General features: G+C 59.4%; 152 protein-coding genes, 1 tRNA gene and 1 pseudogene. 73 read left to right on the forward strand and 81 right to left on the reverse strand.

Features of this window, described 5'->3' with window-relative positions; translation table 11 throughout:
• Positions 1–86: 86 nt before the first annotated feature.
• Positions 87–350 (reverse strand): hypothetical protein, encoded by a 264-nt coding sequence (locus tag DXT96_RS17215; RefSeq protein WP_153515692.1) that lies wholly within the window; start codon positions 348–350, stop codon positions 87–89.
• 187 nt (positions 351–537) lie between these two features.
• On the opposite strand from DXT96_RS17215, the pseudogene DXT96_RS17220 reads away from it, so the two are divergent.
• The 6 genes and pseudogenes from DXT96_RS17220 to DXT96_RS17245 all read left to right on the forward strand — a co-directional run.
• Positions 538–795, forward strand: a pseudogene (locus DXT96_RS17220) (TonB-dependent siderophore receptor); the annotation flags it as partial.
• A gap of 27 nt (positions 796–822) precedes the next feature.
• Positions 823–1,725 carry an iron-siderophore ABC transporter substrate-binding protein gene (locus DXT96_RS17225; RefSeq protein ID WP_153515693.1) on the forward strand — a complete coding sequence of 301 codons (903 nt, stop codon included), beginning with the start codon at positions 823–825 and terminating at the stop codon, positions 1,723–1,725.
• The gene (gene fhuB / locus DXT96_RS17230; protein ID WP_371418905.1) at positions 1,722–3,689 is read left to right on the forward strand and encodes a Fe(3+)-hydroxamate ABC transporter permease FhuB; all 1,968 of its coding nucleotides are present in this window, start codon (positions 1,722–1,724) and stop codon (positions 3,687–3,689) included. Before DXT96_RS17225 ends, fhuB begins: the two co-directional genes overlap by 4 nt.
• A gap of 30 nt (positions 3,690–3,719) precedes the next feature.
• Positions 3,720–4,529 (forward strand): ATP-binding cassette domain-containing protein, encoded by an 810-nt coding sequence (locus DXT96_RS17235; protein WP_153515694.1) that lies wholly within the window; start codon positions 3,720–3,722, stop codon positions 4,527–4,529.
• A gap of 248 nt (positions 4,530–4,777) precedes the next feature.
• Complete coding sequence (locus tag DXT96_RS17240) at positions 4,778–5,305, forward strand: DUF992 domain-containing protein (protein ID WP_149901263.1); 528 nt, start codon at positions 4,778–4,780, stop codon at positions 5,303–5,305.
• A 98-nt stretch (positions 5,306–5,403) separates the two neighbouring features.
• On the forward strand, positions 5,404–5,802 hold the full coding sequence (locus DXT96_RS17245; RefSeq protein ID WP_153515695.1) for a cytochrome c family protein: 399 nt from the start codon (positions 5,404–5,406) through the stop codon (positions 5,800–5,802).
• Positions 5,803–5,805: 3 nt separating this feature from the next.
• On the opposite strand, the gene recX is transcribed toward DXT96_RS17245, so the two are convergent.
• From recX to DXT96_RS17275, 6 genes are all read right to left on the reverse strand, one after another.
• Positions 5,806–6,396 carry a recombination regulator RecX gene (gene recX, locus DXT96_RS17250; protein WP_153515696.1) on the reverse strand — a complete coding sequence of 197 codons (591 nt, stop codon included), beginning with the start codon at positions 6,394–6,396 and terminating at the stop codon, positions 5,806–5,808.
• Between the two features lie 70 nt (positions 6,397–6,466).
• Positions 6,467–7,387, reverse strand: a complete 921-nt coding sequence (locus tag DXT96_RS17255) for an SMP-30/gluconolactonase/LRE family protein (RefSeq protein WP_153515697.1) — start codon at positions 7,385–7,387, stop codon at positions 6,467–6,469.
• 34 nt (positions 7,388–7,421) lie between these two features.
• Complete coding sequence (locus DXT96_RS17260) at positions 7,422–8,369, reverse strand: ABC transporter permease (RefSeq protein ID WP_153515698.1); 948 nt, start codon at positions 8,367–8,369, stop codon at positions 7,422–7,424.
• The gene (locus tag DXT96_RS17265; protein WP_153515699.1) at positions 8,366–9,307 is read right to left on the reverse strand and encodes an ABC transporter permease; all 942 of its coding nucleotides are present in this window, start codon (positions 9,305–9,307) and stop codon (positions 8,366–8,368) included. Before DXT96_RS17265 ends, DXT96_RS17260 begins: the two co-directional genes overlap by 4 nt.
• On the reverse strand, positions 9,304–10,767 hold the full coding sequence (locus DXT96_RS17270; protein WP_153515700.1) for an ATP-binding cassette domain-containing protein: 1,464 nt from the start codon (positions 10,765–10,767) through the stop codon (positions 9,304–9,306). Before DXT96_RS17270 ends, DXT96_RS17265 begins: the two co-directional genes overlap by 4 nt.
• A gap of 95 nt (positions 10,768–10,862) precedes the next feature.
• On the reverse strand, positions 10,863–11,876 hold the full coding sequence (locus tag DXT96_RS17275; RefSeq protein WP_153515701.1) for an ABC transporter substrate-binding protein: 1,014 nt from the start codon (positions 11,874–11,876) through the stop codon (positions 10,863–10,865).
• A gap of 303 nt (positions 11,877–12,179) precedes the next feature.
• On the opposite strand from DXT96_RS17275, the gene DXT96_RS17285 reads away from it, so the two are divergent.
• The gene (locus DXT96_RS17285) at positions 12,180–13,415 is read left to right on the forward strand and encodes a sensor histidine kinase (RefSeq protein ID WP_153515703.1); all 1,236 of its coding nucleotides are present in this window, start codon (positions 12,180–12,182) and stop codon (positions 13,413–13,415) included.
• Position 13,416: 1 nt separating this feature from the next.
• Positions 13,417–14,139 carry a response regulator transcription factor gene (locus DXT96_RS17290; RefSeq protein ID WP_153515704.1) on the forward strand — a complete coding sequence of 241 codons (723 nt, stop codon included), beginning with the start codon at positions 13,417–13,419 and terminating at the stop codon, positions 14,137–14,139.
• A gap of 3 nt (positions 14,140–14,142) precedes the next feature.
• Here DXT96_RS17290 and DXT96_RS17295 read toward each other — a convergent pair whose 3' ends face one another.
• Entirely contained in the window at positions 14,143–15,159 is a 1,017-nt protein-coding gene (locus DXT96_RS17295; RefSeq protein ID WP_153515705.1) for a DNA topoisomerase IB, read from the reverse strand.
• An 87-nt stretch (positions 15,160–15,246) separates the two neighbouring features.
• A complete protein-coding gene (locus DXT96_RS17300) occupies positions 15,247–16,473 on the reverse strand; it encodes a PQQ-dependent sugar dehydrogenase (RefSeq protein WP_153515706.1) in 1,227 nt (408 codons plus the stop codon).
• Positions 16,474–16,656: 183 nt separating this feature from the next.
• On the opposite strand from DXT96_RS17300, the gene DXT96_RS17305 reads away from it, so the two are divergent.
• A complete protein-coding gene (locus DXT96_RS17305) occupies positions 16,657–16,842 on the forward strand; it encodes a hypothetical protein (protein ID WP_153515707.1) in 186 nt (61 codons plus the stop codon).
• On the opposite strand, the gene DXT96_RS17310 is transcribed toward DXT96_RS17305, so the two are convergent.
• The 3 genes from DXT96_RS17310 to DXT96_RS17320 are packed head-to-tail and all read right to left on the reverse strand — an operon-like array spanning position 16,843 to position 18,774.
• Entirely contained in the window at positions 16,843–17,469 is a 627-nt protein-coding gene (locus DXT96_RS17310; protein WP_153515708.1) for a class I SAM-dependent methyltransferase, read from the reverse strand.
• An 8-nt stretch (positions 17,470–17,477) separates the two neighbouring features.
• Positions 17,478–18,146: a pseudouridine synthase gene (locus DXT96_RS17315; RefSeq protein WP_153515709.1), complete on the reverse strand. Its 669-nt coding sequence runs from the start codon at positions 18,144–18,146 to the stop codon at positions 17,478–17,480.
• A 40-nt stretch (positions 18,147–18,186) separates the two neighbouring features.
• Positions 18,187–18,774 (reverse strand): YigZ family protein, encoded by a 588-nt coding sequence (locus DXT96_RS17320; RefSeq protein ID WP_153515710.1) that lies wholly within the window; start codon positions 18,772–18,774, stop codon positions 18,187–18,189.
• A 52-nt stretch (positions 18,775–18,826) separates the two neighbouring features.
• Here DXT96_RS17320 and DXT96_RS17325 point away from each other — a divergent pair, with 52 nt between their 5' ends.
• Positions 18,827–20,071, forward strand: a complete 1,245-nt coding sequence (locus tag DXT96_RS17325) for an NAD(P)/FAD-dependent oxidoreductase (protein ID WP_194287669.1) — start codon at positions 18,827–18,829, stop codon at positions 20,069–20,071.
• Here the strand turns inward: DXT96_RS17325 and DXT96_RS17330 are convergent.
• The 3 genes from DXT96_RS17330 to DXT96_RS17340 all read right to left on the reverse strand — a co-directional run bounded on the left by DXT96_RS17330 (position 20,063) and on the right by DXT96_RS17340 (position 23,222).
• A complete protein-coding gene (locus tag DXT96_RS17330; RefSeq protein WP_153515712.1) occupies positions 20,063–21,124 on the reverse strand; it encodes a glycine betaine/L-proline ABC transporter ATP-binding protein in 1,062 nt (353 codons plus the stop codon). The two genes, DXT96_RS17325 and DXT96_RS17330, sit on opposite strands and share 9 nt — an antisense overlap.
• Positions 21,117–22,004 carry a proline/glycine betaine ABC transporter permease gene (locus DXT96_RS17335; RefSeq protein WP_149901245.1) on the reverse strand — a complete coding sequence of 296 codons (888 nt, stop codon included), beginning with the start codon at positions 22,002–22,004 and terminating at the stop codon, positions 21,117–21,119. The genes DXT96_RS17330 and DXT96_RS17335 overlap by 8 nt, the downstream gene beginning before the upstream one ends.
• A gap of 219 nt (positions 22,005–22,223) precedes the next feature.
• A complete protein-coding gene (locus DXT96_RS17340; RefSeq protein ID WP_149901244.1) occupies positions 22,224–23,222 on the reverse strand; it encodes an ABC transporter substrate-binding protein in 999 nt (332 codons plus the stop codon).
• On the opposite strand from DXT96_RS17340, the gene DXT96_RS17345 reads away from it, so the two are divergent.
• On the forward strand, positions 23,122–23,643 hold the full coding sequence (locus DXT96_RS17345) for a hypothetical protein (protein ID WP_174374604.1): 522 nt from the start codon (positions 23,122–23,124) through the stop codon (positions 23,641–23,643). The genes DXT96_RS17340 and DXT96_RS17345 overlap by 101 nt on opposite strands.
• Positions 23,597–26,572 (forward strand): PAS domain-containing protein, encoded by a 2,976-nt coding sequence (locus DXT96_RS17350; protein WP_153515714.1) that lies wholly within the window; start codon positions 23,597–23,599, stop codon positions 26,570–26,572. Before DXT96_RS17345 ends, DXT96_RS17350 begins: the two co-directional genes overlap by 47 nt.
• 24 nt (positions 26,573–26,596) lie before the next feature.
• On the opposite strand, the gene DXT96_RS17355 is transcribed toward DXT96_RS17350, so the two are convergent.
• The 10 genes from DXT96_RS17355 to DXT96_RS17400 form a co-directional block, all read right to left on the reverse strand.
• On the reverse strand, positions 26,597–27,541 hold the full coding sequence (locus DXT96_RS17355; RefSeq protein ID WP_153515715.1) for a glyoxylate/hydroxypyruvate reductase A: 945 nt from the start codon (positions 27,539–27,541) through the stop codon (positions 26,597–26,599).
• A gap of 126 nt (positions 27,542–27,667) precedes the next feature.
• Positions 27,668–30,016, reverse strand: a complete 2,349-nt coding sequence (locus DXT96_RS17360; protein WP_153515716.1) for a polysaccharide biosynthesis tyrosine autokinase — start codon at positions 30,014–30,016, stop codon at positions 27,668–27,670.
• Between the two features lie 106 nt (positions 30,017–30,122).
• Positions 30,123–31,028, reverse strand: coding sequence for a UTP--glucose-1-phosphate uridylyltransferase (locus DXT96_RS17365; RefSeq protein WP_097170829.1), 906 nt, complete (start codon positions 31,026–31,028; stop codon positions 30,123–30,125).
• A 67-nt stretch (positions 31,029–31,095) separates the two neighbouring features.
• Positions 31,096–32,091, reverse strand: a complete 996-nt coding sequence (locus DXT96_RS17370; RefSeq protein WP_153515717.1) for a glycosyltransferase family 2 protein — start codon at positions 32,089–32,091, stop codon at positions 31,096–31,098.
• Positions 32,091–33,035 (reverse strand): glycosyltransferase family 2 protein, encoded by a 945-nt coding sequence (locus DXT96_RS17375; RefSeq protein WP_153515718.1) that lies wholly within the window; start codon positions 33,033–33,035, stop codon positions 32,091–32,093. The genes DXT96_RS17370 and DXT96_RS17375 overlap by 1 nt, the downstream gene beginning before the upstream one ends.
• A complete protein-coding gene (locus tag DXT96_RS17380; protein ID WP_153515719.1) occupies positions 33,032–34,030 on the reverse strand; it encodes a glycosyltransferase family 2 protein in 999 nt (332 codons plus the stop codon). The genes DXT96_RS17375 and DXT96_RS17380 overlap by 4 nt, the downstream gene beginning before the upstream one ends.
• A 17-nt stretch (positions 34,031–34,047) precedes the next feature.
• Positions 34,048–35,229, reverse strand: a complete 1,182-nt coding sequence (locus DXT96_RS17385) for a glycosyl transferase family 1 (protein ID WP_153515720.1) — start codon at positions 35,227–35,229, stop codon at positions 34,048–34,050.
• Positions 35,230–35,254: 25 nt separating this feature from the next.
• On the reverse strand, positions 35,255–36,046 hold the full coding sequence (locus DXT96_RS17390; protein WP_149901235.1) for a family 16 glycosylhydrolase: 792 nt from the start codon (positions 36,044–36,046) through the stop codon (positions 35,255–35,257).
• 4 nt (positions 36,047–36,050) lie between these two features.
• Positions 36,051–37,199, reverse strand: coding sequence for an acyltransferase (locus DXT96_RS17395; protein WP_371418907.1), 1,149 nt, complete (start codon positions 37,197–37,199; stop codon positions 36,051–36,053).
• A gap of 371 nt (positions 37,200–37,570) precedes the next feature.
• Entirely contained in the window at positions 37,571–39,049 is a 1,479-nt protein-coding gene (locus DXT96_RS17400) for a lipopolysaccharide biosynthesis protein (RefSeq protein ID WP_153515721.1), read from the reverse strand.
• Positions 39,050–39,166: 117 nt separating this feature from the next.
• On the opposite strand from DXT96_RS17400, the gene DXT96_RS17405 reads away from it, so the two are divergent.
• Together DXT96_RS17405 and DXT96_RS17410 are read left to right on the forward strand one after the other, a co-directional pair.
• Positions 39,167–40,132, forward strand: a complete 966-nt coding sequence (locus DXT96_RS17405; RefSeq protein WP_149901232.1) for a glycosyltransferase family A protein — start codon at positions 39,167–39,169, stop codon at positions 40,130–40,132.
• 50 nt (positions 40,133–40,182) lie between these two features.
• Positions 40,183–41,151 carry a polysaccharide pyruvyl transferase family protein gene (locus DXT96_RS17410; RefSeq protein ID WP_153515722.1) on the forward strand — a complete coding sequence of 323 codons (969 nt, stop codon included), beginning with the start codon at positions 40,183–40,185 and terminating at the stop codon, positions 41,149–41,151.
• Between the two features lie 174 nt (positions 41,152–41,325).
• Here DXT96_RS17410 and DXT96_RS17415 read toward each other — a convergent pair whose 3' ends face one another.
• Both DXT96_RS17415 and DXT96_RS17420 read right to left on the reverse strand, forming a co-directional pair.
• Positions 41,326–42,318, reverse strand: coding sequence for a glycosyltransferase family 2 protein (locus tag DXT96_RS17415; protein WP_149901230.1), 993 nt, complete (start codon positions 42,316–42,318; stop codon positions 41,326–41,328).
• A gap of 109 nt (positions 42,319–42,427) precedes the next feature.
• Positions 42,428–42,706, reverse strand: coding sequence for an exopolysaccharide production repressor protein (locus DXT96_RS17420; RefSeq protein ID WP_149901318.1), 279 nt, complete (start codon positions 42,704–42,706; stop codon positions 42,428–42,430).
• A gap of 339 nt (positions 42,707–43,045) precedes the next feature.
• Between DXT96_RS17420 and DXT96_RS17425 the strand changes: the two genes are divergently transcribed.
• A complete protein-coding gene (locus DXT96_RS17425) occupies positions 43,046–43,312 on the forward strand; it encodes a DUF6074 family protein (RefSeq protein ID WP_174374669.1) in 267 nt (88 codons plus the stop codon).
• Positions 43,313–43,383: 71 nt separating this feature from the next.
• Here DXT96_RS17425 and DXT96_RS17430 read toward each other — a convergent pair whose 3' ends face one another.
• Complete coding sequence (locus DXT96_RS17430; RefSeq protein WP_153515723.1) at positions 43,384–44,280, reverse strand: tetratricopeptide repeat protein; 897 nt, start codon at positions 44,278–44,280, stop codon at positions 43,384–43,386.
• A 135-nt stretch (positions 44,281–44,415) separates the two neighbouring features.
• A complete protein-coding gene (gene rpsU, locus DXT96_RS17435) occupies positions 44,416–44,643 on the reverse strand; it encodes a 30S ribosomal protein S21 (protein ID WP_006313768.1) in 228 nt (75 codons plus the stop codon).
• A 317-nt stretch (positions 44,644–44,960) separates the two neighbouring features.
• Here rpsU and DXT96_RS17440 point away from each other — a divergent pair, with 317 nt between their 5' ends.
• From DXT96_RS17440 to DXT96_RS17460, 5 genes are read left to right on the forward strand one after another with little or no spacing between them, the layout of a single operon-like run.
• Complete coding sequence (locus DXT96_RS17440) at positions 44,961–46,214, forward strand: sarcosine oxidase subunit beta family protein (RefSeq protein WP_149901227.1); 1,254 nt, start codon at positions 44,961–44,963, stop codon at positions 46,212–46,214.
• On the forward strand, positions 46,214–46,624 hold the full coding sequence (locus DXT96_RS17445; protein ID WP_153515724.1) for a hypothetical protein: 411 nt from the start codon (positions 46,214–46,216) through the stop codon (positions 46,622–46,624). The genes DXT96_RS17440 and DXT96_RS17445 overlap by 1 nt, the downstream gene beginning before the upstream one ends.
• A gap of 11 nt (positions 46,625–46,635) precedes the next feature.
• Positions 46,636–46,950 carry a sarcosine oxidase subunit delta gene (locus DXT96_RS17450; protein WP_149901226.1) on the forward strand — a complete coding sequence of 105 codons (315 nt, stop codon included), beginning with the start codon at positions 46,636–46,638 and terminating at the stop codon, positions 46,948–46,950.
• Positions 46,947–49,907: a sarcosine oxidase subunit alpha gene (locus DXT96_RS17455; protein ID WP_153515725.1), complete on the forward strand. Its 2,961-nt coding sequence runs from the start codon at positions 46,947–46,949 to the stop codon at positions 49,905–49,907. The genes DXT96_RS17450 and DXT96_RS17455 overlap by 4 nt, the downstream gene beginning before the upstream one ends.
• A complete protein-coding gene (locus DXT96_RS17460; RefSeq protein WP_153515726.1) occupies positions 49,900–50,454 on the forward strand; it encodes a sarcosine oxidase subunit gamma in 555 nt (184 codons plus the stop codon). The genes DXT96_RS17455 and DXT96_RS17460 overlap by 8 nt, the downstream gene beginning before the upstream one ends.
• Here the strand turns inward: DXT96_RS17460 and DXT96_RS17465 are convergent.
• The 10 genes from DXT96_RS17465 to DXT96_RS17515 form a co-directional block, all read right to left on the reverse strand.
• Positions 50,451–51,503 carry a DUF2332 domain-containing protein gene (locus DXT96_RS17465; protein ID WP_153515727.1) on the reverse strand — a complete coding sequence of 351 codons (1,053 nt, stop codon included), beginning with the start codon at positions 51,501–51,503 and terminating at the stop codon, positions 50,451–50,453. The genes DXT96_RS17460 and DXT96_RS17465 overlap by 4 nt on opposite strands.
• Positions 51,504–51,526: 23 nt before the next feature.
• On the reverse strand, positions 51,527–52,015 hold the full coding sequence (locus DXT96_RS17470) for a MaoC family dehydratase (RefSeq protein WP_149901222.1): 489 nt from the start codon (positions 52,013–52,015) through the stop codon (positions 51,527–51,529).
• 54 nt (positions 52,016–52,069) lie between these two features.
• Positions 52,070–54,025: a glycogen debranching protein GlgX gene (gene glgX / locus DXT96_RS17475; RefSeq protein WP_153515728.1), complete on the reverse strand. Its 1,956-nt coding sequence runs from the start codon at positions 54,023–54,025 to the stop codon at positions 52,070–52,072.
• A gap of 136 nt (positions 54,026–54,161) precedes the next feature.
• Complete coding sequence (locus DXT96_RS17480) at positions 54,162–55,790, reverse strand: alpha-D-glucose phosphate-specific phosphoglucomutase (RefSeq protein WP_153515729.1); 1,629 nt, start codon at positions 55,788–55,790, stop codon at positions 54,162–54,164.
• Positions 55,791–55,794: 4 nt separating this feature from the next.
• Positions 55,795–57,237 (reverse strand): glycogen synthase GlgA, encoded by a 1,443-nt coding sequence (gene glgA, locus DXT96_RS17485; RefSeq protein WP_153515730.1) that lies wholly within the window; start codon positions 57,235–57,237, stop codon positions 55,795–55,797.
• Positions 57,238–57,242: 5 nt separating this feature from the next.
• Complete coding sequence (glgC, locus tag DXT96_RS17490; protein ID WP_006313778.1) at positions 57,243–58,505, reverse strand: glucose-1-phosphate adenylyltransferase; 1,263 nt, start codon at positions 58,503–58,505, stop codon at positions 57,243–57,245.
• A gap of 21 nt (positions 58,506–58,526) precedes the next feature.
• Positions 58,527–60,734 (reverse strand): 1,4-alpha-glucan branching protein GlgB, encoded by a 2,208-nt coding sequence (glgB, locus tag DXT96_RS17495; RefSeq protein ID WP_153515731.1) that lies wholly within the window; start codon positions 60,732–60,734, stop codon positions 58,527–58,529.
• Positions 60,734–63,196 (reverse strand): glycogen/starch/alpha-glucan phosphorylase, encoded by a 2,463-nt coding sequence (locus DXT96_RS17500; RefSeq protein ID WP_153515732.1) that lies wholly within the window; start codon positions 63,194–63,196, stop codon positions 60,734–60,736. Before DXT96_RS17500 ends, glgB begins: the two co-directional genes overlap by 1 nt.
• A gap of 442 nt (positions 63,197–63,638) precedes the next feature.
• Positions 63,639–64,409: a class II glutamine amidotransferase gene (locus tag DXT96_RS17510; protein WP_153515733.1), complete on the reverse strand. Its 771-nt coding sequence runs from the start codon at positions 64,407–64,409 to the stop codon at positions 63,639–63,641.
• Positions 64,410–65,123: an aspartate/glutamate racemase family protein gene (locus DXT96_RS17515; protein ID WP_153515734.1), complete on the reverse strand. Its 714-nt coding sequence runs from the start codon at positions 65,121–65,123 to the stop codon at positions 64,410–64,412.
• 167 nt (positions 65,124–65,290) lie between these two features.
• On the opposite strand from DXT96_RS17515, the gene DXT96_RS17520 reads away from it, so the two are divergent.
• Positions 65,291–65,752, forward strand: coding sequence for an Lrp/AsnC family transcriptional regulator (locus DXT96_RS17520; protein WP_149901214.1), 462 nt, complete (start codon positions 65,291–65,293; stop codon positions 65,750–65,752).
• An 18-nt stretch (positions 65,753–65,770) separates the two neighbouring features.
• Here DXT96_RS17520 and DXT96_RS17525 read toward each other — a convergent pair whose 3' ends face one another.
• From DXT96_RS17525 to DXT96_RS17535, 3 genes are all read right to left on the reverse strand, one after another.
• A complete protein-coding gene (locus tag DXT96_RS17525) occupies positions 65,771–66,754 on the reverse strand; it encodes an aldose 1-epimerase (protein ID WP_153515735.1) in 984 nt (327 codons plus the stop codon).
• Between the two features lie 167 nt (positions 66,755–66,921).
• Positions 66,922–67,815 carry an NAD(P)-dependent oxidoreductase gene (locus tag DXT96_RS17530; RefSeq protein WP_153515803.1) on the reverse strand — a complete coding sequence of 298 codons (894 nt, stop codon included), beginning with the start codon at positions 67,813–67,815 and terminating at the stop codon, positions 66,922–66,924.
• 88 nt (positions 67,816–67,903) lie between these two features.
• The gene (locus DXT96_RS17535; RefSeq protein ID WP_207135148.1) at positions 67,904–68,659 is read right to left on the reverse strand and encodes an SDR family oxidoreductase; all 756 of its coding nucleotides are present in this window, start codon (positions 68,657–68,659) and stop codon (positions 67,904–67,906) included.
• A 218-nt stretch (positions 68,660–68,877) separates the two neighbouring features.
• Between DXT96_RS17535 and DXT96_RS17540 the strand changes: the two genes are divergently transcribed.
• The 7 genes from DXT96_RS17540 (at position 68,878) to cydX (ending at position 77,222) form a co-directional block, all read left to right on the forward strand.
• Complete coding sequence (locus DXT96_RS17540) at positions 68,878–69,909, forward strand: L-idonate 5-dehydrogenase (protein ID WP_153515737.1); 1,032 nt, start codon at positions 68,878–68,880, stop codon at positions 69,907–69,909.
• A 283-nt stretch (positions 69,910–70,192) separates the two neighbouring features.
• Positions 70,193–70,771: a GbsR/MarR family transcriptional regulator gene (locus DXT96_RS17545; protein WP_153515738.1), complete on the forward strand. Its 579-nt coding sequence runs from the start codon at positions 70,193–70,195 to the stop codon at positions 70,769–70,771.
• A gap of 17 nt (positions 70,772–70,788) precedes the next feature.
• Complete coding sequence (cydD, locus tag DXT96_RS17550; RefSeq protein ID WP_153515804.1) at positions 70,789–72,579, forward strand: thiol reductant ABC exporter subunit CydD; 1,791 nt, start codon at positions 70,789–70,791, stop codon at positions 72,577–72,579.
• Positions 72,576–74,267, forward strand: a complete 1,692-nt coding sequence (gene cydC / locus DXT96_RS17555) for a thiol reductant ABC exporter subunit CydC (protein WP_153515739.1) — start codon at positions 72,576–72,578, stop codon at positions 74,265–74,267. The genes cydD and cydC overlap by 4 nt, the downstream gene beginning before the upstream one ends.
• 68 nt (positions 74,268–74,335) lie before the next feature.
• On the forward strand, positions 74,336–75,913 hold the full coding sequence (locus DXT96_RS17560) for a cytochrome ubiquinol oxidase subunit I (protein ID WP_153515740.1): 1,578 nt from the start codon (positions 74,336–74,338) through the stop codon (positions 75,911–75,913).
• Between the two features lie 6 nt (positions 75,914–75,919).
• Positions 75,920–77,077 carry a cytochrome d ubiquinol oxidase subunit II gene (gene cydB, locus DXT96_RS17565; RefSeq protein ID WP_153515741.1) on the forward strand — a complete coding sequence of 386 codons (1,158 nt, stop codon included), beginning with the start codon at positions 75,920–75,922 and terminating at the stop codon, positions 77,075–77,077.
• A 22-nt stretch (positions 77,078–77,099) separates the two neighbouring features.
• Positions 77,100–77,222, forward strand: a complete 123-nt coding sequence (gene cydX, locus DXT96_RS17570; RefSeq protein ID WP_045015706.1) for a cytochrome bd-I oxidase subunit CydX — start codon at positions 77,100–77,102, stop codon at positions 77,220–77,222.
• 81 nt (positions 77,223–77,303) lie between these two features.
• On the opposite strand, the gene DXT96_RS17575 is transcribed toward cydX, so the two are convergent.
• The 7 genes from DXT96_RS17575 to DXT96_RS17605 form a co-directional block, all read right to left on the reverse strand.
• Positions 77,304–77,492, reverse strand: coding sequence for a hypothetical protein (locus DXT96_RS17575; protein ID WP_142842456.1), 189 nt, complete (start codon positions 77,490–77,492; stop codon positions 77,304–77,306).
• A gap of 22 nt (positions 77,493–77,514) precedes the next feature.
• Positions 77,515–77,934: a DUF3597 domain-containing protein gene (locus DXT96_RS17580; protein WP_149901206.1), complete on the reverse strand. Its 420-nt coding sequence runs from the start codon at positions 77,932–77,934 to the stop codon at positions 77,515–77,517.
• A 12-nt stretch (positions 77,935–77,946) separates the two neighbouring features.
• Positions 77,947–78,198 carry a GlsB/YeaQ/YmgE family stress response membrane protein gene (locus DXT96_RS17585; RefSeq protein WP_149901205.1) on the reverse strand — a complete coding sequence of 84 codons (252 nt, stop codon included), beginning with the start codon at positions 78,196–78,198 and terminating at the stop codon, positions 77,947–77,949.
• A gap of 143 nt (positions 78,199–78,341) precedes the next feature.
• On the reverse strand, positions 78,342–79,205 hold the full coding sequence (nadC, locus tag DXT96_RS17590) for a carboxylating nicotinate-nucleotide diphosphorylase (RefSeq protein ID WP_153515742.1): 864 nt from the start codon (positions 79,203–79,205) through the stop codon (positions 78,342–78,344).
• Position 79,206: 1 nt separating this feature from the next.
• Positions 79,207–80,775 (reverse strand): L-aspartate oxidase, encoded by a 1,569-nt coding sequence (locus DXT96_RS17595; RefSeq protein ID WP_153515743.1) that lies wholly within the window; start codon positions 80,773–80,775, stop codon positions 79,207–79,209.
• Positions 80,772–81,743 (reverse strand): quinolinate synthase NadA, encoded by a 972-nt coding sequence (nadA, locus tag DXT96_RS17600; RefSeq protein WP_207135155.1) that lies wholly within the window; start codon positions 81,741–81,743, stop codon positions 80,772–80,774. The genes DXT96_RS17595 and nadA overlap by 4 nt, the downstream gene beginning before the upstream one ends.
• 69 nt (positions 81,744–81,812) lie before the next feature.
• A complete protein-coding gene (locus DXT96_RS17605) occupies positions 81,813–82,715 on the reverse strand; it encodes a hypothetical protein (RefSeq protein WP_371418910.1) in 903 nt (300 codons plus the stop codon).
• Between the two features lie 210 nt (positions 82,716–82,925).
• Between DXT96_RS17605 and DXT96_RS17610 the strand changes: the two genes are divergently transcribed.
• The 4 genes from DXT96_RS17610 to DXT96_RS17625 all read left to right on the forward strand — a co-directional run bounded on the left by DXT96_RS17610 (position 82,926) and on the right by DXT96_RS17625 (position 85,672).
• A complete protein-coding gene (locus tag DXT96_RS17610; protein ID WP_153515745.1) occupies positions 82,926–83,300 on the forward strand; it encodes a PAS domain-containing protein in 375 nt (124 codons plus the stop codon).
• A gap of 66 nt (positions 83,301–83,366) precedes the next feature.
• Positions 83,367–83,894, forward strand: a complete 528-nt coding sequence (locus DXT96_RS17615) for a thermonuclease family protein (protein WP_153515746.1) — start codon at positions 83,367–83,369, stop codon at positions 83,892–83,894.
• A 172-nt stretch (positions 83,895–84,066) separates the two neighbouring features.
• Positions 84,067–84,657 carry a hypothetical protein gene (locus DXT96_RS17620; protein ID WP_153515747.1) on the forward strand — a complete coding sequence of 197 codons (591 nt, stop codon included), beginning with the start codon at positions 84,067–84,069 and terminating at the stop codon, positions 84,655–84,657.
• A gap of 85 nt (positions 84,658–84,742) precedes the next feature.
• Positions 84,743–85,672, forward strand: coding sequence for a DUF2971 domain-containing protein (locus DXT96_RS17625; RefSeq protein WP_153515748.1), 930 nt, complete (start codon positions 84,743–84,745; stop codon positions 85,670–85,672).
• 1,334 nt (positions 85,673–87,006) lie between these two features.
• Here DXT96_RS17625 and DXT96_RS17630 read toward each other — a convergent pair.
• The 4 genes from DXT96_RS17630 to DXT96_RS17645 all read right to left on the reverse strand — a co-directional run bounded on the left by DXT96_RS17630 (position 87,007) and on the right by DXT96_RS17645 (position 89,055).
• On the reverse strand, positions 87,007–87,717 hold the full coding sequence (locus tag DXT96_RS17630; protein WP_371418911.1) for a hypothetical protein: 711 nt from the start codon (positions 87,715–87,717) through the stop codon (positions 87,007–87,009).
• A complete protein-coding gene (locus DXT96_RS17635; RefSeq protein ID WP_153515749.1) occupies positions 87,695–88,243 on the reverse strand; it encodes a Panacea domain-containing protein in 549 nt (182 codons plus the stop codon). Before DXT96_RS17635 ends, DXT96_RS17630 begins: the two co-directional genes overlap by 23 nt.
• A gap of 194 nt (positions 88,244–88,437) precedes the next feature.
• A tRNA-Ala gene (locus DXT96_RS17640) sits at positions 88,438–88,513 on the reverse strand.
• Positions 88,514–88,665: 152 nt separating this feature from the next.
• Positions 88,666–89,055 (reverse strand): TIGR02300 family protein, encoded by a 390-nt coding sequence (locus DXT96_RS17645; protein WP_149901198.1) that lies wholly within the window; start codon positions 89,053–89,055, stop codon positions 88,666–88,668.
• A 198-nt stretch (positions 89,056–89,253) separates the two neighbouring features.
• On the opposite strand from DXT96_RS17645, the gene cmk reads away from it, so the two are divergent.
• Positions 89,254–89,913, forward strand: coding sequence for a (d)CMP kinase (gene cmk, locus DXT96_RS17650; protein WP_194287665.1), 660 nt, complete (start codon positions 89,254–89,256; stop codon positions 89,911–89,913).
• Positions 89,914–90,084: 171 nt separating this feature from the next.
• Positions 90,085–91,785, forward strand: a complete 1,701-nt coding sequence (gene rpsA / locus DXT96_RS17655) for a 30S ribosomal protein S1 (RefSeq protein ID WP_149901196.1) — start codon at positions 90,085–90,087, stop codon at positions 91,783–91,785.
• 101 nt (positions 91,786–91,886) lie between these two features.
• Here rpsA and DXT96_RS17660 read toward each other — a convergent pair whose 3' ends face one another.
• The 4 genes from DXT96_RS17660 to DXT96_RS17675 form a co-directional block, all read right to left on the reverse strand.
• Complete coding sequence (locus DXT96_RS17660) at positions 91,887–93,440, reverse strand: hypothetical protein (protein WP_153515751.1); 1,554 nt, start codon at positions 93,438–93,440, stop codon at positions 91,887–91,889.
• Between the two features lie 265 nt (positions 93,441–93,705).
• Positions 93,706–94,014, reverse strand: a complete 309-nt coding sequence (locus DXT96_RS17665; RefSeq protein ID WP_149901194.1) for a hypothetical protein — start codon at positions 94,012–94,014, stop codon at positions 93,706–93,708.
• 47 nt (positions 94,015–94,061) lie between these two features.
• Positions 94,062–95,294 (reverse strand): hypothetical protein, encoded by a 1,233-nt coding sequence (locus DXT96_RS17670; RefSeq protein WP_153515752.1) that lies wholly within the window; start codon positions 95,292–95,294, stop codon positions 94,062–94,064.
• An 83-nt stretch (positions 95,295–95,377) separates the two neighbouring features.
• Complete coding sequence (locus tag DXT96_RS17675; protein WP_046801718.1) at positions 95,378–96,004, reverse strand: ribonuclease D; 627 nt, start codon at positions 96,002–96,004, stop codon at positions 95,378–95,380.
• Between the two features lie 163 nt (positions 96,005–96,167).
• Between DXT96_RS17675 and DXT96_RS17680 the strand changes: the two genes are divergently transcribed.
• The 8 genes from DXT96_RS17680 (at position 96,168) to DXT96_RS17720 (ending at position 104,655) form a co-directional block, all read left to right on the forward strand.
• Complete coding sequence (locus tag DXT96_RS17680; RefSeq protein ID WP_153515753.1) at positions 96,168–96,782, forward strand: nucleoside 2-deoxyribosyltransferase; 615 nt, start codon at positions 96,168–96,170, stop codon at positions 96,780–96,782.
• Positions 96,779–97,528 carry an SDR family oxidoreductase gene (locus tag DXT96_RS17685; RefSeq protein WP_153515754.1) on the forward strand — a complete coding sequence of 250 codons (750 nt, stop codon included), beginning with the start codon at positions 96,779–96,781 and terminating at the stop codon, positions 97,526–97,528. Before DXT96_RS17680 ends, DXT96_RS17685 begins: the two co-directional genes overlap by 4 nt.
• A 551-nt stretch (positions 97,529–98,079) precedes the next feature.
• On the forward strand, positions 98,080–99,267 hold the full coding sequence (locus DXT96_RS17695; protein ID WP_153515755.1) for a Xaa-Pro peptidase family protein: 1,188 nt from the start codon (positions 98,080–98,082) through the stop codon (positions 99,265–99,267).
• Positions 99,268–99,384: 117 nt separating this feature from the next.
• Positions 99,385–100,989, forward strand: a complete 1,605-nt coding sequence (locus tag DXT96_RS17700) for an ABC transporter substrate-binding protein (protein WP_149901189.1) — start codon at positions 99,385–99,387, stop codon at positions 100,987–100,989.
• A gap of 62 nt (positions 100,990–101,051) precedes the next feature.
• On the forward strand, positions 101,052–102,059 hold the full coding sequence (locus DXT96_RS17705) for an ABC transporter permease subunit (RefSeq protein ID WP_149901188.1): 1,008 nt from the start codon (positions 101,052–101,054) through the stop codon (positions 102,057–102,059).
• Positions 102,056–102,970, forward strand: coding sequence for an ABC transporter permease subunit (locus DXT96_RS17710; protein ID WP_153515756.1), 915 nt, complete (start codon positions 102,056–102,058; stop codon positions 102,968–102,970). The genes DXT96_RS17705 and DXT96_RS17710 overlap by 4 nt, the downstream gene beginning before the upstream one ends.
• Before the next feature lie 3 nt (positions 102,971–102,973).
• Positions 102,974–103,813, forward strand: coding sequence for an ABC transporter ATP-binding protein (locus DXT96_RS17715; protein ID WP_149901186.1), 840 nt, complete (start codon positions 102,974–102,976; stop codon positions 103,811–103,813).
• The gene (locus tag DXT96_RS17720; RefSeq protein ID WP_149901185.1) at positions 103,810–104,655 is read left to right on the forward strand and encodes an ATP-binding cassette domain-containing protein; all 846 of its coding nucleotides are present in this window, start codon (positions 103,810–103,812) and stop codon (positions 104,653–104,655) included. Before DXT96_RS17715 ends, DXT96_RS17720 begins: the two co-directional genes overlap by 4 nt.
• A gap of 52 nt (positions 104,656–104,707) precedes the next feature.
• On the opposite strand, the gene DXT96_RS17725 is transcribed toward DXT96_RS17720, so the two are convergent.
• Complete coding sequence (locus DXT96_RS17725; protein ID WP_153515757.1) at positions 104,708–106,177, reverse strand: mannitol dehydrogenase family protein; 1,470 nt, start codon at positions 106,175–106,177, stop codon at positions 104,708–104,710.
• 107 nt (positions 106,178–106,284) lie between these two features.
• Entirely contained in the window at positions 106,285–106,959 is a 675-nt protein-coding gene (locus DXT96_RS17730) for a GntR family transcriptional regulator (protein WP_149901183.1), read from the reverse strand.
• A 281-nt stretch (positions 106,960–107,240) separates the two neighbouring features.
• Between DXT96_RS17730 and DXT96_RS17735 the strand changes: the two genes are divergently transcribed.
• Positions 107,241–108,359, forward strand: a complete 1,119-nt coding sequence (locus tag DXT96_RS17735) for a mandelate racemase/muconate lactonizing enzyme family protein (RefSeq protein ID WP_153515758.1) — start codon at positions 107,241–107,243, stop codon at positions 108,357–108,359.
• Positions 108,360–108,411: 52 nt separating this feature from the next.
• Here the strand turns inward: DXT96_RS17735 and DXT96_RS17740 are convergent, their stop codons facing one another.
• Both DXT96_RS17740 and DXT96_RS17745 read right to left on the reverse strand, forming a co-directional pair.
• On the reverse strand, positions 108,412–109,434 hold the full coding sequence (locus tag DXT96_RS17740) for an LLM class flavin-dependent oxidoreductase (protein WP_153515759.1): 1,023 nt from the start codon (positions 109,432–109,434) through the stop codon (positions 108,412–108,414).
• A 136-nt stretch (positions 109,435–109,570) separates the two neighbouring features.
• Complete coding sequence (locus DXT96_RS17745; RefSeq protein ID WP_149901180.1) at positions 109,571–110,488, reverse strand: LysR family transcriptional regulator; 918 nt, start codon at positions 110,486–110,488, stop codon at positions 109,571–109,573.
• A gap of 233 nt (positions 110,489–110,721) precedes the next feature.
• Between DXT96_RS17745 and DXT96_RS17750 the strand changes: the two genes are divergently transcribed.
• The 12 genes from DXT96_RS17750 to DXT96_RS17805 all read left to right on the forward strand — a co-directional run bounded on the left by DXT96_RS17750 (position 110,722) and on the right by DXT96_RS17805 (position 124,065).
• Complete coding sequence (locus tag DXT96_RS17750; protein ID WP_153515760.1) at positions 110,722–111,930, forward strand: ABC transporter substrate-binding protein; 1,209 nt, start codon at positions 110,722–110,724, stop codon at positions 111,928–111,930.
• Positions 111,931–111,959: 29 nt separating this feature from the next.
• Positions 111,960–112,745 carry an ABC transporter ATP-binding protein gene (locus DXT96_RS17755; RefSeq protein WP_153515761.1) on the forward strand — a complete coding sequence of 262 codons (786 nt, stop codon included), beginning with the start codon at positions 111,960–111,962 and terminating at the stop codon, positions 112,743–112,745.
• Position 112,746: 1 nt separating this feature from the next.
• Positions 112,747–113,448 carry an ABC transporter ATP-binding protein gene (locus DXT96_RS17760; protein ID WP_153515762.1) on the forward strand — a complete coding sequence of 234 codons (702 nt, stop codon included), beginning with the start codon at positions 112,747–112,749 and terminating at the stop codon, positions 113,446–113,448.
• Between the two features lie 2 nt (positions 113,449–113,450).
• A complete protein-coding gene (locus DXT96_RS17765) occupies positions 113,451–114,338 on the forward strand; it encodes a branched-chain amino acid ABC transporter permease (RefSeq protein ID WP_149901176.1) in 888 nt (295 codons plus the stop codon).
• A gap of 1 nt (position 114,339) precedes the next feature.
• Positions 114,340–115,347, forward strand: a complete 1,008-nt coding sequence (locus DXT96_RS17770) for a branched-chain amino acid ABC transporter permease (RefSeq protein ID WP_149901175.1) — start codon at positions 114,340–114,342, stop codon at positions 115,345–115,347.
• 75 nt (positions 115,348–115,422) lie between these two features.
• Positions 115,423–117,018, forward strand: a complete 1,596-nt coding sequence (locus DXT96_RS17775; protein WP_153515806.1) for a GMC family oxidoreductase — start codon at positions 115,423–115,425, stop codon at positions 117,016–117,018.
• A gap of 13 nt (positions 117,019–117,031) precedes the next feature.
• Positions 117,032–117,916 (forward strand): 3-hydroxyisobutyrate dehydrogenase, encoded by an 885-nt coding sequence (gene mmsB / locus DXT96_RS17780; protein WP_153515763.1) that lies wholly within the window; start codon positions 117,032–117,034, stop codon positions 117,914–117,916.
• On the forward strand, positions 117,913–119,868 hold the full coding sequence (locus DXT96_RS17785; RefSeq protein WP_153515764.1) for an acetoacetate--CoA ligase: 1,956 nt from the start codon (positions 117,913–117,915) through the stop codon (positions 119,866–119,868). The genes mmsB and DXT96_RS17785 overlap by 4 nt, the downstream gene beginning before the upstream one ends.
• Positions 119,869–119,872: 4 nt before the next feature.
• Complete coding sequence (locus DXT96_RS17790; protein WP_153515765.1) at positions 119,873–120,658, forward strand: 3-hydroxybutyrate dehydrogenase; 786 nt, start codon at positions 119,873–119,875, stop codon at positions 120,656–120,658.
• Positions 120,659–120,900: 242 nt separating this feature from the next.
• Positions 120,901–121,206: a hypothetical protein gene (locus DXT96_RS17795; protein WP_153515766.1), complete on the forward strand. Its 306-nt coding sequence runs from the start codon at positions 120,901–120,903 to the stop codon at positions 121,204–121,206.
• A gap of 76 nt (positions 121,207–121,282) precedes the next feature.
• Positions 121,283–121,624 (forward strand): hypothetical protein, encoded by a 342-nt coding sequence (locus tag DXT96_RS17800; protein WP_153515767.1) that lies wholly within the window; start codon positions 121,283–121,285, stop codon positions 121,622–121,624.
• Positions 121,625–121,728: 104 nt separating this feature from the next.
• Positions 121,729–124,065 carry a glucose/quinate/shikimate family membrane-bound PQQ-dependent dehydrogenase gene (locus DXT96_RS17805; protein WP_153515768.1) on the forward strand — a complete coding sequence of 779 codons (2,337 nt, stop codon included), beginning with the start codon at positions 121,729–121,731 and terminating at the stop codon, positions 124,063–124,065.
• Positions 124,066–124,142: 77 nt separating this feature from the next.
• Here DXT96_RS17805 and DXT96_RS17810 read toward each other — a convergent pair whose 3' ends face one another.
• On the reverse strand, positions 124,143–124,643 hold the full coding sequence (locus tag DXT96_RS17810) for a ferritin-like domain-containing protein (protein WP_153515769.1): 501 nt from the start codon (positions 124,641–124,643) through the stop codon (positions 124,143–124,145).
• A gap of 174 nt (positions 124,644–124,817) precedes the next feature.
• Here DXT96_RS17810 and DXT96_RS17815 point away from each other — a divergent pair, with 174 nt between their 5' ends.
• The gene (locus DXT96_RS17815; RefSeq protein WP_149901167.1) at positions 124,818–125,303 is read left to right on the forward strand and encodes an MgtC/SapB family protein; all 486 of its coding nucleotides are present in this window, start codon (positions 124,818–124,820) and stop codon (positions 125,301–125,303) included.
• Between the two features lie 7 nt (positions 125,304–125,310).
• Here the strand turns inward: DXT96_RS17815 and DXT96_RS17820 are convergent, their stop codons facing one another.
• Genes DXT96_RS17820 through DXT96_RS17845 form a run of 6 tightly spaced genes read right to left on the reverse strand, consistent with a single transcriptional unit; the run spans position 125,311 to position 129,187 of the window.
• Positions 125,311–126,537: an FAD-binding oxidoreductase gene (locus DXT96_RS17820; RefSeq protein WP_153515770.1), complete on the reverse strand. Its 1,227-nt coding sequence runs from the start codon at positions 126,535–126,537 to the stop codon at positions 125,311–125,313.
• Positions 126,538–126,556: 19 nt separating this feature from the next.
• Positions 126,557–126,967 carry a TIGR02588 family protein gene (locus DXT96_RS17825; protein ID WP_153515771.1) on the reverse strand — a complete coding sequence of 137 codons (411 nt, stop codon included), beginning with the start codon at positions 126,965–126,967 and terminating at the stop codon, positions 126,557–126,559.
• A 7-nt stretch (positions 126,968–126,974) separates the two neighbouring features.
• Positions 126,975–127,835, reverse strand: coding sequence for a TIGR02587 family membrane protein (locus DXT96_RS17830; RefSeq protein WP_153515772.1), 861 nt, complete (start codon positions 127,833–127,835; stop codon positions 126,975–126,977).
• Between the two features lie 53 nt (positions 127,836–127,888).
• Complete coding sequence (locus tag DXT96_RS17835; protein ID WP_149901163.1) at positions 127,889–128,329, reverse strand: PPC domain-containing DNA-binding protein; 441 nt, start codon at positions 128,327–128,329, stop codon at positions 127,889–127,891.
• Positions 128,330–128,386: 57 nt separating this feature from the next.
• The gene (locus tag DXT96_RS17840; RefSeq protein WP_153515773.1) at positions 128,387–128,947 is read right to left on the reverse strand and encodes a type 1 glutamine amidotransferase domain-containing protein; all 561 of its coding nucleotides are present in this window, start codon (positions 128,945–128,947) and stop codon (positions 128,387–128,389) included.
• Positions 128,948–128,965: 18 nt separating this feature from the next.
• Positions 128,966–129,187, reverse strand: a complete 222-nt coding sequence (locus DXT96_RS17845; protein ID WP_149901161.1) for a hypothetical protein — start codon at positions 129,185–129,187, stop codon at positions 128,966–128,968.
• Between the two features lie 290 nt (positions 129,188–129,477).
• Here DXT96_RS17845 and DXT96_RS17855 point away from each other — a divergent pair, with 290 nt between their 5' ends.
• Genes DXT96_RS17855 through DXT96_RS17865 form a run of 3 tightly spaced genes read left to right on the forward strand, consistent with a single transcriptional unit; the run spans position 129,478 to position 133,239 of the window.
• On the forward strand, positions 129,478–130,308 hold the full coding sequence (locus DXT96_RS17855) for an N-formylglutamate amidohydrolase (protein ID WP_153515774.1): 831 nt from the start codon (positions 129,478–129,480) through the stop codon (positions 130,306–130,308).
• Complete coding sequence (locus DXT96_RS17860; protein ID WP_153515775.1) at positions 130,305–132,182, forward strand: flavohemoglobin expression-modulating QEGLA motif protein; 1,878 nt, start codon at positions 130,305–130,307, stop codon at positions 132,180–132,182. Before DXT96_RS17855 ends, DXT96_RS17860 begins: the two co-directional genes overlap by 4 nt.
• A 10-nt stretch (positions 132,183–132,192) precedes the next feature.
• On the forward strand, positions 132,193–133,239 hold the full coding sequence (locus DXT96_RS17865; RefSeq protein ID WP_149901158.1) for a glutathione synthase: 1,047 nt from the start codon (positions 132,193–132,195) through the stop codon (positions 133,237–133,239).
• Between the two features lies 1 nt (position 133,240).
• Here DXT96_RS17865 and DXT96_RS17870 read toward each other — a convergent pair whose 3' ends face one another.
• Entirely contained in the window at positions 133,241–134,263 is a 1,023-nt protein-coding gene (locus tag DXT96_RS17870; protein WP_153515776.1) for an NAD-dependent epimerase, read from the reverse strand.
• A gap of 86 nt (positions 134,264–134,349) precedes the next feature.
• Positions 134,350–135,681, reverse strand: a complete 1,332-nt coding sequence (locus tag DXT96_RS17875; protein WP_153515777.1) for a UDP-glucose/GDP-mannose dehydrogenase family protein — start codon at positions 135,679–135,681, stop codon at positions 134,350–134,352.
• A 381-nt stretch (positions 135,682–136,062) separates the two neighbouring features.
• Here DXT96_RS17875 and DXT96_RS17880 point away from each other — a divergent pair, with 381 nt between their 5' ends.
• Entirely contained in the window at positions 136,063–136,950 is an 888-nt protein-coding gene (locus DXT96_RS17880) for a DMT family transporter (protein ID WP_142842410.1), read from the forward strand.
• 20 nt (positions 136,951–136,970) lie between these two features.
• Here the strand turns inward: DXT96_RS17880 and DXT96_RS17885 are convergent, their stop codons facing one another.
• Entirely contained in the window at positions 136,971–137,873 is a 903-nt protein-coding gene (locus DXT96_RS17885; protein WP_153515778.1) for a LysR family transcriptional regulator, read from the reverse strand.
• 202 nt (positions 137,874–138,075) lie between these two features.
• Between DXT96_RS17885 and DXT96_RS17890 the strand changes: the two genes are divergently transcribed.
• Complete coding sequence (locus tag DXT96_RS17890; protein ID WP_153515779.1) at positions 138,076–139,605, forward strand: aldehyde dehydrogenase family protein; 1,530 nt, start codon at positions 138,076–138,078, stop codon at positions 139,603–139,605.
• A 101-nt stretch (positions 139,606–139,706) separates the two neighbouring features.
• Here DXT96_RS17890 and putA read toward each other — a convergent pair whose 3' ends face one another.
• Positions 139,707–143,381 carry a trifunctional transcriptional regulator/proline dehydrogenase/L-glutamate gamma-semialdehyde dehydrogenase gene (gene putA, locus DXT96_RS17895; protein WP_153515780.1) on the reverse strand — a complete coding sequence of 1,225 codons (3,675 nt, stop codon included), beginning with the start codon at positions 143,379–143,381 and terminating at the stop codon, positions 139,707–139,709.
• Positions 143,382–143,556: 175 nt separating this feature from the next.
• On the opposite strand from putA, the gene DXT96_RS17900 reads away from it, so the two are divergent.
• Positions 143,557–144,027, forward strand: a complete 471-nt coding sequence (locus DXT96_RS17900) for an Lrp/AsnC ligand binding domain-containing protein (RefSeq protein WP_142842404.1) — start codon at positions 143,557–143,559, stop codon at positions 144,025–144,027.
• A gap of 113 nt (positions 144,028–144,140) precedes the next feature.
• Here the strand turns inward: DXT96_RS17900 and DXT96_RS17905 are convergent, their stop codons facing one another.
• Complete coding sequence (locus tag DXT96_RS17905) at positions 144,141–144,707, reverse strand: RNA polymerase sigma factor (RefSeq protein ID WP_149901151.1); 567 nt, start codon at positions 144,705–144,707, stop codon at positions 144,141–144,143.
• On the reverse strand, positions 144,707–144,913 hold the full coding sequence (locus DXT96_RS17910) for a NepR family anti-sigma factor (protein WP_046802106.1): 207 nt from the start codon (positions 144,911–144,913) through the stop codon (positions 144,707–144,709). The genes DXT96_RS17905 and DXT96_RS17910 overlap by 1 nt, the downstream gene beginning before the upstream one ends.
• Positions 144,914–145,051: 138 nt before the next feature.
• Here DXT96_RS17910 and DXT96_RS17915 point away from each other — a divergent pair, with 138 nt between their 5' ends.
• A complete protein-coding gene (locus DXT96_RS17915) occupies positions 145,052–145,846 on the forward strand; it encodes a response regulator (RefSeq protein ID WP_149901150.1) in 795 nt (264 codons plus the stop codon).
• A gap of 101 nt (positions 145,847–145,947) precedes the next feature.
• Positions 145,948–146,931: a sensor histidine kinase gene (locus tag DXT96_RS17920; protein ID WP_153515781.1), complete on the forward strand. Its 984-nt coding sequence runs from the start codon at positions 145,948–145,950 to the stop codon at positions 146,929–146,931.
• Between the two features lie 263 nt (positions 146,932–147,194).
• On the opposite strand, the gene DXT96_RS17925 is transcribed toward DXT96_RS17920, so the two are convergent.
• Positions 147,195–148,913 carry a sensor histidine kinase gene (locus tag DXT96_RS17925; RefSeq protein ID WP_153515782.1) on the reverse strand — a complete coding sequence of 573 codons (1,719 nt, stop codon included), beginning with the start codon at positions 148,911–148,913 and terminating at the stop codon, positions 147,195–147,197.
• Positions 148,914–148,941: 28 nt separating this feature from the next.
• Positions 148,942–149,109 carry a hypothetical protein gene (locus DXT96_RS17930; RefSeq protein WP_153515783.1) on the reverse strand — a complete coding sequence of 56 codons (168 nt, stop codon included), beginning with the start codon at positions 149,107–149,109 and terminating at the stop codon, positions 148,942–148,944.
• A gap of 41 nt (positions 149,110–149,150) precedes the next feature.
• Here DXT96_RS17930 and DXT96_RS17935 point away from each other — a divergent pair, with 41 nt between their 5' ends.
• Positions 149,151–149,726 (forward strand): PRC-barrel domain-containing protein, encoded by a 576-nt coding sequence (locus DXT96_RS17935; RefSeq protein WP_153515784.1) that lies wholly within the window; start codon positions 149,151–149,153, stop codon positions 149,724–149,726.
• 99 nt (positions 149,727–149,825) lie between these two features.
• On the opposite strand, the gene galE is transcribed toward DXT96_RS17935, so the two are convergent.
• The 3 genes from galE to DXT96_RS17950 all read right to left on the reverse strand — a co-directional run bounded on the left by galE (position 149,826) and on the right by DXT96_RS17950 (position 151,791).
• Positions 149,826–150,809 carry a UDP-glucose 4-epimerase GalE gene (gene galE, locus DXT96_RS17940; RefSeq protein WP_045015763.1) on the reverse strand — a complete coding sequence of 328 codons (984 nt, stop codon included), beginning with the start codon at positions 150,807–150,809 and terminating at the stop codon, positions 149,826–149,828.
• 193 nt (positions 150,810–151,002) lie between these two features.
• The gene (locus DXT96_RS17945; RefSeq protein WP_003498528.1) at positions 151,003–151,437 is read right to left on the reverse strand and encodes a hypothetical protein; all 435 of its coding nucleotides are present in this window, start codon (positions 151,435–151,437) and stop codon (positions 151,003–151,005) included.
• A 9-nt stretch (positions 151,438–151,446) separates the two neighbouring features.
• Positions 151,447–151,791, reverse strand: a complete 345-nt coding sequence (locus DXT96_RS17950) for a YqjD family protein (RefSeq protein ID WP_142842396.1) — start codon at positions 151,789–151,791, stop codon at positions 151,447–151,449.
• A 281-nt stretch (positions 151,792–152,072) separates the two neighbouring features.
• Between DXT96_RS17950 and nspC the strand changes: the two genes are divergently transcribed.
• Positions 152,073–153,170 (forward strand): carboxynorspermidine decarboxylase, encoded by a 1,098-nt coding sequence (gene nspC / locus DXT96_RS17955; protein ID WP_153515785.1) that lies wholly within the window; start codon positions 152,073–152,075, stop codon positions 153,168–153,170.
• Positions 153,171–153,230: 60 nt separating this feature from the next.
• Positions 153,231–154,469, forward strand: a complete 1,239-nt coding sequence (locus tag DXT96_RS17960) for a saccharopine dehydrogenase family protein (RefSeq protein ID WP_153515786.1) — start codon at positions 153,231–153,233, stop codon at positions 154,467–154,469.
• A gap of 125 nt (positions 154,470–154,594) precedes the next feature.
• On the opposite strand, the gene DXT96_RS17965 is transcribed toward DXT96_RS17960, so the two are convergent.
• Entirely contained in the window at positions 154,595–156,442 is a 1,848-nt protein-coding gene (locus DXT96_RS17965; RefSeq protein WP_149901143.1) for a DEAD/DEAH box helicase, read from the reverse strand.
• A 390-nt stretch (positions 156,443–156,832) separates the two neighbouring features.
• Between DXT96_RS17965 and DXT96_RS17975 the strand changes: the two genes are divergently transcribed.
• The 6 genes from DXT96_RS17975 (at position 156,833) to clpB (ending at position 166,742) form a co-directional block, all read left to right on the forward strand.
• Positions 156,833–158,110: an aspartate kinase gene (locus tag DXT96_RS17975; RefSeq protein ID WP_035243307.1), complete on the forward strand. Its 1,278-nt coding sequence runs from the start codon at positions 156,833–156,835 to the stop codon at positions 158,108–158,110.
• Positions 158,111–158,286: 176 nt separating this feature from the next.
• Positions 158,287–160,554 carry a phosphoenolpyruvate--protein phosphotransferase gene (gene ptsP, locus DXT96_RS17980; RefSeq protein ID WP_149901142.1) on the forward strand — a complete coding sequence of 756 codons (2,268 nt, stop codon included), beginning with the start codon at positions 158,287–158,289 and terminating at the stop codon, positions 160,552–160,554.
• A gap of 28 nt (positions 160,555–160,582) precedes the next feature.
• The gene (gene prfA / locus DXT96_RS17985) at positions 160,583–161,665 is read left to right on the forward strand and encodes a peptide chain release factor 1 (RefSeq protein ID WP_371418912.1); all 1,083 of its coding nucleotides are present in this window, start codon (positions 160,583–160,585) and stop codon (positions 161,663–161,665) included.
• Positions 161,662–162,528: a peptide chain release factor N(5)-glutamine methyltransferase gene (prmC, locus tag DXT96_RS17990; protein ID WP_153515787.1), complete on the forward strand. Its 867-nt coding sequence runs from the start codon at positions 161,662–161,664 to the stop codon at positions 162,526–162,528. The genes prfA and prmC overlap by 4 nt, the downstream gene beginning before the upstream one ends.
• Positions 162,529–162,923: 395 nt before the next feature.
• Entirely contained in the window at positions 162,924–163,727 is an 804-nt protein-coding gene (locus tag DXT96_RS17995) for a DUF4167 domain-containing protein (RefSeq protein WP_153515788.1), read from the forward strand.
• Between the two features lie 390 nt (positions 163,728–164,117).
• Positions 164,118–166,742, forward strand: a complete 2,625-nt coding sequence (gene clpB / locus DXT96_RS18000; protein ID WP_153515789.1) for an ATP-dependent chaperone ClpB — start codon at positions 164,118–164,120, stop codon at positions 166,740–166,742.
• A gap of 68 nt (positions 166,743–166,810) precedes the next feature.
• Here the strand turns inward: clpB and DXT96_RS18005 are convergent, their stop codons facing one another.
• On the reverse strand, positions 166,811–168,757 hold the full coding sequence (locus DXT96_RS18005) for a M23 family metallopeptidase (RefSeq protein WP_149901137.1): 1,947 nt from the start codon (positions 168,755–168,757) through the stop codon (positions 166,811–166,813).
• Positions 168,758–169,128: the final 371 nt, after the last annotated feature.

Below are 169,128 nucleotides of genomic sequence, written 5' to 3' on the forward strand. Positions count from 1 at the left end.
ACATCAACCTGAAAGCTTTGTCATGAAAGTGTCATATCAGGCGTGGGTGCTTTCAGATCGATGGCTGAGCGGCGGCAATATATCACCTAGCTCAACCCGATTATACCCGTCACGGTGGTGCGAGTTGAAAATACACGTGTCGCCCGGACCGGCAAAAGGCTGCCTGCGGAAAGGTTCTGGAAAGTGACGGTCGTTCCGGAAAGCAGGGTGAGGCAAAGCTGGCCGCCATTGCCGACATAAATGGCACGCGTGGGCGAAGGAAGCGGGACCGCATCGTCAGGAACGATGTCGAAACCGTGGGATGCCGGCGATTCCAGGCCGGCGGCGTAGTGTTCGTAAGTCTCAGCCATTGCTGTCTCCTGTCAATCAAAATCTGTCGCGATTATGCGACGCGCCGGGGCAGCGGGGACAAGCGGGGACGATATATTTGTGGCGGGCATTTCTTCCCCCAACCGGCTTCTCCGAAAGACCGGTATTTTTCTGTAGCCTCATGCGGTTGGCGTTACCGTGCGTATTGCTATCCCCGTTGGGCAATCGGATTCGGCGCTGGAGGGCTTCGGTATCGGCGGCGGTCTCCGTTATGTCGGAAAGCGTTACGACGATGCCGCCCACGCCGCGGAGATGAAGGGCCTCGCCCTCCTCGATCTCGGTATGCACTACGAGAAGAGCGACTACCGCGCTTCGCTCTTCGCGCAAAACTTGACTGATAAAGAATATATTTCTAGTTGCTCCACTTTCGGATGCTATTACGGTGACGGAAGAACGGTTATGGGCAAGCTGACCTATCGTTGGTGATGTCATATCAAGTGAAGCAGCAGGGGCATGACGCGCAAGGATCGATGGGTGCCTCCCTTTTGGGGGCGGCGGGAATTTCTCGGGTTACTTGCCGCTTCGGCTCTTGCAGGCAAGGCGCGGGCGGCGGTGACACCGCGCATAGCCGCTATCGACTGGGCCATGCTCGAAACCTCCGTGGCGCTCGGCGTCATGCCGGTGGCGGCAACCGAACTCATCCAGTTCAGGGTCGGTGCGGTCGAGCCGGAAATCCCTGAAAGCGTTGCTGATCTCGGTCTGCGCGGCGCACCGAATTTCGAGCTTCTGCAATTGACCCGGCCGGATCTCATTCTGATTTCGCCTTTCTACACACGTTATACCGGCAGGCTGGAAGCGATTGCGCCGGTCTTCTCGTTGCCTTTTTACGTGCAGGGCGAGCCGCCTTTCGAAAAGGCGCTCGCAGCGGTCTCGGCTCTTGGCGAGAAGCTCGTCCGGGCCGATGAGGCGCGCAGGGTTCTGAGCGAGACGGACGCGGCGCTGCAAGCCATGCGGATCCGCCTTGCCGGTTTTTCCGCGCGGCCGACCTATGTGATCAACATCGGTGACGCCCGGCATTTTCGCGCTTTTGGTGCGGACAGCATGTTCGGGGATGTCCTTGGCCGGCTGGGGCTGGCCAATGCCTGGGTGGACCGGTCGCAATTCACCTTCGCGGCGCCGGTGCCGCTTGAAAATCTTGCCACTTCGCCGGAGGCGCGTATCGTCATCGTCTCCGATATTCCGGTGGAGGCCCGTCAGAGCCTGCGCAACAGCGCCATCTGGCAGGCCCTTCCGGCCGTGCGGGAAAACCGGGTGGTCACGCTCGGCAATGTCAGCCCCTATGGCGGCATCACCGCCGGCATGCGTTTTGCGCGGCTTCTGACCGAGGCTTTGACGGCGCAGGGAGAAGCTCTGTGACGACGCGGCCTCTCCAGCTTTTCTTCGGGCTTTTATTTGTTGGGGCCTGCGGGCTTTCCCTGCATGCCGGCTTGCAGCGGCTACCTTTCAGCGCATGGCCCGGCCTGCCGTTCGATGCTGCCAAGCTGTCGATGGATCAGGTGATTTTCGCCTTCAGCCTGATGCCGCGGGCAACTGTCGCCATTCTCGCGGGCGCGATGCTCGGCCTGTCGGGTGCGCTTTTCCAGCAATTGCTGCGCAATCCGATTGCCGATCCGTCCACCCTCGGCATTTCCGCCGGCGCGCAGCTGGCCATCGTCATCGCAACCCTGTTCTTTCCCTCGGTACTGGATGGCAACCGCGCATTGGTGGCGCTCACTGGCGCTGCCGTTGCCGCCGGCATTGTCTTCCTTCTCGGCTGGCGGCGGTCCTTCGAGCCGGTGACCATGGTGGTATCAGGGCTTCTGGTCGGCATCACGGCTGCTTCCGTTTCCGCGGCGCTGACGCTGGCGCAGGGCGAATATCTGATGTCGCTTGTCGTCTGGAACGGCGGCTCGCTCAGCCAGCAGGACTGGTCGAATGCCTTTTCTCTCGCCTTCCAGCTCCTCGCGGGCCTTGTTCTCACCGGCTTGCTGATAAGGCCATTGACGGTTCTCGGTCTTGGCGATGCCGGGGCGCGATCGCTCGGCGTATCGCTGTTTTCGATCAGGCTGGCGGTCGCGGCCGTTGCGGTTGCGCTGGCCGCCTTCGTTGCCGCTGCGGTCGGCCTCGTCAGTTTCATCGGCCTTGCCGCACCGGCGCTTACCCGGGCGCTCGGCGTGCGGCGGTCATCCGCCGTGCTCCTGGTTTCGCCGCTGCTGGGCGGGCTGCTGCTCTGGTTCTGTGATGGTCTCGTTCAGCTTCTGGCAAGCACGGCGGCCGAAGTTTTCCCCACGGGCGCGGTAACGGCGCTGATCGGCGGACCGCTGCTTCTGTGGCTGTTGCCGAAAATCGGGCCGACCGACGTCCACCGCAGCGAAGGCGGCGATGTTGCGGCAAGACGCCGGCTTGCCGCGCTGCTGCCAGTGCTTGTGATCCTGGCTGTGCTGATCTTTGCAGCGCTGGCCATCGGCAAGGGGCCGGATGGCTGGACGGTGCTGAGGGCGAGTGACCTGCAAAGCCTTCTGCCCTTCCGTTGGCCGCGGCTGGTGGCGGCCATGGCCGCTGGCGGTCTGCTGGCCATGGCGGGCGCGCTTCTCCAGAGGTTGACCGGCAATCCCATGGCAAGCCCGGAGGTGATCGGCGTCAGCGGCGGGGCGGGTCTTGGTTTTGCCGCCGCCATCACGATCTTTCCGGCGGCAGGCCTCTTTGAATTGTTCGTGGGCGCGGGCATCGGCTCGGCGGCCGTCATGACCCTCGTGTTGTTCTTTGCGGTGCGCCGGTATCTGGCGCCTGAAAAAATACTGCTTGCGGGCATTGCCGTCAGTTCGCTCTGCTCGGCTGTACTTTCGGCGCTGCTTGCCATTGGCGACCAGCGCGCCTGGCAGATTCTCGCCTGGCTCAGCGGTTCGGGTTCGACTGCAACACCGGCTTCGGCGATATTTCTTGCGGTGCTTTCCGTCGTTCTTCTTTCAGGTGCGCTGTCGGTAACGCGCTGGCTGACAATCCTGCCGCTCGGCCGGGATGTGCCGCTTTCCCTCGGGCTGCCGCTCAGCCTCGCGCGCATCGCCGTCATTGCGGTTGCCGGTATCGCCACCGGTGCCGCATCGCTGCTCGTCGGTCCCTTGAGTTTCGTCGGTTTGATGGCGCCGCATATCGCGCTTCGCGCCGGCTTCACCACGCCGCGCGATCATCTGTTCGCTTCTTTCCTTTTCGGAGCGGTGCTGATGGCGCTTTCCGATCTCGGGGCGAGAACGGTCACCTTTCCCTATGAGTTGCCGCTCGGGCTTTTTGCGGCTCTGGCCGGCGCGCCTTACCTGATCTGGCTTTCAGGCAGGCGCCAATGATGTGTCAGGGCATTTACGGAGATAAAAACCATGGGTGAGGCAGCATTTGCCGCCGACTACGACGATACCCCGCTTTTTTCACTGGATGGGGTGACGATGGAGGTGCCCGGCCGAACATTGCTGCAGCCGCTGACGGCAAGTTTTACGACCGGCAAGACCATCGGCCTGATCGGTCATAATGGTTCGGGGAAATCGACGCTGCTCAAGATTCTGGCGCGGATTCAGGAGCCGACGGCGGGTAGTGTGTCGTTTGAAGGAAAGGCGCTGGGCGCCTGGGGCAACCGGGAATTTGCGCGAAAACTCGCCTATCTGCCGCAATATACGCCGGCCGCCTCCGGTATGCTCGCCAAGGAACTGGTGGCGCTCGGCCGTTATCCCTGGCATGGCGCGCTTGGCCAGTTCACCAAGGCGGATCAGGAGAAGGTCGATGAAGCCATTGAGTTGACCGATACCGTGGCCTTCCACGACCGGCTGGTGGACACGCTTTCCGGTGGCGAGCGCCAGCGCGTATGGCTTGCCATGCTGGTGGCCCAGAATGCCGAAAGCCTGCTGCTGGACGAACCTATATCGGCGCTCGATCTGGCCCATCAGATCGAAGTGTTGTCGCTGGTGCAGAGACTGTCGCGCGAAAAGGGTCTCGGCGTCATCGTGGTGCTGCACGATGTCAACATGGCGGCCCGGTTCTGCGACGAGATCGTCGCCCTGCATTCCGGCAATCTGATTGCCAGGGGAACCCCACAGGAGATCATGACGCCGGAGACGCTGGAGCGCATCTATGGGGTGCGCATGGATGTCATGACGCATGCCGCCACCGGCTTTCCCGTCGCCCTCCCGCTTTGAGTTTGTTGCAGCAAAACAACGCCCGGAAGCGCTTGTTGTTGACAGTAATTTTCAACGCATTTTCCGCCCTAACAATGTCTTAATGGCACCCTACCGCGATTAGACATTGTTAACTGTTTTGCTTTCCTTGCATCCAATTAAGTTGTTTTGGATCGATTTCAGGGAACAAACGTTAACAGTGCGGAATTCAATATCCGGAGAGGGCAAGAAGGGCTGCTGCGGGTAGGACTAAAACAGGAGAAAATAAAATGAAAAAGGCTGTTGCCGTAACTTTTGCCGCAATGACGATGGGCCTCGGTGGGGCTGCATCCGCACTGGCTGCCGACCTTGCGAGATATGAACCCGCTCCGCAGGAGCAGGACGAACGCAACGGCGTCAAGATCGGTTATCTGAGCTGCGATATCGGCGGTGGCGTCGGTTACGTGATCGGCTCCGCCAAGGAACTGGATTGCACCTTCCAGTCCACCATGGGCGCACGCCGCACCGACCATTACACTGGCGCCATCCGCAAGATGGGCGTTGATCTTGGTTTCACCACGCAGGGCCGTCTCGTCTGGGCCGTGTTTGCCCCGACGGCTGGTTACCACCGCGGTTCGCTCGGCGGCCTTTATCAGGGCGCCACGGCTGAAGTGACCGTCGGTCTCGGTGTCGGTACCAACATCCTGGTCGGTGGCACCTCCGGCTCCATCCAGCTGCAGACGGTCAGCGTGACGGGCCAGGTCGGCCTCAACCTTGCTGCCACCGGCACCTCGGTTACGCTGACGGCCATGAACTGATCCGGCAAGCACCCGGTGCGTTGCGCCGGGCATTCTGTCGCATATGAAAAAGCGCCCTCTTCGTTGTTAAACGGGGAGGGCGTTGTATTATCCAGCCTATGATTTCGGTACCCAAACGTGCTGCGGCAGTGACCGCTTTTTTCCTGCTTATGTCTACGACGGCCTTCGCCGAAGGCGATGCGGCGCATGGGGAAAAGGTTTTCAGCCGCTGCTCCACCTGTCACAGCGTGGATACACCCCGCACCCGCATGGGACCGCATCTGATGGGTGTGGTCGGCAGGCCGATGGCTTCCGTCGCCGATTACGGCCATTATTCGCAGGCGTTGAAGGATGCCGGCACGGCTGGCCGGGTGTGGACGGAAGAAGAACTTCAGAAATTTATTGCCAGCCCGAAGAAGGCGATCCCAGGAAATGCGATGCGCTTTTTTGGGCTGTGGAGCGAAACCGATATAACGGACCTGATCGCCTATCTAAAAATGCATCCCCTGCCGCAATAATCGTCAGAGCGGTGCTTCCGCGACGATCTCTTCCGCCTCTTCCACCGTCATGGCCATGACTTTTGCACCAATGTCGAAGCCGAAGCCGTTGCGGGCAAAGGCGGAAAATTCCTTGGCGTTGCGTTTGTCATCGAGTTCGACACGGCGGAAGGGGCCGAAGGCGCGCTTGCGCGCGAAGATGACGGCGGCGACCAGATCGTTGGTCTCCTGCAACGCGGCCGTCGCCGTTTCCCGGGCGATGCCCTTGATCTGCAGTTTCTGCGCCAGCCCGCGTTTCGATTTGCCGCTGCGCTGGCCGCTCCGCACGGCAATTTCCGCATAGGCGGTATCATCAAGCGCCTTGATGCCATAGGCGAAGGTCACGGCGAATTCGCCGAGTGCCTTTGCCTGTGCGGTGTTGATATCAACGAATTTTTCCCGCGCCTTGCGCGTGATCGCGTCGCGCAGCTGCTGTTCCGTCATCATGCGCTGCCCCAACCGATAGAGAGCGGAATTGCGCGCCCATGACAGCATACGGCTGCTAGGTTCGATGGCCGGGGTTTCGCCATCCAGTGCCATATCGTCGGTGAAAAAGGGACCGGAATCGTCGTTCATACCGCTTTTATAGCGCGGTGAAGCCGTCTTGCCAGTTCCTTCCACCCCGCGTCTTACGGTTTTTAGCGCCTCACGGTATCTGCGCACCGGTTGCGGCCACATACACCGAATAGAGCGATTTTGTTGCGGTGATGAACAGGCGGTTCTTTTTGGGACCGCCGAAGGTAAGGTTCGCCACCGTCTGCGGCACCTTGATCTTGCCGATGAGCGTGCCATCGGGCGCAAAGCAGTGAACGCCATCACCGGCGCTGGTCCACAGATTGCCGGCCGTATCCAGACGGAAACCATCCGGCAAGCCGTTGTCGAGATTACAGAATTCCCGGCCGTTGGCGAGCTTCACGCCGTCCACCACGTCGAAGACGCGGATATGGCGCGGACGGGAGACATCGTGGCTGTAGGAACTGTCGGCGATATAGAGCTTCGTTTCATCAGGCGAAAAGGCAAGGCCGTTCGGCTGCACGAAGTCATCGATGGCGACGTCGATCTTTCCGGTTGCGGGATCGAGCCGGTAAACATTGCGCGTCTTCTGCTCCGGCTCGGCCTTGTAGCCCTCATAGTCGGAGAGGATGCCGTAGGTGGGATCGGTGAACCAGATGCTGCCATCGGACTTCACCACCACATCGTTGGGCGAATTGAGCCGCTTGCCGCCATAGCTGTCAGCGAGAACATTGATCGAGCCGTCGACCTCGGTACGGGTAACGCGGCGGCCGCCATGTTCGCAGGAAACCAGCCGTCCCTGCCGGTCGCGTGTGTTGCCATTGGTGAAGTTGGAGGGGTGGCGGAACACGGAGACGCCGCCATCCGGCACCCAGCGCAACATGCGTTCATTGGGAATATCGCTGAACAGCAGGCAGTTCAAATCGGCAAACCACACCGGCCCTTCCGCCCAGCGGCAGCCGGAATAAAGCTCTTCCAGCTCGGCATTTCCGACGATCAGATGGCGGAAGCGGTCATCGTGGATTTCGTAAGGGGAGGTCTTGTCTGTGGTCATGAGCGTGGTCCGCTTGTGGGCTTGTTGTTTGGGGTCAGCGCGTGGCCTTGGGGCCGCTTGCCAGAAGAATGACGGAGATGATGATAAGGCCGGTGAGGATGAGGCGGATGCCGGCGCCGAAACCATAGGTATTCAGCATCGAGACCACCAGGAACATGAAGAGTGAGGCGCCCCAGATGCCAGGAACGTTGGAATCACCACCCGCCACCGCCGTGCCGCCGATCACCACCACGGCAATCGACATCAGCAGATATTCGGATCCCATGTTGAGCGCCGCGCCGCCGGAGAAGCTGGCAAGAAGATAGCCGGCAATCGCCGCCAGCACCGCGCAGAGCACATAGGTGACGAAACGGGCGCCATCCACGGGAATGCCGGTCATGCGGGCGGCAAAGGTGCTCTGGCCGATGGCGGAAATCCAGCGGCCGTAAAATGTCCGGTCGAGCAGCAGCCAGGCGACGACCGAGAGGAGAAGCGCCACGAGTGCGACGTTCGGAATGCCGAAAGAGCTGGAGATGGCGAAAGTGGCCAATGTTTCCGGCGGCTTGATGCGCAGGCCGCGGTTCGACCAGATGGCGATGGATTGCACGATGAAGCTCATGGACAGCGTCGCGATGATCGGCGGGATGCGTAAGAGCTTGATCAGCGCATAATTGCCGATGCCGATGGCGATGCCAATCAGAATGGCGATCAGCAGCCCGGGCAGAATGAGACCATCGGACACATCCATGAATTTCAGCGCCAGCGTGCCAGATAGTGTCATCGTTGCGGGAACGCAGAGGTCGATATTGCCCGGCCCGAGCGTGATGACGAACATCTGGCCGATGCCGACAATCACGGAAAATGCTGCGAAGGTCAGTGCCGCATGCGACAGGCCGAAAGAGCTTGCGCCGCCGGTGAAGAGCACGGTGACGGTCCACACCGCAGCCGTTGCGGCAAACGACCAGATCCACGGTTTTTTCGTGAGGGATAACAGCCCGTTCATTGGTTTTTCTCCCGCTTTTCGAGACGGTTGAGCAGGATGCGCAAGGCAAGCACAATGATGAGGATCGCGCCCTGCGCGCCGATCTGCCAGTCCGGCGAAATGCGCATGAACGACAGAAACGAGCCGGCAAGCGTCAGCGTCAGCGCGCCGATGACAGCGCCGATGGGCGAAACTCTCCCGCCGACGAATTCACCACCGCCCAGGATGACACCCGCAATCGACAGCAGCGTGTAGCGCAGCGCAATATTGGCGTCGGCCGCGGTCGTCAGCCCGACAAGGGCGATGCCGGACAGCACCGCGAAGAAACCGGCAAGCGCAAAGGTGGCGGCGCGAATGCCGATGACCGACCAACCGGAGCGCTCGACGGAGCGGAAGTTGCCGCCGACACCGCGCATCAAAACGCCGAAGGAGGAGCGCATGACGATGTAATGGGCAACGACCGCGATCAGGATGCTGGCGACGATGGCGATCGGCACCAGCGGCGGTTTCGCCGTCATCAGCGCCCGGATGAAGGCGGGAGCCTGACCACCCGGCGAGGGCAGGATGAGGACGGCAAGGCCACCCCAGACGAAGCTCATGCCAAGCGTGACCACGATGGAGGGCAGGGCGCGGATATGAATGATTGCTCCCATTGCGGCATACACCGCAATTGCACCGGCGAAAATCGCAATGCCGAGAAGCGGCGTCGTCTGCAGGAAGGTGGCGGTGACACAGGCGCAGAAACTGACGAAAGTGCCCATCGACAGGTCGAGATCGTTGACGGACATGATCAGCATCTGCGCAATGGTGGCAAGTGCGATCGGCACCGCCAGATTGAACAGCAGGTTCATGCCGTTATAGCTCATGGCGCGCGGCTGCATGTAAAACACGGCGGCAAGGAGAAAGGCGAGCGAGGCGGCGGGAATGATGAGGCGAAGGGCGTTTGCCGAGAGTTTCATGCGTGCTCCTCTCCCGAAAAGGAGGCGGCAAGCACATTCTGCTCAGTGATTTCCTCACCCACCAATTCCGCCTGAATGGCGCCGTCACGGAAAACATAGACCCGATCGCACAGGCGGATTTCATCCATCTCGGTCGAATACCAGATGAAGGTGCGGCCGTGGGAGGCTTCGGTTCTCAAGATGTCATAGACCTCCTGTTTGGTGCCGATATCGACGCCGCGCATGGGGTCATCCATCAAAACGGTGCTGGCGGTGGTGGCAAGCGCGCGGGCGAAAAGCACCTTCTGCTGGTTGCCGCCGGAGAGCGAGAGGATCTTGTTGCCCATATCAGGGGTACGGATTTCGATGCGCTGTTTCCACTGCGCGCCAAGTTCGGTTTCCTTACCCCTGTCCACCATGCCTGCCGAAGAAATATCCCGCAGCGAGGCGATGGAAAGGTTCTTCAGGATGCTCCAGAGGGGGAAGGTGCCGTTCAGACTGCGGTCGCCCGCCACGAAGGCGATATCGGTCTTTCGCGACGGCAGCCAGCTGTTGTTCTGCGCGAGATAAAGATCGAGCAATGCTTCAGTCTGGCCGTGGCCGCCGAGGCCGGCAAGGCCGATGATCTCGCCGCGAAAGGCCTCGAAGGCGAGGCCTTCGCCGCGCCGCGCCGGCATGGAGAGCACTTTTTCGCCTGCCTTGCGGCTTTCTCCCCGCCGCCTGTCCTGTTCCTTGACGACGCTGCCCATGGCTTCGACCAGCGAGCGGGTGGTGAATTCCGCCGCCTTCCGGTCGGCCACCACCCGGCCGTCCTTCATGACGACGATACGGGTGGCGGTGGAGAGAATTTCCCCGAGAATATGCGAGATCAGCAGGACGGAGCCACCCTCGCGCACGAACCGGCGAACATAATCCATCAACTGCTCGGCAAGGCCGGCATCTAGCGAAGACGTCGGCTCGTCGAGGATCACCAGTCTGGGAGCTTCCGGGGTGCGGCAGAAATTGATGGCGATTTCCACCATTTGCCGTTCGGCGATGGAAAGTTCGGAAATCGTCAGCTCGCAATCGATGCCGTGGCCGGGGAAAATCTCGTCCAATGTCTGCCGGATCGTCGTCAGCGCCCGGCCGCGCCAGTTCCGGCCGCCGATTGCGGCATGCATGATACGGACGTTTTCGCTGATCGTGAGGTTCGGGCAGAGAGATAGCTCCTGGAACACGCAACGCACGCCGCTGGCGCGTGCCGCGGCGATGCCGTGCCGGCTCTCATCGCCGCGATAGGAAATGGAACCCTCATGCGGCGTCAGCCCGCCATTGATGACGTTGACGATGGTGGATTTTCCAGCGCCATTGTGGCCGACAAGCCCAAGGCATTCCCCGGCACGGATGATGAGGTCAGCGCCGTCCAGCGCCTTGACCGCGCCGAATACGACCTTCACGCCGCGCGCGGCGACGACTTCTTCCGCCTGAATGGTGTCATTCATGAACAACTACGCCAATGATCTGAAATGGAATATCGTGATGGTTGCGGCGCCTCTCGCAAGGTGCCGCAATTTTTCATGTCTTAAAATCGTCCGGCCTATTTGGCGGCGATGGCCTTCTGTGCGTCCGCCTGCGAATATTCCACATTCGCCACGCCGCCCTTCTGGGTGGTCTTGAGGTTTTCCTCAAGATTGGCCTGATCGATGCGCAGGAATGGAACGGTCAGATCCTTTTTCACATCCTTGCCGTCGAGGATTTGCTGCGCCACCCAGAAAGCCAGCGTCGAAACGCCGGGGGCGATGGAGACGGACATGGTCTCGTAGCCGCCCGCATCCTTCTGCTGTTTCCACCATTGCAGCTCGTCTTCGCGGTTGCCCATGACGATGGTCGGCGTCGGGCGCTTGGCGGCGGCAAATGCCTGTGCCGCGCCGTAACCGTCACCACCCTGCGTTACCACGGCGGCAACTTCGGGAAGGCTTGGCAGGATACCGGCAACGGCGCGCTGCGCCACATCCTGCGCCCAGTCGCCATTGACCGAACCGACGATCTTGAACTGCGGATTCTTTGCTACACCGGCGGCGATGCCGGCGTGGATTTCGTCATCCACCGAAACGCCGGCGAGACCACGGATTTCGAGCAGGTTGCCGCCCTTCGGTATAGCCTTGGCGAGATAGTCGATCTGGCTTTCGCCCATCGCCTTGAAATCGACGGCGATGCGCCATGCGCAGGGCTCGGTGACGACGCCGTCAAACGAGACCACGATGATGCCGGCATCGCAGGCTTCCTTTACCGCGCCATTAAGGGCGGTGGGGGAAGCGGCGTTGATGACGATGGCGTCATAACCCTGCAGAATGAGGTTCTGGATTTGCGCCGCCTGTTCGGTCGCTTGGTTTTCGGCGGTCGTGAAGGCGTCAGCCGCTGCAACATGTTTGTCGGCAACGGCCTGTTTGGTGATCTTGTCCCAGCTCGTCAGCATCGCCTGACGCCAGGAATTGCCGGCGTAATTGTTCGAGAGCGCGATTTTTTTCGCCGACGTATCGGCATGAGCGGTGATCGGCAAGGCTGCGCACGCGACAGCGGCCGACGCCAGAAGCATCTTCCTGAAAGCCATTGATTTTCCTCCCTGGTGGCTTGCCCTTTCGGGGCCGGAACCCTCATCCGCCGCAAATCTCCTCGGGGGCAGACGAAATCCCGTTGCACTGGAGCTCCGTTCCCCAGTACAAGCGAGAATGACCAAGAAGATTTGGCTTGTATAGGCGGATCACGGCAATCTTGCTGCGGGTTTCCGCAGAAAGCATGCGGGAACCCGCAGGACGAAACGGTATTGCCGGGCGCAGAATAGATGATGCGGCGTTCTGAAAAGCCATCTTCGTCGCAACAGGTCGAAGGCAGACGCTTGGGAGGGTGTCCGCACATGCTGGATACACCGAAAAGCGCTCTCTTTCATCACTATATGGGCATATCGCGGCTGCTCGCCGGGCAGCTGGAATTCAACGCCATCATTCAGGCGGTCGCCACCGAGATCACCCACATCATTCCGCACGTCCATCTCGATGTCTGCATCAAGCAGCTGGATGACAAGTACCATATTGCCTATGAGAGCGGTCTCGTCAGCGCCTGGAGCCGACAGCCGCCCGCCCTGCTGACCGGCAGCCCGATCCGGTCCCTTCTCTCCGGTGCGGTCGAATATCTTTTGAGCGGCGATGCCTGCGCCGATCCGCGCTTTCATTTCGAAGGGTCGTTTTCGAGCCCGATCATCGAACTCGGCCTGCATAGCCGCCTGCATGTGCCGATGAAGGTGCATGGCGATATCATCGGCGCCCTCAGCTGCTCGTCGCACCAGTCGGACGCCTATACCATGGAGGATGTCGCCAACGCCCGCGCGGTTGCGGATTTGCTGGCGCCCTATTTTTATGCCATCCGCGCTGCCGAGCAGGCCAAGCGTTCCGCCATCGAGGAGGCGCGCGCCAATGCCCGCGAGGAGGGCCTGCGGCTGGGCGCCTTGCAATTGACCGAGGCGCTGGAGGCTGAGCGGCAGCGGATTGGCATGGATCTGCACGACCAGACGCTGGCGGATCTGACACGGCTGGCGCGTCGTATCGAACGCATGAGCCATGCCCCCGACGTTTCGGGCGAGATGCTGGAGCCGGTGGTGCGCAGCCTGCAGCATTGCATGCAGGATTTGCGCGAGATTATCGAGGAGGCGAAACCCTCCATCCTGCAACTGTTCGGCGTGGTGCAGGCGATCGAGACCTATGTGGACCGTTCCGTGCGCGACAGCGGATATGCGATCGAATGGTCGGTGATGGACGAGACCGACGGGCTGGTGGAAGCACTCGACAAGACGGTAGCCATCTCGCTGTTCCGCATCGTGCAGGAAGCGGTCAACAATGCCATTCGCCATGCCCAGCCGGAAACCATTGCCGTGACGCTTTCGTCCGTCGATGGCGGTTTGCGGGTGACTGTCAGTGATGACGGCAGCGGCGGCGGTGGAGGCGCGGCCTCCGGCGGTCTCGGCATCGGCAACATGAAGACGCGGGCGCGGCTGATTTCGGCGAGGTTCGATATTGGCGGCAACGGCGCGGGAGCCGGAACCCGCATTATCGTAACGCTGCCGGAAAACGCTTTCGACCGGCGGGAGGAGTTATGACATGGATGTGCTGATCGTCGAAGACGATGCGCTGCACCGCGCCTATCTGAATGAAGCCGTGCGTGCCGCCCTGCCGGAATGCGACAATGTACTGGAGGCGGCAAACGGCAGAGCCGGCGAAAAGCTGGCGCGGGAAAACCGGGCCGCCCATATCGTCATGGATTTGCAGATGAATGAGCGCAACGGCATCGAGGCGGCGCGCACCATCTGGAAGGAGCGGCCGGACACCCGCATCCTGTTCTGGTCGAACTATTCCGACGAGGCCTATGTGCGCGGTGTTTCCCGTATCGTGCCCGAAGGGGCTGCCTATGGCTACGTGCTGAAATCCGCCTCCGATGACCGGCTGCGGCTGGCGCTGCGCAGCATCTTCATCGAGGCGCAATGCGTGATCGACCGGGAAGTGCGCGGTCTGCAGGAAAAGAGCCTCGGCAAGGCCCATGGCTTTACCGATTCCGAATATGAAATCCTTGTCGACGTCGCACTCGGCCTCACCGACAAGGCGATTGCCCGCCGCCGCAACCTGTCGCTGCGCAGCGTTCAGAACCGGCTGCAAAGCCTCTATGAAAAGCTGAACGTGCATCAGGCGCCGGGGGATGATGATGCGGAAGGCCGGTATAATCTTCGAACCCGCGCCGTCACGGTGGCCTTCCTGCGCAAGCTCTTGAATTACAGCGCGCTGGAAAGGGCCGAGCGGGAACTGGTGGAATGGGCGGGGAGCCGCTGAGCCTTACGGCAGGAAGGCAAGCAGCCGTCTTTCATCCGCCCTGAGGCCGGAGACGGGTTTTGCCCCAACCTTCAAAATGCGGCTGAGTTTCTTCTGAGCCTTCTCATCCGTCGCTATCTCGAGAACGGCAGGGTGCACATAACTCTTGCGGCAAATGGCGGGGGTATTGGAAAGCTCGGTCGCTGCCGCCTGACACATGCCCTTTATGCTTGGTTTTTCGCCTGCCGCCACATGCTCCATCGCATCGCAGAAGGCTGCGAGCGTGCCGCCCCAGGTGCGGAACGTCTTGGCGGAAATACCGGCTCCGCCGGTGCGGGAGAGGTAAGCGTTGAGATCGCTGGAATCGACCGAATGCACCCGGTTTTCGCTATCCTGCCAGACGAAGAGTTCCTTGCCGGGCAGATCGGCGATTTCCTCGAGGATTTTCTGAAGGCGGGGGTGGCGCAGCTGGCGCTTCACCTTCTGCCCACCCTTTGCTGCAAAGCGCAGTTCGATAGTCTCCCCGAAGGAGACGTGCCGTTTGAGCAGGGTCGTCGCGCCATAGGTGCCGTTAGTTTCGAGATAGGAACGGTTGCCGACGCGCAGATAGGCGGCGTCAAGCAGCAGCGTGAGTGCGGCCAGCGTCATTTCCGGCCCGTGATCCTGTTTCTCGATATCGGCAATGGCCCGGCGACGAATGGCGGGCAGGGCCTTGCCGAAGCTTTTGAGCTGGAAGAATTTCGTCTCACCCCTGAGCGCGTGCCAGTCGGGATGATACCGATATTGTTTTCGCCCACGCGCATCGAAGCCGGTTGCCTGTAAATGCCCGGATGGATCGATGCATATCCATACGTCCCTGTAGGCGGGCGGCACGCCGAGCGATTTGATGCGTTTCAGTTCGATACTATCGGACAGGAGTTCGCCGCCCGGCATTCGGTAGCAGAAACCCCGCCCGCGTCTTTCGCGGGCTATCCCCGGTTCCTGATCGTTGACATAGGCAAGTCCGATTTTGGCAAGAAGGCGGGTGGGCGGTTGTGGCATGGTTTTTTCCGGCAGGTTTCACGCTGCAGCAAACGAAAACAGGCCGCCTTCGTTCCGGCGGCCTGTTGTTTCGACGGTCCGTTTTTATCAGCCGGCTTTGGCGATCCGAAGAATCTGCGATTCGCCGCCGCGCTGTTCCGTCACGGCATAGACCGCGCCATCCGGCCCGATCTTGACGTCGCGGATGCGCGCTTCGAGCGGTAGCCGGCTTTCGGTCGCGACCTTGTCGCTATCGATATGCAGGATGAACAGACCCTGGCTCACCAGACCGCCAACGATGAAGGCGTCCTTCCATTCGGGAATCTGGTCGCCATCATAATAAGCCATGCCGGAAGGACCGATGACCGGGTCCCAATAATAGACCGGCTGCTCCATGCCTTCTTTGGCGGTGGCGCCTTCACCAACCGACCGGCCGCTATATTCGATGCCGTAGGTGATGACCGGCCAGCCGTAATTGAGGCCCGCTTTCGGCAGGTTCAGTTCATCGCCGCCCTTCGGGCCATGTTCCACGGTCCAGAGCCTGCCCTCTCCATCCAATGCCGCGGCCTGCAGGTTGCGGTGGCCATAGCTCCAGATTTCCGACAGCGCATTCTGCTGGCCGGCGAAGGGGTTGCCCTCAAAAGCCTTGCCTTCGGCATCGATGCGGAAGACCTTGCCAAGGCCACTCGACAGATCCTGGGCCTGCACGCGCGGTGTGGCATCCGAACGTTCACCAACGGTGACGTAAAGCTCGTTATTGGGTCCGAATACGAGGCGGGAGCCGAAATGCTTGTCGCCGTCATAGGTCGGCATCTGGCGGAAAATCACCGAGACATCTTCCAGTTTCGCCGCATCGCCCTCTTCGGTCAGCTTGGCCGAGGCCACGGAGGTGCCGTTGCCGCCATCACGTGGTTCGGAGAAGGAGAAGAAGATTTTACGCGATGTCTCGAAATCGGGAGCAAGCGCTATGTCGAGAAGACCGCCCTGTCCGGCGGATGCGACCTTGGGCACGCCCTCTATTGCGGGGCCTGCCTTGCCGTCAGCGACGATATGCATGGCGCCTTCCTTGGCGGCGACGATCATGCGGCCATCGGGAAGGAATTCCATCGACCAGAGATGCGGCAGACCCTCGGCGACGACGGTTTTTTCAATGTTCGGCTGGGCGGCGGCCTGCGGCGCGCGCGTCTGGCCCTCAAAAGCCGGTTTCTGATCCGGCGCATTTGGCCGTTTCGTTTCGGCAGCCGGGGCGGTCTGGGCGTGGGCAGTGCCGGCAAGCGGCACGGCAAGCAGCGCGCATAAGATCGTCGAACTCAGAAATCGGTTGTTGTGGAACATGGGTCTCCCTTCCTTCGTTTACATCATGCAGAGAACCATTTGGGGAGGATTTCGTTTCCTGCGATAGTTTCAAGAAAACTTGATGAGGCCGTGTGCTGCCGCAAGACCTTTTCTCATCCATGCGAATTCATAAGGAACCGCAAGCGCGCCGTCACGTTTTCCCTCTGGTTGAAGGAGGATGCCATGCAGATCATCGATAACAGGAGCGTAGACGGGAACCGGCCGAAGCCGATCCTGAACGTTGCGGAATTCTGCCGTCGTTACCGGCTGGACAAGACCGAAGAGACGCGGCTCAGAAAACTGTTCGGCGAATTCGCCTCGCGGCACGAGCTTCTGATGAATGCACAGCGCAAGCCCAGCTTCCGCTGATCATTCCTCCGGCTCGGTTGATTTCCCGAAAATCATGAAGACATCATAACGGGTATTCTTGCCGATTATCTGATGCGAGGGCTTGCGAATGCCCGGCATCGGCTCGGCGCGCAGCGGCCATTTCAGAACCACCCGCTTCGTTGCATGTTCAAGCGCCGCCTCCATCAGTTCTACCTGATCGGGATCGGAACCCACCAGTTCTCTCAGCACCCGCATTTCCTTTTTCACCAGCGCCGTGTTGTGGCGCGGCGGATGCATGGGGTCGACGATCACCACCTCGGGTGAAAGTTCTTGCAACAGCTGGCGTGAATCGCCCTGCAGCAGCCTCATGCGCGCTGCCGCCTCGGCATAGGCGCCGCCTGCTTCCAATGCGCGGCGAATACCGTCCGCGAGATAGGCGTGCATGCCCGGTGAGCGTTCAATGAGCGTAACCTCCGCTCCGAGCGACGCAAGCAGGAACGCATCCCGCCCCAGCCCCGCCGTGGCATCGACGATTTTTGGCGTGCGGCCCTTCGTAAAACCGGCGGCTTTGGGCAGGGCCTGTCCACGCCCTTCCCCGGAGCGGAAACGGTGCCCGACCGCACCGCCGACAAAATCCACCACGAAGCTTTCGTCTTGTTCTTTCATCACAGGCCTCAGAACGGGCAGGGCACGGTATAAGTGACGTCACGGCCATCGGGATGGCGAAAGCCGACTTCCTGCGCATGCAGCATCAGGCGCGGGGCGGCGGCGAGCGCCTCGCCCTCGGCATAAAATTCATCGCCGAGGATCGGATGGCCGAGCGCCTTCATATGCACCCGCAATTGGTGCGTGCGGCCGGTGAGGGGCGTGAGTACCAGCCGCGTTGCCGGAAGCGGCAATCGTTCCAGCACCCGCCAAAGGCTTTGCGCCGGCTTGCCGTTTTCATGGTCCACGCGATGGCGGGGCTTGTTGTCAGGGTCGATCGCCAGCGGCAGGTCCACCTCGCCCGCTTCGCCCGCGATTTCTCCCCAGACGACGGCCACATAGGATTTGCGTGTCTCACGGTTTTCGAACTGGGCGGCGACTGCCGCGTGTGCCCGCCGGTTCAACGACATCAGCACGATGCCTGATGTGTCCTTGTCCAGCCGGTTGATCATCAGCGCTTTCGGAAACTGTTTCTGCACCCGCGTCATCAGGCTATCGAAGAGCGCCGGATCGCGCCCCGGCACGGACAGAAGCCCGCTCGGCTTGTCCAACACCAGCAGATCATCATCCCGGTGGACAATGGTGAGCCAGGGTTCGAGCGGCGGATTGTAGATGGGGTTGGAAAGCTCAGATGACATGGCGCTTCATTAGCACGAATCTCGCATTCGGACAGGCGTGCTAGTCGGGAATATGGAGATTGACGCGTCCGCTGGTCAGGTCGCTTAAAAGCCGGGTGAGCCGTTCGGCTTCCTCGGCCGGAACCGAGAGCTGCATATCCGCACCGGTGCCGGTGAAATCCTCCCTCTCCAGCCGCAGGTTCTGCGTGGCGGAAAGGCGCGATTTTACCAGCGCCAGATCGGAGAAGGGGCAACTCAGCGTGGCGCTGACATAGGCGATGACGGGCGAGGTTTCACCGAGGCGAAGGCAGGCCGCCGCCGTGCCGCCATAGGCGCGCATCAGCCCGCCGCTGCCGAGCAGGATGCCGCCGAACCAGCGGATGACGAGAACGGCGACATTATCCAGCGTCTGACCGTCAATGGCCTGAAGAATCGGTTTACCTGCCGTGCCCGAGGGTTCGCCGTCATCGCTGAAACGATAGGTCTGGCCGCAGCGCCACGCCCAGCAATTGTGGTTGGCATCGAGGTCCGAATGCGCCACGAGGAAGCTTTTTGCGTCCTCTTCGCCGGTTATCGGCGCGGCAAAGGCGATGAAGCGGCTTTTCTTGATATCCTGTGAAAAGGTAACGGGGCGGTCGAGCGTGAACATGGCCGTTCAATATCGCATATATTCGCATCCGGAAATCGGTATAAGGCTCTCAATGGCGAAGATGGTGATGGAGAGGGTTTTGGCGAAGGCGAGGCAGGTCGCGATTGTCGGCGGTGGGCCGGCTGGATTGATGGCAGCCGAAATGCTCTCGGCCGCAGGCCATACTGTAACCGTGTTCGAGGCGATGCCAACCGTGGCGCGCAAATTGCTGATGGCTGGCAAATCCGGCCTCAACATCACCCATGCCGAAGACTACGACAGTTTCCGCCGTCGTTTTGGCGATGCCGAACCGGGGCTGCGCGCCGCTCTCGACGATTTTACGCCTGACATGCTGCGCGACTGGGTGCATGGGCTGGGGCAGGAGACTTTTGTCGGCACATCGGGCCGGGTATTTCCCAAGGCCATGAAAGCCTCGCCGCTGCTGCGCGCCTGGCTTGCTCGGCTGGAAGTGCAAGGCGTTACCATCAGGACACGGCATCGCTGGACAGGCTTTTCCGGCGATCGACTGGTTTTTGAGACGCCGGCAGGCGCGGTTGAAGTCGAGGCCGATGCCGTGCTTTTGGCGCTCGGCGGTGCAAGCTGGCCGCGTCTGGGGTCCGATGCCGCATGGGTTCCGATGCTGGCGGCTCAAGGCGTGGAGTTTTCTCCGTTCCGTCCCGCCAATTGTGGTTTCGACGTCGAATGGAGCGATGTCTTCCGCGAGCGGTTTGCGGGTGAGGCGGTGAAATCCACCATCACCATTTCGCCGGCCGGAGCCTTTCAGGGCGAGTTCGTGGTCACGAAAAACGGCATCGAGGGCAGCGTGGTTTATGCCCATTCCGCTGCGTTGCGCGACCGGCTGGAACAGGCGGCCAAGGCCTCGCTCGCCGTCGATCTGGCACCGGGACGCACGGTGGAACGGCTCAGCAGGGATCTGGCGAAGCTCGGGCGGAAGGAGAGTTTCGCAAACCGCATGCGCAAGGCCGCCGGTCTCTCCGCCGTCAAGGTCGGACTGCTGCGAGAAATCTTTCCCGATATAGCGGCCATGCCGGATGATTTCGTTGCCGCGAGAATGAAACATGCGGAAATACCGCTCTCGCGGCCAAGACCGATTGACGAGGCGATTTCATCGGCAGGCGGTATTGTCTGGAGCGGTCTCGATGAAAACTACATGCTGCAAAAGCTCCCCGGCATATTCGCTGCCGGGGAAATGCTGGACTGGGAAGCGCCGACCGGCGGATATTTGCTAACGGCCTGTTTCGCCACCGGCAAGGCGGCGGCGAAGGGCATGGCCAGATGGCTTGAAGGTTCAGCCTGAAAGTCGTTCCGCCATCCCCGCTTCCTCGCCGGAGGCAGTTCTGACGAGGCAGCGCATGATGGCATCCGTGGTAACGGAGCCAAGCACCTTGCCGTTTTCCCCGACGATCACAGCGCTGCTGACATTTTCCCGCACGAGCGCGCGCAGGCCCTCTTCAACCGTCATATCCGCATCGAGCTGAAGCCGCGACTGGCCGGAAAACTCTGGCTGGACGATGGCGCCGAGACGGATAACCTTGCCGCGATTGACCTCCTCGACGAAGGCCTCGATATAGCTGTCGGCCGGCGACATGACGATTTCGGCCGCCGTGCCCTGCTGGATGATTTCGCCGTCACGCAGAATGGCGATCTTGTCGCCCAGCCGCAGCGCCTCATCGAGATCGTGGGTGATGAAGACGACGGTCTTCTTCAACTCCTTCTGTAATTCCAGGAGCACCGTCTGCATGTCGACACGGATCAGCGGATCGAGCGCCGAATAGGCTTCGTCCATCAGAAGGATTTCGGCATTGTTGGTCAGCGCCCGGGCAAGGCCAACGCGCTGCTGCATGCCGCCGGAAAGCTGGTTCGGATAATGGCTGGAAAACCCTTCCAGCCCCACGCGTCTGATCCAGACTTCGGCCCGTTCTTCCCGCTCGCGCTTGTCGATGCCCTGCACCTCCAGGCCATAGACGACATTCTGCAGCACGTTGCGATGCGGCAGGAGGCCGAATTTCTGGAACACCATCGCCGTCTTGTGGCGGCGAAATTCCAGAAGCTCTGCTTCATTCAGGCGGCAGACATCGGTTCCGCCGTAGAGGATTTCGCCGGCCGTCGGGTCGATCAGCCGGTTGACGTGGCGGATCAGCGTCGATTTGCCGGAGCCGGAAAGGCCCATGATGACGGTGATCTGTCCGCCCGGCATGGTGATGTTGATATCACGCAGGCCGAGCACATGCCCATGTTTGGCGTTGAGTTCCGTCTTGGACATGCCGGCTTTGACGGGTTCGACAAAATCTGCCGCCTTGGAGCCGAAAATCTTGTAGAGGCTGCGAATTTCGATCGATTGACTAGCCATGCGCCACTTCCCGGTGTTTTTGCAGGCGAAGGCCATAGGCCTGGCTGATGCGGTCGAAGATGATGGCGATGCCGACAATGGCAAGCCCGTTGAACACGCCGAGCGTGAAATACTGGTTGGCGATGGCCTTCAGCACCGGTTGACCAAGGCCCTGCACGCCGATCATGGAGGCGATGACGACCATGGCAAGCGCCATCATGATGGTCTGGTTGATGCCGGCCATGATGGTGGGGAGCGCCAGCGGCAGCTGCACCTTGAAGAGCTTCTGGCGCTTCGATGAACCGAAGGCATCTGCCGCCTCCAGCACATCGTGGTCGACCATGCGGATGCCGAGATTGGTGAGCCGGATCATCGGCGGAATGGCGTAGATGACGACAGCGATGACGCCGGGAACGCGGCCGATGCCGAGCAGCATGACGACGGGAATGAGATAGACGAAACTCGGCATCGTCTGCATCACGTCGAGAACGGGGTTGACCACATTCTGCAGGCGGTTGGAGCGCGCCATGGCGATGCCGATCGGCAGGCCGATGACGATGGACAGAACGGCGCAGACGAAGATCATCGAAATCGTCTTCATCGTGTCTTCCCACATGCCGAACCAGCCGATGGCGAAGAGAATGCCGCAACAGAGGGCAACAATGGTGGCGCTGCGGCTGGCGAACCAGGCGAGCACGCCGACAATAAGAATAACGACCGGCCAGGGCGCGCCGATCAAAAGCCTTTCCGCCCAGATGAGGAAGCTCTGGAGGGGGGTGAAAAGCCCCTCGATTGCGCCACCATAGGTTCGGGTAAATGCCCGGAACCCCTCGTCGATCACTTTTTTCAGCGCGCGCAGAGCATCGTCATTCATGGCCGGAAATTTGAAAAGCCAATCCATATCCTGTTCTCCATGACGAACCGGAGGCGGGGATCCAAATCCTCCGCGCTCCGGGAGTAAAATCGCCAGAGCGCCGCAAGTCTGTGCTTATGCCAGACGGGACGCTCCATCTTGTTGAGTGCATCGTGCCTTTACGAAAACCGGATCGAATTTCGGCAGCGATGCGACTTGGCGCCGCCATTGGCGGACGCCTTCTGTCGGAAAGATATGTCGCCGTCTTTAAAGAGCGGCCTTGACCTTCTGCGCGACGTCAGGAGACACCCAGCCCGTCCAGAGGGCTTCGTTTTCCTTCAGGAACTGTTTGGCGCCGTCTTCGCCGGTCGCCTGGTTGTCCGTCATCCACGCAATCAACTTGTTGACGGTGGCATTGGTCCATGCGCGCTTGTTCAGATAGTCCATGGCCGGACCGGCACGATCGGCAAAGGTCTTGCTCACCAGCGTCTGCACGTCGTCGATCGGCCACGCGTTCGGCTTCGGATCGGCGCAATCGGCAACCGATGTACAGCGCTTCCATTCAGCCGCATCATATTCGGTGCCGAAGCCGAGCTTCACCATCTCATATTTGCCGAGCAGCGAGGTGGGCGCCCAGTAATAACCGACCCACGGCTGCTTTGCCTCGTAAGCCTTGGCGACCGAGCCGTCGAGACCCGCTGCAGAACCGGTATCGACCAGGGTGAAGCCGGCTTTTTCACCACCGAACGCCTTGAACAATTGGGCGGTGACGACGGTGCCACCCCAGCCCTGCGGGCCATTATAGACCGCGCCCTTCGCCTTGTCCTCGGGCGCGGGGAAAAGTTCGGGATGTTTGAAAAGGTCCGGAATGGTCTTGAGGTCGGGATTGGCGTCGGCCAGATATTTCGGAATCCACCAGCCCTGAACGGCGCCATCCGACAGGATCTTGGCGGCCGCGACAACCTTGCCGCCTTCCAGCCCCTGTTTGACGATTTCCGGCTGCAGACTGACCCAGGCTTCAGGGGCGATATCCGGCTGACCCTTTTCGGCCATGGAGGTCAATGTCGGCACGGTGTCGCCGGTGACGATTTCGGCGGAACATCCATAGCCATTTTCAAGAATGAATTTGTCGAGATTGGCGGCGACTTCGGCGGATTGCCAGTTCATGCTGGCGATGGTCACGTTTCCACAGTCGGCGGCAAAGGCTACGCCGCCTGAAAAGGCGAAGCCGGCGGAAAGTATTGTGGCACCCAAAAGTATTTTCATTGTTGTTCCCTCTGGTCGCGGTGTGGCGAAGACCCGCGTGCGAACGGCACCGCGACCGTCAGCGCCTGTATTGAGCGTTAATAATTGCTTTGTTGCCATTCCGTTTGCGGCAATTTCTGGCGTATTGAGGATGGCAATTGTCAATCAATTGCCCGGCAATTGCCCGCTGCGGCGGGTGCAGGTGCAAAATTTGCGACATTGGGCGGCGATGTTCCGCAGCCTTGCCGGATGCCCTGCTGACGCCCTGAAAGAAAATGGAACTTTTCCGAAGTTGCGAAAAGCCGGGAATAATAAACGGAAGTTTTTGTTTTCTTGGACTTTTATCCGGTTCTGTATTACGGGAGATTTTCTCTCGGTTTTTGTGGTGATGTTGAATGACCAATCTTCGTGCTGCCCCGGTATGGCCGATCGGTGGCGGTGAAACGGGCGAGCTTGTGCGCCGCTTTGACTGGTCGAAGACATCACTCGGTCATATTTGCGAATGGCCACAAAATCTGAGGCAAAAAGCCAATTCCGTCGTCAATTCCCCCATTCCGCAGGTGCTGATGTGGGGCACGGATCACGTGATGATCTATAATGACGGTTATGCGGAGATCGCCGGCAATTATCACCCTCGGGCGCTGGGTGAGACCGTGCCCGGCATCTGGCCGGAAATCTGGGACTGGAACAGCCGCATTCTGGAAGCCGGTTTTCGCGGCGAGGTCATGGCCTATCGTGACCAGCCGATGACGCTGATGCGCAATGGCCTGCCGGAAGAGGTCATCTTCGATCTGTTCTATACGCCGATCTATAATGAAGGCGGCACGGTGGATGGCGTTTTGTGCACCGTCCTTGAAAACACCGAAAAGGTGAAGGCCGTGGAGGCGCTGGAGCAGAGCCGTAAGGAACTGAGCCGGCTTACCAACGCCCTGCCGATCCTGGTGGGATATGTTGATCGCGACTATGTCTATAAATTCGCCAATGACGGGTATCTGGAATGGTTCGGCCGCAGCGCTGAAGAGGTAATCGGCCGCAGCGTTCCCGAAATCGTCGGTGAGGCGTTTTTCGAGGCGCGACGGGCCTATCTTGACCGGGCGCTTGCCGGTGAAAAGATCGTTTCCGATACCATGATCCGCAGGCCGGACGGCACCACCCGCGCTGCCGAAATCCGTTATGTTCCGCGCTACATCGCCGATGGTTCGATCGACGGCATCTATGTGCTGATCATCGATATTGAGGACCGCAAGCGGTCCGAGCAGGAAATCGTGCTCAGCAACAATCGTTTCCGCGCGGCGGTGGATGCCGTGCACGGGGTGCTGTGGACCAACAGCGCCGATGGCAGGATGCTGGGGGAGCAGCCCGCCTGGGGCGCGTTGACCGGGCAGAGTTTCGATGAATATCAGGGTGCCGGCTGGGTTGAAGCGGTGCATCCCGACGACCGCGAACATTCGCTCGAAAGCTGGAAAAAGGCGGTTTCCGCCAAGGCGACCTATGTGTGGGAACATCGCGTGCGCCGCCATGATGGGCTCTACCGCACCTTTGCGATCCGCGGCGTGCCGATTTTCGATAAGGCCGGCGCCATTGCCGAATGGGTTGGTGTCCACACGGACATTACCGAACAGCGACGGGCGGAGAACACTCTCAAGGAGCATGCCAGCAATCTCGAGCGCGAGATTCGTCACCGCATCCGGGCGGAAGAGCAGCTTCGGCAGCTGAACGAGGGTCTCGAAGCCCGCGTCGAGACGGAAATGGCCGAACGTCGCCAGACCGAAAGAGCCTTGCAGCAGGCGCAGAAAATGGAATCCATCGGTCAGCTTACCGGCGGTGTCGCGCATGATTTCAACAATCTGCTTCAGGTGATTGCGGGCAATCTGCAATTGCTGTCGAAGGATGTGATCGGCAATGAGCGGGCCGAGCGGCGGCTGGACAATGCGCTTGCCGGTGTCCATCGCGGCGCAAAGCTCGCCAGCCAGCTTCTGGCCTTCGGGAGGCGTCAGGCGCTGGAACCGCGCGTCATCAACATCGCCCGTTTTGTCACCGGCATGGATGATCTGCTGCGCCGTTCTCTCGGTGAAGCGATCGAGGTGGAGGTCATCACATCAGGCGGCTTGTGGAACACTTATGCCGACCCCAACCAGGTGGAAAATGCCCTGCTCAATCTGGCGATCAATGCGCGCGATGCCATGGAAGGGCACGGCAAGCTGACGATTGAGGTCGGCAATGCGGTTCTGGACCGTGATTATGCCCGCAAACATTCTGAGGTTTCGGCGGGGCAATATGTCGTGCTGGCCGTGACGGATACGGGTTCTGGCATGTCGGCTGAGATTCTGGAAAAGGTCTTCGAGCCGTTCTTTTCAACCAAGCCGGAGGGCAAGGGCACCGGCCTTGGCCTTTCGATGGTCTATGGTTTTGCAAAACAATCCAGCGGCCACGTCAACATCTATAGCGAGGTGGGGCAGGGCACGACGGTGAAGATGTATCTGCCGCGCTCGGCCGCCGACGAGGATCGGGAGGTCATCGTCCATACCGGTCCCGTCGAGGGCGGAACGGAAACCATTCTGGTGGTGGAGGACGACGAGGAGGTGCGCGGCACGGTTGTCGAGACGCTGAGCGATCTTGGTTACCGCGTACTCACCGCCCGTGATGCGCAGGCCGGTTTGACGGTGGTGGAAAGCGGCATCCCGATCGATGTCATCTTCACCGATGTGGTGATGCCGGGCCCCCTGAAAAGCCGGGAAATGGCGCGCCGCGCGCAGGAACGGCTGCCCAATCTCGCCGTCCTCTTCACCTCGGGTTATACCGAAAATTCCATCGTGCATGGCGGCAAGCTGGATGCCGGGGTGGAACTTCTTTCCAAGCCTTACACGCGGGAAGCGCTGGCGCGGCGCATCCGCCATGTCATCGCCAATCGCAAGCAGGTTTCATCGTCGAAGGCACGGCCTGCATCTGCATCGGGTCATTCAAACCCAGCGGAAGCAGTGCGGTCCTCTGAAAACGAAAACAGCATGATACGCGTCCTTCTCGTCGAGGATGACGAGCTGATCCGGATGAATTCGATGGAGATGCTGTCCGAATTCGGCTTCATCGTCATCGAGGCCGGAAATGCGGCACAGGCGCTAAAGGCGGTCGAGGCGCAACATATCGACGTTCTCGTCACCGATATCGGCCTGCCCGACATGAAGGGTGACGAACTGGCGGTGGAGGCCCTGCGCCGCAAGCCGGGCCTGGCCGTCGTTTTTGCGACGGGGGATAGCCAAATGCCTGAAGGTGCGCCGGAAAATGCGGTGCTGCTGACCAAGCCCTATGACGAGCAGCAGATCATCTCGGCTGTCGAATTGGCCCATGCGGGTGGAACGGTGGCGGCCGAATAGGGCGGCCGCCATTTTGCCGCGCGGTCAGTAACCACGCGCCATATCGACCGTTTCCGGCAGCGCACCTGTTTTGCGCCATGTGTCGACATTGCCGGCGACGATCCGGGCCGAACTTTCCCGACTTGTCGGCGCGGAAATATGCGGCAGGACGGTGACCTTCGGGTGCCGCCAGAATGGGGACGTCGCAGCCAACGGTTCCTGCCCGAAGACATCGAGAACGGCATGCGAAAGCTGGCCAGAATCGAGTGCCGCGACCAGATCGTCGGCAATGATGACCGCGCCGCGGGCGAAATTGATGATCGCCGCGCTGTTTTTCATGGAGGCGAAACGGCGGGCATCGAGAAGGCCGCGTGTCGCATCGGTGAGCGGCACGAGACAGACGAGGATGTCACTTTTTTCCAGCAATGTTTGCAACCCTTCATCGCCGGTCAGCGTTTCCACGCCCTCTATCGCCTTCGCCGAGCGGCTCCAGCCGGCAACGTTGAAGCCCGCGTGAAGCAGGCGTTCCGCTGCGGCTGTCCCGAGTGCGCCAAGGCCAAGGAGGCCGATGGTCAACTCGCGCGGATGGCGGTAGTCGCGCTCCTGCCAGAGGGCCTTTTGCTGGTTGTCGCGATAGGCCGGCATGTCGCGTTGCAGATAATAGGTCCACGCCAGCACGGCTTCGGCCATGACGCGCGAAAGCTCCGGGTCTTTCAGCCGGACAATGGGCGGAGCCTTGTCGCCCAGTTCCAGCACCAGCCGCTCGACGCCCGCCCACAGACTGTGAATCCATGTGAGACCCGGCAGCGCGGCAATGTCGGCCGGATCGGGATTGGCAACGATGGCGAAACCCACGGCCTGTCTCTGCTCATCGGTCAATTCGGAAAAGGTGAGGATTTCCTCCTGCGGCATGGCGGCGTGAAGCGCGTGCTTCCAGACGGCTTCCGCTTCCGCGTTCATCCGCGAAACAAAGGCGATGGGTGATGGCATGAAACTGATCCTGCTTGACTATGACGTTGTCGCCATCAATGCGCAGTTTTGCGGGGTAATGCCATAGGCAGTCGTTCTAAACTTCCATCGAACAAAAACGGCCCGGTTTCCCGGGCCGTTTTGTCGTCAGGCATTTTCCTTCACAGGCGGCTTGGCGTCGCCGTAATAGGCCGAGAAGCTTTCGTGATAATGCTCCGAACCGCCCGGGCCGGCATAACGCTGCAATTCCGTCATGTCGGTCTTGTTGAGCACGATGCCAAGCGTCTTGTTGGCGATCTGCGGTTCGTTGGCCATCAGGTTCTGCACCATCTGGATCGGCGTCTTGCCCCATTCGGTAACGAAGACGAACCCATCCACCTGCGGCGCAAACGCTTTCGCGTCGATGACGGGAACGACGGGTGCAAGGTCAACGATGATATAGTCGCAGGCCTCACGCGCCTGATCGATGAATTTGCGCATGCCGGAGGAGGCGAGAAGCTCGCTCGAATGCGCGAACTGGTTGCTGGTGGAAACCGGCAGAATGCCCATCTTCGTGCGCGTATCCACCTTCACGGCCTGCGTCCACGGAACTTCGTCAAGCACGACCTCCACCAGACCGGCGGATTGCCGTGTCGTCAACATGCGGCTAAGGCCGGGGTTGCGGATATCGGCATCCACGACGAGCGTGCGCTTGCCGGTGGAGGCGATCAGCCCGGCCAGATTGAGCGCGACGACCGACTTGCCTTCGTTCGGCAGGCAGGAGATGACGCCGATGACCCGGCACTGGCGTTCCTGAATGACGACATCCGCCGTGAGTTTCACGTTGCGAAGTGTTTCCGCAAAGCTGGAGCGCGGGCTGTCGACCGCAAGGCGCAGCATTTTCTGGAACGAGACCTGACCGCTTTCATCAAGCGTGGCATTCTCGCCGCCGGGAGTAGCGGCACTGCTGCCCGGTTTGGCCGTTTCCACGCCCCTTTCGCCGATGAAGGGAAGATAGCCCAGAAAACGCATGCGTAGATTGTCGCGCACATCGTTGCCGGTGTGGAAAAACCGGTCGCGGAACTCGAGGAGCGCTGCGATACCGCCACCCAGCATCAGGCCGAGAATGACCGAAAGCGCCATGGTCATGGTCTTTTTCGGGCTGGAAGGTGCGGTCGGCAGGCCCGCTTCGGAGATGATGCGGGCCTTGGCGATCGGCAGCGACTGCTTCTGCGAAGCCTCCTCGAAACGGCCGAGATAGGACTGATAGAGGGTGCGCAACGCGGTTGCCCGCTGCTCGAGCTCACGCAATTGCACCATGGTGATATTGGCCTGCGAATTGCGGCCGGCAACGCCTTCAATATTGTCGCGCAGCGACTGCACGCGGGAATTGGCAACGTCGTATTCGTTCTTCAGGCTGCCGGTCAGCTGTTGCAGTTCCTGATAGATCTGCCGCGCAACCTCTTTCTTTTCGCCATCCAGTGCGACCGCCTGCGGATGGTCGGCACCGAATTGCTGCACGACGCCCTGCTGCCGGTCGGAAATGGTGATGTAGCGTTTGCGAAGATCCTGAATGACTGAATTGTCGGTGTCGCGGGCCGAAACGACGGCATTGTCGACCGCTGCATCCGGTCCCCGGTCGATGATCGACTTATACTGACCATAACGGGCCGAGGCTGTGGCGGCATCCGCCTGCGCAGCGATGAGCTGGCCGTTGAGATCGGCAAGCTGGCTTTCCGACATCAACTCGCCGCGCGAAGACACGATATTATTGTCCGACCTGAATTTCTGCACCGCCAGTTCGGCCGCCTGGGCGCGCTGGTTGAGGTCGGTCATGCGTTCCTGCAGCCACACGGAGGCGCGCTCGCTGGCGTCGAAATTGGCGTTCAGCTGTTCGGTGAGGTAGGCCTGCGCATAGGTTTTGGCGATCTGCGCGGCCAGCTGCCGGTCGGTCGAACGGGTGGAGATGGCGATGACCGAACTGCGGCCGACACGTTCCACCGTCAACGACTGCTGCAGCACGGCGGCTGCCTTTTCCCGGCGTCCGGCGCGGATTGCGGCTTCGGAAACCGGCGGATCGCCCGGCAGGACGAGATCGAGGATGCCACGCACGGAGGTTTTGACGAGTTCGACCGGCGACATCGGCGGATTGACGATGATGTCGTTCTCATCGAGCTTGGCCTTGTCTACCACGGTCAACGCCATTTCCTTGGATTTCAGGATTTCCACGGCGCTGGCAATGCGGTTGTCGACGATCTGGGCAGCGGGCACCGGCGATTCCTCTTCCGCATAACGGGAAAGGCTTTCATCCAGCAGCACCTGCGTCATCGCGGTGTAAACGGGGGTCGCAAGCACCAGATAAAGGCCGGCCAGAACCACGGCGGCGATGACCGATGCGGCAATGACATTGGCACGGCGAACCACGGCGGCCCAAAGGCGGTCGAGGTCGATGAACGTATCGGCATCCTTGCCGGGATCCGGAAAACCGATGCTGGATTTAAAGGTCTTGTGGTGCATGGACCTACCTTGTGAATTAAAAATGGTACGCGGGAAGCCGAGCCAAACTCGCCTTCCCGCCCCCCGTTATTGGTGCGCCGACGCCTCCCCGGCGGCGCGATTAAAGTCAGGCCGCCTGAACGCGGCTTTCATGGTTTGCGACCAGTTCCTTCACGGAAGCGAGAACCTGCGCCTCCATGTCGGCGCGCATCAGCGAGAAGGCGACATTGGCGGCGATGAACCCCTGCTTGCTGCCGCAGTCGAAAGTGCGCCCGCTATATTTCTGCGCATGGAAGGCCTGCTTTTCGGCGAGGCGCTTCATGCCGTCGGTCAGCTGGATTTCATTGCCTGCGCCGCGCTCCTGCTTGGCGAGGATATCGAAGATTTCCGGCTGCAAGATGTAACGGCCATTCAGGTAATAATTCGAAGGCGCCTTGGATGGTTCCGGCTTTTCGACCATTTCGGTGACCGCAAAGCCATGATTGACCTTCTGGCCGACGCCGACGACGCCATAAGACGAGACTTCTTCCGGCAGGCATTCCTCGACACCGAGGATATTGCCGCCGACTTCGTCGTAAAGCTCCATCAGCCCGGCAATGCAGCCGCGCGCGCCATAGGAGACCATGTCTGGCAAAAGCAGGGCGAAAGGCTCCTTGCCCACCAGTTCACGGGCGCACCAGACGGCATGGCCAAGACCGAGCGGCACCTGCTGGCGCGTGTAGCTGACGGTGCCGGCAACCGGCAGCATCTTTTCCAGCTGCAGCACCTGCACGGTCTTGCCCGAGCGGGTGAGCGTGTTGATGAGTTCAGGCGCGCTGTCGAAATAGTCTTCGATGGCGGTCTTGTTGCGGCTCGTGACGAAAATAATATGCTCGATGCCGGCCTGCATGGCCTCATCGACGGCATATTGCACGACCGGCCGGTCCACGATCGTCAGCATTTCCTTCGGCATCGCCTTGGTGGCGGGCAAAAACCGCGTGCCGTTACCGGCTACCGGAATGACGGCTTTTCTGACAGTTTTGTTCAGGTCCATCGCGTTCTCCTTCATCAAGGTTTGATCTGTCCCCAGTCCCCGCGCAGATTTCGTCCACGCGCAAATTTCACGAAATCTGTCTTTTCACCCCTGTATTCGCCGCGGGTGCAAACATCGCCTCCCGCAACCTCCTCAGCCGCACCGCAATCGGCATTCGCAAATGCCCCAGCACGGCAGGATCTCTGATCGTGGTCTTCAGTGCGCCGATAATCGAGCGGCGCTTGATGTCTTCCACCAATGTCAAAAAATTATGCGCCAGCCGCAGGCTTCGGCTTCTGGCCTGTTGCGCATCCATAGCGGCGGGCAGCAACGCGTAATGGCTCAGAAACTCCTGATCCGCCCGTATCATCCCTTCGACGTGATGAATTTCGAGCACGCGCGAAATCGAGCCTTCGCGAATATTGTAGACATATCCCGGCGTCGGCTCGATGACGCAGAGGCCGCCGGCGGCGAGGGCCGAGGCGAGCAGGATATAATCCTCGCCGATGCGGATATCCTCGCGGAAACGCAGTCCCTCCATATTCAGGAAATCGCGCCGGAACATCGGCTTCATGTAACCGAAATTGAAGGTGGAGCGGAAAAGGATATTGGAGGAGATGAAGTCCTCAAGGGTGAGAACCGGGCGCTCTTCCAGGAACTCTTCCGAAAACATCGTCTCCATCGGCCTGCCATCGGTGTAGACGACATCGAGATTGTCGACCGCGATCGCTGCATTGGCGGCATCCGCCCGGCACATCATGCAGGCGGCGCGTTCGGGACGGATGACATCGTCGGAATCGAGCACGGCGATCCAGCGTCCGGTCGCGGCCTCGATGCCGGCATTGCGCGCGCCGCCCGGACCGAGGTTCTGTTCGAGCGCAAGCAGCCGGACACGCGGATCGGTGGCGGCAATGGTTTCGACGAGCGGAATGGTGTGATCGGCGGAGCGGTCGTCCACGACGATCACCTCCAGCGTTACACCCTGCTGGCCGAGCGCGCTTTGAATGGCGGCTTCAATGGTCTCGGCGGCATTATAGGCGGCGATGACGAAGCTGATATCGGGCTGAGATGCGAGGTTTTCCATCAGGTCGCCTCCACCGCGCCATATTGGCGGATTTCGCGCACGCCGAAGGCGCCGCTCATCGAACCCATATGCAGCGCGCCCCGCAGCGCATAGCGGTTGCGGCGCACGGCATTGAAACCGTTGAGCGCGGCAAAGACTGCGCAATAGAGCACTTTCGAGCCAGCCTTCAGCACCTGCATGACGCGACGTGCGCCGGGTTTCTTTTCAGCCAGCACACGGCCATGGGTCTGGCCGGAACGGAAGCGGCGTTTGGCAAGCCACATGAAGCTTGCGCGATTTTCCGGCACCGGTTCGGACAGCACGGCGTCTTCCGCAAAGACGATGCGGCCACCGGCAGCATGGAGATGCGAGAAGAAATGGGTATCCTCGCCACCGCTCTGGCCGAGCGCCAGCGCGAAGCGACGACCCTTTACCGATGGCGCATCCATCATGAGAAGCGTGTTGCAGGTGTAACCGGTGATGATCTCGCCATTGACCCAGACCGGGACTGTCGAGTGGAAATCACCGCGTTTCATCCAGCCTGGCGCATTTTCACGGTAAACCGCCGTCACCGGACCGAGAACGGTTTCCGCGCCGGTCTCGTCGGCCTTTTCCAGAAGGGCCGCCAGCCAATGCGGCGGGGCGGTTTCGTCATCGTCGATAAAGGCCAGATAATCCGCATTGCATTCCGACAGGCAGGCATTGCGTGCAATCGAAATATTCGATTTAGGGCAATGGACATAGGTAATCTCGAAAGGCGCGGTTTCGCGCAGGCGATCGACGCTTGCCCTTGCGCTCGGCTCCTCATCATTATCGGCGACGATCAGGCGAACAGTCACGCCTTCTGGCACCTCCAGCTCGAAGAGTGACAGAAGTGTGGCGACGAGCGCCGGGCGTCTGTAGGTGCAGATGCCGATATCGACGGTTTTCGAATCATGTGAGCCGGTGACGGTGTTGTCGATCATGAGACAGCCTTTCTTCCCCGGAATTTCAGGAGTTCCAGCCAGAAGCCGGTGGACCAGGCCAAGTGCATCACCATCGCCGAAACGGCGGCGAGCGGGCCGTATGGGTTTTTCTGACCTATTGCCATCCACAAGCCATAACCCAGACATGCGGCGATCCAGAGGCCGAGCGGAATAAGTGCTGCCCAATGCACGAGCGACAGCAATGCGAAGATGAAGACCGGCAGGACGGCGAGCGGAATTATCTGGCGAATTTTTGGGATCGACCGATGCTTCAAAAGGTTCTTCGCCCGACCGCGGCCATAGGCGAGATATTGCCTGAAGAGGGGCATGACGCTGGCGCGCGGATAATAGGTCATGCGGGTCTTGTCGGTCATCCAGATGCGGAAACCGGATTTTTGCAACCGGAAATCCAGTTCGGCATCCTCATTATGGCTGAAGTTCTCATCATAACCGCCGACCGCATCGAAAGCGGCAATCCGCATCAATGCGTGGTGGCCGTGGTCGATCCAGTGGCCTTTGGCGCCTTCGCGATGCTTGGAGCCGCCATTGCCGAGCTTGGAATTCTGGGCGATCGCCGTCGCCTTCTGGAACAGGCCGTGGCCGACCGTATCCATGGCGACCACGACCGAATCCGCGCCGGTGCGTTCGGCATCGTCGATCAGCCTCTGGCAATAATCGTCCGGATAATCGCCATGGGCGTCGATGCGGATCATATAGTCGAATTCTTCGCCGAAGGTGGCAACGGCAAGGTTGATACCTGCGCTCTGGATGCGCTTGGGATTGGCGAGAAGCGTGACGCGGTCATCCGTCGCCGCAAAGGCGGAAACGATATCGCGGGTTCCGTCCGTGCTGCCGCCATCGGCAACGACGATGCGGAAACGACGCCCCTGCATCGCGACGGTGAATTTGTTGAGCAGCCCCTCAATCGTCTTCGCCTCGTTGAGGCACGGAATGACGATCAGAGTTCTGATGCCGGAATGACCAAGACCTTCCATGATTTGCCCCCTACGCACTACACGGGTGAAAACTGCGCTTGCCGGGCATGGCCGGAAGCGGATTTGGTAAGCGAGGACAAGCGCTGGACCAGTTGACGGCAATCATCGCGGTCGGTCAGCCATTGTTTTTGATCCAGTACCGAAACGGCGCTGAAGGCGTTCCCATAGGTTTGCGGGTTCATTCGGTCGAACAGGGCGGCCAGATCGTCCGGCCGCGCGTTTTGCAGGACAAAGCCGATATTGCGCTTTTCGATGAAACGGGCGGTTTCCGTGCCGGCAAGCGCGATCGGCAGGGTGCCATAAAGGCAGCCTTCATAGAGCCGGTTTGGCAGCAGCCAGCTTGAATTCTGACCTTCTTCGAAAAAGTCGATCGCCCAGGTGAATTGCACCTCGTTATAGATTTCGGCCAGATCCTCTGGGTTTTTATAAGGCCCATGGAAGTGCACATACGGCGCGGCGGCCACAAAACCATCGAAATCCGCAAATTCCGAATAGGCCGGCCGGCCGCGCAGGATGATTTCTACCTTGCCATCCATGCGCCTTGCGAAGTCGGCAAGGATTTCAAGCGACTTGCGGCAGCGAAGCGCACCGAACCAGCCGATTTTCCACGGTTCGCCGGAGGCAGGCGCACGCGGTTGCGGGGCCGTCCCAACGGTGACATCGAGCGCCAGCACCTTGTTTTCCTGCAGCAGCACGGGGAGGTTAAGGCCGGAGACCGGCTTGAAATAATGCTCCACGAAAGCGGGGGAACTCGTCACCAGCAGCTTGGCGTCGCGGGCGAAATAACGTTGCGCCGCATTCAGCAATTGCCCCGGCTTGCCCTTGTTGAGAAGCAGGCGGTGAATGTCGAGACATTCGTAAACCAGCGCCGGCTGCCGGGCATAGATCGACATGGCACGCTTTGCCAGCGCCAGCATTTCCAGATTTCTGGCTAGAATGACGTCGGGGGTGGGGATGCCGCTCAATGTCTTGCCGAGCGAGAGGCTGGCTTTCACCACCGCCGCCATACGCTGCAGAAACTGACCGTCGGCGGTTTCCCCAAGCACGACGGGTACGACGCCTTCAATCTCCGCCAGCCGGTTCTGTCCGCGCCGGAAGCCAGCCAGCGTGACCCGCGCCCCACCTGCAAGCAAGGTCAGCACCCGCCGCCGAATGGCGGGGTCCGACAGATCATGCGCGAGATAAAGAACATGGGTCATGCGGGGTTCCGGTGCAAAAGACGGATCAGTTGAGGGCACAGGCGATGGATTCCGAGAACTGGCATTTGTCGCCGAGCGCCGTGAAGGCGAAACGGTCGACGGTCATCTGGGTCGCGCCCGCATAAGAAAACCTGCCCATCCAGTCCTTCAGCGTGTCGGTTCCCCACAGGCTGAAGAAAATCTTCTGGGCGTTTTGCGGGATTTTCGTCTCGTCCGTCACTTCGTGGACGAGCTTGCCATTGACGTAGTAACGCAGGCGCTGCGGTTCCCACACGAAGGCGTAGTCGTTGAAGCCGGCATCGGCGCCGCCTTCCACCGGCACCAGTTTTTCATTGCCGCCCTTGGCGGAAATATACTGGTTCAACTGGACCTGACCCGTGTTCCGGCCCAGAACCTCGAAGTCGATCTCATCATGCGGCTTTTTGTCGGTCGGGCCGATATAGGTGAAGAAGGCGGAGTTTAGCCCGGAGCCGGTGGCGGCTTTCATCCGTGCTTCATAGGTGCCGTAGCGATAACGCCCCTTGGTCTGGATTTCACCGCAGGCGAAATTGCGCTCGCCGGCCTTGGCTTCTTCGAAACCAAGCGTCAGCTGGCCATTTTCCACCGTCGCCAGCTTCTTCGACCAGGTGCAGTTCTGATGCGCCCCGTTGTTCCAGCCGTCGGAGACATACCAGAAGGATCTGTCCATCTGGTCGAAGTTTTCGATGAAGGATGTGCCGTTGCCTTCCTGCGCGTGAAGCGGTGCCGCAAAAGCTGTGGCGGAGAGGGCGGCGGCAAGAAGAATGCGTGTCTGAACGCGGGTGACAAATGTTGTCATTGGTTCACCTCTGTCGTTGCGAATAAAGCGTTTCGGATGTGGGCGGGCCGATCATGGCGCTGCGTTTGGCCGCGAAATCGGCATTCGTCCTGCGTTTGCCGTTTCGGCTTCCGGTGAGCACGCCATAAAGGGACGGCAGATATTTGCGGGTCTGGGCGTTGCTGATTATCAGAATGACGAAGGCGGATAGCGTCGCGCTGATGTAGAAGGCAGGGTAGAAGTCCGGCCCGCCCTTGTTCCACACCATCCACATGATGACGAGCAACGGGTAATGGGCGCAGAATATCCAGAAGCTCAGGCTTCCGGTTTCGGCAAGGCGCTGGCCAAGCCGGCTGCGGATCAAAAGCGAGGAAGATACCCAGAAACCGAGCGCTCCGAAGACAGCGAGCAGATTGCGCGACATGTTCAGCCAGAAGGTGAATTCCGGGCCGGTGAAATAGAGGCCCGTCGCCAGCGTCACTGTCGCTGCAAAGGTCAGCGCCATGATCGGCAAGGCGTAAGGATCGAGCGCCTTTACATCGACGCGGTGCAGGGCAAGCGCGATGCCGAGCGAAAAGCTGAAAAGGATGGATTTTTTCTGGACGATGAAGATCGTCAGGTCGGGCATGGCGGTGATGAAGAGCAGTATGGCGAGCGTTGGCAGCGCGAAGCGGCGCATCAGAAACGCGAGCACCGGCGAAAGCAGGATGCAGACGAAGAGATCGCGCAGGAAATAAAGCGGCACATTCACCGGCAGCTCTTCAAGTGCGGTGCCGTGGCTGATGATTTCACGCGGGCTGGCGTTCCACAGGTCGGGGAAATAACCCACGCCAACGTCGAAGAGCTGGATCAGCAGCACGGCGGCAAACAGCGCGCCGTTCCAGAGAAGGAAGGGCAGCAGCACGGTTTTCGACTTGGAGCGAATTGTAGCCGGATAATCGAAGCCACTCATGCCGCGGCGAAACAACAGGTAACCCGAAATGGCGCTGAGACAGGGCACGCCGATGCGAAACAGCGCATCGCCCAGAAAAACGCGCAGCCAGTCGAAGAAGCCGTAAAGGCCAAGAAACGGGCTGGTCTCGGCATCGTGCGGCACATGGACGAACACGATTCCGGAGATCAGCAATATGCGCATCAAATTGATACGGGAGGATAGGTTCTGATCGACAGTCACATCAGTCACCCCTATTTGGCAGCGTCCACCCACGCCGCGTTACAACCAGAGCGAACGTAAGTCCGCTTTGGAAAGTCTGGTTTCGACATTGGGATAAAATGTGGCGACGCGGGAAAAACACAAGCTTAGATTTTGCGGGTGATTGTCTGGCGTTTCAGTCATTCTTTCTGTCATAAAAATTTAAGTAGCTGAAATTAATTGAATTTATTAGATTTCAAACGCCGTTAAAAATCGCTGAAGCGTGTGAATTTGTCATTTGTCGTGATGTTGCAGCGCAAAATAATGGTTTTCCTGTCCCGTTGCGACAGGCGAATCCGCAGTGGGAAGGCGTGGTTCACGGCGGAAATGAGGCGCATTTTCGGGTGGGTTAACTAACTTTGGGTTGCAGTCCCCCGCGTCCGCCGCGATTTTACCATTCCAAGGATTTTTCCGAGCAGTGCGCGTTCGGTCAGCAGGATCAGCACTGCATAGATGACGCCGCCGACGGCGGCACCCACAAGAACCTGAAGGGTGGCGCTGGGGATACGGTCTGCAAGGACATGAAGCAGATAGCGCACCGAAACCGCCATGATCAACGCCGCGATCATCGGCCGGCTGCTGACATAGAGACCGCGAAAAAACGGTGTATCGCTCGCCTTGAATACGGCCCAGGAATAGGCGACCAGCGTCACTGCATTGACGATGCAGAGCCATACCATGGCATCGACCAGCGTGCCGTAAAGTGCTGCGAGCCAGACCGCAAGTGTGGTGACGATGGCGCGGATCGTCGCTGACCAGAACAGCACGCGGCCATAACCCGCACCCTTCAAATAGGGGATAAAGGTGCTGCATGGCGTCAGAATGGCCTTCGATAGAGCCAGAAGACCGAGAACAGGCCAGGCATAAGCCCAGTTTTGCCCGAAGATGACCAGCATGGCCGGTTGGGCGACGGCCCAGAGGCCGAACATCATCGGCGCAAGCAGCACGGTCAACACCTGCGTGCTGAACATCAGGGCATCGCGGCGGCGCTGCGGATCGTCCATCATGCGGCTGAAGGCAGGAAACAGAACACCCATGACGGCGGACAGAACCACCTGGTTGGGAATGCTGGCAAAGCGGTTGGAGGCGGAATAAGCGCCGGCATCAGCAAGGCCGAGATGCCGGGCAATCACCACCATCGGCGACTGGAAAGTGACGAAATTGGCGATTTCCGACCCCATGAGCCCGGAGCTGAAGCCGAGAAGCGGCACCAGACGGCGCGGTTTCATGACGAAACGCGGGCAATAACGGGAAACGGCGTAGAGCCCGACAAGCCGGATGAGGGCAGCCGCAAAAAGCTGGATGATGAGCGCCCAGACGCCGAAGCCGAGAAGCGCCATCGCCACAGCGACCACCGCCGCGATGCTTTCCGACGCCATGCTCCACAGTGCGTCCTTGCTGAAATTCATGCGCCGGGCAAGCAGCGAATAGGCGACATCGCCGGCGAGCTGCAACGGAATGAGGAAGGCCATGATGCGCAGCAGATAGGCGCTTTCCACAGCCCCCAGAAGCCCGCCGAAAAATTCCGCGAAGATGTAAAGGACAGCGGCCATGGTGCAGGAAATCGCCAGATTGGCCCAGAAGACGGTATGGATCGTATCCATATCCTCTTCCTTTTCGACGATCAGCGCCGAGGTCAGCCCGGCGCCGGCGATCATGGTCAGAAACTGTACAACCGTAAGTCCTACCGCCACCACGCCGAATTCTTCCGGCGAAAGCAGTCTTGCGAGAATGGGGACCGTGACAAACTTAAGCCCGAATGTCCCTGTTTTTGACAGAACGCTCCACCCCACATTGGTGGTGATGGTCTTTACATTTGGAGCTGGGGGCATACAAGCATCCTGTTTCTGGAGGCCGGCGGGGAGGATCGCCGGTTGGGAGTTGCCGATACCATCGGGCCGTTTTCAGGATCGGCCCGACACTTCTTGATCAACGCAAGGGGCGAAACAATGGCAAGATTTACTGTCGTCATTCCCTACTACCAAAAGCAGCACGGTATCTTGGGACGTGCACTCGCATCGGTTTTTGCGCAGACTTACCAGGATTTCGATCTTGTCATCGTCGATGACGAATCGCCATATCCGATCGAAAACGAACTTGCGGAACTTTCGCAGGGTGAGAAAGACCGGATTCTTGTCATTAAGCAGGCCAATGGCGGGCCGGGCGGTGCGCGCAATACCGGTCTCGACAACGTGCCTGGCGGCACCGATTATGTCGCCTTTCTCGATTCTGATGATATCTGGACGCCTGATCATCTGCAAAACGCGGCCTCTTCGCTCAAGGCGTTCGGCGGTGAATGCTACTGGGCATCCATGCAGGCAAGTGACGAATTTTATTACCATTTCGCCATTTCCGAACTGGAAAAAAATGAGGGTGCCGCAAGGCTTTCCGAGCGACCGCTGGTGATCGAACTGCCGGATCTGGCAAGCGTCATGCTGCGCAACTGGAGCTTCCTGCATCTCTCCTGCATGGTCATCGGCCGTCCGCTGTTTGAAAAGATCCGCTTCGATCCGGCGCTCCGGTTAGCTGCGGAAGACGTGCTGTTTTTCTGCGATTGCATCCTTGCATCGAAACGGACGCTGCTGTGTGACGATGCCGGCGCAATGCGCGGCATGGGCGTCAATATCTTCCACAGCATCGACAATTCCTCGCCGGAATTCCTGCGCCAGCAGTTCAATACATGGGTGGCGCTTGACACTCTGGAGGAACGTTTTGCGCGCCGGCCGGCCGATGTGGCATCGATTGCTTCCTATAAAAACACGGCCCGCAAACAGGCGCTGTGGAGCCAGGCGGGCAATCTGAAACGCCGCAGGGTGCCCGAATTCGGGCTGCTCCTGAAGTGGGCAATGCGCGATCCCGCACTTCTTCGCGCCGCTTTTGAGCTCGGCGCGGGCAAAATCGTCCGGACAAGATGAGCGAATTCTCGCCTGCAAGAATTTATATGTTTTCACCCAGGAGTGACCTCATGAAACCTTACCACTGGGAATCGCATCACGGCAATTTCGGCGATGATCTCAATCTATGGCTGTGGGACTTTCTGCTCCCCGGCCTGCGCGACGTGCATGACGATGTGATGCTTGTCGGCGTCGGCACCGTTCTCAACGACACCCTGCTGCCGGTGAAACAGCGCAAGCTGGTCATCGGCAGCGGTTATGGTTATGGCACGGTGCCGGATACCAGCACCGGGTTCTGGGATATTCGCTGCGTGCGCGGCGAAAAAACCGCCGCCAAGCTCGGGCTGGCACCGGAAATGGGCATCGTTGATCCCGCCGTCATGGTCACCGAGATGCCGGACTTCAAAGGCCTGCCGAAACTCCACAAGAAGACCTTCGTTCCCCATTGGGAATCGGCGGAATTCGGCATGTGGGAAACGGTGTGCGAACCAGCCGGGCTGACCTATCTCGACCCGCGCGGCGAGGCGAAAGCGGTCATTCGCGCCATCGCCCAGTCGGAATTCATCGTTGCCGAATCCATGCATGGCGCCATCCTTGCCGATGCGTTCCGCGTACCGTGGGTCGCGGTCAGCACATCGCCGTCGATCAACAGCTTCAAATGGAGCGATTGGGCAGGCACGGTCGGCGTGGAATATCAGCCGCGTTACGTGCCTGTTTCCACCCGTGCCGAGGCGGCAAAAAAGGGCTCGCGCTTCTGGGGCATGAATTTCCCGCCGCCATCAGCTCCCGTCATTGCCGAGACCGGCTCAGTCCCGGCGCATGAAGGCCCGGCGCATGAGGGCGATGTGCTGGTGCGGCCGCAGGAAACGCAATCGCGGTCACTACGCAAACTGGCAAAGCAGGTGCTGGCAGCCCCTTCCACGTTGGCGCTCTGGCAGGCAAGCCGGGCGGAACCGCGTCTCAGCCCGGAGGGCAGGCTGGAGGAGCGCAAGGAGCGTTTTTCCGCCGTGCTGGAAACGATCAAGCGGGATTATCTCTAAAGGCGGATTGCCTGGTCACCCCGCATTAGATCCGGGGTCCAGCGCGATCAAGTCCTTGATCGCAAAAGGCTCTTTCCACGGCGCGGACGCGCCGTGGCTGGACACCGGTATCCGGGTCCGGCATGACGGATGAGAGGATATCTTGCCATCATTCTCGCGGCAGGACGTTTTCCCTCACGAGACCGGCGTGCCATCCAGAAGATAACGGACATCCCGTACCGGCTGCGACGGTTTGCGGAAACGGGCGGTCTTGTCGGTCAAGATACCGCGCGTGATGGCGGGCAGGGCCGGCAGACGCGCAAGAGCGTGGGTCAGCGCGCCGCCCATGCCTTTCTGCTTTTTCGCATCGAGAAAATGGCGAAGTTCGAATTTGGCGCGGATATGTTTTTCATGTTCTCGAAGGATCGCCGCCTCGTCGGCGGACAGCCTGCAGCCGGCGAGGATGGTCCTGTCCGCCTCGTATAAGCGGCGAAGATCCTCGGTACTGTGGCGACCGCTCAGCGAATTGCCGCGTACGATCGCGCCGTAACCGCAGTGGCGGATGACCTTGTAACGCGCACCGGCGGCAAGAGCGCGGGTGTACAGTTCATAATCTTCGCCAAGCCGCAGGGCCTCGTCATAAAGCAACGCATGTTTGTCCAGAAAATCGCGGCGTATCACCGGTTTAAGGAAGCCGGTTTCCCCACGCTCCACGCCGGGCCGGGAAATATTGCCTTCCACGAATTCTGTAAGTGACAGAAACCGGGCCTCAGGTTCGAAGCGGGCCGGTTGCATGGACGATGCGCCCGGAACCGATTGCTGGATGAAGGCAATATTGTCGGCGACAAGGTCCCAGTCGTCATCGGCGAGCATGGCGGTGAAGCGGCCGCTGAAAAAGAAGTCGTCCGCATCGAGAATGCTGATAAGCGGCGCAGATGAAATCGAGATAGCATGGTTGCGGGCAGCGGAAGGTCCGCGATTGACCTCGAATCGCACCACCCGCAAGCGACCTGTACCGTCATCCGCCGCATGCGCCACATCGCTCGTCGTGTCGGTGGAACCATCGTCGATTACGACGACTTCACCGACCTCCGGTTCCACAAGGGCGGAACGGATGGCGATATCGATCGTTTCGGAGGCATTTTTTGCAGCGATGATAACGCAAATGGGCTGTGAACCACTCACCATGGGATGTCCTTCTGCTTTGACGACCGTCAGGATTTGGCCAGCAGAAAGTGTCAGGGGTGTGGATGCAAGCGATTTTTTTGCGACGCAATAAAAGCCGATGCTTGAAAGCTCACATATCGGTCAGTTTCGCGCCATGCGGCGGGGCGCTTTTTGCCGTCTCCGGCGTCATGGTTTCAGCGCTGCGCTCATGCGCGAATGTCTCGCGCAACCGGCGTTTTTCGCGGGCGACCAGAACCAATATCGCAATAAAATAACCGACTTGCAGAAGGACGGCGCAGATGAGGGTCTGGATGAACGCCGTATAGAACGACCCGTGAATGAAATATGTAGCAACCGCAAAGGTAAGCAATGCACCTATCATGCTGAAAAAAACACGAGGTGCATACATGGTGCTCTCCTCCCGAGAACGATTTCTCCGTTTTTGGCTGCGCTGCGGCATTTTTTTTCTTTGCAAGAAATATACGATGAGACCGGTGTTGTTTCAACACACATATACTTCTTCTATCTGGCGCAGCATGAAATTTCGGTAATCTTGATTGGTAAATTCCTTGGTAATCGATGATTTCCCTCCGTCGGGTCTGTTTTGAAACCCGGTTTCCGGCTTCGGGCAGGCATAGAATCGCTCTTTGATCGGCTATTGTGGGCTGTCTCCGCCACCCTGCAGACTTCGTTAACCATCTCGCCTTTAAAAAGTCGGTATTGATTCCTCGAAGAGCAGGGTGCCCGCGTGACGACGAGTTCAGAAGTAATCGCCTTTCCGGCAAAGAACCGCATTGCCGACGTAAAACGGTGTGCAACCATGCTTGACCGTCTGCATGGTGTGGAGGCGAATGATTTCTGGCGCAGGGAGTGCCGTGAACTGGCCGCCTATCTGACAGGATTAGGCTATGAGGACGCCGCCATGCGGCGCGAGGTCATGGAATTTCAAAACGCGGTACAGGCGGAATTGTGGGCGGGCGATGCTGCCCCTGAGGCACGTCGCGACAGCCATTAAGGCCTTAGCGTTTTTCATAAAAAAGCCGGCAGGTGTCGCACCGCCGGCTTTTTTGTTAGTGCCTGTCGCGATCAGGAGGCGCTGGCGCCGCGTGTGCGGGCAACGCCATCGAGCGCCGGCTTGTATTTCGGATCGAGCCGCGCCGCATGGGAATAGGACTTGGCGGCCTTGGCCATCTCACCGCGCCGCTCATAGACCAGCGCCTGGTTGGCCCAGGATTCTGCGATATTGCCATCAAGCGAAATAGCGTGATTGAAATCCGCGAAGGCGTTTTCGTCGTCATTCAGCGCGACATAGGAAAGGCCACGGCCGTTATAGGGTTCCGGCGAGGTGGAGGACAGGGAAATCGCCTTGGAGAAGTCCTCGATGGCCTGGGCGTGCTGGTTACGCAGCTGGTAGATCAGGCCGCGATTGTGCCATGCGCGTCCATCGGTGGTTTCAAGCTGGATGGCGCGGGAGAAATCGTCGAAGGCTTCGTTGACCCGTCCCGACTGCCGGTAAAGATTGCCACGGCCGATCAACGCCACATCGTAGCTCGCATTGATCTGCAGGGCGGCGTTATAATCCTGCAGGGCCTGCTGCTGCTGACCGGAGTTGCGATAGACGAGCGCGCGGTTGGCATAGGCCTGATAGAAGCGCGGGTTCAGCTGCAATGCCTTGTTGAAGTCTTCGATGGCGCGGCGGGAATCGCCGGCGCGGCCGTAAGCCGAGCCACGGACATTGTAGCCTTCCGGATCCTGCGGATTGGCGTTGATGACCGAGGTGAGCGAGGCGATGTTTTCCTGCGAGCCCTGGGCGCGGTCGATCCTGAAGACATCTTCCGTCTGGTTGGATGTCGCGCAACCGGAAAGACCGGCCAGCACGGTGCAGACGACCAGAGAAGCACGAAACCCTCTGTTGTTTTTCAATGGCACCCGGCGCGTGGAGGCATCGGAGTTTTTCACAACACAGGCATCGACAACGATCATTCGGTGTGGGTTCCCTCGCAGGCCGGTCTCATAATCGTTGTCCCACGATTTGTCTCCGACCACAAACACAAAGAGCGGCGGCGAATTGATCGCCCCCGCCCAACAAGCATTCAAAAACGTCCAAAAGACGGCCTATTAACGGCTCGCGCGCGGGGCCGCGATCAGACCTTCGCGCTGTGCGCGCTTGCGTGCCAGCTTGCGAACGCGGCGAACGGCTTCAGCCTTTTCGCGGGCGCGCTTCTGAGAGGGTTTTTCGTAATAATCGCGCATTTTCATTTCACGGAAAATGCCTTCGCGCTGCATCTTTTTCTTGAGGGCGCGAAGCGCCTGATCAACGTTATTGTCGCGGACTAGTACCTGCACGTTAAACCCGTTCCTTTAGCTTGGTTATCTTGCTGTGCGAATAAAGGCATTCGCAGGCAAACAAAAAATCGTTCGCTTGGCTTTTTAGCCGTGCGATTGGTGTCGTGCATTATCAGATCATTTACGCCAAGTCCAGCCGATAACCCGCAAACAACAGCTAAAATGCGACCCCTCCGCCAATCCCGCGGTCATGTCGAAACAAAACCATTGCGGCGTCGCAAAATGGATATTGCCTCCCATCTCGATTTGCCATGTGTATGATACGGGCCGGAACTATGCTTCCGGTTTCTGGCCGGTTCTTGAGGAGCAGATTGCGAATGCGCAAATATTCCGTTTTTGCCGTGGCGCGCGAGGCGCTCAGGGGTCATAAAGGGTGGGATGCGCAATGGGCATCACCCGAGCCGCGCAAGGATTATGATGTCATCATCATCGGCGGCGGCGGTCACGGTCTTGGTGCGGCCTATTATCTTGCCAAGGAACACGGCATCACCAATATCGCGGTGCTGGAAAAGGGCTGGCTTGGCGGCGGCAATACCGGGCGCAACACCACCATCATCCGCTCCAACTATCTCTATGAAGAGAGCATGGATATTTACGAGCATTCCCTGAAACTGTGGGAAGGCCTGAGCCAGGATCTCAATTACAACGTGATGTATTCGGCGCGCGGCGTGATGATGCTGTCGCACAATATTCACGACCGGCAGTCTTTCAGCCGGCACATCAATGCCAACCGTCTCTATGGCATCGACAATGAATGGCTGACGCCCGAACAGGCCAAAGCCTATTGTCCGCCGCTCGATATTTCCGGCAATGCGCGTTATCCGATCAACGGCGCAGCACTCCAGCGCCGTGGCGGCACGGCGCGTCATGATGCGGTGGCCTGGGGTTATGCCCGCGCCGCCTCTGATCGCGGTGTGCACATCATCCAGAATTGCGAGGTCACGGCCATCAGGCGCGGACCGGACGGGGCAGTGACGGGCGTCGAAACCAATCGCGGTTTCATTGGCGCCAAGAAGATCGGCGTTTCCGCCGCCGGCCACTCCTCGGTTCTCATGAAGATGGCGGATGTGCGGGTGCCCCTGCATTCCAACCCGCTGCAGGCGCTGGTGTCGGAACCGCTAAAGCCGATCTTCCCTTGCGTCGTGATGTCCAACACGGTGCATGCCTATATTTCGCAGTCCGACAAGGGGGAACTGGTTATCGGTGCGGGCACCGACCAGTATAATTCCTATTCCCAGACCGGCGGCCTGCAGATCATCACCCATACGCTTGATGCCATCTGCGAGCTGTTCCCGATCTTCCGTCGCGTCAAGATGATGCGCCAATGGGGCGGCATTACCGACAACACACCGGACCGTTCCGCCATCCAGAGCGTGACGCCGGTACCGAACCTCTTCGTCAATTGCGGCTGGGGCACGGGTGGTTTCAAGGCGACACCGGGTTCCGCCAATCTTTTTGCCCATCTCATCGCCCGCGGCGAACCGCATCGCCTTGCCGCCGGGCTGACGCTTGACCGGTTCCGCACCGGCCGGCTCATCGATGAGGCCGCCGCGGCCGCGGTGGCGCATTGATGCTGGCGGCGGCTGTGCTCGCGATCAATATATCCGGCGCGGCCGCGGTCGTGCCCGTCGGCAGCATCATTCCCGAGGCCGAGGATTTTCGCAGTCAGAAAATTGCGAAGATGCAGGGTGAGAAAGACTGGCCTTTCGTGGCGGAAAAAGGCCTGCTGCTGTGTGCTCCAAGTCTCGCGGACAAGATGGTCTATTTCGTCGGCGAGAAGGAGGATGGCGAGCAGGATTATCCCTTCGCGATCGACACCGACATGATGGCGGTAGCCATCGTCAATATGGGCCGGGCCTCGGCGCTACGCCCCTTCGACAATTTCGCGCAGCTTCTGACGCGGCTTTCCCCCTTCGTGGCGATGGGAAAGCGGCTATGTGACCAACCAGCCGGAAGCGTCCTTCCGGAAAATTCTCTGTAGGTGGAACGACGATGCTTCTGATCCATTGCCCCTATTGCGGCGAAGACCGTTCCGAACTGGAATTTCGCTGGGCAGGCGAAGCCCATATCGCACGGCCGGAAAACATCGCCGATATTTCCGACGAGGCTTTCGCGGAGTATTTCTTCATCCGCGACAATGACAAGGGCCTTGTTTTCGAGCGCTGGCGCCACATTCACGGCTGCGGCCGGTTCTTCAACGCCGCACGCCACTCCGTCACCGACAAATTTCTCATGACCTACAAGGCTGGTGAACCAAAACCGGATGCCGAGACGGTTCTTTCCGCAGAAAAGGGAGCGGCGCGATGAGCGGCGATTATCGTATCAAGGGTGCAGGTCGCCTCACCCCCGCCAGAACCGCGCGCTTCACCTTTGATGGCAAGATTTATTCCGCGCTGGAGGGCGACACGGTTGCCTCCGCGCTTCTGGCAAACGGCGTGCATCTGATCGGCCGTTCGTTCAAATATCACCGGCCGCGCGGTTTTCTGTCTGCCGGACCGGAAGAGCCGAATGCGCTGATCGACGTCTCGCGCGACAGCATGCGCAAACAGCCGAATGTGCGCGCAACGGTGCAGGATGTGTTCGACGGCGCGATCATCGCCTCGCAGAACCGCTTTCCGTCGCTGTCCTTCGATATCAGCGCGATCAACGACTTTCTTTCGCCGATGTTTGCGGCTGGCTTCTACTACAAGACTTTCATGTGGCCGAAGGCTGCGTGGCACAGGATTTATGAACCGATCATCCGCCGTGCTGCCGGTCTTGGCAAAGCGCCGGGCGAACCAGATGCGGATCATTATTCCGGCCGTTACGCGCATTGCGACCTGCTGGTGGCTGGTGGTGGCGTTGCCGGTCTGACGGCTGCGCTGGCTGCGGCGAAAACCGGCGTCAGTGTCATTCTGGTGGATGAGAACGCCGAAATCGGCGGCGCGCTGCGCTTCGACACGGGTGCGGTTATTGATGGTCTGCCCGGCTATGAGTGGGCGCAGAAGGTTCTTGCTGAACTGAAATCCCTGCCTAACGTTCGTGTTCTGACTCGCACGACAGCCTTCGGTTACTACAACCACAATTTCGTGGCGCTGGCCGAACGCGTAACCGATCATCTCGCCACGCCCGCCAAACACCAGCCGCGCGAGCGGCTGTGGCAGGTGCGTGCCAAAAAGGTCGTTCTGGCGGCAGGTGCGATCGAGCGCCACATGGTCTTCGCCAATAACGACCGTCCCGGCATCATGCTGGCGTCGGCCGCGCGCACATATCTCAATCACTACGGGGTGGCTGTCGGCCACAATGTCGGTGTCTACACCGCCCATGATTCGGCCTATGAAACGGCTTTCGATTTGAAGAAGGCCGGCGTGAAGATTGCCGCCATCGTCGACTGCCGCGAAAACCCGGATCGGCTGCTGCTGGACGAGGCACGGGCACTCGGCATCGAAGTGCTGGCGGGCCACAGCGTTTATAATACGGCCGGCCGTCTGCGTGTGTCGTCCATGACCGTTGGCCGCAATGGCGGCTCCAATAAACGCAAGATCGCCATTGATGCGCTCGTCGTTTCCGCCGGCTGGACCCCGTCTGTGCATCTCTTCTCGCAATCGCGCGGCAAGCTGAAGTTTGACGCGGCTAACCAGCGCTTCCTGCCTGATATCCATGTGCAGGACTGTGTTTCTGTCGGTGCCTGCAACGGCACGGACGATCTCTCCGCACTGATTGCCGAGGCGGCCGCTGCCAGCGGTTCCGCTGTGGAGTTTTCCGGCGAAAATGCCCGTGGTTGGACCGGCGGCATGATCGGCGCTGCCGAGGGCGCGGGTGAAGGAACCGGGGTCAAGGCCTTCATCGATTTCCAGCATGATGTCTGCGCCAAGGATATCCGCCTTGCAGTGCGCGAGGGCATGCATTCCGTCGAGCACATCAAACGCTTCACCACCAATGGCATGGCGTCGGATCAGGGCAAGATGTCCAATATGCACGGGCTCGCCATCGCATCCGAAGCGCTGGGTCGGGATTTGCCCAAGGTCGGTCTCACCACCTTCCGTCAGCCCTATACACCGGTCACCTTCGGCACGCTCATCAACCATTCGCGCGGCGCGCTGTTTGATCCCACCCGCAAGACGCCGATGCACGAGGAAGAGGCGGCGGCAGGTGCGGTGTTCGAGGATGTCGGAAACTGGAAACGCGCCTGGTTCTTCCCGCGTGCGGGTGAGGACATGCATGAAGCAATCAACCGCGAGTGCAAGACGGTGCGGGAAAGCGTCGGCATCTTCGATGCTTCCACCCTCGGCAAGATCGAGGTTGTCGGCCCTGACGCGGCGAAGTTCCTCAACCTCATCTACACCAATGCCTGGGATACGCTGAAACCCGGCCGCTGCCGTTATGGCATCATGACCCGCGAGGATGGCTTCGTTTACGATGACGGCGTTGTCGGGCGTCTTGCCGAAGATCGTTTCCATGTGACGACGACCACGGGCGGCGCGCCGCGTGTTCTCCAGCACATGGAGGATTATCTCCAGACCGAATTCCCCGATCTCAACGTCTGGCTGACATCGGCCACCGAACAATGGGCTGTCATTGCCGTGCAGGGGCCGAAGGCGCGGGAAGTAATCGCTCCCTTTGTCGAGGGTATCGACCTTTCGCCGGAAGCCTTCCCGCATATGGCGGTGGCCGAGGGCAAGTTCTGCGGCGTGCCGACGCGGCTCTTCCGTGTGTCGTTCACGGGTGAGCTTGGTTTCGAAATCAATGTCCCGGCTGACTACGGCGCTGCCGTCTGGACCGCGATCCGCGAAAGGGCCGAAGCCGTTGGCGGTTGCCTTTATGGCACCGAGACCATGCATATCCTGCGTGCGGAGAAGGGCTACATCATCGTCGGGCAGGATACCGATGGCACGGTGACGCCTGATGATGCCGGGCTAAGCTGGGCGGTTTCGAAAAAGAAGACGGATTTTGTCGGCATTCGCGGTCTCAAGCGCTCTGATCTCACGCGCTCCGGCCGCAAACAGCTGGTGGGTCTGAAGACGAAGGACAGGCTGATCGTTCCTGAAGAGGGCGGACAGATCGTCGTCGATCCGAACCAGCCGAAGCCCATGACCATGCTCGGCCATGTTACATCTGCCTATTGGTCAGAAAACCTCGGCCACTCCATCGCTTTTGCGCTGGTAGCGGATGGCAGGGCGCGCATGGGCGAAACGCTCTATATCCCGCTCGCCGATAAAACCATTGCCGTCGAGGTGACCGACATGGTCTTCCTCGACAAGGAAGGAGCCCGTCTTAATGGCTGATATGCTTCACGCAAAACGCAAATCCGTGCTTGAGGATTTCCGCGGCGGCTCGCCCTTCGTCTCGCTTAAACCTGCCGCTTCCGCGTCGCGGCTGTCGCTGCGCGCACGGGAAAGCGCCGTGCCGGCCCTTTCGGAAGCGCTTGGTCTTGCCTTGCCCACCAGCCCCAAAAGCGCCGTTACGTCAGGTCTGCGCTCTGCTCTCTGGCTCGGCCCGGATGAATGGCTGGTGATCGATCAGGGTGAGAGCGACCTGACGGCAGTACTGGCCTCCGTCCCCGGCCTGTTTTCGGCAACCGATGTTTCCCACCGCAACACGGCTGTCATCGTCTCCGGCCCCGGCGCGGAAGCGGCGCTCAATGCCGGCTGCCCGCAAGATCTTTCGCCCGCAAAATTCCCGGTCGGGGCCTGCTCACGTACCGTTTTCGGCAAGGCGGAAGTGGTGCTGTTACGCGTCGCGGACGACACGTTCCGGGTGGAATGCTGGCGCTCCTTCGCCGAGTATGTCGGCGGGCTGCTGCAGGAGGCGGCTGAGGACGTGACGGTTTAAATTCGCTGGTTTTTCCAGCCGCGCCATTCCACCCAACGCCCATGAAAATCGGCGCGGCCGATTTCCTGCTTATCGCCGGTCGGCCAGATTTGCAGGGTAATTGCGGCGCTGCCGGACGTCTGGTCCGCTTCCATCTGCAGGCGGGCAAGCGGAGCCTCCGGTGTAGCGCGGGCGCCTGCCTCGGCAATCAAGGCTTCTCCGGTCTGCTTCAAGGCGTCCGGCAAATATTGCCAGGCGACGGAATGATAGATGACATGGGTGACGCCCGAATGTTGCGTGGCGAGGCGACGTTTCAGCCAGTCGATCGCATCGGCCTTTTCGACGTGCAAGCCGTTCTCCACCGCAATCTGTAGAGCCGCTGCCGTTCGCTCCAGCCTGTCGGTCTGATCGGCCCAGACATAGGACATCAACCGCAGACGATCTTCGGCGGATGACGGATCGAGCGGGTTGAGATCGCAGCCGGCGCGCTCGATGACCTCAATTCGACGATCGGGCGGTGGAGCGTTTCCGCGCCATTCGGGCGAAAGAAAGACATCCGACTTCTCACCCCATACAAGGTCGCCCAGTCGATACTGGTAACGGTCAAATTGCAGGTTCAGCCCGGCGCTGGCGCCAACTTCCGAAAGCGCCAGCGGCTTGCCGGCAAGTGCTGCAATCGTCAGAAACCCCGGCAGCAGCACTGCGGAACGACGAACTTCGTTGGTCTGTGGCGGTGATTTCAACCTCTCGAGGATAAAGGCCGCGTGAAAGCGCAACGCATTTTCGCAGGCTTGCCACAGCGTATCCTCGTTTTCGGGTGGGATATCGACAAGCGGCGCGATCTTGTCTTCAATGGCAAGCGCATGCAGGGCGCCCGCCAGCCGCAGGGGCACGGAATCGCCGGAGGGGCCAACATCACCCGGCCAGGAGAGGATTTTCTGGCCCACTTCCGTCTGGCGGTCCAGCCGCGCCGAGACCGCGCGGCAAAGCCGTGCGGTAAAGGGCGAGCCGAGGCTGTCGCAAGCCCTTGCCTGAACGAGAAACGCATTTCTTGCGGCTTCATCATGCATCCGGTCTCTCCTTGGTCCGTGGGTCAGATATCTTCCGGCCTGTCCTCCGGATTGAACTGGGTGATCGTCGTCCAGCGGGCGGTGAGCGCCGGCTTTCTTTCGTTTTCGATCTCCACCGTCACATCATAGGTCGTCATCAGCATGGCGGCGCCGCGAAAGCGGGCTTCCGCCAGGATGAACCGGCCGCGCACCCGCGCCCCACATTTAACCGGCGCGACGAAACGGACGGCGTCGAAGCCGTAATTGAGGCCCATGATCTGTTCGCGAATAGGGGGCACGGCGTCGTAATAGAGCGCCGAAAGCAGAGATAGCGTCAGGAACCCATGCGCGATGGTGCCACCAAAAGGGCTTTCCGCTTTGGCGCGCTCCGGGTCCGTGTGGATGAACTGCTCGTCCAAAGTTGCCTTTGCAAAAGCGTCGATCATCGTCTGATCGACGACGATCCACTCGGAAACGCCCATTTCCGTGCCGACGAGACTTTTAATCTCCGCCAGCCCTATATCCTTTGCCATCTTGTCTCTTTCCGGTTGCGTCGCACGCCATATAAGGGTGCGAGGGCCAGGCGATCAACCGCGCAGATAAAACACCACCGAACGGGCAGGCAGGAAAGCGGGATTGCCAAAATCCGTGCCGATAGCTTTCCAGCCATTGCCGGGCAAGGTAAAGGGCACAATCTCCCGGCTGCGGTTGATGAGCACGGCGAGTTCGACCTCGTTTCCACTCTGACGATCGGAGGTGGAAAGCACCATGGCGAAGGCTGTCCCGTCCGGCCTTTCCCAGTCTGAAACCGTCATGGGTTCGCCGCCGGGAGCAAGCCACGCCACATCGTCCTTGCCGGAGAAAAATGCGGCTTGCGAAAAGACGTCGAAGCGTTTGCGCAGTGCGGAAAGAAACGCGGTGTGGTCGATCAGTTCCGGGGAAAGCGATGACCAGTCGACCCAGTTGATCTCATTGTCCTGACAATAGGCATTGTTGTTGCCCTGCTGGCTGCGGCCACACTCATCGCCGGCAGTCAGCATCAATGCGCCGCGGCTGACGAAAAGCGTGGAAAGTAGTGCTTTCACATCCGCAAGGCGCGCGGCGACAATGGCGGGATCATCGCTTCGGCCTTCGACGCCGTTGTTCCAGGAATGATTGTCGTTATGGCCGTCGCGATTGTTCTCGCCGTTTTTTTCATTGTGCTTGTGGTTGTGGCTGACGAGATCGAACAGCGTGAAACCATCATGGGCGGCAAGGAAATTGACGGTGCGGCTGTTTGAGCGACCATGGCGGGAAAAGATCGGAGACGACCCCGACAGCGCATTGGCGAGCGCCCCGGTGGTTCCCGCATCGCCGCGCCAGAACCGGCGCATGTCGTCACGGGCGCGGTCGTTCCATTCCAGAAAGCTTTCGGGGAAATTGCCGAGCTGGTAACCGCCGGGGCCGATATCCCAGGGTTCAGCGATCAGCACACGGTCGTGAAGCACTGCGTCCGAATGCATGGCCGCAAGCGTTTCGCTGGCCATATCGAAGCCATTGGCCGTTCGGCCGAGCACGGGTGCGAGATCGAAACGGAAGCCGTCAATACCGGCATTCAGGACGAAATGCCTGAGCGCATCGATGATGAGCTGGCGCACATAGGGGTGGTCGCAGGCGACTGTATTGCCGGTTCCGGTATCATTGACCAGCACACCGGGTTCTCCCGGCGGGTGACGGAAGGCGGTAAGATTGTCGAGACCACGCAACGACAAAATTGACCCTTCAATGTCGCTTTCACCCGTATGGTTGAAAACCAGATCGAGAATGACACCGATGCCTTCCGCGTGCAGCGCGGCCACCGTGTCGCGTAATTCCCTCACACCGCCGGGGCAAAGGCGCGGATCGAGCGCCATGAAGCCGACCGGGTTGTAGCCCCACGCATTGGAAAGGCCAAGCGGCGGCAGGTGGCGCTCGTCGATCCAGGCAGTGATCGGCATCAGCTCCACGGCATCCACGCCGATTTTTTTCAGATGCGCGATGATGGCGGGATGAGCCAGCGCCGCGACGGTGCCCCTGATGTTTTCCGGTACCTCGGGATGCAATTTGCTGAAGGATTTGACCGCGAGTTCGTAAATCAGTCCGCCTTCGGCAAAAAGCGGCGGTTGGCGTTTGAGCGGTTCGTATTGCGAAAGGATCGCCTTGGGCATGATACCGCCCGTTTCTTCGCCAAAAGCGTACAGGGCCGGATCATGCCGGAAGGGGCGGTCGATCTCGGTGGCATAGGGGTCAAGCAGCAGTTTTGATGGGTCGAACCACAGGCCATGTTCCGGGGCGTAAATTCCGTGGGCGCGGTAGCCATATTGCGTGCCGGGACCGGCATCTGCCACCGTCAAACGGTGAATATCATCTTCTCCGCGTTTCATTGGCAGACGGGCAGTCTCTTTTTCACCGGCTGCATCAAAAAGGCAAAGATCGATCTGCGAAGCGTGCCGGGAATAGACAGCGAATTCCGCTCCGTTTTCCGTCTGGGTTGCGCCTTTGGGGAAAACGGGTGGGTTCTGCATGGTCTGTCTCTCCGGAGGGGATGGTGTTTCTCCTCCGGAACGGAGAAGGTAGAGGCAAGGCCGAATGAGGGGCGATTGCAGCGTCCCTCATTCCAGTGGCGTCTCGTGCCCGAGGTGGCGAGCGGGCGGCAAGTCCTCAGGTAATGACGCTCGGTTCGTTGCGGCCGGTATGGGCCTTGATACCGGCGATCGTATCGGCAACGGAAATCAGGTCGGCGAGCGCCTCCTGTGTTTCGATGCCGTGACGGGCCGTATCCGCCTCGTAGCGCTCCACGTAAAGCCTGAGCGTCGCGCCTGCCGTGCCGGTGCCGGAAAGGCGTAGCACGATGCGCGAACCGCCTTCGAACAGGATGCGGATGCCCTGATTTTTGCTGACGGATTGATCGACCGGGTCGAGATAGGCGAAATCATCCGCAGCCGCGACTTTCAGATTGCCGTAGCTGGTGCCGGGAAGTGTGGCGAGTTTTTCGCGCAGGATGGCGACCAGCGTGTTGGCGGCGTCCGAATCCACTTCTTCGTAGTCGTGGCGGGAATAATAGTTGCGGCCATATTCGGCCCAGTGTCTGGTGACGATGTCTTTTACGCTTTCCTTGCGGGCGGCGACAATGTTCAGCCAGAACAGCACGGCCCAGAGGCCATCCTTTTCACGCACATGGTTGGAGCCGGTGCCAAAACTTTCTTCGCCACAGATCGTGACTTTGCCGGCGTCCATGAGGTTGCCGAAGAATTTCCAGCCGGTCGGCGTCTCATACATGCCAAGCCCGAGCTTTTCGGCGACGCGGTCGGCTGCGGCACTTGTCGGCATGGAGCGGGCAATGCCGGCAATGCCGGCGGCATAACCCGGCGCGAGCCGGGCATTGGCGGCGATGATCGCCAGACTGTCGGACGGGGTGACGAACATGCCTTTGCCGACGACCATATTGCGGTCGCCGTCGCCATCGGAGGCCGCGCCGAAATCTGGGCCTTCCGGGCTCATGACATCGTCATAAAGCTCCTTGGCGTGCACGAGGTTGGGGTCGGGATGGTGGCCGCCGAAATCCGGAAGCGGCGTGGCGTTCCTGACCGAGCCTTTCGGTGCGCCCAAGCGCTTTTCGATTATTTCTACGGCATAGGGGCCGGTGACGGCGCTCATGGAATCGACGACGACCTTGAAGCCGCTGGCGATGAGAGTGCGAATGGCCGCGAAATCGAACAGTTCTTCCATCAGTGTGGCGTAGTCAGCAACCGGGTCGATCACATCGACCGTCAGCTCATCCACCTTGAAGCTTCCCACCTTGTCGAGATCGATATCGGCGGCATCGGAAATCTTGTAGCTGTCGATGACCTTGGAGCGGGCATAGATCGCGTCGGTGATCTTTTCCGGGGCGGGACCGCCATTGCCGATATTGTATTTGATGCCGAAATCTTCGTTCGGGCCGCCCGGATTGTGGCTGGCGGAGAGCACGATGCCGCCGAAAGCCTTGTATTTGCGGATGATATTGGAGGCGGCGGGCGTGGAGAGAATACCGCCCTGACCGACTAGCACCTTGCCGAAACCGGCAGCGGCGGCCATCTTGATCGCCTTCTGGATGACTTCGCGGTTGTAATAACGGCCATCGCCGCCGATCACCAGCGTCTGGCCCTGAAAACCTTCAAGCGCGTCGAAGATCGATTGGATGAAGTTCTCAGCGTAATTTTCCTGGGCAAAGACGGGCACCTTCTTGCGCAGCCCGGATGTGCCGGGCTTCTGGTCCTGATAGGGCGTCGTCTGAACAGTCTTGATCATTGTTTCAATGGCCTTTCGAAATAAGCTGGCTGTAAAGCGCGGCGTAGAGACCGGCGCTTTTTTCCCAGGAAACATCGGATTTCATGCCGAGTTTCTGCATTTGTGTCCACAGTTTCGGTTCGTGGTAATAACGCACGGTCCGGCGGATCGCCTGTTTGAGACCGTCGAGCGTAACGGGGGAAAATTGCACGCCGGTCGCCGCCTTGCTGGCGAGCGCGGCGTGATTAGCGTCGATTACGGTGTCGGCAAGGCCGCCGGTGCGGGCGACAACCGGAATGCAGCCATAACGCAGCGCGTAAAGCTGTGTCAGCCCGCAGGGCTCGAAGCGTGAGGGAATGATGATTGCATCGCAGCCCGCCTGCATGAGATGCGATAGCGGCTCGTTATAACCGACGGCAACACCGACGCGGCCATGGTGACGGGATGCAGCCGCAAGAAGCGCGCCTTCCAGTGCCACTTCGCCCGCCCCCAGCACCACAAGCCTGCCGCCGAGGGAAACGATTTCGTCCACGGCTTCCGCCATGAGATCGATGCCCTTCTGCCAGGTGAGGCGGGAGATGATGCAGAAAAGCGGGCTGTCATCTTCATCGATACGAAAATGTTCGGCGACCGTCTTCTTGTTCAGGGCGCGGTTCTTAAGATTGGCGGCGGAATAATTGTCGTGGATCAAATGGTCGGTGGCCGGGTTCCAGACATCGGCGTCTATGCCATTGACGATGCCGTGCAGCACATGGGCGCGGCTGCCGATCACCCCTTCCAGTCCCATACCGAATTGCGGGGTGAGGATTTCTTCCGCATAGGAAGGGCTGACGGTGCTGAGTGCCGTCGCCGTCTGCAAACCGCCCTTGAGGAAGCTCACATCGTTATAATATTCGATGCCTTCCATGCCGAAAGCATGCGCGGGCAATTCAAGTTTGCTGAAGATATTGGCGCCGAACTGACCCTGGAAGGCAATGTTATGGACGGTGAGGAGACTCGGAATTTCCGGCGTTTCGGCATAACGCATATAGACCGGGGTCATGGCGGCCTGCCAGTCATGGGCATGCACCATATCTGGCCGCCAGCCGGGAAGTGCGCCGGCGGCAATCCGGGCGGCCGCCAGCGACAATGCCGCAAAACGTTTCCAATTATCAGGATAATCCTTGCCGGTCTGGTTGAGATAAGGTCCGCCGGACCGCTCGTAATAAGCGGGTGCATCGAGAATGAGGAGATCCAACCCCTCATGCCGCACCTCGAGCACGTCGGCTTTTTCACCGAGCAAATCGGAAAATTCGAAACATTTGACAGGGTCCGTCACGGCGGCTTTCACCGCCGGATATCCGGGTATCAATGTGCGCGTTCTGACGCCATGGGCTTCGAGCGCGATGGGGAGCGCGCCGGCAACGTCGGCGAGCCCTCCGGTCTTGATCAGGGGATAGATTTCGGATGAAACCGAAAGGACATTCATGGGCTCTACAGGTCCAGCTTGTCGATCATCGATTGGGTGATAAGGCAGATGCCGCTTTCCGTGCGGCGGAAACGTTTGGCATCCAGTTCTGGGTCTTCTCCTACAATCAGCCCTTCGGGAATGACCACGCCGTGGTCGATGACGACGTTGCTGAGCTGGGCATGACGCCCGATCTTCACACTCGGCAGTACTACGGCATTCTCAAGGCGGGAGTATGAATTGGCCCGCACGCCGGTGAACAGCAGGCTGCGGTTGAGGGCGGCGCCGGAAATGATGCAGTCACCGGAAACGACCGACGACACGGCCGAACCACGGCGATCCTCATCGTCATGCACAAATTTCGCCGGCGGGGTGATTTCGGCATAGGTCCAGATCGGCCAGGATTTATCGTAAATGTCGAGGTCGGGCACCACATCCGTCAGATCGATATTGGCCTGCCAGTACGCATCGATCGTGCCGACATCGCGCCAGTAGGGCTCGTGCTCGAAATCGGAGCGAACGCAGGAATCGGCAAAGCGGTGCGCGACGGCTTTGCCGTGTTCGACGATATAGGGAATGATGTCCTTGCCGAAGTCGCGGCTGGAGGTCGGGTCGGCGGCGTCGCGACGCAGCGCTTCCATCAGGAATTTCGTGTGGAAGACGTAGATGCCCATCGAAGCGAGCGCGAAACCCTCATTTCCGGGAATGCCGGGCGGATCGGCCGGCTTTTCGATGAAGTCGATGATCTCGTCTTTTTCGTTCACATGCATCACGCCGAAACCGGTTGCTTCCATGCGCGGCACTTCCAGGCATCCGATCGTTACGTCGGCACCGGAATCCACATGCTGTTGCAGCATGTATTCGTAATCCATCTTGTAGATGTGATCGCCGGCCAGAATGACCATATATTCCGGGGCATAGGGTTCGATGATGTCGATGTTCTGGTAAACGGCGTCGGCGGTGCCTTCATACCACTGCGTTTCGGAGACGCGCTGCGAGGCCGGCAGAATGTCAAAGCTCTCGTTACGTTCGGGGCGGAAGAAGTCCCAGCCGCGCTGCAGGTGGCGGATAAGCGAGTGCGCCTTGTATTGCGTGGCGACGCCGATGCGGCGAATGCCGGAATTGAGCGCGTTGGAGAGCGCAAAATCGATGATGCGCGCCTTGCCGCCGAAATAAACGGCGGGTTTTGCGCGGCGGTCCGTCAGTTCCTTCAGGCGACTTCCTCTTCCGCCTGCGAGGACATAGGCCATTGCATCACGCGCCAGTGGCTGAACTCTTTTTTCCGACATGGTGTCCTCCCTCTCTGTCTGTCAGTTTTCCGGCTCGAGCATGATCGTCGCCAAAGGCGGCAGGACGAGCATCGCCCCGATTTCTCCACCGGCATCGACCGCCTGAACACGTCCGCCATTTCCCTTGCCGCTGCCGCCGTAGATTTCGGCATCGGTGTTGAGAATCTCCCGCCATCGCCCTGCCAGAGGCAGCGGCACATAATAGTTTTCCCGATAGACCGGGGTGAGATTACAGATAACCGCCACCGGTTTTTCGCCCGGTGCCGACCGCAGCCATGCGAAGACGGAATTCTCGTGATCGTCGACCACCAGCCAGCGGAAACCTTCCGGCTCGCAGTCGCGGGCGTGCAGCGCGGCTTTCGAACGATAGGTGAGGTTGAGATCGCGCACGAGGCGGCGCATGCCCTCATGCATCGGATATTGGCGCAGGTTCCAGTCGAGCGCACCCTTTTCGCTCCATTCGCTCCACTGGGCGAATTCCTGGCCCATGAACAGCAGCTTCTTGCCGGGATAACCCCACATGAAACCGTAATAGGACCGCAGATTGGCGAATTTCTGCCAGTCGTCGCCGGACATTTTGGCGATCAGCGACCCCTTGCCGTGCACCACCTCGTCATGGGAAAGCGGCAGCACGAAATTTTCGGTGAAGGCATAAAGCAGCCCGAAGGTCAGTTCCTGATGGTGGAACTTGCGATGCACCGGCTCCCGCGAGAAATAACTCAGCGTGTCGTGCATGAAGCCCATGTTCCATTTGAAGCCGAAACCGAGGCCGCCTTCATGAACGGGTTGGGAGACTTTCGGCCAGGAGGTGGATTCTTCCGCAATGGTCATGACGCCCGGATGGGTGCCGTAGACGAGCGAATTCATCTTTTGCAGGAAGCGCACGGTTTCCAGATTTTCGCGCCCGCCATATTCGTTGGGGATCCACTCGCCTTCCTTGCGGGAATAATCGAGGTAGAGCATCGAGGCGACCGCATCGACACGCAGGCCGTCGAGATGGAATTTCTCGGCCCAATAAAGCGCGTTGTTGATGAGGTAGGACATCACCTCGACGCGACCGAAATTATAGATGGCCGTGTTCCAGTCGGGATGAAAACCCTGACGCGGATCGGCATGTTCGTAAAGCGCCGTACCGTCAAACCAGCGCAGGCCGTGCTCGTCAGTCGGGAAATGGGCCGGGACCCAGTCGAGGAGCACGCCGATACCGACCTTGTGCGCGCCGTTGACGAAACGCGCAAAGCCTTCCGGATCGCCGAAACGGGCAGTCGGGGCGTAAAGGCCGGTCGTCTGGTAACCCCAGGAGGGATCGTAAGGATGTTCGGTGATCGGCAGGAACTCGATATGGGTGAAGCCCATATCCGTGCAATAGGGAATGAGCTGCGCGGCCATTTCGTCCCAGCTGAGGAAGGTGCCGTCCTCGCGGCGCTGCCAGGAACCGGCGTGAACCTCGTAAATGCTGATCGGCTGGCGGCGCTGGTCCACCTGTGCCCAATGTTCGCGGTGAGCCTGATCTTCCCATTTTTGCGTCAGTTCCGGCGCTGTGACGGAAGCGTTTTTCGGCCGCAACTCGCCGCGCCGCGCATAGGGGTCGGCCTTTAGCGGCAGAAGCTCGCCATTGGCGCCGAGGATTTCGAATTTATAGGCGCAACCGACATAGACGTCAGGTGCGAAGATTTCCCAGATGCCGGTATCCTTGCGGAAGCGCATCACATGCCGGCGACCATCCCAATTGTTGAAATCACCGACGACGGAAACGCGCCTGGCATTGGGAGCCCAGACGGCAAAATGAAAACCTTCGACGCCTTCGAGCTTTAGAGGATGTGCGCCCATCTTGTCGAAGAGCCGCAGATGCGATCCTTCGCGGACGAAATAATCGTCCATCGGCCCGAGAACCGGGCCGAAGCTGTAAGGGTCCGTCACCGCCCATTCGGCATCATCGCGGCCAGCCCGATAACGCACCGGCTGGCGCGATGCTAGCTCAACCGGACCTTCGAAAAAACCTTCCGGATCAAGCTGCTTTAGCTCGCCAATGAAGTTCCCGTCCAATGTCAGGACGGAAACTTCCTCGGCGCCCGGAATGAAACAGCGGGCGGAGAACCCTTCCGGCGTTTCATGGACGCCGAGAAGGGCAAAGGGATTGGAATGCAAACCGCTCTTTATCGCCTCGATTTCAGCCTTCGTGATGTCGCCAGTCTTTTTCTCTTCGGCCGAATTGAGCGGTTTTTTCATCAGGCTCTCCAGATCTCGGCAGCATATTGCCGGATCGTCCTGTCGGACGAGAACCAGCCCATGCGCGCCGTGTTGTGAACTGTTTTGGTGTTCCAGCTATCCTGATCGCTCCAGATCGCATCCACCTTGCGCTGCGCGTCGGCATAGGCGTCGAAATCGGCGGCGACCATGAACCAGTCGCTATTGTATATACCGTCGATGAGGGCGGAAAAACGCGAACGGTCATCGGGTGAGAACACGCCGGACGCAATGGAAGACAGCGCCTGAGACAATTCCGTGGACTGTTCGATGATCGCGCGGGGATTGTGACCTTCGGCACGGGCCTTTGCGACTTCTTCCGCCGTCATGCCGAAAATGACGATGTTGTCAGCGCCGACATGTTCGAGCATTTCGACATTTGCGCCATCGAGCGTGCCAATGGTGAGCGCGCCGTTGAGAGCAAACTTCATGTTGCCGGTGCCGGAGGCCTCCATACCGGCGGTCGAAATCTGTTCCGAGAGATCGGCGGCGGGAACCATGATTTCCGCGAGCGAAACGTTGTAGTTCGGAATAAACACCACTTTCAGAAGCCCACGCACGGCCGGATCGTTGTTGATGACCCGGGCAATATCATTGGCAAGCTTTATGATCAGCTTCGCGTTGTGATAACTCGGTGCCGCCTTGCCTGCGAAGAACTTAACGCGCGGTACCCATTCCAGTTCCGGGTGAGAACGGATCTGATCGTAAAGCGCTACCGTCTCGATAAGGTTCAGAAGCTGGCGCTTATATTCGTGGATGCGCTTGATCTGAATGTCGAACATGGCCGAGGGATCGACGCGGATGCCCATGCGCTGCGCCACCGTGTTGGCAAGGCGCACCTTGTTCAGACGCTTCACTTCGGCGAATTTCTCGCGGAAACCGGCATCGTCGGCGAAGCGGTCAAGGGCAGTGAGCTTTTCAGCATCGTCGAGGAAGTCGTCGCCGATCGCCTCGCGCACCAGCCCCGTCAGGCCGGGGTTGCACTGCATCAGCCAGCGGCGGGGCGTGATGCCGTTGGTTTTGTTGTTGATGCGATCGGGATAAAGGTAATGCAGGTCGGCGAAGACCGTTTCCTTCATAAGCTCGGTATGAAGTGCTGAGACGCCGTTGATAGAATGCGAGCCGATGAAGGCGAGGTTGCCCATGCGCACACGGCGCTCGCCGCCTTCATCGATCAGCGAGATGGAGCGGATCTGCTGATCCGCCATCTTCTTTTCCTTGCGGGCATAGACCAGCGTATTGGCATTGATCGCGTAGACGATCTGCATGTGCCTCGGCAGCAACCGCTCGAGCAGTGGCACCGGCCAGCTTTCCAGCGCTTCCGGCAGAAGCGTGTGGTTGGTGTAGGAGAAAGTTCCCCGGGTAATGGTCCAGGCTTCGTCGAACTCAAGTCCATGCACATCGCATAGCAGGCGCATCATTTCGCAGATGGAAATGGCCGGATGGGTGTCGTTGAGCTGGATCGAAACCTTGTCCGGCAGCGAGGTGAAATCAGGATATTGCTGCAGATGGCGGCGCAGAATGTCCTGCAGCGAGGCGGAGGAGAAGAAGAATTCCTGCCGCAGGCGCAGTTCCTGGCCGGCGGGCGTTGCGTCCGCAGGGTAGAGAACGCGCGTCAGGCTTTCCGCCTTGTTGCTTTCCCGCAGGGCGCCGATGTGATCGCCGGCATTGAAGGCGGCGAGAAGAATGGGGTCGATCGGCTGTGCCGACCACAGGCGCAGCGTGTTGACGCGGGTGCCGCGCCAGCCGACGACCGGCGTATCATAGGCCATGGCAATCACACGCTCGGCCGGTTTCCAGACGAAACGCTGCGGCTCTTCATAGCCGCCGATGGTTTCCACCGATCCGCCGAAGCCAATTTCATAGGAGCTTTCACGACGTTCGAATTCCCACGGATTGCCGTGGGCCAGCCAAGTCTCCGGTAGCTCCACCTGCCAGCCATCCGCCATTTGCTGGCGGAAAAGGCCGTGCACGTAACGGATGCCATAGCCATAGGCGGGAATATCGACGGTGGCCATGGATTCCATGAAGCAGGCGGCCAGACGGCCGAGACCACCATTGCCGAGTGCGGCATCCGGCTCCAGCCCGGCGATGACGTCGAGATCGACGCCGAGCGAAGACAGCGCATCGCGGATTTCGTGCATCAGGCCGATATTGGAGATGGCGTCGCGCATCAGGCGACCGATCAGGAATTCCAGCGACAGATAATAAACGCGCTTGGAATTATCGGCATAGGCCTTGCGGGTGGATGCCATCCATTTGTCGATGATGCGGTCACGGACAACAAGAATGGTTGCGGTCAGCCAGTCATGCGGCTTGGCTACCTTGACGTCCTTGCCGATACGGTAAGTCAGTCGCTCGATGATTTCCGCCGCCATGATTTCCGGGTTGGAACTGCGCGGGGCGGGGCGGGGAAGATCGGCGGCGTTGAGATTATTGATCATTGGTCGGTCAGCACCTTGGTGGGAGGAGAGGGTCTGAGAGGTCGATCCGGCTTGCCTTTGCTGACGCCAGTTTATGCATCGATATGGAGGCGTGGCAACAGCAATTTTTGCGGAAAGTTGGAGGGCTTAATATAATGAAAAATAAGACTTTTCCTTCAGCGTCCCGAGGATCGCCAAAGGCATTGCGCGCTCTTTGTGCGCCGTTCTTGAACGGGTTTGCGTGGTCGTTGCGATGCCGGGCATCGTTCAAAAAAGGGAGAGAGGCTGCAATACTTTGTGAAGTGGTTCACCGGTCCTGAAATCTGTTTCGGTCTATCAGATCACACACTAGCCTTCGCGGCCTGGGAAATTCAATGAAAATAAATGAGACAGCCCCGCCGCCAGCCGCCTCATGGTGGCGCGGGGCAGAAAAATCGGTTTCGACTGTCAACAAGGAAGATGTTTACGACAGGAAAAAAGGTTCTGTCGTCATCTCGCCGGCGCGGATCGTCACTCGCGTATTCGGCGGAACGGCACACCAGGGGGTGCAATCGAAGGAAAAAGGTTCCGAACTCAATGCAATTCCCTCATCCAGCCCGCGCCAGTAAAGCGTTGGCGGCTTGTCGTCGCTGGACCAGCGGAAAGCATGCAGACAATCGCCATCCATCAGCACGGCGCTGAATCTAAGCGCGGAGGAAACGCCCGCAGCGGTCATCTTTTCCTGACAGAGGCGCAGGGCGGTTGAAATGGCGCGGATGGGGTCGGTGTCAAGGCCTTGGCCGGCGGCGATCAGGAAGATCGCTTCGCTGTCGCCGGTGCCGCGCCGGGATGCATAGATATCGTCGGGAATGAGGGAGTCTATGTCGCGCCTTATCTGCTCGTAACCGCCGATCTGGCCGTTATGCATGAACAGATATTGTCCATGCGCGAAAGGGTGGCAATTGGCGCGGGATACTTCGCCTGACGTGGCGGAGCGGACATGGGCCATGAACATGCCCGAGCGAAGCTGATGGCAAAGGGCGGCCAGATTGGCATCGGACCAGGCGGGTCTGGTGTCGCGAAAGACGCCGGGCGTGCCGCGGTCACCATACCATCCAAGCCCGCAACCGTCGCCATTAACGACGGTTTTGGCTTCCCTTGCGGCCATGGACTGGCTGACCAGCGATGCTTCCGGCTCGATCAGCAGACTGTCGAGCCAGACCGGTTTACCGGAATAGGCAAAGAGGCGACACATTCATGCGGCTCTATTGAAGGCCTTGTTTCCGAGCGCGAAACCGACGGCGGCCTTCGCGTGAATGGCGGTCGAATCATAACCCGGCAACGGCAGCGCGTCGGGATCGATCAGCAGCGAAATTTCAGTGCAGCCGAGAATGACGGAATCGACACCGAGCGTACGGGCCTTCTCGATAACCGCGAGATAGCGCTCGCGGGAGCAGGACTTGATCTCGCCCTGGCACAGTTCGCCAAAGATGATGTCGTGGATCGCGGCCCGGTCTTCCGTATCGGGCACGACCACATCGACACCGTGGCGGCGCATGCGGTCGGTGTAGAAACCATGTTCCATCGTGTAGCGGGTGGCGAGCAGCAGCGGCTTGCGGCGTCCATCCGCCTTCAAGGCTGCAGCGGTTTCATCGATGATGTCGATGAGTGCGACGCCCGACATTTTCTCGACCGTTTCTGCAACCAGATGCATGGTGTTGGTGCAGATCAGCACGCAATCGGCACCGGCATTGGCAAGGCGTGCCCCGGCGGCACCCAAAAGCGCACCGGCTTCATCCCAACGATCGGCCTTCTGAAGGGCGACGACTTCGGAAAAATCGAGCGAATGCATGACGATATCGGCCGAGACCAGCCCGCCGCGGCTGTCGCGCACGGCCTCATTGATCATGCGGTAATAGGTTGCGGTGGATTCCCAGCTCATGCCGCCGATCAGGCCGATGCGTTTCATAAGAGTTGCCTTATTAAGTTTGATTGAAGACAAGAATGCCATCGCAGGGACGAAAACGGCATGCGTTTTTTCGAGGGTTTAGATGTTTCTATGCAAATATCAGGCGTTCAAGAGGCTTATCTTGCAATTTTATTGCGCCTTTGCGTTAACCAGTGCATTCTTTACCGATGATTGATGATCGCGACCGCCGAATCCTTGCGATTCTCCAGGAAAATGCCGAGACGCCGCTCGCTGATATAGCGGAGGAGGTTTCCCTGTCGCTATCCGCCTGCTCGCGGCGCATCACGCGGCTGCGTGCGGAAGGTTATGTGACGGGTACGATGGCGCTGCTCGACCGGCGGAAAATCAACCTGCCGACCACGGTTTTCCTGCTGGTGAGAACCGGCCTGCATGCGGAAGACTGGCTGGACCAGTTCCATGCCGCCGTCAGCTCCATACCCGAAATCGTCGAGGTTCATCGGCTTACCGGCAATTTCGATTATATTCTGAAGCTGGTGCTGCCGAATGTCGAATATTACGACACGGTCTACAAACAGATCCTGCGCCGCGTTCAGCTTTACGACATGTCCGCCTATATCTCCATGGAGACGGTGAAGCTGTCGTCTTCCCTGCCGACAACGCATATTTGAGGGATCATCCGTTTGTTCTCAGCCTGCGGTTTCGACACGGAAGCCGAAGCGAAAACTGCGGGTCTCGCCCGGCTGCAGGGTGATCGCGGCTTCAAGGTCCGGCTGGTTGAAGGCATTGGTGGGCGTTTCCACCGGTTCCAGCGCGATGGATTTTCGCCTGTCGCGGGCCAGCGTGTCGCCGGTGAAGACATGCATGTGGCCACGCTCCTGCCATACCGTCAGGCTCGAACCGTCCTGCCGGTTTTCGATCCGGGTCTCGTAAAGTCCGTTTTCGGATGGGATGAGGTCGGTAAAGCAGACATCCAGCACCTGGCCGGCGAGCGGCGCAAAAAGAAAGCGGGTGTCGTCCCGTTTGACTATTCCCCCCTGTGAGGACCGTAGCGGAATCAAATCCCTGTCTGTTTCAATCGCCGTTCGAGAGGGTAGCGTGAGAAGGAGATCGTCGATGGACGCGATGCCGGGAAGACGGAAATAGGGATGCCATCCTGCCGCGAAGGGCAGCGGCTGATCATCGCCATTGATGCCGCGTATGATGATGGTGACCTCATGACCGGAAAATCGGTATTCGACCTCGATGGCGAGATGATAGGGGTAACCTTGGAAATCAGAGGGCGATATCTCCGCGCGGAAAACCAAAACATGCGTGCCGTTTTCCTCGAAAGACTGATTGAGGACAAAGGGCAGGGCTCTCGCAAATCCGTGGAAGACGAGGGTTTCATGCGTTAGCACCGGCTCTATTCGATGCATTTCCCCGCCGAAACGGAACTGGCCATTCGGGATGCGATTGGTGAAGGGGGCGAGAATGCCGTTTCTCACGCCGTTTTGTGATTGCAATTCCGCGGGCGTCGCATAGCCATCGACAAGATTTTCGCCTGCGCTGCCATCGGTAAGTTGCGGCCGCCAGCTGAGAAGCGTGGCGCCCTCATAAGCGATCTCGGCGGTGAAACCCTCGCCGGAAACGGTAATGCCGGCAATCCCCGTGCCTGTGGCGGAAGTGGTCATCGGGAAATTGTCCTTTATATGCATACGTCTGCGATCACCGGGCCGGTTGCCCCCGCTGATTCGCTCGATCATCTTCGCTGTGGGATAATTTCGCAATGGTCATGACGGGCCGCAACAAGCGCGGCCTCCGCCATTTTGATGTCAAGGTGCCTGTCTTATGACAGAACTCAGTCCGGGAAGGTTCGTTTCGCGCCGCTGAAAAATTCCATCAGGGCGGCCTGATCCTCACCGCCCAGTCCCGCTGTCGTCAGCATGCGGTGCACCTCGGCGCAGACCGCCGTCAGCGGCATGGCCGTGTTGGTGCGTCGCGCCAGATCCTGTGCGCCGTTCAAATCCTTGACCATATTGTCGATACGACCGGTGCGGCGGTAGTCCTTCGCTACGTAACGCGGCATATATTCCTGCAGGATGGCGCTATCGGCGCGGCCGCCCTTCAGCGCCTGCGGAATTTTGGCGGCATCGACGCCCGCATCCAGCGCAAGCTGCGTTGCTTCCGCCACGGCCAGAAAGTTCAGGCCGCAGAGAACCTGATTGATGAGCTTGGTTGTCTGCCCGGCACCGCAGGGTCCCATATGGGTATAGTTACTGGCGATGTGCCGCAACACGCGATGCGCGTCGGCCACATCCGTTTCGCTGCCGCCGGCCATCAGCGTCAATTGCCCAATGAGCGCTTTCGGCGCACCGCCGGAAAGCGGGCTGTCCACCCAGCGCAGACCCTTTTCGGCCGCATCGGCCGCCAGTTCTTTCGTCGCTTCCGGGTCGATGGAGGACATGTCGATGATCAGCGTGCCGGGCTTTGCGCCCGCCGCCACGCCATCCTTGCCGAAGACGGCGATGCGGACGATCTTCGGTGAGTTGAGGCTGAGGATCACGACATCGGAGACGGACGCTGCTTTCGCCGCGGTGCCGGCGCTTTGCGCGCCGAGGCTGGTCAGCGCCGCCACCTTCTCCGCATCCAGATCGAAAACCGTCAGGTGATTCCCCGTCTCGATCAGCCGCGCGCCGATCGCGCCACCCATGGCGCCTGCGCCGATGAGGGCGACTTTGTTCTGCTCGGTCATGGTATTCACGGCCTCCTCCCAAAGTGTCGTGGTGTCGTCAGTTCCATTCCGGATGGCGGCCGCAGCCGGGCATCCGGAACGGAGGATTTTAAAGCGAGGCGGTGATGCCGCCGTCGACGTAGAGAATATGGCCGTTCACGAAGGACGAGGCGTCGGATGACAGGAAAATACAGGCACCGACAAGCTCTTCGACCTTGCCCCAGCGACCGGCGGGCGTGCGCTTTTCAAGCCATGCGGAAAAGGTCTCGTCTGCGACCAGTGCCGCATTGAGCGGTGTGTCGAAATAGCCCGGCGCAATGGCATTGCATTGCAGACCGTATTTTGCCCAGTCCGTCGCCATGCCTTTCGTCAGATTGCCGACAGCACCCTTGGTCGCGGTGTAGGGCGCGATGCCGGGGCGGGCAAGGGCGGTCTGAACGCTGGCGATATTGATAATCTTGCCGCGTCCACGGGAAATCATGTGGCGTGCCGTCGCCTGTCCGGCGTGGAACACCGAGGCGATGTTGGTCTGCAAAAGACGCTCGAAGGCATCCGCCGGAAAATCCTCAAGCGGCGTGCGGTGCTGCATGCCGGCATTGTTGACGAGAATGTCGATGGGGCCGACTTCGGCCTCGAAACGGTCGATGGCCTCGCGTACTGCCACATGATCGGTTGCATCGAAGGCGAGCGTTTTTGCACCCTTGATGCCTGCGGCGGCCGCTTTCAGCTTGGCTTCGTCGCGCCCGTTCAGCACCACTTCCGCGCCGGCCTCCGTCAGGCCTTGTGCCAGCGCGAAGCCGATGCCCTGGGACGAACCCGTGATCAGGGCGCGGCGGCCGGAAAGATCGAACAAATTAAGGCCCACTGTTTCCTCCAGTCTCTCGACATTGCTTTTGTACAGGTTTATGTTATCGATAACATTCATCCCTTTCAGGCGCGGATGTCAAGGCTTAAACGCCCGGTTTCGGTACGGATCCGGTGCGGGAGGAGGCCACAGGGTGGCTAAATGTGCTCTTGTGGCAGCGATCTGGATGCGGAAATTTTTACGCGCCGCAGTGGCGCGCGGTTGAACGGGAGTTGTTGATGAGAGCGATTGTCGCCCACGGGGCAAAGGATGTGCGCATTGAGGAGCGGCCGGAGGAAGCGCCGGGGCCGGGAGAAGTGCGGCTTCGTCTGGCCCGTGGCGGGATTTGCGGCAGCGACCTGCACTATTACAATCACGGTGGTTTTGGCGCAATACGACTTCGCGAACCCATGGTGCTCGGCCATGAAGTCTCCGCTGTTATCGAGGAACTGGGTGAAGGCGTTGAAGGCCTGAAGATCGGCGGTCTGGTGGCGGTTTCGCCGTCCCGCCCGTGCCGAACCTGCCGCTTCTGCCAGGAAGGCCTGCACAACCAGTGCCTCAATATGCGCTTTTATGGCAGCGCCATGCCTTTCCCGCATATTCAGGGCGCTTTCCGCGAGGTTCTGGTGGCGGATGCCTTGCAATGCGTACCAGCCGACGGCCTGAGCGCCGGCGAGGCGGCCATGGCGGAACCGCTGGCGGTGACGCTGCATGCCACTCGCCGCGCTGGCGATTTGCTGGGAAAACGCGTGCTGGTGACGGGTTGCGGCCCCATCGGCATCCTGTCCATCCTCGCTGCGCGCCGGGCGGGTGCTGCCGAAATCGTCGCGACCGACCTTTCGGATTTCACGCTCGCCAAGGCCCGCGAAGCGGGTGCAGATCGCGTCATCAACAGCAAGGATGAGCCCGATGCGCTTGCCGCTTATGGCGCAAACAAGGGTACTTTCGACGTTCTTTATGAATGCTCTGGCGCTGCCGTGGCGCTTGCCGGCGGCATCGCAGCACTCCGGCCACGCGGCATCATCGTCCAGCTCGGGCTGGGTGGCGATATGAGCCTGCCGATGATGGCGATTACCGCCAAGGAACTCGATCTGCGCGGCTCCTTCCGCTTCCATGAGGAATTCGCCACCGGCGTCGAGCTGATGCGCAGGGGCCTGATCGACGTCAAGCCATTCATTACCCAGACCGTCGATCTCGACGACGCCATCTCGGCCTTCGAATTCGCTTCCGACCGCAGTCGGGCGATGAAAGTCCAGATCGCTTTTTCGTAAGCGCTTTCCGCATACTTCGCTCAGCCCCTTAACCGGCGGTGGATGGTTCCACCGCCGGTTTTTTATCGAGAGATTTCAGCCGCAGCGGACTATCGTCGATGTTATCGGTATCATTAATTCTCTGCGATAGGTTTCCTGTTCCTCCCCGGCTATCCGGCTCTGCATCTGCTGGCTTATCTCCCTGGTTGCACATTTTGACGCAGGTCAAAAAGGTGATTTGCCGCCCGTCATTTTTTGCGTTATCGAAATTTCAGAAATTACTGAAAATTCAGGAAACAAAGAAATGCCGACCAGCCTGTCACCGCTCGTTCAGTCCTTCGTGCTGCATTTTGGCGAGATGGGCAGCCGCTGGGGCATTAACCGCACGGTCGGCCAAGTCTATGCTTTGCTTTACATATCGCCGCAGCCGCTCTGCGCGGACGACATTGTTGAGGCGCTTGGCATTTCCCGTTCCAACGTCTCGATGAGCCTGAAGGAGCTTCAGGCGTGGAACCTTGCAATTCTCAAGCATTTCCCCGGCGACAGGCGCGATTTTTTCACGACGCCGGAGGATGTCTGGCAAATTCTCCGCACCCTTGCCGAAGAGCGCAAGAAGCGCGAAATTGATCCCACCCTAAGCGTATTACGCGAAATTTTGATGGAGACGCCGGAGAACGAAGATGAGCGGCATGCGCAAAAGCGCATTGACGAGATGAAGACGCTGATCGAGCAGCTCACCGGCTGGTATGACGATGTGAAGCGGCTGGAAACGGGGAGGTTGGCCTCCCTTCTGGCGCTCGGCTCAAAGGTCACGAAGCTGCTGGAGGCGAAGGACAAGATCGTCTCTCTCGCCAGACCCCGCGGCGCGAAAAAGGACAGGTGAGGAGATCGGTCGTGAACATGTCCGCACAAATCCGCCAGTCGGCCGATAGCAATGGCGCAGACTGTCCTGTGCCGGTTTCGGTCTCACCTGAAACGCCGAGGCGGCGCTTCTTCAGCACCGCCAGCCGGAAGACCTCCCGCGACAAGAGTGCCGCGAAAACGACACGCGCACCGGCGGTCGGTAGATCCGTTGCCCTGTTGCATGTTCTGGCGGCCCTGCTCTGGTTGCCGCAGGCGGGCCTGCTTGCCTTTTCAGTCGGAAAAATCGCCGACGGCGAACCGATGATGGCAATCGTGCCGGCGGCTGTTGCGGTTCTCATTCTGGGTCTCCTGAAGGCGTGGCTGGAGAAAATCGCCGCGAGACTATCGTTTCGTGCTGCGCGTGCTGCATTGTCACAGCGTCGGCTGGAAGCGCTTCAGGCGGTGGCGACGGTTTCGCCGCTCGATCTGTCGCGCACGGCTTCCGGCGAGGCGGCAAGTGTCGTGGCCGAGGCAGCGGAAGCGCTGGTGCCCTATCTTTCCCGTTTCCAGCCGGCGCGGATGAAGGCCACCATCATTCCCCTGGTTTTCGTGCTGGTAATCCTGCCCTTTACCTGGATCGCGGCGCTGGTGCTGCTCATCTCGATGCCGACCATTCCGCTTTTCATGGCGTTGATCGGCTGGCAGGCCAAGGCGGCGAGTGAAAAGCAGCTGGCCGAGACCGGCAATATGAATGCTTTCCTGCTGGATCGCCTGCGCGGGCTGGAAACGATCCGCGCGCTGGAAGCCGTTGAACTGACTGCCGGGCGCCTCAGCGCCGATGCGCAGAACCTCAAGACGCGGACGATGGCGGTTCTGAGGATCGCTTTCCTGTCTTCGGCGGTACTGGAGCTTTTCGCCGCCCTCGGCGTTGCCATGACCGCCGTTTACATCGGTTTCCATCTGCTCGGTTTTCTTGATTTCGGCGCGTGGGGACAGAAGCTGACGCTTGCCGAGGGTCTGTTCATCCTGCTTCTGGCCCCGGCCTTTTTCGAGCCGCTGCGGGAGTTATCCGCGGTCTGGCACGACCGGGCGGCGGGGGAAGCCGCGCTTGGTGCGCTCGACAAGTTGACGCAGGGCGGTGCGGCCATTGCGGGTGAGGGCAGGGATGTGGCGTTGGCAATATTGCCCACTCCCGGTACGGTGGAGATGGACGATCTGTCCTTTGCCTATCCAGCCTCGCCGCCTGTGCTTCGCAATTTCAATCTCAGTATTCGGGCGGGCGAAACTGTAGCGCTTCTGGGGCCATCGGGTTGCGGCAAATCCACGGTCCTGTCGCTGATCGCCGGGCTGGCTTCTGCGGGAAGCGGCGCGATAAAAATCGGCGGCGTCGCCCTTGATGACGAGACGGCCGACACCCTGCGAACGTCCATCGGCTGGATCGGCCAGAAGCCGTTCTTTTTTACTGGTTCGCTTGCAGCAAATATCCATTTCGGCCGCCCCGGCATCACGCGGGATATGGTGGAGACGGCGCTTGAGCAGACAGGGCTCGCAAGACTGTCATCCGCCCGGCAACATCTGCTCGTCGGCGATGGTGGCCACGGCATTTCCGGTGGTGAAGCGGTGCGGCTGGCCATTGCCCGCGCCTTTGCCGATCCCGCGACACGGCTCATTCTGGCTGACGAGCCGACGGCGCATCTGGACCGGGAAACCGCCGCTCTCATTACGGAAAATATGCTGCAGCTGGCAAAAGGCAGGACATTGATCATCGCAACCCATGATCCGGTGCTGGCCGCGCGCATGGACAGGGTCGTGGATATGGCGGCGATCCATTCGGGGGATCGGTCATGATTGTGCGTTTTGCCATCTTGAAACCCGTTATCGCACTGTTCTGGTCGGCGCGTCGCGGCATGCTGCTTGCCGGCGCGGTTCTGGCCGCAACCACGGTGCTGGCTGGCATCGGCCTACTCGGTGTGTCTGGCTGGTTTATCACCGCCACCGCCATTGCCGGTCTGCTTCCGGCAACGGCCTATGCGTTTGATGTTTTTGCGCCCTCGGCGGCCATCCGTCTTCTGGCGCTGTCGCGTACCGCCGCCCGGTACGGCGAGCGCATGACTACCCATGAAGCGACGCTTTCCGTGCTTGCGGCGCTGCGCGAAAAGCTGTTTCGTGGGTTTGCCGCGCCGCAGGCGGCGCAAAATCTGGAAGCGAGGCCCGCCCGCCTGCTGAACCGGTTGACCGCGGATATCGATGCGCTGGATTCGCTTTATCTGCGCGTGCTGGTGCCTGCCGCCGTCGCGGTCCTTGCGGCTGTTGCAACCGGCATCGGGCTTGCTTTCCTCAATCCGCTTGCGGGCATTCTGGCGGCGCTCTTTCTCATTGCGGCAGGGCTCGGCATTTCGGTGCGCTCCGCCTTGCGGGCAGAGAAATTCTCCCGCCGGCGGGCAATCGGGCTTGAAGCGTTGCGTGCCCGCACGGCAGACCTCGTCAACGGTCAGACGGAATTGCTCACGGCAGGTCGGCTTTCCGCGCAGGTCGCGGCAGTGAAGCGGGCCGATGATTACCTGCTTTCCTGTGACGAGGCCTTGAACCGCATCGAAACGAATGCCGGTTTTTCCTTCGGGCTTGCAACGGCGGCCCTTCTGAGCACGGCTCTGCTCGGCATGGCCTGGCTGGCGGAGCAGGGAACGGTAAGCGCGCCGGCCGCAGCACTCGGGCTGCTCGTCTGTTTCGCCGCGCTGGAGCCTTTCACCGCGCTGCGCCGTGGTGCGATGGAACTCGGCCGCACATTGTTTTCCGCAAGGCGCATCGCGCCGCGCCTTTCGGCGCGGGCAGAGACCCGCTGTCCGGCTTTGCCCGCCAGCGGCGTGGCGGCGGCGCTTAAAGGCGTGCGTCTGGAGCGGGAGGGTAACGACAAGCCGGTCCTGACGACTATCAATCTTGCCATTGCCGCTGGAGAAAGGGTCGCGATCATCGGCCCGAGCGGTGCGGGCAAGACCAGCCTCATCCAGCTTGTGGCGGGTGAATTGCAGCCATCGGCAGGTACTGTTCGCGCCTTGCCCTCTTCGCTCATGACACAGCGGAGCCAGCTTTTCCGCGATAGCATTGCCGATAATCTGAGGCTGGCAAAACCCGCCGCGACCGGGCGTGAATTGTGGGACGCCCTTGACGCCGCAGGCCTTGCCGAACACGTCAAAACCCTGCCCGCCGGGCTGGAGACGAGGCTTGGCGAAGCGGGGCAGGGTCTCTCCGGCGGCCAGTCGCGCCGGCTGGCGCTCGCCCGTTTCCTGCTCATCGACAAACCGCTCTGGCTTCTCGACGAGGTGACGGAGGGGCTGGACGGCGAGACGGCTCGCGACGTGCTCAGCCGGCTGTTTGCGAGGGCCGAAGGCAAGACTGTCGTGATGATCACCCATAATCGCCGCGAGGCGGAATTTGCCGATCGCATCATCGTGCTTAAAGACGGGCGTCAATTTGACGAATGTCAAAGCGGGGCGGCGGAATACGACGTAGTGCTGCAAACATTACGTCGGGACTGAGTATTTTTGAGAGCCGGGCGTGCCTTAAAAAACGGGCGGCTGGCCTTCTGGAAAAGGTGGGTAAGACTATGGAACTCGACATAGTGGCGCTGTCGCGCCTGCAATTTGCAGTGACGGCTTTATATCACTTTCTGTTCGTTCCCTTGACGATCGGGCTGTCGGTGGTGATAGCCATCATGGAAACGGTCTATGTCATGACCGGCCGGGTGATCTGGCGGCAGATGACGAAATTCTGGGGCACGCTGTTCGGCATCAACTTCGTGCTGGGGGTTTCGACAGGCATTGTCATGGAATTCCAGTTCGGCATGAACTGGAGTTATTACAGCCACTATGTCGGCGATATTTTCGGCGCGCCGCTGGCGATCGAAGGCATGATGGCCTTCTTTCTGGAAGCCACCTTCGTCGGCCTGTTCTTTTTCGGTTGGGACAAGCTGTCGAAACTCGGTCATCTCGTCGCGACATGGTGCGTGGCAATCGGCTCGAACTTCTCGGCGCTGTGGATCCTGATCGCCAATGGCTGGATGCAGAACCCGACAGGGTCTGCCTTCAATCCCCAGACCATGCGCATGGAAGTGACGGACTTCGCCGCGGTCCTGTTCAACCCGGTCGCGCAGGCGAAATTCGTTCACACGGTTTCCGCAGGTTATGTCACGGCCTCCATCTTCGTGCTCGGCGTTTCCGCCTGGTATGTGCTGAAGGGTCGCCACGTCGATCTCGCCAAGCGGTCGATGACAGTCGCCGCCTCCTTTGGTCTGGCGTCCGCCCTGTCGGTCGTCGTGCTGGGGGACGAAAGCGGTTACCTCTCCACCGAACACCAGAAGATGAAGCTCGCCTCCATCGAGGCCATGTGGGAAACGGAGCCGGCGCCGGCGCCTTTCACCATGATCGGTTTTCCCAATCAGGAAGCGCGCGAGACACATTTCGCGGTCAAGATTCCGTGGGTAATGGGACTCATCGGCACCCGTTCGCTCGATACGGAAATCCCCGGCATCAACGATCTGGTGGAACAGGCAAAGACCCGTATCCGCGACGGCATCAAGGCCTATGACGCGCTGATGCAGATACGCGCCAGCGGCAAGGGCGCGCAGCTGCCCGAAGAGGTGAACGGCACCTTTGCCGAACTCGGCCACGAGCTTGGTTACGCCCTGCTGCTCAAACGTTATGTCGACGATCCGCGTCAGGCGACAGAAGAGCAGATCGCCAAGGCGGCGGCCGATACGATCCCGCATGTGCCGACCCTGTTCTGGGCCTTCCGTATCATGGTTGGTCTCGGCATGTTCTTCATCGTTCTGACGGCGACCTTCTTTTATCTTTCGGCCCGCCGGCGGCTGGACCGTTATCCGCTGTTGCTGAAGGTGGCCGTTTTTGCCATTCCGCTGCCGTGGATTGCCGCCGAAATGGGCTGGGTGGTGGCCGAGTTCGGGCGTCAGCCGTGGATCATCGAAGGTGTGCTGCCAACGGCGGCGGCTGTTTCGAGCCTCAGCGCCTCGACGGTTCTGATTACGCTTCTGTGTTTCATCGCCATCTACACGGTGCTGTTCATCGTTGAGATGGGGCTGATGCTGAAGGCGATCCGCAAGGGGCCCGATCCGGACCATGATCCGGAAGCGCCGCTCGTTCCTGAACAACTCGTCGCTGCGGAGTAAATTATCATGATCCTGCACCAACTCATCGACTATGAAATCCTTCGTATCATCTGGTGGCTGCTGCTTGGCGTATTGCTTATCGGCTTCGCCGTAACCGGCGGTTTTGATCTCGGCACCGGCGCGCTGCTGCCCTTCGTCGCGAAGACGGATATTGAGCGGCGTGTCGTCATCAACTCCATCGGCCCGGTATGGGAAGGCAATCAGGTCTGGCTCATTCTCGGAGCAGGTGCGATCTTCGCCGCCTGGCCGCCACTCTATGCGGTGTCGTTTTCAGGGTTTTACCTGGCAATGGCGGCCATCATGTTCGCGTTGATCCTGCGGCCGGTCGGTTTCAAATATCGCTCCAAGCGCGAGAGCAAGGCATGGCGCAGCGGCTGGGACTGGGCCTTGTTCGTCGGCGGCTTCGTGCCGACGCTGATCTTCGGCGTGGCCATCGGCAATGTGCTGCAGGGCGTCCCGTTCTACTTCAATGATGACCTCAGGATTTTCTACGACGGCACGACGCTGTTCGAGCTTCTGAACCCCTACGCTATTCTCTGCGGCCTCGTTTCCGTCGCCATGCTGGTAATGCATGGGGCGGCCTGGCTGGTGCTGAAAACCGAAGGTCCGGTTGCCACCCGCGCCCGCAGTTTTGGCAGCATCGCGGCACTTGCCACCACCGTTCTTTTCGCGCTTGGCGGCATTCTGCTGTGGTTCGGTGTCGATGGTTATCGTTTCACCTCGGAAGTCGTGACCGACGGGCCGTCCAATCCTTTGGCAAAGACGGTTGAGGTCGCAACCGGCGTCTGGTTCTCCAATTATGCGGCGCATCCGTGGATGATGCTGGCGCCGGCACTCGGTCTGGCCTTCCCGCTGGTCGCCTTCGTCTTGTTCAGGCTCCGCAGGGAAGTGATGGCGCTGCTTGCCAGCTCGCTTGCCATTTTCGGCATCATCGCCACCGTCGGGCTTTCGATGTTCCCCTTCATCCTGCCGTCTTCGGTCGATCCGAAGTCGAGCCTGACGGTGTGGGATGCTTCGTCCAGCCATATGACGCTGTTCAACATGCTGGTCGTCACCCTCATCTTCGTTCCGATCATCGTCGCCTACACCTCTTGGGTCTATCGCGTGTTGTGGGGCAAGGTGGATGAAAAGGCGATCCGCGACGACAGCGGCCACGCATATTGATATCGACAGAAGGAGATCGAACATGTGGTATTTCGCCTGGCTGCTCGGCCTGCCTCTCGCCGCCATCTTCGCCGTCATGAATGCCATGTGGTACGAACTGATGGAAGAAAACGCCAAAAAGGCTGAGGCAAAGCTGGAAAAATAACACTTCGGCATGAGGCATAAAAGGGCGGCATCCGGTCCGGATGCCGCCCTCTCGTAAAACAGCCGTGCCTGTCGCGCGGCCTTAGTGGATGGCGATGCCGCGCTTGTCCGCTTCTTCCTTGATGATGTCTTCGACGATTGCTCTCTTGAGGTTTGGATTTCCCAGGAGATAGTCGTCGGCGATCTCGAAAATCGACTTCGGGTTGTCGGTCCCGTGCAGGGTGTCGAGGTCCTGGCCGATCTGCTCGCGCAGGCTGGAATAGTCGTCCATTGCGGCTCTCCCGTTTACCGGTTCAATCCAAAAGGTCGGCCGGAACCTTGCCGCCGTTTTCGGAGAGTTTCTTGATGACGGCCTTGTGCAGCCAGATATTCATCGTCGCCGAATCCGAGGTGTCACCGGTATAGCCGAGTTCCCCGGCCAGTTCCTTCCGGGCGCTGAGGCTGCTGTCCAGATCGAGCGCTTTCAGAAGGTCGACGATCGAGTGTTTCCAGTCGAGTTTCTGTCCGTTCTTTTTGACTGCGGCATCCAGAATGGAAGCGACATCGACGCTGCCGGCGGATGCCGGAGCGCTGGTTGTCGGTGCCGGTGAGGCAGGCTGCGCCGGTGCAGCCGGGCTTGCGGCGGTTGTCGGTGTGCCGGCCGGGGCCGAAGTCTGCGGGGCGGCTTCGGCCTTGCCGAAAATCGCGTTTTTGATCTTGTCGAAAAAGCTCATTCTATTCTCCCTTTATCGGCGAAATGCCCGCCCAATGGCGATGAGAATGCAGGCACCGATGAAACCGGTGATGAGATAGCCAATCCAGCCTCCGAGCGAGACGCCCACGAGCCCCAAAAGGAAATTGGCGACGATGGCGCCGACAATGCCGAGAATAATGTTCATGAAAACACCCATATTGCTTTTCATGAACTGTTCGGCGAGCCACCCGGCTACGCCGCCGATAATGATTGCTGCAATCCAGCCAACTTGTGCGTCTTCCATAACAGGCCTTTCCTTTGTGAGAGAGGTCCCCAGGCATATGGACAGGCTTTTGCGCGCACTGATCCCCCCGCCTTAAATAGACCCCCGGCGGGGTAACAACGAAGATGCGAACATTTGGTTCCGTGTGGTCCGCCCTTACTGCCTCATTTTTTACTCTGGCTTTGAAAGTCCAGCCCGATATCCAGAACCGGTGCGCTGTGGGTCAGCCAGCCGATGGAGATGAGATCGATGCCGCTTGCAGCGATGGCTGCCGCCGTCTGCGGATTGATACGGCCGGAGGCTTCGGTGATGGCGCGCCCGGCGACGATCGCCACGGCCTCGCGCAACTGTTCCGGCGTCATGTTGTCGAGAAGAACCGCGTCGACACCTTCGTCCATCACCTCGCGCAATTGCGTGAGCGTATCAACCTCCACCTCGATTTTGACGAGATGGCCCACACCCTGTTTGGCGCTGTGGATGGCGGCACGCACGCCCCCCGCCACGGCAATGTGGTTGTCCTTGATGAGGACGGCATCATAAAGCGCGAAACGGTGGTTCATGCCACCGCCGGCGCGCACGGCGTATTTTTCCAGCGCCCTGAGGCCGGGCGTCGTTTTGCGGGTGCAGGCGATTGAGGCCTTTGTGCCGGAGATGGCGGCCGCGATTTTTGCGGTAACGGAGGCGATGCCCGAGAGATGGCCGAGAAAATTCAGCGCCGTGCGCTCCGCCGTCAGCAGCCCGCGGGAAGGGCCTTCGATCGTCGCGATGATATCGCCGGGCACCACGGACGCTCCATCCTCAACGTGCCGCGTCATCATGATCGCCGGGTCCACCAGCTGGAAAGCAAGCTCCGCCGCATCGAGACCGGCGATGACGCCCGGTTCACGTGCGGCCATGACGACGACCGAGCGATGATCGGCGGGAATGACGGCGGCGGAGGTTATGTCGCCCGCAAGCCCCAGATCTTCCAGAAGGGCGTTGCGCACGAGCGGCTCGATGATGAGGCGTGGCAGGGGGGCAAGGGTCATGTCAGGCGCTCCGCGCAATGCTGGAAGAAGAAAAGCTGGATGAGGAAAGGTCATGGCCGATGGCGATCACTTCGGTCAGGCTCAGCCTGCGTCTTGTGGCGACCGCGTCCTTTCCGGGAAAATCGTCGCGGAAATGCGCGCCGCGCGATTCCGTGCGCAGGGCCGCGAAGACGGCGATGGTGAGGCCGACGAGGGCGGGATCGGATGCCGGGCCTTCCTGTTCGGCAAGCTGCAGCAAGTCCCGGATCGCTTCGCGCAAGCCTGCTGCATGTCTCACAATGCCGAGATGGCGGGAAACGATGGGTCGGACGGCAGCGGGATCGGCGGCTCCACAGTCGGGGGCTGTGCGTGGCGCAACAGCTGCCGGCCCTGCCGTGCGTGCCTGTCGACCGGCGAGATCCTGCGCTGCGCGCATGCCCATGGCGGCGGCTTCCAGCAGGGAATTGCTGGCGAGCCGGTTGGCGCCGTGCAGACCGGTGCAGGCGGTTTCACCGGCAACCCACAGACCCGGCACCGAGCTTTGGCCTCTGCCATCCGTGGCGACGCCGCCCATATGGTAATGCACGGCGGGACGCACGGGCACAAGTTCGCAGGCGGGGTCTATGCCGGCCTCGCGGCAAAGCAGGTCGATGGAAGGGAAGCGAGCGGAAAAGCCGGAACCCAGCGCCTTGCGGGCATCGAGAAAGACCGCGCCGCCGCGCAGGATTTCCCGGTCGATGGCGCGGGCGACAATATCGCGTGACGCAAGCTCGGCGCCCGGCACTGTCGCCATGAAACGTTCGCCGTTTTCATTGAGCAGAAGTGCGCCTTCGCCGCGCACCGCTTCGCTGACCAGCGCCAGCGGCCGTCTGGGCGAGGAAAGCGCCGTCGGGTGGAACTGGACGAATTCCATATCGGCAAGGATGGCGCCGGCGCGCGCGGCGAGCATGATGCCCTGCCCGAAATTGCCGGCAGGATTGGTCGTCGCTTCGTAAAGCCCGCCAAGGCCGCCGGTTGCAAGAATGACCCGTGTGGCCGGCAGAATGAAACTGCCCTTCGGGCCGGCGCAGGCGAGACCGGTGATCGCGCCCTCTCCCGTCAATAGGCGGCGGACTTCCGTGCCTTCGAGAACCGTGATGGATGGTGTGCGAAGGACTGCGGCTGCGAGCGCCCTGACAATGGCCGCGCCCGAACCGTCGCCTTCCGCATGCAGGATGCGCCGTCGGCCATGGGCAGCCTCCAGCCCGAAGACGAGTTTCCCCTCAGCATCGCGATCGAAGCGCACGCCGGCCCGCTCCAGCGCCTCGATGACGGCGGGGGCGGTGGAGACGATCTCCTCGGCCATATCGGCGTCGCAGAGCCCGTCGCCTGCGGCGAGCGTGTCGGCAAGATGCAGTGCTGCATTATCGTCCGGGCCGAGACTTGCGGCAATGCCACCCTGCGCCCAGGCGCTTGAGGTTTCGCCGCCGAGCGCGCCGCGTGTCAGAAGCAGCACGGGCTGCGGCGCAAGCGTCAGCGCCGCCATCAGGCCCGCAATGCCGCTGCCGACAATGACTGTCCAATCCTGCTGCGGCGGAAGGCGTTCGCTCATACCTCCAGCATCCTCTCCACGGCGCGGCGGGCAGCGACCGCGATTGCCGGGTCGACCGTCACCTCATGGCGGTTTTCCTCCAGCGCCGTGCGGATATTGCCAAGCGTGATGCGCTTCATATGGGGGCAAAGATTGCAGGGGCGGATGAATTCGACATCAGGGTGATGCACGGCGACATTGTCGCTCATCGAGCACTCCGTCAGAAGCACCACGCGGGCGGGCTGCTCCCGGCCGACATAATCCGACATAACGGCGGTGGAGCCGGAAAAATCGGCGGCTTCCACAACATCCGGCGGACATTCCGGATGTGCCAGAACGATGACGCCGGGATGGCTTTCGCGCAATTCCCTGATGTCATCGGCAGTGAAAAGCTCGTGCACCTCGCAATGGCCGCGCCAGGCAATCAGCTCGACATTGGTTTCCCGCGCGACATTCTTCGCCAGATATTCATCCGGCAACATCAGTACACGTGGCACACCGAGCGATTCCACCACCTGGCGGGCATTGCCCGAGGTGCAGCAGATGTCGGAAGCCGCTTTTACCGCTGCCGAGGTGTTCACATAGGTGACGACCGGAACGCCGGGATAGGCCTTGCGAAGAAGGGCGATGTCTTCGGGCGTGATGGAATCGGCCAGCGAACAACCAGCGGCCATATCCGGAATGAGAACGGTTTTTCCCGGATTGAGCAGCTTTGCCGTCTCGGCCATGAAATGTACGCCGGCAAGAACGATAACATCCGCCTCCACTTCCATCGCCTTGCGCGCAAGGGCGAGGCTGTCGCCGACGATATCGGCGACGCCGTGGAAGATTTCCGGCGTCTGGTAATTGTGGGCGAGAATGACGGCATTGCGTTTGCGCTTCAACTCAAGGATCGCATCCACATCGTCCTGAAAGCCCATCCATTCCGCCTTGGGAATGACGCGGCTGACCCGATCATAAAGGCTTGCGGCAGATATCTGTTCGTTCACGACGCTCTCCCATTTATACTCTCTTTGAGTATATCTAGGGCAAAGAGATATTCTCATCGTGAGCATATGTCAATTGCGGGAGAGCGGCAGTTTCGTTCCGGAGAGGGCGCGTTCGTCGAGAACGGTCTGGCGGAAGCGGAAAAGCTTTGCCGGGCGTCCGCCGGTTTCGCTCGCAATGTCGCCGGTCTCTTCCACCAGTTGCTGCTGTTCGATCAACCGGCGGAAATTCTGCTTGTGCAGGGTCAGTCCCGCCAGCGCTTCGATCGCGCGCTGCAATTGCAGCAGGGTGAAGGTATCAGCCATCAGTTCGAAAACCACAGGGCGATATTTGATCTTGGCCCTCAGGCGAGCGATGCCGGTGGCGAGAATGCGGCGGTGATCGGCAAACATCGGCCTGCCGAAATTGATCCGTGGCTCGCTCTGGGCTTCCTCGACAAGGCCCGCCTCGTACAGCAATTCGTAGCGCTGCAGGGTAAGTTCCTCATTCCAGCCGCCGCCATCGAGGCCGAAGGTGAAATCGGCCCGCAGGTGACGCTGGCTCTTGCAGGCGGGATCGGAATCCGCCCAGGCCCGCAACCTGCCGATGATGGTATCCAGAACCGCTGGGCGGCCCTGCCGATGATCCTCCCAGGGTAGGTATTCATACCAGCCGTGCCAGAGCGCGTGCTCGTTGCCGGACGATTCATGCTCGCGAACCAAGCCCAGATAACCGATGGAGATGGTTCTTCCGCCTGGAATGTCGTTGTTACGGTCGCGATCCGCGAAGGTGTAAAGCTGTTCGAGATAACCGACCGGATGATGGGTCTGCTCGTGGATCCACTCCCGCAGCCCGCTTTGCAGCGTTCTGTGCCCGAATTCGAATGGGCCTGAGGGAAGTGCCGCGCCCGCCCGGACGGTCATCACCCGCGGTTCGTCTCGCGTAATGGCGGTGACGACGGCAATGAGTTCTGCATGGGCAAGCCCGATGGTCACGGCGACTCCTGTCTTGGGTTACGATGTCAACCTTCTTTGGCACAGGAAGGCTGCTTCGCCAACAAGGGGCAGGTGGCAAAGTGCTTTCTATATCCGCGTGAAGTCTAAAGTAGAATATCATCAAATAAAAGGATAAATTCTTGTGATTAGTCATGCATTTTTTGTTATGTTATAAAAAAGTTATAAGCATTCATGTAGTGTAGAAAGCCGATGTTAGAAGATATATCTCTGGAAGAGACGCTGATTGGTTATTATACGTGGAGCATCGGTCAGAATCTGGTTTATCTGGATGCTGTGGCGTCGCGTCTGCGCGATTTCTCCTTTGAAGAGGCTTCTCGCGGCATTCCGGTGGAGAAGTTCATCGCCCAGGTCGAGGTTGGTTCACAAGCCCGGGTGGCGCGAGCGGTCCATAATTCGCTGATAAGCGGTGAGTTTTACGATCAGGAGAGCCGGATTGATCTCAAGGATGGTGGGTTTCGTTGGCTCAGGACGACTGGCAGGGTGATTCACGACTGCGACGGCATTCCGATCATGGCAATGGGGACAATTCGCGACGTTACCGCTCGCAAGGTCCTGTTGATGTAATGCTGCGTCTCTTCTAGTCTGGAGCGGGATAGGTTCATATTTTATCGCTTTTGATGTTTTGGTGACATGACTCGGCAGATCGCAATTTTGCTGTTTCAGATCGTTTTGGTGATAGGGCTCGGCATTGCCGGCATGCGCATCGCTTCGTTCCTCAATGGCGAAGATGGCTATGAGACTGCCGGTCTTGCGGCGAACACGGAGATGCTGTGGACGACCTCCCCGGTGAAGGTCGATACCCGTCACCAGAATTATGAGCGCATCCCGACCCCGCCCGACCCCTATCCGCTAAAAATACATGCGGACCAGCGCCTGCGCGTGGTCGCCAGCAATCGCTTCACATTCAAGGGCCAGGAATTCCGCCTTGCCGGCGTCGAAGACATCGACCGCAACCGCGTCTGCGCTGCCGCTGATGGCCGCCGCTATGCCTGCGGCCTGAACGCCTTCAAGGCGCTGGAGAACCGGCTGCGCGGCAAATATCTCGAATGCCGGGTGGTGGAAGAGGGTGGGGCTATCCTGATCGTTGAATGCAGGATCAAAGGGCAGGACGTGCGAACGCTATTGCGGGAGACGATCTTGCCGGTAGCCGGCCGATAAGGCGTCCGGGAATGTCCGTCAACGGGTGATTTATCGTGTCTGGGAAGATTTGGTGGAGCTAAGCGGGGGACAACCCTCGAAGAAAAGTCCCAAAACCATATCAGAAAGTTATTGATTTTCAGTGGCTTCCGGGACTAGCCTTGGGTACTAATTTGGGACTTAGGGGCTTTCTTTGGCTGCATCATCGGCTTCGGATCGAAAATATCTTGAGTGGCACGGCTCGCAGTGGCGGGTGGTGGTGAATGTTCCGCGTAAACTCCAGAGCAAGCTGGGAACCAAGCTCAAGAGGCCGCTGGCGACGGACAGCCTCAAGGAAGCCAACGTTCTCAAATGGGATGTCATTGCCGAGTTCAAGGCGCTTATTGAACAAGCCTACAATCCCGCCCTCTCCAAAGACAGTGCACTCAAAATGGTCCGCGAAAAGGCAATGCGTGAGGCCGTACTGTTTGCACAGCAGCGGGGTGCCGCAGTGAACCCTGAGGAGCACCTCCTAGTGAATGATATGGTTTCCGTGAGAGTGGACGAAATCCTAGGCCATCAGGTTGGTGAGGATGAGGAAGGGGAGGCGGTCTTTGAGCCGCAACGTGAAGCAATCGCCATAGAATTTGCGGCGTTGGCAAGCGGGCAGAAGACTCCCATTGACCTCCACCACAAGAAGTACATGGCGATGCCTAGTGTAAGTCGGGAAGATAGCTCGGGGAGCACTTTGGGAATAGCGACTTATGTAAATCCAGCGACAGGTGGCTTTTCAAGTATGACCTAATATATAGGGCAGAGTACGCTCCGCTAGTAGCCCACTTCGAATATTAACCGAGCGTCATTCGCTCATTTTCACTTCCGGAAATACCATGAATTTCGATCAAAAACTGACCCAGAAACCTACCAAGTACAATAACGACCGCCTCCATTTCTTCAAATACATGTCGGCTGCAACGGGTAAAATCGTCCTCTCCAATCGAACCCTTCGCTGGTCTACAGCCACGCACCTTAACGACCCTTTTGATATGCAGCTTGACCTTCCCATACGGGCGGACAGGCAGGTGGTAAGGCGGCTTGCCTTAAGCAAGCTATGGAATCTGTATTGTCAAACAGACCCCATACCTCCTCGAAATGTTCTTTCGGTCATGCTTGAAGCTCTCCGCGCGACAGGTCGGCGGATGACACGAAAGCAATTCAACGAGGAACTTGGAGCCGCATTTGATGAGGGATACAGCCAAATGCTAGTTACCCTTCCGGGTATTCAAAGAGAATCTGCGGCGATCATGAAAGATACGAAAATCCTATCTCTCACAACTCGGCCTAATAACCACCTCATGTGGGCGCACTACGGGAGCGCCTCAACTGGAGTTGCGCTGCGGTTCCGATCAATGCCAGAAATTGACGGACCGTTTGGCATGGCAAAAGCAGTTAACTATTTAAGCGAGGTTCCCGAGCTCTACAACGCCGAGTCGCTTTCGGATATTTTTGCTGGTTTGGACAGTATGAGCCCAACCGCAATCGTAGACAAATTGGTCTATACTAAGTCATCTGAATGGAACTATGAGCAGGAGTGGAGAATTTGCTCCGGCGCTGGAAGAACACAAGAAGCCCCCTATGAGGACTGCCCCTTTGGTGCGGAGGAGATAGACGGCTTGATATTTGGAATGAACACCGCAGCCTCTGATAAAACAGAATTCCTCGAAATTGCCAGCCGCTACCCAAGAATCGAGATATTTCAAGTGGCCCGCTCCGGGAGGGCTAACTTTGATATTGAGCTCCGGCCCTATGAACCCGACTGACTTGACACAAGCGTGCTGTGAGCCGCTCCCAGTTTTGCTGTGTTCGGCACTATGGAAGCGCGTGCCCTTGATTTCTCCCAAAGCCACCCTCCTGCCGAGCTTCCTCCCCTAGCCGCTTGAGTGGCGGACAGGACAGCCGATGTGTGATATTCCGGGACGGGACACGCAAGGGGACCTAACCCCAAGTTCCCAAGGAGCTCATCTGTGAATAGCTCCGCGCGGCGAAAAAGGGGCCAAGCCCGTTCAAGCTTACCGTCCGCTAAAGATATGAAAACAGAGGATGCGCCTAGACGGTCGCCGCAAGAAAGCAGCCCGCACCTCAGCTTCTTGCTTGCGACATCTTGCGCAGAATAAACCATGCGAGCCTTGCGAGCCGATAGCTTACCGTGTTTCAACGAATACGCTGCATCCCTCAAGACTTCGAACTCAGGGCATAAAGTTGCTACGTGGTCTTTAAAATGGTTGTCCTTCAGTTCATTATGCTGGCATCCAAGCTTTCCGAGGAATTGGTGTCCATTCTCTCGTAGCTCCTCAAAGATTATGCCGTGGGCGGAATCAAGGCTGAGCGCCGCATTGACGGCGAGACGGTAATCCCCATCGTTTTGGATAAACGCCGTAATATTGGGCCGCGTCACAGTGTCGAAAAAGGACTTGGCGTCCAAACGAGTTGCTCCGTAGTTGTTGCTTTGGGGCGGTAAGGCAGTCGGTCTAGCTACGAAATTCTGTGCCCAAAGTGGATGCCACTCTGTCTCTGGCTTCAACCACGGAATGGCCAGAAGCAATGAGACGGAGCAACTCGTCACGCATTTTGATGCGGTGCTCTGGGTGTTTCCTCAAGGCGTCCGGCAGCTGTACGCCTCCACGATACGGAACACGCGACACCCCATCGTCAGCATCACGCCACTCTATCAGGGGGTCTGGGATAAACTCGAAGCGCGAGGCCAACTCCACTAGCTGGGGTGTGAGGCAGAGCCACTGGGTCCCCATCTTGACCACAGAATGCAGTATCAAGTCAGCGTCACAGATCATCCACCCAGAGACATGGCGGCTCATCTTGGTGGGGTCATTAGCCTCTTGTGTAAAGCAGTTAGTGTGGCAATCATACGGCACCATGCTAGCGGCTAAAAGTTGGTCTTTAGGCGGTCGCGTTACGATCACACGCGGGAGGGAAATGACCTCTGTGTAGGCTTGTTTCTCCCACTCCGTGATTGGAGAAGCGAACAGGGCAGCGTTGCGCAATATTAGCTCGTCTATCTCCATGCCTGTCTTGGGGACAACCGTATTGGGAGGCAAACCGCTCTCCATAAGATGAATCCCCCTCGTAATTTAGGTGGCTAGATTAGCGGCCCCGTGCCCGTATCCTTACGGCGGATAACCTCACGTTCCTCATGTATCTCTTGCCAAATCCGATACGTAGACGAGACCATGCTTTCTAGCTCGCTGAAGTCGAAAAGCTCCACCCCGTGATCAGTAAAAAGCCGGACGGTTCTGCCATCGTCCTTATCATCACGGAACTGTATAATGCCTAAATTGATGGCCGCGAAATCGGCGTCAGCTGCGCGTATGCGCTCATGCATCATTGAAAACGCAAACTTGCGGCCAAGCTCCGTCAGCCCTTTGCTTCTGCGTGGATCAATGAAGATTGCGTGTGGCTGCTCATCAACGGCAAGCACCATGGGAAGCCAGAAGCTCACCTTTTTGCCAACGCCAATGTGCATCGGGAAAAAGTCGTGTCTCCTTGCTATGGCCCCTGCATTGGAAGCAAACTCATAAAGAGCTTTCGCTACCTGGAGATTGTTTCGCTGTTCATCGCCAAGGCGGGACGCTCGAATGACCTGTGCCTGAATCTGTTTCCATGGAGTCGCAGGAGATGCGCCGAACATTCCGGACTGCACATTGAAGATATCAGGGTAGCATGTGGTTACAGGCTTGTAGGAAAACGGTGAGAACCCGCCTTTCATTTGCATTAACTGCGACCGCTTCATGTCATCGGGAAGCGGCGCTATCCGAGCCAGATCGGTGTCATGCAAAAGGGGTGTCGTCACTCGGTTCTCCAGATGCGGGCCTTAGTCCAACCGAGACCTTGTGGTGCCGGAATCGCTCTAAGATCACAGTATCGGAGATTCTAAGTCCAAATGCAACTTCTGTTCGCGCTTTGTCCACCACGTACGACCAAGGCGAGTCCTTTGCGTGGGAAAGATCAACCAGCCGCCCCGGCGACATCTTGCCGTATGAGTTAATTACCTGCGACATCAGGGAGGTCAATCTCGGGTCGGAAGGTGTCGCAATATCGCGGGGTGCGCCTGTCAATGGGTCTTGCCCTTCAGCCCTGAAAGTGATGGCCTCGGAGCCAGCTCTCTTGAAAGCCTTATATGCTGAAGGATGGACTGGGCCGTATTGCCACGCTTCGAAGTAGCCGGAGACTAGAGGCTCCTTGGTTTGAACAAGGTGGATACCGTGTGCAAAGTAGAGCAGCTTTTGAAGGGCGAGATTGGTTATCTTCACGCTCAGCCTATCGGCCTCGTCCAGCATCAAGTTTGCGACTGCTCTAGGATCGTATCCCGCGCTCATGGCATTCCGCTCGAATCTCCGTCATTAAGTGCGTGCTGGTTACCGGAAGGATTCTCGCCCATCAAGGAGCAAAAAGATACAGCAAAGGCCAACAAAATTGGGTACGCAGTTTGGGTACTAATCTGGGACGCACCTAAAGTGCTCGCGGCCTTACGCCTTTGAAACCCTTGACAATTCTGCGCCATAAAGGTGATTGGTGGAGCTAAGCGGGATCGAACCGCTGACCTCTTGCATGCCATGCAAGCGCTCTCCCAGCTGAGCTATAGCCCCATAAGGGTTCCGGCATTTCGTCCGGTTCCGGGAACCGAAGCGGCTGTTGTTCCGTTCGGTGGCGGCTTACTACTTCGGCTAATCGAAGAGTGCAAGCACAAAAGACAGCCCGGCTTCATTTTTTTGTCGCCGGGCTGGTTTATCCAATAAGATCAAGCTTCTTCGTCGTCGCCCGTTACGCCGATGATGCCGGACATGTCGTCATCGTCGTCGTCTTCGTCGGCTTCGAGGAAGGTGTCGTCTTCGTCGCCGATTTCCACGTCGTCTTCGTCATCACCCATATCGGGGATTTCGTCGCCGCTGTTGTCGCCATCGGCATCTTCCAGCGATACGAGTTCGACTTCCGTGTTCTCGGCGTCGACTTCCGCTACTTCCTCTTCCTCAGCCTGCTCGAGCTTTGCCTGAGCCGTGCTTTCCTCGAAGAAGGAGAGCGGCCAAGACTTGCCGGTATAGGGAGAAACGACCGGATTGCGGTTCAGATCGTAGAACTTCTTGCCGGTATCGGGGTCTGTGCGCTTGGTACCAAGGTCCGCTTTTGCCACTGTCTAAGCCTCAAATTGTCGAATGAGTTTCGGTGTGTACGCCGTAAAACCGGCATAGACTGTAAAATTTCTAGCCGGTCCCCTTAATCGTTGCGGTCTTTCGTGTCAAAGACAAACTTCGGGCGTTGCCCTTGCAACGCACCTTATATGCCGGGCTGCTGATGAAGATTGGAAGCAGCTGAACGCTATATTATATGAATGACGCACACACAGGCAGAGAGCTTCATGACATTCACGATCGCCATAGACGGACCGGCTGCGGCCGGCAAAGGAACGTTGTCGCGCAGGATCGCGGAAATCTATGGGTTCCACCATCTCGATACCGGCTTGACCTATAGAGCCACAGCCAAGGCCCTTCTCGATGCCGGCCTGCCGCTGGATGATGAGGCGGTGGCTGAAAAGGTGGCGCTGGAGCTCGACCTTGCCGGTCTCGACCGCTCGGTGCTTTCCCGGCACGATATCGGCGAGGCCGCTTCCAGAATTGCGGTGATGACGCCGGTGAGGCGCGCGCTCGTCAAGGCGCAGCAGCGTTTTGCGACAAAAGAGCCGGGCACGGTTCTGGATGGCCGCGATATCGGGACGGTGGTGTGTCCGGATGCGCCGGTGAAGCTTTATGTCACGGCTTCGCCTGATGTCAGGGCAAGACGTCGTTATGATGAAATCCTCGCCACTGGCGGCAGTGCTGATTACGACGCCATTTTTGCAGAAGTGAGGAAACGCGACGAGCGCGACATGGGCCGCGCGGACAGCCCTTTGAAACCGGCTGAAGACGCGCACTTGCTAGATACGTCGGAAATGAGTATAGAGGCGGCGTTTCAGGCCGCGCGGGCGATCATCGACGCCGCCCTGAGGAAATAGGTTTTTCGCGGAACCGCTTCATTTCGGTCCGCGTTTAGTCCGGAATTGCCTGAAGACATGTCCTTGCGCCGGAAAGCCTTTTAAAAAGGCGGGCATGGGTTCGGGTATCAACAACACTAGCCCACCGGCGCTCTTGTATTCGTCCTCGTGCGGATGCAACCAGGAGATTTCATGTCAGTATCTACCCCCACGCGCGAAGATTTCGCAGCGCTTCTCGAAGAATCCTTTGCCTCTAACGATCTTGCCGAAGGCTATGTTGCCAAGGGTATCGTAACGGCAATCGAGAAGGACGTTGCCATCGTCGACGTCGGCCTCAAGGTTGAAGGCCGCGTCCCGTTGAAGGAATTCGGCGCGAAGTCCAAGGACGGCACGCTGAAGGTCGGCGACGAAGTCGAAGTCTACGTCGAGCGCATCGAAAACGCACTCGGCGAAGCCGTTCTGTCGCGCGAGAAGGCTCGCCGCGAAGAAAGCTGGGTCAAGCTCGAAGCCAAGTTCGAAGCCGGCGAGCGCGTCGAAGGCGTTATCTTCAACCAGGTCAAGGGTGGTTTCACCGTCGATCTGGACGGCGCTGTTGCGTTCCTGCCGCGTTCGCAGGTCGACATCCGTCCGATCCGCGACGTTACGCCGCTGATGCACAACCCGCAGCCCTTCGAAATCCTCAAGATGGACAAGCGTCGCGGCAACATCGTTGTTTCGCGTCGTACGGTTCTCGAAGAGTCGCGCGCCGAGCAGCGTTCTGAAATCGTTCAGAACCTCGAAGAAGGCCAGGTTGTTGACGGCGTCGTCAAGAACATCACCGATTACGGTGCGTTCGTTGACCTCGGCGGCATCGACGGCCTGCTGCACGTCACCGACATGGCATGGCGCCGCGTCAACCATCCTTCGGAAATCCTCAACATTGGCCAGCAGGTCAAGGTTCAGATCATCCGCATCAACCAGGAAACCCACCGTATCTCGCTCGGCATGAAGCAGCTCGAGTCGGATCCGTGGGATGGCATCTCCGCCAAGTACCCGGTTGGCAAGAAGATCTCCGGTACGGTCACGAACATCACCGACTACGGTGCATTCGTTGAGCTGGAGCCGGGCATCGAAGGCCTGATCCACATTTCCGAAATGTCCTGGACCAAGAAGAACGTCCATCCCGGCAAGATCCTGTCCACGAGCCAGGAAGTCGACGTTGTCGTTCTCGAAGTCGATCCGTCCAAGCGCCGTATCTCGCTCGGCCTCAAGCAGACGCTTGAAAACCCGTGGCAGGCATTTGCCTACAGCCATCCGGCCGGCACTGAAGTCGAAGGCGAAGTCAAGAACAAGACTGAATTCGGTCTGTTCATTGGCCTGGAAGGCGATGTTGACGGCATGGTTCACCTGTCGGATCTCGACTGGAACCGTCCGGGCGAACAGGTCATCGAAGAGTTCAACAAGGGTGACGTTGTCAAGGCTGTCGTTCTCGATGTTGACGTCGAGAAGGAACGCATCTCGCTCGGCATCAAGCAGCTCGGCAAGGATGCTGTCGGCGAAGCCGCATCGTCCGGCGACCTGCGCAAGAATGCAGTCGTTTCGTGCGAAGTCATCGCCGTCAACGACGGTGGCGTGGAAGTGAAGCTCGTCAACCACGAAGACCTCACCTCCTTCATCCGCCGCAACGACCTCGCACGCGATCGCGACGATCAGCGTCCGGAGCGTTTCGCAGTTGGTCAGGTTTTCGACGCCCGCGTCGTCAACTTCTCCAAGAAGGATCGCAAGGTCATGCTTTCGATCAAGGCGCTGGAAATCGCTGAAGAGAAGGAAGCAGTTGCACAGTTCGGTTCGTCCGACTCGGGCGCTTCGCTCGGCGACATCCTCGGCGCGGCTTTGAAGAACCGCGGCGAATAATCGCTCCGATCTTTTGAAATGAAGAACCCGCCGGAATTTTCCGGCGGGTTTTTTATTGGCGCAGATTCAGCGTCATCGAAGACGGGTCGGTCACTTGAAATTCAGAGCACGCCGCTCATTCTGAGGTAATAATTTTCCGCACTGTCGTCGTAAGCCGCTTCCTGTGGGCTTTCCTGTTCGCCGGTCTCGTCATTGGCGGCCACCCGCTCTTCCACGTCGTCCGCCTCGTCCGGGCTTCCGGCGTTTTCGCCCTCCGCCTCGCCTTCCGCTTCATCCTCCGAAAACGGGCCGCCACCACGCGGTGGTGTTTCCGATTCATAATCCTCTTCCGCCGGCGGATAGGTGACCAGCGGCAGCGGCGTGCCGTCTTTTGCGAGAGCGGCGGCGATCAGCGATTGTGAGGCCGATTGTTCGAGCATCGCCATCCTCATTTCCGGATCGAGTGCTGCGCGGGGGAGGGATTGAGCCTCGGGACGATTGGTAACAGTCTCCGTTTCCTCACTGGACGGGCGAAGCGGCGTCGGCATTGTGACTTTTTCGGAGAGTTGCTCCTCCGGTTGCTGTGGCGCGACACCCGGCAGCAGAGCGGATGGCTGTGCGGCGGTCGCGGCTTTGGCGGGAAGTTTCCCGGCCACGGCGGCAAGCAGCAGGTTCTCCATATCCCTGACGCTGGCTGTGGGCTGGCTGGATGGCGCTGTCGAGCCTGTGCGGGCTTCCCTCTGTTCCGCTTTGATCATCTCCCGCTGCGGGAAGGCAGGGCGCGTTTCGCTGTTTTCAGCCCTTGGCGGATGTGTCGGTCGGGGCTCCGCCTGTGCTTCTTTTGCCGTGTTGCCCGCATGCGGCAGAGGCGGACGTGCCGCGCTTTCGGTTTTTCCGTCCGATTTTGCAGCGTCGGGCGCAGAAACGCGCGTTTCGGTTGGTGGGGTGGGAAGATTGGGCCGTAGATCCGACGGCGTCGCCTGCGTCATCACCATAGCTTTTATCGCTGCGCCACCCAGGGCAAGCGGGCCGATGAACAGCGGTGAGAGCCGACCGCTCGTGGCGGCATTTGCCAGCGGTGCTGCCGGGGTCGCGTTCTGGCGGCCTTCTGTGCCCTGACTTTGGGTGTTTTGCTGTCTTGGTGGTGCTGCTGGCGATGCCGGTGCTGGGCTGGAAGTATTATTCTGCTGATAGGAGGAAACCACAGCTTTCGCCGCCAGATCCATTCCCTTGTAGCGGGAAAGCTCGATCAGCAGGGCGAGGCGGGCCGCCTCCGGGCCGGTGGGCTGTTTCAGAATTTCGGCCAGCATCGAAAGGCTCAAGCCCTGCAGGGCCTTGCTGACCTGCTGTTCCAGCGCCAGGCGCTGCGCGGGTGGCATGGCGCGCAGCGCATCCGTCAGGCGCACCACATAAGTCTCGATGGCTTCACCGTCGCGCCGTGGCAGGTTCATCAATTTACCGAGCGTTTCCGCCAGCACGGCGGTGCTGCGGGAAAGCTGAAATTCACTGGTCAGCGAGGCGACCGCTGCTTTTGCAAAAATACTGCTGCCATTGTCGGGAGCAGGACTGGTCACCTGCGGCATTGCGGCGTCTTTCGGCTGCCCGCGCGTCGCCGGTGGAACTGTCGCTCCATAGGCGGCATCGGCTGCCGAAATTTTCGGTACAGGCGGTAACATGGGTGCGCTCCGTTCCTATCGATTACCGCCGCTGGCTGCGAAAGGGCCAATCCCTGGCTCTCTTGATCCGCATCTGACCCGTCTGCTGAAAGATTTGCCGCGTCGGTGATGTACAGGTGTCATCTCGCCCGCTCATGCGGGAGCGCCCGTATATGCCGCTGGCGCGAATGCCAGCTCTCTTCGGCACACACAGAATCATCAAGTTGAAGCTTGCCGCGCAGATATTAATATTTGGCTAACCATAAATTATGCCGGACGGCGTCGCTCAGGGCGAAACGCCGATGAACATGCGGTAAAGTCCGTTATCGTCGGAATTGACCGAAGAAATGTGATCGGGTTCGCTCAAGGGCACTTCCATGGCCTCCGGTGGCATGGCATCGAGCCAGCTCGCCTTGGGAAAACTTCTCTCCGGCCGAATTTCCACGGGATCGATGGCTTCATCGTCCTCGCCGGGCGTGAGGAAGGTTGTATTATCTGGGGCGAGCGGCGGGGCTGCCATCGAGAGCAGCGCCTGCGCTGCATTCGGTTCGGCATCGAGACCGGCGCTGCCGGATAGGCCGGAAATATCTGACATGTCTGAACTCACATCATGTTTCGCTCAAATACGGTCGGAAGCGGCAATCATGCCGCCTTTTTCTTCAGCAGTTCATAAAGGCCATTGTCGTCGATCGAAATCGGCAAAATGGCGCTGCGGGCGTCATCGACAACCGCCATCGCATCCAGCAATGCTTCCGCATCGGCCGGTGTGGTGGTCGCGTCTGTTTTGGCCTTGTTCGCCTTGGCAGGCGCGTTGTCGTTTTCAGTCGGGGCAGCTTCTTCGTCCGGCGCGGCGGCAAGCACCGAAATCAGGGCGATTTCCGATGAAATATCGACCGGACCTTGCCCCTCCGTGCCATCGGTTTTTTCCCCGGCTGAAGCGTCGATGTGTTCCTTCACGACATCCTGAAGTTCCTGCACATCTTCGAGTTTGCCCTGCGCATCACGGGTCTGGATATCCTGTTCCCGCTCGGCCTTCACTTCGGCATCGTTGATTTCGCCGATGCGATCTTCGCCGCGCTCGGCCTGCAATTCTTCCTTGGTTTTCGGGTCGGCGACATCTTCCAGGCGCTGGATGACCTTCAGGGTCTCGCGTGTCATGAAGCGGGTGCCCTGTGCCTGCTCGTTCAGGGCATCCTTGACGGCGCGCGCCGCGTCGCCGAAGGGGTTGGCGATGGCGGCGATCATCTGCTGCGCTGAAACGCCGAGTTCCTTCAGGCCGGTGGATTCCTCCAGATCATTGACACTTTTTGGCAAGGTCGCACGCACCGCCATGATGGCGTCCGACATCTGCACACCGAAATCGTCTTCCTTGCCCGTCAGGCCGGCGCTCTCTGCAATGCGGGCGGCAAGGGCGGCCATGGGGTCGGTCTTGGCGGTGACGCCATTGTTCAGGATGTCTACGACCTGCGCTTCCGAAACGCCGAAGGATTTCAGGGAAATTGTCGTGGCTTTTCCCTGCGCGTCGGCCTTTTCGAAGCTACCTGTCAAGGTCAGCGCGTCCTGAAGCCTTCGCGCAAACGAGAAGCTCGATTCATCGTTTTCCTGGGTGACGCCAAGGGCGGAGGAGAAGCGGGAGACGAGCGAGGCAAAGGCATCGGCGTCCGGTTTCATGATGCCGAACAGATAGGCGCTTATCTTTTCATTGGCGACACGCTGGCTTTGGTCCGGCTGCGGCTGGGTCTTGACCGCCTCATCCTTTTTGGTGCCGTTCGCCTTTTCCTGCTCTTCGCGCTGGCGTTCCTCGATGGTCTCGACCATCGATCGCATGAGGTCGCTGACGGCTATGCTGGCTGTCTGCTGCAGCGGAGTAATCATCTGAAAAATCCCGGCCACCCAAAGTTGCGGCCGAGAATAGGCAATTCTGGTAAATCAGAGCTTAAACCAAGCGTAAAAAACGCTCAGCTATGGGCGAAAATATCCGTTTCTTCCCAGCCGAGAAGGTCTAGCTTGGCGCGGGTCGGCAGAAACGCGAAACAGGCGTCGGCATGATCAAGGCGGCCATCGCGCACAAGGCGGTGGGTCAGCTTGTCGCGCAGCGCATGCAGGTGGAGCACATCGGAGGCGGCATATTCGAGCTGCGCGGGCGATAGCGTCTCTGCGGCCCAGTCGGACGATTGCTGCGCCTTGGAAATATCGACTTCCAGCATTTCCTTCAGATTGTCCTTCAGGCCGTGCCGGTCGGTATAGGTGCGGGTGAGGCGCGAGGCGATCTTGGTGCAGAAAACCGGCGTGGTTGTCACGCCAAAGGTGTGGAACAGAACGGCGATATCGAAACGCCCATAATGAAAAATCTTCTGGTGGGCGGGATCTTCGAGCATGCGCACGAGGTTGGGGGCCTGTTTCTGTCCGGCGGCGATGCGGATGACATCCGCGGTGCCGTCGCCCGGCGAAAGCTGGACGACGCAAAGACGGTCGCGGCGCGGCACCAGCCCGAGTGTTTCCGTATCGATTGCGATGGCCCCGGTATAACGCGCGGTATCTTCGGCGGAAATATCGCCTTCGTGATAGCGAATGGTTGCGGCCATGTCTTGCTCCAGAAATTGCAGTCGGTTGCTCCGGCTATAACGGAAAGAATGGCCTGATGATACCGTTTTATGGGCCGGTTCGGCGCGGCTTCGCGCTTGCCTTTGCGAAAGTCTCCGGGTTAGGTTCGGGAAATCCTTTTCTTACAAAACGCATGAATTCCCGATGACAAAGAAAATCTATCTCGCCGGACCGGAAGTCTTCCTCCCGAACGCGCGTGAAATGCTCGATCTCAAGGCCTCACTTGCGCGGGATGCGGGTTTTACGCCGCTTTCGCCGGGTGATCTGCAGATTCCGCCGGCCGATACCCGGATCGGCCATGGCTGCAACATCAATGCCGTTGACGAGCGGATGATGCTGGAAGCGGATGCGGTGATCGCCAATCTCACACCGTTTCGCGGTGTCGCCGCCGATACGGGAACAAGCTTTGAGCTGGGTTTCATGTGCGCGCTGGGCAAGCCGGTTTTCGCCTATACCAATGTCGAGGCTAATCACTTCACCCGCATCAAGGCGCATTATGGCGGCGTTGCCACCATCGATGAAACGGGCCGGTATCGCGGGCCGGACGGGCTGTCGATCGAGAATTTCGACATGGTCGACAATCTCATGCTGCATGGTGGAATTTTGCGGCGTGGCGGCGTCATCATTGTCGGCAATGCGCCTGAAGAGGCGCTCTATACCGACCTCGACGCCTATAAACGCTGCCTTGCGGCGGCGGCGGAGAAATTACTGGGACAGACTGATCCTGACAGAGCGACATTAGCGGAGACATCATCATGAGCGGTACCATTCTCATCACCGGCGCTACATCCGGCTTCGGCCAGGCTACGGCACGGCGTTTCATTGGGGAAGGCTGGAAGGTCATCGGCACCGGCCGGCGGGCGGAAAGGCTGGAGGCGTTGGCGGCCGAACTCGGTTCAGCCTTTCATGGCGTCGCCTTCGATATTACCGATGAGGATGCGACGGCAAAGGCGCTGGCCGCTTTGCCGGAGAGTTTCCGGGACATCGATATTCTCGTCAACAATGCCGGCCTCGCGCTTGGCACTGCGCCCGCGCCGCAGGTGCCGCTGAAAGACTGGCAGACCATGGTGAATACCAATATCACCGGCCTGTTGAACGTCACTCACCTTCTCTTGCCGACGCTGATCGAGCGTAAGGGCATCGTCGTCAACCTCTCTTCGGTCGCTGCGCACTGGCCCTATGCCGGCGGCAATGTCTATGCCGGAACGAAAGCTTTCTTGCGGCAATTCTCACTCGGCCTTCGCTCGGACCTGCATGGCAAGGGCGTGCGGGTGACCTCCATCGAACCCGGCATGTGCGAGACTGAATTCACGCTGGTTCGCACCGGCGGCAACCAGGGTGCCTCGGACAATCTCTATAAGGGCGTCAATCCGATCACGGCCGACGATATTGCCAATACGATCCATTGGGTCGCCTCGCAGCCGAAACACATCAACATCAACAGCCTCGAACTCATGCCGGTCAACCAGTCCTTTGCCGGTTTTCAGGTCCATCGCGAAAGTTGATTTCAGTGGCTTTCAGGGAGTGCTGAAAAACCGTGCAGGTATTTTTGAGCTATGCAAAAATGCAATGCTGCATTGCGAGACTTGCTCTGTTAAAAATCACAAATGTCGCTATATTCAAATCATCGAAGCGGCGCACTCCTCCTCCCAGTGCCGCTCGATGTGGATCGGTGGCACTCCTCCTCCCAGTCGCCGATCAAGTTTGAAGCCTGCCGCACCTCCTCCCGCGGCAGGCTTTTTCCTTTTTAGAGCTATTTTCCCGGAGCAATCTCTCGCTGAGTTCCGCCTGATGCCATAGCTGCTGGCGGCTTACCTGCGTTTCCCCCTTGGATTTCCGGGGGATTTTGGATTTCTGCGTCAAGGCGATGAGTGCGGGAATCGGACGCGTGTCGATCACGATTTCGTTATGTCTAGATGAATATGCACAGTTTTGTGGCGGTGCGTGGTGCTGGCCCATTGCTTAGCCCCCGGCCTGTGGTTATTCATGGGCAAAAGAACGCTTGGGAGGTGGCCGACACGCTTGTGTCTGTGCGCCCGAAAGCGGCGGGGAGAGAATGGCAGACTTTCAAGAGGCGCTGAAGCGGTTTCAGCCGATCGCGGTTTCATCGATCGCTGAAGACGAGCTCAGGTTGCGGCTACGCGGCCTTCAAGCGCGGATGATCCAGGACAATGTCAAGGCGGTCTGGCTCGATGCATCATCGTCGCTGACCTATTATACCGGCCTGTCGCTTGGCCTTTCCGAGCGAATTCATGGCGCTTTGGTGCCGGCCGAGGGGGCACCGGTCTATATCAGCCCGACATTCGAAGAGCCGAAACTCCAGACCCTAATCCGTATTCCGGGGACGGTTGCCGTCTGGGAAGAGGATGAAAATCCCTTCGATCTGATGGCAGGACGCGTTGCGGCGCTTTCCTGTCCCGGCCATCTTGTCGCCATCGATCCCGCTACCCCGTTTGTTTTCGCATCCGCCCTGATGCAGCGTCTGGAAGGACGGATCATTTCCGCCCAGCCGATGATCGTTGCCCAGCGACAGGTCAAGTCTGCGGCTGAAATTGCCCTTATCCAGACGGCGATGGACGCAAGTTACGGTGTGCAGAAGGCCGTATTCGAAGGGCTTCGTCCCGGCATTTCCACCACCGAAGTGGCTGATTTCGTTAACGCCGCGCATATCGCCCTTGGCATGAAACCGCTTTTCGTGGCGGTTCAGTTCGGCGAGGCGACGGCCTATCCGCATGGCGTTCCCTATGCGCAGACGCTGAACGATGGCGATATGGTGCTGGTCGATCTCGGCGCCATTCTTCACGGTTATCGGTCCGACATCACCCGCACCTATGTCTTCGGCAAGCCGACAGATAGGCAGCGTTTCCTCTGGAACGCTGAACGCGATGCGCAGGCTGCGGCCTTCGCCGCGGCCCACGTCGGTGCCGCGTGTTCCGATGTCGACAAGGCCGCGCGCGACAGCCTGAAGGCGGCCGGTTTCGGCCCTGGTTATCAGCTTCCCGGCCTGCCGCACCGCACCGGCCACGGCCTTGGGCTGGATATTCACGAAGAACCCTATATCGTTGCAGGAAATGCGACGGCGCTTGAACCGGGCATGTGCTTTTCCATCGAGCCGATGCTGTGTGTTTATGGGGAATGCGGCGTCCGTCTTGAGGACATTGTTTATATGACGGAGGCGGGACCGCGCTGGTTCTGCCCGCCGGAAAAGAACCTCGATCGGCTGTTTCAGCCGGTCGCCGGGTAATTGGTCGGGAGGCAAAGACCGAACGGCGGCACGGGTTCCCGTGTTGCTGCTGACCAGAAGAGGTAGGCCCCCAAACGGGGCCGCAGGAACTCAGAAAAAGAGGGAAAGGACCACCAGATGAAAACGCTGACCCGCAGTTTGCTTATCGCCTCTGCGATTGCGATGACTTCCGCCGTGCCTGCCATGGCGAAGACCTTCGTTTATTGCTCCGAGGCATCGCCGGAAGGCTTCGATCCGTCGCCTTACACCGCTGGCGGCACCTTCGATGCCTCCGCGCATCCGGTCTACAACCGTCTGGCCGAGTTCAAGAAGGGCACGACCGAAGTTGAGCCGGGCCTTGCGGAAAAATGGGATGTTTCGAGCGATGGCCTCGAATACACGTTCCACCTGCGCAAGGGCGTCAAGTGGCACTCCAACGAGAAGTTCACGCCGAGCCGCGATTTCAACGCCGATGACGTGATCTTCAGCTACAACCGCCAGGGTGACGCGAAGAACCCGTGGAACCAGTATATCGCAGGCATCACCTACGAATATTACAACTCCATGGAAATGCCGTCGCTGATCAAGGAAATCGTCAAGGTTGACGATTATACCGTCAAGTTCGTGCTGACGCGCCCCGAAGCACCGTTCCTCGCCAACATCGCCATGCCTTTCGCTTCGATCGTGTCGAAGGAATATGCCGATACGCTTGATAAAGCCGGCACCAAGGAAGACTTCAACAACCTGCCGATCGGCACCGGTCCGTTCAAGTTCGTCGCCTATCAGAAGGACGCGGTCATCCGCTACCAGAAGAATGCCGACTACTGGGGTGACGCGCCGAAGATCGACGACCTGATCTTCGCGATCACGCCTGATGCCGCCGTGCGTCTGCAGAAGCTGAAGGCCGGCGAATGCCACCTGATGCCTTACCCGGCTCCTGCCGATCTCGAAACCATCCGCGCCGACAAAAACCTCAAGCTCGATGAGCAGCCGGGTCTGAACGTCGCTTACTTCGCTTACAACACGACCGTTGCGCCTTTCGACAAGCCGGAAGTCCGCAAGGCGCTGAACATGGCGATGAACAAGCAGGCGATCATCGACGCCGTGTTCCAGGGCGCCGGCCAGGTTGCCAAGAACCCGATCCCGCCGACAATGTGGTCCTACAACGACAGCATCAAGGACGATCCGTACGATCCGGAAGCCGCCAAGAAGGCTCTCGAAGCCGCTGGCGTCAAGGATCTGACGATGAAGATCTGGGCGATGCCGGTGCAGCGTCCCTACATGCCGAACGCGCGCCGCACGGCCGAGCTGATCCAGTCGGATTTTGCGAAAGTTGGCGTCAAGGCCGAGATCGTCTCCTTTGAATGGGGTGAATATCTCAAGAAGTCGACCGAAGTGAACCGCGACGGTTCTGTCATTCTCGGCTGGACCGGCGATAACGGTGACCCTGATAACTTCATGGGCGTTCTGCTCTCCTGCGCCGCGACCGGCGAAGGCGGTGCAAACCGTGCTCAGTGGTGCAACAAGGAGTTCTCCGAGTTGCTTTCCAAGGCAAAGCAGACCACTGACGTTGCCGAGCGCACCAAGCTTTATGAGCAGGCGCAGGTAATCTTCAAGGAACAGGCTCCGTGGGCGACGCTTGCGCACTCCACACAGTTCGTTCCGATGTCCGCCAAGGTTTCTGGCTTCACCATGAGCCCGCTTGGCGATTTCACCTTCGAATCCGTCGATATCGCTGAATAATCCCAAACAACAGGACGCGCGGAAGAACCCTGTTCTTCCGCGCGTCTTTTCAGGAAAAAACCATGATCCGGTTCATTTTCGGCAAACTTCTCTATCTCGTTCCGACCTTCCTCGGAATCACCATGGTCGCCTTCGCCTTCGTGCGTGTTCTGCCGGGCGATCCTGTACTGTTGATGGCGGGTGAGCGCGGCATATCGCCTGAAAGGCATGCGCAGCTTGCCGAACAGCTCGGCTTTGCCCAGCCCATCTGGCAGCAATATCTGCATTTTCTCGGACGGCTGCTTCAGGGCGATCTCGGCAATTCGCTGGTCACCAAGAAGCCTGTCTTGACCGAGTTCCTGTCGCTCTTCCCCGCGACGGTCGAGCTTGGCCTCGTTGCCATTATCATCGCAACGCTCATCGGCGTGCCGGTCGGCGTCATCGCCGCCATTCGCCGTGGCTCGTGGTTCGACCAGATTTCAATGACGACCGCGCTGATCGGCTTCTCCATGCCGATCTTCTGGTGGGGTCTGCTGCTGATCATCATGTTCTCCGGCATCCTGCAATGGACGCCGGTGTCGGGCCGCATCTCGCTGATGTATTTCTTCCCTTCCGTCACCGGTTTCATGCTGATCGACAGCCTGATTTCGGGGCAAAAGGGCGCTTTCGCCTCGGCCCTGTCGCATCTCATCCTGCCCTCGGTGGTGCTTGCCACCATTCCGCTGGCGGTGATTGCGCGACAGACACGCTCGGCCATGCTGGAAGTTCTGGGTGAGGATTATGTCCGCACCGCCCGTGCAAAAGGCATGTCGGCCTCCCGCGTCGTCGGCGTTCATGCGCTGCGCAATGCCATGATCCCGGTCATCACCACCATCGGCCTGCAGATTGGCGTGCTGATGGCGGGTGCCATCCTGACCGAAACCATCTTTTCCTGGCCGGGCATCGGCAAGTGGATGATCGATTCCATCTCGCGCCGCGACTATCCGGTCGTGCAGAGCGGCCTGCTGCTGATTGCGGGCCTGGTGATGGTCGTCAACCTGCTTGTCGATCTGACTTATGGCCTCATCAATCCGAGGATCCGTCACAAATGAGCGATGTGACCACCACCCCCGGCGTCCGCCTTTCGGACGCCGCCATCCGCCGCCGGATGATCGCCGATTTCTGGTTCTACTTCCGCCAGAACCGTGGCGCCGTCATCGGCCTTGCCGTCTTTACTCTTCTGGTGCTGGTGGCGGTTTTCGCAGCCGTGATTGCACCGCATGATCCGACGCAGCAATATCGTGATGCGCTGCTCGTCCCGCCGGTCTGGCAGGATGGCGGCCGTGCGGCATTCCTGCTGGGCACCGATGCGGTCGGCCGTGACATGCTGTCCCGGCTGATCTACGGCGCGCAATATTCGCTGTTCATCGGCGTCGTCGTCGTTTCCATCGCCCTTGTCGGCGGCATCGTCATCGGTCTTGTCGCCGGCTTCTTCGGCGGCTGGGTGGATAGCGTCATCATGCGCGTGATGGACGTTATCCTTGCGTTTCCGTCGCTGTTGCTGGCGCTGGTGCTGGTCGCCATTCTCGGGCCGGGCCTTACCAACGCCATGATCGCCATCGCCATCGTCTATCAGCCGCATTTCGCGCGTCTGACGCGTGCCGCTGTCATGAGCGAGCTCAGGCGCGAATATGTCACCGCCGCCCGCGTGGCGGGAGCAGGCAATTTCCGGCTGATGTTCAAGACCATTCTGCCGAACTGCCTTGCGCCGCTGATCGTGCAGGCGACGCTCTCCTTCTCGTCCGCGGTTCTCGATGCGGCAGCCCTCGGCTTCCTCGGCATGGGCGCCCAGCCGCCCGCCTCCGAATGGGGCACGATGCTGGCTGAAGCGCGTGAATTCATTCTGCGCGCCTGGTGGGTTGTCACCCTTCCTGGTCTGACGATCCTCATTTCGGTACTCGCCATCAATCTGATGGGCGACGGTCTGCGCGATGCGCTCGATCCCAAACTGAAGCGGAGCTGAGCGATGAGCCTGCTGAAAATCAAGAACCTCACCGTCAAATTCGCCACCGCCACCGGCGCTTTCACCGCTGTCGATGGCATCGACGTCTCCGTCGACAAGCATGAAGTATTGGCCATCGTCGGTGAGTCCGGTTCCGGCAAGTCGGTATCGATGCTCGCCGTCATGGGGCTTCTGCCCGATACGGCAACGATTACCGCCGATGAGATGACCTTCGACGGCAAGAACCTGCTGGCGCTGACGCCGCAGGAGCGCCGCAGGGTGATCGGCCGCGAGATCACCATGATCTTCCAGGAGCCCGTCGCCTCGCTCAACCCGTCCTTTACGGTCGGGTTCCAGATCGAGGAAGTACTGCGCCTCAATCTCGGCATGGGCCGCTCCGCTGCGCGTGCCCGTGCGCTGGAACTGTTCCGCGCTGTCGGCATTCCCGAGCCGGAAACCAAGCTTAACGCCTATCCGCACCAGATGTCCGGCGGCCAGTGCCAGCGTGTGATGATTGCCATCGCGATCGCCTCCAAGCCGCGCCTGCTGATTGCCGACGAGCCGACCACCGCGCTCGACGTTACCATCCAGAAGCAGATCCTCGATCTCTTGATGAACCTGCAGGCGGAATACGGCATGGCGCTCATCCTCATCACCCATGATATGGGTGTGGTGGCGGAAACTGCGGACCGCGTCGTGGTGCAATATAAGGGGCGCAAGATGGAGGAAGCGGATGTGCTGAGCCTGTTCGAAGCCCCAAAGCACCCCTATACCAAGGCATTGCTTGCGGCCCTGCCGGAAAATGCCACCGGCGACCGGTTGCCCACGGTTTCCGATTTCTTCGGCAAGGAGGGCGTTCAATGAGCATTGTTGTCGAAGGCAAGGGCATTACCCGCGATTATCATGTTCCGGGCGGCCTGTTCGGTGGCGCCAAGACGGTTCAGGCGCTGAAAGGCATCGATTTTGCCGTCGAGCGTGGCAAGACGCTCGCCATCGTCGGCGAATCCGGTTCGGGCAAGTCGACACTTGCCCGCATCATTGCGCTGATCGATCCCGCATCCGGCGGCGAGTTGAAGATCGATGGCCAGCCGGTTGATATCGCCAGGCGTCGTCCGGACACGCAGATGCGTTCCAAGGTGCAGATGGTGTTCCAGAACCCCTATGGCAGCCTCAATCCGCGCCAGAAGGTGGGTGACGTGCTGATGGAACCGCTTATCATCAACACGAAAATTCCGGCTTCCGAGCGTCGCGAGCGGGCGGAAGCCATGCTGGTGAAGGTCGGCCTCGGTCCTGAACATTTCAACCGCTATCCGCACATGTTCTCCGGCGGCCAGCGCCAGCGCATCGCCATTGCGCGCGCGCTGATGCTCAATCCGGCGCTGCTGGTGCTGGACGAGCCGGTTTCCGCGCTCGATCTTTCGGTGCAGGCGCAGGTCTTGAACCTGCTCCGGGATTTGCAGGAGGAATTCGAGCTGACCTACGTCTTCGTCAGCCACGATCTCTCGGTGGTCCGTTACATCGCCGACGATGTGATGGTCATCTCCAAGGGCGTGGCGGTGGAGCAGGGAACACGCGAGGAACTCTTCGCCGATCCGAAGCACCCCTATACGCGCCAGCTCTTCGCCGCGACACCGATCACGGATGTCGATGCCATCCGCGCCCGCGTGGAACGCCGCAAGGCAGCGCGGCAGGCCGCAACGGCCTGAGCGTAGAAACATCAAGTTAGAAAACAGGCCGGTTTTCCGGCCTGTTTGTGTTTCAGGTCTTTAAAAACATGCCGATGGCGGCGAGTGCACCTTGTTCGCGGATGTCGCGATAGGCGGCTTTCAGGGTGGGCACGAAGTTTTCGTTGCCCGGCAGGTCGTCGCCGAATGTGCGCCTGAAGGTGAGAAAGCGGTCAACGACAGCATCCGGCGCCATTGCCAGCTGGTCCGGCGCATCCCACTCCTTGAAAGCGGGGTCGAGGATGGTGATCGGCTGATCCTTTTCATCCTTGTCTGCACAGGATCTGATCCACAAAGCGACGGCAAAAATAACGGCGCGACAGGCGGCCTTTTCTTCCAGCAGTTCGCGTAACGGGCCAAGAATGCGCAGCGGCACTTTCTGCGAGGCATCGGAGGCGATCTGCATCGTCTTGTGCTGCAGGGAGGGGTTGGCGAAACGCTCCCTGAGGCCGGCTGCGAATTCCGCGCCGTCGACGGCAGGGTCCAACGTCCGGCCGACTTCGCGCCAATAGGCGCCGATGAAATCGCGCACGGTTTTTTCGCCCCATGCATCGGCAACCGTTTTAAGGCCGGCGATCTGGCCTATGGCGGCGATGGCGCTGTGGGAACCGTTCAGCATTCTGAGCTTCATATGTTCGTAAGGCTCGACATCGCTGACGAACTCCACGCCCGATCTTTCGAGCGCCGGCCTTCCATGCGGAAAATTGTCCTCGATGACGAAGCGGAAATAGGGCTCTGCCACCACCGGCCAGGCGTCACGCACCCCAAGTGCTGTCGATATCGTATCCCGGTCGGCATCGGTGGTGGCGGGAACGATGCGGTCCACCATCGAGCAGGGGCAGGCAATATTGGCTTCGATGAAGGAGGCCAGTTCTGGGTCGGCCAGTTCCGCAAATTCCAGCAGCAGCTTTTGCAACATATGCCCGTTGGCGGGCAGGTTATCGCAGGAAAGCAGCGTCAGTGGCAGCGAGCCTTCTTTCCGTCTGCGTCGTGTAGCGGCGAGAATGAAACCGAAGATGGAGCGAGGCCGGTTCGGGTTTTCAAGGTCGTGGAGAATATCGGGATGGTCACGCAGCAGTCTGCGGGAAGCGAGATTGGTGAGATAACCCTTCTCCGTCACGGTCAGAGTGACGATGAGCACGCGCGGATCGGATAGCCGCTCCACCAGCCTCTCGGGATCTTCCGGCGCGACGATGGTTTCCATGATGGAGCCGATGATGCGCAGGTGCTCGCTCTGGCCGTCGCGTAAGCAGAATGTGTAGAGATTGTCCTGCGGTTCTATGGCATCGCGTGTGTCCGGGCTTCGCAGCGATGCGGCGACGATACCCCATTGTGTCTCACCACGATTGAGGCAGTCATCAATGAAAACCGCCTGGTGCGCCCGGTGAAACGCACCCACTCCAAGATGCACGATACCGGGTGTGACCGTTTGGCAATCAAAGGCGGGTGTTGCCACGGATTGCGGCAGGCAGGGAAGGGCGGCAGCGGAAAGCCGGTCTGTCATCAATGCGAAATCCCCATTCGGACCAATGTGGTAATGGCAGCATCCGGGTATTCGCGCATCATGTCAGTTCCTCCACTTGTCCCTGAATAGGTCGTATTTTGAATGGATCAGGCCCGAGCCTCTTTGAGCAGCCGGACCTGACGCAGCGTATTCTGGCGGCTGCGCTCGAGATGCCGCCACAGGGCATCGACGATCTGGGCCTTGCTGCCGGCGGCGATGGCGTCGGCGATATTCTGGTGTTCTTCCACCGAACGGGCGTAATCTCCGAGGATCGAGACGAAAACCGTGTGGGTCTGGTCGAGAATGCGCTCATGCGAGCCGGAGATGACGGGAATGCGCGCGGCTGAAACCAGTGTCGTATGAAAGCTGCGGTCGTAAAAAAGCGCTTTCGACAATTCGTCGAGCGTCGGGCCTTTGGCGAATTCACGATGTTTGGCAAGGCTTTCCAGCAGCTGCGCATGCAGCGCCCCGTCCAGTTGCCCGGCATCGAAAGCCACTTCGACGGCGCCTTTTTCAAGCAGCATTCTGGCGGCGTAGAGCTCTTCCACATCTTCCACGGTGAAATCGCGCACCACCATGCCGCGCCTTGAAGAGTTGACCACCAGCCCGTCGGCCTCGAGTTTCACGCAGGCTTCCTTGACTGGCGTGGGGCTGATGCCGAGATCGGCGGCAAGCTCGTTGGGCAACAGGCGTTCGCCGCCGCGCAATTTGCCACTGACGATGCGCGCGCGCAGTTCCCGGTGCGCCTGTTCGGCGAGCGTGACTTTGACGAGTGTGTTCATGGCCGCATCATTGCCCAGCTTTGGGGGACAGGCAATAATCAAATATTAAAAATAAAAAATTTTTTATTTTACAAAATCCGTTTTTCCGTTAGCTCTATCTGCCATCGGAAGCTGGCTGCCGGAGGAGGGTGGTTCGGCAATCCCCTGACGGCTCAATTCCCGCAGTCATTGGACGTGGGACAATAACGTGACTTCACCAGCCAATCGGTGAAGCGTCGCTCAGAAAAGGGACTTCCGCCTTTCCTCCCCAGAAGCGTTCAAGCATCGAGGAATGACCGATCATGAAAATTACCGCTGTCGAACCTTTCATCCTGCATCTGCCGCTGACATCGGAGTCGATTTCCGATTCCACCCACAGCATCACCCATTGGGGCGTCGTCGGCGCAAAAATCACGACGAGTGACGGCATTGAGGGTTATGGTTTCACCGGCACCCACGCGCATCTGCCGTCCGACAGGCTGATTACGTCCTGCATCAGCGATTGTTATGCTCCCCTGTTGCTGGGTGAGGATGCGTCGGAACATTCGAGACTCTGGACGAAACTTGCCCGTTACCCCTCGCTGCAATGGGTCGGACGGGCGGGCATCACCCATCTGGCGCTTGCCGCCATCGACGTGGCGCTTTGGGATATCCAGGCGAAAAAGGCGGGTGTTCCGCTCTGGCAGTATCTCGGCGGTGCGCGCACGGCAGGCGTGGAAGCCTACAACACCGATATTGGCTGGCTTTCCTTTACGCTGGAGAACCTGTTGGCCGGCAGTGCAAAGGCCGTGGAAGAGAATGGGTTCACCCGCCTGAAGCTCAAGGTCGGTCATGATGATCCGAATATCGACATTGCGCGGCTCGCCGCTGTCCGGAAACGTGTCGGCTCCTCCATCCGCATCGCCATTGACGGCAATGGCAAGTGGGATCTGCCGACATGCCAGCGTTTTTGCGCGTCGGCCAGAGATCTGGATATCTACTGGTTCGAGGAACCGCTGTGGTATGACGACGTCACCAGCCACGCCCGGCTGGCGCGCAGCACATCCATTCCGATCGCGCTCGGCGAGCAGCTTTATACGGTGGATGCGTTCCGCTCATTCATCGATGCCGGCGCAGTCACCTATGTCCAGCCGGATGTGACCCGGCTTGGCGGCATCACCGAATATATTCAGGTGGCTGATCTCGCACTCGCCCATCGCCTGCCGGTGGTGCCGCATGCCGGGGAAATGAGCCAAGTGCATGTGCATCTGAGCTACTGGCACCCGGCTTCGACCATTCTCGAATATATTCCGTGGATCAAGGATCATTTCGAAGAACCGATCCAGGTGCGGGATGGCGTTTATAAACGTCCGGAGCACCCCGGTGCCAGCACGACGCCGCTGGCTGAAAGCTTCGCCCGTTATGGCAAGGCGGTAAAATGAATAAAGGCGGCGCATGGGAATGCGCCGCCTTGCTTATTTTCAGGAACAGCCGTTAGCGCCAGCCAAGAGCCGGGGCTACATGCTTCAGGATCGTCTCGATCACATGGGCGTTGTAGTCGACGCCCAGCTGGTTCGGCACGGTCAGGAGCAGCGTGTCGGCCTCGGCAATGGCTTCGTCGGCTTTCAGCTGTTCGATCAGCGCTTCGGGCTCGGCGGCATAGCTGCGCCCGAAGATCGCGCGCGTCTTGTCGTCGATATAGCCAATCTTGTCGTCGCCTTCATTGCCGTAACCGAAATAGGCCCGGTCACGGTCGCTGACGAGGGCGAAGATGCTGCGGCTGACCGAAACACGGGGCTCACGGGTATGTCCGGCTTCCTTCCAGGCTTCCCGGAAGATGCGGATCTGCTGCGCCTGCTGGACATGGAAAGGCTCGCCCGTTTCATCCGTCTTCAGGGTGGAGCTTTGCAGGTTCATGCCAAGCTTTGCCGCCCACACCGCCGTGGCGTTGGAGCTGGAACCCCACCAGATGCGCTCACGTAGCCCTTCGGAATGCGGCTCCAGCCGCAGCAGGCCGGGAGGGTTGGGAAACATCGGCCTCGGGTTAGGCTGGGCGAACCCTTCGCCCTTCAGAAGATCGAGAAAGACTTCCGTATGCCGCCGCGCCATGTCCTCTTCGCTCTCACCTTCGGCGGGGCGATAACCGAAATAACGCCAGCCATCGATCACCTGTTCCGGCGAGCCACGGCTGATGCCGAGTTGCAGGCGTCCCCCGGCGATGAGGTCGGCCGAGCCGGCGTCTTCCGTCATGTAGAACGGGTTTTCATAACGCATGTCGATGACGCCGGTGCCGATTTCTATATTTTTCGTTCTGGCGCCGACGGCGGCCAGAAGCGGAAAAGGCGAGGCAAGCTGGCGGGCGAAATGGTGGACGCGAAAATAGGCGCCGTCGGCGCCGAGTTCTTCGGCGGCCACGGCAAGGTCTATCGATTGCAGCAGCGTGTCCGCGCCCGAGCGGGTCTGCGACTGGGGCGAGGGCGTCCAGTGGCCGAAGGATAAAAATCCGATCTTTTTCATGATGACCTTCCAGATTTCGGAGGATGCCGGCTTTCACAAACCGGCTTCGTTGTTGTCAGTCATATAAGCAACCGTGCGCATCCTCCAATCCGCCATCCGTAAACACGGTGTCGCCGAAATGTGAACGATGGTCGTTTCAGGCAATCGTCCTGCGGTTGAGGATGAAGAGATTTTCATGCGCGCGCGCAGTCGTCAGAATGAAATCCATCAGCGAGCGCACGCGCGGCACGTTGGCAAGGTCCTGATGGCTGGTCAGCCAATAGCCTCGCCGCAATTCCACTTCGTCGGCAAGAACCATCTGCAAGTCCGGAAAACGGGCGGCGATGAAGTTCGGTAATATACACAGGCCACGGCCGCTTAGCGTGGCGGTTAGCTGGGCGAAAATGCTCGATGACTGAAAGTTGGGGCGCAGGCCGGGCATCACGTCGCGCATATAATCGAGACCCGGCGAAAAAATCAGGTCCTGCACGTAACCGATGAAGAAATGATCGGGCAAATCCTCACGCCGCGTGATTTTCGGGTGGCCGGCGAGATAGGAACGCGAGGCATAGATATGCAGCGTGTAATCGATGATCTGTTCATTGATATAGGGACCGGCTTTTGGTGGATCGAGCGTGACGGCCACATCCGCTTCCTTTCTGGAAAGCGCCATGATCTGCTGGATCGTCACCATCTCCACCATGATGTGGGGATGGGTGGCGGCGAAGTCTTTCAGCCTCTCCACGAAGAAAAAATTGGAAAAACCTTCAGGGGCGCTTAAGCGCACCACGCCGCGCAGCAGGCTGCCGCTTTCGGAAATATCCGATTGCAGTCTTTCAGCCTCCGCCTCGATACGCTCGACCGTATCGACCAGCCGCCGCCCCACCGTCGTCAGTTCGTAACCACGCGGGTTTCGCTCGAACAGCTTGGTTTTTAGGGAGAATTCCAGCCGGTCGATGTGGCGGGAGACGGTCGCGTGGCTGGTGCGCAGGCTGCGGGCAGCCGACGAGAGTTGTCCGGTGCGGGCCACGGCCAGAAAATATTGCAGATCGTCCCAGGTAAAAGGCGTGGCCATTTTCGTCTCCCATCACGAGTTCTGTTCAAAAATGAACAGTCCCTGTTCGCAATTTGATGATGCCCGGCTCTTGTGTCAACGGACGAATTCGAGAAGTCTAGGCTTAGGATGCGCCGCTTTGAGGAGGGCGGCGTGACCATTCGAGTGCAACGCCGGAGAAGTGCGCCGCACTGCTTCGTTCACCGTTGCACAGACCCATCTGAGGCTCGCAATCATCTCTGGGAGGAGAAGTCATGCGCAAGAGTATCGTTTTATCCACGGCCATGGCACTGGCCGCTGGCACCGCCGCCTATGCTGCCGATGTTTCCGACGGCAAGGTCAAGATCGGCATCCTGAACGACCAGTCGGGTGTCTATGCCAACTTTGGCGGCAAATACTCTTACGAGGCCGCGAAGATGGCGGTTGAGGATTTCGGCGGCAAGGTGCTGGGTGCGCCGGTCGAGGTGGTGACCGCCGACCATCAGAACAAGGCGGATGTCGCCTCCAACATCGCAAGACAATGGTACGACACCGAACAGGTCGATTCGATCATGGAATTGACCTCGTCGTCGGTGGGGCTTGCCGTGCAGGCGCTCTCCAAGGACAAAAAGAAGATCACCGTCAACACCGGCGCGGCGACGACCGAGCTGACGGGGAAACAATGCAGCCCCTATGGTTTCCACTGGGCCTATGACACCTATTCGCTGGCGGTCGGCACCGGCGGCGCGCTGGTGAAACAGGGCGGCGACAGCTGGTTCTTCCTGACTGCGGACTATGCTTTCGGTTACTCGCTGGAAGAAAACACCGCCAATTTCGTCAAAGCCAATGGCGGCAAGGTTCTTGGTTCCGTGCGGCATCCGCTGGCGACAACGGATTATTCCTCGTTCCTGTTGCAGGCGCAGTCTTCGGGCGCGAAGGTCATCGGTCTTGCCAATGCCGGCCTCGACACCTCCAACGCCATCAAGCAGGCGGCTGAATTCGGCATCGTTGCCGGCGGCCAGCGGCTTGCCGCCCTTCTCTTCACGCTCGCCGAAGTCCATGGCCTCGGTCTTGAGGCGGCGCAAGGATTGACGCTGACGGAAGGTTTTTATTGGGACCGTGACGATGAATCGCGCAAATTCGGCGAGCGTTTCAAGGAGCGCACCGGCGCCATGCCGAACATGGTGCATGCCGGCACCTATTCCGCCGTGCTGCATTATCTGAAAGCCATTGAAAAGGCCGGAACCGACGATGCCGACGCCGTCGCCAAGGCCATGAAGGAAATGCCCGTCAACGACGTGTTCTCCAAGGACGGTCACGTGGCCGCCAATGGCCGCATGATCCACGACATGTATCTCATGGAAGTGAAGAAGCCGGATGAGAGCAAGCAGCCGTGGGATTATTACAAGGTGCTCGCCACCATCCCCGGCAAGGAAGCCTTCATGGACCCCGCAAAAAGCGGTTGCCCGCTGGTGACGCAATAAAAGACTGACGCAATAAAGGGGAAAGTTTCATGACGATCGCTCCCGCCCTTGCCGGGCAGGCGGAACCTCGCGTCGTGCTGTCGGCGCGCGGTCTCTCCAAGACCTTCGGCGCATTCGCGGCCGTGAAGAATGTCGATCTCGATGTTCACCATGCCCGTGTGCATGCACTGATCGGTCCGAACGGCGCTGGCAAAACCACGGTCTTCAACCTGTTGACCAAGTTTCTCCAGCCGACAGGCGGGGCGATCACCTTCATGGGAACGGACATAACAAAGACGCCGCCGGACAAGGTGGCGCGGCTCGGCCTCGTCAGGTCTTTCCAGATATCGGCGGTATTTCCGCATCTGACGGTTCTGGAAAATGTGCGGGTTGCGTTGCAGCGGCCGAATGGCCTTGCAACGCAATTCTGGCTGCCGCTGTCCTCGCTCGACAGGCTGAATGCCCGCGCCGAGGAGCTGATCGCAACGGTTGGCCTGACAAGGGAAAAACATGCGCTTGCGGCCGATCTTTCCTATGGCCGCAAGCGGGTTCTCGAAATCGCCACCACGCTGGCGCTCGATCCCAAGGTTCTGCTGCTGGACGAGCCGATGGCCGGCATGGGTGGTGAAGATGTCTCTCATGTCGCCGAACTCATCCGCGAGGTGGCAAAGACGCGCGCGGTGCTGATGGTCGAACATAATCTGAAAGTCGTGGCGGATATCTGCCACCACGTCACGGTTCTGCAGCGCGGTGAAATTCTGGCGGAGGGCGATTATGCCGCCGTTTCCGCTGATCCGCGTGTGCGAACGGCCTATATGGGCACGGAGGAGGCTTGATATGGCGGCAATGCTCGAAGTCTCCAACCTGAAATCCTGGTATGGCGAAAGCCAGGCCCTGCACGGCGTCGATCTGACCGTCGGCGAGGGTGAAACCATCACCATTCTCGGCCGTAACGGTGTAGGTAAAACCACGACGCTGCGCACCATCATGGGCATCATCCGCAACCGCAAGGGCGTCATCACGCTTGGCGGCAAGGACATGATGCCGGTGCCGCTGCATCGCACGGCGAAATATGGCATCGGGTTCGTACCGGAAGAGCGCGGTATCTTCGCAACGCTGAGTGTCGAGGAAAATCTGAAGCTGCCGCCCGTCGTTGCACCCGGCGGCATGACGCTCGATGAAATATACGAACTGTTTCCAAACCTTTACGAACGCCGCACCAGCCCCGGCACCAAGCTTTCCGGTGGCGAGCAGCAGATGCTGGCCATGGCGCGCATCCTGCGCACCGGAGTGAAGGTGCTGCTGCTTGACGAACCGACCGAGGGACTTGCTCCTGTTATCGTGCAGCGCATCGGCGAAGTGCTGCAAAAGCTGAAGAGCCGCGGCATGACCGTTGTTCTGGTCGAGCAGAATTTCCGTTTTGCCAGCCGCATTGCCGACCGTTTCTACCTGATGGATCATGGCCAGATGGTCAGCAGTTTTCCGGTGGGTGAGCTTTCCGCCCGCATGGGCGAACTCAATAAAGTGCTGGGGGTTTAACGATGACGATGATCTTCGGCATTCCGGTTCAGGCCCTGCTCGGGCAATTGCTGATCGGCCTCATCAACGGCTCGTTTTATGCCCTGCTGTCTTTGGGCCTTGCCGTCATTTTCGGCCTGCTGCGCGTCATCAATTTCGCCCATGGGGCGCAATATATGCTCGGCGCTTTCGTCGCTTTTCTAGGCCTGCAATATTTCGGCATCAATTTCTGGGTGGCGCTGGTGGTGACGCCACTGGTCGTTGCGCTTTTCGGCGCGATCGTTGAGCGTCTCATGCTGTCGCGGCTATATGATCTCGATCCACTTTACGGGCTGCTCTTCACTTTCGGTTTGGCGCTGGTGGTGGAAGGCACGTTCCGCTGGCTCTACGGTGCGGCGGGCCAGCCCTATTCGGTGCCGCGTGAGCTTGCCGGTGGCACCAATCTCGGCTTCATGTTCCTGCCGAATTACCGCGCCTTCGTCGTCGTCATCTCAATGGTCGCCTGCCTTGCCACCTGGGCGCTGATCGAAAAAACGAGGCTTGGCTCCTATCTGCGAGCCGCGACGGAAAACCCGACGCTGGTGCAGGCCTTCGGCATCAACGTGCCGGTGCTCTTGACGCTGACTTACGCGCTGGGGGCGGGCCTTGCAGGCTTCACCGGCGTGCTGGCGGCGCCCATCTATCAGGTCTCGCCGCTGATGGGCACCAACCTCATCATCGTCGTCTTCGCCGTGGTCGTCGTCGGTGGCATGGGGTCGATCATGGGGGCCATTGTCACCGGTTACATGCTCGGCATCGCCGAAGGACTGACCAAGGTGTTTTACCCGGAGGCCTCCAACATCGTCATTTTCGTCATCATGGCCTTTGTGCTGCTCATCCGCCCCGCCGGACTTTTCGGAAAGGACGCCTGATATGTCCAAAGCCACCCATAACCCCACTGCCGGTGCGATGCCGCAGGCCGAAGTTTCGACGACTGCGGGAACCATCAAGACCGTGCTCATTCTGGCGGGGCTTGCCCTGCTCATCGCCGCGCCGATGTTTGTCTATCCGATCTTTCTGATGAAGCTCCTGTGCTTTGCGCTGTTTGCCTGCGCCTTCAATCTGCTCATCGGTTACACGGGACTGTTGTCCTTCGGCCATGCGGCGTTTTTCGGCGGTGCGGCCTATTTCACCGCCTATTCGGTGAAGGAATGGGGCGTGACACCGGAAATCGGCCTTGTCATCGGCATGGCCGGCGCTGCCCTTCTCGGCCTCGTCATCGGCTTTTTCGCCATCCGCCGCCAGGGCATCTATTTCGCCATGATCACGCTGGCGCTATCGCAGATGTTTTATTTCTTCTGTCTTCAGGCTCCGTTTACCCATGGTGAGGACGGCTTGCAGGGCGTGCCGCGCGGCCATCTCTTCGGCCTTCTTGATCTCAACGCGCCGCTCAACATCTATTACACGGTGCTGGCCGCCTTTGTGCTGGCGCTTCTGGTCATCTGGCGTTTCGTCAATTCGCCCTTCGGCATGATCCTGAAATCCATCCGCGAAAACGAGCAGCGCGCCATTTCGCTTGGCTACAGCGTGCAGCGTTACAAGCTCGGCGCCTTCGTCATGTCGGCGGCGCTTGCCGGGCTTGCGGGCGGTCTGAAAGCGCTGGTCTTCCAGTTCGCGACGCTGACCGACGTCACCTGGCAAATGTCCGGCGAAGTGATCCTGATGACGTTGCTCGGTGGCATCGGCACCATGATCGGCCCGATTTTTGGCGCGGGCCTCGTGGTCACCTTGCAGAACTATCTCGCGACATCGGATTTCCCGGTCACCATCATCACCGGCCTTGTGTTCATGGCTTGCGTTCTGGTGTTCCGGCGCGGTTTGATCGGCGAGTTTTATGCGTCGCGTCTGGGGAGAAAACTCGGCTTCCAGCACCGCGGTTAGACATTTTTGAAAACACTGGAAAAGGCCTCCCCCGCGTCCGGGACGACGCGGCAAGGGCGGCGCATGGAGAAGAGCATGGGCGAATATGACTATATTGTCATCGGAGCGGGGAGTGCCGGATGCGTTCTCGCCAACCGCCTTTCGAAAGATCCGAACAACCGCGTGCTGCTCTTGGAAGCGGGCGGCAACGACAATTACCACTGGATCCATATTCCGGTCGGTTATCTCTATTGCATCAACAACCCGCGCACCGACTGGTGTTTCAAGACGGCGGAAGAGCCGGGCCTTAACGGTCGCGCGCTGATCTATCCGCGTGGCAAGGTTCTGGGCGGCTGCTCCTCCATCAACGGCATGATCTATATGCGCGGTCAGGCGCGGGACTATGACGTCTGGCGTCAGCTCGGCTGCGAGGGCTGGGGCTGGAACGACATCCTGCCCTATTTCTTGAAGTCGGAGGATTTTTATCGCGGCAAGAGCGACCTGCATTCCGCCGGTGGCGAGTGGCGCGTGGAAAAAGCCCGTGTGCGCTGGGATGTGCTTGATGCCTTCCAGAAGGCGGCGGGTGAAGCGGGTATTCCCGCGACCGAGGATTTCAACCGCGGCGACAATGAGGGTGCCGGTTATTTCGATGTGAACCAGCGCTCTGGCTGGCGCTGGAACACGGCCAAGGCATTTCTGAAGCCGGCGCTTGGTCGCAAGAACCTCACGGTCCTCACCAAGGCGCATGTCAAGCGGCTGATCATCGAAGAAGGCCGGGTCACGGGCGTGGAGTTTCACCATGACGGTGTCTTGAAAAAGATGCGGGCGCGGCGCGAGACGGTGCTTTCCGCGGGGGCAATCGGCTCGCCGCATATTCTGGAGCTTTCCGGTGTCGGCCGGGGTGATGTGCTTCAGGCCGCCGGCATCGATACCGTAGCGGAGGTTCAGGGCGTGGGCGAAAACCTGCAGGATCACCTGCAATTGCGCATGGTCTATAAGGTTTCCGGTGTTCTGACGCTGAATGAGAGGGCCTCCACCCTGTTCGGCAAGGCGCGGATCGGTCTTGAATATGCGCTGACCCGCTCCGGGCCGATGTCGATGGCGCCCAGCCAGCTCGGCGTCTTCACCCGTTCTTCGCCGGAAAAGGAAACCGCCGATCTGGAATATCATGTTCAGCCGGTTTCACTCGACAAGTTTGGTGATCCGGTTCACACTTTTCCGGCCATTACCGCAAGTGTCTGCAATCTGCGGCCGGAAAGCCGCGGCTCAGTGCATGTGAAAGGACCGGATTTCGCCATGCAGCCGGAAATCCGCCCGAACTATCTTTCCACGGAAGGCGACCGCCAGGTGGCCATCGATTCCATGCGACTGACGCGCCGCATCGTCGCCCAGCCAGCCTTTGCCCGGTTCAAGCCACAGGAATACCGACCCGGCCCCTCCTTCGAAAACGACAATGATCTCGCCAGGGCGGCGGGCGATATCGGCACAACCATTTTTCATCCCGTCGGCACGTTGCGCATGGGATCGGATACGGAAAGTGTTGTCGATAACAGGCTGAAGTTCCGCAGGCTTGCGGGGCTGCGTGTCGCGGATGCATCCATCATGCCGCGGATCACATCCGGAAATACCAATTCGCCGACGATCATGATTGCCGAAAAGGCTGCCGACATGATCCTTGCGGATAATCGCTGAAAGGAACGCTCCCATGAAGACCGTCGCTTTTATCGGACTTGGACATATGGGCCTGCCGATGGCCGCCAATCTCGTCAGGGCGGGTTATACCGTGAGGGGTTTTGACCTTTCTGAAACCTGCCGCGCGGCGGCGAGGGAAGCCGGCATTCCCGTTGCTGCGGATTCCGCCGAGGCGACGGCAGCGGCTGATGTGATCATCACCATGCTGCCCAAGGGCGAACATGTGGTTTCGGTCTATGGCGATCTGGTTCGAAAGGTATCTGCGGGCACGCTGCTCATCGATTGTTCGACGGTGGATATGGAAAGCGCCCTGAAGGCGCATGAGCTGGCCGCTTCCGCCGGTTGCCCCTCGGTCGATGCGCCTGTCTCCGGCGGCACGGGTGGGGCGGCAGCAGGCACCTTGACCTTCATGTGCGGCGGCGAGGCCGACGCCTTTTCGGCGGCAAGGCCGGTGCTGGAGGCGATGGGCAAGAAGATCGTCCATTGCGGCAAGGGCGGCAACGGCCAGGCGGCGAAGATCTGCAACAACATGATCCTCGGCATTTCCATGATTGCGGTCTCTGAAGCCTTCGTGCTCGGCGAAAAACTCGGTCTTTCGCATCAGGCGCTGTTCGATGTCGCGTCCACCTCCTCGGGGCAATGCTGGTCGCTCACCACCTATTGCCCGGTGCCGGGGCCGGTGCCGACATCGCCCGCCAACAAGGAGTACCAGCCCGGATTTGCGGCGGCCCTGATGCTCAAGGATCTGAAGCTTTCGCAGGAGGCCGCCAATGGAGCCGGGGCCTCCACCCCGCTTGGTGCAGCGGCATCGGCGCTTTACGAGAACTTCGTCGGCGAGGGCGGCGGCGGGCGTGATTTTTCCGCCATCGTCGAGATGCTGCGCGGGAGCGAAGCATGACGGACGCCGCGCCTTCCGATATTTTGTGGGTGCCGGCGAGGGAAAGGCTGGCGCGCTCGGCACTTTTTTCCTTCGCAGAGAAAACGGCAAAACTGCACGGGGTGGCCGCCGATGATTATGCCGGCCTGCTGCGCTGGTCCATCGATGCACCGGATGACTTTTACGATGCGCTGTGGGATGAACTCGGCATTATCGGCACACGCGGAGAAACGGCGTTCAAAGCCGGTGCGACGATCCGGGATGTTGAGTTCTATCCGGGTGCTAGGCTCAACTATGCCGAAAACCTGCTGCGCGATGCCGACGAGCGGCTGGCCATCATCGCCCATCGCGACGATGGCACCCGGCGCGAGATAAGCCGGAGGGAACTTTACGACGAGGTCTCCCGCATGGTGCAGGCGCTCACCCATGCGGGCGTGAAGGAAGGCGACCGAGTTGGGGCCATCGTCACTCATGATATCGAGGCGATCGTCAGCTATCTCGCAGTCAGCGCCATCGGGGCCATCTGGTCGTCCTGCTCGCCGGATTTCGGCCCGGCGGGCGCTTCAGACCGTCTGTCGCAGATCGACCCGAAAATCCTGATCGCCGTGCCGGAATATGGCTATGCCGGCAAACGCATCGATGTCGGCCCCACCATCCGTGCCGTGGCGGAAAGTGCGAGGCCCGAAAAGATCGTGCTCATCGGTGATGCGGTTCCTTCCGGCCTTGCCGATCTCGGCTGCGTGACGCTCTCGGATTTCGTCGCGCCATATAAGGCTGGCGAAATTGCCTTCAACCGCATGCCCATCAAGGCGCCGCTGGCAATCCTTTATTCCTCCGGCACAACCGGCAAACCGAAATGCATCACCCATTCCGGCGGCGGGCTGCTTCTTCAGCACATGAAGGAGCAGAAGCTGCAATGCGATATCAGGCAAGGTGAGCGCTTCTTCTATTTCACCACCTGCGGCTGGATGATGTGGAACTGGCAGGTCTCCGGTCTGGCGCTTGGCGCTACGCTCGTCACCTATGATGGCAATCCCGGTTATCCCAACCCTGCGCGGCTGATCGACCTCATCGACGCCGAACGGATCGCCACCTTCGGCACCTCGGCCAAGTTCATCGACGCCTGCCTGAAGGCCGGGCTGAAACCGCGCGAAAGCCATGACCTGTCCTCGCTGAGGACGATCCTTTCCACCGGCTCGCCGCTCATTCCGCAATCCTTCGATTATATCTATCGCGACTGGAAGGCCGACGTGCATCTCGCCTCCATTTCCGGCGGCACGGATATCTGCGCCTGTTTCCTTGGCGGCAATCCGTTGCAGCCGGTTCATCGTGGTGAATTACAGGGCGCGATGCTCGGCATGGATATCGATACGCTGGATGATGAAGGCCGTTCGGTTCGCAGCGTTGCCGGTGAGCTTGTCTGCCGCAATGCGCATCTGTCCATGCCGGTTAAGTTCTGGGGCGATGAGGATGGTTCGCGCTATCAGACCGCCTATTTCGACCGTTTTCCGGGCATCTGGGCGCATGGCGATTTTGCCGAAATGCGCCCATCCGGCGGTTATATCATCCATGGCCGTTCGGACACGACGCTCAATCCCGGCGGGGTCCGCATCGGCACGGCTGAGATCTATCGGCAGGTGGAAACGGTACCTGATGTAGAAGAGGCCATTGCCGTGGGGCAGGACATCGATGGAGACCAGCGGGTCATCCTTTTCCTGCGCATGAAAGGTGGCGCGGCCCTGACGGAAGAGCTGGAAAAGACCATCCGCACCCGCATCCGTTCAGGTGCGACGCCGCGACATGTGCCGGCAAGGATCATTGCCGTCAGTGCCATTCCCCGCACCCGTTCGGGCAAGATTTCCGAAATCGCGGTGCGCGATACCATTCATGGCCGGCCGGTGAAGAATGCCGATGCGCTCGCTAATCCCGAGGCACTCGATCTTTTCCGCAACCTGCCGCAACTGAAGGACTAGGCCGATGGAGGATCAACCGAAAACCGTGCTCGTCACGGGTTCCACCAGCGGCATCGGGCTCGCCATCGCCAAACGTTTTGCCGAGGCGGGGTATCTGGTCGCGGTGCATGGCATAGAGACGACGGAAGAGGCGACGCAGGCCCTGGAGATGGTTGCGCAGGTGGCGCGGCACAGGCCGGTCTATTTTTCGGCTAATCTCGCCCATTATGACGAGAGCGCGCATCTGCCGGAAACCGTCATTGCCGCGTTCGGTCACATCGACGTGCTGGTCAACAATGCCGGCATTCAGAAGGTTGCGCCGATCGACGAGTTCGATTTCGCCGATTTTTCCCGCATCGTCGCCATCTCGCTCGACAGTGCCTTTCACACCATCCACGCGGCCCTGCCGGGCATGAAGGAAAGGGGCTGGGGCCGCATCGTCAACATCGCCTCCGCCCACGGCCTTCGTGCTTCACCCTTCAAGGGGCCTTATGTGGCGACCAAACATGCGGTGGTGGGGCTGACGAAAAGCGTGGCGCTGGAAGTGGCCGAACTAGGCATCACCTGTAATGCGATCTGCCCTGGTTATGTCTGGACCCCGCTCGTTGCCGCACAGGTCGCGGATCAGGCGCGGGTGCATGGCATGAGCGAGGAGGATGTGGTGAAGAAGGTGATGCTTGCGCCGCAGCCGACCAGACAATTTGTGCAACCGGAAGAAGTGGCGGAGATGGCGCTTTATCTCGCGGGTGACATGGCGCGATCCATCACAGGAACGACTATCTCCATCGACGGTGGCTGGACCGCAAAGTAATTTCTGCCGGCGTGCCTTGCGAAGCCGTTGCTTGCTTCCGGCATTATTCTGCGATTTTCCATTCCATAGCTTTGTCGGGGCGCTGAAACGCGAAGATGTAGGCTGCTGATCTGACACTTTATGAGGTATTATTAGCACAATCTGACTATTCGCTGTGGTTGTGGCGCAATAGGGGGTGCACATTGCCGGCGAACATGCCAAAGTGGGACATTGTTTTTAATTGATCTATTTTTCTGATAATCATGATGTTGAAAATTTTTACTTTTCTGGAGATTCTGCCGGTATGGCGAAGCCGTCGCCTTGAGGCAAAAAAATATCGGGCTGCCGGCGGTCATTCCGAATTTGGTGGCATGCGAGCGCCTGTGCGGTTGAACCAAACCCCTGCTGCCGCCACGAGCACTGGAACCTTCCCGGATAAGCCGTGCGAAACGGCGGATGCCGATGCCCGGCGAACAACATCCTGGCTGGGGCTCAGGCAAAGCTTCAGCGCGCTGGAGACGCCTGCTGATCCTTATCTGGATATGCCCCGTCCGGCCGAGTGTGCCTGAAGGCTCTCTCTTCTATTATCTGGAACAAAACCCTGACCCTGCGGATTAAATTGGCAGGTTACAGGGAGTAAAAGATATGGCCAGAGAAAATGCCAGCTATCTCCACGGTCGGGACGCTCCAAAAACGGAGACGGCAACCCGGGCGCGGCAGGGATCCAGAGGACGGCCGGTTCTTGTCATTCTGATTGTCAGCTTTTTTCTTGCGCTGGTCGTCTGGGCGGTCGTTGAATATTCGGTTTTTGAGCCGGATGAAAATCGTCCGCAAAGCACGCAGACCGAGACGGCACCTGTGCCGCAGCAACCTTCCGGCTCCGGAAGCTTCGACAACAACCCTGCAAATGGCCGTGTAGCGCCGCCAGCTTCCACCGATACAAATCCCTCACGACAGGACTCGACGGGGGCGCCGCAAAACCCTTAACGACCATGACGTGAAATTTTTCATGACAAATGAATAGTTTGTGTGGAACCAGATTGGCCCCGATTTCATTTCACCCAAAGTGACAGGAATCGGGGGTTTCATTCATGGCAGTCACCGTCACTGCGGTTGTTCTCACGCTGATCGGCCTTGCGCTGTTTGGTTTCGGCTCCCAGCTCGTAATGCTGGGCGGCAGTTTTTATTATGTCCTTTCTGGTTTGGCCTTCCTGTTGACGGCCACTCTGCTCTTCAAGCGCAATCGCGCCGCACTCCATGTTTATGCTGTTTTCATTGTCGCAACGCTCGCCTGGGCAATCTGGGAAGTGGGTTTCGACTGGTGGCAGCTTGGTCCGCGTGGTGGCATCGTCATTCTCATCGGTCTGTGGCTGCTTGTGCCCTGGGTCAGAAAGCCGCTCGGGTTTTCCAGCCCAACGGGGCTTAACTACGGCCCGAACGCCTGGCCGCTCGCCTTGTCTGTTCTCGCTTCGATCGTGGTCGCCGGATATTCCATGACGCAGGATCCGCACGGCAAGTCCGGTTCATTGTCGCAGGAGACAGTGTCTGCGACGCCCGCCTATGGCGGCAACGTGCCGGATAGCGAATGGCACCAATATGGCCGCACGCCTTATGGCCAGCGTTATTCGCCACTCACACAGGTCAATGTCGACAATGTCTCGCAGCTGAAGGAAGCCTGGCGTTACCAGACGGGCGACGTGAAACTGCCTGACGACGTGGGTGAAACCACCTATCAGGTGACGCCGCTCAAGGTTGGCAATTCACTTTACATCTGCACGCCGCATAATTGGGCGATCGCCATCGATGCGGCAACCGGCAAGGAAAAGTGGAAATACGACCCGAATGTCGGTCTCAATCCGGACCGCCAGCACCAGACGTGCCGTGGCGTTTCCTATTATGCCGAGCCGAATGCCGCCCAAGGCACGGCATGCGCCGAGCGCGTCTACCTGCCGACTTCGGATGCGCGGCTGATCGCGCTTGATGCTGCGACCGGTCAGGTCTGCACCTCCTTTGCCGATCAGGGTGTCCTGCATCTCGAGCAGGGCATGAAATACAATCCTGCCGGTTATTATTATTCGACCTCGCCGCCCGTCATCGCGGCGGGCAAGATCATCATCGGCGGTGCGGTGAATGACAATTATTCCACGCAGGAACAGTCCGGCGTCATCCGTGCTTTCGATGTGAACAGCGGTGCCCTGATCTGGAACTGGGATTCCGGCAATCCGGAAAAGACCGAGCCGATTGCGGCGGGCGAGACCTATACGACCAACTCGCCGAACAGCTGGTCGGTACTGAGCTATGACGAGGGCCTTGGCCTGGTTTATGTCCCGCTCGGCAATCAGGTGCCGGACCAGCTTGGCATGGGCCGCAGCGAGAATGTGGAGAAATATTCCTCCTCCATTGTTGCGCTCGATATCAATACCGGCAAGGACCGCTGGGTGCGCCAGACGGTCCATCACGATCTCTGGGACATGGACGTTCCCGCACAGCCTGTGCTGCTCGACATTACGAAGGACGGCCAGAGCGTGCCTGCCCTTGTCGGTCCGACCAAACAGGGCGATATCTATGTTCTCGACCGGCGCACCGGCGAGCCGCTTCTGCCGATTACGGAAGAGCCGGCACCGGGTGGTGCGATCCCTGAAGACTTCACCTCCCCGACGCAGCCGACGACGGCCCTGTCTTTCAAGCCGGAGCCGCTGAAGGAAAAGGACATGTGGGGCGTCTCCATGTTCGATCAGCTCGCCTGCCGCATCCGCTTCCATCAGCTGGACTACAAGGGACGTTATACGCCGCCCTCGCTTAATGGCTCGATCATCTATCCGGGCAATTTCGGCACCTTCAACTGGGGCAGCGTGGCGGTAGATCCCGAGCGCCAAGTCATGTTCGGGATGCCGACATATCTTGCCTTTACCTCCCAGCTCGTCCCGCGCGCCGACATCCCCCCGAAGGGACAGGATGAGAAGGGTAGCGAGCAAGGTCTGAACCGCAATGACGGCGCGCCTTATGGCGTGTTCATGGGACCGTTCCTCGGTCCGTTGAAAATCCCCTGCCAGGCGCCGCCATGGGGTTATGTCGCGGGTGCTGATCTGCGCACCGGCGATATCGCCTACAAGCACAAGAACGGCACGGTCTATGACATGACGCCGCTGCCGTTGCCCTTCAAGGTGGGCGTGCCGGGCATTGGCGGGCCGATGATCACCAAGGGCGGCGTGGCCTTCCTCGGTGCTGCTGTGGATAATTTTCTGCGCGCTTACGACCTCACAACCGGCAAACAGCTCTGGGAAGCGCGCCTGCCGGCCGGTGGTCAGGCAACGCCCATGACCTATGCGCTGGAAGGCGGCAAGCAATATGTGGTGATGGTTGCGGGTGGTCATGGTTCCGTCGGCACCAAACCGGGCGACTATGTGATCGCTTATACGCTGCCGTAAAACGCGGCAGCTTCAGATAAATAAAAAACCGGAATGGGAGACCATTCCGGTTTTTGCTTGTGCGGTCGAAGAGGTGATCATGCCGCCTTTTTCTGAGCCGCAGCATTGATCGAGGTCTTGGCGAGCGACGTCAGCGCATCGTCGGTCTTGGTTTCTTCCTTGAGCGTGGCGTCCAGCAGCGAAACCGCCTTTGTGTGCCCAAGCTTTTCCGCCCAGGCTTTCAGCGTGCCGTAACGGGCGATTTCATAATGCTCGACGGCCTGGGCCGACGAAATGAGACCGGCATCGAGCGCCGCAGTTCCCTTGAAATCATCAATGATCTCTTCGCCTTCGGCGATGATGCCCTGGATCGCTTCACAGGTCTTGCCCTGCGCCCGCTTGCCGATGACTTCGAATACTTCCTGCAGGCGCTCCACGTGACCCTGCGTCTCTTCCTTGTGTTTTTCAAAGGCCTGTTTCAGCTTCGGGTCGGTCGCTGCCCGGGCCATTTTCGGCAGGGCTTTCAGAATCTGCCTTTCAGCGTAATAAATATCCTTCAGCGTATCATAAAACAGGTCGTCGAGTTTCTTCTCGGCCATTGTTCCTTCTCCCATGGTGTGAAAATTCACGATGTGCGCTTATGCGCACGGGAGACAAACCCTTCGCAGTCCCTATGGTTCCGGCTCCGTTGCGCGCAACGTTTATATTGCCGCGCGGAACCAACCGGCCTTCCCGAACTTACTGGTGATGAAATTTCGGGAGGAGACGCGACAGTGCCCCAGAGCCTTGCAGAAGAATTTTCCATGAATGTTTCCATGCCTTTCGAGGTGCTGCTGGTGCGCGTGTTCGGCGCGGTCATCCTGTGCGGCCTGATCGGGCTGGAGCGGGAGTTTCACAAGAACACCGCCGGTCTGCGCACCAACATGCTGATCGGCCTTGCCGCCGTCACCTTCTGTGTCATCACCATCCACATGATGGAGACGATGGCGGAAGGCCATGAGGCGGCGCGGCTCGATCCCATCCGGCTGGTGGAGGCCGTGACGGCCGGCATCGCCTTTCTAGCCGCGGGCGTGGTCGTTTATACCAAAGGTGACGTCAAAGGCCTGACGACGGGGGCCAGCATGTGGCTTTCGGCCGCGATCGGCCTCTCTGCCGGGCTCGGCATGTGGCCGCTCGCGCTGTTAGCCTCCGGCGTCGGGATTATCGTTCTCTGGACGCTTCGCCGCATGCAGGTGGCCGCCGGCATCAAGGAAGACTGATCGGGCATCAACCGAAGCGGAAAAGATCGGCGTCTGGGTCCTTGCCGCCATTAACGGCGGCGGCGACGATTTCGGCGGCGATCTGGCTGAAGGTGATGCCGTTGCCGCCGAAACCCATGACGGCATAGACATTCTTCATGCCGGGAACCGTGCCGATCAGCGGCAGGCCGGTGGTGGTGGTGCCAAACGCCGCTGCCCAGCGATATTCCGGTTCGCCGATATCGACGCCGAGCAGTTTTTCGATCTTGCTGCGGATAATTTTCGTTTTAGTGGCCAGCTTGCGCTCCGACTGGAAGGCGGTGGGATTTTCCTCATCTTCGCCGCCGGCAATCATGCGTCCGTTTCGATCGGTGCGCAGATAAAGATAGGGGTCGGAAGCCTCCCAGACGATGTGGTTCTCCAGCCAGTCCGGCAGTTCAAGTCCTTTCCTGCTCGCCATTGCCCAGGTGGAAATGATCTGGTGTTTCGGACTTTCGAGCATCTTCAGAAATTGATATCCGGTGCAGAAGACGACATTGCGGGCGGAGAGGATTTTGCCCTCAGCGGTCGCAAGGACCACCTCGTCACCGAGATTTCTAAGATCGGTGATTTCAAGCTGTGAGACAATTTCAGCGCCTGCACCCGCCGTGTGGCGCAACAGGCCCGCTGTCAGCTGCGCGGGATTGGCGGAGGCCGAGATGTCGCTGAGAATGGCGGCGGTCCGCTCTAGGCCATATTGTTCTTGTAGTTCCGCAGCAGTGAGGAACGTGGCCTCGATGCCGGCCTCCCCGCGCGCAGCCGCTTCCGCCTTCAGCGCACGCGACCCCATTTCATCTCCGGCAAGATAAAGTGCCTGCTTGCGCGCCATGCTGCAGGAGATGCCGAGCGACGTGACGATTTCTTCGAGACGCAAGACGGCGCGGGCCGAGCGCTGCCATGCCCTGTCGGCGGCATCCTTGCCGATCATCTTTCTCAGTTCCGTCAGCGGTGTATCGATCTCGTGCTGGATCATCGCGGTGCTGGCCACGCTGCTGCCCATCACCGGTTCGCTTTTGTCGATAATCAGCATGGATTGCCCCGGGCGATGCAGCGCGTGCGACACCAGCGCGCCGCTGATGCCGGCGCCGACGACGATCGTGTCGTAACGGTCGGCCTTTGGTGTCGTTCCGCTGCGGATGCCGATGCGTGGGCTATCGGCCCAGAGCGGCTTTGAATCCCTGAGATCGCGTTCTTTCGTCAGTTTGGATGTTGGCATGAAATAGTCCTGAAAGGTCTCACGGCTCGGTATAGCCGGAGACGTTGAGATTGAGTGTGCCGCGGCGGGGGTCGTTGCGGAAGAAAAGCGTGCCGGCATCCTTCGATTCCGAGGCGACATAATCGAATGTCACATCAGCGCTTTCCTGCATCGTGCCGTCTTGCTGCAGGTCGCCGCGCACCTGCACCTGCGCTGCCGTCGTCATCGAGAGATTGCGGATATCGAACTTCACGCGGTACGAACCGGATTGCCCCTCCACGCCGGTGACGGCTATTTCGAAACGGGCATCCTCAGGCTGGTAACGATAGATGTCGTAGGCGATCCAGCCGAGCATGGCCGTAACGAGAAGGGTGCAGATCGCACCTGTCACCCATTCTATCCAATGGGGATCGGAACTTTCGGTGTGTTTGTTACCCTTCGATATCGTCATCTTGTCCTCACAGGATCAATCGGGCAGAGGCCGCGCCGATCGAAGCCGGAACGCCGAGAATGACGGCGGCGCTCATGATCTGCGACAGCGACGTATGGTCGAGACGCTCGAAGGTCCAGAGCGTGTAGATGCTGATGGCGATGGCGATGACATAGCCCGGCAGGGTAAAACGGATGAAGGACTGCCACCATTGCTGCCCCTCATGCAGCTGGTGAGAGCCCTTGAAATGAAGCGCATAGACAAAGCCGTGCATGATGGCAATCGACAGCAGGCAAAGCGCCAGAATGTGATAGGGCGTCACCTTATAGGCGATCAGGATCATCTCTTCCGTTGGCGCGACATTGAGGTTCAGAAAGAGCGCGCCGACCATCATCATGAACAGTTCGTGCAGATAACCGGTCTTGCCGGAATATTCGCCTTCTTCTTCGTCCTGCGCATCCGAATGCTGGCCCAGCTGACTGCGGCCGAGCAGCGCGCCGATGCTCGCCGGCACGGATTGCAGCGCAATCTTGGTGATGATGGTGGAGACGGTCATCTGGTCGTTCAGGATACCGAACAGCAACAGCACAGCGGCGCTGACGGCTATGCCGAGCCCGTAGGCAGTGATCGCGTCGCGCAGCGCCTGGCCCCAGGAATGAATATTCTCAAAGCCGATGCGGCGGGCGAGAAGCAGCAGCAGCGGCAGGTTGAGGATGCAGAGCAGCAGCAGCCGCCACGGATTGATGTAAAGACCGAGAAACCACATTTCCATGGTCATCAGCATCGGCAGTGCAAACAGCAGGGCACCCGCCGTGCCACGTGCCAGACCGGTCAGAAACTGTCTGACCTCATCGTCACCGGTGTCTTTTCGATTGATCGCTGCCGCCATGCCGCCCCTCACATGGGGGAATAACGCAATGGTGTTTTTCCGGTTCCGCCGGTTTATTTCGCGGGATCGATAAGGGCGATGCCGAATTCCGGGCGATAGCTGCGCCGCAATTCCGCGGGTGTTTCGCGGATGACCACTTCCAGGGTCGGTCGTACCACTCCCTTCAGAAAATGGCCGCCCTTGGTGGATCCATCGGCAAAGCCCAGAACCACATGCAGATGCGGATTGGGCGTGTCGTTTTCATCAAGGGTGATATCACCAAGCAGGCTCAGAACCTCGCTCTGCGCGGTGACAGGGATTTCATTATATGCTTGCGTCGAAAGATCGAAAAAGGCGAGCGTTGCCGTGGCAAAGGCCCCGATCGCCGTCACCGAAGCGGCGTTGATGTTCTCGGTCGCGGCAAAACGCCGGATAGCCTCCAAGGCTTCTTCTTCCGGTTCAATGACGAGAATGAAGGTGCGCTCCGCGCCGCTCGCCAGCAATCTGCTTTTCATGGGTCTCTCCCAATAAAAGTGCCGCCGGAAACCGGCGACACGGGATGGTAAGGGCCTTTAAGCGGCGCGGCGTTCGTGGCGGCCTTCCTCGACCTCCTCGACGATTTTCGCAACGAAGGCGTCGAGGTCCTCGGGACTGCGGGAAGTAATGATACCCTTGTCCGTCACCACCTTTTCGTCCTTCCAGTTGGCGCCGGCGTTTTTCAGGTCTGTCTTGATCGACCAATAAGAGGTGGCGTCACGACCGCGCAGGGCATCCGCTTCCACCAGCAGCCATGGCGCATGGCAGATGGCGGCCACCACCTTGCCGGATTTGACGAAATCGCGCACCACGCGCATCGCATCCTCATCATGGCGCAGAATATCCGGGTTGATCTGGCCACCCGGAAGAACCAGCGCGTCAAAATCATCCGATTTGACGTTCCTGGCGGAAAGATCGACGGCGATGCTGTCGCCCCAGTTCTTTTCATCCCAGCTCTTGATTTCGCCTGTTTTGATCGAGGCGATCTTTACATCGGAACCTTTGGCCTTCAGCTGATCGTAGGGCACCCTGAGTTCCGAGCGCTCATAGCCGTCGGTTGCGAGAATGACGATTTTTGCAGCGTTGATTGAAGTCATGTCTGTCTCCTTCCGGGTTCAGTCGTCCTTGTCCGAATTCACGGAGGGCAGGAAAAATTCCACGTCCTTGCGGCGTTCGGCCTCGAGATTTTCGATGTGCGTTTGCCAGAATGTCTCGGCCTCTGCCGGTTCGTTTTCCCATTGGCGCACGAAGGTCTTGTTGTCGTCGATCATCACCTGACGTGTGCCGCCAAGTCGCAGATATTCTTCCGCAAGTTTGCGCGTTTCGGTCTTTTCCATGTCGCAGCTCCTTGTGCGGGGAAAGTGGGGACGGAGGGACGCCGGATGGGTGAGAAGCTCGACTGCCGCTTCGTTGGCCACCGGGAGAAAACGGAAAAATCCCGATGTTCTTCGGCACCATCACGTCCGTTTGACACGGCGGCCCTCCTGTCAGAACAACGTGAGCTTTCCGGGATGGTTCCGCAGTTTTTCGGGCGGTGTCTGTGCAGGGGGCAAATGTATCGTGCGCAATTTTTCCCGGAACAAACGGGCAAGTCGCGTTGTTTTACACCCGATGCAGGGGAGGCAGCATGGCAGCCAGACACAGCGACGGCGAACATTACGGTTACAACAAAAACAGGGGTTTCTGGTCGATCGACTTCGGCAATTCCCCCGTTGTCGGCACGGCCATTCACGACGGCCATTTCATTCGCCCGGAGGTGGCGGGGCTCATGGCCCTTTCAGCCGAACAGAGGCTGCGCGAGGAAGATCCCTTCACCGGCGAGATGATTTCGGGGCTGACTAATCGTCTCGTCGTTCATCATTCTCGCTTCGAAATCGATCTCAACCGCGCTGCCGATCAGGCGATCTACCTGAAGCCCGAGCAATCCTGGGGGCTTGAGGTCTGGAACGAGGAGCCGACAGAGGAAGCGCTTCGGCAATCGCTCGACTTCCACGCCGATTATTATGCGATGCTGGAGACGGTTCTGTCCGCGGTGGAACGGCGGTACGGAGCTTTCGTGGTGCTGGATGTGCACAGCTACAATCATCGCCGGCAGGGCGCTGCCGCGCCTGCGACGGCGCAGGTGGAAGCGCCCGATATCAATATCGGTACATTTTCCATGGATCGCAGCAGCTGGAGCGATGTGGTCAGCGCCGTCGGTCATCATTTCGCGTCAGCGACCATTGGTGGTCGACGCCTTGATGTTCGAGAGAATGTGGCGTTTCAGGGCAAAGGGGAGCAGACCCGCTTCATCCACGAACGATTTGCCGAAAACGGCTGCGCGATTGCAATCGAGTTCAAGAAATTCTTCATGGATGAATGGACGGGAAAGCCGGACACACGGGTGATCTCGGATATCCGTGACACGATCGCCGCCCTTCAGCCGGTTCTTGAGAAATGCCTGGGGTCGCGGCGATGAGTGTTTCCTCCGCCCGCAGCGAGCCTTCCCCCATCGCCGATCTGGTGGATGATGTCGTCTCCTGCCTGGAGGCCGGCAAGGCTATCCGCCGGGATGTCGGAAAAAACGGCAGGCTGCACATCGACCGGCCGCTGCCGTTCCTCTGCCTGCATCTGACGGGCGGCACGAAAGACCTCGCTGCGCGGGATATCGCCGCCGCCCACGCATCCTATCTCATAGCCTCGAACATTCAGGAGGCTGCGCCGCTGATCGAGGCTGTTGGCATGGCCATGCGGCAGCGCTTCGGCGCTTTCTTGGTGATCGATATAGGCGAGCTGGAACACGATATTCTGCTGGCCGACGATTCCCCCTTTCTGCCGCATTATGAGGTTTCTGTTTCAGCGACCTCCGAACCGGAAACGCAGAAAGCCCGCCGGGTCTTCATCAAGGCGGTCTGTGATGCCGAAGTGCGGTTTCGCACGCCGCGCATCACCCGGCCAGAGCTGGATGCCGATCCGATCCTCAGGTTTCAGAATGCCGGTCTGGATTTTCCCTGCATCAGTGTGCGCTTCGCGCCGATCTATCGACAGCCGGAATCCGGTGCCGATTATCCGGGCCTGCGCGAAACTATGATCGCCGATCTATTCGATGCCGGTCTGCAAGCCTTCTCGTCATTTGCCTCCGGCATGGATGCGCTGAAAGTCACCAGCCACCGGGCGCTTGGCCGTAAGGCCTTTGTCGATGCCGTCCGGCGCGCCGACCGCTCGGTGGATGAGATCGTTTCATCCTTCGATTTTCTTCTGTCCGTTACACCGATCAATGCCCGCCGGGCGTTTGAGGAGTTTCGCGATGGCAGCTTTCAATTTGCGCCACGCCTGCTTTATCGGCCGCTCGGCGTTGATGTCGAGGAGCAGAAACGCAGGCTCTATTCCGTCGTTTTCGATCATCTGGAAGACCCGGTGCTCTATCATCTCTACCGGGAGAAACAGCAGGAGATCGATCTGCAGCTAACGATGCTTGCGAACCTGCATCATCGAACCTTCACCGATTTTTCGCGCGCCCTCTATGGCGCCGTCGAACCCGCTCTTCTGACGCTGGCGCTTCGTGTGCTTGAGGACTGCCCACGCGCCCAGGAAAGCGGCGAAATCGCCATGGTCGATTGTTACGCGGTCGCCAGGAAATCGCGCGAGATGGTCGAGACCTATCTGGCGGAAGAACCGGAATTCAAGGCCCGCGTTGAAATCCGCGACGACCTGCCGCCCGGCCTGATGGTGACGGGCGAGAAGCTTTTGATTTCCCGCCACACCGTCATGGAACAGCGCCGCGTCGAGGCACTGCTGTCGCATGAGATCGGCGTGCATCTTCTCACCTATTTCAACGGCTCGTCTCAGGGCCTGCGGCTCTTCCGCACCGGCCTTTCCGGTTATGAGGGCGTGCAGGAGGGGCTGGCGGTGCTGGCGGAACATCTGGCCGGTGGCATGACGCGCGAGCGCCTGCGGCTGATTGCCGGGCGCGTCGTCGGCTGCGCCACCATGCTTGATGGCGCGACTTTCGTTGAGACCTTCCGCATCATGACCCGCGATCACGGTTTCGACGAGGCCGGCGCTTTCAACATGGTGCTGCGCATCTATCGCGGCGGCGGCCTGTCGAAGGATGCGATTTATCTGCGTGGGTTGGCCGAGGTGCTGGAGCATTTGCGCAGGGGCGGGGCGCTTGATCCATTCTGGATGGGCAAGATCGCTGCCGCCCATTTCCCTGTCATGCAGGAGCTTGCCCTGCGCGGTCTCTTGCGGCCGCCGGGTGTCAGGCCCGCTTTCTTACTGCCCGCTAAGGCCAATGAGCGGCTCGAAAAAATACGGGCGGGATTATCCATTGCCGAACTGGCGACATTATAGGAGGGGCTTCATGCGTATCGCATTTTTCGTCAATTCCATCGAGACCGAGGGACCAAATTACGCTACCGGCCTGCTGGCCATGGCGGCGCTCAATCGCGGCCATGAGGTGGTTTATCTCACACCCGGCGACTTCACCTTGCGGTCGGATGACAGCCTGACCATCCATGCCACCGTACTGCCGAAGGCGAAAATCAAAAAGGGCGAGACATTCCACACCACGCTTCAGGATAAGGCGCTGGAGCGGCGGACCATGGATATCGAGGAAATCGACGCGCTGATGCTGCGCAACGACCCGTCGCTCGACCAGACGACGCGGCCATGGGCAGTGCATGCCGGCATTCTGTTCGGGCGGCTTGCCGAACAGCGCGGCGTCGTGGTGCTGAACGATCCGGAAGGTCTGGCGCTGGCGCAGAACAAGCTCTATTTCCAGAGCTTTCCCGAAATCGTCCGGCCGACCACGATCATTTCGCGCAATGTCGAGGAAATCCGGGCCTTTGCCGATGCCCATCCCAAGGGCGTCATCGTCAAGCCGCTGCAGGGCTCCGGCGGCAAGAACGTATTCAAGATCGGCTCCAGCAAAGAAGCCAACCTCAACCAGATTTTCGAGGCGGTCAGCCTTGAGGGTTATCTGATCGCGCAGGCCTATCTGCCGGCCGCCAAGGACGGCGATATTCGCTTCTTCATGATGAATGGCAGGCCACTGATGCGGGACGGCCAATATGCAGCGCTTCGTCGCGTGCCGGCCAAAGGCGATCTGCGCTCCAACATCCACGCCAAAGGCACCGCGGAAGCGGTGAAGGTGACGGACGACATCGTGGCGCTGGCCGAAATGATGCGGCCGAAGCTGGTGGAGGACGGCATGTTCCTCGTGGGGCTTGATATCGTTGGCGACAAGATATTGGAGGTGAACGTGTTTTCGCCCGGTGGGTTATCGAATATCCTTGAACTCACCAATGTCGATTTCAGCGATACGATCATCGAAGCGGTGGAAACCAAAGTCTCCATGCAGGCCGCATCGGGTGGCGCGCTCTCCAACCGGTTGCTCGCAACGCTCTGAACTACTCCCGCAGCTCGGACGATTGCATTTGCCGATACCAGGCGACGAGGGCCTTGATGCCCTCCTCGACCGGGGTTTGTGGCACATAACCGGTCAATGCCCTCAGAAGATCGGGCGAGGCAAAGGTGCGCGGAACGTCGCCCTGCTGCATCGGCAGCATGTTGCGGATTGCCGGCTTGCCGACTGCCTTTTCGATCGTTTCGACGAATTGCATCAGCTCCACCGGCTGGCCGCCGCCAATATTGACGACGCGGAAGGGCGCGTGGTGCGAGAGTGTGTCGGTGACACCTTCCTGCGTAACCCGGTTTTCTTCCGACGGGATGATCTGGCTCAACCGGACGATGCCTTCGACCAAATCGTCGATATAGGTGAAGTCGCGGCTCATATTGCCTTGGCCGTAAATATCGATCGGCCGGCCGTTGGAGACGGCATCGACGAATTTGATCGGCGCCATGTCCGGCCGGCCCCATGGCCCGTAGACCGTAAAGAAGCGGAATGCTGTGGTGGGTAATTTGTGCAGATGTGCATAGCTATGCGCCATCAGCTCCATCGATTTTTTGGTGGCGGCATAAAGTGTCATCGGCTCGTCGGCCTTGTCGCTCTCCGCAAAGGGGATTTTTTCGTTGGCACCGTAGATGGAGGAGGTCGATGCCAGCATCAGGTGCTTGACATCAAGGCTTCTCGCGAGCTCCAGCATGTTGAACGAGCCGATGAGATTGGAATCGATATAGGCGCGCGGATTTTCAAGGCTGTAACGAACACCGGCCTGGGCGGCGAGATGGATGATGATTTCCGGTTCTGCGGCCTCCGCCGCCCGCTTCAACGCATCGGTATCTTCCAGCATGCCGATTTCAGCCCGGAAGCCGTTGGAGCGGGAAAGGATGGCGTGGCGTTTTTCTTTCAGGCTGACATCATAATATTTCGTCATGCCGTCGAAGCCGGTCACGAAGTGGCCGGCATCCAGCAGCCGCTTTGCGACGTAAAAGCCGATGAAGCCAGCCGTGCCGGTAACCAGATAACGCATGATGACTATATCCCGAATCTGTTGGTGCGTTTGCGGTTAAACCGAAGCGCGAAAATTGTTTCAGTGAAATTCCAGACGACAGATCGCTAAAGTTCTTTGCCGGGGCCACCCTCATGCGGGCGGCCGACGGCAGCATAGATGAAGCCATGCGCGGCGACTTCATCCGTGCGGTAAATATTGCGCAGGTCCACCAGAACAGGGTTTTTCATGATCGCCTTCAGGCGCGGCAGATCAAGCGCGCGGAACTGGTTCCATTCCGTCACGATCACCACCGCATCGGCATCTTCCGCCGCCTCGTAGGGACCTGTTGCGTATTCGATATCCTCCATCAGATGGCGGGCATTCGCCATGCCTTCGGGGTCGTAGCCCACAACCCGTGCACCGCCATCCTGCAGGGTCTGGATGATGGCGATTGCCGGGCTGTCGCGCATGTCGTCGGTATTCGGCTTGAAGGTAAGGCCAAGCACGGCGATCTTCTTGCCGCGCACGTCGCCGCCCATGGCGTTGATGACCTTGCGGCCCATGGCGCGCTTGCGATTGTCGTTGATGGCGATGGTGGTTTCGATCAGCCGCACCGGCGCATCATAATCCTGCGCGGTCTTGGCGAGCGCCAGCGTATCCTTTGGGAAACAGGAGCCGCCATATCCCGGGCCGGCATGCAGAAACTTCGAGCCGATGCGGCCATCGAGACCGATGCCGCGCGACACGTCCTGCACATTGGCGCCGACCTTTTCACAGAGGTCGGCCATTTCGTTGATGAATGTGATCTTCATCGCCAGAAAGGCGTTGGCGGCATATTTGATCAGTTCCGAGGCGCGCCGCGTGGTGAAGAGCAGCGGCGACTGGTTGAGGTAGAGCGGACGGTAAACCTCCGTCATGACAGGGCGGGCGCGCTCGTCCGAAAGGCCGACGACGATGCGGTCCGGCCGCTTGAAATCCTCGATGGCGGCACCTTCGCGCAGGAATTCCGGATTGGACACCACGGCGAAATCGGCGGAAGGGTTTTCCTCGCGAATGATGCGCTCCACCTCATCGCCGGTGCCGACGGGAACGGTGGATTTGGTGACGATGACGGTGAAACCATCCAGCGCATGGGCGATCTCTTTTGCTGCCGCATAAACATAACCGAGATCGGCATGGCCATCGCCGCGCCGCGAGGGCGTGCCGACCGCGATGAAGACGACCTCGGCATTGGCGACGGCAGCGGTTAGATCGGTGGTGAAACTCAACCGGCCAGCCCTGGCATTGTTGGCGACGATCGTCTCCAGACCCGGTTCGAAGATCGGAATTTGGCCTTTTTTCAGGGCCTCGATCTTCTCTGGCATCTTGTCGACGCAGACCACATCGTGACCGAAATCTGCAAAACACGCGCCGGACACGAGGCCGACATAACCTGAACCGATCATCACAATCCGCATTCTTTTTCCTTTCGGTTAGCGAGGCCATGTTAACGCGGTAATACCAGCCGGGGAAATCGGCGGGCGAAAATCACATGATAATATTTAGCCGCCTTCATGCCCGTCGCCAAGCGCTACGATCAACACCGGCTAACCTCTTTCCATGACGGTGATGTGATGGCGGCGGCGGGACAAATTTGCCGCACCTTGCAGCCATTTGCACTGGCCGGGTCCAATTGGGCAATTTTGCTTCTTTTGCGGCTTGCACTCATAGGTAGCCGGGTCTAGCCATAGGGTGAGGATCAAATCTGCCAGACTGTCTGTCCCTTTAAGGGGCGTCCGGGTCGCGTTCCACGCGGCCGGGGGATGCTTTGCATTGCGGTCGGTGTTCGGGGAAGTCACATGCAAAAGGGTTTTCTGCTCGGTCTGTTCGCTTATGCGACCTTTTCCATGGGCGATGCCACCATCAAGTCGCTTGGATCGCAGATCAGCGTTTTCGAAATCGGCTTCTTCAGCATCCTCTTCTCCGGCATCTTCATCTTTTTCAGCAAGCCGCGTGAGGAAAGGTGGCGCGAATTCTGGCGCATGAGCCGGCCCTTCGCGGTGCATGGGCGCGCGATTTCCGGTCTCTTCGCCGGCATTTTCGGCATCTATGCCTTCACCACCATTCCGCTGGCGGAAGCCTATGCGCTGATCTTTCTGTCGCCGCTTTTCGTCACCGTCCTTTCCGCCGTGGTGCTGAAGGAGAATATCGGCCCGTGGCGCTGGGCAGCGGTTCTGGCCGGCATCGTCGGCGTCATTCTCGTTGTACGGCCGGGCTTCAAGTCGCTGGAACTCGGGCATTTTGCCGCCATCGGCGTGGCGTTCCTGGCGGCAATGACCATCGTGCTGCTGCGCTCGCTGGCGGGAAAGGAAAAGCGCACCTCGATCATGGGTGTGCTGCTGATTTACGGCCTGACTTTTAACGGCATCGCCTCGATTCCCGATTTCGTCATGCCCAACCTGCACCAGCTTCTGGCCTTCGCCTTCATCGGCCTTTGTACGGCAACGGGACAGATCACCCTTCTGGTTGCGACCCGCATTGCGCCCGCAAGCCAGATCGCGCCTTCGCATTATTCGCAAATCCTCTGGGCGGTGGCGATCGGCATGACCTTCTTTCACGAGTACCCTGACGCCGTTGCGGTGCTGGGTCTCGCCGTCATCGCTGGATCGGGACTCCTGACGATGATCCGTGAAAAGGTAAGGCTCGGCACCGTGCGCTGGAACCCATTTTTCCGCAATCGCCTTTGAGGTTTGGTCGCCGGTGAAAATCAGACCGGCTTGCCGACCTGATCGAGCAGCCAGGCCTGAAAGGCACGGGCAAGCGCATTGTCCTGCCGCCCTTCCGGCAGGGCGACGTAATAGCTCTTGGCGGTCTGCAAGGGGATGTCGAAGACGATTTCGAGGCGGCCGGAGGCTAGTTCCGCCTCGATGAGATATTTCGGCAGAAGGGCAAAACCGATGCCGCTTGCGGCGGCTTCGATGATCATCGAGAACTGATCGAAACGGCTGCCATGATAGGCATTTTCCGCCGTCACCCCGTTCATCTCCAGCCATTCCGTCCATAGTTTGGGCCGCGTCGTCACATGCAGCAATGGGTGTTCGGCCAAATCCTGCGCCCGGTTCACGTTGGCGCGGCTGAGCAGGGCGGGGCTCGCGACCGGCACGATCACCTCATTGCATAAAAACGTGCAGGTTCCATGCGCCCAGACCGGCTGGCCATAGTGAATGGCGAGATCAAACCCTTCCTCGTCGAAATCGAAGGGATGCGAGCGCGAGCCGATCGTGATCGCCATATCCGGATTGGCATCGATAAAGCGGGAGAGGCGCGGCATCAGCCAGCGACTGCCGAAGGTTGGCAACGTTGCGACGGACAGAGAGGCGTGCGATGTTCCGGCCGAGACCGCACGCACCATCAGCTGCTCGGATTGCTGCAACAGGCGCCGTACATCGGGCAGGAATTTGCGCCCCGCTTCCGAAAGCACGACACGCCTGCGGATGCGCTCGAAAAGCTGCATTCCCGTCTGCGCTTCCAGTTCGCCGATCTGCCGGCTCACCGCGCTCTGCGTGAGGTTGAGTTCTTCCGCCGCACGGGTAAAATTGCCATGCCGTGCCGCGCATTCAAACGCCTGCAGGGTGACGATATCGGGGACCAGTCGTCTGCGTGGATCCATTCCGTTCTCGCATCAACTTACCCGCTTTCCTCATTGGAAAAGGGTTGTTATGCCCATATATGATTACGGGAATGAATGGAATGGTGTTTTGCCGGCTTGGCGGCGCCGTTGACAAATTCGGGGAAAGAAGAGCGACGGGAGTTGAAAGAGCCGTATCAAAAACGGCCTTTCCTCCCCTTTCAGCCAAAAAGGATAATTGGACATGGATGCGACCACGAAGCTTGACGTGAAACAGGAAGCAGCCGCCTTGCTCGACAGGATGGGTGTTGCCCGCGATCTTTATACCGGCGGCACCATGGCGTCCTTCAGCCCGGTGACGGGTGAGCAGGTCGCGAACCTGAAGACCGTTTCGGTCGAGGGCGTGGCAGCCGTGGTCGATAAGGCCGATGCCGCCTTCAAGCAATGGCGCAATGTGCCGGCGCCCCGCCGTGGCGAGCTAATCCGGTTGCTTGGCGAAGAGCTGCGCGCCTTCAAGACCGATCTCGGCCGTCTCGTGTCATTGGAAGCGGGCAAGATCCCGTCCGAAGGTCTCGGCGAAGTGCAGGAAATGATCGATATCTGCGATTTCGCCGTCGGTCTTTCCCGCCAGCTTTATGGCCTCACCATCGCCACCGAACGTCCCGGCCACCGCATGATGGAGACCTGGCATCCGCTCGGTGTCGTCGGCGTCATCTCGGCCTTCAATTTCCCCGTCGCCGTCTGGTCGTGGAATGCTGCACTCGCCATCGTTTGCGGCAATGCGGTGGTCTGGAAGCCATCGGAAAAGACGCCGCTGACGGCGCTGGCCGTTCAGGGCATCTTCGAACGGGCCGCCGCCCGCTTCGGCGATGCGCCTGAAGGTCTTTCGCAGCTGCTGATCGGCGATCGTGCCGTGGGTGAAGCATTGGTGGATAATGCCAAGGTGCCGCTGGTCTCTGCCACCGGATCCACCCGCATGGGCCGTGATGTCGGCCCGCGTCTGGCAAAGCGCTTTGCCCGCGCCATTCTGGAACTCGGCGGCAACAATGCCGGCATCGTGTGCCCGTCCGCCGATCTCGACATGGCGCTGCGCGCCATTGCCTTTGGCGCCATGGGCACGGCCGGCCAGCGCTGCACCACGCTTCGCCGTCTTTTCGTGCATGACAGCGTTTACGATCAGCTCGTGCCGCGCCTGAAAAAGGCTTATGCCTCCGTCTCCGTTGGCAATCCGCTGGAAAGTTCCGCACTCGTCGGCCCGCTGGTCGACAAGGCGGCTTTTGACGGCATGCAGAAGGCGCTTGAGGCGGCGAAAGCCCATGACGGCGTGGTGAATGGCGGTGGACGTGTGGATACGGGTGCGGCGGATGCTTATTATGTGAAGCCCGCGCTTGTCGAAATGCCTCAACAGGTTGGCCCGGTGCTGGAAGAGACCTTCGCGCCGATCCTCTATGTGATGAAATACAGCGATCTCGATCAGGCGATCGACGCGCATAACGCCGTCGCCGCCGGTCTTTCATCGTCGATCTTCACCCGCGACATTCAGGAATCGGAACGTTTCCTGTCGTCGGAAGGCTCGGATTGCGGCATCGCCAACGTCAATATCGGCACCTCGGGCGCAGAAATCGGTGGCGCTTTCGGGGGAGAGAAGGAAACCGGCGGTGGCCGTGAATCTGGTTCGGATGCGTGGAAAGCATATATGCGCCGCGCCACCAACACGGTCAATTATTCCAAGTCGCTGCCGCTGGCGCAGGGCGTGTCCTTCGACATCGAATGACATCTGTGACCTGTCGCTCGTATGGAGCGATGATGATCCTGTGGTATTGCCTTTATCGGCGCGGATTTGTCCGCGCCGATTTTTTTGGGCAATGGTGCCGCTTAGCCGATGCTCATCAGGCTGGCATTGCCCCCGGCCGCGGTCGTGTTGACGCTGACGGAGACTTCTTCGACCAGCCAGTCGAGATTATAGGGCTGGCTTTCACCGGAAAGCGCTTCCGTGGTCGCGGCCTGCACGAGAACCAGCGGGCCGGGCAGGGTGGCGATTTTTTTGTTGGTCGTCACGATGCGCTCCGCGTCACCCTCGACCAAGGCGCCCGCAAAGGGACCGGATTTCGCCCAGTCATCCGCCCAGACGATGCGCGAGGTGACGGTTGCCGGCAGCCCATAGATCGATTTTTCGAGGCCAGAGGCATTGTCGATGACGGCCGTGTTTCCGGTGGCGAGCGCTGCCGCAAGCTGGCGGTAAAGCCCCTGTTCGGTTGCCGGGACCAGCAGAATCCTGCCGCGCGGATGCAGCGCATACACGTTTCGTTCGCCGACGGGGCCTGCCAGCTCGGTTTCGAAGCCGAGACCGGAAAGTGCTGCCGCCTGCCGTGCGGCTTCAGCCGCAACGGTTTCGCCGTTTTCATCCAGCCAGCGGGCAAGATCGATGGCGGCCTGATCCTGCTGGCTTGCGACCCGGTCAATCTTCGGCGCAGCCTGCGTCATGCGGCCGAGATAGAGCGGGCCGCCGGCCTTGGGGCCGGTGCCGGAAAGACCGCGTCCGCCAAAGGGCTGCACGCCGACAACCGCGCCGATGATGTTGCGGTTCACATAAAGATTGCCGGCCGCGACGCGTGACAGCACATGCTGGATCGTGTCATCGAGGCGCGTATGCAGGCCGAAGGTCAGGCCGTAACCGGTGGCGTTGATCTCATCGATCAGCCGGTCGAGATTGTCGCGCTTGAAGCGGATGACATGCAGCACCGGGCCAAAAACCTCCCGCTTCAGATCGGCAAGCGATTTCATCTCGATGATGGTCGGCGGCACGAAAGTGCCCTTGCCGGTTTCACCCGCAAGCGTGATCTGTTCGATGCGGTGGCCGAGCGCGCGCATGTCGTCAACATGCTTTTCAATAATGCCCTTGGCCTCAGCGGTGATGACGGGGCCGACATCGACGGAAAGCCGGTCGGTGCGGCCGATCCGCAATTCATGCAGCGCGCCTTTGAGCATGGTGAGCGTGCGGTCCGCCACATCTTCCTGCAGGCAGAGAATGCGCAGCGCCGAGCAGCGCTGGCCGGCGCTGTCGAAGGCCGATGCGATGACATCGGCGACCACCTGTTCGGCGAGCGCCGAGGAATCGACGATCATGGCGTTCTGGCCGCCGGTTTCGGCAATCAGCGGAACCGGCTGGCCGTTAGTCAGAACCCGGCCGGCCAGCTGGCCCTGAATGAGCCGCGCCACTTCTGTCGAACCGGTGAACATCACCCCCGCCGTCAGCGGTGAGCCGACAAGTGCCGCGCCCGTCTTGCCGTCGCCCGGCATAAGCTGCACGGCGTCCTGCGGAACGCCGGCTTCATGCAGCAGGCGCACGCCCTGGGCGGCGATCAAAGGCGTTTCTTCGGCGGGTTTCGCCAGAACCGGATTGCCGGCAACCAGTGCAGCCGCCACCTGACCGATGAAGATGGCGAGCGGGAAGTTCCAAGGGCTGATGCAGACGACGGGGCCAAGCGGCGTCTCGTCGGCCTTGAAATTCTTGCGTGCTTCCGCTGCGTAATAACGCAGGAAGTCGATCGCCTCGCGCACTTCGGCAATGGCGTTGGGCATGGATTTTCCCGCCTCGCGCATGATGAGGCCGAGCAACTCGGGCATCTCGGCCTGCATTGCGTCGGCGGCGCGCTCCAGGCAGGCGGCGCGCTCTTCAACAGGGGTGGAGGGCCAGGTGGAGGCTGCCGCCCGCTGCATCGCCGCTTCGGCATCGGCTTGGGTCGGTTCGGTCACATGGCCGACAATATCCGTGTGGTCGCCGGGGTTGAGCACCGGCCGTGTCTGGCCGCTCGCCTGCGGCGCTGCGGCTTTCCACTCGGTTGCCGCAGCTGCCTTCAAGGTGCTGTCGAGTGCGGAGAGCGTTGTTTCACTGGAAAGATCGAGGCCGGCGGAATTCTTCCGTTCCGGGCCAAAGAGACCTTCGGGCGCGGCGATACGGTCGTGCCGTGCGCCGGGAACGGCATAAGCCTTGACCACTGTGACCGGGTCTTCCAGCAGGGAATCGACCGGAACGGCGGGATCGGCGATGCGGTTGACGAAAGAGGAGTTCGCGCCGTTTTCGAGAAGACGGCGAACCAGATAGGCAAGCAGCGTCTCATGCGTGCCGACCGGGGCATAGAAGCGGCAGGGGCGGTCGAGTTTCTTCTTGCCGACGACCTCGCTGTAAAGCGGTTCGCCCATGCCATGCAGGCACTGGAATTCATAATCGCCAAGTTTGAATTCGGGGCCAGCCAGATGATAGATCGTCGCCATGGACTGCGCATTGTGGGTCGCAAACTGCGGGAAGATCACGTCGCGCGCGTCGAGCAGCTTGCGGGCGCAGGCAATGTAAGAGACATCGGTGTGCACCTTGCGGGTGAAGACCGGGAAGTCCTCCAGCCCGTCCACCTGCGCGCGTTTGATCTCCGCATCCCAATACGCGCCCTTGACGAGGCGCACCATGATGCGGCGGCCGGAACGGCGGGCGAGATCGATGATATAATCCAGCACGAAGGGGCAGCGGCGGCCATAGGCCTGCACCACGAAGCCGAGGCCGTTCCAGCCGGCAAGGTCCTTGTCGAGCGCCAGTTCTTCGAGAAGGTCAAGCGACAGTTCCAGCCGGTCTGCTTCCTCGGCGTCGATATTGAGGCCGATGTCGTATTTCTTGCTGAGCAGCATCAGCGATTTGACGCGCGGCAGAAGCTCGGCCATCACCCGCTCGGCCTGCGCGCGGGCGTAACGCGGATGCAGCGCCGAAAGCTTGATGGAGATGCCCGGACCACCATAGATGCCGCGGCCGGCAGAGGCCTTGCCGATGGCGTGGATGGCGTTTTCGTAATCCTTGTAATAACGCTCGGCATCCCTGGCGGTGGTCGCGGCTTCGCCCAGCATGTCGTAGGAATACTGGAAGCCCTTTTCCTCCAGCGGCCTGGAGCGCTTGATGGCTTCGCCGATCGTTTCGCCGGTCACGAATTGTTCGCCCATCATGCGCATCGCCATGTCGACGCCGCGGCGGATGACGGGTTCGCCGGCGCGCGAAATCAGCTTGGTCAGCGCTGCCGAAAGGCCGCTGTCATTGACCGTCGAGGTCAGCTTGCCGGTGATGACGAGACCCCAGGTGGCGGCGTTGACGAAGAGCGAGCGCCCGCCGCCAATATGGGACTTCCAGTCCCCACGCGCGATCTTGTCGCGGATCAGCGCGTCGCGGGTGGCGGTGTCGGGAATGCGCAGCAGTGCCTCGGCAAGGCACATCAGCGCCACGCCCTCATGGCTGGAGAGCGAATATTCCTGCACCAGCCCTTCAACGCCGGTGCCCTTGGTCTTGGCGCGCAGCGCTTCGATCAGCTTGCCGGCGGTGGTGCGGATAGCTTTCGTCTGTTCCGGCGTCACCGTTGCCGCCTCGATCAATGGGGCCAGGCATTCTTCCTCGGGGCGGCGATAGGCGGCGGTGATCGCCTCGCGCAGCGGGCTTTGCTCACGCACCGGCGGCGCAAAATTCTGGAAAATACCGTTCACTGCTACACCGGCGTTGCTTGCACCATCGGCCATTCTGAAAATCCTGAAAAAGCTGTTGAAGAAAGGCCGTCGGCGGCAGCGTGTCCTCCGCCCGCCGCTTTTCATCCTGTTGCTGACAATACCATCGCTGGAGAAATTGCTATGGCCCTATTTTTGGAATAAAACAGGCTATATGAACTTTTGTTTTCTTCAAATGGCGTGAAATAACATGGCAAATAGCCACAAAACAGACGATCTGGACCACTTCGATCTCAAGATCCTGGAAGCCTTGAGCGAGGACGGCCGCATGTCGGTGCTGCAACTGTCGAAAAGGGTCGGTCTTTCCAAGACGCCATGCCAGACGCGGCTGAAGCGGCTGGTGGATGAGGGGTATATTCTTGGCTTCCGGGCCGTGCTCAATCCGCATAAACTCGGCGTCGATCACATCGCCTTTGCCGAAGTCAAACTTTCCGATACGCGAGAGAAGGCGCTGGAGGAATTCAACACGGCGGTTCGCAAGATCAAGGAAGTCGAGGAATGCCACATGATCGCCGGCGCCTTCGATTATCTCCTGAAAGTGCGCACCAGCGACATCCGCAAATATCGACGGGTGCTGGGTGAGAAAATCTCGAGCCTGCCATCGGTCGCCAATACCTCGACCTTCGTGGTCATGCAGTCGGTCAAGGAAACCGGCATCTAGGGCATTCCAGGAAAAAAAGGCCTCGTCGTCCGTCCGGAGCGCACGTTACCGGCAGACATGAAAAACGGGCAGGCGCAGGCCTGCCCGTTCGTTGCTATCAAAATTCAGGTCTTTCAGCGCGCCGTGGCGGCTGCTGTGACAGCGCTCATCTGCGCGTCCGGACCGAATTCGTTTTCGTTTTCGATACCCAGCAGCTCCTGAAGGCGCAATCTTGCTCGGCTGACACGGCTCTTGATCGTGCCAACCGGGCAGCCGCAAATCTCGGCGGCTTCCTCATAGGCAAAGCCTGACGCGCCGATCAGCAGGATGGCTTCACGCTGGTCATCCGGCAGTTTCTCCAGTGCTGCACGGAAATCCTGAAGGTCGACCGAACCATGCTGTTCGGGCGGCACTGAAAGGCGCGAGGTATAGACACCGTCCGTATCCTGCACTTCGCGGCCGGATTTGCGTATCTGGCTATAGAACTCGTTGCGCAGGATCGTCACCAGCCATGCGCGCATGTTGGTGCCCGGCTGGAAACTCTCCTGTTTCGCCCAGGCCTTCATGATCGTGTCCTGCACGAGGTCGTCAGCACGATCCCTCGAGCGGATGAGCGAAATCGCGAAGGCGCGCAGGTTCGGCAGCGCCGCCAGCATTTCCCGCTTGAAATTATATTCTGTCTGCTCCGGCTCTTTCGCCATCATTCCTCCGAAGCCTTTGTTTTGGCTTTGCTTTCGGCTTCATCGAGTTTTTCGAGAAGATCGAGGAATTTGTCAGGGATGCCTTCATCCTGAACGGCATCATAAAGCTCCCTGAGCTTGCGGGAAATCACCGCCCGCCCGGAATGTGGAACCTGGGGGGCGGCCGAATTGTCCGGCGAATCTTGGTCCGATTGAAACATGCTCATAACGTCCGGTATTCCTTTTGTGTCGTGGCAAATAATGCGCGGTGAAAAAAATAGTTCCGGCCGTCGGGAACTTTTTTTGCGATACGCACGTTGCTATCTTGGGTTTGCGTTGCAGACCGCATGAAAGGGGAGAATTCCATGTCAGTTTCTACACGCATCGCACCGCACCTGCCATATCTGCGCAGGTTCGCGCGTGCCGTTTGCGGCTCACAATCCACGGGCGATGCCTATGTTGCGGCAACACTCGAAGCTCTGATCGCCGATATCAGCATCTTCCCGCAGACAAGCAGCGATCGCGTTTCGCTCTATCAATTGTTCGTATCGATCTTTAGTTCCGTCACGATCAATATTAAGGCCGATGAAAACCTGTCGGGATGGGAAAAGCGCGCTTCTGCGAACCTCTCCGCCGTCCCGCCGCTTGCACGTCAGGCTTTCCTGTTGACGACGGTCGAAGAGTTCTCGCCTTCGGAAGCCGCAGAGGTTCTGAAAGTGTCGGAAGACCAGGTCGGCAGGCTGATCGATGAGGCGGCTTCCGAAATCGCCCGGCAGGTCGCAACCGATATCATGATCATCGAGGACGAACCTCTGATCGCCATGGATATCGAACAGATGGTCACCGATCTCGGTCACCGCGTCACGGGTATCGCCCGCACGCATACCGAGGCGCTTGACCTTTTCCATCGCACGCAGCCGAAAATGATCCTTGCCGATATTCAGCTTGCCGACGGCAGTTCCGGTCTCGATGCGATGAAGGACATCCTGCAGATGACCACCCTCCCGGTGATCTTCATCACGGCTTTCCCCGAGCGTCTTTTGACGGGCGAGCGGCCTGAGCCGACGTTCCTTGTGACGAAACCTTTCAACCCGGACATGGTGAAAGCGCTTATCAGCCAGGCCCTGTTTTTCAACGAAAGCTCTCGCGTCGCGGCGTGAAATTTGCCGAAATCGCAGACGGGCCGGGAACCAGTGTGGTGCCCGGGCGTTGGCGGTTACAGTCGTGGCGTTGACCCGCGGCTTTCTGCAAGGAGACGAATTTGCATCGGCTGGCATGGCATAACGCGGAGAGGGACGAGAGTGAGCTTCATGATTCGCTCGTTCTCGCCTTGCTCGATTCGGGTGAGACAGTCATGCTGCAGGACTGGAAGCGCGATTACATATTCGTGGCTAATCTGCCGGATGTCTGGAAATTGCCGGCCGATTCCCATCCAACCGATGAAAATCTGTTCGGCAATGATCTCTCGGTGCGGCTCGAGAACCTCAAAAAGGACATGAACACGGCTGGTAGCCGGGGCATGCTGGAAGTCAGTGCGGGCAAGGACCGCGTTTTCCAGTTTCAGGTCCATTCCACCGTCAACCAGGCCAAACAGATGGTGATGAAAACCACCATTCGGGAGGTAACGGCGGAACGGCGGCGCGAGCAGCTTCTGCGCTCGCTGCTGCGAGAAGTTAGCCATCGCTCCAAAAACCTGCTGGCGATCATCCAGAGCCTTGCGGGCCAGACAGCCCGTTTCAGCCTCACCAAAGATGACTTTCTGCGCAAGTTCCGTGGGCGGCTGCACGCGCTTGCCCAGAGCCAGGATCTCATCACGGATTCGGACTGGCGGGGCGCGCGCATATTCGAGCTTCTCCGCCAGCAATTCGATCTCTATGTGCCGGAATATCCGAACCTCATCCACATGGAAGGGGAAAACCTGCTGCTTAATCCGAATGGTGCGCTTTATATCGGGCTGGCCTTCCATGAGCTGGTCGTCAACACGGTGAGCCACAGCGGCAATCTTGCCTATCACCCGCCTATATCCCTGCAATGTCGCCAGGACGGTGATTTTTATATCGTCGAATGGAACGAGCCGATGATGCCGTCGAAGGAGCCTGCAGAGGCAAGGCGCGGCAGTTTTGGCAGCGTCGTGCTGGAAAAGGTGGTTCCTTCCGCTCTTGGAGGAAGTGCCGAATACCAGCTGACGCCGGAGCGCATCGTTTACCGGTTGAAATTCCCTTCAGGCGATAGCACGGATTCCTGAGAAAGTTGTCGGACCTCAGGTCAGGCCGAAAGCCTGTTTCAATCTGCGAAGGCGCAATAAAAAAGCACGGCCCATAGGAGAGCCGTGCTATTTTTATGACGGGTTTTCAGGGGCGAAACCCGTTTATAGTCAGCCAAGCTTCAGGCGGGGACGGGGGAATTGCTTGGCCTGCAGTAATAATGCATGCAACCGCATTCGGTTCCCGGAAAATGCATTTTTTTAGCAATGGGCAGATTTTCTGCCATTCTCACCGCCGTTGCGCTTCAGTGCGCCGGGTCCGGTCGCTTCGGCGTAAAATAGCGGATAGGCGCTTCCAGAGACCATTCGAAGCCGGTTTCGCGGTATTCCGTCGTCACATGTCCGCCGAATGCGCCTTCCGCATGTCTTTTGATGACCGTGGTGCCGAAACCTTTGCGGCTCGGCTCTCTAGCCGGTGGTCCGCCCGTCTCGGTCCAGAGAAGATGGAGCATCTGCCGACCGTCTTTTTCGAGCGGCTTCCAACTCACGGTGATTTTCCCGAGCGGCGCCGAAAGCGCGCCATATTTAATGGAATTGGTGGTCAGCTCGTGCACCACAAGCCCGAAATTCTGCGCCGCTTCCGGCGAAAGCATGAAATCGTCTCCCGCCAGCACGACACGTTCCGAAACGGTGCCGAAAACTTCGAGGTGGGTCTCGATCAGCTTGTGGATCGGCAACCCCTGCCACTGAACCTCCGCCAGTGCCCGGATCGACATGCCGAGACCGCGCAGGCGATGGTCGACTTCTTTCTGGAATTCCGGGATGCTTTTATTTTCCCGCCCCAATTGCCGTATCATCGCCTGAACCAGCGTCAGAATATTCTTGGAGCGGTGAACCAGTTCATGCAGCAGCAATTGCAGCCGCTCTTCCGACTGGCTTCTGTCAAAGGAAGCGTTGGAGAGCGCGATGGCGACCTGATTGGCTTCCTTTATCTTGGTATCGACGGGCGCGACGATCTCGCCTTCGCCGATGCGCTCCGCCATATGGGTCAGATCGCGAATGGAGCTGCGCAATTGCCGGCCGACCAGATAGGCGCCGCCGATGGCGATCAGTACCAGCACGAGGCTGCCGATCATCATCTGTCGCCATGTGTCGATCAGTGCTGCCTGGCTTGCGGCAAGCGGTCCCCACATCACGGTTTTCCACTGCCAGCCCGGCAATTGCGCATAGGCATAGAGATTGCCCTTGCCGTCGAAGAAATTGCCACTGAAGGCCTGCATTTCCGACAATATTTCAGGGGTGACAAAGGGTTTTCCGACTGCCGCCTCATCCTGCGCGCTGGAAACGACAACCCGGTTGGTGCCGTCGATGATGGCGACCGCCCAGTTGCGCGGCAGGTTTTCCGTGGGAATAAGCCGGCTCAGATCGCTGGCATTCTGCGTCAGGATCAGGGCGTCTCCGGCCAGGCTCAGTTCCGGGTCGAGCGGCATGGTGACGTTGAACACCCACTCATTGCTGGTGGAGCCGAAAAACAGATCCGAGACGGTGATGCGGCGGGATTCTATCGCCTTCGCCAGATTGGCCTCCGCCGGCACCTTGCCGAGAGGCTGGCCATAGGGCACCCGGGTGTTGAGACGCTGCTGGCCATCCTTGGCGGCGAGCAGGGCGTAGAGGCCCTCCCTTTTCAGGCTTTCGGCGACGCGTCCCTGAAAAGCTGCAAGATTGCCACTCTCAAGCTCGGGAAACTGCGACAGCAGATTGAGCGATGTGGCGATTTCCTGCAGGCGACGGTCGATGTTGCGGCTGACGACCCGGACATCCTCGATGGTCTCCCTTTGCAGGTCGTCGCGTTTTTCGGCTTCGAGGCGCAGCATCAGATAGCCGACAAAAAGGATCAGCGGCAGGGTGATGACGGTTGCCATCACCACCAGATAAGTGCCGATGGAGGCGGTCGGAAAGAAATTCGCGCTGCGCCGCCGTAAAGCCGAGATCATGTCTTTCAGTCTGTTGCCGGGTTGAGGCATATAAAAAACTCCGGCAGTTATGGCATTGTTACGGCAGGGATAATACCGCGCTGTCCCCCGTTAGCAATGCCTGATTTTTACCTTCGGTTGTCGCGACATGCGGCAAATGAACCGGTTTGACCGAAAAAATCGGAACTATTTCAACGACCAGCCCGTTTGCAAGACGAACCGGCCAGCGAGCGGAAGCGAAATTCATTCCCGCTCGGCCAGTTGAGAACGATGAAAGGAAGGTACGAAATGGCACAGAAACTTACGATACTCGTCACCGCAGCCCTGATGGGCACGACGGCTTTCGCGCCGCTTGCCATCGCTCAGGGCACCACCCAGCCTGCCCCGGCAAATCCGGGTGCGCAGACCGAGCCGGCAACGCCGCCTGCCACTCCGATGACACCTGCGGCTCCTGCTGCCAGTGGCAGCGCGGCCACAACGACGGGTGGCGCTTACATCACCGAGCAGGGCGAAACGCAGATCAGCGCCAATGACTATATTGGTAAGTCGGTCTACACCGCAGCCGATGAAAGCATCGGTAACGTCACCAACCTCATCATGGAAGAAGATGGCGGTCTGGTCGCAGCCGTGATCGGCGTTGGCGGTTTCCTCGGCATCGGCGCCAAGGATGTAGCCGTCCCCATGGACAAGGTGACGATGACGCGCAATGCGCAGGATGGCACCATCCGCCTGACGACGACCGAAACGGCGGAAACCCTTAAGAGTGCACCTGAGTTCAAGACGCTGGAACAGAAGACCAGCGAGAAGAACGCGGCAACCCCGGCGGCACCTGACAGCACGACCACATCCGCCACCAAGCCTTAATCCCATACCTGGGAGGCAGGAGCGGGAGTTGGCTTCAGCCGTCCCGCGAGAGACACCGGCCAGTGGCCGGTGTCTTTTTTGTTTTGGCCCACGGGCCGCTTAATCGCCGGCGTTGCGGGATGAATGCCATGCCCAGGCGGATTTGATGATATCCGACAGGGAATAACGCGGTTCCCAGCCCAGAACCTCTTTAGCCTTGTCGTTATTGGCCACGAGTGTGGTGGAGTCGCCGTCGCGCCGGCCGGTATATTCGACCGGGAAGGGGCGGCCCGACACCTCGGAAATTGCCGCCAGCAGTTCCTTTACCGTGGTGCCGGTGCCGGTGCCGAGGTTGAGTTCGACGGTTTCGCCGCCGGCGAGCAGATAGTCCACCGCCCGCACATGTGCGTCAGCGAGATCGAGAATGTGAATGTAATCGCGCACGCAGGTGCCGTCCCGGGTGTCGTAATCCGTGCCGAACACCTTGAAGCCCTGACGCCGTCCGAGTGCGGCCTCGATGGCGAGCGGGATGGCGTGGGTTTCCGGCTTGTGCCACTCGCCGATACGGCCCTCGAAATCCGCGCCCGCGGCATTGAAGTAGCGCAGCATGACCGAGCGCAGGCCCTTATAGGTGCTGTAATCCTTCAGCGCCTGCTCCACCACCCATTTGGTGCGGCCATAGGGGTTGATCGGCGCCTGCCGGTGCGTCTCGTCGATCGGCACCTGCTCCGGCAATCCGTAAGTGGCGCAGGTGGAAGAAAAGACGAAGGCGGTGACGCCGGCATCAATCGCGGCGGAGAGCAGGTTGAGCGAGCCGATGACGTTATTATCGTAAAAGGCGACGGGCTGCTTCACCGATTCGCCGACTTCGATCAGCGCCGCGAAATGCAGAACGGCTTCCGGCTGGTGTTTGGCGAAGACTTCGTCCAGCCGCGCCCGGTCGCGAATATCACCCTGTTCGAAGGGGCCCCAGCGGACGAATTCCTCATGTCCATTGGACAGATTGTCGAAAACAACCGGTTCATATCCTCGCTCAGAGAGGAGAAGGCAGGTGTGCGAACCGATATAACCGGCACCGCCAACGACAAGGACTTTCTTCTTCATCAAACGCCTTTCAATAAATACGGACGCGCCGAGACTGTATGTCACTTTGTTCAAATAAGGGCGGCGTGGCGCGGGACGCCATTTGCCAGTCTATCCATTGCGCGTAACATAAAAAAAACTGCGCATCCATCATCTGGATGCACAGCTTTTATGAGGGTCTGCGGAAGTGCATAAAACACGCCCGAAGGCGTGTTTATTTCTTTTTCCTCGTATTGGCCCTTGTCGCCAAGAAACCGGCGGCCATGGCAACAGCGAGCGTCGCATAGGGCCGCGCCTGGATCGCCAGCGTCAACAGTGACTGCAAGGCGAGGGGGGCTGCCGTCAGCGGAGCAGCCGTCAAAGGTGCTACCGGCCGTGCGGCATAGGCTCTGGGCCTTTTTACGATTGCCAGCGCTACCAGCATGATGACGCCGAGCAGAAACGCGGTGCCCGCGACGACGAGCGCGGCGGGACCCGCGCCGACATGCCGGGCAAGATAGATCGACCCTGCAACCACGGCGGCGACGAAGGCAATCAGGAAAAAGACACCGGTCAGCACCCACAGGATTATGGTGGCACGCAGACGCCGCGTCACCACGCGTCCTTCGCGCTGGGTGTCTCCCAGATAGACCAGCAATGCCTCAAGCATGATGCGGCCTTATCGACGTGTGAGGAGAGCGAGCACGAAGCCGACGCCAACGGCGATGCCGAGGGACTGGAGCGGGTTTCTCTGGACCTGATCGGTCAGATTATCGTTCAGCGACGAAATTTCGCTACGCACACTGTCGGCCATTTCGCCAGAGGCGGTGAGCGCGTCATCAGCCACGCGGGCGGCCTGCGCCTTCAGCTCATGCGAGGCACCGACGCCGAGCGCTTTCACACTCTTGGCAAGATTTGCCAGATCTTCGCGAAGCTGGGCGAGCTGCGCTGCCACGTCGGCGGCATCACCGTTTTCGAGGGATTGCTGGATCTTGTCATTAACGCTGCTACGCACGCTTGCCATAGGTGGAGTCCTTCCTGAACATCGTTGACGGGATGGCGGCATGTTTACCGACTGCTGCCACGCACGAACCTTCATTTCGGCGGAAGAAACACCCGCCTGTCCGCCATTCAAACGCGCCGGTGCGGCCTTGGTTCCGTAACGTGACGTGTTTCTTTCAGCACTTTCCGGGCCGGGGGCGATTTTCCGGGAATTAAGTGCCGGACATTTGTTTTCCTGTCACAAGCATCATATAAGGCCCATCATCGAGACGTACCTTGACTTCAATCAATATGTGAAACGCCATGCTTCAGACGCCTTATTACCTCATCGACAAGACAAAACTTCTCCAAAACATGGAGAAGATTGCTTATGTGCGGGAAAAATCCGGGGCCAAGGCGCTTCTGGCGCTGAAATGCTTCGCCACATGGTCGGTGTTCGATTTCATGTCGCAATATATGGACGGCACCACCTCGTCCTCGCTTTATGAGGTGCGCCTTGGCCGCGAAAAATTCGGTGGCGAAACCCACGCCTATTCCGTTGCCTATGCCGACTACGAAATCGACGAGGTGATATCAAACGCCGACAAGATCATCTTCAATTCGATCGGTCAGCTGGAGCGTTTCGCCGACAAGGCCGCCGGCATCACGCGTGGCCTGCGTCTCAATCCGCAGGTCAGCTCCTCCAGTTTCGATCTTGCCGATCCCGCGCGTCCTTTCAGCCGTCTTGGTGAATGGGACGTCGCCAAGGTCGACAAGGTCATGGACCGCATTTCCGGTTTCATGATCCACAACAATTGCGAAAACGGCGATTTCGCACTGTTCGATCGTATGTTGGCGCAGATCGAGGAGAAGTTCGGATCGCTGCTTTCACGTGCCGAATGGGTCAGCCTCGGCGGCGGCATTCATTTCACCGGCGACAATTACCCGCTTGATCAGTTCTGCGACCGCCTGCGGGCGTTCTCGGAAAAATATGGCGTGCAGGTCTATCTGGAACCCGGCGAAGCTTCGATTACCAAAAGCACCACACTTGAGGTGACGGTTCTCGACACGCTGTTCAACGGCAAGAATCTCGCCATCGTCGACAGTTCCATCGAAGCCCACATGCTCGATTTGCTGATCTATCGCGAAACCGCGAAGGTTTCGCCGAACGAGGGCGAACATCCCTATATGGTCTGCGGCAAGTCCTGCCTGGCCGGCGATATTTTCGGCGATTTCCGATTTGACAAGGAGCTGAAGGTCGGTGACCGCATCTCCTTCCAGGACGCGGCCGGTTACACCATGGTCAAGAAGAACTGGTTCAACGGCGTGAAGATGCCGGCGATCGCCATCAAGGAACTGGACGGCACCGTGCGCGCCGTTCGTGAATTCGACTTTGCCGATTTCGAGCAAAGCCTGTCTTAAAACCCTGTTTCAACATCAAACGAAGCTTATCCCTGCGGGGAAAAGGAGGCATCACCTGAAATGAAGAAGAACGTTCTGATCATCGGCGCCGGTGGCGTAGCACAGGTCGTGGCGCATAAATGCGCCCAGAACAGCGATGTATTGGGAGACATTCATATTGCGTCACGGACTTTGGAAAAGTGCCGCAAGATTGTCGAGTCCGTACGCGAAAAGAACAGCCTCAAGACAGATGTGAAACTTGAGGCCCATGCGCTTGACGCTATGGATATCGAGGCGACGAAAGCCTTGATTAAACAGACCGGCGTGGAAATCGTCATCAATGTCGGTTCGTCTTTCGTTAACATGTCCGTTCTTCGTGCCTGCATGGACGCAGGTGTTGCCTATATGGACACGGCGATCCATGAGGATCCGACCAAGATTTGCGAGGCGCCGCCCTGGTATGGAAACTACGAGTGGAAGCGCGCCGCTGAGTGCAAGAAAAAGGGCGTCACCGCCATTCTGGGCGTCGGTTTCGACCCCGGCGTGGTCAATGCCTATGCCCGCCTTGCCAAGGATGAATATTTCGACAAGGTCACCTCGGTCGATATCGTCGACATCAATGCCGGCAGCCATGGCCGCTGGTTCTCGACCAATTTCGATCCGGAAATCAACTTCCGCGAATTCACCGGCGTTGTCTATTCCTGGCAGAAGGGTGAGTGGCAGACGAACCAGATGTTCGAAGTCGGCCAGGAATTCGATCTGCCTGTCGTCGGCAAGCAGAAGGCCTACATGACCGGCCATGACGAAGTGCATTCGCTTTCCAAAAATATGGACGGTGCCGATGTGCGCTTCTGGATGGGCTTCGGCGATCACTATATCAACGTTTTCACCGTGCTGAAGAACCTCGGTCTCCTGTCCGAAAAGCCGGTCAAGACGGCAGAAGGTCTGGAAGTCGTGCCGCTCAAGCTGGTCAAGGCCGTCCTGCCCGATCCGTCCTCGCTGGCGCCTGACTATGTCGGCAAGACCTGCATTGGCGATATCGTCAAGGGCATCAAGGATGGCAAGGAACGCGAAGTCTTCATCTACAACGTGGCCGACCACAAGGAAGCTTACGAAGAAGTTGGCTCGCAGGGCATTTCCTACACCGCCGGCGTTCCCCCGGTCGCCGCTGCCATGCTCATCGCCACCGGCGAATGGGATGTGAAGCAGATGGCCAATGTGGAAGAACTGCCGCCGAAGCCGTTCCTGAACATCCTGAACAAGATTGGTCTGCCGAACCGCATCAAGGATGAGAACGGCGACCGCGCGCTTGAGTTCTGAGTGACGGCGTTCTGATCTGTGTAGACAAAAGAAAAGCCCCGCAGACGCGGGGCTTTTTTGTGGTGCATTGTCTCTGACCGGACGTAATCCTCGGCCTTGAGCCGAGGATTACCGATAAAGTAGGCTTAGCCCTTCGTCGGCTTCGGCCCACGCTTTTCGAACGGCTTGTCCTTCTTGCCTTCGTATTTTGGCTTGTCGCCGAAGGCCTTTTTCTTCTTCCAGGGCTTGTCATCACCCTTGCGGTCGTCGCGCGGCGCGCTCGCATTGTCGGATTTCGTGAATTTGCGCTGCGCTGTGGCGGGCCTTGTGTCTTCACGGGCGTTGCCGGTCATTTCCGGCTTGCCTTCCATCTGCTTCAGGCGAATGCCCTTTTCGAGCATCATGTCTTTGCCGATGGCGGAGGTGAAACGGTCGACGGCGTCGGCCGCCAGTTCCACGAAGGTTTCCGTCTGCTGCATGCGGATCGCGCCGATATCCTGGCGGGTGATCTTGCCGAAACGGCACAGCATCGGGATAAGCCAGCGCGGCTCGGCGCTCTGCTTGCGGCCGACGGACAGCGAGAACCACGCGCTGTCGGAGAAGTCGGACCGTTCGCGGCGCGGCGCGTTGTTTTCGACCGTTTCGAAGCTGTCGCGGCGCGGCTTGCGGGTGTTGTCGAGCGCGACTTCGAAGATGTCTTCAGGGGCCGAGCGTCCCGCATGATAAAGGCGTACGAAGGCGGCCGCGACTTTTTCCGCACCATGCTGTTCCAGCAGCTGGTTGACGAAATCGCGTTCGTCCTCAGCCACCGCTTCGCTGAGTGTCGGATCGGCCAGAAGCCTTGCGCCGTCGCGCTCGACGATCTCTTCGACGGAGGGCGGACGAACCCATGCCGGGCTGACCTTGGCGCCTTCGAGAAGGCGTTCGGCCTTGCGGCGCTGGCTCACGGGCACAATGATGGCGCTGACGCCCTTCTGCCCGGCACGACCGGTACGGCCGGAACGGTGCAGAAGCGTTTCCGAATTGGTCGGCAGGTCGGCGTGGATGACGAGTTCCAGACCCGGCAGGTCGATGCCGCGTGCGGCAACGTCGGTCGCCACGCAAACACGGGCGCGGCCGTCACGCATGGCCTGCAGGGCGTGCGTGCGCTCGTTCTGGGTCAGTTCACCGGAAAGGGCAACGACTGAGAAGCCGCGATTGTTCAGGCGGGCCGTCAGATGGTTGACGGCGGCGCGGGTGGAGCAGAACACGATGGCGTTGCGGGCTTCGTAAAAGCGCAGCGCGTTGATGATGGCGTTCTCACGATCGGAAGGCGACACCAGCAGGGCGCGATATTCAATATCCACATGCTGCTTCTGCTCGGAAGCAGTGGCGATGCGCACGGCGTTCTTCTGGTAGCTTTCGGCAAGCTTGGCGATGCTGCGCGGAACGGTGGCCGAGAACATCAGCGTGCGGCGATCGGCGGGCGATTCTTCCAGAATGAATTCCAGATCTTCACGGAAACCGAGATCGAGCATCTCGTCGGCTTCGTCCAGCACCACAGCGCGCAGCGAGGACAGATCGAGCGCGTTGCGCTTGATATGATCGCAGAGACGGCCAGGTGTGCCGACAACGATATGAGCACCGCGTTCCAGCGCCCGGCGCTCGCTGCGGATATCCATGCCGCCGACGCAGGATGCAATCGAGACACCGGTGAATTCATAAAGCCATTCCAGCTCGCGCTTGACCTGCATGGCCAGTTCGCGGGTTGGCGCAATGGCAAGCGCCAGGGGTGCGGAGGCCTGACCGAAACGATTTGTGTCACGCAGCAGCGTGGTTGCAAGCGCAATGCCGAAGGCAACCGTCTTGCCGGAGCCGGTCTGCGCGGAAACCAGCGCATCCTTGTCAGCCAGTTCAGGCGAAAGCATCGCCTCCTGTACGGGGGTCAAGTCTTTGTAACCGCGTTTTTCCAACGCCTGCGCGATCGCCGGGGCGATACCCTGGGTGTCTGTCATCTACCGTCTTTCGGATATGAAGCTGCCCGCATCCGCCCGAAACCAATAGGTTCTAAAGTCTCCGGGGCAGCCGATACTGGCCATTTCGGCCATCTGGCCGGTTGCATTGCCCGCGCTCATACTGCGAATAGGCCCGTTTGTACAGTGCACTGCGGTACGCTCTTTTACGGGTACTTTCTCCCGCCTTCTGTTCCAGCCCGTCACCGTCCGTCGCGAAGGTCGGCCAAAAGGCGTACCGCATGGTTCATAAACGGCATTGCGTGCCCCCCGCCTTTTCGCTAAGAGACCCGCAACTTGAGGCTCTTTGTCAGGAAGGGCCGACTGGGTTTGTTCTTGTCCACACCGGGTGAAAACCGGCTGGCGGAAAAAAGGGATGTACTGGTCAAGGCTATGGCTCGCATTGTCATGAAATTCGGCGGCACGTCCGTCGCGAACCTCGAACGCATTCACAATGTCGCACGGCATGTGAAACGCGAAGTGGATGCCGGCCATGAAGTGGCCGTGGTCGTTTCCGCCATGTCCGGCAAAACCAACGAATTGGTGGACTGGGTGCAGAATGCTGCGAAGGTGGCCGGCACCAACGCCGCCTCCTTCTATGATGCGCGCGAATATGATGCGGTCGTCGCATCCGGCGAGCAGGTGACGTCAGGTCTGCTGGCGATTACGCTGCAGTCCATGGGCATCAACGCGCGCTCATGGCAGGGCTGGCAGATCCCTATCCGCACCGATAATGCGCATGGCGCCGCCCGCATCCTCGAGATTGACGGTTCGGATATCGTTCACCGCATGGGCGAAGGTCAGGTTGCCGTCGTTGCCGGTTTCCAGGGCATCGGCCCGGATAACCGCATCGCGACGCTCGGTCGCGGCGGATCGGACACGTCTGCCGTCGCTATCGCCGCTGCCGTGAAGGCGGATCGTTGCGATATCTATACCGATGTCGATGGCGTCTACACCACCGATCCGCGCATCGAGCCCAAGGCTCGCCGCATGAAGAAGATCGCCTTCGAGGAAATGCTTGAAATGGCGTCTCTCGGCGCGAAGGTTCTGCAGGTTCGCTCCGTCGAGCTTGCCATGGTACACAAGGTGCGCACCTTCGTTCGCTCCAGTTTCGAGGATCCCGATGCGCCGGGCATGGGCGACCTCATCAACCCGCCCGGTACTTTGATTTGTGACGAGGATGAAATCGTGGAACAGGAAGTCGTAACAGGCATCGCCTATGCCAAGGATGAAGCACAGATTTCGCTGCGCCGCGTGGCCGACCGTCCGGGCGTTTCCGCCGCGATCTTCGGTCCGCTCGCCGAAGCGCATATCAATGTCGACATGATCGTGCAGAACATCTCCGAAGATGGCTCGCGCACCGACATGACCTTCACCGTTCCTTCGGGTGACGTTGCCAAGGCTCTCAAGGTTCTCGACGAGAACAAGGCCCAGATCGGCTTCGACGTCGCGCAGAACGAGACGGGTCTCGCCAAGGTTTCGGTCATCGGTATCGGCATGCGCAGCCACGCCGGCGTTGCCGCCAGCGCCTTCAAGGCGCTTGCCGAGAAGAACATCAACATCAAGGCCATCACCACGTCAGAGATCAAGATTTCGATCCTGATCGATGGCGCCTATGCCGAACTTGCCGTTCGCACTTTGCATTCCGCCTACGGTCTCGATAAGGCTTGAACCCGAGACATCGGTTCCCGATGCTCCGATTCTTCGGGGTTGCGTTCTTCCGATGTGGCGTTTCTTGAAAGCGTGTCCCTTGCGGGACGCGCTTCTCGCGCTATAAATTTTTTAAATGACGTTTTGATTCTCGAATATTATGACATTCGGATCGGAAGCGTCGGGGAGCAAACGCGATGAGAGACCTTTCTGCAGGTCCACGCGTCCTGCTCAAGCGGCTGCGCGAAATGATGGCGGAGCACCTTGAGCCGCAGGACCGCCTGGACCAGATCGTCCGTCAGATAGCCAGCAACATGGTGGCGGAGGTTTGCTCGGTCTACGTGCTGCGTTCCGACAGCGTGCTGGAACTTTATGCCACCGAAGGTCTGAACAAGGATGCCGTGCATCTTGCCCAGTTGAAAATGGGGCAAGGTCTTGTCGGCACCATTGCCGCTTCCGCCCAGCCACTCAATCTTTCCGATGCGCAGGCGCATCCCGCTTTCCGCTATCTTCCTGAAACCGGCGAGGAAATTTATCATTCCTTCCTCGGCGTGCCGATTTTACGTTCCGGTCGCACTCTTGGCGTTCTTGTGGTTCAGAACAAGGTCAGCCGAACATACCGGGAGGATGAAGTTGAAGCGCTTGAGACAACTGCGATGCTTATCGCTGAAATAGTGGCGAGCGGCGAGTTGAAAAAGATCACCCGCCCCGGCGTGGAGCTGGACCTGACGCGTGCCGTCTCCATCGATGGCGACGGTTACGGTGAAGGCATCGGTCTTGGCCACGTCGTGCTGCACGATCCCCGCATTGTCGTCACCAATCTCTTGAACGAGGACGCGGATACGGAAATCCTGCGTCTTGCCGACGCCATCGGTTCGCTGCGCCTGTCGATCGATGACATGTTGCAGCGCCGCGACGTGCCGACTGAAGGTGAGCACCGCGAGGTTCTGGAAACCTATCGCATGTTCGCCCACGATCAGGGGTGGGTGCGGCGCATGGAAGAGGCGATCCGCAACGGCCTGACGGCCGAAGCGGCGGTCGAGAAGGTGCAGAGCGACACCAAGGCGCGCATGATGCGCCTGACCGATCCTTATCTGCGCGAGCGCATGCATGATTTCGACGATCTCGCCAACCGGCTGCTGCGCCAGCTGATCGGTTTCGGCGGTCGCAGCCCGGAGCTGGATTTTCCGCTGGACGCCATCGTTCTGGCACGCGCCATGGGTGCTGCCGAATTACTGGATTACCCGCGTGAGAAACTGCGCGGTCTGGTGCTCGAAGACGGGGCGGTGACGAGCCACGTCGTCATCGTGGCGCGCGCCATGGGTATTCCGATCATCGGCCAGGCGGCCGGTATCGTCGCGCTGGCGGAAAATAACGATCCGATCATCATCGATGGTGATGACGGCCAGGTGCATCTGCGGCCGATGTCGGATTTGCAGCGCGCCTATGAGGAAAAAGTTCGCCTGCGTGCCAAGCGGCAGGAGCAGTTCCGCGCGCTGCGCAATGTCGAGCCGATTACCAAGGATGGCCAGAAGGTCAACCTCAAGATGAATGCGGGCCTCTTGGTCGATCTGCCGCAGCTCGAGGAATCCGGTGCCGATGGCATCGGCCTGTTCCGCACCGAGCTGCAATTCATGATCGCCTCCAACATGCCGAAGGGCGAGGAGCAGGAGGCTTTCTACCGCTCGGTTCTGCGGCAGGCCAAGGGCAAGAGCGTCACCTTCCGCACGCTCGATATCGGCGGCGACAAGGTCGTCTCCTATATGCGCGGCCAGGAAGAGGAAAACCCGGCGCTTGGCTGGCGGGCGATCCGCCTGTCACTCGACCGGCCGGGCCTGATGCGCACGCAGATGCGCGCGCTGCTGCGCGCCGCGTCCGGAGCGGAACTGCGCATGATGTTGCCGATGGTGACCGAGGTATCCGAAATCCGGGCCGCACGCGATCTTCTGCAGAAGGAAGTGCAGCATCTTTCGAAATTCAGCCATGCGCTGCCGAAAAAGCTGCAATTCGGCGCGATGCTGGAAGTGCCGTCCTTGATGTGGCAGCTCGACGAGCTGATGCAGGAGGTGGATTTCGTTTCCGTGGGTTCAAACGACCTGTTCCAGTTTTCCATGGCGGTCGATCGTGGCAATGCCCGGGTTTCGGATCGTTTCGACAATCTCGGCAAGCCGTTCCTGCGCATTCTGCGTGATATTGTTCGCGCCGGCGAAAAGCACCACACATCGGTCACGCTATGCGGTGAGATGGCGGGCAAGCCGCTGACTGCCATGGCGCTGATCGGTCTCGGTTTCCGGTCGATCTCCATGTCGCCGACGGCAATCGGTCCGGTCAAGGCCATGCTGCTCGGGCTGGACGCCGCGCGCCTTGCCGACGAGCTGAATGCTGCGCTTGACGATCATAATTCGCTGGAAAGCGGGCGCGAGGTGTTGTTACGCTTTGCTGCAGCGCATTCCATTCCCATTTAAAAGACTTATTTCATTATCGGAGTGACTGGTGGCGAAGCTTCCCGTCGAAAAAATGCGCGAACTGGAAAGGCGTTTCGGAGAGATCGAAGCGCGGATGTCGGCTGGCCCGGCGGCGGATGTCTATGTGAAGCTGGCTTCGGAATATTCCGAGCTTCAGCCGGTCGTGAACAAGATTCGCGACTACGAAAAGGCGATTGCCGAGGCTGCCGATCTCGGGGCGCTGCTCGCCGACAGGACGACCGACAGGGACATGCGCGATCTGGCGGAAATGGAACTGCCTGACGTCGAGGCCCGCATCGGTGAGCTTGAGAAGGATATGCAGGTCCTGCTGCTTCCCAAGGATGCGGCGGATGAAAAAAGCGCGATCCTTGAAATCCGTGCCGGTACCGGCGGCTCCGAGGCGGCGCTGTTTGCCGGAGATCTGTTCCGTATGTATGAGCGCTTCGCGTCGACCAAAGGCTGGAAAGTCGAGGTGCTTTCCGCCAGCGAAGGTGAAGCGGGCGGTTACAAGGAAATTATCGCCACGATTACCGGGCGAGGGGTCTTCTCCAAGTTGAAATTCGAATCCGGCGTACATCGCGTTCAGCGGGTGCCGGAAACGGAAGCAAGCGGCCGTATCCATACCTCCGCCGCCACCGTTGCGGTGCTACCGGAAGCGGAGGACATCGACGTCGAAATCCGCCCGGAGGATATACGCATCGATACGATGCGTGCCTCGGGTGCAGGTGGCCAGCACGTCAACACCACGGACTCCGCCGTTCGCATCACCCATCTTCCGACGGGCCTGATCGTCACGAGTTCGGAGAAATCCCAGCACCAGAACCGCGCCAAGGCGATGCAGGTTCTGCGCTCACGCCTTTACGACATCGAGCGCCAGAAGGTGGATAGCGAACGTTCGGCTGACCGCAAGAGCCAGGTCGGTTCGGGTGACCGGTCCGAGCGCATCCGCACCTATAATTTTCCGCAGGGGCGCGTCACCGATCACCGCATCAACCTTACCCTCTACAAGCTCGACCGGATGATTGAAGGTGAAATCGATGAGCTTGTGGATGCGTTGATCGCCGATTATCAGGCCGGCCAGCTGGCACTGCTTGGCGAACAGCAGCTTTGAGCGGCGCTGAGGGAACCGTTTCGGCTGAACTTGCCGCCGCCCGCAAACGGCTGCAGGCGGTCGGTGTTGCCGATCCACTTCTCGATGCGCGCCTGTTGATCGCAGAGGTTATCGCCTTTTCACTGACCGATTTCGTGATGAAGCCTGACAGGCCCATTACGCAGGAAGAGCAGGCCCGCATCGCCGTCATGATCGAAAGGCGGGCGGGGGGAGAGCCGGTCCATCGCATCCTCGGTCACCGGGAGTTTCATGGCCTCGATCTTCTGTTGTCGAAGGAGACGCTCGAACCCCGCCCGGATACGGAGGTTCTCGTTGACACGCTTTTGCCGGCGTTAAAAGAGGCGGTTTCCCAAAAGGGTAGCGCCCGCATTCTGGATTTAGGCACGGGCACGGGTGCGATCTGTCTGGCGCTTTTGAAGGAATGCCCGGAGGTGACGGGTGTCGGCAGCGATATTTCCGCTGATGCGCTGGAGACAGCTGCCAGAAACGCGTCCCGAAACGGGCTCGAAGCGCGTTTCGAGATCAGGCATAGCGACTGGTTTGAGAAAATCTCCGGCCGCTTTGACATAATTGTGTCGAATCCGCCTTATATAAGAAGCGATATCGTTACAACGCTCGACCGAGAGGTTCGTCATCACGATCCGATGGCGGCGCTGGACGGAGGTCAGGACGGCCTTGCACCGTACCGCCTTATTGCTGCCGACGCAGGCCGATTTCTTGTGGAAAACGGGATCGTTGGTGTAGAGATCGGTTTCGATCAAAGGCTTGATGTTTCCGACATATTTGCTTCCAACGGTTTCACTCTTGTGGAGGCCGTGAAGGATTATGGCGGCAACGACAGAGTTTTGATCTTCCGGAGATAGTTCTTCGCGATATGGCGGCGGATTTTTTGCAAGGATATTTTGCACAGCAAAAGAAAAGGCTTGGATTTCCGCGGGAAGCGGGATAGTTTGCGGCCACATGCAGGGTGGCTGAGGACGAACGCAGATTCGTCAGGGTATGGGTCAGTCCCGAAGCGGGTTCTTTTGAGAGCCCTGAAAGGCTGGGCGTTTCCGGCATGTGAATCAGTAAACTTTGTTCGCAGGCGGCTCGGTGCAGCATTTGCGCGACCGGTCGTCACACGCGAGGTTTTGTCCGGGGTTATCTTCGGCGGGACGCGTGACGGAACAATTTCAGGAAAAATTTCCAGCGGTTTTCCGTCCGGAATTGCATGAAAATAACCAGATTGTCAGCAAAACAGAATTCAGGTGAGCAATTGATGAGGCCAGGACAGCAAAACAAGCGCGGCCGGGGGCGTGGAAGCAACAATAATAACAACAATAACAATGGTGGCGGTAACAACAACTTTAACCGCAAGGGCGGTAACCCGCTCACCAGGACTTATGACAGTTCCGGCCCCGATGTTAAGATTCGCGGTACAGCCCAGCATATAGCGGAAAAATACGCTGCCCTTGCCCGGGACGCGCAGAGTTCCGGTGACCGTGTGATCGCGGAAAACTATCTGCAGCACGCGGAGCATTACAATCGCATCATTGCAACGGCTCAAGCCCAGATGCAGGAACGGTTCCAGCGCGACGATCGCGGTGAATACAATGCCGCCGACGCGGATGCCGACGATATGGATGGAAACGATGGCGACAACGGCTTCGTTGCACCGCAGCAACATTCCGAACAGGTAGAGCGCGTCCAGCAGCCGGAGCGCCAGGAGCGCACTGAACGGAGCGAGCCACGCCAGGAACGTCGCGAACGTCCGGACCGCCGTGAGCGGCAGGAACGTCAGCCGCGCCAGCCGCAGGTCTCGTCCGAACAGCAGCCGCCGGTTTACGACGCCAGCCAGGCGCCGCAGCCCGTCATCGAAGGTACGCCCATGGAAGTGGCCGTCGAGGAAGAGCAGCAGCAGTCGGAAGCGCCCGCGACCGAACGTGCGCCAAAGCCCCGTCGTGCCACGACCCCGCGCCCGCGTCGCCCGCGCCGTGCCGCAGCGGCGGAAGGTGCCGAAGGTGAAGAAGCGCCAGCCGGCGAAGACGCAACACCGGCCCCCCTTGAAAACGCTGCTGAATAAGCAGGGATTTCAAACAGACCGCGCCAAACACGCGGCCGAACACGGGATTGAAAAACTCCGGCTTGCCGGAGTTTTTTGTTTTTGGGGTTCATATGGGGAGGAACCCGTCGGCGAAGAGGGCGGATGCGCGACACGAAGCTGATGTCTGTCAAAACAGGCGAAAATTTCCCGAGCGGCGGTTTTACGCCCCTTTAAACCGATGAAAATGCCTCCCATATTCGTGCAGGAAGGACGGAAGCCGCATTCGCCGGCAACCGACCTTCGAGAGGCGGCGATCGTGAAATCCTTTAAACACGGCTGTCGTAGCGGGGCTTGCCTTTTGAGGGAGCCTCAACCCTAACACCCGGAGCCGTGCCGAAAGCGGGCGGGCCGGTCAATGGAGGTTCGACTATGAATATTGAAAAATACTCCGAACGTGTTCGCGGTTTTCTGCAATCGGCGCAGACCTTTGCGCTTGCGGAAAATCACCAGCAGTTTTCTGCCGAACATGTTCTCAAGGTTTTGCTCGATGACGAGCAGGGCATGGCAGCATCGCTGATTGAGCGTGCCGGTGGCAACGCGAAAGAAGCGCGTCTTGCCAATGACGCGGCACTGGCGAAATTGCCCAAGGTTTCCGGCGGCAATGGTGGTCTTTCGCTGACCGCTCCGCTCGCCAAGGTTTTCTCGACTGCTGAAGATCTCGCAAAAAAGGCGGGCGACAGCTTTGTCACCGTCGAGCGCCTTTTGCAGGCTCTGGCGATTGAAAGCTCTGCTTCCACTTCGGCTTCGCTGAAGAAGGCGGGCGTGACGGCGCAGGGCCTCAATCAGGTCATCAATGAAATCCGCAAGGGCCGTACGGCCGATAGCTCCAATGCCGAACAGGGTTTTGACGCGCTGAAGAAATTCGCGCGCGATCTGACGGAAGAGGCCCGCGAGGGCAGGCTCGACCCTGTCATCGGTCGTGACGACGAAATCCGCCGTACCATTCAGGTGCTGTCACGCCGCACCAAGAACAACCCGGTGCTAATCGGCGAACCCGGCGTCGGTAAAACGGCGATTGCCGAAGGGCTTGCGCTGCGCATCGTCAATGGCGATGTGCCGGAAAGCCTCAAGGACAAGAAGCTGATGGCGCTCGATATGGGCGCGCTGATTGCCGGTGCAAAATATCGCGGTGAATTCGAAGAACGTCTGAAGGCCGTACTCAATGAGGTGCAGGCCGAAAATGGCGGCATCATCCTGTTCATCGATGAGATGCACACGCTGGTCGGTGCCGGCAAGGCCGATGGGGCGATGGACGCCTCCAATCTGCTGAAGCCAGCACTTGCCCGCGGCGAACTTCATTGCGTTGGCGCCACCACGCTCGATGAATATCGCAAACACGTGGAAAAGGATCCGGCCCTTGCCCGCCGTTTCCAGCCCGTGCTGGTGGATGAACCGACCGTGGAAGACACGATCTCGATCCTGCGCGGTCTGAAGGAAAAATACGAACAGCACCACAAGGTCCGCATCTCGGATTCGGCGCTGGTTGCGGCTGCGACGCTTTCCAACCGTTACATTACCGACCGGTTCCTGCCCGATAAGGCAATCGACCTGATGGACGAGGCCGCTTCGCGTCTTCGCATGCAGGTGGATTCCAAGCCGGAAGAACTGGACGAACTGGACCGCCGCATCATTCAGCTCAAGATCGAGCGTGAGGCCCTCAAGCAGGAGACTGACCAGTCTTCCGCCGACCGGCTGAAAAAGCTCGAAGACGAATTGGCTGATACGGAAGAAAAAGCAGATGCGCTGACAGCCCGCTGGCAGTCAGAAAAGCAGAAGCTCGGCCATGCCGCAGACCTCAAGAAGCAGCTGGACGACGCCCGCAACGAACTGGCGATTGCCCAGCGCAACGGCCAGTTCCAGCGCGCCGGCGAATTGACCTATGGCATCATTCCGGGCCTTGAAAAGGAACTGGCTGCGGCGGAAGCGCGCGACAGCAGCGGCGCCGGCTCGATGGTTCAGGAAGTGGTAACGCCTGATAATATCGCCCATATCGTTTCTCGCTGGACCGGCATTCCTGTCGACAAGATGCTGGAAGGTCAGCGCGAAAAGCTGCTGCGCATGGAGGACGAGCTTGCCAAGTCCGTTGTCGGACAGGGTGAGGCCGTGCAGGCTGTGTCCAAGGCGGTTCGCCGTTCGCGCGCCGGCCTTCAGGATCCGAACCGCCCTATCGGCTCGTTCATCTTCCTCGGCCCGACGGGTGTGGGCAAGACCGAGCTGACCAAGTCGCTCGCCCGTTTCCTGTTCGATGACGAAACCGCGATGGTTCGCCTCGACATGTCGGAATATATGGAGAAGCACTCCGTTGCCCGGCTTATCGGCGCGCCTCCAGGCTATGTCGGTTACGAAGAGGGTGGTGCTTTGACCGAGGCGGTTCGCCGCCGGCCCTATCAGGTCGTGTTGTTCGACGAGATTGAGAAAGCGCATCCTGACGTCTTCAACGTCCTGTTGCAGGTGCTCGATGATGGCCGCCTGACGGATGGTCAGGGCCGCACCGTCGATTTCAAGAACACCATCATCATCATGACCTCGAACCTCGGTTCGGAATTCATGACGCAGATGGGCGACAATGATGACGTGGATTCGGTTCGTGAATTGGTGATGGAGCGGGTCCGGTCGCATTTCCGGCCGGAATTCCTCAACCGTATCGACGATATCATCCTCTTCCACCGCCTGCGGCGTGACGAAATGGGTGCCATCGTGGAAATTCAGTTGAAGCGGCTTGTCTCGCTGCTCGGCGACCGCAAGATTTCGCTCGAACTGGATGAGGATGCCCGCAACTGGCTCGCCAACAAGGGCTATGATCCGGCCTATGGTGCGCGCCCGCTGAAGCGGGTGATCCAGAAGTCGGTTCAGGACAGGCTCGCCGAAATGATCCTCGGCGGCGAAATCCCCGATGGTTCGCGGGTCAAAGTGACGTCTGGCACCGATCGGCTGCTGTTCAAGGTCAAGCCTCCGAAGAGTGAGGCCGAAACGGAAACGGCAGATGCGGCATAAAGCAAAAGGGCTCCGGAAACGGAGCCCTTTTTGTTTGACCGATTTTTCAGGCTACGACGTCAGGTGAGTTACCGGCTTGCTACCTGATTTGGCTTGTCTTCAATGTTGAGAAGATTGTCGATGCGCTTTCTCTCGTCCGAGAACCGTGCGAGCGCATCGCCGGAAAGCGACTTGCCGCCCGGCAGGCGCACTTTCATCGCGTCCACTTTCGTGCCGTTGACGATCAGTTCGTAATGCAGGTGGGCGCCGGTCGAAAGGCCGGTAGATCCGACATAACCGATGACCTGGCCCTGCCGGACCTTGGAGCCCTCGGTGACGCCCTTGGCGATGGCACTCTGGTGATTATAGGAGGAAACATAGCCGTTGGCATGACGAAGCAGGGTCTGGTTGCCGTAACCGGAGGCCCAGCCTGCTTTCTCGACAGTGCCGTTGCCGGTCGCGATGATCGGCGTGCCGCGGGCGGCGGCCCAGTCGGTGCCGGTGTGCATGCGGCTGAATTTTAGAACCGGGTGACGGCGCATGCCGAAACCGGATGTCATGCGGCCGTTCGGAACAGGGTTGCGCAACAGGAATTGCCGGATGCTTTTACCGTTTTCGTCGAAATAATCGATGCTGTTGTCATCAGGGTTCTGGAACCGGTAAAACCGCGTCTCGTTATCGCCGAACTTGGCATTGACATAGAGCAGTTCCGACTTGTCGGTGGCCTTGCCATCGGCATCTTCCACGGAGAAGAAGGCTTCCAGCGTATCCGCCGGTTTGAGCTGCGCCTGAAAATCGACGCTGCTGGCGAGAAGCTTGATAAGTTGGGAAACCATGCTCTGGTTCATGCCGTAAGCAAGAGCCGCGCGGTAGACACCGTCATAGACGCTCGGCAGGTCGCGGCCGGCCGCTGGTGCAGGCGTGCTGTCAAAGGCAGTCGCGACCGCGTCGAGTTTCGGCGGTTCGCTGGCCTTGATGAAGTTTTTCCGGTCATCGACGGCCATGGTGACCATATGGCGGCCCTTGCGATAAAGGCTGACGCGCACGATGTCGCTTTTTTCGTCTTCCTGAATAATGCCGACACGCAGCACGTCGCCGCTTTCAACATTGTTCGACTGGAGTTGCGGTGAGAGCAGCCCGGCAATTTCCGATGATTGTGCCTTGGAGTAACCCGCACCGAACAAAGCGGCCTCGATTGTCTCGGTCTGGCGGGCAGGGATCACGTCGTCGGCATATTCCTTGACCGGCACCGAGGCCGATTGCGGGGTGGAAACCGACATATTCTGCTCGACGACACGGGCCGCGAGGCCAGCCGTGATATCGACATCGGCTTCATCATTATCGAAGCGGCGCGGGTCGATGTAATAAAGCGCAGCAAGCTGCTCGTTGCCATCCGTCAGGATCGAGCCGTTCGAGCGTACCGCTTCCTCGACCTCGTCGAAGCTCAAGGAGCCGGCAAAGGCGTATTTGGAGTGCTGGACGGGAAAGGCCACGGTCTTCAGGCTGACTTCGGATTCAACCTCGGAGCCGTAGATCGTTCCCGTGCGGCTCGGCGCTGGCGCAGCGGCGTCCTTGTCGTCGTTGCTCGCGAAAATGTTCAGGGGATCGAAGGCGGGATAGTCATCCTGCTTGGCGTAATTCGCCGCCAGGGGAATTTTGACGTGAGAGAAGGGAACCTTGCGGACCACTTCCTTGTCGCCTTCATTGATGACAGTCGAGACTTCCATGATCGACCGGTCGGATGGCCGGGCCGCGATATTCGGGGCGATAAGGCGCGTGCCGCGCCGCGCCGCTTCCGTCGCATTGTTACCCATGTCCGCCTTGGCGAAGGCCTCGGCGGGAATGGCGAGCTGCTGGCGGCCGTCGAGGGCCGCAAACAGAGCCACACCCATCAATATGGAAGAGGTAATGCCAGTCAGGAATGTGCCGGAGAGCCATCGCAGCGAAATCTCGCGACGATCGGGTGCACGACGTCCTTCCGCCAGAATTGGCGGCTCCGTGCCTAGCGACCGGATCACATTGCGATCCGCAGTCATACCAGCTGTGCCCCGTCGGTCATGCGCTCTCCAGAAACTTCAGGCGAAGGTGTGCAACTTTCAAAGCCATGAGTCAAATTGATCGACGCACCGAAAGATATGTCGCAACAGCCTACATAAGGACACGCGCACGCATGCCCGCATTAACGCTTCGTTGGCAAAGCAATTAGCGAGGAACCGGGCCAAAAGAAGGCGCTGGGCTCGACTTGATGTCGCGAGCTCTGTTCTCCTGTGCAAAACCGGCAGCGCGGTGGCGCATTTTGCATCGGATAATTACCGAAAATGAAAATTATATTTTAAATTCAATAGTTTGCCTGATTTTCTTATTTTTTGTGATTTGGTGTGTTGACTTGTTTGCGGGTGATCTCTTA

It is taken from the genome of Agrobacterium sp. ICMP 6402 (assembly GCF_009498615.1).
In the GTDB taxonomy this organism is placed as follows: domain Bacteria; phylum Pseudomonadota; class Alphaproteobacteria; order Rhizobiales; family Rhizobiaceae; genus Agrobacterium; species Agrobacterium burrii.

Coding starts and splice junctions, on each gene's coding strand:
- DXT96_RS17215 (WP_153515692.1), bottom strand. CDS start 350: ATGGCTGAGACTTACGAACACTACGCCGCCGGCCTGGAATCGCCGGCA.
- DXT96_RS17225 (WP_153515693.1), top strand. CDS start 823: ATGACGCGCAAGGATCGATGGGTGCCTCCCTTTTGGGGGCGGCGGGAA.
- DXT96_RS17235 (WP_153515694.1), top strand. CDS start 3,720: ATGGGTGAGGCAGCATTTGCCGCCGACTACGACGATACCCCGCTTTTT.
- DXT96_RS17240 (WP_149901263.1), top strand. CDS start 4,778: ATGAAAAAGGCTGTTGCCGTAACTTTTGCCGCAATGACGATGGGCCTC.
- DXT96_RS17245 (WP_153515695.1), top strand. CDS start 5,404: ATGATTTCGGTACCCAAACGTGCTGCGGCAGTGACCGCTTTTTTCCTG.
- recX (WP_153515696.1), bottom strand. CDS start 6,396: ATGAACGACGATTCCGGTCCCTTTTTCACCGACGATATGGCACTGGAT.
- DXT96_RS17255 (WP_153515697.1), bottom strand. CDS start 7,387: ATGACCACAGACAAGACCTCCCCTTACGAAATCCACGATGACCGCTTC.
- DXT96_RS17260 (WP_153515698.1), bottom strand. CDS start 8,369: ATGAACGGGCTGTTATCCCTCACGAAAAAACCGTGGATCTGGTCGTTT.
- DXT96_RS17265 (WP_153515699.1), bottom strand. CDS start 9,307: ATGAAACTCTCGGCAAACGCCCTTCGCCTCATCATTCCCGCCGCCTCG.
- DXT96_RS17270 (WP_153515700.1), bottom strand. CDS start 10,767: ATGAATGACACCATTCAGGCGGAAGAAGTCGTCGCCGCGCGCGGCGTG.
- DXT96_RS17275 (WP_153515701.1), bottom strand. CDS start 11,876: ATGGCTTTCAGGAAGATGCTTCTGGCGTCGGCCGCTGTCGCGTGCGCA.
- DXT96_RS17285 (WP_153515703.1), top strand. CDS start 12,180: ATGCTGGATACACCGAAAAGCGCTCTCTTTCATCACTATATGGGCATA.
- DXT96_RS17290 (WP_153515704.1), top strand. CDS start 13,417: ATGGATGTGCTGATCGTCGAAGACGATGCGCTGCACCGCGCCTATCTG.
- DXT96_RS17295 (WP_153515705.1), bottom strand. CDS start 15,159: ATGCCACAACCGCCCACCCGCCTTCTTGCCAAAATCGGACTTGCCTAT.
- DXT96_RS17300 (WP_153515706.1), bottom strand. CDS start 16,473: ATGTTCCACAACAACCGATTTCTGAGTTCGACGATCTTATGCGCGCTG.
- DXT96_RS17305 (WP_153515707.1), top strand. CDS start 16,657: ATGCAGATCATCGATAACAGGAGCGTAGACGGGAACCGGCCGAAGCCG.
- DXT96_RS17310 (WP_153515708.1), bottom strand. CDS start 17,469: ATGAAAGAACAAGACGAAAGCTTCGTGGTGGATTTTGTCGGCGGTGCG.
- DXT96_RS17315 (WP_153515709.1), bottom strand. CDS start 18,146: ATGTCATCTGAGCTTTCCAACCCCATCTACAATCCGCCGCTCGAACCC.
- DXT96_RS17320 (WP_153515710.1), bottom strand. CDS start 18,774: ATGTTCACGCTCGACCGCCCCGTTACCTTTTCACAGGATATCAAGAAA.
- DXT96_RS17325 (WP_194287669.1), top strand. CDS start 18,827: ATGGCGAAGATGGTGATGGAGAGGGTTTTGGCGAAGGCGAGGCAGGTC.
- DXT96_RS17330 (WP_153515712.1), bottom strand. CDS start 21,124: ATGGCTAGTCAATCGATCGAAATTCGCAGCCTCTACAAGATTTTCGGC.
- DXT96_RS17335 (WP_149901245.1), bottom strand. CDS start 22,004: ATGGATTGGCTTTTCAAATTTCCGGCCATGAATGACGATGCTCTGCGC.
- DXT96_RS17345 (WP_174374604.1), top strand. CDS start 23,122: ATGCTGGCGATGGTCACGTTTCCACAGTCGGCGGCAAAGGCTACGCCG.
- DXT96_RS17340 (WP_149901244.1), bottom strand. CDS start 23,222: ATGAAAATACTTTTGGGTGCCACAATACTTTCCGCCGGCTTCGCCTTT.
- DXT96_RS17350 (WP_153515714.1), top strand. CDS start 23,597: ATGACCAATCTTCGTGCTGCCCCGGTATGGCCGATCGGTGGCGGTGAA.
- DXT96_RS17355 (WP_153515715.1), bottom strand. CDS start 27,541: ATGCCATCACCCATCGCCTTTGTTTCGCGGATGAACGCGGAAGCGGAA.
- DXT96_RS17360 (WP_153515716.1), bottom strand. CDS start 30,016: ATGCACCACAAGACCTTTAAATCCAGCATCGGTTTTCCGGATCCCGGC.
- DXT96_RS17365 (WP_097170829.1), bottom strand. CDS start 31,028: ATGGACCTGAACAAAACTGTCAGAAAAGCCGTCATTCCGGTAGCCGGT.
- DXT96_RS17370 (WP_153515717.1), bottom strand. CDS start 32,091: ATGGAAAACCTCGCATCTCAGCCCGATATCAGCTTCGTCATCGCCGCC.
- DXT96_RS17375 (WP_153515718.1), bottom strand. CDS start 33,035: ATGATCGACAACACCGTCACCGGCTCACATGATTCGAAAACCGTCGAT.
- DXT96_RS17380 (WP_153515719.1), bottom strand. CDS start 34,030: ATGGAAGGTCTTGGTCATTCCGGCATCAGAACTCTGATCGTCATTCCG.
- DXT96_RS17385 (WP_153515720.1), bottom strand. CDS start 35,229: ATGACCCATGTTCTTTATCTCGCGCATGATCTGTCGGACCCCGCCATT.
- DXT96_RS17390 (WP_149901235.1), bottom strand. CDS start 36,046: ATGACAACATTTGTCACCCGCGTTCAGACACGCATTCTTCTTGCCGCC.
- DXT96_RS17400 (WP_153515721.1), bottom strand. CDS start 39,049: ATGCCCCCAGCTCCAAATGTAAAGACCATCACCACCAATGTGGGGTGG.
- DXT96_RS17405 (WP_149901232.1), top strand. CDS start 39,167: ATGGCAAGATTTACTGTCGTCATTCCCTACTACCAAAAGCAGCACGGT.
- DXT96_RS17410 (WP_153515722.1), top strand. CDS start 40,183: ATGAAACCTTACCACTGGGAATCGCATCACGGCAATTTCGGCGATGAT.
- DXT96_RS17415 (WP_149901230.1), bottom strand. CDS start 42,318: ATGGTGAGTGGTTCACAGCCCATTTGCGTTATCATCGCTGCAAAAAAT.
- DXT96_RS17420 (WP_149901318.1), bottom strand. CDS start 42,706: ATGTATGCACCTCGTGTTTTTTTCAGCATGATAGGTGCATTGCTTACC.
- DXT96_RS17430 (WP_153515723.1), bottom strand. CDS start 44,280: ATGATCGTTGTCGATGCCTGTGTTGTGAAAAACTCCGATGCCTCCACG.
- DXT96_RS17440 (WP_149901227.1), top strand. CDS start 44,961: ATGCGCAAATATTCCGTTTTTGCCGTGGCGCGCGAGGCGCTCAGGGGT.
- DXT96_RS17445 (WP_153515724.1), top strand. CDS start 46,214: ATGCTGGCGGCGGCTGTGCTCGCGATCAATATATCCGGCGCGGCCGCG.
- DXT96_RS17450 (WP_149901226.1), top strand. CDS start 46,636: ATGCTTCTGATCCATTGCCCCTATTGCGGCGAAGACCGTTCCGAACTG.
- DXT96_RS17455 (WP_153515725.1), top strand. CDS start 46,947: ATGAGCGGCGATTATCGTATCAAGGGTGCAGGTCGCCTCACCCCCGCC.
- DXT96_RS17460 (WP_153515726.1), top strand. CDS start 49,900: ATGGCTGATATGCTTCACGCAAAACGCAAATCCGTGCTTGAGGATTTC.
- DXT96_RS17465 (WP_153515727.1), bottom strand. CDS start 51,503: ATGCATGATGAAGCCGCAAGAAATGCGTTTCTCGTTCAGGCAAGGGCT.
- DXT96_RS17470 (WP_149901222.1), bottom strand. CDS start 52,015: ATGGCAAAGGATATAGGGCTGGCGGAGATTAAAAGTCTCGTCGGCACG.
- glgX (WP_153515728.1), bottom strand. CDS start 54,025: ATGCAGAACCCACCCGTTTTCCCCAAAGGCGCAACCCAGACGGAAAAC.
- DXT96_RS17480 (WP_153515729.1), bottom strand. CDS start 55,790: ATGATCAAGACTGTTCAGACGACGCCCTATCAGGACCAGAAGCCCGGC.
- glgA (WP_153515730.1), bottom strand. CDS start 57,237: ATGAATGTCCTTTCGGTTTCATCCGAAATCTATCCCCTGATCAAGACC.
- glgC (WP_006313778.1), bottom strand. CDS start 58,505: ATGTCGGAAAAAAGAGTTCAGCCACTGGCGCGTGATGCAATGGCCTAT.
- glgB (WP_153515731.1), bottom strand. CDS start 60,734: ATGAAAAAACCGCTCAATTCGGCCGAAGAGAAAAAGACTGGCGACATC.
- DXT96_RS17500 (WP_153515732.1), bottom strand. CDS start 63,196: ATGATCAATAATCTCAACGCCGCCGATCTTCCCCGCCCCGCCCCGCGC.
- DXT96_RS17510 (WP_153515733.1), bottom strand. CDS start 64,409: ATGTGTCGCCTCTTTGCCTATTCCGGTAAACCGGTCTGGCTCGACAGT.
- DXT96_RS17515 (WP_153515734.1), bottom strand. CDS start 65,123: ATGAAACGCATCGGCCTGATCGGCGGCATGAGCTGGGAATCCACCGCA.
- DXT96_RS17520 (WP_149901214.1), top strand. CDS start 65,291: ATGATTGATGATCGCGACCGCCGAATCCTTGCGATTCTCCAGGAAAAT.
- DXT96_RS17525 (WP_153515735.1), bottom strand. CDS start 66,754: ATGACCACTTCCGCCACAGGCACGGGGATTGCCGGCATTACCGTTTCC.
- DXT96_RS17530 (WP_153515803.1), bottom strand. CDS start 67,815: ATGACCGAGCAGAACAAAGTCGCCCTCATCGGCGCAGGCGCCATGGGT.
- DXT96_RS17540 (WP_153515737.1), top strand. CDS start 68,878: ATGAGAGCGATTGTCGCCCACGGGGCAAAGGATGTGCGCATTGAGGAG.
- DXT96_RS17545 (WP_153515738.1), top strand. CDS start 70,193: ATGCCGACCAGCCTGTCACCGCTCGTTCAGTCCTTCGTGCTGCATTTT.
- cydD (WP_153515804.1), top strand. CDS start 70,789: ATGTCCGCACAAATCCGCCAGTCGGCCGATAGCAATGGCGCAGACTGT.
- cydC (WP_153515739.1), top strand. CDS start 72,576: ATGATTGTGCGTTTTGCCATCTTGAAACCCGTTATCGCACTGTTCTGG.
- DXT96_RS17560 (WP_153515740.1), top strand. CDS start 74,336: ATGGAACTCGACATAGTGGCGCTGTCGCGCCTGCAATTTGCAGTGACG.
- cydB (WP_153515741.1), top strand. CDS start 75,920: ATGATCCTGCACCAACTCATCGACTATGAAATCCTTCGTATCATCTGG.
- cydX (WP_045015706.1), top strand. CDS start 77,100: ATGTGGTATTTCGCCTGGCTGCTCGGCCTGCCTCTCGCCGCCATCTTC.
- DXT96_RS17575 (WP_142842456.1), bottom strand. CDS start 77,492: ATGGACGACTATTCCAGCCTGCGCGAGCAGATCGGCCAGGACCTCGAC.
- DXT96_RS17580 (WP_149901206.1), bottom strand. CDS start 77,934: ATGAGCTTTTTCGACAAGATCAAAAACGCGATTTTCGGCAAGGCCGAA.
- DXT96_RS17585 (WP_149901205.1), bottom strand. CDS start 78,198: ATGGAAGACGCACAAGTTGGCTGGATTGCAGCAATCATTATCGGCGGC.
- nadC (WP_153515742.1), bottom strand. CDS start 79,205: ATGACCCTTGCCCCCCTGCCACGCCTCATCATCGAGCCGCTCGTGCGC.
- DXT96_RS17595 (WP_153515743.1), bottom strand. CDS start 80,775: ATGAGCGAACGCCTTCCGCCGCAGCAGGATTGGACAGTCATTGTCGGC.
- DXT96_RS17610 (WP_153515745.1), top strand. CDS start 82,926: ATGTTAGAAGATATATCTCTGGAAGAGACGCTGATTGGTTATTATACG.
- DXT96_RS17615 (WP_153515746.1), top strand. CDS start 83,367: ATGACTCGGCAGATCGCAATTTTGCTGTTTCAGATCGTTTTGGTGATA.
- DXT96_RS17625 (WP_153515748.1), top strand. CDS start 84,743: ATGAATTTCGATCAAAAACTGACCCAGAAACCTACCAAGTACAATAAC.
- DXT96_RS17635 (WP_153515749.1), bottom strand. CDS start 88,243: ATGAGCGCGGGATACGATCCTAGAGCAGTCGCAAACTTGATGCTGGAC.
- cmk (WP_194287665.1), top strand. CDS start 89,254: ATGACGCACACACAGGCAGAGAGCTTCATGACATTCACGATCGCCATA.
- rpsA (WP_149901196.1), top strand. CDS start 90,085: ATGTCAGTATCTACCCCCACGCGCGAAGATTTCGCAGCGCTTCTCGAA.
- DXT96_RS17660 (WP_153515751.1), bottom strand. CDS start 93,440: ATGTTACCGCCTGTACCGAAAATTTCGGCAGCCGATGCCGCCTATGGA.
- DXT96_RS17665 (WP_149901194.1), bottom strand. CDS start 94,014: ATGTCAGATATTTCCGGCCTATCCGGCAGCGCCGGTCTCGATGCCGAA.
- DXT96_RS17670 (WP_153515752.1), bottom strand. CDS start 95,294: ATGATTACTCCGCTGCAGCAGACAGCCAGCATAGCCGTCAGCGACCTC.
- DXT96_RS17675 (WP_046801718.1), bottom strand. CDS start 96,004: ATGGCCGCAACCATTCGCTATCACGAAGGCGATATTTCCGCCGAAGAT.
- DXT96_RS17680 (WP_153515753.1), top strand. CDS start 96,168: ATGACAAAGAAAATCTATCTCGCCGGACCGGAAGTCTTCCTCCCGAAC.
- DXT96_RS17685 (WP_153515754.1), top strand. CDS start 96,779: ATGAGCGGTACCATTCTCATCACCGGCGCTACATCCGGCTTCGGCCAG.
- DXT96_RS17695 (WP_153515755.1), top strand. CDS start 98,080: ATGGCAGACTTTCAAGAGGCGCTGAAGCGGTTTCAGCCGATCGCGGTT.
- DXT96_RS17700 (WP_149901189.1), top strand. CDS start 99,385: ATGAAAACGCTGACCCGCAGTTTGCTTATCGCCTCTGCGATTGCGATG.
- DXT96_RS17705 (WP_149901188.1), top strand. CDS start 101,052: ATGATCCGGTTCATTTTCGGCAAACTTCTCTATCTCGTTCCGACCTTC.
- DXT96_RS17710 (WP_153515756.1), top strand. CDS start 102,056: ATGAGCGATGTGACCACCACCCCCGGCGTCCGCCTTTCGGACGCCGCC.
- DXT96_RS17715 (WP_149901186.1), top strand. CDS start 102,974: ATGAGCCTGCTGAAAATCAAGAACCTCACCGTCAAATTCGCCACCGCC.
- DXT96_RS17720 (WP_149901185.1), top strand. CDS start 103,810: ATGAGCATTGTTGTCGAAGGCAAGGGCATTACCCGCGATTATCATGTT.
- DXT96_RS17725 (WP_153515757.1), bottom strand. CDS start 106,177: ATGACAGACCGGCTTTCCGCTGCCGCCCTTCCCTGCCTGCCGCAATCC.
- DXT96_RS17730 (WP_149901183.1), bottom strand. CDS start 106,959: ATGAACACACTCGTCAAAGTCACGCTCGCCGAACAGGCGCACCGGGAA.
- DXT96_RS17735 (WP_153515758.1), top strand. CDS start 107,241: ATGAAAATTACCGCTGTCGAACCTTTCATCCTGCATCTGCCGCTGACA.
- DXT96_RS17740 (WP_153515759.1), bottom strand. CDS start 109,434: ATGAAAAAGATCGGATTTTTATCCTTCGGCCACTGGACGCCCTCGCCC.
- DXT96_RS17745 (WP_149901180.1), bottom strand. CDS start 110,488: ATGGCCACGCCTTTTACCTGGGACGATCTGCAATATTTTCTGGCCGTG.
- DXT96_RS17750 (WP_153515760.1), top strand. CDS start 110,722: ATGCGCAAGAGTATCGTTTTATCCACGGCCATGGCACTGGCCGCTGGC.
- DXT96_RS17755 (WP_153515761.1), top strand. CDS start 111,960: ATGACGATCGCTCCCGCCCTTGCCGGGCAGGCGGAACCTCGCGTCGTG.
- DXT96_RS17760 (WP_153515762.1), top strand. CDS start 112,747: ATGGCGGCAATGCTCGAAGTCTCCAACCTGAAATCCTGGTATGGCGAA.
- DXT96_RS17765 (WP_149901176.1), top strand. CDS start 113,451: ATGACGATGATCTTCGGCATTCCGGTTCAGGCCCTGCTCGGGCAATTG.
- DXT96_RS17770 (WP_149901175.1), top strand. CDS start 114,340: ATGTCCAAAGCCACCCATAACCCCACTGCCGGTGCGATGCCGCAGGCC.
- DXT96_RS17775 (WP_153515806.1), top strand. CDS start 115,423: ATGGGCGAATATGACTATATTGTCATCGGAGCGGGGAGTGCCGGATGC.
- mmsB (WP_153515763.1), top strand. CDS start 117,032: ATGAAGACCGTCGCTTTTATCGGACTTGGACATATGGGCCTGCCGATG.
- DXT96_RS17785 (WP_153515764.1), top strand. CDS start 117,913: ATGACGGACGCCGCGCCTTCCGATATTTTGTGGGTGCCGGCGAGGGAA.
- DXT96_RS17790 (WP_153515765.1), top strand. CDS start 119,873: ATGGAGGATCAACCGAAAACCGTGCTCGTCACGGGTTCCACCAGCGGC.
- DXT96_RS17795 (WP_153515766.1), top strand. CDS start 120,901: ATGATGTTGAAAATTTTTACTTTTCTGGAGATTCTGCCGGTATGGCGA.
- DXT96_RS17800 (WP_153515767.1), top strand. CDS start 121,283: ATGGCCAGAGAAAATGCCAGCTATCTCCACGGTCGGGACGCTCCAAAA.
- DXT96_RS17805 (WP_153515768.1), top strand. CDS start 121,729: ATGGCAGTCACCGTCACTGCGGTTGTTCTCACGCTGATCGGCCTTGCG.
- DXT96_RS17810 (WP_153515769.1), bottom strand. CDS start 124,643: ATGGCCGAGAAGAAACTCGACGACCTGTTTTATGATACGCTGAAGGAT.
- DXT96_RS17820 (WP_153515770.1), bottom strand. CDS start 126,537: ATGCCAACATCCAAACTGACGAAAGAACGCGATCTCAGGGATTCAAAG.
- DXT96_RS17825 (WP_153515771.1), bottom strand. CDS start 126,967: ATGACGATATCGAAGGGTAACAAACACACCGAAAGTTCCGATCCCCAT.
- DXT96_RS17830 (WP_153515772.1), bottom strand. CDS start 127,835: ATGGCGGCAGCGATCAATCGAAAAGACACCGGTGACGATGAGGTCAGA.
- DXT96_RS17835 (WP_149901163.1), bottom strand. CDS start 128,329: ATGAAAAGCAGATTGCTGGCGAGCGGCGCGGAGCGCACCTTCATTCTC.
- DXT96_RS17840 (WP_153515773.1), bottom strand. CDS start 128,947: ATGACTTCAATCAACGCTGCAAAAATCGTCATTCTCGCAACCGACGGC.
- DXT96_RS17845 (WP_149901161.1), bottom strand. CDS start 129,187: ATGGAAAAGACCGAAACGCGCAAACTTGCGGAAGAATATCTGCGACTT.
- DXT96_RS17855 (WP_153515774.1), top strand. CDS start 129,478: ATGGCAGCCAGACACAGCGACGGCGAACATTACGGTTACAACAAAAAC.
- DXT96_RS17860 (WP_153515775.1), top strand. CDS start 130,305: ATGAGTGTTTCCTCCGCCCGCAGCGAGCCTTCCCCCATCGCCGATCTG.
- DXT96_RS17865 (WP_149901158.1), top strand. CDS start 132,193: ATGCGTATCGCATTTTTCGTCAATTCCATCGAGACCGAGGGACCAAAT.
- DXT96_RS17870 (WP_153515776.1), bottom strand. CDS start 134,263: ATGCGTTATCTGGTTACCGGCACGGCTGGCTTCATCGGCTTTTACGTC.
- DXT96_RS17875 (WP_153515777.1), bottom strand. CDS start 135,681: ATGCGGATTGTGATGATCGGTTCAGGTTATGTCGGCCTCGTGTCCGGC.
- DXT96_RS17880 (WP_142842410.1), top strand. CDS start 136,063: ATGCAAAAGGGTTTTCTGCTCGGTCTGTTCGCTTATGCGACCTTTTCC.
- DXT96_RS17885 (WP_153515778.1), bottom strand. CDS start 137,873: ATGGATCCACGCAGACGACTGGTCCCCGATATCGTCACCCTGCAGGCG.
- DXT96_RS17890 (WP_153515779.1), top strand. CDS start 138,076: ATGGATGCGACCACGAAGCTTGACGTGAAACAGGAAGCAGCCGCCTTG.
- putA (WP_153515780.1), bottom strand. CDS start 143,381: ATGGCCGATGGTGCAAGCAACGCCGGTGTAGCAGTGAACGGTATTTTC.
- DXT96_RS17900 (WP_142842404.1), top strand. CDS start 143,557: ATGGCAAATAGCCACAAAACAGACGATCTGGACCACTTCGATCTCAAG.
- DXT96_RS17905 (WP_149901151.1), bottom strand. CDS start 144,707: ATGGCGAAAGAGCCGGAGCAGACAGAATATAATTTCAAGCGGGAAATG.
- DXT96_RS17910 (WP_046802106.1), bottom strand. CDS start 144,913: ATGAGCATGTTTCAATCGGACCAAGATTCGCCGGACAATTCGGCCGCC.
- DXT96_RS17915 (WP_149901150.1), top strand. CDS start 145,052: ATGTCAGTTTCTACACGCATCGCACCGCACCTGCCATATCTGCGCAGG.
- DXT96_RS17925 (WP_153515782.1), bottom strand. CDS start 148,913: ATGCCTCAACCCGGCAACAGACTGAAAGACATGATCTCGGCTTTACGG.
- DXT96_RS17930 (WP_153515783.1), bottom strand. CDS start 149,109: ATGAATTTCGCTTCCGCTCGCTGGCCGGTTCGTCTTGCAAACGGGCTG.
- DXT96_RS17935 (WP_153515784.1), top strand. CDS start 149,151: ATGGCACAGAAACTTACGATACTCGTCACCGCAGCCCTGATGGGCACG.
- galE (WP_045015763.1), bottom strand. CDS start 150,809: ATGAAGAAGAAAGTCCTTGTCGTTGGCGGTGCCGGTTATATCGGTTCG.
- DXT96_RS17945 (WP_003498528.1), bottom strand. CDS start 151,437: ATGCTTGAGGCATTGCTGGTCTATCTGGGAGACACCCAGCGCGAAGGA.
- DXT96_RS17950 (WP_142842396.1), bottom strand. CDS start 151,791: ATGGCAAGCGTGCGTAGCAGCGTTAATGACAAGATCCAGCAATCCCTC.
- nspC (WP_153515785.1), top strand. CDS start 152,073: ATGCTTCAGACGCCTTATTACCTCATCGACAAGACAAAACTTCTCCAA.
- DXT96_RS17960 (WP_153515786.1), top strand. CDS start 153,231: ATGAAGAAGAACGTTCTGATCATCGGCGCCGGTGGCGTAGCACAGGTC.
- DXT96_RS17965 (WP_149901143.1), bottom strand. CDS start 156,442: ATGACAGACACCCAGGGTATCGCCCCGGCGATCGCGCAGGCGTTGGAA.
- DXT96_RS17975 (WP_035243307.1), top strand. CDS start 156,833: ATGGCTCGCATTGTCATGAAATTCGGCGGCACGTCCGTCGCGAACCTC.
- ptsP (WP_149901142.1), top strand. CDS start 158,287: ATGAGAGACCTTTCTGCAGGTCCACGCGTCCTGCTCAAGCGGCTGCGC.
- DXT96_RS17995 (WP_153515788.1), top strand. CDS start 162,924: ATGAGGCCAGGACAGCAAAACAAGCGCGGCCGGGGGCGTGGAAGCAAC.
- clpB (WP_153515789.1), top strand. CDS start 164,118: ATGAATATTGAAAAATACTCCGAACGTGTTCGCGGTTTTCTGCAATCG.
- DXT96_RS18005 (WP_149901137.1), bottom strand. CDS start 168,757: ATGACTGCGGATCGCAATGTGATCCGGTCGCTAGGCACGGAGCCGCCA.